General features: G+C 40.0%; 198 protein-coding genes and 5 tRNA genes (2 of these 203 cut by a window edge). 119 read left to right on the plus strand and 84 right to left on the minus strand.

Annotation, left to right across the window (positions count from 1 at the left end; all coding sequences use genetic code 11):
* Positions 1-221: the 3' portion of a hypothetical protein gene (locus BUF13_RS14975; protein ID WP_073572637.1), read on the plus strand. 85 nt of this gene lie to the left of the window's left edge; only the last 221 of its 306 coding nucleotides appear in the window; its start codon lies beyond the left edge, outside the window; the stop codon is at positions 219-221.
* On the opposite strand, the gene BUF13_RS14980 is transcribed toward BUF13_RS14975, so the two are convergent.
* Genes BUF13_RS14980 through BUF13_RS14995 form a run of 4 tightly spaced genes read right to left on the minus strand, consistent with a single transcriptional unit; the run spans position 218 to position 5205 of the window.
* On the minus strand, positions 218-988 hold the full coding sequence (locus BUF13_RS14980; protein WP_073572638.1) for a 3-ketoacyl-ACP reductase: 771 nt from the start codon (positions 986-988) through the stop codon (positions 218-220). The two genes, BUF13_RS14975 and BUF13_RS14980, sit on opposite strands and share 4 nt — an antisense overlap.
* Positions 985-2427 (minus strand): oxidoreductase, encoded by a 1443-nt coding sequence (locus BUF13_RS14985; RefSeq protein ID WP_073572639.1) that lies wholly within the window; start codon positions 2425-2427, stop codon positions 985-987. Before BUF13_RS14985 ends, BUF13_RS14980 begins: the two co-directional genes overlap by 4 nt.
* Entirely contained in the window at positions 2424-3803 is a 1380-nt protein-coding gene (locus BUF13_RS14990) for a glycoside hydrolase family 88 protein (RefSeq protein ID WP_073572640.1), read from the minus strand. Before BUF13_RS14990 ends, BUF13_RS14985 begins: the two co-directional genes overlap by 4 nt.
* A 4-nt stretch (positions 3804-3807) precedes the next feature.
* Positions 3808-5205, minus strand: a complete 1398-nt coding sequence (locus BUF13_RS14995) for a sodium:solute symporter family protein (RefSeq protein WP_073572641.1) — start codon at positions 5203-5205, stop codon at positions 3808-3810.
* Positions 5206-5692: 487 nt separating this feature from the next.
* Between BUF13_RS14995 and carB the strand changes: the two genes are divergently transcribed.
* Genes carB through BUF13_RS15015 form a run of 3 tightly spaced genes read left to right on the plus strand, consistent with a single transcriptional unit; the run spans position 5693 to position 9438 of the window.
* Entirely contained in the window at positions 5693-8512 is a 2820-nt protein-coding gene (carB, locus tag BUF13_RS15005) for a carbamoyl-phosphate synthase large subunit (RefSeq protein ID WP_073572643.1), read from the plus strand.
* A gap of 22 nt (positions 8513-8534) precedes the next feature.
* Positions 8535-8801, plus strand: a complete 267-nt coding sequence (locus BUF13_RS15010) for a DUF4834 family protein (protein WP_073572644.1) — start codon at positions 8535-8537, stop codon at positions 8799-8801.
* A 28-nt stretch (positions 8802-8829) separates the two neighbouring features.
* A complete protein-coding gene (locus tag BUF13_RS15015; protein ID WP_073572645.1) occupies positions 8830-9438 on the plus strand; it encodes an alpha-ketoglutarate-dependent dioxygenase AlkB family protein in 609 nt (202 codons plus the stop codon).
* A 13-nt stretch (positions 9439-9451) separates the two neighbouring features.
* On the opposite strand, the gene tnpA is transcribed toward BUF13_RS15015, so the two are convergent.
* The 3 genes from tnpA to BUF13_RS15030 form a co-directional block, all read right to left on the minus strand.
* A complete protein-coding gene (tnpA, locus tag BUF13_RS15020; protein WP_073572646.1) occupies positions 9452-9913 on the minus strand; it encodes an IS200/IS605 family transposase in 462 nt (153 codons plus the stop codon).
* A 254-nt stretch (positions 9914-10167) separates the two neighbouring features.
* On the minus strand, positions 10168-11370 hold the full coding sequence (locus BUF13_RS15025; protein ID WP_073572647.1) for a class I SAM-dependent methyltransferase: 1203 nt from the start codon (positions 11368-11370) through the stop codon (positions 10168-10170).
* Positions 11370-12359 carry an aspartate-semialdehyde dehydrogenase gene (locus tag BUF13_RS15030; protein ID WP_073572648.1) on the minus strand — a complete coding sequence of 330 codons (990 nt, stop codon included), beginning with the start codon at positions 12357-12359 and terminating at the stop codon, positions 11370-11372. The genes BUF13_RS15025 and BUF13_RS15030 overlap by 1 nt, the downstream gene beginning before the upstream one ends.
* 162 nt (positions 12360-12521) lie before the next feature.
* Here BUF13_RS15030 and BUF13_RS15035 point away from each other — a divergent pair, with 162 nt between their 5' ends.
* Positions 12522-15023: a lamin tail domain-containing protein gene (locus BUF13_RS15035; protein ID WP_073572649.1), complete on the plus strand. Its 2502-nt coding sequence runs from the start codon at positions 12522-12524 to the stop codon at positions 15021-15023.
* A gap of 69 nt (positions 15024-15092) precedes the next feature.
* Complete coding sequence (locus tag BUF13_RS15040) at positions 15093-15263, plus strand: Clr5 domain-containing protein (protein WP_083586475.1); 171 nt, start codon at positions 15093-15095, stop codon at positions 15261-15263.
* A 24-nt stretch (positions 15264-15287) separates the two neighbouring features.
* Here BUF13_RS15040 and BUF13_RS15045 read toward each other — a convergent pair whose 3' ends face one another.
* Positions 15288-16355, minus strand: a complete 1068-nt coding sequence (locus BUF13_RS15045; RefSeq protein ID WP_073572650.1) for an isoaspartyl peptidase/L-asparaginase family protein — start codon at positions 16353-16355, stop codon at positions 15288-15290.
* A gap of 178 nt (positions 16356-16533) precedes the next feature.
* Here BUF13_RS15045 and BUF13_RS15050 point away from each other — a divergent pair, with 178 nt between their 5' ends.
* Both BUF13_RS15050 and scpB read left to right on the plus strand, forming a co-directional pair.
* A complete protein-coding gene (locus BUF13_RS15050; protein ID WP_073572651.1) occupies positions 16534-16917 on the plus strand; it encodes a TraR/DksA family transcriptional regulator in 384 nt (127 codons plus the stop codon).
* 3 nt (positions 16918-16920) lie between these two features.
* Complete coding sequence (gene scpB / locus BUF13_RS15055) at positions 16921-17481, plus strand: SMC-Scp complex subunit ScpB (RefSeq protein ID WP_073572652.1); 561 nt, start codon at positions 16921-16923, stop codon at positions 17479-17481.
* Between the two features lie 86 nt (positions 17482-17567).
* Here scpB and BUF13_RS15060 read toward each other — a convergent pair whose 3' ends face one another.
* The 4 genes from BUF13_RS15060 to era form a co-directional block, all read right to left on the minus strand.
* A complete protein-coding gene (locus BUF13_RS15060; protein WP_073572653.1) occupies positions 17568-18191 on the minus strand; it encodes a SprT-like domain-containing protein in 624 nt (207 codons plus the stop codon).
* A 65-nt stretch (positions 18192-18256) separates the two neighbouring features.
* Positions 18257-18466, minus strand: coding sequence for a hypothetical protein (locus BUF13_RS15065; RefSeq protein ID WP_073572654.1), 210 nt, complete (start codon positions 18464-18466; stop codon positions 18257-18259).
* 76 nt (positions 18467-18542) lie between these two features.
* Positions 18543-19856 carry a ribosome biogenesis GTPase Der gene (gene der, locus BUF13_RS15070; RefSeq protein WP_073572655.1) on the minus strand — a complete coding sequence of 438 codons (1314 nt, stop codon included), beginning with the start codon at positions 19854-19856 and terminating at the stop codon, positions 18543-18545.
* A 1-nt stretch (position 19857) separates the two neighbouring features.
* Positions 19858-20751, minus strand: coding sequence for a GTPase Era (era, locus tag BUF13_RS15075; protein WP_073572656.1), 894 nt, complete (start codon positions 20749-20751; stop codon positions 19858-19860).
* A gap of 187 nt (positions 20752-20938) precedes the next feature.
* Between era and BUF13_RS15080 the strand changes: the two genes are divergently transcribed.
* A tRNA-Met gene (locus BUF13_RS15080) sits at positions 20939-21011 on the plus strand.
* A 149-nt stretch (positions 21012-21160) separates the two neighbouring features.
* Here the strand turns inward: BUF13_RS15080 and BUF13_RS15085 are convergent.
* The 5 genes from BUF13_RS15085 to BUF13_RS15105 all read right to left on the minus strand — a co-directional run bounded on the left by BUF13_RS15085 (position 21161) and on the right by BUF13_RS15105 (position 27014).
* Positions 21161-21871 (minus strand): hypothetical protein, encoded by a 711-nt coding sequence (locus BUF13_RS15085; protein ID WP_073572657.1) that lies wholly within the window; start codon positions 21869-21871, stop codon positions 21161-21163.
* A gap of 407 nt (positions 21872-22278) precedes the next feature.
* Complete coding sequence (locus BUF13_RS15090) at positions 22279-23343, minus strand: beta/gamma crystallin-related protein (protein WP_166669841.1); 1065 nt, start codon at positions 23341-23343, stop codon at positions 22279-22281.
* A gap of 234 nt (positions 23344-23577) precedes the next feature.
* Positions 23578-23913: a hypothetical protein gene (locus BUF13_RS15095; RefSeq protein ID WP_073572659.1), complete on the minus strand. Its 336-nt coding sequence runs from the start codon at positions 23911-23913 to the stop codon at positions 23578-23580.
* Positions 23914-24043: 130 nt separating this feature from the next.
* Positions 24044-25711, minus strand: coding sequence for an alpha/beta fold hydrolase (locus BUF13_RS15100; RefSeq protein WP_073572660.1), 1668 nt, complete (start codon positions 25709-25711; stop codon positions 24044-24046).
* A gap of 118 nt (positions 25712-25829) precedes the next feature.
* Complete coding sequence (locus tag BUF13_RS15105) at positions 25830-27014, minus strand: DUF418 domain-containing protein (protein ID WP_073572661.1); 1185 nt, start codon at positions 27012-27014, stop codon at positions 25830-25832.
* A 196-nt stretch (positions 27015-27210) separates the two neighbouring features.
* On the opposite strand from BUF13_RS15105, the gene BUF13_RS15110 reads away from it, so the two are divergent.
* Positions 27211-27873, plus strand: a complete 663-nt coding sequence (locus BUF13_RS15110) for a hypothetical protein (protein WP_073572662.1) — start codon at positions 27211-27213, stop codon at positions 27871-27873.
* Between the two features lie 73 nt (positions 27874-27946).
* Here BUF13_RS15110 and BUF13_RS15115 read toward each other — a convergent pair whose 3' ends face one another.
* The 8 genes from BUF13_RS15115 to fdhD form a co-directional block, all read right to left on the minus strand.
* Positions 27947-31126: an efflux RND transporter permease subunit gene (locus tag BUF13_RS15115; protein WP_073572663.1), complete on the minus strand. Its 3180-nt coding sequence runs from the start codon at positions 31124-31126 to the stop codon at positions 27947-27949.
* A gap of 25 nt (positions 31127-31151) precedes the next feature.
* Positions 31152-32267, minus strand: coding sequence for an efflux RND transporter periplasmic adaptor subunit (locus BUF13_RS15120; RefSeq protein ID WP_073572664.1), 1116 nt, complete (start codon positions 32265-32267; stop codon positions 31152-31154).
* Positions 32268-32288: 21 nt separating this feature from the next.
* Positions 32289-33614 carry a TolC family protein gene (locus BUF13_RS15125; RefSeq protein ID WP_073572665.1) on the minus strand — a complete coding sequence of 442 codons (1326 nt, stop codon included), beginning with the start codon at positions 33612-33614 and terminating at the stop codon, positions 32289-32291.
* Positions 33615-33652: 38 nt separating this feature from the next.
* Entirely contained in the window at positions 33653-34231 is a 579-nt protein-coding gene (locus BUF13_RS15130; RefSeq protein WP_073572859.1) for a TetR/AcrR family transcriptional regulator, read from the minus strand.
* A 125-nt stretch (positions 34232-34356) separates the two neighbouring features.
* Complete coding sequence (gene cydB, locus BUF13_RS15135; protein ID WP_073572666.1) at positions 34357-35430, minus strand: cytochrome d ubiquinol oxidase subunit II; 1074 nt, start codon at positions 35428-35430, stop codon at positions 34357-34359.
* 2 nt (positions 35431-35432) lie between these two features.
* A complete protein-coding gene (locus BUF13_RS15140; RefSeq protein ID WP_073572667.1) occupies positions 35433-36764 on the minus strand; it encodes a cytochrome ubiquinol oxidase subunit I in 1332 nt (443 codons plus the stop codon).
* A gap of 39 nt (positions 36765-36803) precedes the next feature.
* Positions 36804-39182 (minus strand): FdhF/YdeP family oxidoreductase, encoded by a 2379-nt coding sequence (locus BUF13_RS15145; protein WP_073572668.1) that lies wholly within the window; start codon positions 39180-39182, stop codon positions 36804-36806.
* Between the two features lie 3 nt (positions 39183-39185).
* Positions 39186-40055 (minus strand): formate dehydrogenase accessory sulfurtransferase FdhD, encoded by an 870-nt coding sequence (gene fdhD / locus BUF13_RS15150; RefSeq protein ID WP_073572669.1) that lies wholly within the window; start codon positions 40053-40055, stop codon positions 39186-39188.
* Between the two features lie 140 nt (positions 40056-40195).
* Between fdhD and BUF13_RS15155 the strand changes: the two genes are divergently transcribed.
* Positions 40196-41935, plus strand: a complete 1740-nt coding sequence (locus tag BUF13_RS15155) for a family 43 glycosylhydrolase (protein ID WP_073572670.1) — start codon at positions 40196-40198, stop codon at positions 41933-41935.
* On the opposite strand, the gene BUF13_RS15160 is transcribed toward BUF13_RS15155, so the two are convergent.
* A complete protein-coding gene (locus BUF13_RS15160) occupies positions 41932-43416 on the minus strand; it encodes a serine hydrolase (protein ID WP_073572860.1) in 1485 nt (494 codons plus the stop codon). The genes BUF13_RS15155 and BUF13_RS15160 overlap by 4 nt on opposite strands.
* Positions 43417-43538: 122 nt before the next feature.
* Here BUF13_RS15160 and BUF13_RS15165 point away from each other — a divergent pair, with 122 nt between their 5' ends.
* Positions 43539-44432, plus strand: a complete 894-nt coding sequence (locus tag BUF13_RS15165) for a winged helix-turn-helix domain-containing protein (RefSeq protein ID WP_073572671.1) — start codon at positions 43539-43541, stop codon at positions 44430-44432.
* Positions 44429-46078 (plus strand): sulfatase family protein, encoded by a 1650-nt coding sequence (locus BUF13_RS15170; RefSeq protein WP_083586478.1) that lies wholly within the window; start codon positions 44429-44431, stop codon positions 46076-46078. The genes BUF13_RS15165 and BUF13_RS15170 overlap by 4 nt, the downstream gene beginning before the upstream one ends.
* 1 nt (position 46079) lies before the next feature.
* Here BUF13_RS15170 and BUF13_RS15175 read toward each other — a convergent pair whose 3' ends face one another.
* Positions 46080-47396: a rhamnogalacturonidase gene (locus BUF13_RS15175; protein ID WP_073572672.1), complete on the minus strand. Its 1317-nt coding sequence runs from the start codon at positions 47394-47396 to the stop codon at positions 46080-46082.
* A 160-nt stretch (positions 47397-47556) separates the two neighbouring features.
* Here BUF13_RS15175 and BUF13_RS15180 point away from each other — a divergent pair, with 160 nt between their 5' ends.
* Complete coding sequence (locus tag BUF13_RS15180; protein ID WP_073572673.1) at positions 47557-48690, plus strand: serine hydrolase domain-containing protein; 1134 nt, start codon at positions 47557-47559, stop codon at positions 48688-48690.
* On the opposite strand, the gene BUF13_RS15185 is transcribed toward BUF13_RS15180, so the two are convergent.
* Both BUF13_RS15185 and BUF13_RS15190 read right to left on the minus strand, forming a co-directional pair.
* Entirely contained in the window at positions 48680-49459 is a 780-nt protein-coding gene (locus BUF13_RS15185; RefSeq protein ID WP_073572674.1) for a CPBP family intramembrane glutamic endopeptidase, read from the minus strand. The genes BUF13_RS15180 and BUF13_RS15185 overlap by 11 nt on opposite strands.
* 6 nt (positions 49460-49465) lie before the next feature.
* On the minus strand, positions 49466-49690 hold the full coding sequence (locus BUF13_RS15190; RefSeq protein WP_073572675.1) for a DUF3820 family protein: 225 nt from the start codon (positions 49688-49690) through the stop codon (positions 49466-49468).
* Between the two features lie 364 nt (positions 49691-50054).
* Here BUF13_RS15190 and BUF13_RS15195 point away from each other — a divergent pair, with 364 nt between their 5' ends.
* From BUF13_RS15195 to BUF13_RS15225, 7 genes are all read left to right on the plus strand, one after another.
* A complete protein-coding gene (locus BUF13_RS15195; RefSeq protein WP_073572676.1) occupies positions 50055-50618 on the plus strand; it encodes an RNA polymerase sigma factor in 564 nt (187 codons plus the stop codon).
* 129 nt (positions 50619-50747) lie between these two features.
* Positions 50748-51833 carry a FecR family protein gene (locus BUF13_RS15200; RefSeq protein ID WP_073572677.1) on the plus strand — a complete coding sequence of 362 codons (1086 nt, stop codon included), beginning with the start codon at positions 50748-50750 and terminating at the stop codon, positions 51831-51833.
* Between the two features lie 149 nt (positions 51834-51982).
* Positions 51983-55264 (plus strand): SusC/RagA family TonB-linked outer membrane protein, encoded by a 3282-nt coding sequence (locus BUF13_RS15205; protein ID WP_243839751.1) that lies wholly within the window; start codon positions 51983-51985, stop codon positions 55262-55264.
* 12 nt (positions 55265-55276) lie between these two features.
* Complete coding sequence (locus tag BUF13_RS15210; protein WP_073572679.1) at positions 55277-56896, plus strand: RagB/SusD family nutrient uptake outer membrane protein; 1620 nt, start codon at positions 55277-55279, stop codon at positions 56894-56896.
* Positions 56897-57091: 195 nt separating this feature from the next.
* A complete protein-coding gene (locus BUF13_RS15215) occupies positions 57092-58867 on the plus strand; it encodes a 3-keto-disaccharide hydrolase (protein ID WP_073572680.1) in 1776 nt (591 codons plus the stop codon).
* Between the two features lie 21 nt (positions 58868-58888).
* Positions 58889-60808, plus strand: coding sequence for a c-type cytochrome (locus tag BUF13_RS15220; protein WP_073572681.1), 1920 nt, complete (start codon positions 58889-58891; stop codon positions 60806-60808).
* 624 nt (positions 60809-61432) lie between these two features.
* A complete protein-coding gene (locus tag BUF13_RS15225; protein ID WP_073572682.1) occupies positions 61433-63790 on the plus strand; it encodes an ABC transporter permease in 2358 nt (785 codons plus the stop codon).
* Between the two features lie 205 nt (positions 63791-63995).
* On the opposite strand, the gene BUF13_RS15230 is transcribed toward BUF13_RS15225, so the two are convergent.
* The 6 genes from BUF13_RS15230 to BUF13_RS15260 all read right to left on the minus strand — a co-directional run bounded on the left by BUF13_RS15230 (position 63996) and on the right by BUF13_RS15260 (position 69340).
* A complete protein-coding gene (locus BUF13_RS15230; protein ID WP_134204500.1) occupies positions 63996-64571 on the minus strand; it encodes a hypothetical protein in 576 nt (191 codons plus the stop codon).
* Between the two features lie 289 nt (positions 64572-64860).
* Positions 64861-65277, minus strand: coding sequence for a helix-turn-helix transcriptional regulator (locus BUF13_RS15235; RefSeq protein ID WP_073572684.1), 417 nt, complete (start codon positions 65275-65277; stop codon positions 64861-64863).
* 346 nt (positions 65278-65623) lie between these two features.
* Positions 65624-66685 carry an SH3 domain-containing protein gene (locus tag BUF13_RS20670; protein ID WP_073572685.1) on the minus strand — a complete coding sequence of 354 codons (1062 nt, stop codon included), beginning with the start codon at positions 66683-66685 and terminating at the stop codon, positions 65624-65626.
* A 170-nt stretch (positions 66686-66855) separates the two neighbouring features.
* On the minus strand, positions 66856-67791 hold the full coding sequence (locus BUF13_RS15245) for an alpha/beta hydrolase family protein (RefSeq protein ID WP_073572686.1): 936 nt from the start codon (positions 67789-67791) through the stop codon (positions 66856-66858).
* A 243-nt stretch (positions 67792-68034) separates the two neighbouring features.
* On the minus strand, positions 68035-68496 hold the full coding sequence (locus BUF13_RS15255) for a hypothetical protein (protein WP_134204498.1): 462 nt from the start codon (positions 68494-68496) through the stop codon (positions 68035-68037).
* Between the two features lie 208 nt (positions 68497-68704).
* A complete protein-coding gene (locus BUF13_RS15260; RefSeq protein ID WP_073572689.1) occupies positions 68705-69340 on the minus strand; it encodes a GDSL-type esterase/lipase family protein in 636 nt (211 codons plus the stop codon).
* A gap of 98 nt (positions 69341-69438) precedes the next feature.
* Between BUF13_RS15260 and BUF13_RS15265 the strand changes: the two genes are divergently transcribed.
* Positions 69439-70278, plus strand: coding sequence for a hypothetical protein (locus tag BUF13_RS15265; protein WP_073572690.1), 840 nt, complete (start codon positions 69439-69441; stop codon positions 70276-70278).
* Positions 70279-70534: 256 nt separating this feature from the next.
* On the opposite strand, the gene BUF13_RS15270 is transcribed toward BUF13_RS15265, so the two are convergent.
* Positions 70535-71893 (minus strand): acyl-CoA dehydrogenase family protein, encoded by a 1359-nt coding sequence (locus tag BUF13_RS15270; protein WP_073572691.1) that lies wholly within the window; start codon positions 71891-71893, stop codon positions 70535-70537.
* Positions 71894-71970: 77 nt separating this feature from the next.
* Here BUF13_RS15270 and BUF13_RS15275 point away from each other — a divergent pair, with 77 nt between their 5' ends.
* On the plus strand, positions 71971-72573 hold the full coding sequence (locus BUF13_RS15275) for a class I SAM-dependent methyltransferase (protein WP_073572692.1): 603 nt from the start codon (positions 71971-71973) through the stop codon (positions 72571-72573).
* 334 nt (positions 72574-72907) lie between these two features.
* On the opposite strand, the gene BUF13_RS15280 is transcribed toward BUF13_RS15275, so the two are convergent.
* From BUF13_RS15280 to BUF13_RS15300, 5 genes are all read right to left on the minus strand, one after another.
* Positions 72908-74257, minus strand: coding sequence for a neutral/alkaline non-lysosomal ceramidase N-terminal domain-containing protein (locus tag BUF13_RS15280; RefSeq protein ID WP_073572693.1), 1350 nt, complete (start codon positions 74255-74257; stop codon positions 72908-72910).
* Positions 74258-74259: 2 nt separating this feature from the next.
* A complete protein-coding gene (locus BUF13_RS15285) occupies positions 74260-75423 on the minus strand; it encodes an AIR synthase related protein (protein ID WP_073572694.1) in 1164 nt (387 codons plus the stop codon).
* 244 nt (positions 75424-75667) lie between these two features.
* Positions 75668-76654, minus strand: a complete 987-nt coding sequence (locus BUF13_RS15290) for a D-alanine--D-alanine ligase (RefSeq protein ID WP_073572695.1) — start codon at positions 76652-76654, stop codon at positions 75668-75670.
* Between the two features lie 82 nt (positions 76655-76736).
* Positions 76737-76976, minus strand: a complete 240-nt coding sequence (locus BUF13_RS15295; protein ID WP_073572696.1) for a hypothetical protein — start codon at positions 76974-76976, stop codon at positions 76737-76739.
* 354 nt (positions 76977-77330) lie between these two features.
* Positions 77331-78677: an MBL fold metallo-hydrolase gene (locus tag BUF13_RS15300; protein WP_073572697.1), complete on the minus strand. Its 1347-nt coding sequence runs from the start codon at positions 78675-78677 to the stop codon at positions 77331-77333.
* A 165-nt stretch (positions 78678-78842) separates the two neighbouring features.
* Here BUF13_RS15300 and BUF13_RS15305 point away from each other — a divergent pair, with 165 nt between their 5' ends.
* The gene (locus tag BUF13_RS15305) at positions 78843-79337 is read left to right on the plus strand and encodes a C40 family peptidase (RefSeq protein WP_073572698.1); all 495 of its coding nucleotides are present in this window, start codon (positions 78843-78845) and stop codon (positions 79335-79337) included.
* 221 nt (positions 79338-79558) lie between these two features.
* Here BUF13_RS15305 and BUF13_RS15310 read toward each other — a convergent pair whose 3' ends face one another.
* Genes BUF13_RS15310 through BUF13_RS15335 form a run of 6 tightly spaced genes read right to left on the minus strand, consistent with a single transcriptional unit; the run spans position 79559 to position 86667 of the window.
* Entirely contained in the window at positions 79559-80620 is a 1062-nt protein-coding gene (locus tag BUF13_RS15310) for an HmuY family protein (RefSeq protein WP_073572699.1), read from the minus strand.
* Positions 80621-80638: 18 nt separating this feature from the next.
* Entirely contained in the window at positions 80639-82882 is a 2244-nt protein-coding gene (locus tag BUF13_RS15315) for a TonB-dependent receptor plug domain-containing protein (RefSeq protein WP_073572700.1), read from the minus strand.
* Positions 82883-82924: 42 nt separating this feature from the next.
* Complete coding sequence (locus BUF13_RS15320; RefSeq protein ID WP_073572701.1) at positions 82925-83974, minus strand: hemin-degrading factor; 1050 nt, start codon at positions 83972-83974, stop codon at positions 82925-82927.
* Positions 83958-84779: a heme ABC transporter ATP-binding protein gene (locus BUF13_RS15325; protein ID WP_073572702.1), complete on the minus strand. Its 822-nt coding sequence runs from the start codon at positions 84777-84779 to the stop codon at positions 83958-83960. Before BUF13_RS15325 ends, BUF13_RS15320 begins: the two co-directional genes overlap by 17 nt.
* Complete coding sequence (locus BUF13_RS15330) at positions 84779-85840, minus strand: FecCD family ABC transporter permease (protein ID WP_073572703.1); 1062 nt, start codon at positions 85838-85840, stop codon at positions 84779-84781. Before BUF13_RS15330 ends, BUF13_RS15325 begins: the two co-directional genes overlap by 1 nt.
* The gene (locus BUF13_RS15335) at positions 85837-86667 is read right to left on the minus strand and encodes a heme/hemin ABC transporter substrate-binding protein (protein ID WP_243839750.1); all 831 of its coding nucleotides are present in this window, start codon (positions 86665-86667) and stop codon (positions 85837-85839) included. The genes BUF13_RS15330 and BUF13_RS15335 overlap by 4 nt, the downstream gene beginning before the upstream one ends.
* Positions 86668-87016: 349 nt before the next feature.
* Between BUF13_RS15335 and atpD the strand changes: the two genes are divergently transcribed.
* Both atpD and atpC read left to right on the plus strand, forming a co-directional pair.
* Positions 87017-88519, plus strand: a complete 1503-nt coding sequence (atpD, locus tag BUF13_RS15340; protein ID WP_073572705.1) for a F0F1 ATP synthase subunit beta — start codon at positions 87017-87019, stop codon at positions 88517-88519.
* Between the two features lie 74 nt (positions 88520-88593).
* Positions 88594-88839, plus strand: coding sequence for an ATP synthase F1 subunit epsilon (gene atpC / locus BUF13_RS15345; protein ID WP_073572706.1), 246 nt, complete (start codon positions 88594-88596; stop codon positions 88837-88839).
* Positions 88840-89363: 524 nt separating this feature from the next.
* Here the strand turns inward: atpC and BUF13_RS15355 are convergent.
* Positions 89364-90695, minus strand: a complete 1332-nt coding sequence (locus BUF13_RS15355) for an alpha-L-fucosidase (protein WP_073572862.1) — start codon at positions 90693-90695, stop codon at positions 89364-89366.
* A 122-nt stretch (positions 90696-90817) separates the two neighbouring features.
* On the opposite strand from BUF13_RS15355, the gene rpsU reads away from it, so the two are divergent.
* Positions 90818-91012, plus strand: coding sequence for a 30S ribosomal protein S21 (gene rpsU / locus BUF13_RS15360; RefSeq protein WP_026955233.1), 195 nt, complete (start codon positions 90818-90820; stop codon positions 91010-91012).
* 838 nt (positions 91013-91850) lie between these two features.
* Here the strand turns inward: rpsU and BUF13_RS15365 are convergent.
* The gene (locus BUF13_RS15365) at positions 91851-92219 is read right to left on the minus strand and encodes a GIY-YIG nuclease family protein (RefSeq protein WP_073572708.1); all 369 of its coding nucleotides are present in this window, start codon (positions 92217-92219) and stop codon (positions 91851-91853) included.
* 257 nt (positions 92220-92476) lie between these two features.
* Here BUF13_RS15365 and BUF13_RS15370 point away from each other — a divergent pair, with 257 nt between their 5' ends.
* The 3 genes from BUF13_RS15370 (at position 92477) to BUF13_RS15380 (ending at position 95277) form a co-directional block, all read left to right on the plus strand.
* Positions 92477-93361, plus strand: a complete 885-nt coding sequence (locus BUF13_RS15370) for a tyrosine-type recombinase/integrase (protein ID WP_073572709.1) — start codon at positions 92477-92479, stop codon at positions 93359-93361.
* Between the two features lie 34 nt (positions 93362-93395).
* Entirely contained in the window at positions 93396-93701 is a 306-nt protein-coding gene (gene hpf, locus BUF13_RS15375; protein WP_073572863.1) for a ribosome hibernation-promoting factor, HPF/YfiA family, read from the plus strand.
* A 67-nt stretch (positions 93702-93768) separates the two neighbouring features.
* Positions 93769-95277, plus strand: a complete 1509-nt coding sequence (locus tag BUF13_RS15380; protein ID WP_073572710.1) for an ArnT family glycosyltransferase — start codon at positions 93769-93771, stop codon at positions 95275-95277.
* Here the strand turns inward: BUF13_RS15380 and BUF13_RS15385 are convergent.
* Complete coding sequence (locus BUF13_RS15385; RefSeq protein ID WP_166669840.1) at positions 95274-96878, minus strand: ArnT family glycosyltransferase; 1605 nt, start codon at positions 96876-96878, stop codon at positions 95274-95276. The genes BUF13_RS15380 and BUF13_RS15385 overlap by 4 nt on opposite strands.
* Positions 96879-97044: 166 nt before the next feature.
* Between BUF13_RS15385 and BUF13_RS15390 the strand changes: the two genes are divergently transcribed.
* Positions 97045-98040: a glycosyltransferase family 2 protein gene (locus tag BUF13_RS15390; protein ID WP_073572712.1), complete on the plus strand. Its 996-nt coding sequence runs from the start codon at positions 97045-97047 to the stop codon at positions 98038-98040.
* Positions 98041-98053: 13 nt separating this feature from the next.
* A complete protein-coding gene (locus BUF13_RS15395) occupies positions 98054-98947 on the plus strand; it encodes a lysylphosphatidylglycerol synthase transmembrane domain-containing protein (protein WP_243839749.1) in 894 nt (297 codons plus the stop codon).
* Positions 98948-98949: 2 nt separating this feature from the next.
* Here the strand turns inward: BUF13_RS15395 and BUF13_RS15400 are convergent, their stop codons facing one another.
* Positions 98950-99396, minus strand: coding sequence for a hypothetical protein (locus tag BUF13_RS15400; protein WP_073572713.1), 447 nt, complete (start codon positions 99394-99396; stop codon positions 98950-98952).
* Positions 99386-99904, minus strand: coding sequence for a hypothetical protein (locus BUF13_RS15405; RefSeq protein WP_134204496.1), 519 nt, complete (start codon positions 99902-99904; stop codon positions 99386-99388). The genes BUF13_RS15400 and BUF13_RS15405 overlap by 11 nt, the downstream gene beginning before the upstream one ends.
* Positions 99905-100035: 131 nt before the next feature.
* On the opposite strand from BUF13_RS15405, the gene pyrF reads away from it, so the two are divergent.
* From pyrF to BUF13_RS15440, 7 genes are all read left to right on the plus strand, one after another.
* Positions 100036-100851, plus strand: coding sequence for an orotidine-5'-phosphate decarboxylase (pyrF, locus tag BUF13_RS15410; RefSeq protein WP_073572715.1), 816 nt, complete (start codon positions 100036-100038; stop codon positions 100849-100851).
* A 414-nt stretch (positions 100852-101265) separates the two neighbouring features.
* Complete coding sequence (locus tag BUF13_RS15415; RefSeq protein WP_083586479.1) at positions 101266-104658, plus strand: SusC/RagA family TonB-linked outer membrane protein; 3393 nt, start codon at positions 101266-101268, stop codon at positions 104656-104658.
* Between the two features lie 28 nt (positions 104659-104686).
* Entirely contained in the window at positions 104687-106270 is a 1584-nt protein-coding gene (locus tag BUF13_RS15420) for a SusD/RagB family nutrient-binding outer membrane lipoprotein (RefSeq protein ID WP_083586483.1), read from the plus strand.
* 126 nt (positions 106271-106396) lie between these two features.
* Positions 106397-107692 (plus strand): DUF2851 family protein, encoded by a 1296-nt coding sequence (locus BUF13_RS15425; RefSeq protein ID WP_073572717.1) that lies wholly within the window; start codon positions 106397-106399, stop codon positions 107690-107692.
* A 55-nt stretch (positions 107693-107747) separates the two neighbouring features.
* The gene (locus tag BUF13_RS15430; RefSeq protein WP_073572718.1) at positions 107748-108383 is read left to right on the plus strand and encodes an acetyltransferase; all 636 of its coding nucleotides are present in this window, start codon (positions 107748-107750) and stop codon (positions 108381-108383) included.
* A 123-nt stretch (positions 108384-108506) separates the two neighbouring features.
* Positions 108507-109499 (plus strand): oxygen-dependent tRNA uridine(34) hydroxylase TrhO, encoded by a 993-nt coding sequence (gene trhO, locus BUF13_RS15435; RefSeq protein WP_073572719.1) that lies wholly within the window; start codon positions 108507-108509, stop codon positions 109497-109499.
* The gene (locus BUF13_RS15440) at positions 109477-110346 is read left to right on the plus strand and encodes a nucleoside phosphorylase (RefSeq protein ID WP_073572720.1); all 870 of its coding nucleotides are present in this window, start codon (positions 109477-109479) and stop codon (positions 110344-110346) included. Before trhO ends, BUF13_RS15440 begins: the two co-directional genes overlap by 23 nt.
* Positions 110347-110352: 6 nt before the next feature.
* Here BUF13_RS15440 and BUF13_RS15445 read toward each other — a convergent pair whose 3' ends face one another.
* The 3 genes from BUF13_RS15445 to BUF13_RS15455 form a co-directional block, all read right to left on the minus strand.
* Positions 110353-110628 carry a hypothetical protein gene (locus tag BUF13_RS15445; protein WP_073572721.1) on the minus strand — a complete coding sequence of 92 codons (276 nt, stop codon included), beginning with the start codon at positions 110626-110628 and terminating at the stop codon, positions 110353-110355.
* An 88-nt stretch (positions 110629-110716) separates the two neighbouring features.
* Positions 110717-111352 (minus strand): response regulator, encoded by a 636-nt coding sequence (locus tag BUF13_RS15450; protein ID WP_073572722.1) that lies wholly within the window; start codon positions 111350-111352, stop codon positions 110717-110719.
* Positions 111342-113300 carry a tetratricopeptide repeat-containing sensor histidine kinase gene (locus BUF13_RS15455; protein WP_073572723.1) on the minus strand — a complete coding sequence of 653 codons (1959 nt, stop codon included), beginning with the start codon at positions 113298-113300 and terminating at the stop codon, positions 111342-111344. The genes BUF13_RS15450 and BUF13_RS15455 overlap by 11 nt, the downstream gene beginning before the upstream one ends.
* 278 nt (positions 113301-113578) lie before the next feature.
* Between BUF13_RS15455 and BUF13_RS15460 the strand changes: the two genes are divergently transcribed.
* Positions 113579-116014 carry a TonB-dependent receptor gene (locus BUF13_RS15460; protein ID WP_073572724.1) on the plus strand — a complete coding sequence of 812 codons (2436 nt, stop codon included), beginning with the start codon at positions 113579-113581 and terminating at the stop codon, positions 116012-116014.
* A gap of 42 nt (positions 116015-116056) precedes the next feature.
* Positions 116057-116773: a DNA alkylation repair protein gene (locus BUF13_RS15465; RefSeq protein ID WP_073572725.1), complete on the plus strand. Its 717-nt coding sequence runs from the start codon at positions 116057-116059 to the stop codon at positions 116771-116773.
* A gap of 149 nt (positions 116774-116922) precedes the next feature.
* Here the strand turns inward: BUF13_RS15465 and BUF13_RS15470 are convergent, their stop codons facing one another.
* On the minus strand, positions 116923-118836 hold the full coding sequence (locus BUF13_RS15470) for an ATP-binding cassette domain-containing protein (RefSeq protein ID WP_073572726.1): 1914 nt from the start codon (positions 118834-118836) through the stop codon (positions 116923-116925).
* 113 nt (positions 118837-118949) lie between these two features.
* Here BUF13_RS15470 and BUF13_RS15475 point away from each other — a divergent pair, with 113 nt between their 5' ends.
* Positions 118950-119432 (plus strand): peptide deformylase, encoded by a 483-nt coding sequence (locus tag BUF13_RS15475; RefSeq protein WP_073572727.1) that lies wholly within the window; start codon positions 118950-118952, stop codon positions 119430-119432.
* A 25-nt stretch (positions 119433-119457) separates the two neighbouring features.
* Here the strand turns inward: BUF13_RS15475 and BUF13_RS15480 are convergent, their stop codons facing one another.
* On the minus strand, positions 119458-120348 hold the full coding sequence (locus BUF13_RS15480) for a sugar phosphate isomerase/epimerase family protein (protein ID WP_073572728.1): 891 nt from the start codon (positions 120346-120348) through the stop codon (positions 119458-119460).
* Between the two features lie 315 nt (positions 120349-120663).
* Between BUF13_RS15480 and xerD the strand changes: the two genes are divergently transcribed.
* Positions 120664-121572 (plus strand): site-specific tyrosine recombinase XerD, encoded by a 909-nt coding sequence (xerD, locus tag BUF13_RS15485; RefSeq protein WP_073572729.1) that lies wholly within the window; start codon positions 120664-120666, stop codon positions 121570-121572.
* A 691-nt stretch (positions 121573-122263) separates the two neighbouring features.
* Here xerD and BUF13_RS15490 read toward each other — a convergent pair.
* Entirely contained in the window at positions 122264-123406 is a 1143-nt protein-coding gene (locus tag BUF13_RS15490) for an acyl-CoA dehydrogenase family protein (RefSeq protein WP_073572730.1), read from the minus strand.
* 183 nt (positions 123407-123589) lie between these two features.
* Here BUF13_RS15490 and BUF13_RS15495 point away from each other — a divergent pair, with 183 nt between their 5' ends.
* On the plus strand, positions 123590-123874 hold the full coding sequence (locus BUF13_RS15495; RefSeq protein ID WP_134204494.1) for a hypothetical protein: 285 nt from the start codon (positions 123590-123592) through the stop codon (positions 123872-123874).
* Here the strand turns inward: BUF13_RS15495 and BUF13_RS15500 are convergent.
* The 4 genes from BUF13_RS15500 to bshA all read right to left on the minus strand — a co-directional run bounded on the left by BUF13_RS15500 (position 123871) and on the right by bshA (position 128771).
* Positions 123871-125985: an outer membrane protein assembly factor BamB family protein gene (locus BUF13_RS15500; RefSeq protein WP_073572732.1), complete on the minus strand. Its 2115-nt coding sequence runs from the start codon at positions 125983-125985 to the stop codon at positions 123871-123873. The two genes, BUF13_RS15495 and BUF13_RS15500, sit on opposite strands and share 4 nt — an antisense overlap.
* A gap of 54 nt (positions 125986-126039) precedes the next feature.
* Positions 126040-126870 carry an NAD(P)-binding domain-containing protein gene (locus tag BUF13_RS15505; RefSeq protein WP_073572733.1) on the minus strand — a complete coding sequence of 277 codons (831 nt, stop codon included), beginning with the start codon at positions 126868-126870 and terminating at the stop codon, positions 126040-126042.
* Positions 126871-126910: 40 nt separating this feature from the next.
* Positions 126911-127534 (minus strand): sterol desaturase family protein, encoded by a 624-nt coding sequence (locus BUF13_RS15510; RefSeq protein ID WP_073572734.1) that lies wholly within the window; start codon positions 127532-127534, stop codon positions 126911-126913.
* A gap of 100 nt (positions 127535-127634) precedes the next feature.
* On the minus strand, positions 127635-128771 hold the full coding sequence (bshA, locus tag BUF13_RS15515; protein WP_073572735.1) for an N-acetyl-alpha-D-glucosaminyl L-malate synthase BshA: 1137 nt from the start codon (positions 128769-128771) through the stop codon (positions 127635-127637).
* Positions 128772-129014: 243 nt separating this feature from the next.
* Here bshA and BUF13_RS15520 point away from each other — a divergent pair, with 243 nt between their 5' ends.
* Positions 129015-130325, plus strand: a complete 1311-nt coding sequence (locus tag BUF13_RS15520; protein ID WP_073572736.1) for an APC family permease — start codon at positions 129015-129017, stop codon at positions 130323-130325.
* A 3-nt stretch (positions 130326-130328) separates the two neighbouring features.
* Here the strand turns inward: BUF13_RS15520 and BUF13_RS15525 are convergent, their stop codons facing one another.
* Positions 130329-133283, minus strand: coding sequence for a serine hydrolase domain-containing protein (locus BUF13_RS15525; protein WP_073572737.1), 2955 nt, complete (start codon positions 133281-133283; stop codon positions 130329-130331).
* Between the two features lie 263 nt (positions 133284-133546).
* Between BUF13_RS15525 and BUF13_RS15530 the strand changes: the two genes are divergently transcribed.
* From BUF13_RS15530 to BUF13_RS15545, 4 genes are read left to right on the plus strand one after another with little or no spacing between them, the layout of a single operon-like run.
* Positions 133547-133951: a hypothetical protein gene (locus tag BUF13_RS15530; protein WP_073572738.1), complete on the plus strand. Its 405-nt coding sequence runs from the start codon at positions 133547-133549 to the stop codon at positions 133949-133951.
* Positions 133948-135810 carry a DNA mismatch repair endonuclease MutL gene (gene mutL / locus BUF13_RS15535; protein WP_073572739.1) on the plus strand — a complete coding sequence of 621 codons (1863 nt, stop codon included), beginning with the start codon at positions 133948-133950 and terminating at the stop codon, positions 135808-135810. Before BUF13_RS15530 ends, mutL begins: the two co-directional genes overlap by 4 nt.
* 1 nt (position 135811) lies before the next feature.
* Positions 135812-136603, plus strand: a complete 792-nt coding sequence (locus BUF13_RS15540) for a rhomboid family intramembrane serine protease (protein ID WP_073572740.1) — start codon at positions 135812-135814, stop codon at positions 136601-136603.
* A 1-nt stretch (position 136604) separates the two neighbouring features.
* A complete protein-coding gene (locus BUF13_RS15545) occupies positions 136605-137540 on the plus strand; it encodes a rhomboid family protein (RefSeq protein WP_073572741.1) in 936 nt (311 codons plus the stop codon).
* Here the strand turns inward: BUF13_RS15545 and BUF13_RS15550 are convergent, their stop codons facing one another.
* The 3 genes from BUF13_RS15550 to rlmN form a co-directional block, all read right to left on the minus strand.
* Positions 137541-138017: an outer membrane beta-barrel protein gene (locus BUF13_RS15550; protein ID WP_073572742.1), complete on the minus strand. Its 477-nt coding sequence runs from the start codon at positions 138015-138017 to the stop codon at positions 137541-137543.
* Positions 138018-138073: 56 nt separating this feature from the next.
* Positions 138074-140749: a TonB-dependent receptor plug domain-containing protein gene (locus BUF13_RS15555; protein WP_073572743.1), complete on the minus strand. Its 2676-nt coding sequence runs from the start codon at positions 140747-140749 to the stop codon at positions 138074-138076.
* 68 nt (positions 140750-140817) lie between these two features.
* Positions 140818-141882 (minus strand): dual-specificity RNA methyltransferase RlmN, encoded by a 1065-nt coding sequence (rlmN, locus tag BUF13_RS15560; protein ID WP_073572744.1) that lies wholly within the window; start codon positions 141880-141882, stop codon positions 140818-140820.
* Between the two features lie 152 nt (positions 141883-142034).
* On the opposite strand from rlmN, the gene aroQ reads away from it, so the two are divergent.
* The 4 genes from aroQ (at position 142035) to rnhA (ending at position 145145) form a co-directional block, all read left to right on the plus strand.
* A complete protein-coding gene (aroQ, locus tag BUF13_RS15565) occupies positions 142035-142448 on the plus strand; it encodes a type II 3-dehydroquinate dehydratase (RefSeq protein WP_073572745.1) in 414 nt (137 codons plus the stop codon).
* Positions 142449-142458: 10 nt separating this feature from the next.
* Positions 142459-143514, plus strand: coding sequence for an aminotransferase class V-fold PLP-dependent enzyme (locus tag BUF13_RS15570; protein WP_073572746.1), 1056 nt, complete (start codon positions 142459-142461; stop codon positions 143512-143514).
* Positions 143515-144076: 562 nt separating this feature from the next.
* Positions 144077-144658: a MarC family protein gene (locus BUF13_RS15575; protein ID WP_073572747.1), complete on the plus strand. Its 582-nt coding sequence runs from the start codon at positions 144077-144079 to the stop codon at positions 144656-144658.
* Between the two features lie 31 nt (positions 144659-144689).
* A complete protein-coding gene (gene rnhA, locus BUF13_RS15580; RefSeq protein WP_073572748.1) occupies positions 144690-145145 on the plus strand; it encodes a ribonuclease HI in 456 nt (151 codons plus the stop codon).
* On the opposite strand, the gene BUF13_RS15585 is transcribed toward rnhA, so the two are convergent.
* The 8 genes from BUF13_RS15585 to BUF13_RS15620 all read right to left on the minus strand — a co-directional run bounded on the left by BUF13_RS15585 (position 145142) and on the right by BUF13_RS15620 (position 162728).
* Entirely contained in the window at positions 145142-146263 is a 1122-nt protein-coding gene (locus BUF13_RS15585; protein ID WP_073572749.1) for a sugar phosphate isomerase/epimerase family protein, read from the minus strand. The two genes, rnhA and BUF13_RS15585, sit on opposite strands and share 4 nt — an antisense overlap.
* Positions 146264-146311: 48 nt before the next feature.
* On the minus strand, positions 146312-147655 hold the full coding sequence (locus BUF13_RS15590) for a vanadium-dependent haloperoxidase (RefSeq protein ID WP_073572750.1): 1344 nt from the start codon (positions 147653-147655) through the stop codon (positions 146312-146314).
* A gap of 126 nt (positions 147656-147781) precedes the next feature.
* Positions 147782-151060 (minus strand): VCBS repeat-containing protein, encoded by a 3279-nt coding sequence (locus tag BUF13_RS15595; RefSeq protein ID WP_083586484.1) that lies wholly within the window; start codon positions 151058-151060, stop codon positions 147782-147784.
* The gene (locus BUF13_RS15600) at positions 151047-154355 is read right to left on the minus strand and encodes a VCBS repeat-containing protein (RefSeq protein ID WP_073572752.1); all 3309 of its coding nucleotides are present in this window, start codon (positions 154353-154355) and stop codon (positions 151047-151049) included. Before BUF13_RS15600 ends, BUF13_RS15595 begins: the two co-directional genes overlap by 14 nt.
* Positions 154352-154915, minus strand: coding sequence for a hypothetical protein (locus BUF13_RS15605; protein ID WP_073572753.1), 564 nt, complete (start codon positions 154913-154915; stop codon positions 154352-154354). The genes BUF13_RS15600 and BUF13_RS15605 overlap by 4 nt, the downstream gene beginning before the upstream one ends.
* A complete protein-coding gene (locus BUF13_RS15610; protein WP_073572754.1) occupies positions 154902-158180 on the minus strand; it encodes a VCBS repeat-containing protein in 3279 nt (1092 codons plus the stop codon). The genes BUF13_RS15605 and BUF13_RS15610 overlap by 14 nt, the downstream gene beginning before the upstream one ends.
* A gap of 63 nt (positions 158181-158243) precedes the next feature.
* Positions 158244-159737, minus strand: a complete 1494-nt coding sequence (locus BUF13_RS15615) for a RagB/SusD family nutrient uptake outer membrane protein (RefSeq protein WP_073572755.1) — start codon at positions 159735-159737, stop codon at positions 158244-158246.
* A gap of 12 nt (positions 159738-159749) precedes the next feature.
* Complete coding sequence (locus BUF13_RS15620; RefSeq protein WP_073572866.1) at positions 159750-162728, minus strand: carboxypeptidase-like regulatory domain-containing protein; 2979 nt, start codon at positions 162726-162728, stop codon at positions 159750-159752.
* A 479-nt stretch (positions 162729-163207) separates the two neighbouring features.
* Between BUF13_RS15620 and BUF13_RS15625 the strand changes: the two genes are divergently transcribed.
* Both BUF13_RS15625 and BUF13_RS15630 read left to right on the plus strand, forming a co-directional pair.
* Positions 163208-165850, plus strand: a complete 2643-nt coding sequence (locus BUF13_RS15625) for a DUF5686 and carboxypeptidase regulatory-like domain-containing protein (protein WP_073572756.1) — start codon at positions 163208-163210, stop codon at positions 165848-165850.
* Positions 165851-165928: 78 nt separating this feature from the next.
* Positions 165929-167347, plus strand: coding sequence for a cellulase family glycosylhydrolase (locus BUF13_RS15630; RefSeq protein ID WP_073572757.1), 1419 nt, complete (start codon positions 165929-165931; stop codon positions 167345-167347).
* A gap of 69 nt (positions 167348-167416) precedes the next feature.
* On the opposite strand, the gene frr is transcribed toward BUF13_RS15630, so the two are convergent.
* The 3 genes from frr to BUF13_RS15645 all read right to left on the minus strand — a co-directional run bounded on the left by frr (position 167417) and on the right by BUF13_RS15645 (position 169325).
* On the minus strand, positions 167417-167977 hold the full coding sequence (frr, locus tag BUF13_RS15635; RefSeq protein WP_073572758.1) for a ribosome recycling factor: 561 nt from the start codon (positions 167975-167977) through the stop codon (positions 167417-167419).
* Between the two features lie 7 nt (positions 167978-167984).
* On the minus strand, positions 167985-168695 hold the full coding sequence (gene pyrH, locus BUF13_RS15640; protein ID WP_073572759.1) for a UMP kinase: 711 nt from the start codon (positions 168693-168695) through the stop codon (positions 167985-167987).
* 135 nt (positions 168696-168830) lie between these two features.
* A complete protein-coding gene (locus BUF13_RS15645) occupies positions 168831-169325 on the minus strand; it encodes an acyl-CoA carboxylase biotin carboxyl carrier protein subunit (RefSeq protein ID WP_073572867.1) in 495 nt (164 codons plus the stop codon).
* A gap of 74 nt (positions 169326-169399) precedes the next feature.
* Between BUF13_RS15645 and BUF13_RS15650 the strand changes: the two genes are divergently transcribed.
* The 54 genes from BUF13_RS15650 (at position 169400) to cysM (ending at position 208850) form a co-directional block, all read left to right on the plus strand.
* The gene (locus BUF13_RS15650) at positions 169400-172027 is read left to right on the plus strand and encodes a M1 family aminopeptidase (protein WP_073572760.1); all 2628 of its coding nucleotides are present in this window, start codon (positions 169400-169402) and stop codon (positions 172025-172027) included.
* Between the two features lie 148 nt (positions 172028-172175).
* Positions 172176-172258, plus strand: a tRNA-Tyr gene (locus BUF13_RS15655).
* 109 nt (positions 172259-172367) lie between these two features.
* Positions 172368-172440, plus strand: a tRNA-Gly gene (locus BUF13_RS15660).
* Between the two features lie 35 nt (positions 172441-172475).
* Positions 172476-172547, plus strand: a tRNA-Thr gene (locus BUF13_RS15665).
* A 61-nt stretch (positions 172548-172608) separates the two neighbouring features.
* Positions 172609-173796 (plus strand): elongation factor Tu, encoded by a 1188-nt coding sequence (gene tuf / locus BUF13_RS15670; protein WP_073572761.1) that lies wholly within the window; start codon positions 172609-172611, stop codon positions 173794-173796.
* A gap of 112 nt (positions 173797-173908) precedes the next feature.
* A tRNA-Trp gene (locus BUF13_RS15675) sits at positions 173909-173979 on the plus strand.
* Between the two features lie 18 nt (positions 173980-173997).
* Positions 173998-174186 (plus strand): preprotein translocase subunit SecE, encoded by a 189-nt coding sequence (gene secE, locus BUF13_RS15680; RefSeq protein ID WP_026966270.1) that lies wholly within the window; start codon positions 173998-174000, stop codon positions 174184-174186.
* An 18-nt stretch (positions 174187-174204) separates the two neighbouring features.
* Entirely contained in the window at positions 174205-174762 is a 558-nt protein-coding gene (gene nusG, locus BUF13_RS15685; RefSeq protein WP_073572762.1) for a transcription termination/antitermination protein NusG, read from the plus strand.
* 3 nt (positions 174763-174765) lie between these two features.
* Positions 174766-175209: a 50S ribosomal protein L11 gene (gene rplK, locus BUF13_RS15690; RefSeq protein WP_073572763.1), complete on the plus strand. Its 444-nt coding sequence runs from the start codon at positions 174766-174768 to the stop codon at positions 175207-175209.
* A gap of 10 nt (positions 175210-175219) precedes the next feature.
* Positions 175220-175918, plus strand: coding sequence for a 50S ribosomal protein L1 (gene rplA / locus BUF13_RS15695; protein ID WP_073572764.1), 699 nt, complete (start codon positions 175220-175222; stop codon positions 175916-175918).
* A 2-nt stretch (positions 175919-175920) separates the two neighbouring features.
* The gene (gene rplJ, locus BUF13_RS15700) at positions 175921-176460 is read left to right on the plus strand and encodes a 50S ribosomal protein L10 (RefSeq protein WP_073572765.1); all 540 of its coding nucleotides are present in this window, start codon (positions 175921-175923) and stop codon (positions 176458-176460) included.
* A gap of 47 nt (positions 176461-176507) precedes the next feature.
* On the plus strand, positions 176508-176891 hold the full coding sequence (gene rplL, locus BUF13_RS15705; RefSeq protein ID WP_073572766.1) for a 50S ribosomal protein L7/L12: 384 nt from the start codon (positions 176508-176510) through the stop codon (positions 176889-176891).
* Positions 176892-177047: 156 nt separating this feature from the next.
* A complete protein-coding gene (gene rpoB, locus BUF13_RS15710; protein ID WP_073572767.1) occupies positions 177048-180923 on the plus strand; it encodes a DNA-directed RNA polymerase subunit beta in 3876 nt (1291 codons plus the stop codon).
* A gap of 52 nt (positions 180924-180975) precedes the next feature.
* Complete coding sequence (rpoC, locus tag BUF13_RS15715) at positions 180976-185283, plus strand: DNA-directed RNA polymerase subunit beta' (RefSeq protein ID WP_073572768.1); 4308 nt, start codon at positions 180976-180978, stop codon at positions 185281-185283.
* A 64-nt stretch (positions 185284-185347) separates the two neighbouring features.
* The gene (locus BUF13_RS15720; RefSeq protein ID WP_073572769.1) at positions 185348-185671 is read left to right on the plus strand and encodes a DUF3467 domain-containing protein; all 324 of its coding nucleotides are present in this window, start codon (positions 185348-185350) and stop codon (positions 185669-185671) included.
* Between the two features lie 98 nt (positions 185672-185769).
* Positions 185770-186156 (plus strand): 30S ribosomal protein S12, encoded by a 387-nt coding sequence (gene rpsL, locus BUF13_RS15725; protein ID WP_026956443.1) that lies wholly within the window; start codon positions 185770-185772, stop codon positions 186154-186156.
* A gap of 21 nt (positions 186157-186177) precedes the next feature.
* Complete coding sequence (gene rpsG, locus BUF13_RS15730; RefSeq protein WP_073572770.1) at positions 186178-186645, plus strand: 30S ribosomal protein S7; 468 nt, start codon at positions 186178-186180, stop codon at positions 186643-186645.
* A 5-nt stretch (positions 186646-186650) separates the two neighbouring features.
* Positions 186651-188774, plus strand: a complete 2124-nt coding sequence (gene fusA, locus BUF13_RS15735) for an elongation factor G (RefSeq protein WP_073572771.1) — start codon at positions 186651-186653, stop codon at positions 188772-188774.
* Between the two features lie 12 nt (positions 188775-188786).
* Positions 188787-189092, plus strand: a complete 306-nt coding sequence (gene rpsJ, locus BUF13_RS15740) for a 30S ribosomal protein S10 (protein ID WP_024284766.1) — start codon at positions 188787-188789, stop codon at positions 189090-189092.
* 248 nt (positions 189093-189340) lie between these two features.
* On the plus strand, positions 189341-189973 hold the full coding sequence (gene rplC, locus BUF13_RS15745; RefSeq protein WP_073572868.1) for a 50S ribosomal protein L3: 633 nt from the start codon (positions 189341-189343) through the stop codon (positions 189971-189973).
* A 3-nt stretch (positions 189974-189976) separates the two neighbouring features.
* Positions 189977-190606 (plus strand): 50S ribosomal protein L4, encoded by a 630-nt coding sequence (gene rplD / locus BUF13_RS15750; protein ID WP_073572772.1) that lies wholly within the window; start codon positions 189977-189979, stop codon positions 190604-190606.
* A gap of 4 nt (positions 190607-190610) precedes the next feature.
* Positions 190611-190898: a 50S ribosomal protein L23 gene (gene rplW / locus BUF13_RS15755; RefSeq protein WP_073572773.1), complete on the plus strand. Its 288-nt coding sequence runs from the start codon at positions 190611-190613 to the stop codon at positions 190896-190898.
* A 13-nt stretch (positions 190899-190911) separates the two neighbouring features.
* The gene (rplB, locus tag BUF13_RS15760) at positions 190912-191736 is read left to right on the plus strand and encodes a 50S ribosomal protein L2 (RefSeq protein ID WP_073572774.1); all 825 of its coding nucleotides are present in this window, start codon (positions 190912-190914) and stop codon (positions 191734-191736) included.
* A gap of 2 nt (positions 191737-191738) precedes the next feature.
* A complete protein-coding gene (gene rpsS / locus BUF13_RS15765; RefSeq protein ID WP_026956450.1) occupies positions 191739-192017 on the plus strand; it encodes a 30S ribosomal protein S19 in 279 nt (92 codons plus the stop codon).
* Between the two features lie 2 nt (positions 192018-192019).
* Positions 192020-192412, plus strand: coding sequence for a 50S ribosomal protein L22 (gene rplV, locus BUF13_RS15770; protein ID WP_073572775.1), 393 nt, complete (start codon positions 192020-192022; stop codon positions 192410-192412).
* A gap of 9 nt (positions 192413-192421) precedes the next feature.
* Positions 192422-193153: a 30S ribosomal protein S3 gene (gene rpsC / locus BUF13_RS15775; protein WP_073572776.1), complete on the plus strand. Its 732-nt coding sequence runs from the start codon at positions 192422-192424 to the stop codon at positions 193151-193153.
* A gap of 23 nt (positions 193154-193176) precedes the next feature.
* Positions 193177-193596 (plus strand): 50S ribosomal protein L16, encoded by a 420-nt coding sequence (gene rplP, locus BUF13_RS15780; RefSeq protein ID WP_073572777.1) that lies wholly within the window; start codon positions 193177-193179, stop codon positions 193594-193596.
* Between the two features lie 9 nt (positions 193597-193605).
* Positions 193606-193788 (plus strand): 50S ribosomal protein L29, encoded by a 183-nt coding sequence (rpmC, locus tag BUF13_RS15785; protein WP_073572778.1) that lies wholly within the window; start codon positions 193606-193608, stop codon positions 193786-193788.
* Positions 193789-193806: 18 nt separating this feature from the next.
* Positions 193807-194070, plus strand: a complete 264-nt coding sequence (gene rpsQ, locus BUF13_RS15790; protein WP_073572779.1) for a 30S ribosomal protein S17 — start codon at positions 193807-193809, stop codon at positions 194068-194070.
* 2 nt (positions 194071-194072) lie between these two features.
* A complete protein-coding gene (gene rplN / locus BUF13_RS15795) occupies positions 194073-194441 on the plus strand; it encodes a 50S ribosomal protein L14 (RefSeq protein ID WP_026956456.1) in 369 nt (122 codons plus the stop codon).
* Positions 194442-194443: 2 nt separating this feature from the next.
* Positions 194444-194788, plus strand: coding sequence for a 50S ribosomal protein L24 (gene rplX, locus BUF13_RS15800; protein ID WP_073572780.1), 345 nt, complete (start codon positions 194444-194446; stop codon positions 194786-194788).
* Positions 194781-195341 (plus strand): 50S ribosomal protein L5, encoded by a 561-nt coding sequence (gene rplE, locus BUF13_RS15805; RefSeq protein WP_073572781.1) that lies wholly within the window; start codon positions 194781-194783, stop codon positions 195339-195341. The genes rplX and rplE overlap by 8 nt, the downstream gene beginning before the upstream one ends.
* A gap of 2 nt (positions 195342-195343) precedes the next feature.
* Positions 195344-195613, plus strand: coding sequence for a 30S ribosomal protein S14 (gene rpsN / locus BUF13_RS15810; RefSeq protein WP_073572782.1), 270 nt, complete (start codon positions 195344-195346; stop codon positions 195611-195613).
* 82 nt (positions 195614-195695) lie between these two features.
* Entirely contained in the window at positions 195696-196091 is a 396-nt protein-coding gene (rpsH, locus tag BUF13_RS15815; RefSeq protein WP_073572783.1) for a 30S ribosomal protein S8, read from the plus strand.
* Positions 196092-196100: 9 nt separating this feature from the next.
* On the plus strand, positions 196101-196658 hold the full coding sequence (gene rplF, locus BUF13_RS15820) for a 50S ribosomal protein L6 (RefSeq protein WP_073572784.1): 558 nt from the start codon (positions 196101-196103) through the stop codon (positions 196656-196658).
* Between the two features lie 6 nt (positions 196659-196664).
* On the plus strand, positions 196665-197015 hold the full coding sequence (rplR, locus tag BUF13_RS15825) for a 50S ribosomal protein L18 (RefSeq protein ID WP_073572785.1): 351 nt from the start codon (positions 196665-196667) through the stop codon (positions 197013-197015).
* A gap of 5 nt (positions 197016-197020) precedes the next feature.
* Positions 197021-197539: a 30S ribosomal protein S5 gene (gene rpsE / locus BUF13_RS15830; protein WP_026956463.1), complete on the plus strand. Its 519-nt coding sequence runs from the start codon at positions 197021-197023 to the stop codon at positions 197537-197539.
* Positions 197540-197544: 5 nt separating this feature from the next.
* Positions 197545-197724 carry a 50S ribosomal protein L30 gene (rpmD, locus tag BUF13_RS15835; protein WP_073572786.1) on the plus strand — a complete coding sequence of 60 codons (180 nt, stop codon included), beginning with the start codon at positions 197545-197547 and terminating at the stop codon, positions 197722-197724.
* A gap of 2 nt (positions 197725-197726) precedes the next feature.
* Positions 197727-198173, plus strand: coding sequence for a 50S ribosomal protein L15 (gene rplO / locus BUF13_RS15840; protein ID WP_073572787.1), 447 nt, complete (start codon positions 197727-197729; stop codon positions 198171-198173).
* Between the two features lie 4 nt (positions 198174-198177).
* On the plus strand, positions 198178-199497 hold the full coding sequence (secY, locus tag BUF13_RS15845) for a preprotein translocase subunit SecY (protein ID WP_073572788.1): 1320 nt from the start codon (positions 198178-198180) through the stop codon (positions 199495-199497).
* A gap of 1 nt (position 199498) precedes the next feature.
* On the plus strand, positions 199499-200272 hold the full coding sequence (map, locus tag BUF13_RS15850; protein ID WP_073572789.1) for a type I methionyl aminopeptidase: 774 nt from the start codon (positions 199499-199501) through the stop codon (positions 200270-200272).
* A gap of 1 nt (position 200273) precedes the next feature.
* Positions 200274-200492 carry a translation initiation factor IF-1 gene (gene infA / locus BUF13_RS15855; RefSeq protein ID WP_026953285.1) on the plus strand — a complete coding sequence of 73 codons (219 nt, stop codon included), beginning with the start codon at positions 200274-200276 and terminating at the stop codon, positions 200490-200492.
* A 6-nt stretch (positions 200493-200498) separates the two neighbouring features.
* Positions 200499-200615, plus strand: coding sequence for a type B 50S ribosomal protein L36 (gene ykgO / locus BUF13_RS15860; protein ID WP_009053196.1), 117 nt, complete (start codon positions 200499-200501; stop codon positions 200613-200615).
* A gap of 4 nt (positions 200616-200619) precedes the next feature.
* Positions 200620-200997: a 30S ribosomal protein S13 gene (gene rpsM / locus BUF13_RS15865; protein ID WP_073572790.1), complete on the plus strand. Its 378-nt coding sequence runs from the start codon at positions 200620-200622 to the stop codon at positions 200995-200997.
* A gap of 15 nt (positions 200998-201012) precedes the next feature.
* The gene (gene rpsK, locus BUF13_RS15870) at positions 201013-201411 is read left to right on the plus strand and encodes a 30S ribosomal protein S11 (protein ID WP_026956469.1); all 399 of its coding nucleotides are present in this window, start codon (positions 201013-201015) and stop codon (positions 201409-201411) included.
* 18 nt (positions 201412-201429) lie between these two features.
* Entirely contained in the window at positions 201430-202035 is a 606-nt protein-coding gene (gene rpsD, locus BUF13_RS15875; RefSeq protein ID WP_073572791.1) for a 30S ribosomal protein S4, read from the plus strand.
* Positions 202036-202074: 39 nt separating this feature from the next.
* Positions 202075-203064 carry a DNA-directed RNA polymerase subunit alpha gene (locus BUF13_RS15880; protein WP_073572792.1) on the plus strand — a complete coding sequence of 330 codons (990 nt, stop codon included), beginning with the start codon at positions 202075-202077 and terminating at the stop codon, positions 203062-203064.
* A gap of 5 nt (positions 203065-203069) precedes the next feature.
* Entirely contained in the window at positions 203070-203594 is a 525-nt protein-coding gene (rplQ, locus tag BUF13_RS15885; protein ID WP_073572793.1) for a 50S ribosomal protein L17, read from the plus strand.
* Positions 203595-203713: 119 nt separating this feature from the next.
* The gene (carA, locus tag BUF13_RS15890) at positions 203714-204811 is read left to right on the plus strand and encodes a glutamine-hydrolyzing carbamoyl-phosphate synthase small subunit (protein WP_073572794.1); all 1098 of its coding nucleotides are present in this window, start codon (positions 203714-203716) and stop codon (positions 204809-204811) included.
* Positions 204812-204831: 20 nt separating this feature from the next.
* Entirely contained in the window at positions 204832-206112 is a 1281-nt protein-coding gene (gene eno, locus BUF13_RS15895) for a phosphopyruvate hydratase (protein ID WP_073572795.1), read from the plus strand.
* 94 nt (positions 206113-206206) lie between these two features.
* Complete coding sequence (locus BUF13_RS15900; protein WP_073572796.1) at positions 206207-206494, plus strand: FtsB family cell division protein; 288 nt, start codon at positions 206207-206209, stop codon at positions 206492-206494.
* Entirely contained in the window at positions 206475-207026 is a 552-nt protein-coding gene (locus tag BUF13_RS15905) for a hypothetical protein (RefSeq protein WP_073572797.1), read from the plus strand. The genes BUF13_RS15900 and BUF13_RS15905 overlap by 20 nt, the downstream gene beginning before the upstream one ends.
* Before the next feature lie 23 nt (positions 207027-207049).
* Complete coding sequence (locus BUF13_RS15910) at positions 207050-207895, plus strand: serine O-acetyltransferase (protein WP_073572798.1); 846 nt, start codon at positions 207050-207052, stop codon at positions 207893-207895.
* A gap of 76 nt (positions 207896-207971) precedes the next feature.
* Entirely contained in the window at positions 207972-208850 is an 879-nt protein-coding gene (gene cysM / locus BUF13_RS15915; protein WP_073572799.1) for a cysteine synthase CysM, read from the plus strand.
* 56 nt (positions 208851-208906) lie between these two features.
* Here cysM and BUF13_RS15920 read toward each other — a convergent pair whose 3' ends face one another.
* Both BUF13_RS15920 and BUF13_RS15930 read right to left on the minus strand, forming a co-directional pair.
* Positions 208907-209338, minus strand: coding sequence for a hypothetical protein (locus BUF13_RS15920; RefSeq protein ID WP_073572800.1), 432 nt, complete (start codon positions 209336-209338; stop codon positions 208907-208909).
* A 674-nt stretch (positions 209339-210012) separates the two neighbouring features.
* Complete coding sequence (locus BUF13_RS15930) at positions 210013-210924, minus strand: sugar phosphate isomerase/epimerase family protein (RefSeq protein WP_073572802.1); 912 nt, start codon at positions 210922-210924, stop codon at positions 210013-210015.
* A gap of 110 nt (positions 210925-211034) precedes the next feature.
* Here BUF13_RS15930 and BUF13_RS15935 point away from each other — a divergent pair, with 110 nt between their 5' ends.
* The 7 genes from BUF13_RS15935 to BUF13_RS15965 all read left to right on the plus strand — a co-directional run bounded on the left by BUF13_RS15935 (position 211035) and on the right by BUF13_RS15965 (position 220346).
* Entirely contained in the window at positions 211035-211760 is a 726-nt protein-coding gene (locus BUF13_RS15935; RefSeq protein WP_073572803.1) for a hypothetical protein, read from the plus strand.
* Positions 211753-212910, plus strand: coding sequence for a DUF4249 domain-containing protein (locus BUF13_RS15940; RefSeq protein WP_166669839.1), 1158 nt, complete (start codon positions 211753-211755; stop codon positions 212908-212910). The genes BUF13_RS15935 and BUF13_RS15940 overlap by 8 nt, the downstream gene beginning before the upstream one ends.
* A gap of 95 nt (positions 212911-213005) precedes the next feature.
* Positions 213006-213713: a hypothetical protein gene (locus BUF13_RS15945; RefSeq protein ID WP_073572805.1), complete on the plus strand. Its 708-nt coding sequence runs from the start codon at positions 213006-213008 to the stop codon at positions 213711-213713.
* Positions 213714-213717: 4 nt separating this feature from the next.
* Positions 213718-216450 (plus strand): TonB-dependent receptor, encoded by a 2733-nt coding sequence (locus BUF13_RS15950; RefSeq protein WP_073572869.1) that lies wholly within the window; start codon positions 213718-213720, stop codon positions 216448-216450.
* Complete coding sequence (locus tag BUF13_RS15955) at positions 216450-217610, plus strand: DUF4249 domain-containing protein (protein ID WP_073572806.1); 1161 nt, start codon at positions 216450-216452, stop codon at positions 217608-217610. Before BUF13_RS15950 ends, BUF13_RS15955 begins: the two co-directional genes overlap by 1 nt.
* Positions 217607-218755, plus strand: coding sequence for a DUF4249 domain-containing protein (locus tag BUF13_RS15960; RefSeq protein WP_073572807.1), 1149 nt, complete (start codon positions 217607-217609; stop codon positions 218753-218755). The genes BUF13_RS15955 and BUF13_RS15960 overlap by 4 nt, the downstream gene beginning before the upstream one ends.
* Before the next feature lie 40 nt (positions 218756-218795).
* Positions 218796-220346, plus strand: a complete 1551-nt coding sequence (locus tag BUF13_RS15965; RefSeq protein ID WP_134204492.1) for a hypothetical protein — start codon at positions 218796-218798, stop codon at positions 220344-220346.
* Here BUF13_RS15965 and BUF13_RS15970 read toward each other — a convergent pair.
* The 5 genes from BUF13_RS15970 to tilS form a co-directional block, all read right to left on the minus strand.
* Positions 220343-222007, minus strand: a complete 1665-nt coding sequence (locus BUF13_RS15970; protein WP_073572809.1) for a mechanosensitive ion channel family protein — start codon at positions 222005-222007, stop codon at positions 220343-220345. The two genes, BUF13_RS15965 and BUF13_RS15970, sit on opposite strands and share 4 nt — an antisense overlap.
* 64 nt (positions 222008-222071) lie before the next feature.
* On the minus strand, positions 222072-224777 hold the full coding sequence (locus BUF13_RS15975; RefSeq protein WP_073572810.1) for a hypothetical protein: 2706 nt from the start codon (positions 224775-224777) through the stop codon (positions 222072-222074).
* Positions 224778-224870: 93 nt separating this feature from the next.
* Positions 224871-225806 carry a malate dehydrogenase gene (gene mdh, locus BUF13_RS15980; protein WP_073572811.1) on the minus strand — a complete coding sequence of 312 codons (936 nt, stop codon included), beginning with the start codon at positions 225804-225806 and terminating at the stop codon, positions 224871-224873.
* 143 nt (positions 225807-225949) lie between these two features.
* Positions 225950-226465, minus strand: coding sequence for a Crp/Fnr family transcriptional regulator (locus tag BUF13_RS15985; RefSeq protein ID WP_073572812.1), 516 nt, complete (start codon positions 226463-226465; stop codon positions 225950-225952).
* Positions 226465-227787: a tRNA lysidine(34) synthetase TilS gene (tilS, locus tag BUF13_RS15990; protein WP_073572813.1), complete on the minus strand. Its 1323-nt coding sequence runs from the start codon at positions 227785-227787 to the stop codon at positions 226465-226467. The genes BUF13_RS15985 and tilS overlap by 1 nt, the downstream gene beginning before the upstream one ends.
* A gap of 48 nt (positions 227788-227835) precedes the next feature.
* Between tilS and BUF13_RS15995 the strand changes: the two genes are divergently transcribed.
* The 3 genes from BUF13_RS15995 to BUF13_RS16005 all read left to right on the plus strand — a co-directional run.
* Positions 227836-229515: an OstA-like protein gene (locus BUF13_RS15995; RefSeq protein WP_073572814.1), complete on the plus strand. Its 1680-nt coding sequence runs from the start codon at positions 227836-227838 to the stop codon at positions 229513-229515.
* 126 nt (positions 229516-229641) lie between these two features.
* The gene (locus BUF13_RS16000) at positions 229642-230358 is read left to right on the plus strand and encodes a T9SS type A sorting domain-containing protein (RefSeq protein WP_073572815.1); all 717 of its coding nucleotides are present in this window, start codon (positions 229642-229644) and stop codon (positions 230356-230358) included.
* Positions 230359-230426: 68 nt separating this feature from the next.
* Positions 230427-230686, plus strand: partial view of an outer membrane protein assembly factor BamD gene (locus BUF13_RS16005; RefSeq protein WP_073572816.1) — the beginning only. Its footprint extends 661 nt past the window's final position; the window shows 260 of its 921 coding nt (coding positions 1-260); it begins with the start codon at positions 230427-230429; the stop codon falls past the right edge of the window.

A 230686-nucleotide genomic window follows, 5' to 3' on the forward strand; every position in this document is an offset into this window, starting at 1 on the left:
CAGCATTAGGAAGTTTTGCCTACATAGGAGTGGGCATTGCCATTGGATTACCGATCGGAGTTGCTATGGAAGAGGAGGCGAAAAAGAAAGGTCAAATCAGAGATGTTACTCCTGATGAAGAGCAACAACGCAAAAAATATCTTTTGGGTGCCGTTGTCTTAATTGGAGTTCTTGTGTTGGCTACTCTTGCTTTTCTTTTTTGGAATATGAGTCGAGATTAAAGTCTCCCAACCGTCATTCCTCCATCCAGAGTGATGATTTGACCTGTGCCATAAGTCAAAGTTCCTTCAGCCAAAGCTGCTACAGTTTTTCCAATATCTTCCGGTTTTCCCATTCTTGGCTCCAAGGTCAAGCCATTGGCGATTTGGGCTTCATATTTTTCTTTGACTCCAGCAGTCATGTCAGTTTCGATGATTCCAGGTCTCACTTCAAATACAGGGATGTCGTATTCAGCTAATCTCACAGCAAAAGTCTGATTCATCATTGAGAGTCCCGATTTTGACATGCAATAAGCTACTCGATTGGTGGAGGCTAAAACAGCAGAGATGGAGGTAATAGTTATGATTGTGAAGAAATCCTCAGGGTTTTTCTCTTTAGATTTGATCATTGACTTTGCGACTGCCTGACTGAGGAAAAATGTTCCTTTCATATTAGTGTCTATCACGTAATCAAAGTCTTCTTCTACGACATCCAGAATATCTGCTCTGACTTTTGGCGCTACTCCTGCATTATTGACCAAAACATTGATTTTGCCGAATTTTTCAAGAATCCCTTCTAAGATTCGAGACCTATCTTCCTTACTTCCAATATTCCCCTGAAAGTATTCTGCCTGGATTCCATATTTTTCTAATTCCTCCAAGACAGGTAAAACTGAATCTTTGTCCCGCATGCCATTCAAAGCCAAATCAAAGCCTTTTTGCGCCAAAGGTTTAGCGATTCCTAAGCCGATTCCCCGGGTCCCTCCAGTGATGAATGCTACTTTGCTCATGACTCTTTGATTTTCTTTAAATCCTCGTGAATTGGCATCTTTTTATAGAATGGATCCAGAGGGAAACACCCTGAAATCATTCCATTTCTAGGGGCTGTAGTACAATCTGAAAAGGTTCGGCATATCTTCGCTCTTTTCATCACATTTCCGCTAAGGACATCAGCTGGCAGGTCCGGATAACTCAAGACCATTCTTCCCAAACCGATCGAATCTGCCAAACCTTGGTCCAGAACAGCCTGTCCGACATTGGGAAGCCATTCCTGCAAATAGGAATAGGCAGATCCGACCACATAAAACTCTGGGAATGCTTTTTTCAATTCGCCTGCCACATGGATTTGGCGGGCTACACCTTGCAAAGGATCTTCCGGGGGTAAATATCCATCGGAAGGAGGGAAAATCGCAGGTCTTTGAATATGGGGATTGTAATAGGGGCTACCTGCTGTGGTACAGAGTAACTCTATATCTAGCACTCTCAAAAGTTCTAAAAACTGAAAGGTTTCAGATAAGTTCTCTTTGATGCCGCTTTCATCTCCTCCAAAAGCATATTTGTAAGGAGAGTCCTTTGCTGGGACTCCTTTGGAATCTTCGCCAGGTTTGAATGGAACCCAATCAAAAGTGCTAAGTCTTACACCAATCTCTAATCCAGGAGCAGCCTCTCTAATTCCAGAAACAATCTCTTTTAAAAATCGGCTTCTGTTTTCAAAACTGCCACCATATTTACCTTCTCGATCATAGGAACTTAGGAATTCATGTCCTAAATACCCATGGCAATGCTTGATGTCCACAAACTGAAAGCCGGCCTTTTGTGCCAAAACTGCCGCATCAATATATTTTTGGATAATGTCTTCAATTTCGGCGTCCGTCAAAAGAGGATAATCTTCTGCTAATCCGAATTTGCCATTCAATACCGGGTGAGAATAAAGGATTTTAGGTTCCATCTTCTTTTTATCAAATGGCTTGCAAAACCTTCCTGAATGTGTGAGCTGAAGTCCTGTAAGTAGACCTTCAGTGGATCCGAAAGCAACTTTATGCTCCAATTGAATCATTTGGAAAAGATCTACGAATTCCTGAAAAGTATCCTTATTGATCATTAACTGATTCGGATTGGCTCTTCCTTCTCGGCAAACAGCCACTGCTTCACAGCCCCAAAGCAATTTGGCGCCACTAATTGCAAAATTCTTCCACCTTCTTTTCGTGAATTCTGTTGGTCTTCCGTCCGTTGTGCCGTCCCAGCCTTCCATAGGTAAAATGCAGAAAGCATTTCCAATGGTTGAACCAGATCGGAGTTGATGTGAAGTAGAATATGGTGAATCATTTGCCTCTTTTAATTCCGCATCAAAAGGCATTTCGATTCCTTCTTTTTCCAGATGAGCCTCGAATTGTTCAGCTGATTTCAACTGAGCGACTCTGGGATATTCCGGTTTATACTTTCCGCTCATGATTTGACGCAGTTATAAAAGCTGTAATATTTTTCACCCTTTGCAATCCTTTGGATCAATAGTGCAAGCTCTCGCGCATGATAATCTCCCCACATGCTTGATTCTCCATGAGCTACTAATTTTGGATCGGGTTTGTAATCCCAGCCATTTGGTTCATGGTAAATAGAATGTAGGATCAAGCCTTCATGGTTTGGATTTTCGGAAATGTAAGGTTTTTGGAAAAGTGCCTTCGCAACTAGCAATCCTGCTTGAATATATTTGTCACCATTTGCTTCTCCTTTTATTTTTAGCCAATTCCCAATTCTGATAAGTCCTTGAGCGGCAATACAAGCGGCAGATGAATCAATAGGTTCATAGGAATTATATGGCTCTGATTGTCTTTGGAGATAGTCTCCCATTTTATACAGATTTGGAGCTCCTGTATCCCAATAAGGAATCCCATCGGTTGGTGTATTTTCCAGATAGAAGTTCGCAGTGGCGATTGCTGCCTCTTTCATTTCCTTTTCAAAAACCGATTTAGTAATGATCGGCTCGTAATCCTTTTCCTCCAATTCGTCCAGAATTTCCAAAGTTTCACCCAGTCCACAAATAGCCCAAGCTAGGCCTCGAGTCCAGGTACTAAAGCCAGTATATCCCTGCTGCGAATTTGGACAGCGGTAATTTCCATCATTGGTATTGAAAATGATTTCATGGGCCGTTCGGCCAGCAATATCATAACTGTCTCGACCATTTCCCATATAAATGGAATAGCGCATGGTACTGCGAATATGCTGTACCGCTCGCTGGATCAAGGAGATTTTCTTGTCGTTTTCACCCTGCAGCACATGTCCCAAACCATGGGAAACCACCAAAGCCCTGCAAGAGCGTATCGTGTCTACAAAAAGAGAATGTGGCCCATTGAATGAATAGATGTATCCGCCTTCTTGGGTTTTGGACCAGCGTGTCGCTTGAACTGCTCCACTGATTTTAAGGGCAAGCTTATAAAAGTCTTTTTCCCAGTCAGAAGCACTGATTTTGTTTTCATTGATTAGCCTCAGCAAATTTCCATAAGTACTCACATTGTTGAAACCATGATCATGAACTCCGATATGTGTAAGATGAGGAGCCATTTTTTCAACAGTATTTTTTCTGCCTATCTCCAGAAATTGCTCATCCCCCGTAGCATCAAACTGCAGAATGGCAGAACCATATTGAAAGCCTTGGGTCCACTCAGTCCAGCCTCTGGTTACATATTTTCCTTTTTCAGTGAATACAGGAGCACCGTTTTTAGGATCAAAATTCTTTTCTATCGCGAGAACTTTTTCACCGGAGAGTTTCCAGAACTCCTCAAGGGAATCAGATAAGTCTGATGGTGAAATAGCATTGGTAAGTATCATAGGTTTATTGTGATTTCTTTGAATGGGTTATAAAAATAGTTGCCGTGGCTATGATCATGATTCCGTAAAGAACAAAGTCAAGTGGATAGCCCCCGATTTGATTGGGTACCCAGCTTAATAAAGATAAGATAAAGTAGGCCAAAGCGAATGAAGATAGAATCATTAATGATTTAGGAGGGTTTTTGAAAACTACGGCTCCCAAGACCACTGGGGCCACCATGGATGTGCCTGCGAAGCTAACCCTGGCCAATAAGACCAATTGATCACTCATATAGGTGGAGAAAACCAAAACGATGATTGAAAACAAGAAAATGGAAACCTTGGTGATCCTCATCGTTCTTTTATCATCTCCTTTGAGAAGTGATCTTAATTCTGTTCCCAAAGCAAATATTTGCGCATTGGTGGTAGAAAGACAGGCAGCAAATAACCCCACAACAGCCAAAGCAGCTACAGGAACAGCTTGGTCATACATCAGGGCTCCGGAGAGAAAGTCTGAAGTGCTTGCATCGGGATATTTGATGGCGCCATACAATCCGATAAATGCAGTCGGCAGAATCACCAAAATGGCAAAAAGTCCTACGGCATAAGCCATTCTATGGACGGATTTAAGACTTTTCATCACAACCAACCGAGTGGTGAACTGAGGCTGAGTAACTGGAATCATAACAATAGCTATGGAAGAAGCTATTAGAAATGGTGTGGTGAATAAGCCTTTAGGCCCAGGTAGAATGGTTAGATCAGGATTGGTTTCCATGATTTTCTGAGTGGCAGTTTCTAATCCTCCTGCTAGACTCAAACAAGTAGCTCCAATAATCCAGATAACCACTAACAAGATCACTCCTTGTATGGCGTCACTATACATAATGGCTTTCAAGCCTCCTATTTCAGAATAGATAAGCATGATGCCAACAAGCATGGAAGCCCAAGCCCAAAATGGAAGCAAACCAGGAAATGCAGCTTCTAAGAAAATGGAGATCCCTCGAATTTGAATGGCTACATATGGAATAAGGAAAAGAAAGCTGCTGACAAAAAGCAAAATGCCGGCATACTTATTTTGATAGCATTTCTGCACGAAGCCAGCCACACCTTGATAGCCGACTTCATTGGCTCTACTTCTTAATTTGTATCCGAACCATACGATGAAAAACACCATCAAAGCATCTGAAAGTCCCAAGAATATCCAGGCACCCACACCATGAGTTCTGAAGAAATCCGGCATTCCCATAAATGTAAAGGCGCTAAATAAGGCCGCAGAGAAAGTCAAGAAACCTAAAATCGACCCGATATTGGATCCTGCCAACATGAAATCGTCCGAAGTTCTGTTTTTCTGAAAGGATTTATAAGAAGCGTAAGCAAGGGAGAGTAAAAACAATCCGAAAAAAGCAATAAGCCAGCCTGTCATGATTTCTTAGTCTCTTGGTATGGAAAAACCTTTGAAGCAATGAAGGTGGCGGCTACAATCAGACATGTAACTAAAAAGCCAATCCAGAAAATGTATGGGATTCCAAACAATTGCGGGTTGAGTTTGTCTTCTTTAAACAGAAAAATGAATGAAATGAGGGTAAGGACAAGAACACTTATCCATAATAAATTCCAGGTTTTGGGTTTCATGGGTTTTTCAATAGAATTTTCTAAATCAAATAAAAAAGAGTGATGTTTATTTTACTGGGTCATCAAAATAGCAATTATCTTTATTAGTATCACTTTGAAGAGGCTGAGTGGTTGGGAAGTTTACGGAATCCATTTCAGAGAAATAAGATTTGTATTTTGAGCTTATTTTGGATGAAAACCCGATTTAAATCGAATTTTCCAATGCCCCTTCCGAATAATTTTCTAATTTTGGCCCAATTTGGACTTAAGTAAAATTATCTCTACAATCTCCCTCTCTAATGCCTAAAGACAGTAGCATCAAGCACGTACTAATCATTGGTTCAGGTCCCATCGTAATCGGTCAAGCTTGCGAGTTTGACTATTCAGGATCTCAGGCTTCCAGGTCACTTCGCGAAGAAGGTATCACCGTAACCCTGATCAACTCCAACCCAGCAACGATCATGACCGATCCAGTGACTGCAGATAATGTGTATTTGCTCCCGCTGGACAAGAAATCCATCAAAAAAATTCTAACTGAGCATCCGGATATCGATGCGGTTCTTCCTACCATGGGAGGACAGACTGCCTTGAACTTGGCGATCGATTGTGAAAAAGCCGGGATTTGGAATCACTTCGGTGTGAAAATGATCGGCGTTGATATCGATGCGATCGACACAGCTGAGGATCGCGAAAAATTCAAGGTTTTGATGGAAAAGATCGGAGTAGGTGTATGTAAAGGATCTACAGCTACATCCTTCCTTCAAGGAAAAGAAATTGCACAGGAAATCGGGTTCCCATTGATCATCAGAGCTTCCTATACATTAGGTGGTGCTGGTGGAGCTTTTGTGGAAAAACCAGAGGATTTCGAAAAATACTTGAGCGCAGGTTTGCAAGCTTCACCGGTTCATGAAGTTTTGATCGAGCAAAGTATCCTTGGATGGAAAGAATATGAGCTTGAGGTAATGCGCGATAACATCGGGAACATGATCGTAATCTGTTCTATCGAGAACTTCGATCCGATGGGTGTTCACACAGGTGACTCCATCACAGTAGCTCCAGCGATGACTCTTCCTGATACAGTTTATCAAAGAATGAGAAACTATGCGATTACAATGATGAACAGCATCGGCAATTTTGCAGGTGGATGTAACGTACAGTTTGCTGTAAGCCCTGACAATCAGGAGATCATCGGTATCGAAATCAATCCACGTGTTTCCAGATCTTCAGCCTTGGCTTCCAAAGCTACAGGTTATCCAATTGCAAAAGTTGCCGCTAAATTGGCAATCGGATATAACTTGGACGAATTGTCCAACTCAATTACAGGAACTACTTCTGCTTACTTCGAGCCTTCAATTGACTACGTTATCGTGAAAATCCCTCGTTGGAACTTTGACAAATTCAAAGGTTCTGACAGACGATTGGGACTTTCTATGAAAGCAGTAGGAGAAGTGATGGGTATCGGAAGAAACTTCCAAGAAGCTCTTCAAAAAGCTTGTCAGTCTCTAGAAATCAAAAGAAATGGTTTAGGTGCTGACGGCAAAGAATTGAGAGATCAAGCCCAGATTCTTTATTCTTTGGCTAATCCAAGCTGGAACAGATTGTTCCACGTTTATGATGCCTTCAAATTGGGAGTTTCTTTCAGAACTATCCACGATTTGACCAAAATCGACAAGTGGTTCTTAAAGCAAATCGAGGATTTGATCCATTTCGAAGCTGAAATCGAAAAATATTCGATCGAAAATATTCCATTCGATGTGATGGATACAGCTAAGAAAAAAGGCTACGCTGACAGACAGATTGCACATTTGTTAGGATGTCTTGAGAGTGAAGTCTTCAACAAAAGATATGACGAGATGGGTATCAAACGTGTGTACAAGTTGGTAGATACTTGTGCAGCTGAATTTGAAGCTCAAACTCCATATTATTACTCTTCTTTCGGAGAAGAAAATGAGTCAACCAAAACGGACAAGAAGAAAATTGTAGTACTAGGTTCAGGACCTAACCGAGTAGGTCAGGGGATTGAATTTGACTACTCATGCGTTCATGGTGTCTTGGCTGCCAAAGAGTGCGGTTATGAGACCATCATGATCAACTGTAACCCAGAGACAGTTTCTACTGACTTTGACGTTGCAGACAAGTTGTACTTCGAGCCTGTTTTCTGGGAGCATATCTATGAAATCATCCTTCATGAGAAGCCAGAAGGTGTGATCGTTCAGCTTGGAGGTCAGACTGCTTTGAAATTGGCTGAAAAGCTAGAGAAATACGGAATCAAGATTATTGGTACCAGCTTTGAAGCTTTGGACTTGGCGGAAGATAGAGGTTTGTTCTCAACTCTTTTGAAAGAAAATAATGTGCCTTACCCTGAGTTTGGTACAATTCACAATACTGACGAAGCTCTTGAGCTTTGCAAAACTATCGGATTCCCACTTCTAGTTCGTCCAAGCTACGTATTGGGTGGTCAAGGGATGAAGATTGTGATCAATGAGAAAGAATTGGAAGAACATGTGGTGAATGTACTGCACGATATTCCAAATAATGAGATTCTTTTGGATCACTTCTTAGAAGGTGCGATTGAAGCAGAAGCTGATGCAATCTGTGACGGTGAAAATGTTTACATCATCGGTATCATGCAGCATATCGAGCCTGCAGGTATCCACTCTGGAGACTCTTATGCGGTACTTCCCCCATACAACTTGGGTGATTTGGTGATCCGTCAGATTGAGACTTATACTGAAAAAATTGCCTTGGCATTGAAAACTGTAGGTTTGATTAACATTCAGTTTGCTATCAAAAATGATAAAGTTTATGTGATCGAAGCGAACCCAAGAGCATCGAGAACCGTACCATTTATCTGCAAAGCCTACCAAGAACCGTATGTAAACTATGCGACGAAGGTGATGCTAGGAGAGAAAAAAGTAACCGATTTTGAATTCAATCCGGTGAAAAAGGGTTATGCAATTAAAGAGCCTGTATTCTCCTTCCACAAATTCCCGAATGTGAATAAAGAACTCGGGCCAGAAATGAAGTCTACTGGGGAAGCGATTTACTTTATCGATGACCTAATGGATGATTATTTCTTGAAAATCTACTCAGAGCGAAACTTGTATTTGAGTAGATAATCTCTAATCAAAAAATATATTAATGGGTGGTTTATTAAAATTTGTCGTTATTCTTTTAGGAATTGGATGGTTGCTAGGTCAGTTGCTTAGATACTTTCTGAGATCGAAGTTGGCAAGATTTGCTCAACAGGTTGCAGAGGTAGAGAAAGAGCAAAGAAGGGCACAGCAAGCTCAATCCAGGCCTAAGGAAGATGTCAATGTGGACTTTGTTCCAGATGCCCATAACGCCAAAAAGAAAAAAGATATCCAAGGCGGTGAATATATAGACTATGAAGAAGTGAAGGATTAATCCTTCACTTTTTTTATTTAGGATGATTATGGAGCTTTTTCCAAAAGAAATAGATAAAAATAAGAATTGGCTTCCTTATGATGGGGTCGTCAATTATCATGGCAAACTGATGTCTTGGGAAGAGGCTAATTTCTGCCTTAAGAACCTTTTGGATACGATAGATTGGAAGAATGATGAGGCGGTAATTTTTGGAAAGAAAATCATCACCAAGAGAAAAGTGGCCTGGTATGGTGACAAGCCTTTTGAATATACTTATTCCAATACGACAAAAAGAGCGCTTCCTTGGACTCTGGAATTGCTCAAATTAAAGTCGTTAATCGAGGAGGAAAGTGGCGAGACTTTTAATTCTTGTTTGCTCAATCTTTATCATACCGGAGAAGAAGGAATGGCTTGGCATAGCGATGGAGAAACTGACCTCAAAAAAGATGGTGCCATTGCTTCTGTCAGCTTTGGAGCAGAAAGAAAGTTTGCCTTCAAGCATAAAGAAAGTAAGGAGAAAGTCGAGTTAATCTTGGAACATGGGAGCTTGCTGGTGATGAAAGGGGAAACTCAAACCTATTGGTTACATAGGTTGCCACCAACCAAGAAAATTTCCTCACCGAGGGTGAATCTGACGTTTCGGACGATTGTGGGGTAGAATGATTGTCAATTTATTGTGGTTTCTTAAAAATGTATTTTGGATCGTATTCCACGCCTAGATCATTTAGGATTTTAGTGTATTCTTCAGTAAAAGGAGTCTTCAAATGATGATTTTTTTGGTTCTCTATATACTGGATTACTTTGGGTAATTGAGATTTAGAGTAAGAAAATGCTGAAAACCCTTCTTGCCATTCAAAATGAAAACTACTCAACCGGTTTTCATTAATCCATTTGCTAGAGGAAGATTTTACATTTTTTATCAAATCACTTAGGGATTGAATTGGTCTCATGCCGAACAAAATGTGAATATGATCAGGCATTCCATTTATTGCTAATACTCGATGTCCATGGTTGTGGAAAATGGCTATCAAGTATTCATAAAGTCTTTTTTCCCATTGTGGAGAAATAGCTGCTTTTCGGAATTTGGTTGCAAAAATCACATGGAGATGAATTTGAGTATAGGTGTTAGCCATCAGATAAATTTTCGAATATTATTAATATAGTTAATGTTCTGCGAAATTGCTTATTGATTGGGCCAATTGTCGTGCCTACGGCACTTTATACCCTTCGCCTTTTGAATTACTAACAAGCTTTTGTGCCTATGGCACATTTAACAAACAGCTAGTAGGTGTTCTAAAATTCAAACTGATTAAAATGTCCTGTAAGGACAATAGCCGGGTAGGAAATGAAGTTAGAATAAGGCAATAAAGTCCCGTAGGGACGAAACTTATTGTAGCCTTTTACACCAAAAAACCTTGTATCCGCTTAGACTTTTGGTTCCGATCAAATAATCCTCTCCACCGTCTTTCAAACCAAATTTCTTTTTAAAATTCTCTGGCTTAGTGGCATAGTTTCTAAATAAAACATTGACTTTTCCTTTGGGAAATCTAGATTTGATCTCGGCTTTTTTCAAAGGAACTTCCTCAATAATCTCAAAAATTCTTCCCGGCACTTCGCTAGGTAATTCTGAAGAAGAATAAAGATGACTATGTGTGTCTAACTTTTTCAAGTCAAACCGCTCTCCAAAAAGTTTAAAAGCCCCAGCTTTTAAAATCCCACTGATCGGCTCTATCAAATATTTTTCAGCCTCTCCAATTTGTGAGATAGCTTTGGTTTCATCTTCAATCTCAAATGAAAACTCGGGTAGTCCATTACCTAAATCTTGAACTTGGATTTGTTTAGAACTTGAATCTGAGTTTCTTCTCCAATGAAGCAGTAACTCCTTAACCTCATTTTTAACAGATAAAACTGTGATTTTTTGAATGTCTGGAAGTTCTTCCCAAGCTTGAGAAATATCCAACATAGGGGAATATTTCAGAAGAATTTGATCAGCTTTTGATTTCAAAAATTCCCAAGATGAAACCAAATCTGGTTCGCAATCCTGAATTTTATATAGCTTTTGATTGCCTTTTCCACGACGTGCAGGATCTGCATAGATCATGTCAAAATGAAGGTCAGAACCCCTTAAGAATTCCAATCCATCTCCATTGAAAAAATCAAATTTCCCGCTCAAACCCTCAAAGGGTTCTAACAGCTCAAGGTTATACTTTGTGATTTGGAAAAGCTCAGCCTGCTGCTCGCAATAAACGACCTTTTCAAAGGCATTGCTGAGGTAAAAAGAATCCACACCAAAGCCACCTGTAAGATCGATCATCAATTTGCCGGAAAGGCCTTTTGATTTAAATCTGGCGGTCTCTTCCGATGAACTCTGTTCCAAAGAAATACTTGCTGGGAAATGGATTTCGGGATTTGAAGTCCATTCGGGTAGTTTTTTGGAAGCTTTTTGTCTGGCAGAAACCTGTTGGACTGCTTCCTTTAAATCGAATGAAACTTTTCCTCCGAACTTTAAAAGCAAAAGTGCAGGATCTTCACAAAGATGATCCTGCACAAATTGTCTGAATTCAGCGCTATGAAACTCGCTGAAGTCCATTAAACCAACTCGTTGGCTACTAGATATTCTGCGATTTGAACTGCGTTGGTTGCTGCTCCTTTTCTCAAGTTATCAGCTACGATCCACATGTTCAAGGTATTTTCTTGAGACTCATCTCTTCTTAAACGACCCACGAATACTTCGTCTTTTTTATGCGCATTGATTGGCATTGGGTAAACGAAATTTGCCGGATCATCCTGAACGACTACTCCTGGAGTCTCTGAAAGTAATTTTTTCACTGTATCCAAATCAAAGTCTTCTTTGAATTCCACGTTTACTGCCTCTGAGTGACCTCCCATAGTTGGGATTCTCACGGTTGTTGCGGTTACTTGGATGGTATCATCAGAGAAGATTTTCTTGGTTTCATTGATCATTTTCATCTCCTCTTTAGTGTATCCATTTGGCTGGAATACATCGATGTGAGGAAGGACGTTCATGTCAATTTTGTGAGGGTAAACCATCTCAGGTGTTTCTCCGGCACGCTCAGCCATCATTTGGTCTACAGCTGCCTTACCAGTTCCAGTTACAGACTGATAAGTAGAGACTACCACTCTTTTGATCCCATACTTGTTTCTCAAGGGCTCCAAGGCCAATACCATCTGAATGGTAGAACAGTTAGGGTTTGCGATGATTTTATCTTCTTTGGAAAGTTCCTTTGCATTGATTTCCGGAACAACCAATTTCTTGCTTGGGTCCATTCTCCATGCAGAAGAATTATCCACGACTGTGGTTCCAGCCTCAGCGAATTTTGGTGCCCACTCCAAAGATGTACTTCCGCCAGCAGAGAAGATGGCGATTTCCGGTTTAGCAGCAACCGCGTCAGCCAGGCCAATAACGGTATGTTTTTTACCCTTATACTCGATCTGTTTTCCTACAGAGCGCTCAGAAGCGACCAATAGAAGTTCATCATACTGAAAGTTGTGCTCATCAAGCACCTCGAGAATTTCGGAGCCCACCAAACCAGTGGCTCCAACCACTGCTAATTTCATCTTGGTTTATAGGTTATATGTATTTGGAGTGCAAAAGTAAGGTACTGTTATTCATTTTCAGGCAATTCCGAGAAAAATTCTAATGAATTGACTCGATTTTAGCTGAATTATCAAAGAAATAGAATATATTATATTTTTAGTTAAAGTAATTGTAAGTTTTTGATGAGGTTAGTTTTACTTTTTGTTCTTGCTTTTTTGCCTGTGATCAGGTCTAGTTTGGCGCTTCAAAATCCCTTTCAGGAGAGTTTTGAAAATGACTTTTCAATTGAAAGTATCCCAAATTCATTTCTTCCAAATTGGTATGGAAATGAAGTCAGGTCTACTTCCTCCCGGATTTTTCAATCTAGTTCTTTAGGAATAGGGGAAAGCAAATGTCTGGCTATCCAACCCATATCTACATTTGATGGGGAGGTAATTGTGCGATTGATTCCTTCTGATTATTTGGATCCAAAAGTTCAGTTTTGGGCTAAGTCTATAAAGAATGGTTTGGGCACTCGGGCTGCTCAGGTTTTTATTTCCTGGGCTGAAAATCTAGAAGGGAACTTTGAAAATCGCGTTCAAGTAGGGAATGAGAATGAGTTTTTTAATGAGGATCAAGAGTTCAAGAAATTCACATTTGAAGTACCAGAAAATCTTCAAGGGAAGACTGAAGTTTATCTCAAATTTGAAATCGAGTATGGGGAGGGAAGTGGCTCCTGCTCTCGGTTCTTGATGGATGATTTTTTCTTTGGTGATGTGGTGGAGGACATCACTCCTCCAAGGGTGTCAATGGTGAGGGGTTATGATTCTAATCAGATCGAAATTGCATTTTCAGAGCCCATAGATCCTGTTTTCTCCCAAATTCAATTGAATTACAAACTGGATCAAAATGAACCTTTGGAGGCCAAACTGGAAGAGGATTCTTTGGTCTATTTAACTTTTGAGGAGGAATTGCAAATAGGAGAGAGCTATGAACTCGAGGTCAGACAGATACCAGATATGGAAGGAAATTTCTTAATGGATACCACGCTTACTTTTGAGTTTTCTGATCCAACCAATATTCAATGGAAGGAGCTTGTGATCAATGAAATCATGCCTGCTCCAAAAGCTGAAAATGATCTTCCCAATGTCGAGTATATCGAACTTTTCCATGCTGGAGAATATCCTCTTCGATTGGGAGGAATGACTTTGGCGAACTCAAGAAATGAGGCTGTTCTGCCTGAATATTGGCTAGCTCCAGGAGACTTTTTGATTTTAACATCTGAAAATTCAGGGAATGAAATGGAAGTGTACGGTAATGTTCTTGGACCCGATTCTTGGCCGACACTTTTAAACTCCGGAGATCAAATCAGCATTAAGAATGATCAAGGGGAATTGGTTGATCAAATAGATTATTCCACGGCTACTTGGGGAGGGAGTGAGTGGAGTGGAGGAGGCTACAGTTTGGAGTTGGAGAATCCATTTTTGCAATGCGATCAAAGTGATTCTCTTTTGCCTTCCATTGATCCTTCGCGAGGAACTCCTGGGAAAATCAACTCAGTTTTTGATGAAACTCCTGATTTGGAAGCACCACAGTTGATTCAATATGAATTTGGTGAAACAGGGAATTTAATCCTGACTTTTTCTGAAAGTCTCCAAGAGGTGGGTTTGAATGATTCATTCCAGTTTTCTCCATTTTTGGGGATAGATTCTGTTTGGTTGATTAGAAATCAAATCAGTTTCAGTTTTCAGGAAGGTTTTCCAGAAAATGAATTGGTCAAGCTTTCCATTTCTGATCTTCTGGATTGTTCGGGGAATTCTATTGCTACAACTGAAGTTGAAATCATTCGGCCATCTGAAGCTAAAATCGGAGAGGTGATGATTAACGAGGTACTTTTTAACCCCAAATCTGGAAGTCCAAAGTTTGTGGAATTGGTGAATGCTACGGATAAATACTTGGGGATTAAAAACTGGAATCTGGCGAATTGGGATGATTTAGGAGAGGTGAATCAGGTTCGGGGTCTTTCGGAAAGTAGTTTGATTCTGCCACCAAAAGGATACCTAGCAATCACCACAGATGCCAGCCGAGAAAAGATGGATTATCCTAAATCTATTGATGGGGATTTTCATGAAATAGCTTCACTTCCGAGCTATCCAATTAGCGGGGGAACCGTAGTTTTGATGCAGGGAGCTAGTATTGCTGAGACTTTTACTTATTCTGAAGACTTGCATCACCCTCTGCTTCAAGATACCAAAGGAGTTTCATTAGAAAGAGTGTCTCTTGATTCTTCGGCAGATTGGATTCCAAACTGGCATTCTGCTTCCGAAAGTGAGGGCTTTGCTACTCCGGGTAGGAAGAATTCTCAGGTTATTCAAAATGAATTGGTAGGGAATATTATTCAAATTTCTCCTGAAGCCTTTGATCCGGAGGGCAGTAATGGGCAGACTTTCACTACAATTTCTTACGAACTTGACCAAGCGGGATGGATTGGGTCATTTCGAATCTATGACTTGGCTGGTAGGATGGTTAGTTCTCTTTCAGAAAATGATTTATTGGCTACTAGGGGCTTATATACTTGGACTGGAACAGACCAAAATGGCAAATTGGTGAGGTCAGGGTATTATGTGCTTCTGGTTGAGTTGTTTAATTTGGAAGGAGAGAAAATTTCGATTAAAAAAACAATTGTTGTAGCTCAACGCTTATAAAATATTTTACATAGGAAAATAAAATAAATAGGAAATTCTGTAAATTTGATTTGTAAATCATTTACACCCATGGACTCAGGAGTTATCAATTCAGCCATCAAAAAGCTTTGCCTCACAGAAGGGAAAAGTTTGAAAGAAGTGATTCAATACCTCAAATTGAAATATAAAATAGATGCCGATGAGGCAGTGCTTCAAAAGAGGTTAGAGAAAATTGTCACCAATGAAAAAGCCGTTGCATAACGGCTTTTTCTGATTTTATAGGAATTATTTTTCGTCTTTGTAGATGAATACCTGGGCATCTTCACCTGCCTTTCGGAAACCTCGATACATTCCTTCAGAATTGAAAGGCATGGCGATCGTTCCATTTTTGTCAATCGATATTATTCCGCCAGAACCCTTGATTTTCACCAGTTGTCCCATGACGACATCATCTGCTGCTTCAGGTAAGCTTTTGCCAGCATAGCGCATTTGTGATGCGATTTCATGTCCTACAACTGTTCGGATAAAAAACTCACCATGGCCAGTTGCGGAAACAGCGCAAGTTTCATTGTCAGCATAGGTTCCAGCTCCGATGATGGGAACGTCGCCAACTCGCCCATAGCGCTTGTTGGTCATACCGCCAGTAGAAGTGGCAGCGGCGATATTTCCGTCTTTATCCAATGCTACTGCACCGACGGTCCCGAATTTTCTATCCTTGAAAAATGGGTCCTGAAGCTCCAATTCCATAAGCGCACTGTGATCTAATTGGGTCTTTTCGGTTTCCCTTACTTTTTCCAATTGTTCAAATCGGAAGTCTGTGTAGAAGTAGGAAGGGGCTACAAGCTCAAGTTCTTGTTCTGATGCGAACTGTTCGGCTCCTTTTCCAGTCATAAATACATGGACAGATTTTTCCATCACTGCTCTGGCTGCTGTGATTGGGTTTTTGACATTGGTTAACCCCGCAACTGCTCCAGCATTTCGATCGACACCACTCATAATTGCAGCATCCATTTCATTTTTGCCTTCATTGGTGAAAACTGCACCTTTGCCCGCATTAAAAAGCGGGGAATCTTCCATCACCATCACAGCTGCCACTACAGCGTCTAAGGATGAGCCTCCTTTTTCTAAAACAGAATAACCAGCATCTAAGGCTTCTTTCAACTTTGCTCTATACTCAGCCTCTTTTTCAGGGCTCATATTTTCTCTTTTAATAGTTCCTGCGCCTCCATGGATGGCTAAAGCAAACTCCGTTTTTGGGCTTGCCTCATGAACTTCTTCTTTTTTCTCTACGCTAACACTACATGAAAATAAGGTCCAAGCTAATGTTAGAAATAGTAAACTTTTGGTTTTCATATTATTCGGTAAAATTCGTCAGACTAAATACTTTATTTTTCTTGAGAGTAAGAAAATAGATTTCTGTTTTTTTGATGATCGGGGTCTGGGAATCTTTGTAAATCCAAGTGGTAATTTTATTTTAGGGAACTTTTAAAAGAAATAATCGTCCCAGTACTATCAACTAAGTAATACTACTATGAGCCAGGAAGGAAAAACAGCTTATTCCCAAGAGGAATTAAAGGAATTTGAAGCGATCATCTTGCAAAAACTTGCGGTGGCAAAAGAGGAGTTGAGCTCATTGAAAGAAACGCTAAGCAAGAAGAATGATAGCGGTACAGACAATACGGCTTCTACTTCCAAATTGCTAGAAGATGGAGCAGATACTTTGGAAAGAGAAAGTATGAGTCAATTGGCAGCCCGTCAGCAGAAGTTTATAATCAATTTGGAAAACGCACTGATCCGTATCAAAAACGGTACTTATGGGGTTTGTGTGGATACCGGTAAATTGATCTCTAAAGAGCGTCTGAAAGCTGTTCCTCATACCATGCATTCCATCGAAGCAAAGTTGGCTAAAAAATAAGTTTTGGATTTCTTACATCGGCACATAGAGGCATTAATCTTTTGTAACCCTGAGCCATTAGCGAAGGGAGATATTCAAAAGTGCCTTGCGGAAATGTTTGAGGCGGATGTGCCAATGGAGCATATTGATCAGGCGATCTCTGAGCTTCAGGAAAAATATGCGCAAGAGGAATCATCTTTTGCCTTGGAGCATTTGGGAGGAGGCTATCAATTTTTAACAAAGCCAGCTTACCAGCCAAGTATTGCGATTTTATTAAAGCATCAAAGCCAAAAAAGACTCTCAACTGCGCAGATGGAGACTCTTTCCATTATTGCTTATAAGCAGCCAGTGACCAAAGGGGAGTTGGAACAAATTCGTGGTGTAAATTGTGATTATTCCGTTCAAAAGCTATTAGAAAAAGAGCTTGTAGAAATTAAAGGCAAATCAGAATCCATCGGTAGACCACTTTTGTACGGAACCTCAGGAAAGTTTATGGAGTATTTTGGAATCAATTCCATTCAAGACCTACCGCAGCCCAAAGATTTTACACAGCCTGATAACCAGATAGGGGAGGAAAGAGAGTAATAGTAGGTAATCATCCATTGCAGTAAACAAAAGTTAAATTATAGTGCTGAAAAATCAAGACTTAATCTGCCGAAAAAGAAATTACCTTAACCTATCGCTTTTACTTTGGCCAGTTGGGCTATAAGATATTTTCTCCCCGAATTTACTTCTTCACAGAGGACTCGAGTTCTTCGAGTCTCTCCCTTTTTAAATATTCTTCCCGAAAGTTCAAATTGAATCCCTGGTTTCAAATCTGATAAGAAACAAGTGTTGTCTTCCAATTCGACAGGGTCGTATTTGCTTAGCTCCTTCATCAAAAACAAGTCTCTTGCTGAACTGGCTTTTGGTGCTTTCATATGTCTTTGAAGTGGGATTAATAGGTCTCTAGGGAAAACCCAAGGAGTCAGCATCGGCTGCATCAGTTGCTGAAAAGTGCTTTTCCATTCTGCTCCATGAGGGGGGATGTTGTACCCAAATTTCAAAAACGTATGAAGGTGAGCAACCTCATGAATGAATGTGATCAAAAATTGAAAGCGGTTCAAATCGCTATTGATAGTGATGGTCTGGATAGACTGATCTCTTCTATATCTAAAGTCGCCAAGTTTAGTCTTTCGGCTTCTGGAGATTTTAAAATGAAAAGGAGTTTTGGTCCATAGCTCAAGGCAATAATCCAAGCTGTGTTCCGGGACTTGTGGTTGTAATATTTTGCGGAGTTTATCCGAGTTGTCCATAGTGAAAAGTACAAAAAAAGAGTCCCGAAATGATCGGGACTCTTAAATTTTTTGGAAGTAAAGAATTACTTAACTTCTTCGACTACCTCTTCAACAACTACCTCTACAGAGTCAGTAGTATCTTTGATAATTTCTTCAGTAGCTTCAATAGTTTCAGTAGCAGTTTCTTCAACGATTTCAACTACCTCAACAGTCTCTTCTTTAACTTCTTTGTTTCCGCATGCAGCAGTGAATGCTAGACCTGCGATTGCGAAAATTGCAAATACCTTTTTCATTTTTTGTGGTTTTCTTAATTCGACGCAAAGGTATTTCTAATTTTTCCAATTTTGCAATAGCAGTTCAAATATTTTTTTACTTACTCTTATAAATAATTTTTACCGGAACTCCCTCAAAATCAAAGTTTTCACGCAGTCTGTTTTCCAGGAATCGTGTGTATGGACTTTTGATGTATTGGGGTAGATTACAGAAGAATGCAAAGACCGGATTTTTGGTCGGCAACTGAGTTGCGTACTTGATTTTGATGTACTTTCCTTTCCATGCTGGCGGAGGGTATCTCTCGATTTCTGCGAGCATGACATCATTCAATTTAGAGGTTGCAATTCTTCTCGTTTTGTTTTCATAGACCTTCACTGCCAACTCGATCGCTTGGAAGATTCTTTGCTTCTCGGTCACAGATGTAAAGATGATTGGAATCCACTTATGTTCACCCAATCTTTCCATCATGTCATCCTTGATCTTGTTCATGGTCTTGTGATCTTTTTCGATCAAATCCCACTTATTGACCATAATCATGACACCCTTGTTGTTTTTGATAGCCAATGCAATCAAATTGATGTCCTGAGATTCCAAGCCCCTTGATGCGTCTACCATTACAATGATCACATCAGATTCTTCCAATGTTCTCAAGGAGCGCATCACAGAATAAAACTCAATGTCTTCTTTGACTTTGGCTTTCTTTCTGATTCCAGCTGTATCGGTAATGATAAAGTCTTGGCCATACAACTTATATCTAGTATGGATAGAATCTCTGGTAGTACCTGCTTCGTTGGTTACTATCGATCTTTCCTTACCTAAAAGTGCATTTAGGTAAGAGGACTTACCTACGTTGGGTCTTCCCAAGATGGATATTTTAGGAATTCCAGCGTCTGGATCTTCATCCCCCTCATCTTCGAAGTGAGTAATCATCTCATCCAATAATTCACCGGTACCACTTCCACTCACGGCAGCGATCGGGAATATCTCAAAGTTACTTATTCCCAAAGCGTAAAATTCATTCGCCATGAGAGACTTTTCTAAATTGTCTGCCTTATTGGCGACGATATAAATCGGTTTATCAGTGCTTCTCAGTTCGTTTGCAAATTCCTGGTCTAGATCTGTCAAACCATCATTGCAATCCACTACAAACAGGATCACGTCAGCTTCTTCCACAGCCAGTTTTACTTGCTTGCGGATTTCTGCTTCATAGATGTCATCTGATCCAATCACATATCCTCCCGTATCGATCACTGAGAAAAACTTTCCAGACCACTGAGCATGTCCATAGTGACGATCACGCGTCACGCCGCTCATGTTGTCCTCAATCGCTTTTCGCTCTTCCACCAAACGGTTGAAAAGTGTCGATTTCCCTACGTTAGGTCTCCCTACAATTGCTACAATGTTTGCCATATCAAGTTGGGTCGTACCCAAATTTTTTCAGTTTCTGTTTGTTTTTTCTCCAGTCAGGTTCCACTTTGACGAAGGTCTCCAAATGCACCTGTTTGCCAAAAAAGGCCTCCAGTTCTTCGCGGGCTTCGATTCCCACTTTTTTGAGCATTTTTCCTTTTTCGCCAATGATTATTCCTTTCTGGCTGTTTCTTTCCACGAAGATGGTTGCTCTCATTCTGATGATGCGGTTATTTTCATGAAACTCTTCTATCCCTACTTCTGTGCTGTAAGGGATTTCTTTTTTGTAATTCTTAAAGATCTTCTCCCGAATGATCTCGGAGGCAAAGAACCGCTCTGGACGGTCAGTTAGTTCCTCTTTGTCGTAAAAAGCGGGATGCTCTGGCAATCTTTCCAGAATTTCCTGCAGAATACGCTCCGTATTGAATTTTTCCTGAGCAGAGATTGGAATGATAGCATCTGATTTCAATCGATCAGTCCAGTATTTAGTAACTTCTTCCAGCTGCCCTTCTTTGGCCAAATCAATTTTGTTGATTACCAATATGACTGGGATACCAGAATTGTTGATACGCTCAATGATTGACTCAATATCGGCTTCCGTTTCATATAGATCAGTCACAAAAAGAATGATATCCGCATCTTCCAATGAAAGATTGACGAAGGTCATCATGCTCTTGTGAAGCTCGTATTGAGGCTTCAGCATTCCAGGAGTGTCAGAAAAAACGATTTGGTAGTCGTCAGAATTGATCAATCCCAAAATTCTGTGTCGGGTGGTCTGAGCTTTGGATGAAATTATCGAAAGTCTCTCACCTATAAGGATATTCATCAGTGTAGACTTCCCCACATTGGGCTTTCCTATGATATTTACGAATCCTGCTTGGTGAGATTTTTGAGTCATTTTATAAAATTTTTACAAAGGTACTTGATTTTTGAGAGTTTGTCCTTACCTTTGTATCACAATTCGCCGGAAGGGCAGTTCGAAACAGAAAAATAAAGGAATTTTCCTTAAAAATATATCGCGGGATGGAGCATCCACGATAGCTATCGGGAGGTAGCTCGTTGGACTCATCTTAGCAAAGGCATATCGCGGGATGGAGCAGTTGGTAGCTCGTCGGGCTCATAACCCGAAGGTCACAGGTTCGAGTCCTGTTCCCGCTACTACGAGGACACTAGAAATAGTGTCCTTTTTTATTTTATTCAAATTTTGGTAAAAGGTGATTTTCGAAAGACCTAAATCTCTCCAAATCCTTACTTAAAAAATATCAAAACACCTTCCGAAGCAAGCCCGCTTCAGAAGGTGTTCTTATTTATCCCAAACTAGAATCGATATAGGCAATTTTATTTTCTGCCAGTCGTCCCAAAGCCCAAACTCCAGATGGTGCAGATAGTATTCCCGGAAGGGTTCCTGCAACAAAGTCTTTGTAGACATCTTCTTGGTTCAGTCCCATTTTCTGAGCTACAAACATGGAGTTTACTTTTCGTGCCATATCACAAACACAGAAAACAGCTCCCTGGTCCTGCAAACCTTTGATGCCAGCCAATCCAGGAAGCGGAAATACTCCATCTTCAGGGATATAATAGGGGTTTTTCAAAGCCGGTTGTTTTGTGATGGGATCATTGTAGCCGAAAAATTCACCTAGCTTGTACTTTGCAATTGTTTCATCATTCAAGGCAAAGATCATCCCGTGGTGGCGAAGAACATTGAATATGCCCAGTTGTTCCCCTGGAGTTCCAGTTTCAGCATTGGTCATGTAATAAACATTGGACCAAATAAATCCCCATGGAATGGCTTGTGAAATGTCATAAGAGACTGGATGCTTTTTCTTGCCAACTTTTTTGATTTCCTCATCCAATTCAGCGCCTCCAGCTCCCATATTTTTTAAAGCAAAGTCAGGTGAGGAATTAGAGTTGATTTCAGCTTGAAGACTGTTTGGAAGTAAACTGATGCCAGTAGCAACGGCACTGGTGGCGAATAGCCCAATAAAATTTCTTCGCGATTTTAAGTTGTTCTCTTTCATAATAAAAGGTTGTTTAAAATTTGAAATGATTAAAAAAGTATCGCTGATGAAAGGACTCCGGTACTCTGTATTGCCTCTAATTAACTAATTAGGAAAGGATTTTTATTCTATTTAAAGCCCCAATTCTCGACACTCTTTGTACTCTATGTGATATTGAAGTTTTGATCACAGTTATATCAGAATGAAATAGCAATCTTGATAGGTCAAAATTGCAAAGGGGCGATTGAGGATACTACACCCTATAGAGTGATTTTTGAAAATCACACAATTGTGTGATACAAATTGGATAGAGTTTTTTCTTTGAATATGTGGCCGGTATAATGGAGGTGAAAACTTGGTTTATTTCCCTTCATTGGAAATTAAAAAGCCAACCCTAGGGTCGGCTTTTAATAGTGTTGTTCTTTGTATTAAGATTGTTCTGGCTCCAAAACTTCCATTGGCGTCAATGTAATTTTAGCCTCTCCAACTTGGAAGTCGTCCACAACAATAGAGACTTCCTGTGTGAATAGATTTTCGGTCCCCTTTAATTTAAAAGTATAGATTGCATCCAATCGGACTTTCTTAGGCGTCATAAACAATGTCGCTTCACCTATAGTAAAAGGAGGTATTCTGACTGCAACTGATTTGGTAAAAGTACTGGTTTCACTTGCCGTTTCTTCTTCTCCAATAGTGAAAGTGTTTTCCAATGTTCTACTAACACTGTTTTCTATTTCTGCCGAAACAGGACCTCGCTCTACACTAAGAGTAGCACTGGTCGTAACGGTGATTCCTATCAAAGTCGATTGGCTAAAGCTTCTCGTAGTTGATTTAGTAATCTCTCGTTCCAGAGTTAGAGTCCCTACTTGCTCGATATCTGAATCGTTCACAGTTGAATCAGAAAGCCCAATTGGATTGCCATCAGGAAGTACTACTTCGTTGACATATTCGATATTCACCAACTCTAGATCTGGACGAATAATCTGTACACTGGAAGCATTGTCCTGAAACCCGAAATGCACCAAATTAGAATATTCTCCGGGGCCAAATTCCCGACTTTTACCACCTAGGTTTTTATCTTCAAAAAGGATTACCCTAGCACCTTCCGGTACGATCATAGAAGTGATACTATCATTTTTCAGAAAAGGGAAGTCATAACTGGCAACCTCTCCCAATCCTGCTAGATTTTGCTGGAACCCGCGGAAATTGTCATGTTCAAAAAAGCTCACGATCGGATAAAGGTTTGGGTCATGCTCAAAAATTTCCATGGAACTGATTTTATCATTCCAATCCTGGACATAATTATACTCTCCAGCAAATAAGACCAACTTTGGTCCACGAAAACCGGTATGAAGATAGAAATAGGCAAAATAGCCTGGTTCCACAATGATGGAACTGATTCTGTCATTTCCGATTGGAATAGTGATGTAGCTGCCTTTGTCATAGGTAGCTTTTGTACCCTTAAAATGTGCGTGTTCAAAAACTGAAATAGCCATAGTGATTGAATTTTGGTTAGAAAAAAGATGAAAATGAAAATTTGATCTTTGAGGTTTCAAAGAATGTCTGAGCATTTCTCAAGTGGAAAAGCCAAATAAAACTCCAAGTAAAAAGCCCCGGGATTTGGAGTTTTATCATTGCGACTTTACAAAGGTATGTGCTGTAAAGTCTTAATTATTAGAACGTTTGCGACAAATGGTGTAACAATTCCGACATTAATTGTAAAGTAACTTTTAGGCTGTAATCCAGGCCAGTAAAGCAAACAATGCCATAGTAAATAGTCCGAGCTGAAAGCCCCCAAGAATCCAATGCTTCTTTTTTAAGGTGAAATCATCCTTGATTTCCAGAGATAGAATAAGGTTAAAAATGATTGAAGTGAGGATGGTAAATGCAAAAAGAGTAATAGCAGTCAGAAGCCAGAATGAAACAGTACTAGAAGCACTGGACTTGATATCTCTCAAAACTACCACGCAGCCGGTTCCGGCTGAAAAATTAATTCCTATCATCCATCTACTCCAATTGATCAATTCCCTTGGGGTCTCGATGTTAGATTTTCGGCTTGTTTCCATGATTTTAAATATTAAAAATGTAGGAACAAGTTAGCTTGAATGCATTCTTAAGGCTTGTCAATATTCCGACAGATGTTGGAACAAAAGCGACAAACTCCAAAAATGGGCTGTATTGAATTCCGTTATCGTCTCAAAATTGAGAGATCAAAGTCGATGGACTGATTCCAAACTCCCTTTTGAAGCACTTGGAAAAGTAGGAGAGGTTTGAGAATCCCGTTTGAAAGGCAATTTCTGAAACTCCATATTTCTGAGTGTGTAAAAGTTCTTTTGCCCGATGTAATCTAACGGAGGAAATCAATTGATTGGGCGATTTGTTGCTGATTGCTTTCAGCTTTCTTTGAAGTTGCCTCTCACTGACCGCCATCTCCCGAGAAAGTGTTTCTAGACTGAAAAGCTCGTTGTCTAAATTGGCATCAATACATTGAATCACATCCTCTAGAAAGGATTCATTCCAGGACTTAGGTGTGGAATTCTCGTTTTCCGAACTGGTTTTGGAGGTAATATGGTCATTGACTTTGTACAATGATTGAGATTGATAGCCTTCAGGTCTCAATGAATAAAGTGTAGAAAGAATATTTAGTCCTGCACCTGAAAGTAGGTTTTTAACAGTTTCAGAAATCAAGATTTGATTGGGTAATGCCTGATCGAGCATCTCATGTATCCAAATTTTGGTTTTCTGATCCTGCCAAATAGAACCTCGAATTGAAGCTTCCATCATATGGATGCTAGTCGCAAGGGTTTTTCCATTTTGTTTCATTAGTTCCATCAATGCCAAACCGCAATGAACGGCTTTACTTGGACCTTCAAATGTTGCAATCAATACATTCTCTTTCTGGTGAATCGCAACCCCTTTAAATTTCCCGATGATTGCTTCGCAAGATTTTGGCAAAACCATAATTCCATCCTTCTTGTCCAACACTTTAGCTACTAAGAAACATGTTAGTTTTTCGTCAGAGGAGTCATTTTGCTCAGCTTTAAGGATAAAGGATTTCATAATATCCAGGATTTCCTGACTATTCCCTGCCCAAAAAAGGTGATCACTGCCTTCTAGTTCCACAAAAGTGGAATTCTTGATCCGCTTTGAAATAAACCTTCCCTCTTCAATTTTGACATCGATATCATGTTTTCTCTGGATCATCAAAGTCGGAACTCTGATCGTATCCAGAATATTCACTATATCTACCAGCGTATTCATTTTTGTCAATACCATAGCAGCGCTTGGACTTGCTCCTGATCTAAAATACTGGGCTAGCCAATCCATAAACTCGGGATCATTGGCTCGAGAGGGAGCAAGGGATTCTAGATTCATTTCACCGCTTCCCCAGCTATTCTCGATCATATCATAGATTTTCTGTCTTTCCTCATCTGTAGGGGCCCAAGGGTAATCTTTGGAATATCGTCTTTTGGCAAATATTCCGAAAGTGATCAATGAGATGGTCCTATGAGGGAAGGTAGCGGCAAAAAGGGCTGAAACAGACCCTCCTTCAGAGTGGCCAAAAAGTACAGATTTTTCAGAGCCTACTGCATCCATTACAGCCCGAATATCATCCATTCTGTCTTCCAATGTGGAGAGTTCAGTGATCCTATCGGAAAGACCCGTTCCTCTTTTGTCGAAAAGAATAACCCGGCAATTTTTTGCCAATTCTTTTAAAAATTCAGCTAATGATGGGCATGCCCACATCAAGTCTATATTGGATACCCAGCCAGGGATGTAAACCAAGTCTATCGGACCCGAGCCAAATACTTGATAGGCAATATTGATACTGCCACTTTTAGCATAAAGCGTTTTTGGTTTCATAAAGAACAATTAAAAAGATTAGAAAAAATACTTAAGGGGTACCTTCTAAATTACTTAAAAATGGGCGAAAATCTTAGCGCAAAAATCAATAATAAACTAAAATAATTCATTCTCTGATCTAATTATTTCGGTACGTAAATCTTCTCCAAATCCATTCTAATGGGCCAGATTTGAAATAGTTAAACCAAATTTTGCTGAAGATTACTTGAAAGATGAACACCCCAAATGCAGTAGCTAGGGATTGAAAAGGGCTCATCGTTTCATAAAGTCCAAATCCAACAGAGGAGAAAAGAATCAAGCCCACCAGACTTTGAAAAATATAATTTGTTAAAGCCATCCTACCGACGTATTGGAGAGGGCTGAGGATTTTTTGCCAATGGGTATGATACCAAACCCAACCGATCAACCAGAGATAAAACATTCCAAATTGGATGTCAGATAATACCATCAACTTGATGAAAATGGTTCTGCCCACCTCAGTTCGATAGATATCCCAACCTGTGAATACGAAAAGAAATAGTAGTCTGTAAATGCAAGTAAAAAGGGTGATCCAAAGCATCGGTTTCCTAATCTGAAAAATATAAGAATCCAGCTTTTCGTAGATCTTGTTTTTGCCTAAATATAGCCCCAGTAAAAACATCGCCATTGCCATAGGAGCAAAGAATCCAAAGAGCAAAGGGATATTGTACATGTACTCCAGCCAGCGGAATTTGATGGAGTCGACATAGCTTCCAAAGCGGATGATTTCATTCACTTTTTGAGGAGTATAGTCAGCAAGGAATACTCCCGGATCAAAGTTGAAAAACTCTAATATTCCACCCAAAACCTGATCATAAAAGGGGAAGAGGAGGAAAACTAAAGCCAAGGTAAGAATGAGCTTATTGGACCTCTTGATCAAGATGGTAATCAATACTCCAAGAATGGCATAAATGTTCAGCACATCTCCAGAAAAGAGGAAGGTGATATGTAGCAATCCAATCAAAAACAGAAACCCCATTCTCCTCCCAAAAAAAGAGAAATTCAATAGGCCTTTTTCTGAAAGTCTGATGGCCTGCATGGAAATTCCCAAACCAAATAGGAGGGAGAAAATCGGAAAGAATTTAGTGTAAAAGAATAGCTGGAGAATCAGCTCAACAATCTGGTCCAAAGGAGAGGTCCATTGAGCAACAAACTCTTCTTGTGAAAAATAGGAAGAATTCATCGCTCCGATATTGACTACAAAAATCCCGAGAATGGCAAAGCCCCGAAATATATCCAGTAATACAATTCTTTGACTTTGGGAGGTGGGCTTTTGTGAATTCAAATCGGTGGAACGCTGGTTCGAAAATGTGATGGTCTAGTTAGGGCAATTTTGCATTTTGTCCAAATAATTATGGTTACAATGATTTCTTTATCTTGTTACGAGAATTATTTAATGATTCCATTGTTGTTAGATTCCTAACTTAGGAATTTAGGTGTGTTTTTTTGATGACATCGCTTTAGTTTGAAAAACAATTGAAATGGATAAGACCAAAGAAAGACTTTTAAGTAAAGTAGATTTTTTACTTGAAAGAGGACAAAATATCACCAGAAATTATCAAGGAAATGGGCATGAAAGATATGCGCCAAGTCTTTTATTTTCTGAATTTAAATCAAGTAGCCTTTCTTTCATTGCAACCATATTTGGTGTTGAAAGTGTTTATTATCATCAATTTGAAATAGAAGTAAGGAGCTCCTATTATTATAATGTTGATTCTGCTATTGGAATTTTAACAGCAATTAAAAATGAAATAGAAACTGGGTGGTTGATTTCTTTTAAAAAACTTGTTGAGGCTGACGTATTTAGTGATTTTATGGAGATGGCGGAGCACCTTTTGAAGGGGAATTACAAAGACCCTTCAGCAGTACTGATTGGCTCTGTTTTGGAAGAGCATTTAAGAACTTTGTGCAAAGAAAATTCAATTCTAATTTCTGAAGATAAAAATGGAGATCTTGTACCAAAAAAGGCAAGTAGGTTAAATGATGAGTTAGCCAAAAATGGAATTTATAATAAGCTAGTTCAGAAAAGCGTAACTGCTTGGCTAGATTTAAGAAATAATGCTGCACATGGTCATTTTGGACAATATGATATTGATCAGGTCAAAATTATGTATCAGGGAGTTTTACAATTTTTAAATAAGTAGTGTTTAAAACTTCTTTTTAATAAAAAAACCGACCCTAAGGCCGGTTTTTAAGATTTATCACAAGTCTATTTATTTAATGTCCATGTCCACCGTCTCCTTCTTGAGGAACGTAGTTGGCTTCTAGTTCTGCCAGTCCTTTTTTACCGTAAGCGATTTTAGTGATGATCACATATAGCACCGGCACAAAGAAAATAGCCAGGAAGGTCGCTGCTAGCATACCGCCAATTACAGTCCAGCCGATTGTTTGTCTTGCAACAGCACCTGCTCCATTGGATAGTGCCAATGGCAATACACCAAGGATAAAGGCCAGTGAGGTCATAATGATTGGTCTCAATCGAAGCTTCACTGCATCAATGGTTGCTGCCAAAAGTGGCATCCCTCGATCCACCCTTTCTTTGGCAAATTCCACGATCAAAATAGCGTTTTTCGCAGCCAAACCAATCAATGTCACCAAACCAATTTGGGCATAAATGTTATTGTCCAACTTCGGTAGGAAGTGCAAGGCTACAATCGCTCCAAATGCACCTAATGGAAGAGCCAAGAGTACTGAGAATGGTACAGACCAACTTTCGTACAAGGATGCCAATAGGAGCGAAACCAAGATAATTGCCAAGGAGAAAATCAGAATCGTAGCATTACCAGAAGAAAGTTCCTCACGGCTCAAGCCAGAGAAATCATATCCATAACCAGCAGGAAGTACCTGTGCCGCCACTTCTTGAAGTGCTGCCAAGGCCTGACCGGAAGAGTAGCCCGGAGCGGCATTACCATTGATTTCTGCAGAACGGAACAAGTTGTAGTGAGATATCACTGCTGCATTGTCAACTACCTCATAACTGATCAAAGCACTCAATGGTACTGCTTCTCCAGCGGAACTCATCACATAATATTGCTCCATTTCCTCAATGCTTGCACGGTAAGCAGTATCTGCCTGAGCTACCACACGGAAATTACGTCCGTATTTCGTAAAGTCATTGACATAGGCACTACCCATGTAATTGGACATGGTGGTGAAAACCTCAGTCAAAGGAACTCCCAACTTTTTGGCTTTTTCACGATCTACCACGACATGATATCCTGGAGTTTTGGCATTGAAGAAAGAGTAAGCCATGGCGATTTCTGGCCTTTGATTGGCAGCCATTAGGAATTGTCCCATGACAGCCTCCAAGTCCTGCACCGAGCCGGTACCTCTTTGCTCCAGCATAAAACTGAATCCACCTGTTGAACCCAAACCTGGGATGGCAGGAGGTGGCACCACCACGATTCTGGCTTCTGGTATCGCAGCAAAGCGTTGGTTCAATTGAGCCATGATTCCATAGAGCTGTTGGGAAGGTTCTTGTCTCTCATCCCAAGGATCCATCTGGATAAAGAAGGTAGCAGAGTTGGATTTGAAAGAGAAGTTGATCACGTTCAATCCACCGATCCCGGTTGCATTTTTGATACCCTCTGTAGAAGTTAAAATATCGCTCATTTCACTCATGACTTCACGGGTTCGGCTACTGGAAGAACCTTCCGGCAATTCCAAGGAGATATACAATCGGCCTTCATCTTCCGTGGGAAGAAAACCTGTTGGTTTGGTTTGGAATAGACCAAATGTTCCTGCGAAAATGCAGATCAATAAGATGATCATCAATGGAGCTCTTTTGATAGCTCCTTTTACACCTTTGGAATAGTTCTGAGTTGTTCTTTCAAACCATAAGTTGAATTTGTAGAAGAATCGGTTCAGGCCTTTTCCATGCTCGTTTACCTCAGATGGTTTTAGCAAAAGAGAACACAAAGCTGGAGTCAAACTCAAAGCGACGAAGGCAGAGATCAATACAGAGATTGCAATGGTAATCGCAAATTGCTGGTACATTCTACCCACAATACCAGGGATAAATCCTACCGGGATAAATACCGCACTCAAGATCAAAGCAATCGCAATTACTGGAGCTGTGATGTCTTTCATCGCCAGTTTGGTAGCTTCTTTGGCAGAGATCTTTCTGGTGTCGATGTAGTGCTGAACAGCTTCCACCACTACAATCGCATCATCCACCACAATACCAATCGCCAATACGAAGCCGAATAGGGTTAGGGTATTGACTGTAAAGCCCAAAAGAGGGAAGAAGATAAAGGTACCAATGATGGAAACCGGAATCGCCAATACTGGAACCAAAGTGGCTCTCCAGCTTTGCAGGAATAGGAATACCACCAAAATCACCAAGATCAAGGCTTCAATAAAGGTGTGAACCACCTCATTGATGGACACTTTTACTACGGAGATTGCTTCGAAAGAAACATCATATTTCATATCCGGTGGAAAAGAGGCCTGAAGCTCATCCAAAGCGGCATAAACCCCATCTGCAGTTTCCAAAGCATTACTTCCTGGAGCTTGATAGACAAGCAAAATAGCGTTTTGCTGACCATTCAAAGTAGAGAATCGGCTATAGTCAAATTGACCCAATTCGATTCTGGCTACATCTCTCAAATACACAATTGATCCATCAGCTGGATTTGCTCGTAAGACGATATCCCCAAACTCCTCTTCGGTATCCAATCGACCATTTACGGTGATTGCATATTCGAAAGTTTGCGTATCATACTGAGGATTACCCCCGACCGTACCGGCTGCTACCTGAAGATTTTGTTCTTGAATAGCTGCAGAAACCTCCCTAGCTGAGATATTGTATTGGGCAAGTTTGTCTGGCTTTAACCAAACGCGCATACTGAAATCCTGACCAATTGCGGTAATATCACCGACACCTTTTACCCTCAAAAGGGCATCTTTGATATAGATGTTGGTATAATTTGCAAGGAAACTTGGATCGTGAGTATTGTTAGGTGAAGTGATACTGACTACCATCATCACACTTGGGTTTCTCTTACGAACAGTTACCCCCAGTCTTCTTACTGCTTCGGGAATCTGAGGTTCTGCGATACTCACCCTGTTTTGAACGTCCAAAGTGGCAATGTTCACATCCGTGCCTACATCAAAGGTCACGTTCATTTGCATCTGTCCGGTACTAGTATTGTTGGATGAAATATAGGACATCCCAGGAGTACCGTTGATCTGAGTCTCAATCGGGGTAGCAACTGTCTGCTCCACCGTCTCTGCATCGGCTCCAGTATAGTTTGCAGAAACTGAAACTACAGGAGGAGTGATGTCTGGATATTGTGTGATCGGTAGGTTAATCAAGGCCAAAGTCCCCACCAGTACAAGTACTACTGAGATGACGATGGCTGTAACCGGTCTTTTTATAAATACTTCTGATATCATATTTGTTGAGTCTGCTAGTAAAAAATTACTGTTGTGGAGCTCCTCCGGTGGTGATTTTTGCTCCTTCTCTCAATTTCTGAATTCCTTCTACCACGATGGTTTCTCCACCTTGAAGACCTGATCTGACTACTACTTGATTTCCAAATACGGTCCCCAATTCCACTACTTTTTGAGTGACAGTTTCTTCTGCACCGACGATATAGACAAAATATTCACCCATTTGCTCGGAAACTGATTTGTACGGAATTACAACTTGTTCTCCGATGTCCTGATTTAAGACCATCAAATTCACGGTCATTCCTGCGATCAATTCTGCATCTGGATTTGGAAAGTTTACCCTCAGGTTAATTGTTCCGGATTGTCTACCCACTGCTCTATCGATGGTGGTAAATGTTCCGTTGATCGGGTAGATGCTTCCGTCACTAAACTTGATTCTGAAAAGAGAATCTGGATTGTTCTCAGCTCTCAAAAGCTTATTGAATCTTGGAATCTCTTTTTCGTTGATCACAAAGTTCACAGCCATTGGATCATTGGAAGAAAGAGTGTTCAAAAGCGGTTGGCCAGGTGAAACTTGAGCACCTAGTCTTACTTGAGAAATCCCAACAGTTCCATCAAAAGGAGCTGTCAAAACAGAGTAGGAATAATCTGTAGAAGCTGATTCCATTTGAGCTTTTGCAGAAGTTAACTGTGCTTGTGCATTCAATACTTCAGTATGAGCTGCATCCAAGGTTTGCTTTGCAATAGCATCTTCTTCGTCCAATCTTTTGTATCGCTCATAATCTTTTTCGATTCTAGCTAAATTCGCTTCTGCACTTTGAACAAGCGCTTTGGTCTGTTGCAAAGAAGCAGCGTATTTGCTTCGGTCGATTTCATAAAGCTTTTGACCTCTTTTTACTTGCTGTCCATCCTTCACATAAATGTTGGTGATGTAGCCACTTATTTGAGGTCGAATTTCTACCTCATTCAATGGGACTACTGTTGAAGGATATTCATCTGTTCCGGTTACTGATTTTTTCACTGCTTTGGTTACAGTTACCAAAGCCGGTGGGGGAGCTTGCTGGGCTGCTTGCTGGTTTTGCCCACAGGAAGTGGCTACAAAAAGTAGTGCAGCATAGAATATAATGGTAATAGATGATCTCATGAGATATTGAAAGTTTTCAGATTAATAGTTGATGGTGCCCAATGCTTGATCCAAATCCAGTTTGGAAAGCAAGACTTGATAAAATGCGTTGATATGGTTGATTTGAGCCGTTTGAAGGTCTGTCTCTGCGACAACTAAGTCTACATATGCTTTGACTCCTTCATCGTATTGCATTTTGATAATGTCATAGACATTTTCCGCCATTTCCATGTTTTCACGGATGATTTCCCATTCGTACAAACTGGAATTGTAAGAGGCCAAAGCCGCGTCGTACTGGGTATTGATTTGATTGGTCAAGTTTTCCAAATCAATTTTACCGCGCTCTACTTGTAGTTCGGCAGCTTTCACTCTGTGGACTCTTTTTCCACCCTGGAAAATCGGGATAGATAGATTCAATCCAACAGCTGATGTAGGATAAGACTGATTGTATAGATCAGAAAAATTTTGGTTGAAATACATCCAATTGTATCTGTAATATGCAGAAAGCTGAGGAAGGTAATTCCACTTTTCATAGGCCGTCTGGATTTCATTCAAAGACTGCTGAGTCTGCATCAAACGGTATTCAACTCTATTTTCCAACATCAATGGATCGGCAGCATCTTGCGCGATGTCTTCGACAGCTCCTTTGACATCAAATGTGATCTCAAAATCCAGGCTATCTGGATGACCGATCAATTGCTTGAGATAAGAATATTTGGCATCAAATGAATTCATCACTCTATTTCTGGAACTCTTGGAGTTTGTCAGTGTGATAAACGCTCTTTGATAATCAGTTTTATCTACTAGGCCAGTTTCGTATCTAGTTCTGGCATCCTTGTATTGCTTTTCTAGCCTTTGGAGATTTTCATCGATGATTTTTAGTTCTTCCTCAGAAAGAAGGATATCATAAAATGCCTTGGTTACATCAACGACCGTGTTGATTTTAGCATTTTCGATTACCTCTTCCAGTTGATTTCTGTAGTACTTGGAGGTACGAGAAGCAAACAGTTGATCTCTGTTGAATAAAGATTGATCTACCTGCAAAAGTACATTGGAATTGTAAGGCTGTCCAAAAGTGATAAGCTGATCGCCAATCGCACTAGTCTGTAGTTTGATATTGTAAGCTCCGGCAGCACTAGCGGTAATCTGAGGATACCAGCCAGCAATATTGGCTTTGATTTCCCGGTCTCCGATTTGCTCATCAATCTGAGCTTGTCGGATAGACGGACTTTGCACTAAGGCATAGTCCAGTACTTCTTGAAGTCCTACTGTTCCCTCTAACTTTGGAACATCCTCCTGCGCCAGAACTTTTACCGTCAATAGGAATAGCCCAAGGCCCAAAAGCAGAGACTGCTTTGAATAGGTCATAATTTAAAATAGAATTAATTGGTTTTATAAATGCGTAATTAATTTGCTTTGATAGCATCCCAAATCATAAAAGGATAGGAAGAAAAGTCGACATTCTTTTTTTCAAGTTTCTGTCCAAAATTTCTTTTCACTTTTGCCAGTGAATGGGCTGATTCATTCACCAAAATCTTCAAGATTATCGGGTTTATGTCTTTGATAGCCCCTTGTCGGATGCCATCTAGGTAAAAGTTCTCTGTCCACTCAAACCAGAGTGGATTCTCACGATGAACCTCTTCGGTATTATATGGAGATTTTAGAAATTGATCTAAAAACCCTTGAATTTCAGGATTTTGGAAATAAAATTCAGAAATATTTTCCCAAAATTTGAAAAACCTTTCCTGAAATGGGAGTTCCGGCTTGTCCTTTGATGCAACAGCTTCGTATTGCTTTTGGATCACCTCTTTGAAAATCCCATAGATCATATCCTCTTTGTTTTCAAAATAGGTGTAGATCGTTCCTGCCGCTACTCCGGCTTTTTTGGCAACTTGGCTGATCGGGCATCCATGGAATCCATGTTCGTTGATCAACTCCATTCCACTTTTGATGATCGAGATTCTTTTTTCTTGTAAAGTTTCCATAGGCTCTGAATGAACGTTCAATCATTTTGATGATTGATTAGTTCCCCGGGATTTGAAAAAAATCAAAAAAAACTTTGAAAGCCTATGCGCTAATTATAAAAGGATCGCTATTAAGTGTTTAATAATCAATGGTCTCCGTAATGAATATGATCCATTTTTCCTTTAAAAACTTTATGCTGTACGATGAAATACAGCGAAACCAAAGCAAATGCAATCACAAACCAATAGACTCCTACAGACAGTCCATATTCATGAGCCGAGGCATTGTATAAGGTCAATGAGGGATTCACATCATTGGTACTCGGGAGCATTTTTGGAAAAATTGAAACTGCCGAAGCGACAAATCCACCAACCAAAAACAAAGTCGAAAAGAGAAATCCCATTCCGTCTTTATAAGATTTGACTTTAAAGAGTCCGAAAATTCCTACGAATGAAATCACTGGGAAAATCCATAACCAAGGATGATTATTGAAGTTTTCGTAAGGATTTTCCTGGATATTGTGCCATATCAAAAGGGAGACAATGACGAATGCAAATAGGGCGAAATTCATTGTAAAAACTACTTTTTTCAATTTCTGATTAAGAGAGGTGCTGGTTTTGAAGATTACCCAATTGGCACCATGAATAGTTAAAGCAATCACTGCTATGACTCCCAAGAAAACGGTAAACCAGTCTATCACTCCGAGATGGTTTGCTTGAGGGCTGAAAGTTGAGTTCCAGAGCGGTAAGAAGAAATAATGAGCTTCTTGAGTAGAAACTCCGTTATCAACCATGCCCAGATTCACTCCGCGAACGATATTTCCCAAGGCGATTCCAAAAAATAAAGCTAATAGTAAACTGGCCACTCCAAATGAAGTGTTCCAGATGCTTTTCCAAAGGTGATTATTGACAAAGCCGTGGAGCTCCAGACCGATGGCCCTGAATATCAAAAGCCAAAGAATCATGATCAAGGGTAGGTAAAATCCACTGAATGAAGAAGCATACAAAGTGGGGAATGCGAAGAACAAAACTCCACCAGAAGCAATCAACCAGACCTCGTTGGCGTCCCAAAAAGGACCAATAGACTTGGTGATCATTTTTTTATCCTCTTCTGATTTTGCAAAAAACAAATGAACGATGCCAGCGCCAAAATCATAGCCCTCCAAGACCAAATAGACCGTCAGCATAAACAAAAGTGCGATGTACCAAAATAATTCCATGATCAGTCGATTTGAGGATTAGGCCCATGTTTAATGATTCTTCCGGCTAAAAGAAGGAATAGCATTCCCAGCAAAAAGTACAGTCCAATGAATCCCAACAAGGTAAAAAGGGTATTGCCGGAGGAGACGGTAGGAGAAGCGCCTTCTACAGTTCTCAATAAATTGTAAACCAACCAAGGCTGCCGGCCCAGTTCGGCTGTATACCAACCGGAAATATTCGCGATATAAGGGAAAGGAAGCGCAAAGACCAAACTCCATAAAATCCATTCAGTACTGAATAGCTTTTTTCGAATCAGAAAGAATAAGGAAAGTCCCATCAGACCTATGAAGATGGTTCCCAAACCTACCATAATGTGATAAGCGTAATACAAACCTGCAATGTTGGTTGGGTAAAGCTTTTCATCAAATTCATTCAGACCATAAATCGTCGCATTCCAGCGTTGATGAGTGAGGAAGCTCAAAACACCTGGCACTGCGATTTTATTATCCAGTTTCTTTTCCAAGATATTGGGTTGGCCGATTAGGACGATTTCTGCTCCACCTTCTTCCGTTTCAAAAACACCTTCCATAGCAGCGAAAGTCACAGGTTGATATTTGACGACGTTTTTGGCCAGCATATCTCCTGAAGGGAATGCAACAAATAGAGAAGCTGCCAATCCAAAGTAGACTCCGGTTTTCACAAATAGCTTCCCGAATTCAGCTTCTTTTTTATTCAAAATATAGAATGCTCCAACCGCTGCCATCACAAAAGAGCTGGTGACTAATGAAGCTGCTTGATTGTGAAGAAATGAAGGAATAAGCCAAGGGTTAGAAAAGAGGGCAGCGAAATTGTTCAATACAAATTTCCCGTTTTCAAGGATTTCATAACCAACTGGATGCTGCATCCAGGAGTGGGTAGCTATGATCAGATAGCCACTGGCCCAAGAACCTAAAAACACCAAAAATCCAGTCAGAAAGTGGAGTTTTTGACCCAAAAGCTTTTCGCCAAACAGGAATAGACCTAGGAACGAAGATTCCAAAAAGAAGGAAAACATGCCTTCCATGGCAAGCGTCTGGCCGATCACTCCACCGGTTAATTCAGAAAATTTGGCCCAGTTGGTTCCAAACTGAAACTCCATGGGAATTCCTGTCACCACTCCCATCACAAAATTGAGTGAGAAAATCTTCATCCAGAATTTTGCCGCGTGGTTGAAAGATTCCTCATGCGTCCTTAGATATCGCCATTTGAAATAGACAATCAACAGCGAAAGACCCATGGTCAGTTGAGGAAAGAGGTAATGGAAGGTAATGGTGAATGCAAATTGCATCCGGTCATAAAAAATCATATCCTCCATGTGCGACGGGGGTTTGGTGAGTTCCTAGATTAACATGCTTTAGCTTCCAAATGATTCCATTTTTTTGTAAACATTTGGGTCATGTTTTCTGATTTTTATTTTCACGTATTTAGAGGCCGGCATATTACTTTCTTTGACCACATTATTGACCGAAACCAGGACGTTTGTTTCAGGGAAATATGTCACTGTATTCTTTTCCGGAACAGGATATTCCACTACGATAAATAAGGGTGCAATTCTTTCAATTCCATCATCATGGTTGTAAAGGTCCACTTTGTCTCCGGCCTTCAGACCTGCTTTGACGATGTCATTTTTATTCATCATGATCACCCTTCGCTCATTGTAAATCCCTCGATAGCGATCATTCAAGCCATAAATCACTGTATTGAATTGATCGTGGGTTCTAGTGGTAGCCATTAGATATTCATCTTCTTCCAATTTGTTTTCAGGCAATTCGCTGATTACAAAAGATGCCCTGTCAGTGTATTTTTTGGACTTGAAATTCCCATCTCTTGCGGCATTGGGTAGATAAAAACCTCCTTTTTGTTTGACTCTGACATTATAATTTTCAAATCCAGGGATGCATTTCTCAATATCCTCTCTCACTGCATCATAGTTTCCTAGATAACGATCCCAATCGACTACAGATTTGTCTCCCAAAGTTGCTTTAGCCATGTGGCAAACGATATGGGTTTCATTGATCAGATCCTTGGAAATTGGTTCCAGCATTCCTCGGGACCACTCTACCACACCCATTGAATTTTCAGTACTGACATGCTGCCATTCTCCATTGACCATGTCTTTTTCGCTTCGAGAAATAGTGGGAAGGATTAAGGCTTCTTTTCCATGAATCAGATGTCCACGATTCAATTTGATGGAAACTGAAACGCTCAAGTTCAGATTTCTTATTCCTTTGGCAGTGTAGGTGGTGTCGGGTGTCGCGGAAAGGAAATTTCCTCCCATTCCAAAAAATACTTTGAGTTTCCCCTCATGCATTGCTTTGATCGTATTGATCACATCGTACCCATTTTCTCTAGGAGGGTTAAAGCCAAAAACCTCCTGAAGTTTGTCCAATTGCTCCTGAGTGGGGTGATTGTTGATTAGCATGGTTCGGTTTCCTTGCACATTGCTATGTCCACGAACAGGGCTTGGACCTCCTCCAGGTTTTCCAACGCTGCCTTTGAGCAAAAGTAGGTTGATGATTTCCCGGCAGATATCCACTCCATTATGCTGTTGAGTGACACCCATCCCCCAGCAGACGATGATTCGGTTTTTGAACTTCAGCATTTCTGCCGCCTTTCTCAGTTCCTCTGAAGAAACTCCAGCCTTAAAGGCCAAATCCTCTAGATCCAATCCTTTCAGATGTTGAATCATTTCTTCATATCCACCGGTCTTATTTTGGATGAATTCGTGATCAAATACTTTTCCCGGATTTTCTTTTTCAAACCCTAAAAGGATCTTTTCAATAGCCTTGAGTAAAGCCAAATCCCCATTGATTTTGACAGGAAGGTATAAGTCAGCGAGCTCTGCAGTGATGCCTAAAATACCGGATACTTTTTGAGGATCTCGAAATCCCATTAGTCCAGCTTCAGGAAGTGGATTGATGGCAATGATCTTTGCCCCATTTTTCTTTCCTCTGGCTAAAGCACTAAGCATTCGAGGAGAATTGGTGCCGGGATTTTGACCGATGATCATGATGATATCAGTATCGTAAAACTCATGGAGTTTCACAGTTCCTTTTCCGACTCCCAAACTGGTATTTAATGCAAATCCAGAAGTTTCATGGCACATATTGGAGCAATCTGGGAAGTTGTTGGTTCCAAATTCCCTGACGAAAAGCTGGTAGGCAAACGAAGCTTCATTGCTGGTACGACCCGATGTGTAAAATGCGGCTTCATTGGGGGAATCCAACTGATTCAGATGTTCAGCGATTTTTGCAAATGCTCCATCCCAACTGATAGGTTGATAGTGAGTTCCTCCTTTTGGGAGATACATGGGCTCCGAAAGTCTCCCCAAATGACCAATTTCATAATCTGTCAATTTTGCTAAATCATTGACTGAGTTGTCTCTGAAAAAATCTGCCGTGATTCGTTTGCTAGTTGCTTCTTCGGCTAATGCTTTGGCACCATTTTCACAATATTCAGCAACCCGAGATCGATCGTCGTCAGGATCTGGCCAGCCACAACTTGGGCAATCAAACCCATCGAATTGGTTCATTTTAAAAAGTGCCTTTCCTCCCCGAATCAGTGTTTTTTCAGTGATCAGGTTTTGGATGGATGTGGCAACAGCGGGAACTCCTACTGCCCATTTTTTCACTTTGCCTTGTTTGAGGTTTAAAAGTTTGAATGGTGGTTCAGCTGGGGGAGTTTTTTGCACCGATTCCTCTGGGTTGATCTTAGGTTTATTCTTGTCACTCATAATCTATTTTTCTTGAGTCGAAATTTGAACTCGTTCACTTCCACAATAAATATTCATTCGGTTTTCCCTTAAAAATCCGATAAGTGTAATCCCAAATTCCTCTGCCAATTCTACCGCCAAGGAAGATGGAGCACCAATAGCCGCAACAAATTTGAAACCTGCCATAGCTGCCTTTTGAATCAACTCAAAACTTGCCCTTCCGCTGAGCAGTAAAATGTGATTGTTTAATGGGAGAGTGTTGTCTTTTAGCGCTTTTCCAATGAGTTTGTCTAAAGCATTATGTCTACCAACATCCTCCTGAAAAGAAAGTAAATCGCCTTCCAGATCAAATAAACCAGAAGCATGGATTCCTCCTGTTTGGGAGAAGCCTTCTTGTACTGCTTTCAAAGTAGAAGGTAGATTGTAAAGAATGTCTACCGGAACAGAAAAACTTGGTGGTAGATTTTTGCAAAAGGAATTCACTGTCTTAATGGAATCAATAGAGCTTTTACCACATACCCCACAGCTAGAGGTGGTATAAAAATTCCTGTCAGAATTCCCTAGATTCGGAATGACACCATCATGCAGTTCGACAGTTATTTTGTTTTGTTTCTCAGAAGAGCAATCAGAGTCTTGGAAAACACTTTTTATCTCCTGAAAAGAGGAAATTATACCTTCTGTAAATAAAAAGCCAAGAGCTAAATCCGGATCATCACCGGGAGTTCTCATGGTGATCGAAACGTTCTTTTGGGTTCTTTTTCCTAGGTCAAAATACAACAATCGAATTTCCAGTGGCTCCTCAATTGATAAGGTGTCTTTAGATAGACTGAGGGTGTATTTTTTGATCTTTTCGATCAGAATTTGCTTTGTAGAAGGGGATTGTAAATCGTTCATTTCATCTGATTTTACTTCTGGATAAGTTAGCCATTAATAAATAAATCAACTAAAATCCTCTGGAATGATTTGATGAAAAGTGATGATTAGTAGGATTGCTGGACATTCCATAAATTGTTAGATCCCAAAATACCTATCCTATGAAGTTTTTCTTCAGTTTACTTCTTTTCCTATTCTTAGGAACCTTATCATCTGCCTATGCACAACAGCAAACCTATTGCAATCCCATCAACCTAGATTATGGCTATACTCCAATCCCTAACTTTTCTGAATGGGGAAGACATCGGGCGACAGCTGACCCTGTCATAGTCAACTATAAAGGAACTTATATTCTCTTTTCGACTAATCAATGGGGTTATTGGACCTCTACAGATATGTCCAATTGGGAATTCCATTCGCGGCTTTTTCTTCGTCCTTGGAACAAAGTCTACGATGAACTTTGTGCTCCTGCTGTGGGAATTGTAGGAGATACTGTCTTGGTCATGGGGTCCACCTATGAAAAGGATTTTACGATTTGGATGAGTACAGATCCAGTGGGGAATGTTTGGGAGCCACTGGTTGAAAAATTTGAAATCGGAGGTTGGGACCCTGATTTTTTCACAGATGATGATGGAAGATTGTATATGTACAATGGAAGTTCCAATCGCTATCCTCTTTACGGAATTGAATTGGATCGGAAAACCTTAAATCCTATTGGCACTCGAAAGGAAATGTATCTTTTGGAGCCTGATAAATATGGCTGGCAGCGCTTTGGAGAGCATATGGATAACACCTTTTTGGATCCTTTTATGGAGGGAGCTCATATGACGAAACACAATGGAAAATACTACTTGCAATACGGAGCGCCAGGAACAGAATTTAGTGGCTATTCAGATGGTGTCATTGTTGGAACTAGGCCATTGGGGCCATTTACTCCTCAATCCGATCCATTGAGTATGAAGTTGGGAGGATTTGCGAGAGGAGCTGGACATGGAGCTACTTTTCAGGACAATCAAGGAAAATATTGGCACATCAGCACGATCATGGTTTCAGTCAAAAACAATTTTGAACGAAGGCTTGGGATTTGGCCGACAGGATTTGATTCAGATGATGTGATGTGGAGCAATACTGCTTTTGGAGATTACCCACATTTTTTGCCGGATGCGGAAAAGGCAGGGGAATTTACTGGTTGGATGTTGTTGAATTATGAAAAACCTATCTCTGTCTCCTCAACCTACGGTGGTTTCGCTCCAAACAAAGCCAATGATGAGGATATCAAAACCTATTGGAGTGCCAAAACTGGTGAAAAAAGAGAGTGGATTCAGTCAGATTTAGGTCAGGTCAGCACGGTCAATGCCATTCAGATCAATTATGCTGATCAGGATGTGGATCAGGATCGATTGGGAAAGAGAACGGACCAATTCCATCAGTATATTTTGTATCACTCACTTGACGGTAAAGAATGGGAGGTTTTGGTAGATAAAAGCCAAAATCAAACAGATATCCCTCACGAATATGTGGAGCTGGGAAGACCTGTGAAAACCCGATTCCTAAAGCTTGAAAATATCCATATGCCAACTGGTAAATTTGCAATCAGCGGTTTTAGGGTTTTTGGAAATGGTGGAGGAGCAATTCCTGAAAAAGTGAATCAGTTTATGGTTTTCCGAACTGAAAAAGACAAGCGAAGTGCCTATTTGAAATGGTCTCCGATGGATGATGCCTATGCCTATAATATTTATTATGGAACCGCACCAGATAAACTGTATACCTCCATTATGGTAATGGGAAATAATGAATTTTGGCTCAAAACCTTGGATAGAACCAAGACTTATTATTTCACTATCGAGGCGATCAATGAAAACGGAGTGGGTATAAGGTATGAGGTACTAAAAGTGGATTAATTGTAGGTTTTGGACTCTAGTAGTTTTAGGAATCTCTTTGCATTTCCATTGGTTGGATTAAGCTCTAAGGATTTTTGGTAGTTCATAATTGATAAATCTATTTCTCCCAATTCCATTAATATTTCACCATAACTATCATATACTCTAAATGAATCTGGAAATGCTTCTACATTCAGTCTGAAAATTTCTTTTGCAGCATCCAGATTTCCTCGTTCCAAGAAATCATAACCCATAAGGTTCATTTCGTTTTCACTGAGATAAAACCCGGCTTGGTCTTTTATTGCCTTATAGTTTTCTACTCCTTTTTCTATTCCATTTTTTTCGATTTCTTGACCTACTGAAATAGCCACGGATTGAACAGGCTTGTCAAAGCTTGAACCATGCAAAATCCCCAAAATCCCCTTTGTCATATGGTGCAGGGGAGCCCCTCCGGTATTATTTAATATAATAATGGAGGTCTTTTCCGATGGAATTCTTGTGATCAAAGCTGTGTATCCATTTATCACACCATCATGGCTGATCGATTTCAAAGTGGAAGAAGTATTTCCAATTTGAATTTCACCGATATCCCAACCATTTGCATAGTGCGAGTTGCCCAGTTGGACTTTTGGAGAGAAAAGGGAATCTAGGAAAGATTTGGGTAGTAGCTTTTCAGAATAAAGAGCTTGATCCCAAATAAAAAGGTCTTCAACAGTCGAGTGAATCCCTCCTGAAGAATAGGCTTCCGAATAATCAATATAATTTGCTTTCAAATACGATAAACCTAATGGAGAATATCCCGAAGCCTTGTTTTTAACCAAGCGTTGGGTTGGTTCGTAGCCGGAATTTTTCATTCCTAAGGGGCTAAAAATCTTTTCATTCAGGATTTTTCCATAGGGTTTGCCTTCTATTTTCTCCAGGAGAAAACCCAAAAGAGCATAGCCCGAATTGCTGTAATTAAATTGACTGCCTGGAGTAAAAAGAAGTGTGGAATCTGAAAATGTCTGGATCAAACCTTCAGGTCTTATAAATTTCAACATATCTGTTCTATAGGATGGAAAAGAAGTATGATTGGGGATTCCAGAAGTATGGTTTAACAAATGTTGAATAGTAATCAAATCACCTTGTGGCTTTGGATAGTCATTCAAATAGTTGCCAATAGGGGTGCGGAGGTCAAGTTTTCCCTCGGCCACTAATTGCATGATAAGCATGGAAGTAAATTGCTTTGAGACCGATGCGATTTGAAACTTTGTGTCTGGTCGATTAGGTATGTCCCATTCAAAACTGGCTTTACCAAAGCCTTTTTTGTAAATAACTCTTCCTTCAAAAGCTACCAAAATTGCCCCGTTGAATTGATGATAGTCATGATAGGTTTTTACATGCTGATTGATTTGGTTTTTTTTTGTTTCTGACTGAGGTTGGGCCGGGGAACAGCTTTGAAGGTGAAGTCCAATTATGAATAGTACTGTGTAAATGGGCTTTAAAAATAAGTTCCAATTCATGATCAAGTTGCTTTTTTTGAATTGCTTGCAACCACCTTTTTTTTCTAAATACAAGTGTCAAAAAAGTGTAAAACCTCTGTCAAGCTTTGTGAAAACATCCAAAATTCCATTTCTTACACCCGATGTATCAAAGAATCGGAGCTTTACTTTTAATAGTTTGTGTTGTTGGCTTTCTAAGCTTGGGGGCCACCTGGAGAGAAAATGACTCTTCCGAAGAAAGGAAGGTGGCTTTGCGGATGCTTGGACATCAGCTTTTGCTAAACCAAGGTGATTCAAGTTCTATCGTGCTTCCTGTGAAAGAAGTTCAAGAAGGGGAATTTGAAATTTCCTTTGAGAAAAAACTTACGATCAAGCCCTATTCTGTTGTCCAGATAGCCTCACAATTGGAGAAGTCTAACTTTCTTCCTTCAGAATATTTAATTGAAATTGTCGAATGTCAAAATCATGAAATTGCTTATAGTTTTCAGATCAAGCCATCCGAAGAGGAAAGTTTGATACCATGCTGTGGAAGAGATTTGCCAAAGGCTTGTTATCAAGTGAAAGTGTATTTCCCTGAGAATTTGAATACGAATTTGGCTTCAATATTCCTTTTGGGAATTCCTGCTTTGGCCTTCGTATTTTTTGTTTTTAAAAAACCATCAGAAAAGCGGGTCTCTAAAGATTCCAAAATTGATTCTGGTTGCTTATCGATCGGTCAATTCATGTTTTACCCGGACCAATTGAAGTTGATTCATCAGGAGGAAGAAATCATACTATCCATTAAAGAGTGTGAAATTCTAGAGGTCCTTATTAGTCGGCCCAATCACATTGTTTCTAGAGAAGAATTGTCAAAAAAAGTTTGGGAGGATAATGGAGTTTTTGTGGGAAGGAGTTTAGATACTTTTATTTCAAAACTTCGAAAGAAGCTTAAAAATGATCCAAAAATTTCTATATCCAATATGAGGGGTGTAGGATACAAATTGGAAATCAAATACGATTTGGCTTCAATCCTAAAACCCCGTAAGTTTCATTTATGAATCGGATCAATTTTCTAAGCTTTAGCGTATTAGCGCTATTTTTTATTTCCTGTCAAAATCAACATCAAGAAAAGGAGGTTGCAGATAGACCCAATATTCTTTTTGCGATAATGGACGATGTCACCTATCTGCACATGGGGGCTTATGGCTGCGATTGGGTCAACACTCCGAATTTTGACAGAATTGCCAAAGAGGGGATTCTTTTTATGAATGCCTATACGCCCAATGCGAAATGTGCTCCTTCACGAGCTAATATTCTGACTGGTCGAAACTCTTGGCAGTTGGAAGAAGCAGGGAATCACTGGCCTCAGTTTCCTGTTAAGTTCAAGTCATTTGCTGAAACTTTGGATGAAAATGGATATCACGTAGGCTATACCGGAAAAGGTTGGGCTCCGGGAAAAGCAGCCAATGAAGATGGTTCTCCAAGAGATTTACTCGTCAATAAATATGGAGAATTCACCTTGGATCCACCGACGACAGGAATAGCAAATACTGATTACGCAGAGAATTTCAAGGTTTTCTTGAGTGATAATTCAACTGATGATCCCTTTTTCTTCTGGTTTGGTAGCTGGGAACCACATCGTGGCTATGAGTATGGATCTGGGATTCGAGTAGGTGAAAAGAGTCTGGGGCAAATCGCGAATGATCAGGTTTTTGAGTTTTGGCCGAAGGTAGATTCTGTGAAAACAGATCTATTGGATTATGCCTATGAAATTGAATATTTTGATTTGCAACTGGGTAAAATGCTGGATCATTTGGATTCAATCGGCGAGCTTGAAAATACATTGATTGTTGTGACAGCAGATAATGGAATGCCGTTCCCAAGAGTCAAAGGTCAAGAGTATGAGTATTCGAATCATTTGCCATTAGCAATGCGCTGGCCAAAAGGAATTTCGGGTGAAAATAGAAAAGTGGAAGATTATGTGAGTTTCATTGATTTTGCACCAACCTTCCTGGAATTGGCTGGCGTGAATCAGCCCAATACAGGCATGGAGGCAATTACAGGTTTGAGCTTAACAGACATCCTGTATTCTGAGAAAAGTGGAGAAATAAATTCTTCACGAAACCAAGTTCTGATCGGAAAAGAAAGACATGATGTCGGCAGACCAGATGATCAGGGATATCCAATTCGTGGTTTGGTGAAAAATGGAATGCTTTATTTGCATAATTTCAAACCAGAAAGATGGCCTGCCGGTGATCCGGAAACTGGTTATCTGAATACAGATGGAGGAGCTACCAAAACTGTGGTTTTAAACTCCATCTACAAACCTGAAACTTTCCAATTTTGGGAATGGAATTTCGGAAAAAGACCTCAAGAGGAACTGTATAATATTGCTGAAGACCCTAACTGCCTTGTAAATTTAGCTGAGGATTCCTCCTTTCAAGAATTGAAAGAGGAAATGAAACTGGAACTTCTTGAAAAGCTAAAAGCCCAAGGAGATCCAAGAGCTTTGGGCAATGGGGATATTTTTGATCGGTATTCCTATGTGGACCCGAAAAGCGTTGATTTTTACAATCGCTATATGAAAGGGGAGGAAGTTAGTTTCAGCTGGGTAAATGCTTCAGATTTTCAAGACGTCTCAAAAATCCCAACTTACCAGAAAATGCTGGAGGAAAAGAAGAATCAGGAGATAGAAAAGAAGTAGCTTATTCTAAACTCTTCCCATTTACAACCACGTTTTTGACTTCAAAGCCTTTTACCAAATCCTTGTTGAAATTGGCTTTCTCGGTCTTTACAGTAATGTTTTCAAAGTCAAAGTTTGATAAACGATCATGTTCCGTAATTGCCACATCGAAGAAAATATCACATTCTAGATCGATGTTTTTCATGGTGATATGATCTGAGTAGGATAGGGGGACATCCTTTCTTCCCTGCAAGTCAAAAAACTGAGTCCAAGGCTTTACATAGATGAAACTATGTGCTTGTCCTCGGATATTTTCAACAGTAATGTATTCGTAATTCTGAGGCGTGTCAGGTCTCATTTTCAACCATAGCAAGCGATGTGCATCTTGAATTTGAATGTTTCTCATGATGACATTTTTATTGTGAATCGCTTCGCTGCCACAAGTTAGAGCCGAATGACAAAACCCAAATTCACTGTCTTCAATTAGAATGTGCGTGTTTTCTCCATTGTTTCGATCCTCGTCTGCCCAAGGGCCTTTGCCTCCTTTGAGTGCAATTGCATCATCATTTACAGAAAGGTAGCAGCCCTTTATTAGGACGTTTTTCACCACGTCCAAATCAATTGCGTCCGTGCTTGGTGCTTTGACTGGAGAACTTGGAGAAGTGATGGTTAGATCCAAGATTTTTACATTCTCACACTGGTAATAGTGACTGCTCCAAAATCCGGCATTGATCAGGCTCACATCCTGTAGTTGCACGTTGTTGCTTCGCCAAATAAAAACTAATCGAGGTCTTGAAACTTCCAGGTTGGTGCAATTTGGGTCCTCTTTTCTCCTTTGCCAGAAGGCTTCCCAGAATTTCAAACCATTTCCATCAATAGTTCCTTTACCGCTGATTGTAAATCCATCTACTTCGTATGCATTGACCAAAGCCGCAAAATAATCCAAGTTTTGGCCTTCCATTCGAGAAGGGATTTTTGGATAATTCGCAATGTCATTAGAACCTTTGAGTACAGCACCATCCATTAGGTGGAGGTGGGTATTTGGTTTGAAAAATAAAGCTCCACTCAGAAATGTTCCTTCAGGGATGATAATTACTCCACCACCATTTGCAGAGGCTTTGTCTATGACCTTTTGAATTTCAAAAGTCTGTAGGAGTTCAGGGTCTTTTTTTACACCATGCTCTGTGATGACATAAGGTCTCCCCAAATCAGAAAGAGAGATTTTAGAGTCATCCTTAAACCAATCCGAGATCACAGATCCATCTGGCCAAAGATCTTGCTGTGCAAAAGAGGGACTTAGGATTAAGGAGAATAGAAGGAGCCAAATTGTCTTTTTCATGAGAGAAAATGTAATCAATGAGCAAGCAATATAAGGTTTTCATTCGCTTAGACTGTCTGGAGCTAGCCCGATTTTGGATATTGAAAAGGTTTCCGACCAGTCATGGAAAACTAAAAGGAATGGATAAGGTGGATTGATGATTTCAATTAAATTTAATCATATGAAAAAAACTATATCTGTCCTCTTTGCGCTATTCTTTTGTCTTTTAGCTCCTCTTTTTGCCCAAAATCAACAAGCTGAAAAAATCATGTTGTTGATGGAAGAAATCCCTGTGATGGGACTTTCTGTAGCGGTTGTGAAAGATGGAGAATTGGTTTATCAGGAAGCGTTTGGCTGGAAAGAAGAGAATAAAGTGCCTCTGTCATCGACTGATATTTTTAGAATTGCCTCTATTTCTAAGTCCTTTTCTGCAACATCAATTATGCAGTTGGTAGAACAGAAAAAACTGTCTTTGGAAGATGATGTGAGTGATTTAATAGGTTTCAAAGTTCGTAATCCGAAGTTTCCTGAAAAGGTGATCACTTTGAAAATGCTGCTTTCCCATACTTCAAGCATGAATGATTCGGAAGGATATTTTACACTAGACGCCATCAATCCAGCAAAGAATCCGAATTGGAAGAAGGCTTACAATGACTATGCTCCCGGTGAAGGATATCAGTATTGTAATCTGGCTTATAATATGACTGGGACGATTATCGAAAAGTATTCAGGAGAGCGATTTGATCACTATATCAAGAACCATATTTTAGATCCTTTGGGACTTTATGGAGGATTCAATGTCAATGATTTGGACGCTTCGAAATTCGCCAATATTTATTCCTTTGATACCAAAACCGGGGAATTCACGCTTTCTCCAGCGGCCTATGCACCAAGAAAAGAAGAGATTGCGAATTATGTGGAGAACTATAGCACTCCGATTTTTTCTCCGACTGGAGGAATGAAAATTTCCGCTCCTGACCTTGCCAGATATATGATCATGCATATGAATTATGGCAAAGGGGAGAAGGCCAAAATTATCAAAAAGAAGAGCTCCAAAATCATGCAAACTCCTCTTTCCAGCAATGAGAATTATGGATTGGCTTTATGGAAAACTGACAAGTTGATTGAAGGAAAAATGTTGACAGGTCACACCGGATCAGCCTATGGGCTTTACAGTGCCATGTTTTTTGATCCCCAAGAAAAATTTGGAATTGTAGTAATGACTAATGGCTGTGATCCAACCTATGAAAATGGTTACAATAAGGTGATCAAGGAAACAGTGAATATCCTCTATGAAGAACTGATCAAAAACTAATTCCGAAAAAGGAAGAAACGGAAGGTAGAATATCGATTGCCCAATGGGTCAAAATAAGAACAGGAAGGTTTCGAAACCTTGACCAATGCCAGCCAAAAAAAGCTCCAACAATAAAAACGGGTAGACCAGTTCCCACAAGAACTGAAATCAAGTCACCAGCCTGACCATCTACTCCATCTGCCAAGAAGAACCTGCTTGGAATATGCCAAGCAGTAAAAAGAATGCCTGAAACAAGAATTGCCATAGGGGTATTCCAGAGCTTTTCCAGTCTTGTCTGGAGCATAGCTCTGAAGAAAAGCTCCTCGGGGATTCCTGCAATGAAAAGTGGCAGCATAACTCCGATGAACAATCGGATCGGCGCATCTTGATAGTCTGGGATTTGGCTGGCAATAGGGACCAGATGTTTTGTATTAAGGAAAAATCCCACTGCGATTAATAAGGTGCCTTTGATCACCATTGAAATACTTGGCTTTAAACCAAATAGAAGGTCATGGAGGGAGTATTTCCAAACTTTGAAAAAGATCCAAATTGGAATAATCAGAAGGAAAGTGAATTTGAATACTCCAGCATACCAAAAATCCTGAATGAAGTCATGAGCACCTAGAATTGGTAAAGGAAATTGGGTGATTATGTAGGCAATAAAAATTGCAAGGAATACGTAGAAGAGAGCATAGAGTAAAAGTAAAAAGCTCTCCTTTTGAAGGTTTTTGAAATGGATTTCGGAGGATGAGACTCGTTGCCAAGTAAGAAAGTTGATGAGTTTTTTCAATTGAGCTTAGCGGTTGGAATAATTTCTCTTCAATTGGGTGAGGATTTCTTCCAAACCATTGAGACGGATTTCATAGAGAGTATGGAGCCACATTCCCAGCTTTCCCTCTGGAAATCCCTGCCCATGCATCCATACCAAATAGTGCTCAGGTATGTCACAAAGTAGTTTTCCTTTGTATTTGCCGAAGGGCATTCTCTTAGTCACGAGGTCTATCAAAATTTGATTGTCCATATGACAAAAGTAAAATTTTCAAGACGCTTAAATCTGAAGATTGTAATTTTTTAAACCTTCGATTTGAAAAGGAAATGAAGACTTAGGGTTTAAGCGAGTTTTGCTTGTTCTAAGGCTCTCAAAATCTACCGTTTATAAATAAATTTGTAGTTTTTGAAATATTAGTCGGTTGCTTAAAAAGTTAATAACCTCTATTTGACAGGTTTGTATAGTGTTATAAAATGCGTTTTTTTAGATGTAAGTGCTTAATTGTCTTTGTTTTATACATTTTTATCTAGTTTCCGTCCCAAAAAAAGGTCTTTGATTTTTAATTCTTTCTCCTTTGATTCAAGGCCGATTACAATTAACAGACCCGCTATTACCGATGAATGCCCAGCTCCAAATTTCCGAGGAGGAATTGACCTATTGGACACTTTTGAAAGAAGGTGAGCAATCAGGTCTTCGTTTTTTCTACGAGAAGTATGTGGATGACTTGTTCTCTTTTGGGATGGGAATCGCCAAATGTGAACATCAGGTAAAGGATGCGATTCAAGAAGTTTTTTTAGACTTATGGAAGTATAGAAATAAGATCAATTCTTCTGTTCTAGTTAAAGCATACTTATACAAATGCCTTGCAAACAAACTTTTTAAACTGGCGAAAGTAGACAAGAAAAATAAGTCAGTTCATAGTGATTACATGGAAGATTGGGAGCTATTGGTCGAAAGCTCTGAGTCGAAGCTCATCAATATTCAAATCGAATCACATTTGAAAGAAAAATTGGTGAAGGCTATCGAAAGCCTTCCTGACCGCCAAAAGGCCGTGATCAATTGTCTGTTCTTTGAGGATTTTTCTTATGAAGAAACTTCTCAAATTATGAATATTAATCTGAGATCCACTTACACACTTGCTTGGAAAGCTGTTGGAAGCTTAAAAAAGTATCTGAGTTAACAGTATAAAATTTCGCAAACCATCCTTTTTGTTTTTAAAAGTATTGATTCTTGATTTTTCTGAAAAAAAGTTAAAAACTGAAGGATAACTTTTAAAGATGTCTGTCTTATAGCATTGAAGACAGATTTTATGAGCAAAGCAAATTACACAGTCGAAGACTTTGTACTTGATCCAGAATTTCGAAAATGGATTTTTAAAAACAACCCCGAGGCAAAAGCCTATTGGGAGAGTTATTTGCAAAAGCATCCCGAGAAAGTTCAAGAGATTGAATTAGCCAGAAAGATTCTGATTCATCTTCCTCACGAGAAGAAGAAGATCTCTGAAGAAGCAAAGGATAGTCTCTGGGAAAGCATTTCACAGGGGATTGATCAAGAATCTAGAGAACAGACTGATACGAAGGTGGTCAATTTGGATTCATGGTCTGCGATTAAGCAATATGAGCAAGAGCAATCCAAAAAATCACGAATAGCCTGGAAGAGAAAAGTTGCAGCAGTATTGATTTTGGTTGCTTCTGTAGGGTACTTTTTGACAAAGTCAGTTAGAACTGCTCAGGAAGATACAGTGGAAATGGTGGCGGAAATAGAAGTTCACCAAGCGCCACCCGGAGTAAAATCCACCATCACTTTGGAGGATGGATCTAAAGTGTTTTTGAATTCAGGTAGTAAAATAAGCTACACGAAAGGATTTACAGATTCTCTACGCCTGCTTCAACTAGAAGGGGAAGGGTATTTTGAAGTTGCTCATGATAAGAGTAGGCCATTTGTGGTTCAGACTGGATCTATATCCACCACTGCATTGGGGACATCCTTTAATATCTCTTCATTTCCAGGAGATAGTGTTTCGATCTCTTTGGTGACAGGGGTTGTACTGGTGAAAAATGGAGACGTGGAGGAGACGCTAATGCCAGGAGAGGGGATCATCGCTTCCACTCAAGACTCTGGCTGGAAAAAAGAAAGATTTGATGTGGAGCAAGTGCTCTCGTGGATGAATAAAACATTGATTTTCAAAAATACCCCATTCGATAGAGCCAGCTTAAAACTGGAAAATTGGTTTGGAGTCGACATAGTTTTTGAAAATCTAGTTCCAAATGATTTGATGGTCTCCGGAAAATTCAAAGATGAAAGTCTAGAGAATATTTTGAAGGGACTTAGCTATAGCTCCAGATTTGAATATGAGCTAAAAGGAAAACAAGTATACATTCATTTTAAACCTTAACCCATGAGCCTATGAAAAAACCAGCAAAAAAGTAAAAGGCCGAAAAGGAAATAATCCCTCTCGGCCAGCGGAAGTTTTGATGAGTCTTGGCGGATAATCAAAACTCCTAGTTCAACCATTTCACAATAGTTTAAACATGAAGTAAAGTTATGAAAAAAAGCATACTGTTACGCTTATTGGCTATGTCCAAAACCATTTTATACAGTTTTCTGATTCAGTGCTTTTCGATGAGCTTACTATTTGCCAATACCGGCAATGCTCAAATTAAAGCCATAGACGAAGTTCCGGTGAGAATCGAACTTCAAAATGCAAAGGTCCAAGACGCTTTTTCAAGAATTGAAAGAGTGACTGGGTATAATTTTGTTTATACCTCCAGAGAATTAAAAGATTTACCAGCTGTCACAATCTCAAATTCTGGAAGCTTATATGATTTGTTGGTTGATTTTTCCCAACAAACAGGCTTGAATTTTAAACAAATCAATAAAAACATCCACGTCAGAGTCGATTCTGACTCTAAGAAAGACGATCAAGTAATGATCGAAATGGTTCCACAGGAAACCGTTTCCGGTGTGATCGTAGACGAAACAAACCTTCCTCTTCCTGGGGTTTCTATCATTGAAAAAGGAACTACCAACGGAACGGTTTCAGATATTGATGGGAAGTTTACTTTGGTAGTCAGTTCTCCTGATGCTGTTTTGGTATTTAGTTTCATCGGAATGGAGACTACCGAACTTCCTGTCGGTGATAGAAGAACTTTCAACATCACCATGAGTGAAGACACCAAGTCTCTAGATGAGGTAGTTGTGGTAGGTTACGGTACTCAAAAGAAAAGAGAAATCACTTCTTCCGTTGCCAAAGTAGATGAAGAAAGTTTCGTTCAAGGTAATGTGAAGAGCCCACTTGATTTGATTCAAGGTAAAGTGGCAGGTCTAAGCATTACCAGAACAGAAGGTAACAATCCAAACTCCGGAGTAGCTATCCAAATGAGAGGTGTTACCTCCCTAGTTGGTAATTTGGCTCCATTGATCGTAATCGACGGTATTCCGGGCGGTAACTTGGATCTGTTGCAGCAGGATGATATTGCTTCCTTCGATGTATTGAAAGATGGATCTGCAGCAGCAATCTATGGTACCCGAGGTAACAATGGTGTGATTTTGATTACTACCAAAAAAGGAAAAGCTGGTGAGCCAACCTTTAACTACAATACTTATTTTTCTAAAGAAGCTGTAGCTAGAAAGCCAAACTTTTTGTCCCCTGATCAATACAGAGGATTGATAGCTGATGGTTTGATTGGTGAGGTAAATGACTTGGGAGCATCTACAGATTTGTATGATGAATTGATCAACAAGCAAAACTTGAGTCAATATCATAACTTCTCTGCTTCTGGTGGTTCATTGAACTCAAACTACAGAGCATCTTTCTATATCAATGATATGGAAGGTATCGCAAAAGAAAACTCCAGAAGCCAATATGGTGCCCGTATCAACTTGAATCAAACTGGAGTAAATGGAAGATTGCAAATGGCTGCTAACCTTGCTGCGAACTTCAATAAAGCAAATCTACTTGGTGGAGGCGGCGGAGACTTCGAGCAAGCTATTCAAAGAAACCCTACTGCTCCGATCAGAAACCCTGACGGAACCTTTGTAGAAACTCAGGCCTATAACAACTATAATCCGCTTTCTAGATACGAATACAGAACCAACGAGAGAAATCAGCAGACTTTCTCTGGTGATATGAGATTGACTTTTGAGATCATCGAAGGTTTGAATATCAGTGCTTTTGGAGCACATACTCAAAACACCTACAACGACAGACAATTTAGATCTTTGAAGGATTTTGCTCAAAGACCAAATGCAGAATTCCAAGGAACTGGATATGCTAGGAAATACAATGGCTTGTCTTGGTCAGATGTATTTGAGTCTACCTTGAACTATAAGAGAATTGTTGGTGATCATTCATTTGATGTATTGGGTGGTTACAGTTATCAATACAATACTTTTGAAGAGTTCTGGGTAAATAACTCAGGTTTTACCACTGATGCATTTGAAGATTGGAACTTAGGTGCAGGTACAGCGATCAACAATACCCAGCTTCCAAGACCAGGAATGGGTTCTTTCAAAGAAGACAATACTTTGATTGCACTTTTTGGTAGAGTGAGCTATAGCTACAAAGAGAAATTATTCGGTCAGGTGATTTTCAGACGTGAAGGTTCTTCCAAGTTCGGGGACAATCATAAGTGGGGTAACTTCCCAGCTGCATCAGTAGGATGGGATCTTTCCAAAGAGTCTTTCCTTCAAAACTCAAGTGCAATTGAAAACTTGAAGTTGAGATTGGGATACGGTGTGACCGGTAACCAAGGTATTCCAAACTATCAGTCTTTGGTGACTCTAAGTACTGGTGGTGTTTATCCTCAAAATGGTGTTTACTATCAGACTTATGGTCCTGCTAGAAACCCTAACCCTAACTTGAAGTGGGAGAAAAAACAAGAGTGGAACTTCGGTATTGACTTTGCCCTTTTCAATAACAAGCTATCTGGTTCATTGGATTTCTATGACAGAGAGACTGTTGACTTGTTGAACAACTATACCGCACAGCAGCCTCCATTCGTGAGAAATTCAATTTTCACCAACGTGGGTAGTATTCGTAACCGAGGTATTGAATTGTATTTGAATGCCATGTTGGTTAACAAAAACGACTTCTCTTACTCAATTGATTTCACTGGAAACATTGTGGGTAACAAGATTTCTCAACTTTCCAATGAGTTCTATTCAGCTGATTATCTGGAATTTGGATTCTTGCCTTCTCCAGGAAACTTGGGTGCGGCTATCCGAGTGGATGAAGGTGGAAAAGTGGGTAACTTCTTCGGTAAAAAATTCGCAGGATTCAATGAAGATGGTAAGTGGTTGTTCTACAAAGCAGATGGTTCTGCTGTAACTGCTGATCAAATCGCAACTGAAGATCTATCAATCATCGGAAACGGTGTACCTAAGTATATGGCAAGTTTGAATAACTCTTTCCGTTATAAAAACTTCGATTTGACGATCTTCTTTAGAGGTAAGTTTGCCTATGATATCTTGAATACTCAAGATCTATATTTTGGAAACAAAGCTTGGTTGCCAAACAACCTTTTGGAAAGTGCAATCACCAAAAACAGCGAGCTAAACGATAATCCTCAGTTCTCTAACTACTACCTGGAAAACGGAAGTTTTGTGAAGCTTGACAACATTACGTTTGGCTACAACTTCAACCTAAAAGGTAAAGCAGTTAAGAATCTAAGATTGTATGCTACAGGTAGAAACCTGGCTACTATCACCAGTTATACAGGGCTAGATCCTGAACTTCAAGACACTGGATTTACGACTGGTATCGACAATCGTGGGTTCTACCCTCGTACCAATTCGTACACTCTTGGTTTGAAAGTTACATTCTAAAGACTCTGAATAATGAAAAATATTAAAAGAATATATAGCATAGCCATCGCACTTCTTGTTTTGGGATTTGCAGGCTGCATGGACCTTTCTGAGACTTTCTACAGTGAGTTGTCCAAAGATAATTTTTACAACAATAAGCTAGAAGTGATGCAAGGGGTCTTGAGACCTTTTACACACATGCAGGCTTGGTTGGCACCTACAGGTCAGAGTGGTTATTACTACCATGGTGAATCTGCCGCTGACCAAATTGCTTGGCCACAAAAAGGACGTCACGGTTATGATGGTGGTGATCACATCAGATTGCACTACCATACTTGGACTGCCAATGAACCAAGAATGAGATCAGCTTGGGGATTGATGTGGGGTGGAGTTGGATATGTAAACTCAATCCTTGAAGATGTGGAAGGTCTTGATATTGAGAGAGCTGGCATGACTGAAGATGAAAGACAAGCAATTATTGCTGAAGTCAAAGTTATGAGAGCTTATCACTACATGAGAATCATGGACATGTGGGGTAATGTTCCAATTATCACTACTGTAGGTGAGCCTTTGAATCCACCGACTTCTTCAAGAGCTGAGGTTTTTGAATTTGTGAAATCCGAATTGGAAGCAAATGTGGAGCTTTTGGAACCACTTTCTCAAGAGTTGGTAGGTAGAGTATCCAAAGCTGCAGGATATGCAATGCTTTCTGAATTGTACCTAAATGCTGAAAAATGGAGTGGCACTGCCATGTGGGATCAATCTATTGCTTACGCTGATAAAGTAATCAACGGTGAGGGCGGTTCTTTGACAGGAGCTATTGGATTGGATCCAGATATCAATGGTCCTTTCAGAAATGACAACCAAAATTCTCCAGAGAATATCTTCCAGTTTGCTTTCAGTAGACAAGGTGGATTCTCTTTTGGATGGGGCGGTTTCTTCATGGGCTACTCCAATATGTCCGAAGCTTTGGACGTGACCTACAGTGGATGGAATGCATTTGTTGTAATCCCGTCGGCATTTGATGCATATCAGGAAAATGACATGAGAAAGTCTGAATGGTTCCTATTTGGTCCTCAGTATAAATATGGTACAACTGATCCAGTGATCGGTACCGAAGAATGGGATGGTCAGCCATTGGTATATGTGAATACAATCAGAAGAAACTCTGAAGGTGCAACCGGTGAAGGATCCATGACTGAAGGTGAAGAAAACTCTGGTGCTAGATTTAACAAGTATAAGTCTGGAACTAAAGATGATTTGAACTATCAGGAAAATGATTACATCATCTACCGATTGACTGAATTGTATTTCAACAAAGCTGAGGCTCTAATGAGAAAGAATGGTGGTCAGGCTACTCCTGAAGCTGTTGCTTTGATCAATGAGTCTAAGAAAAGAGCTTTCTCTGAAGAAGATTGGGCCACTGAAGCATATACTACCAGTACTTTGACTTTGGATGAGCTTTTGGCAGAAAGAGGTAGAGAGTTCATTTTCGAAGGAAAAAGAAGAACTGATTTGATCAGATTTGGAGCATTTACTTCAGATTCATGGTGGGACCATGAGCCAAGTGGAGATTCCAACTTGGAGCTTTTCCCAATTCCTGAAATTCAGACAAATTCCAACCCTAACTTGGTTCAAAACCCAGGTTATTAATTAACAAAAGGTCGGTAGGGATTTTGACCTACCGACCTAATTTTCCTGCTTTCCGACAATAATTTGACCCTTCCAAACCATTCTTAACCTATTATAGGGTGAGAATGATTGGTAATCTCTTGACTTTTGGATTATTTAGCATCCCCTTATGCGGGAAGGATTTATCCAAATTCTATAGTAAATCAATTTAAACCTATGTTTTCCAAAACTAAAATTCTATGGGCTTGCCTGGCGATAGGTCTTCCTATCTGTACAGTTTCAGCCCAGACTACTCAGCTGCGCCTTGCTGATTTCTCCAACAACAAAGGCTCTTGGTCTGAGGTAGGAGATGCTTGGGCAAATCCCTTGGGAGCTCAACAAATCCAAAGTTCTGGACAGGGAACTATCCTTGTCAATCAACCAGCTAAAAAGAAACCAGGAATGGACTTGGTTTCCAATGAAAAATTTGGTGACGCTGAAGTCACTCTAGTTTACATGATGGCACCGGGATCCAACTCCGGTTTATACCTTCAAGGTCAATATGAAATCCAGCTTTTGGATAGCTGGACCACCACCGATCCTAAAGCAGGAGACAATGGTGGGATCTATGAGCGTTGGGATGAAAGCAAGCCCGATGGTCAAAAAGGATATCAAGGTTATGCTCCAAGACAAAATGCTACCAAAGCACCTGGGACTTGGCAAGAATTAAAAGTGCTTTTCAAAGCTCCTAAGTTTTCTGCTTCTGGAGAGAAAATTGCAAATGCACGAATCGAATCAGTAGTACTTAATGGAGTATTGATTCATGAAGATGTTGAACTTTTCGGACCTACCAGAGGAGCACTTCCAGGTGGTGAAGTGGCCGAAGGTCCTATCAGAATTCAAGGAGATCACGGTCCAGTTGCTATCCAGTCATTGACTGTGAAGCCGATGGATACGCCAGCTCCTACTTTTTCAGCTATTAACTATGAAGTGTACCCGGGTTCTTTCGAGGAGATGCCAAGCGCAAGTAGCCTGACTGCTGCCAATAAGGGTACTATTTCAGATTTCGACGAGTTTTCTACAGGATTGACTCAGGAATCTTTGGCAAAATTGGAGACCAAAGTTTCCATCAAAAAAGCAGGTAATTACACCTTCTTGATGTCAGTTCCTAACGGATTGGGTTCATTGCAAATCGGGACCGGTGGTGCTGCTACTTTGCAAAGAGGAATCAAAGTAGAGAAGCAATTGGAAGCTGGTGAATATCCAGTGACTATTTGGGTTTCTAAGCCCAGAGATTGGACAACCGAAGGATTCTCTTTGAGCGTTGAAGGTGATACTATGTGGTCAACTGAATATAGCAATCCAGCTGGAAGCTTCGAGGGTTGGCCTACAGATCCAATCTTGGTAGATACAGAGCAAGATCCGGTTTTGAGATCATTTATCGAAGTACCTGACGCGAAGAAAATCTCTCATGGTATTTCTGTTTCTTCTCCTTTTGGGACAAGCTATTCCTATGATTTAAATTCCAATGAATTGATCAGAGTTTGGAGAGGTGGTTTCTTGGACGCTACTCCTATGTGGAACAGCCGTGGTAATGGTGTTTCCAGACCTTTGGGAGCTGTGACAGAATTGAGCAAAGGAGAAGAATTGTTCTACAATGCATCTTATGCTCCACTTGCTGATGATTTGAAATCCAAAGGATATGAAATCTTAGGTCCTGGAGCTTTGGAATTCAAAGCTGTAAATGAATCAGGTACCGAATTCAAAGATAGAATTCAAGTAATCGATAGCGGTAAAGGCATCGAAAGAAGTATCAGTTATTCAGCATTTCCTGCAGGTACATTGGTGAAAGTTGCACCAGGCCAGGAATTGGTAGAAATGGGAGATGGACTCTATTGGGTGAAGGATAGCGGTTTGTTCCTTTCTGTAGGTGAAAAGGTAAAGCCAGTAGCTCAGAATGGTGCTATCTACCTTCCTGCTAGCTCTACAGTGACTTATCGTTTACTATTTTAATCCCGATCTGACAGAATTGCTATGAATAATACAATCAATAAATTGAAATCCTGGACTTTAACAGCATGTGCTCTGACTATCGGTGCCGTAGCTGTGGCTCAGGAATCACCAAAAGAAGAGGATTTCTTCAAAATCCTAAAAGTTCCTGCTCCGGAAGGAACCTTGCTAGAAGTTGGTGGCTTGACCATGATGCCCAATGGCAATCTAGGTGTGGCTACTCGTAGAGGGGACGTATTTATCGTTGAAAACCCGACTTCCAGCTCTCCTTATTGGTCTAAATATGCTTTTGGACTTCATGAGATTTTAGGTTTGGCCTATCATGAAGGTTCTCTATATATGGTTCAGCGTGGTGAATTGACCAAGTTGACAGACAAAAATTCTGATGGAAAGGCAGATCAGTACGAGACTATCGCTAGCTGGCCTCTTTCAGCTCACTACCACGAGTATAGCTTCGGCCCTAAAATCGCTCCTGACGGAAACTTCATCGTCACTACCAATGTGGCTTTTGGTAACCAAGAGTGGTGGAGAGGTGAAGCACGAGTTCCTTACAGAGGGATGACTTTGAAAATCCATCCTGATGGTACTATCGAGCCTTATGCTGCGGGGATGAGATCTCCAGCTGGTCCAGGAGTCTTGAATGGTGAAGTATTCTATACCGAAAACCAAGGAGATTACATGGCTTCTGGTGGTTTGTGGCATTTGGAAAAAGGAGATTTCTCTGGTCACCCAGCAAGTTTGGCTTGGTCTCATTTACCTGAGATTCCTATCAAAATGGGTACTGAGGAGTTCAATGCAGTAGTTGATCCAATGAAAATCCCGAATGGTCGTGGTGGATTTGCGAAGCCTGAAAACCAAGTGGATGGTGAGTACATTACTTTGGCTCAAGCAAAAGAAAAGCTTCCTGAGATCAAATTGCCGGCAGTATGGTTGCCTCACGGTGTTCATGGGATTTCCAACTCTGAGCCTATTGTCATTCCTGACAACTACTGGGGACCTTTTGGAGGTCAAATCCTAGTAGGTGATCAAGGACAAAGTAAAATCATGCGAATCATGCTTGAAAAAGTAAATGGCGTGTACCAAGGTGCTTCCATTGACTTTAGAAGCGGATTCCAGTCTGGTGTGCTTCGTTTGATTTTTGCAGGTGATCAGTCTCTTTTCGTAGGAGAAACCAACCGTGGTTGGGGATCTGCAGGTGATGCCAATGAAGGTTTGCAAAGATTGGTTTGGAACCGTGCGATTCCTTTCGAAATGAGATCTGTGAAGGCAAAGCCTGATGGATTCGAGATCGAATTCACCAAGCCTGTAGACAAAAAGTCTGCAGAAGACTTGACTTCTTACATGATCTCAAGCTATACCTATAAGTATTTCCCTGTGTACGGTAGCCCTCCTGTCGAAAACAAGGAGCATGAAATCCTAGGTGTGGAAGTTTCTGAAGATGGTAGAAAAGTTCGTATCGCTATCGCAAATCCTGTTCAATTCCACGTGCATAGAATCAGCCTTCCTGGTATCAGAGAAGCTGGAAACTATCATGAATTGGTACACACAGATGCTTACTATACCTTGAACGAGATCCCTTCCGGAGCGAAGATGACTATCAAGCCTAAAGTGGTAGAAAAGCCTGTTGCGGCTAAAGTTGAGGACGATCCGAAGCCAATTCCTGCTGCGCGTGTTTCAAAACCAGCAGTTCCTTCTGAGGCTGAAATCAAAACTCTTTTGGCTAAAAATACCTGTACAGCTTGTCACACAACTGATAAAAAAGTGGTTGGTCCAGCTTTCAAGGATGTAGCAAAGAGAAATTATAGCGCTGAAAAAATTGTAGAATTGATTTATAATCCACAGCCGCAAAACTGGCCTGATTATGCAACTCCGATGGCTCCAATGCCTCAGGTTCCTAAGGATCAGGCTTTGAAAATTGCGAACTGGATCAACTCATTAAAGTAAGTAAACTGAATTGGGTTATTTTATAGATGAATCTAGCTGGTTTATCAATTTGGAAACCGACAGCTTTCTGGGCTGCCGGTTTTTTCTTTTTATTTAATTCTTTCACCTGATTTTTTTACCACAGAGCCACGGAGAACCCTGAGCTTCCGCAGAGAAATTGTTCTTTGATCCGCGATATTCATCGGGATTGATTATTTATCATTTCATCCTTCTCCCCAAACACCTTCGCCCTGATCGGTGCCTGCCTACGGAAGGTAGATCCTCACGGATCTTTTAAAGCTAGGGAAAGAGAAAAAGAGTTTGGAGAGTAGAGATCCGGATAATTTTAGGAGAAATAGAACATTCTCCAAATTCCAATTCCACTTTTCGTATTTCTCATTTCTGAACTTCCGTCTTCTGTCTACTGTCTTCTAGCCCTTTAACAAAAGGAAATCTGGATACTGGTGCAAATGTGGATGTTCTTATTCTTTTTTTAGGGCAAGATGTATTTCGTCCTATTTTGGAATCAATTTGTTCGATATGGGACGTCTCTCTTCTATTTTTGGCTGTTTATTGGCCAAAAAGCGCTGTTTCTCTGGCATGATTTTGTTCTTTTAAGATCTCGATTTATCATTCAACTCACCCATGCTTCGAAGCTTTTTGAAAATTTGCCTAAGGAATCTAGCACGCCATAAAATCTATACTCTGATCAATTTATTAGGATTGGGTACGGGTATCGCTGCTAGCATTTTTATCCTTTTGTGGATTGCCGATGAAATCAGCTATGATGATTTTCATGCGAATGGAGACAGGATTTATTCCGTGATGGTCAATAATCATCAGCCAGAACGTGAAATAGAAACTTATCCAGTTGCACCTGCTTTGCTAAAAGATGTTTTGCTGGAGAAAATCCCGGAGGTAGAGAAGGCTTCTCGCTATAGTTTCGAGACAGATCTATTGTTAAAGCATGAAGGGCATCCTTTTCAGGAAAAAGGAATCTATGCCGACCCTGCCTTTTTTAGCATCATGAGCTTTCCAATTGTAGAAGGAAATTCGATTGAAAATGTATTGCCAGGAAAGAACTCGATTGCTATTTCTCAAGCTTTGGCTGAACGAATTTTTCAGAATGAGAATCCGATAGGAAAGACCATTTCCCTTCCAAATGGGCTGGATTTGGCGGTATCTGAAGTCTTTGAAAATGCTCCAGAAAACTCTTCACTTCAATTTGATTTTGTGCTTCCTTTTGAACTGATGCTGGATGAAAATCCCTGGATGCAAAATTGGCAAAGTGGAGGAAGCAGGACAGTGGTTTTGCTTCGAGATGGAGCTGAAGTTCCTTCGGAAAAGATCAGTTCCTTGATTTCTGAAAACTGTCGAGACTGCACAAATAGACCTTTTCTATTCCCATTCCAAAAGCAACATTTGCATGCAGGATTTGAAAATGGAGTCTCTGTAGGAGGTAGGATCCAGCAAGTTTACCTTTTCTCCTTTGTCGCATTTCTGATCTTGGCGATGGCCTGCGTCAATTTCATGAATCTTTCCACAGCCAGATCTGCCAGTAGAAGCAAGGAAGTAGGGGTTCGGAAATCTGTCGGAGCAAGTAAATGGAACCTGATGGTCCAGTTCATTGGAGAATCGGTGATTCTTACTTGGTTCGCTTTGATTTTTGCACTGATGCTTGTTCAGTTGCTTTTGCCTGTATTCAATGAAATCACTGACAAATCCCTGGTGCTGAATTTGGCAAATCCTATCTTATGGGGAGGAGTGATCCTATTGACCTTGGTGACAGGATTGATGGCTGGTTCTTATCCAGCTTGGGTACTTGCTCAGTTTAATCCATCCAAAGTGCTCAAAGGCGACAGCAAATCCGGATTGACGGGAGCTGGATTGAGAAAAGCCTTGGTGGTAGCTCAGTTCGCAGCTTCGGTGATATTGATTTTGGGGAGTATTGTAGTGTATCAACAGATCCAATTTATTTCCAATCGAAACTTGGGTTTTGACCGGGAAAATATCATCGTAATAGATCAAAATGAAGGGCTTGTTAAAGCTTACTCAGGGATCAAAAATGAATTGCAGCAACTCAGTGGAGTGGAGGAAGTTGCTTTTGGAGGAAACAATGTCTTTACCATTCCGATTATGTCAACCGACCCTAAATGGCCGGGGAAAACAGATCAAAATCAAGTCAACTTTAAGGTTTTCCGCTGTGATGCCGGTTTCTTACCCACTTTGGATATTCCATTGATTGCAGGAAGGAATTTTGTCGGAGAAAGAGATTCCTCAAATTACCTGATCAACAGAAAGGCGGCGGAAGATATGGGGCTGAGTGTGGAGGAAGCGGTAGGAACCAAAATCGATATGTGGCATGGTCCGGGAGTGATCGTCGGTGTTACAGAGGATTTTCACAATGACAATCTGAAGTTTGGAATCCAGCCTATGATTATGATGTACTCTGAGAATCTGGGGAATCATTACTTGGTTCGGCTTTCAGCTCAGCAACCTTTGGATCAGGTCCTCGCTCAAGTGGAGGATGTTTTTAAAGAATACAATCCAGGATATCCTTTTGAATTCTCATTTCTCAATGAGGTTTTTGATAGGGAGTATAGAATGGAGCAAGTGATAGGCAAGCTATCCATGGGCTTTACGATTTTGGCTATTCTGATTTCTTGCCTGGGACTATTCGGACTGTCCCTATTTACAGCAGAGCAAAGAGCCAAAGAGATTGGTGTTCGTAAAGTGCTGGGAGCTTCTGTAAGCAATTTGGTCTTGATGCTTTACAGGGATTTTGGAGTGTTGGTTGGGATCAGCTTATTGATCGGAGTTCCGATCGCTTGGTTCTTGATTTCCAACTTTCTCTCGGGATATACCTTCCATACCACCGTTCATTGGTGGCTTTATGTTGGTGTAGGAGTGTTTATGATGCTATTGACCTTGCTGTCAGTGGGCTTTCAATCCCTCAAAGTCGCCTTTTCCAATCCTGTTGACTCGCTTCATTTGGATGGGTAAAAATTTAGGCTAACTGGCTATCCTGCTTCTCTTGGCTATCCTGCTTTTCCAGAAACAGGATGATTTGAGAACGTTTGGTACATATTGTTGGGGCAGATTTCGGAGAGCATTCCTGTCCAATGAAACAAAAGCTGGCTACGAAGCAGAAACTTTGCTGGCAGCCGTTCACCCGCCATAAGCTATATGCTTTGTTATGGGCTGCCTTTTATTCTTCTTCAATTTCCTTTTCTTTCCAAATTCCGAGTTCCTTTTCTTTGGCAAAAAGTTCAGCTGTTTTAATTTGTTCAATGAATCTGTCATAGTCTGCTTTATCGACAAATACTTGAACATTCATTTTTTCGTCAGAATCTTCATAAAGTTCTTTTTCCCATTTTTCCATTTCGTCCCAAGTCTTTGGTTTTATCATGGTTCCGCCTGGGAAACACCCTTTTCTAATCAAATAATTATTCAAAGTGTCTTGTTGGTCAATTATCCAACAATATTTCATTTTAGATTCAGGGGCTTTTATCTCAACCGGTCCAAATGCTGATACAGGAATTACAACCGCTTTAGGGTGTTCATTTATCCAACTTGTGATCAGGCTATCTGAATCGTCCGAGCGTGGTGTTCTGAAGAATCCAGTTCCCAATAGGCAATATGTACTTTTAGGCTCGGAAGTTGTCGTTCCGAAAATAGATTCAAATTTAAAATCGGATAATTTTAATTCTTCAACTTGTTGCTCTTGTCCATTACAAGAAGTGAATGTCAGAACAATTGAAAATATTGTAATTAGTTGTCTCATTGTCGTTTTCTTAGGTTGCCCATAACTCATTAATTTATACACCTTTGGTGCATAAATCCACCCAAAATCAGAGGGATAGATACACCTTTTATAGTCTTTATCTCCTCCTTCTGGAAAAGCAGGAAAACTCCAAATCAAATTAATAAAAAAGCTCGTGACACGAGCTTGGGCAAAATAAACTCAATAATGATATGGGGAAAAATAATTTTTAGCTTTCCGTATATGAGCGGTAGCTATGGAAATAGGAAAGCGTAGTTTCAAACTACGCTTAGTGGGGGACTCGGATATTCTACTTTCCGATCAACTTTTCCAATCGCTGCATCATTTCGTCCTTTTCCTTAAGCATGCGCTCGTATAAGGCAATTTTCTCCTCGTGAAGTTTGATGATTTTATCAATGGGGTGGAAAGTACAGTTATCATTTTTCTGATAACCTACTGATCCATTATCGAAAGTATTCGAAATAATATTCACAGCTTGTTCCTCGTCGAAATTCTGGAAAGCTTCTACTGGAAGTTTCAATACCTCAGCGATTTGGCTTAAAAGGCTGGCTTCTATTTCTTCTTTCTGTTCCAAAAGAGAGATTTTCTTTTGGCTCCAGTCTTCACCCAGTTCGTAGGCTAATGCCTCCTGTTTGATACCCAGCATTTCACGAAAGCGTTTGATATTTCTACCTTGGTGGATTTGTTTGGATGGAGAATCGCTCATGGGGAAGAAGGTTAGATAAAAAGATCTTTAAGGAATTTGGCTTTGGATTATTGTTCTAATCAAATTTAAACCTTTCCTACATTCTAGAAAGAATGCCAGACTGAATTTCTTAGGTAATTTAGTCGAGCGCAGGGATATTTTATCCATTTTGGAAAAATTCGGGAAGGTAATTCCAAGAAGGTGTAGCTTTTTCTAGGTAAAATTTTGCTGTATCCAGAAGGGATCATGAATTGCAAATTCAAAAAATAGGAAAGCGTAGTTTCAAACTACGCTTAGTGGGGGAACGGTTTGGCTATGCGCAGTGGCCCGAAGGGAATTGCGTGTAGGTGTTGTTGCCAGCAATATTTCATTTTTTCTTTTCAAAGTACTTTTTGACTACAAAACCTGATTTGGGTTCTCCTGTTTCAGAGTCTATGTAAGAAATTAGTATGTACTTATGCCTTATTTCGATCACAGTAACTCTTTGTCCTTTTTTAACGAGACCAATTATTTTACTGTTCTTTTTGTCAGCGTATCTTAAATTGACGTTTGATCTAGCAATTCTAATTTGTTTCAGTTTTTGAAGTTCAGTCTCAATTTTTTTTGAGAGTTCTTTATTCATTTGCTCGATTTCGGTCCTTGTCTGTTCTATCACATCTTGATTGCTCAAGTCCGACTGCTGTTTATGGAAACTATACAATGTCAGAAGGAAGCTGATAATTGTAATTAACTCGAAGATGAATTGGGTTGCTTTCTCTGTTTTAGTTTTACCAAGTAATCCGTAAAGCTCAAGGACAACTGCTTGTTTCAATTTGTCAAGATCTTGAACTGTAACTGGTTTATTTCGGGTCAATAAATCATCTGATGCATTTGCAATTGTTTCATTTGCTTCTTCCGCGACCTTGATGTCATCCCATACACGACTTATTGTTACATCTCTTAAATATGCCTTTGAAATTCCTCTTAGAGCAACATCAATACCATTGAATTTGTCAAGGTGCGTTTGGCTTAATGATTTAGCTATCTCCGCTAGATTACTTGAAAGCAATAATTGACTTGAAGCAAATCCAGATAGATTGTCTGACAGTTTTTGATTAGTCTTTGCTATATCTGCAAGGGTAAATGTAAGCCCCAAAAGTGTATTCTGATTTTTGGGGTATTGCATTGCTTTCATTTGTGCTGCGATACTATTACCGAATACTGCTGTGGTTGTATTGAAAGATTTCATTTGATGAGATATTGACTTAGCAATATCAGTGAGTCCACTTAGCCCAGTTAAGTTATTCTGTATTTTGCTTTGTTCGGATATTGCCTTAGCTAACCCTTGCAAAGAGTTCAATCCAAAAGAGTTTTGTATTTGCTCATTTTGCTTTTGCATTGCTTTTATTAATTCCTGTATTGAGTTCATTTTATATTGCTGGAAACTCATTTATTTATACATCTTTTGTTCATATATCAATCCAAAATCAGTTGGATAGATATAATTTTGTAATGTTTATCTCCTGCTTCAAGAGAAGCAGGAAAACTCCAAATCAAATTAATAAAAAAGCCCTTTACATCCCCAGCTTGGGTAAATAACAGGAATTTCTGCTGGTAATTTTAAGGATAGTTCGTTATCCACTCCACTGCGTTTTCAGACATTTTTTCATAGTCATGGCCTACATTTTCCACAGTATCAATTCCCCAATTAAATGCCCAATTATTTTTATTCTTCAATTCCTCGTTCGCATTAAAAAAAGTTGTTCCCCGCTCTAGCCGATGCGCTCCTTGTTCCATGGCCAAATCCGTTGTTCTAAAAGTTCCTAAACTTGGGTCATTGTCTAATTCTCCCAAGAGGATAATCAATCTTTTTTGATAGGCTTTTTGCAGATCCGTTTCTGTATTTTTTATTCCATAGGGAAATTCAAGATTCCCGTCTGGTAAGGTGTAGAATCCAGAATTCGCAGCGATAGCTGTTCCTATTCTCGATTCCGGCATCAACATGACCATTCGATGAACGAACTGTCCACCAGCTGAATGGCCAAAAATGTCGTACTGCTCGTTTGTTAGGTTATTGACCGATTTAATGTGGTCAAATATGTTTTCAACAACTGAGAATGCCCATTCACTTTTCGGGTTTTTAGTCCCAAAAAAGGTAAATAAATTCCCTTCTTGATAGTCGTTCGTGGTATATTTTGAAAACTTATTTTCGAATTCAGGAGCGATGATTAGTAGCTTGTTTTTATCGGCTAATTCAACCCAGGCGTTTAGATAATCATCCGCATTTCGCCCACCACCGTGCATCACGAAAACTATTTTGTCTTTGTCCTTCCAGTTTTCTGGTTTATAGGTCCAGACTTTAATCGATTTTCTCTCACTGTTTTTATAAGCATAAATTACAAAAGAGTCTATACCTACACTGATTGTACTGTTTTCTGTGATTTCAGGTCCCTTTGGAAGAACATAGAGGTATGTGTAAGCTGCTATTGAAAGAAGTAAAAGAATTGAAAAAGTATATAGAATTACCTTTTTTAATACTTTAAAAAATTTGCTCATTGATTCGCTTTTGGATTACCCAAATTTATACAACTTGATAGGCTGAGGTATTTTTATTTTTCTAATTGGGACTTATTTTGGAGTAGATTTTTTTTATTAAAACGGTTTGGAACTACCTGAAGGTGGCGATTTCGGAGCACTACAATGTCAACCAAGCACAAATGTTGATCGAAGATCAATGCTTGACTTAACCACTGAACCGCCACTTTTGGGTAGGTGCTGTTATAGGGCGTTTTTCTTTGGTTATTCATTTTCTTCTGTCGTGTCTTTTTTTCTTTGAATTGATTTTATTCGTCCGTTCTTGAATTCAACCCTTATGTCTATATTTTTTGTCAGAAAAAAGAACTTTTTATAAGTTTTACCACATACCAATACTAAGTCATAATTAAAATTGTCAAAAGGAATTTCAATTACTTCCAGAGTTAGTTTCGTTTGTCTGATTAAGTTTTCTAAGTTCACTTCTGAATTTTTCAATGAACTTAAAATATACTTTTCAATGTCAGGTAGGTAACTTTTAAAGTTCTCCTTGAATTCATTGTATTTGTCAACTTGTTCTTGTTTTATTTGCTTGTCTTTTGATATAAAATACAAGTCACAAAAATTCCCATAACCTTCAAAAATTGGAGAGTCGTGATACGTCTCTGAGTTCCCTGTCCAAGCAGTTATGCGTGAAAAGTCCTTTTTAATTTTTTCAATGGTCAACATATTCTGTTTCTTGTTTATGTGGACGTCTATTATAAATGCCCGATAACTCATTTATACATCTTTTGTGCATATCCTCCGCTCCAGGAGAAGCAGGAAAACTCCAAATCAAATTAATAAAAAAAGCTCGTGAGAACACGAGCTTGGGAAGTGAGATTGCTTCGTCGTTCCTCCCTACCTTCAGTAGGCAAGCTCGCAATGACGAGTATCCTTACAGCCTAATTGCTCTAGCCAAAGTACTTGCCATAATGCCTAGTCCTTCTGTATTGGGATGAACTCCATCAGGAAGCAAGTCTGCTCTATCCATCAGTGGCGTATACAAATCAACCAATCTTGATCCGCTGGACTGAGCGATGTCTATGATCATCATTCTTTGTTCATTATTCATCACATCAGCTGTGATTCCGAAGTTATCCTTTGTCACAGGAACAGGCATGACCACATAGACTTTTCCGTCAGCCGGCATATACTCTTTGAATTCGGCGATCATGTCCAGATAGTCTTTTCTGAAATCAGCTTTGTGAGCCCAGTTTTGAGGTTTGGAATCATTGGTTCCCAGCATAATCACCAGGATATCTGGTCTGAAATCTTTGGCATCTTGGAACAAAGTCTCATTCCAATAAGGGTAATCTCCTTTTCTCAATAAAGTTCGGCCTCCCATACCAAAGTTGACTACCTCATAAGTGTCTCCCAGAATGGCCTGAAGCTGTAGGGGATAGCTATCGGGATTGTCTCTTCCGGGACCTTGCGTGATGGAATTCCCCACGCAGGCGATTTTGATAGGAGTTTGTGAAAAAGCAGGAATAGAGAGTAAAAGAAGAACTAAAACAGAATAAAAGGATTTCATAGGTTTATTGAATTGTTTTTTTGTTAGATAGCCAAAATAGGAAATTTTGTTCAGGAAAATACCCTTGATTCTAAGAGTAAGGACCCTATTTTTACCAAATGCAATTGCTGAAGAAATTCTTCCTGTGGTTCAATTGGCTTTCTCTGGATGTGGTCTTGGGATCCATGGCTGGAATGCTGTTTTTTTCCAGATTACTCCATGTCTCTTTGGATTGGAAGATGGATTTATTGTTGGGCTTGACGGTGTGGGTGATCTATACCGCAGATCACCTTTTGGATTCCAGAAAAAAGGCCGAAATAGATCTCAGCCCCAGACATCAGTTTCATGCCAGAAACTTCAAGACTTTGGGAGTAATCGTATTGATTGCAATCGGTGTGGGGCTTTTTGGAGCGATTCAAGTTCTGGGTTTTTCAGATGAATTGTATTGGAGTGTAGGTCTATCAGTTTTGATTGCTGGAAGTATGGGGATGATCCGTTTGGGGGGAAAGGCAGTCAATGGACTGAAAGAATTGAGTACAGCGATATTCTATGTGTTGGGTATTTCGTGGATACCATTGCTGAGATCAGATACCTTGGATAAGGATTGGCACTTTTGGTTGCTCTTTGGGCTGTTTTCAGCTTTGGCATTTTTGAATTTGTTGATGCTTTCTTGGCTGGATAGAAATCAAGATAAATTGGCAGGATTCCCTTCAGCAGCACTTTTGATTCAGCCAGAGAAAATGATCATAAAAATCCGGCAGTTGGCGATTCTGATAATCTTGGGATGTTTAGCTGCGTTTATTTTGATGCCTTCCTTTTACAGAGTTTTTGCCTGCATTTTATTGGTGATGTGTCTGCTCCATTATTTGATTTTTTTCAACAAAAACCTGCAACCGGAACAGATCAGAAGAAGAATGGAAGCAGTTTTCCTGCTCCCATGGATATTGGTGTTGGTTTGACTTTATTAGAGAATACCTCGCCCTGATCCGTGTCCTCACTGCCTAGATCCGTGTCTTCACGGATCATTTTCATAAAAAGCGAGTGGAGACACTCACTTGGGCAAAAAAAATTTTATTTAATCCCCCTTGCCCCCTTGAGAAGGGGGACTTGTTTGGAGAAAAAATCAAATCTGAATTGAATTTGATTCGGAGCCCAAAGGTAAGCAGTTCCAATTCCCCCTTTTTTAAAGGGGGCAAGGGGGATTGATCTTATCTATTAAACAAACGCACTATGTCCGGTAATAGCCCTGCCGACGATCAGAGAATTGATTTCTTTAGTGCCCTCGTAGCTATAGACAGCTTCTGCATCCGCTACAAATCGAGCGATGTCATGTCTCAACAAGATGCCATTTCCTCCAAATAATTCTCTGGAATGATCGACGATGGATCTCATTCTTAGCGTACAGAATACTTTTGCCAATGATGCATGTTCATCCAAAAGCTCTCCCTCATCCTGCATTTGAGAAAGTCGGAATACCATCGTTTGCATGGCTGTCAAGTCGCCCAACATAGTCACGAGCAAGTCCTGAACCAGCTGGAAGGAAGCAATCGGTCTTCCAAATTGCTTTCGTTCATTCGTATAAGCCAAAGCCAATTCATAAGCTCCCCGGGCACATCCCACAGCCTGCCAAGCTACTCCGGCTCTTGTCATTCGAAGAACCTTGGCTGTGTCTTTGAATGAGTTTGCATTTTGAAGACGATCAGATTCCGGTACTTCGCAGTTAGTAAGCGTGATCAAGGCATTTTGTACAGTTCTCAAAGCCATTTTGTCTTCCAACTTTTCTGCCACGAATCCCGGATTGTCTTTTTTGACGATAAATCCTTTGACCTGATTATCATCCAAATCTCTGGCCCAGATAATGGTTATATCCGAGAAAGTTGCATTGCCTATCCACTTCTTTTGTCCATTGATGATCCAGGTGTCTCCTTCTCTTTTACAGGTTGTCGTTAAGCCTCCGGCAGCTCCAGATCCGACTTCAGGTTCAGTCAATCCAAAGGCTCCGATTTTTTCCAGTTTTTGCAAGGCAGGAATCCACTCCTTTTTCTGCTCTTCAGAGCCGCAGAGATAAATCGAGCCCATAGCCAATCCACTTTGAACTCCAAAAAAGGTAGAAATGGAAGTGTCAACTCTGGCCATTTCCATCGCAATAAATCCTTCCAAGAGCGCAGAGTGTCCCGGACATCCGTAGCCTTGATAAGTCAGTCCGGCTATGTCCAATTCAGCCATTTTTGGAATGATATGCATGGGGAATTCTCCACGATTCCAGTACTCATTCGCGATAGGTTTGATTTCTTTTTCCATAAACTCACGAACCCGAAGTTGGATTTCACGCTCGTGGTGGGGAAGACTTTTTCCCAGTTCATAAAAGTCTCCATTGATTGGTGGGATTTCTTTCGGTTTACCGGCTCCTTTGAGCATTCCCATCATTTTGGAAAGGTCGGATTCACTCATTTTACTCACCAGACCCACCATCTTTGGAAGGTCTACTTTTTGGGAAAGTTTGGAAATCTGCTCTAGGTCTACAGATTGCAGCAATTGACGTAATCCGGCAATGTTTTTAAAAAGATTTTTCATGCGATTATTTATCGGGTTTATTTTAGCATTTGGTGATCGTTTATGTTTCAAACGTTCAGAATACTATTTTCGGTTTTATGAAAGACAATTATCGATGGCTTGCACCGGTTTATACCCCACTTTCCAGAATGGTTTTTGGAAACCAACTGCATGAAGCCAAAACTTGTTTTCTTTCTAATATACCAAACAAAAAAGTCTTAATTCTTGGAGGGGGAGACGGCTGGGATTATCGTGGTTTTCAAGAGAACTTGACAGGAAAATTTGTGGAACTCTCCCCAAGTATGCTTTCCAAAGCAGAGAAAAACCTGAAGGATTCAAAGCTTGATTTTGTCCCGGCGACTGTCGGGATGGGTCCTTTCGATTTCAAAGAACAATACGATGTGATTTTGCTTCCATTTGTTTTGGATACTTTCACTGATCAGGATTTGGAATTATTCTTTTCCAAAGTGAAAGACAGCCTAAATTATGGTGGAGAGGTGATTTTAGCTGATTTTTTTCCTTCCCAAAACTGGAGGCAGGAAGTGATGATCAAAACCATTATTTCCGGCTTTCGAATGGTAGCAGGGCATGTCAGGCAGGATCTTCCGGATTATGAATACTTCTTCAAAAGCATCGGGATGCAAAAAGTGGAGGAGAAAATCTGGAAAAAAGGATGGATTAAAGCGCAGATTTGGAGGTGATTTTTTTAATGCCCCTTTCCCAAAATATAAAATAGTCGATCCATAAATTCGCCGGACCAAATCACTGTTCTCCTTATGATAAAACCTTCTTTGTCTATTTGTGTAGTCTTAGAGTTCAGGACTATATAAGTAAGTGTAGCCTTTGAGATAAGTTTGGTTTTATACAGTATTTCTTCACTCTTTATATAAAGTTAAACCAAGGTTTTTTCAATTGAAATTTGAATATACCTTGAATTAACCCTGTATAAACCCTGTATAAACCTCGGTTAATGCCAAATGTTAGCAGGGAATATAATTGGCTTAGAAACGAGTTAGAATAGAAGCTGAATTGTTTTTATTCTGAAGATTTCTCAATGATCTCTGTGATCAAATCATCAAAATATCTTCCATTTCCAGGTCCATACCAGTTCATTTCTCGAACTTCGTGAAAGTGCTCATCATACAATTCATCGGGCGTGATATAGCCGATATAGCCTCCATTGAACGTGGTGATGATCAGGTTTAAGCCTTTTTCTTTGGCGAGTTGATCCCATTTCTCATAGAAAATGCCAGAAATCTCACCGCTGGAATCGATCCAAAGCGTGTTTCCTATTCTTGTGAAATCGATGTGGGCGTTGGTTTCTCCCATTAAATAATTGAACAACCAAGGTCTCAGTCTGAGGTCATCTGAAATTCTCAAATGAGGGTCTCTGAGTTTTAAATCCAATCTTGAACTGGCCAATAGTGGGTTTCTGATCGTGCCAAACTTGGTCATTTTGATCCGGTTTAGGGAATCAAGATCGAGGGCATATTCTTGAATTGCTTCGGGCGTTTTGCCAGGAGAAACCGGTCGGTGTGAACCCACAGTTCCAGCTGCATAAATTGAAAGATCATATTCAGACTCTTCCATTTTTCTCATCAGGTAAAAAGGATAATCCCCAGAGAGCCCCATAAACTTGGAGCTTAAGCAAGTCGCATGAGCAGAGTAAGTCAAAATCGAAGCTTTCTTCCCAGAGTTTTGAGTGAAGATTAACTCCCGAGTAAAAGGATCAATCGGACCTCCTTTGACAAATCTATTGGCTACCAATTCTGGTACGTTTGCTTGACGGAAAGTAATGCTTGCCGTATCCAGACTCGTTTGAGCTTGCTGGATGGCTTGAAGACTTTTGTCGGCAATCATTTCCACAAGGTCTTCATCAAAGCCACCAAATGCCACTTCTCCCAAAGGACCTGGCATATATCCTCCCATTCCAGAATGGGTATGGGTTGCCGTGAAAATCAATCGAAGAAGATTCGGATATTCACTTCGGATTTTCTCCTCTACTTTTTGAGCTAAAAATGGATGTACAATCAGCAACTCAAAGTTGATCCAAGCGATTTCACTTTCTCCATTGCTTAAAACAATGCTTTTGACAAAGCTGCTATCCTGAACGAATTCATAAGGGCCTCGGGGAGCATAGCCAACCAGTTCTGCTGGTTCTTGAGGAGTCATATTTGCTTTCCCCCAGCCAGCTAGCCAAAATTCCCCATGGGTGGAAGTGAATGGAAGAGACTCCAGATCCTGAAATGTTTCTTTGTAAAATTCCTGCTCTTGAATAGGACTTCTGTCTACAGTAGTAATGGAAAAGATTCCGATTACTACCAAAAACAGAAAGATCCCGAGAAGGATCTTTCCAAATGTTATAAAAGCAGGTTTAAGACTCATGCTTAATATTCAAATTTTCCGTAAGAACTCTGAATGGTTACTTTTTTACCTTCATGTGGCTCTACTCGACCGATGATTTGGGCTTCTACTCCGTAAGACTCAGCAATGTCGATGATCTCGTCAGCATATCTTTCATCGAGATATACTTCCATTCTGTGGCCCATGTTGAAGACTTTGTACATCTCTTTCCAGTCTGTACCACTTTCTTCCTGAATGATTTTGAACAAAGGAGGAGTCTCGAAAAGATTGTCTTTAATGACATGCACATTGTCTACAAAGTGTAGGACTTTGGTCTGAGCTCCACCACTACAATGAACCAAACCATGGATATGAGGTCTTAAATAATTTAAGATATCCACCATGATTGGGGCATAGGTACGAGTAGGAGAAAGGACCAATTTACCCATGTCTACAGGAGCTCCCGGAGCCGGGTCAGTCAATTTATATCTTCCTGTATAAACCAAGTTGTCAGGGACAGCTGGGTCAAAAGATTCAGGATAGTTTGTTTTAAGGATTTTGTTGAAGACATCATGTCTTGCAGAGGTAAGGCCATTACTTCCCATTCCTCCATTGTATACGCTTTCGTAGTTTGCCTGACCATAAGAAGACAAGCCAACAATCACATCTCCCCCTTGGATTTTGTCATTGGAAATGACTTCATCACGACGCATTCGACAAGTCACGGTGCTGTCTACGATGATGGTTCTCACCAAATCCCCAACATCAGCAGTCTCGCCACCGGTCAAAACAGCGTTTACGCCATTGTCTCTCAGCATCTGAAGAACTTCCTCAGTTCCTTCGATAATCGCTGAAATCACTTCACCTGGAACCAGGTTCTTGTTTCTTCCGATAGTGGATGAAACCAAGATATTGTTGATAGCTCCCACACAAAGCAAGTCATCCGTATTCATGATGATTGCATCCTGTGCAATGCCTTTCCAAACGCTCAAATCGCCTGTTTCCTTCCAGTAAAGGTAGGCCAAGGATGACTTGGTACCTGCCCCATCAGCATGCATGATATTGCAAAAATCAGGATCGCCACCTAGGGTGTCTTCTACGATTTTACAAAATGCTTGAGGGAATAATCCTTTGTCCAGCTTGGAGATTGCATTGTGGACATCTTCTTTGGAGGCGGAAACACCGCGCTGCATATAGCGCTCGTTCATGGAATATTTGGTTTGTTATCCAGCCGCAAAGTTAATTAATCCAATTCATTGGAGAAGGATTCAAGAGGAAAATTGATTGTTTTCAAGGCCGTAGACGGAAAAGGGATTCAGTAAACTGTGGTCAGTATGCAATGATCAAGATGGATCCTTGTACAAAGTACCATGTACCAAGTACAAAGTACGTCATACCTTAACCTAAGTTTTAGCTTTCAGCTTTGAGCTTTTTACTTTTAGACTTCAGCCTTTATTCAAACATTTCCTCAATCAATTGGGTGTAGAAGTCACGAACTTCCATTCCAATTGCTCTTACTTGTTGGGAGATTAAGCTGGTTTCTGTTTGACCAGGAACGGTATTGATTTCGATAAAGTAAAGCTTGCCAGTTTCGTTTTCTAAGAAGTAATCGATTCTAACAGCCCCTTTACAGTTTAGCTTTTCATAGACTTTGGTCACCACTCTGCCTACTCGATCGATTTCCTCCTGATTCATACGTCCCGGTGTGATTTCTTCTGTTACACCAGCGACATATTTGGCTTCATAGTCAAAAAACTCCTTGCTGCTCACGATTTCAGTAGCTGGAAGGACAGTGATTTCACCTTTTCCACGGAAAACACCGATTGAAAACTCGCGTCCAGAAACAAATTCCTCTACCAAAACCTGCTTGTCTTCAGCAAAGGCTTTGTCCAGGGCTTCTGGTAATTCTTCCCAGGTTTTCACTTTGGACATGCCGATGGAACTGCCGCCGTTATTTGGCTTGATAAAAAGAGGGAGCTTCAATTCACTTTCAATCTTTTGGCGATTCTTTTCTGAGTTTTCAAAAAGCTGAAGGGATTGAGCCACATTGAGCTCTGGAATGTCCTGAACAATGGCTTTGGTGTAGCCTTTATTCATGGTGATCGCAGAGGTCAACTGGTCACAGGTTGTGTAAGGAATATTAAGCATGTCAAAATAACCTGCCAATTTCCCGTCCTCACCCGGAGAGCCATGAAGAATATTGAAAACTCCATCAAAGGTAATTTTTTCATCTCCGATAGAAATAGAGAAGTCATTGAGGTCAACAGGGACTTTTTCACCAGATGCGGAGACAAAATGCCAATCTCCTGGATAAACCAGGATTTTGTAAACATCATAAAGGTCCTTATTGATTGTTTTTTCAACAACAGCTGCGCTTTTCAAAGAGATGACATGCTCACCTGTGAAGCCGCCCGTTACTAAGGCTATTTTCTTCTTCATATCCGATAAAAATTAACTCTGCGAAGTAGTTGAATTTCTGCTAATGTTCAAAGTGAATATTTCTAAACCCTCCAAGGGTTTTTCAAGCCAATTTGATCTGATCCAGATAGAATTTCATCCGGCTATGATCTCTGGGTAAAAAGTCAATTTTTTCGATTTTGTCCTCCTTATGGTTATAAAAGACCTCGACATATTCATTTTCCAAAAGGTAGAGATTGATTTTATGTCTGTAATACCGAATAGCCACAACAAAAGTACCCTCAATGTAGAGGGTTTTGATTTTTTGATGCAAGGGTAGCTGACGGAATTCTTCTCTACTCATAGATTTCTATTGATACTGCAATTTAACCAAAAAAGGCTTTAGAATATGTTAAACCCGCAATATGCATTAGACTTCCTGTTCCGAGCCCAAAATACTTCGAAATCAATCGCCTCGCTGCATTTAACTCATTCACCAGAGCGGTGCTATGCCTCATTCGTTAAATGCTTGATTTTCTCCCATTTTGAACTCTCACTACGGTTCCTAATGCCTAATACGGGTTAAACGCATTCTCACTGGAATAATTTCCTGAAACCTGAAAATCTAGAAGTCAACCCTCTAACCTTGTCTGGCTGAGGCAAAAAAATACCCCCGATTTTTTCGGGGGTAAGGGTGATTAGCAAATAACTCGCCTTTTTAATGAGCTACTACTTGAAAATCTTTGATAGCCTCACTGAAGTCCAATACTTCAGCATCCTTTTTCAAACCTGCTACGATACTGGTTCCAGCAGCTGATCTATAGCCACCTGCACAGTGAATCAAAACCGGTTTTCCGGAAGGAATTTCTTCCGCTCTTTCTCTCAATTCTTGAAGTGGAATATTGATAGAGTTGTCAAAAATCGGAGAGTTTGCATGCTCATCTCGACTTCTGATGTCAACAATCGTATATGCGTCTGGGTTTGCACTGAAGGCCTCGACGTCGAAGGAAGTTCCTTTTTCAGTCATTCCAGCTGGACTGACGACAGCACCTTTGATCAATTGCTCGTATCCAATTTTGGAAGCTTTGTTGATTAGGTTTTCCAATTCTGCAGCTGATTCAGCTACTAGAAAATAGTTTTCCTCAGGGCCTACGATTGATCCCAGCCAAGTTTCAAACTTTCCGCCATTCATGATATTGATTGCGCCAGGGATATGACCTGCAGCAAATTTGTCTTGAGTGCGGGTGTCGATGACTACTGCTCCTTCAGGAAGAATAGATCCTTCAGGCCAAATGCTCACATTTGAGATGGATCGTTGGAAAGCAGGAGCTCCTTTTTTGTTCATGGCTACATCATATCCAAAGTATTTTGGAATATAAGGCTGTCCTTGAAGTAAAGAGTCTACAAAGGTACTTTCATCCAAATCTGCGAAAGCCCAGTTGGTAGCTCTTTGCTCACCAATCGTAGACTGCCTTGCATCGCTTAGATTTTTACCACAAAGAGAGCCAGCTCCATGTGCGGGAAATACCAATACATCGTCTGCCAAAGGCTTCAGTTTGTCCTGAACCGTATGGTACATCATCTTAGCAAGATCTGCTCTTTGAGCTTTGAGGTTACCTGCTTTTTCTCTCAAGTCCGGTCTTCCTACATCTCCGATAAATAAGGTGTCACCAGAGAAAAGAGCATGGTCTTTTCCATTTTCATCCTTCAACAATATGCTGATGGAATCTGGAGAGTGACCTGGAGTGTGAAGAGAATGAAAACTTACATTTCCCATTGTGAAAGAATCTCCCTCATCAAATCCTTCATGTGGATATTCGGCACCAACTAGTTTGGAAACATAGATTGTTGCACCTTCATTTTGATGGAATTCCAAATGAGAGCTGACAAAATCTGCATGTGGGTGAGTTTCGATCACCGCTACGATTTTACCATTTACCTCATCTGCGAAGTCATAATATTGCTGTGGATTTCTTCCTGGGTCTACTAAGGCAATTTTACCTTCACTTTCGATCGCATAGCTTGCGTGAGCTAGGCCTTCGTCATAAAACTGTCTGATATTCATAAGATTATTATTTTTCGATTTTGTATTACAAAGGTAAAACATGACCGAAGTCATATTTGGTGAGCTTTATCACTTTAGGCTCAAAGCCCTTTAAAAATGCGACTAGCCGATCATTTCGAGGCAAATGTCTTGCTTTTAATGCCTTAAGACAGTAACATTGATTACATGAATAGGAGCTCTTCTTTATCCCGTTTTTCCTTAGTCCTTCTAGGAATGTGCTTTTTGACTCTGGGATTTTTTACTTCTTGTAAATCGAATAAAGTAACCAAAGATGATCCGGTTTTTACGGTCATCTCCACGGCAAAATCATATCGTGGAACTCCCTATAAATATGGAGGCACTACACGAGCCGGGATGGATTGTTCCGCTCTAGTTTACCATTCCTATTATTCAGTAGGAGTGACTATGCCTAGAATCTCTGCCGATCAGGCCAACATGGGTAAAAAGGTTTCTCCTCGGGATTTGCAGCAGGGGGATGTTTTGTTTTTTGCTACCAGCAAAAAGAAAAATAGGGTTACTCATGCCGGAATAGTTACCGAAGTGCACAAAGGGGACGTTCGATTTATCCATGCCTCGACCTCATTGGGAGTGACTGAAGACTTTTTGAGCAACCGCTATTGGAACAAGGCTTTCTTATTTGGTCGGAGGATACTGGAATAAAAAAGAGCACCAACTCTGATGCTCCTTTTTACTCATAGTTAAAACCCGAAATATGCATTAGCAATTCTATTTCATCCATTAATTGCTTCAAAATCAGTCATTGCATTGCTGTTTTCAACTTCCCCATAGCTGTGCTATGCCTCAGTTTCCAAACAGTCTGATTTTCTTGCAATTCATGCCTTCATAACGAAACCTAATACATAATCCGGGTATTACAGAAATTACTGTCCCGCTTCCACTAACTCATATTCAAATGAAGGATATCCTCTTTCTCCTGCCTTGGTCAGAGAAAGGAATCTCAATTTGTAAATATTGTCTTCGGTATCTTGGATAATGTAATATCGATCAGTCAAAACAGCTGGTGAGGAACTAGGTCCGCCTCCTGCTCTCCAGTGAGAACCGATGGTTAGTCTATCTGAGGTGTTCAAGCTAAAGCTTAAAACGTCCTCAGAAGAGAAGTCTGCATAGGCGATATCCGCCTCCAAAACTTCAGCTGCTCCAACTCCATTTTGAGTATTGTGGTATACTAGATCCTGAAAGAAATAGGCTAAAGTTCCATTTGCAGCTTGAGGATAGGGTGTGGAGGAAGTGCCTGCAGTCCAGGAGATATCCCATTCTGACTTTTTAGGTTCGACTGATACGATTCCTTGCTCAAAATTGAAATAGACAAAATTGTAGTCGGAATCTTTTGAGATTTCTACCGAAGAAAAAGTAGTGGCATCTGCATCTGCATATTCAAGTGTGTAGCCTTGGCCATTGCGGATGATTCTGATTTTCTTCCAAGCTTTAGCTTCGACTCCACTAGCTCCTCGGGAAAGCAAGTAAACTTCATTTTCAGCTTCGGTGGATGAAATGGCTTCAATTACTGGATTACTCAATGGAGTAGATGGATCATCTACATGAAGAATTCCATCTAAATTGGTGAAAGAAAGGATAAGTTCTCCTGTGGCTTCCGCGGCTGCAATTTCGGTTTCGCCGACAGCATTGATGTCGGTTTGTCCAGTGGCTGATGCCATGGCTCCAGTGGTTCCATTGATCAAAACTTTGAATTCGGTCCCTGAATAGAATGCCAAATCCCAAGATTCTCTTGAAACGGCAGTTTGCTCAGTCGCTCTCAAATTGATAAAAACTGAATTGGGATATGTTTCTCCTCCACCATTGACTTCGATTGTTCCTGTTTCATTTGGCGGAACTACAATTGGGCTGTCGTCTTCAGAACAGGAGAATAATCCTCCTAAAGATAGTGTCAAGAGGCCTAATTGGAAGAATTGGTACTTTTTCATTGTGATTTTTGGTTTTAATTATTTGTTGAGTTGGTAGTTTAATCCCAGAAAATAGGAGCGTCCATAGCCAATAGGCCGACTGCTTCCTCCTCCATGGGCATCTCCACCTGTTGAGGTGGAATTGATTTGAGTTACGTTTAGTATGTTTTTGACTCCTAGGTTGACTTGGAGCTGCTTCCAGATGGTTTTCCCAAAAGTGATATCCATCCAATGGTACCCATCTTGTTTGACTTCCTGTGCAGTGATTGTTTCTCCATCTGTGACTGTTTGATAGCTTGGAAGTGCTCCAGTGTACTTATAAAACAGATTGATGGAAGTGCCCCAAGGCTCAATTAGGTAGCTGGAATTGGAGCTGATTTCAGGTGTCCAGACCATACTTGGACTTGTTTCTATTTCTTCCGAAATCTGATTGTACCTCCCGATGTATGAAAAGCCCAGACTTGATTCTAGATTGCCTAGGAAGAAGCTCTGATTCAAAGTCAATCCAGTTGTTTTGTAATTTTCCACATTGAAAAGAGTGGTGATCTGAATGTTTTCTGGATCTTGTCCGTATGCTATTCTGTCTTTGACATCATTGTAGAAAAAGCCCAAAACGGAACTGGTTTTTAAGTTTCCATTGCTTTTTGGACTCCAATTGAGTGAGCCATTGAAACTGTCAGAAGTTTCTGCTTTCAAGTCGGGGTTCCCTTGGATAGAATGACTTGCATCAAAGAAATCAAAGTACAATTCTCGGATAGAAGGTGCTCGGAAACCTTTTGCATAGGCCAGTCTTAAGTCAAGTCGCTCCGCCAATCTGAATTTGGTATTCAAGGATGGGATTACGGCAGGAGCATCGTAAAGAGAATTGGATGCTTTTCGTAGTCCCGGGCGAATCTGAATAGACTCAGTGGGTGACCATTCTCCAGTAAGGAAAACAGCGAAATCTTCCATTCCTTGATTAGAGCTGATTCTGTCACCTGATCCTTTTTCGATATTCAGGTCAATGCCCGGTTGGATTTTAAGCTTTGGAGAAAGAGTCCAATTTGCCATGGTTCTCCAGCTGAAACCATCATAATCAATGGAAGAGTTAGCAGAAGCGACAGAAGATTGATAAACTTCACCAGTTCGGACATTGGAAATCCAGGTTTCACTGTCTCGATTGTAATTTGTGAGACCGCCTTGCCAATTGATCGCGAGAGTTGGTGAAAGATCCCACTTTCCGAGCAATCGATGCATCCATCTATTAGTGACAAAGTGTAGATCCAAAATCTCCAATGGAGCTTCCACGCCATAGGAGTAAACTGTTTCATTTAAGAAGTCCAGTTGGTAATCCAAGGAAAGTTTTTCTCCTTCCCAACCGGCTTTTCCATTGATGAAATCTTGATTTCTGGGGAGCCATTGAAATTGCCTACCCGTTAAATCTCCTTTCCAGCCTCCAAATCTTGTTTGTGATAAACCCAGTCCGAAATTCCAATTTCCGATCTTTTTAGAGGCATTTATCCCTCTGGAATGATTCCCGGCGTCTAAAAGAGGGGAGTAGGAGTTCCCAACAGTCTCTTCCTGAATTTTGAGGTTGACCTTCCAGTTTTCTTCTCCTGCTTTTTTGGTAATGATATTAATGACACCCGCTAAAGCATCGGCACCATAGACTACAGACATTGGACCCTCGACTATTTCCACTCTTTCGATTTGATTGACATCGATTTGATTCAGGTTTATCTCATTGGAAGTGCCTTGTCGACCCACCATAGGTACTCCATCAATTAGGATTTTTACATTTTGGCCAGACATACCCAGTAGTTCCATGTTGCTAGACCCTAAAGCATTGTCCTGAGAAAATCGGATCCCAACTTGGGTGTTCAATACATCCTGTAAAATGATAGGGGCACGTTTCGCGATTATCCCTTGATCAATCGTGCGGATTTGGTAGACAGAATTTCTAGCCGACTGAGGTTCAAAACTTCCTGTCACTACCACTTCTTCCATTTCTCGTACATCCGCTTCCAATTTCACTTTGTAGGTAGTGTCCTGGCCGGTTGGGATTAGCCATTGGCTTTTAAATCCCAACGCGGATATTCTAGTCTTTTCTTTTTCACCTTTCGGAAAGATGATTTTTCCAAGCTCATTTCCAGCTTGACCCTTTCCATTTTCGAAAAGCGCATAGGCAAAAGGAATAGGATTTCCATCTTCTGACTCTACCCAGATCACTTCCTGTGCTAAAGCCGGCAAAGTGAAGAGTATTAGAATTGGTGTAATAATTTTATTAAGATTAATTCTAAACATAAGTTTAAAATTTAAGCGGAGCATTTAAACCCCGCTGTAAGATTAATTGAGGCTATCTAAAAGATCTTTCCATTCTGTTTTTTGAGGAATTCCAGGCTTTCTAAGACCAAAGAATTGAACTACGAGCTCGCCTTTTTTATCGAAAAGCTCCAAAGCAGAAACCAGTCCTTCTGTTGTGTTTTTATGGACGACAAAAGCTCTCTTTACTACACTTTCATCCAAATGCATATTGAAGTCTGGGTCCAGGACATTCAGCCACTGGTCAAGCTGACGGATGGTTTTTACCTTTCCCTGATGGATTTGGATATTGCCAGAGTTACCAGCGAAAATCATTATTGGAAGCTGGGTTTCGGAGGCTACTTGAAGGACTTTTCTAGCGGCTAGTCGATCTATTTCATAAGCCCATTTATCATCGATCCATTCAACTGCATTCAATCGATTCAATTTGTATTTGCGGAGCATCCCAAAGAAATCATGGGTGTCTTTCATGTTTTCCCAGTCGGAACTGAATGATTCAAAATCTAATTCCTGACGAGAAACAGTTTCAACAGGATCCAAAGGACTAGGTTCAATTTTGCTATGTTGATCTTCTGCTGTATGTGCTTGAACCAATGCTTCTGCGGCATCAAAATCTGATTCATCTTGGAGATAGACTTTCAAAACAGCTTCACCAGCCTGATCAAAATATTGCAATGAGATCATCGTCCCTCTCGGAGTTTCATTGGTCACACAGAAGGCATATTTCCAGCTTTTGAAAAACAGTCTCTGCTCGATTGGGCCAATCACAGTGGCGATTTTCATCGGGCCAGCTTGGTGGATTTCTATTTTTTGGAAAGTCCCTTTATGTTCTAAAACACAGCATTCATTTCTGGTCAGGGCCATGACTTTTCCAAGGGTTGGGAATTTCTGTACCTGTTCTACAAAGTCAGAAGTCAACAAAATGACATTTTCACCGATCCCAGTTGCCAACAGTTCTGCTTCGCTAACACCTAAAGTTTGGGCAGCATTTCTGATTCTAAGTTTAGGTTGTTGAGTTTTGAGATTTTCCCAGGCCTCTTTTAGTTGAGTAGGGGATTCAAAAAGAGTTTCCATATTGAATTGGTTTTAGATTTTTTGATGGATTTGAGTAGAAATGGTCTGTGCTAATAATTTTCCGACCAGTAATCGGGTGGACCATAATAGTGACTGGATGTTCGAAAACTTTAGAAAGGATTCCTTCTTGGAGGACCTCAGAAGTTTCTCCACAGCCGGCGATTATTCCATTTTTCAGCAAAATGATCCTATCTGCGTATTGAGCCGCCAGATTTAGGTCGTGTAGAATGAGTAAAACACCGATGTTTCGATTTTTGAGTTCTTGGACTATTTGAAGTACTGAGTGCTGTTGTGCAATGTCCAAAGCAGAGGTCGGCTCATCCAGAAGAAGGTATCGAGGAAAAGGCTTGTTTTCCCAGATCTGAACCAGGACTCTAGCAAGCTGAACCCTTTGTTTTTCACCTCCGGAAAGCTGGTTAAAAACCCTCTCCTTTAGATGTGAAGTTTGGGTTAGCTCCATGACTTCTTTGATCAATTGCTGAGGTTTATTTGTTTTGCATGCCACCAAGCCAAGCTCTACGACTTCTTGAGAAGTAAAGGGGAAATTGACTTGACTGTGTTGAGGCATTACTGCTCTGATTTCGGCAAGCTGTTTGGATTTTAAGTTGTGAATAGGACAACCATTGTATCCGACTGAGCCATGCTTACAAGAGACTTCGCCACTCAGGATTTTAAATAAGGTAGATTTTCCAGCACCGTTGGGACCTAGAATTGCGAGAACTTCCCCTGCTTTTAGAGATAGACTGGCTTGGTCCACTATAGGTCTTTGCTTGATACAAAAATGGATGTTTGATGCTGCTAACATTAATTTTTGCTGGAGTTGAAGTTTGAGATCAAATAGATAAAGAATGGTGCTCCCAATAATGCCGTGATCACTCCTATAGGTAGTTCTGCTGGTATTGCGATAGTTCTGGCCAATAGGTCGGCAACATTCAGTAGGGTAGCTCCCAATAGGAATGATGCAGGAAGCAACAATTTATGGTCAGCTCCAAAGCTGATTCGGATGAGATGAGGAACTACCAAACCCACAAAGCCAATCATTCCGGTGAGTGAAACTGCTACACCTACGATTAAGGCAGTGATTAAAAGCAATTTTACTTTGAGGGCAGGAACATTGATACCCATATGAAAAGCTTCCTGTTCACCCAGGGAAATGGCATTGAGATTTTTGCTTTGGGAAAATAGGAGAAGGGAGGGGATCGCAATCAGGATTGTGGCAGTTGGCATTTTTTCCCAAGTTGCGCCCCCTAAATCCCCTAAACTCCAAAATGTGAAACTTCGAATAGCTGCATCATCGGAGTAAAACAGGGTCAGACCGATTAGGGCACCCGCTAATGCATTGATAGCAACACCCGCTAAAATGAGGTTGTTTGTATTTGTTTTGTTTGAGCTTTGTCCTAAGAGATAAACAGCGACCACATGGATTAGTCCTCCCAAAAAGGCAAATAGAGGCATCCCCAGATTTTGGATCCAGGATAATGCTAATGTTGTAGGTGCAAAGACAAGGAAAATAACCGCAAATAAGGCACTTCCACTACTGACACCAATCAATCCAGGTTCTACAAGCGGATTTCTAAATAATCCCTGTAGTGCTGCTCCAGAAATCCCAAGTCCTCCTCCAACGAGTGTGGCCAATAGAATTCTTGGCAATCTAATCTGTAATAGAACATTTGCTTGCTGGGAGCTAAAATCGCTGAGTTGAATCCCTATTTCTGAAAGAAGAACGGAGATGCTTTGAGAAAGAGAGATGGCAAATGCTCCTTGTGACAAGGAAAATATTCCTATAATAAGGAGGAATATTCCCAGTCCGCTCAAGACAGTGACTTTGAGATTCGTTTTCGATATGGATTGTGCCAAAGAAATCATTTTTCCTTTCGCACCGCTTTTGCCAATTCCAATGCAGCTTTGCCTACTCTCGGGCCAAATCCTGAAAGGTAGTGTCCATCCATACTGATAATCTGATCAGATTGAAATGCCTTGGTTTCTTTGATTCCCTGAATGCCAGCAATTCCGCTTTTGCCACCCAAACTTTGGATCCCGGAATCGAAAAACACTAAATAATCGGGATTGATGCTGACCAATGATTCCGGAGAAAGAGGAACGAACTCTTCAAAACCTGTTGCTATGGAATTGATTCCTGCCAGTTGAAACATGGATTGAGCAAAGGTTTTCTCACCAGCAATGAAAAGGGTTTCAGGGCCTCTTGCCATTACAAATGCTGCTGATGGTCTTGACTTGACTTCAGACAGATAAAGCTCCAAGGATTTCAAATCATTGTCGATTTGGACATTGATTTGATTGGCTTCCGTTTCTAAATTGAAAATCTCACCAATTTGAGTTACCAATTGCTTCGTTTCCTCCGGAGAGCTTGGCTTGTGAAGGATTTTTATTTCCAGTCCTGATGATTTGAGTTGTTGAACTACTTCCGCATTGAGATACCCTTCTTCTAAAAGAACCAATTCAGGTCCAAGACTTAATATTCCTTCTGCCTTAATTTGATTCCTGTAGCCTATCGAAGGGAGGTCTTGCATTGATGCTGGGAAAGTGGAGGTTTTGTCTGTCGCTATGATCCAACTTCCAATATTTAAGGAATGCATGACTTCGGTAATGGTTCCTCCGGCCGTAATTACTTTTAGCTGTGTATCGACTGGAGCCTCCACTGAAGTCTCCTTTTTGGGGCTTGTGCATGCCATTGTCAAGGCGATTAGCATACATATGTACAAAGGCGAAAATTTCATTTATTTAGATTGAATTTAAATAATAACACAAATGTATTTTTAATTAGATTCAATCCAAATAAGAATTATGTTAAATTTTCTTTTGGTATTTATTGGTGATTAATGGAGGCAGGAGGTCTTTAAGGCTTCTTGGGTATATAATCAGGGAGAGTAGAGGCGCTTTTCAAAAACTGACTGATTGACTGTAGTTTGAAAATCAAGAAGTATGGATATATTTTCCAAATATCCTTTGGTATTAGGCTTTATTGATTAATTTTGCGCTCGAATTCAAAAAGCATATCCTTTTTACATTTCATTCAATCAAATGGCAAACATTGGAAAGATAACGCAGGTAATTGGTCCCGTAGTGGACGTTTCCTTCGAAGGCGGTAAGCTGCCAAACATCCTTGACGCGCTTGAAGTAACCAAAGAAAACGGCCAAGTAGTCGTGATGGAGGTACAGCAGCACCTAGGAGAAGACCGAGTAAGAACAATCGCAATGGACTCTTCCGAAGGGATGGTTCGTGGTATGGAAGTAAGAGACATGGGGCAACCTATCTCTGTTCCTACTGGTGAAGCTATCAAAGGTCGTCTTTTCAATGTAGTAGGTGAAGCGATTGATGGTTTGCCGCAGGTTCCTGCAGGTAAGCGTCTTCCTATCCACAGACAAGCGCCTAAGTTTGAAGATCTTTCTACATCTACTGAGGTACTTTACACAGGTATAAAAGTAATTGACTTGATCGAGCCTTATGCAAAAGGTGGTAAAATTGGTTTGTTCGGTGGTGCCGGTGTAGGTAAAACCGTATTGATCCAGGAGTTGATCAACAACATCGCGAAAGCATATTCTGGTTTGTCAGTATTTGCTGGTGTTGGTGAAAGAACTCGTGAAGGAAATGACTTGTTGAGAGAAATGATCGAGTCTGGCATCGTAACTTACGGTGAAGACTTTGTACATACACTTGAAGAGCAAGGAGGTTGGGATCTTTCCAAAGTAGATTTGAAGAAGTTGGAAGATTCTAAAGCAACCTTCGTATTTGGTCAGATGAACGAACCTCCTGGGGCTCGTGCTCGAGTTGCCTTGACAGGTTTGACTTTGGCAGAATATTACCGTGACGGTGAAGGTGATGGCGCTGGAAAGGATATCCTTTTCTTTATCGATAACATCTTCCGATTCACTCAGGCAGGTTCTGAAGTATCCGCTTTGCTAGGTCGTATGCCATCAGCGGTAGGTTACCAGCCTACTTTGGCTACTGAAATGGGTGCGATGCAGGAAAGAATTACCTCTACAAAGAATGGTTCCATTACTTCCGTTCAGGCGGTATATGTACCTGCGGATGATTTGACTGACCCGGCTCCAGCGACGACTTTCGCTCACTTGGATGCTACTACAGTACTTTCCCGTAAAATTGCAGAACTAGGTATCTATCCAGCGGTAGATCCTTTGGATTCTACTTCTAGAATTCTTTCTCCAGACATCTTGGGTGAAGAGCATTACAACTGTGCTCAAAGAGTAAAAGAAACTCTTCAGAGATACAAAGAATTGCAGGATATCATTGCCATCTTGGGTATGGAGGAGCTTTCTGAAGAAGATAAACAAGTAGTTCACAGAGCTCGTCGTGTACAGAGATTCTTGTCCCAGCCTTTCCACGTAGCTGAGCAGTTTACAGGTTTGAAAGGTGTTTTGGTAGACATCAAGGATACTATCAAAGGTTTCAACATGATCATGGACGGTGAATTGGATCATCTTCCAGAAGCAGCTTTCAACTTGGTAGGTAGCATCGAAGATGCAATCGCTAAGGGAGAGAAATTGTTGGCTGAAACGAAATAAGAGAAATAGTTACTAGTGATTGGGTTATTGGTTTTTTAAACTGAATAACCCAATTGCTTAATAACCTAAATAATATGCAATTAGAAATCGTAACACCCGATAAGAAGGTTTTCGAAGGAGAAGTATCCGAAGCAAGCTTCCCAGGTGCTTCTGGTGCATTTCAAGTATTGAATAGTCACGCACCTATCGTTTCCGCTTTGGCAAAAGGAACTGTTTCTTTCACTACTAAAGAAGGAAAGCAGTCTCTAATTGTCGATGGAGGTGTTGTTGAAGTAAAAAATAATGTCATTGTAGTCCTAGCTGAAAAAGTAATCGGTTAAGCTTCAATGTTTAGATAAATAGAAAAAGTCCAGGCGAAAGCTTGGACTTTTTTGCGTTTTGGTGTTTCAGGAATAGATCCATAAAAAATCCCCGCTTCAAATGGAGTGGGGATTTTTTTAATCTGTTTGAAAATTATTTTCAATTCTATATGGATAGGTAGCGAAGTGTAGTTCACGTTTCGTAAATCAACAATCACATTTCAGCCTTTACTGACCACTGATCTCTGAGACTTTGTGCTACCAACCTTCCTTTCTCCTATATTTTCCAGAAGTCGGATTTGGTTATGCCACTTTTCTGTAGGCTTTCAAGTTTATAGATTTGTTTAAACATCCCCCTAGCCCCCTTTGAAGGGGGATTAGTTAGCGTTTCCATTTGAGAGAAAAGAATTCTTGAATGGTATTATATTGTTGATGTCACTGAATACTGAATACTGATTACTCCAATTTTCAGCTTTCAAACTTTAGCCTTCAGCTTTTTCCGATCACTGATCCCTGTGACTGCTTACTTCCAGCCTCCCAACTTCTCAATTGCTTTCAATCACCTGACCATGTTCTCTGTATAGCTCTACTGGGCCATCTAATAACACAGCGATTACAGTGATGTCTTTGTCATAAACATTGTTAGGAATATCGATGTATTTCATGCCGGGAACGGCGCTCCAATACATTTTACCTACTTCTCTGGATTGAAGTTTGGTGCCATTCCCTACTACCCAAACGCGCTGAATTTTGTTTTTAAGGCCTTTGATAGCCAAAGATTCATTGACTTTGTAGTCTAAGTAGATATAAAGAATGGTTTTGTCAGGAGAAAGAGTTGTTGGAGCATAAACGTGCCCATCAGGAATGCCTGCTTGAGTATTATAGATAGCGGCTTCATGTTTGGTGGTCCATCTTCCGAATTCCTTCAAGATATTCTCTGCTTCTTCTGGAATGCTTCCATCTGGCTTTGGTCCGAAATCCATTAAAAGATTTCCTCCCATATGAAGGCAGTCCACGAAGATTCTTAAAAGCTCACTAGGGGACTTGTAGGCGTGATCATTTCCTTGATAACCCCAACTGTTGTTCATTGTCATGCAAAGCTCCCAGTACTTGCTCTGAGGGCGTGCAACAGGAACTCCTTGTTCTGGAGTGGCATAATCACCAAAACCGGGTCCAAGTCTCGAATTGATAATCAAATTAGGGTTGTAGCTCAATAGTTTCTTTTTGAGTTCAGCGCTTCTCCATTCTTCTGGTTTGTGCTCCCAATCTCCGTCAAACCAATACAAATCCGGATTGAATTGAGAAGAAAGCTCTTCTAGTTGCTCGAAATTGAAATCTGTAAACTTGCGGAATCTCGCGGGATCGTTTTTGTATCTGTAGATTTCTCTGGTTTGCCTGTCATAATCGGGGTGGGACCAATCCAATACTGAGAAATAAATTCCTTTTTTGATTCCCTCTTTATCGAGTGCATCCATCAATGGTGCTACTAAATCTTTTCCAGCTGGTGTTTTCTTCACAACAGATAAATCGGAGGCTTGAGTATCCCACAGTGCGACTCCATCGTGGTGTTTGGCTGTAAGGACTGCATATTGAGCGCCAGATTGCTTGATGAGTTTTGCCCACTTTTCAGGATTATAGTTTGCAGCTGTGAATCCTGAAGTTTGCTTCATATAATCCTCGTAGGAAATGTAGTCGTTGAAAAAAGACCATGATTCATCGATTCCATTGACTGAATAAATGCCCCAATGGATAAAAATTCCCAGTTTGGCATCTTGAAACCATTTCATTTTGGAATCAGCTTCTTGAGCTGTGGATTGACTAATCCAGGATAGATTCAGTAAAAAAGTAAGTAAAGTAAACAGGGTAGCTTTTTTCATTGGGTTTAATTTTTTCTCGAAAATAGGGCTCATGGACTAAGGAATCCAAATTTAAATGAGTCTACTTTCTTTTTATTAATTTATTTCCATACATTTGTGGCCGCGAAAGGAGGTGTAAAAACATGATCATAGTAAACGTAAAAGAAAACGAATCAATCGAAAAGGCGCTTAAGCGTTTCAAAAAGAAGTTTGACAAGACTGGTGCAGTCAGAGAACTTAGAGCGAGACAAGCCTTCACGAAACCTTCTATTAAGAAAAGAGATCAAGTAATCAAAGCTGCTTACAAGCAAAGAATGCAAGAGGAAGCAAACAAATAATTGCTTTGATGAATTGAGTTATAGAAGCTGGTATTCCATTGAATGCCAGCTTTTTTTGTTTTTAAAATTCTATCGAAAAGGAAAGTGTAGTTTAGGCTATTGGTTTTGTCGCCCTGAGCGGAGTCGAAGGGTATTTAAACATGTTTTTTATAAATCACTTCATATTTTTCATAAATCAATTTTTGTAGACCTGTACTCATCTTTTGTCTGGCTGAGTATTTAAAATTCATTGAACATTCAATTAGAATATTATAGGTTATTTATTTTTGGCACTTTTGAAAGACCAAAAGTACCCAAAAGTCTTTTGCCTGAAGTGGCTTGAAAATGCCTTCGGACATTTTCTGCCGGACTGGCTCAAACGCTAAAAATCGCCGGATTTCCGAACTTGTTCGGAACTAGCCGATTTTCTAAACGCTTATTGACCTCAATCCGTCACCAGCCACTTCAAAGCAAATGGTCCAGTTGAAATCACAAAAAAATTCAAGGCTATTGGAATAACGGGCGGTTTAAAATTAAGTCGAGAATATAATTTTTAGTCTGGACCCGCCTTCCAGTTTTGGGTGTTAAGAAATCAATTGTGAGGGTTGTAATTAGGAGGCTTGTCTGACGAATATTTTGCCGCTTCAAACTTCAAGTTTTCCCATGATTCAATGCAAAATTGAGGAGTTTGCCGACGTGTGGGGAGGAAATTGATTTTAACCCAAAAATGGACAGCGGTGGGTTTTTTGGTCCTTTTTCACCTAAAGGAAAAAGGACGAAGAAATTAAATAAAAGATTATTGAGGATTCCATATTGAAAGGGTTGATTGGGGAATTTTAAACCGAGTCAACCTTTTTATTTAACAAATTACTTTATGGTCATTGGTGGCACTGGAGCGACGAAAGTCACCTATATCGAAGCCTTTATTTTTATCAGGTGTCTTATTGTTGCACTTTGAATAGGATTTCAGCATTTCCCAATTTCCTTCAATCATTGCTTGTTTTTTCTTTTTGCTCCATCCTTTGACTTGCTTTTCAAAAGATATGGCTTCCTTGATATTTTGGAATTTTTGAGAGAAAACAAGTTTAATAGGTCTTCTTTTGAAGGTGTAGGAGTTAGGATCAAACCCTTCTTGGTGTTCTGAGAGTCTCCTTTCTAGGTTATTGGTAACTCCAGTATAGAATGATTTATCCCTGCATTCTAAAATATATACTATGTATTCGCTCATTATTGTTGAACAGGTCTAAAACTTTAATATATAAAAATACCTAATCATTTAAGCAACTTGTAAATAGTCCTGTCCGGGCTGAAATAGGGGTGGGTTTTTAAACTTAAGAGGTCCTCGACTCCGCTCGGACTGACAAAGAAGAAGGAACAATCCTTGAGCTCGGACTCAAGGAGTTGCGATGTGACATTAATTTTCCCTGCTTTTATACATAGGATTCTCTTCTTCTTTTCATATCTTAAATCAAGAAATTGTGCTGTATGATTGATTCTTTTGTCACCTATTTAGAATTCGAAAAGCGAAGTAGCCCCCACACGGTAGAAGCTTACCAGCGCGATTTAGTCCAGTTAGAAGAATTTATTGAGCTTTCTTTCGAGCAAAAGGATTTGACCCTTGTGTCTCATAGAGAGTTGAGAGCCTGGGTGATAGACCTTGTTGAACAAGGTTTGAGTACTACATCTGTAAATAGAAAAATAGCCACTCTTCGATCCTATTATAAGTTTTTGCTCAGAAATGGGAAGATCGAACAGGATCCGACCTATAAGTTAAAATCCCTTAAAAATCCGAAAAAACTCCCCGAATTCGTACAAGAAAAGAGCATTGCTTCCGTATTAGAAGAAAGCGTTTATGAAGATAATTTTCAGGGAAAGCGAGACCGGATAGTAATGGAGTTTTTGTATTTGACCGGAGTGAGACTTTCCGAATTGATTGGATTGAAATGGTCGGATATAGATTTGATTCAAGATCAGGTAAAGGTCTTGGGGAAGCGGAAAAAAGAACGAATAATTCCCATTACAAAAGGACTCAAACAGAATATTATTTCATATCAGAAAGTATTTGAGGAAACATTTCCGAAAGCAGGACAAAGTCACTATTTTATTGTGAGTAATTCAGGAAAAAAGAGCTATCCTATGATGGTTTATCGTATTGTCAGACAGTATCTGGATCTTTTTGCGCAGACGAGCAAGCGCAGTCCTCACGTGTTGAGACATACTTTTGCGACCCACTTATTAAATAAGGGAGCTGACTTGAATGCTGTCAAAGACCTTCTTGGTCATGCTAACCTTGCTGCTACGCAAGTGTACACCCACAATTCCATGGAAAAACTGAAGGCTGTGTTTGAACAGGCACATCCTAAAGCGTAATAAATAGATTGTTCAACCCTAAATGCAAATCATTATGAAACTGCAGATGCACTCCATCCACTTTGACGCCGATCAAAAATTGATCGATTTTATTCAGAAGAAAGCTGATAAGTTGGATACCTTTTATGACCGAATATTAGATGGCGAGGTCTATATGAGATTGGACAAAAACGAAAGGAATGAAAATAAAATTGTCGAAATTAAATTGAATGTTCCAGGCAAGCAGTTTTTCGCAAAACACCAAACCGACTCCTTCGAAGGGGCTGCCGACGAGGCGATTGAAGGTCTTCGAAGACAAATCAAAAAATACAAAGAGAAAGTTGTGCTGGCAAAGCAATAACAATAAATCCAAAACAAATTCGAACCCCCGGAAACCCGGGGGTTTATTTTTTGGTTAATTTCCCTTGATGAGAATTTTCAAAAACTACGTCACCCTTTTTTGGATCGCCCAAGCAGCTTTCCTTTTGGTCAAAATCGTTTTTGCGTTCAGACCAGAAATCAACCTCTTTACTGAAGAAGCTCAATATTGGCTTTGGTCCCAAAACCTCGCTTGGCATTACTATTCCAAGCCCCCGATGGTGGCTGTTACCAACTTTTTGAGCACTTCCTTATTTGGAATCAATGAGTTTGCAATTCGAATTGTGCCTGCCATCCTGGGAATAGGATCGGCCTGGCTGATTTTTCAACTGACAGACTTATTATTTCAATCTAAAAAGATTGCATTCTGGGCAAGTATGATTCTGATTTCAATGCCCTTCTTCTTACTCTTCTCAACCTTCCATATGACCGATTCAGAATTGACATTCTTCTGGATTTTGACTTGGTATTTGTTGGCGAAAGCATTGAAAGAAAAACAAATGAAATGGTGGGTTTTTGCGGGTGTTTCAGCTGCTTTTGGGTTGGCATCCAAGCCAGTGATTCTTTTGATTATTCCGATTTTAGGCTTTTATCTTTTCTTGAGAAAGGATCTCAAAACCTATTCAAAAGAATTTGTGGTGTTTGGGTTGGTGTTTATGCTTGGTTTCTTGCCAAGCTTGATCTGGAATATGCAAAATGGATTTCAGACCTTTAAGCATATTGCCACTTTGGGTGGAGTTGAAGGTGAAAAGGAGGCTAGGACGATCCTAGATGCACTGAAAAGTTTTTCAGAGTTTATTGGGAGTCAGATGGCGATGATTTCAATATTTATGATTCCCGTGGTTTGGGTAGGAGTCAAGAGATTCAAAAAGCAGCCTGTTCCTGATGCACTTTTCCTACTGCTGCCAGCATTAGTTCCTTTTGTAGCCTTCGGAGCTTTAAGTTTCTTGACAGAAATTCAGGCCAATTGGATTGCTTTTAGCTATCCGACTCTGGCTGTTTGCTTTGCCTATTTGCTTTCTGAAAATTCCTTGAATTGGAAAAAATATCAATCTTGGGCTGTTGGATTGGGGTTGGGACTTCCACTGATTTTGTTTTTGCCGGAGGCTTTTGGTTGGAAAAAAGTCACAGGAGTAGAAAAAGTGGAGCTTGCCGCTTTTAGAAGAATGGCTGGTTATGATCAAATTGCCCAAAGAGTGATGTTCCTCCAAGATAGCTTGAAAGCAAAGGGTCCGTTTTATTATTCTGAAAGTTATCACGTTTCCTCAGAGCTGGCTTTTTACCTTCCTGATCATCCCCAAACTTATCAAGCAGCGATGGGGGCAAGAAGAAACCAATTTGACCTTTGGGAGAGCTTGGACACGAAAGTTGGAAAAGAAGCGACTGGTGTATTTGTCAGCTTGCATGAAGAATCTTCAGAAAAGGTAACTCAATTTGAAGAGTTGATTTATGAGGAGGAGTTTCCAATTTATTTTAGGGAGGTTTATCTCAGGTCAGCCAAGATTCAGTTTTGGAAAAACCTCGAAAAGTATACTCCAATCCATACTGGAGCGTATTAAGGCTTTTTCTGAATAAGATAGAACTTTTTGCCAGTCTTATTTAAGATGCTGTCGAATTCCGGTTTTCCAAAAGCGTTAATTAGATCAGGGATTGCCTTGGAGCTCCAATTGACTGATTGATCCAAAATTTGGAATTTCTCTTGGTTTAAAGAATCATAAAAGCTGTCCTCAATAATCAGAGTTTTGAATTCAGGAACCTGTTCTTGCCATCCTATTTTTTCCAAATTGGTTAATCGGGTTTCTGGGTAAAGTGACATCCGGATTTTGGAACTGGTATGGTTATTTCCTTTGAAGCCGATAGTTCCAAAATTTTGATCTGCACTCTCAATGAATTCGCTTAACTGTTGTCCTTGGTGTGGGAATGAGATCAGGGATGTGAAAAGAGTGTATCCAGGGAAGATCAACAGAAATGAAAAAGCGATGGCTTTGGGTAACTTTTCGCCTTTCCAAATCAATCTTCCTACATAGATCAAGACTATAAGAATCAGGAATAGAATGGCCCAAACTGCGTGGCCTTTGCTTGCTAGGAATATTCCGCCTCCAAACAAAATAACATTCAGAATTAAAAAGACGAGGGCCGCTATTTTTAATCCCAATTTTCGACTTTCAAATTCTCCTTTAACTAGAATCCATCCCAGATAAACTGCCAAAACCGGAGCTACAGGCAATAAATATCTTTCATACATCACGCTTGTCATGGCGCACATTCCAAGTATTGCCAAAGCCCAAAGCAAGGCAAAACCTGCAAATTGAGGGTTTTCCTTCCAAACTTTAGAAATGGAGTATTTTACCTGAGGAATAGCAAATAAAACCCAAGGGATAAACATGGCTATCAACAATCCCACTGCAATCAATCCATGTTTGAAAACTAAAAAGCTTTTGGAAGCCACTCTGACGCCTACCTGATCTCCTAAGAAACTATCCAGGTAAGTTGGTCCATGGATTTTCCACATAGCCAAAAACCAGAATAGCGCGATAAACAAACTCACCAGCAATGCTGGAATATGGATCAGACTTTTGAGAGAAGTCCTTTTCCAAGGATTGAATAGAAGATATGAAATGCCAATGCCTCCTAATGCTGCTGCAGGAAGCCCTTTTACTTCAAAAGCTAAAGCAAGCCCACTATAAAGTGCCCATGGGGCCCATTTTGGGATCGGTCCATCATTTTTTAGATATGCTCCAAAGCCCAAAGCGCTCAAAGTCATGGTCAAAACCAACAAAACATCAGGGATGGATCTGCCTGCGGAAAGTATCAAGACAGGGTTCGCTGCCATGATCAAAGCAGAAACTGCAGCGATTTTCTCTTTTTTGAAAAGGGTTTTCGAAAGCTTGAATGTCAAGCCTACGGTTGCCGCTCCCGCCAAAAGGAAAAAAATCCTTGATGCAAAGGCATTGACTCCAAAAAGTTTGAATCCAGCCAATACTGCCCAATAAGTAAGGATTGGTTTTTTGAATCGGAGTTCCCCGCTTCCCAAATAGGTAGTCAAATAATCTCCGTTTCTCATCATCTCAACTGCAGCATCCCGATAATACATTTCATCGGGATAATTCATATTGAAACTCAGGGCAAATGGTCCCACCAACAAACAGAAAATTCCCATGAGGATCCATGGATTGATTCGTAATTCTGGGGATTGGGAAAAAATCATGCACAAAGATAAGGTGATTTGGGAACTGCTAGCCAAATTTTATGTTGTATGAGCTTAACAAATCGGGGCTTTTTGCCCCAAGAATTTATTTGGCGTATTTTTGACCAAATTTTATCTCATGAGCAAGCCCCTTATTTCTGTAGTCATCACCATCTACAACGAAGAAGATAACATTAAACCCTTATTGGAAGCGACTTATGGCGCTTTGGAAAAGCTAGACTATGAAGTCATTTTGATCGAGGATGGATCGACTGATAGGACTGTTGAAGAGGTGAGGAAATATGCCAATGACCGAACCAAGCTAATCATTTTCAATAAAAACTATGGTCAAACAACTGCTTTGGCCGCTGGTATCGATATGGCATCTGGAGTCTATATCGCTACCATGGATGGAGATTTACAAAATGATCCAACTGATATCCCTACCATGCTTCAGAAAGCAATGGATGAAGATTGGGATGTAGTAGCTGGGCGTAGAGCAAATCGTAAGGATGGTTTTGTGTTGAGAAAGATTCCTTCCAAAATCGCCAATTGGGTGATCAGAAATACAACCAAAGTTTATTTGAATGATTACGGTTGTACCCTTCGAGTGTATAAAGCGGAGATTGCTCAAAACATGGGGCTTTATGGGGAGCTACACCGTTTCATTCCGGTTTTGGCCAAGCAGCAAGGAGCAAAAATGACTGAGGTGGATGTGAAACATCATCCTCGAATTCATGGGGAATCAAAATACGGTCTGAGCAGAACCTTCAAGGTGATGGCGGATTTGATCCTGATGCTCTTTTTTCAAAAGTATTTCCAGCGTCCGATTCACCTTTTTGGAGGAATCGGTTTGATTTCATTTTTTATCGGTGGTTTGATCAGTTTTTACATGCTGATCTTGAAAATCATGGGAGAGGATATTTGGGGCAGACCACTTATGATCCTTGGATTTATTATGATTTTGGGAGGAATACAATTGATCACAACAGGAATTATTGCTGAGATCATTGTTCGAACATATTTCGAATCTCAGGATAAGAAAACCTATACTATCAAGTCTGTATTTGAAGGTACTGGAAGAACTCTAAAAGGTTTGGAAGTTCAGGCTACAGAAAGTATCAATAGAATATAATTAGCGATTTCTAGTGGCTGATCAAAAGAGCGGTATTTCAAAGAAAATAAAAACTGCAGCCAAGTTGGTGTTAACCGGCTTGGCTTTGTATTTGGTTTTTAGAAAAGTAGATACCGATTCGCTTTGGGATTTGGCCAAGTCCCTCCATTTTTTCTGGTTAGTTCCGGCAATCGTTTTATTCGTTTTGAGCAAAGTGGCAACAGCTTTTCGGTTGAATCTATACTTCAAAAACATAGGTTTGCACATCTCCGAAAAGAGAAACTGGCGTCTTTACCTGATCGGGATGTTTTACAACCTATTTCTTCCTGGAGGAATCGGTGGGGATGGATATAAAGTTTATCTACTCAACAAGCACTACAAAACTTCTGTTAAAAAGCTGCTTCAGGCGGTTTTGTTAGATAGATTGGGTGGGTTGGTAGCGATTGTATTTTTGTTATTTGCCTTCTTTTTATTGGTTCAAGTGGATGTCCCTTGGTTAGAAAGCATTTGGTGGAATACCTTGATGGTTTTGGGCTTGATTTTGACGATTCCGGCCTTTTGGTTGATGCAAAAATTATTGTTCAAGGATTTTCTTCCTTCCTTTCTTTCAGCCAATGCCTCGTCTTTTGGAGGACAAATTTCTCAGCTTATTTGTGCTTGGTTTATTTTAAGAGCACTTGGGATTCAGGAGCAAATTATGGCCTACCAGTTGGTTTTCTTACTTTCTTCCATTGTGGCAGTTTTGCCTTTGACCATTGGAGGTGTTGGAGCAAGGGAATTGGTATTTATCTATGCTCATACCTATGCGGGAATTGAGGAGACAGCCGCTGTAGCATTTAGTATGATCTTCTTTTTGATTACAGCCGGGACATCGCTGGTAGGTGCTTTTGTAAAAGTGGATCTGAGGGAAGGAGTAAATGAGGGTTGAAATTATTTTCTGAAAACCGCATCATAAGGAAAGTAAAATTGTCCATTTGGTTTTAGGATTTCCCAGATAATCTGATCCTTTTCGGGTTCATATATAATTTTTAGGTCTGAAAACTCACCACTATAAGTGCTTTTGATTTTTCCGATATAGGTGTTTTCTGAAGTTTTTTTCATGAAAATTGAAGAGCCTTCCAATTCACAATCAATCCTGCCTCCATTGTAATAAACGCCGCAATGGTCACCTATCAAATCATAGACGCCATAATACTCACTGGTCTTAGTAGGGGATTCTAGGGTTACATTAACTAGACGGTCTTCTAATTCCGCTCCATAAGTATAATAGCCTTCGATTGATTGTGAGAAGGCGATAGCACAGTTATTTAATATTAAAGTGCTTAGAATTGCTGCTTTGCCAATTTTAGATAATCTATTCAAAATATTATTGTACATGGAACCTGATTAGTGTGACAATAAATCCATTTGTATCAATTGATAAATGACAACAGTCAACAAGAGTTTCACCTGTTCTTATATATCCTCCATAATGGTTTCTTTTTTTATCAAATCCATCAAAAAGACTGGCAATAGAGGATATAGGATCACCTATCTTTATTGAATTTTCGCCAATATTTAATTGGATGGAAGTGGTGTTTAAATCGAAAGAGTGGAGCTTTCCGTCTAAAAAGTAGATTTCATTTCCATCATACTGATAAAGCATGGCATACTTTTCATCTATTTCAAAATAGTATTTTTCAGCCTTAGTTGGCTTTCCGAGCGCTTGGAATAATCCATCTGATGAATTTCCGAATTTCAGTTTTTTAGTTGATCCGGGAATGGAAAGACTAATGCTTGAAATCTCTATAGCGGGAATGTCTTGTGTCGGAGTTTCTTGCCCATAAGTGAAATTAGAAACGCTTAAGAAAAAAAGAAAAACAAGAATGATTGGTAGTTTATTCATTTTGAAAGGATGTTGATAGCGGAAAAAAATCTTTTGAATACTCACTGCACTTCGATCTAAAATAGAGCCAAACTAAATGGATGTTTTCTCGTCGGTCGAGATTGCCTACCTTTGCGCAAAATAATAATTCGATGAACAGAGCAGAGCTATTTTCCCAAATTCAGAAAAAATCATCCTTTTTATGCGTTGGCTTAGATCCTGATTTGGCTAAAATCCCTTCTCACTTGAAAAATGAGGCAGACCCTATCTACTCTTTTTGCAAACAAATCATCGAAGAAACGGCAGATTTTGCAGTAGCCTACAAGCCGAATATTGCATTTTTTGAGGCTTTGGGACCAAAAGGCTGGGAGACTTTGCAAAAGGTCTTGGAATGTATGCCAAAGGATGTTTTTTCTATTGCTGATGCAAAGAGAGGAGATATCGGGAATACTTCTAAGCTATATGCAAAAGCATTTTTTGAATCCATGGATTTTGATTCCATTACGGTTGCTCCTTATATGGGAAAAGACTCTGTGACTCCATTTCTAGAGTTTGACAACAAATGGGTCATCCTTTTGGCATTGACCTCTAATATCGGTTCGCAGGACTTCCAATTGATTGAAGATGCAAACGGCAAACCACTTTTTAAATCAGTTTTGGAGAAAAGCCAAGAGTGGGGGACTCCGGATAACCTAATGTATGTTGTGGGAGCCACGCGAGGTGAGTTGATTGGAGAAGTAAGAAAGTCTGCTCCAGACCATTTTTTCCTAGTTCCAGGTGTGGGAGCTCAAGGAGGAAGTCTGTCTGAAGTTGCCAAGTATGGAATGAATTCTACTTGTGGTCTTTTGGTCAATTCCAGTCGAGGGATCATCTATGCTTCTACTGAAAAGGATTTCGCCAAAGTGGCAAGACAAGAAGCTAAAAAACTCCAGATTGAGATGAAAGATTTGATGGATCAATATCTTTAATTCGTCTAGTTAATTTTTTTTATGAAAAGCATCTCAAGTATTGATTTGAGGAGATGATTTGATAATACTAAGCCCTTAATTTTTTCAAATTTAAAGGGCTGATTTCCTTTTAATTGCCCTCATTTTTTTGAAATCTCTGAACTGCGAGATTTTTTTTCGAAATCGATTACGAAAATCAACTTAGGGCATGCGCCTTAAATCAAATTGATATTCAGTCACTTACATGATCTTTTTTTATTTAATGGTTAATACTTATTAAAAATTTTTACTTTTCTGGTATTTGATTAATTAAAAAAATGCTATTGATTAGGGCTATTGTTCTAGAAAATTTAACTCAATCTAGTTCATTTTTAAAAACCTAATTCTTTAAAAATTAAATGACCCAAAGGCCAAAAAAGTAAAAACCTATCAGCAATGAAGAAAAATTTACACAACCCATGGAAGCCTAAGCTTCTCAATGGAAGTAAGACAAGCCTTTTATTACTTCCGGGTCTCTTTATAGGGACCATATTCCAGGCTGAGGCATCGCTTGTGCCTTCCACTCTAACACCTGCAAACGTTGAAGTGGCTGATGATAAGCAAGCAGATGCAGTTGTCAAAGGGACGGTTAAAGATTCTAATGATCTACCATTACCCGGCGCAACAGTTACTATTCAGGGTACCACTAAAGGTACTGTTACCGATGTCGATGGTAATTATACTATCGAGGTGCCTGAAGGTGCAACCCTTATGTTCTCTTATATTGGATTTGAACCGCAATCGATTGAGGTTGGATCTAAGAGCGTTATTGATGTGACTTTGGCTGAAAAAGCTTCAGATTTGGATGAGTTCGTTGTGACTTCATTCGGGATGGCTAAAGAGCAAAAGAAATTGGGTTATGCTACGACTACAATCAAAGCAGATGAGTTAATTAAAGTAGGTACGCCAAACGTTGCTACTGCTCTTTATGGTAAAGCTCCTGGGGTAAGAATCCAAACAGGTGCTGGTGGTGCGACTTCTGCTGTTAACATTACCGTTCGTGGATTGAACTCTATCACCGGAAATACCCAACCGTTGATCATTATGGATGGTGTTCCGATCAGAAATGAAAACGTTTCTAATAATAATTATTGGAATGATCAGCGTCTAAGAGGTAATGGTCTTTTGGATATCAACCCAGAGGATATCGAAAATATTTCCATTCTGAAAGGAGCTTCCGCGGCTGCTCTTTATGGATCTGAAGCAGTAAACGGTGTGGTATTGATTACTACCAAAAAAGGAAAAGCAGGTAAGAAAGGGTTTTCTGTAGATTTCAATGCAAATATTGCAAGAGACGAAATTGCTTACCTTCCTCGATATCAAAATGTAAGAGGTCCAGGTGGTCCTAGCCATGTTTTTGATTTGGGTCAACAAGATGATGGATTCATTACTTATGAAGATGGGTCTAGAGGATTGCCAAATACTTCAATCAACTTCGGTCCAGAATTCGATGGACAACCTACTAAATCTTGGGATGGTGAGATCAGACCTTATGTAGCTCAGGAAGATAATTATGCAGCATTGTTCAACAGTCCTGTAAGTTCATCTATCAACGTAGCTGTTGCCAACAATTCTGAGTTTTCTGATTTCAGATTCTCTTTGACTCGTCAGGACAATGAGGCTTTGAGTTTGAACTCTAAAAACAGCAAGAACATCGCAAACTTGAATGCTACTTTCCGCATCAATAAGAAGTGGAAAACAGATGTGATGGTAAACTATGTGAACCAAAACACGAAGAACCGTCCGTACTCAATCGACCGTATGATCAACAACTTCAGCGGTATGATGTCAAGATTTGATAATGGAGCTTGGTATTTGGACAAATATCAAACAAGCAGAGGATACAAGTTTGTAACAGGAAATGGCCAGAGCTTAACTCCTGAAGAAAACATTACCAATAATGGTTTTATGAGTGCAATTGGGGACTATGTTTGGAGAGTTAACAAGCATAACCTGAATGAAATTTCCAATCGTGTAATTGGTGTATTGACAAATACTTATCAGATCACTGATGATTTGTCTTTCAGAGCTAGAATTTCAACCGACTTCACCAACAGATACTCTGAAGATAAAAGATCGACTGAAAGACCATTGGCATTCGGAAACTCCGGAATGTTCAGCATGAACAATGAGACATTCAATATTTTGTATGGAGATGTGTTCTTGACCTATACCAAGAATTTCTCTGATGATATCTCATTCAGTGCCATGGCAGGTTATACTGGCACCAAAGAAACAAGAAGAGGTTTGTTTACACGTACCAATGGTGGTTTGAGCAGTGAAAATCTATTCGATTTGATCGCTTCTAATCAGCAGGTAGTTAGTAATGCAACTAGATCCAACAGAGTAATTGATGCTTTGGTAGGTACAGCAAATTTTGATTATAAAGGATTCTGGTTTGTGGAAGGTACAATTCGTAGAGACCGTACTTCTACAATGAATCCAAATAATAATGCGTTCGTTTACCCTTCTTTCAACACTAGTATTGCGCTTTCTGAAGCAGTTGAACTTCCTCAGTTTATTACTTTCTCCAAATTGAGAGGTTCTTGGGGTATCGTGGGTAACTACCCTTCACTATACCTAGCTAATATTGCTTATACACAAAATACCCTAGGTGGAGTATTGTACACCGTAATGCCTTCTGCATTTGGAAATGACGGAATCAGACCTGAGCAAAAGCATGAGTTTGAAATTGGTTTAGATACTCGATTCTTCAACAATAGATTAGGATTGGATATTTCCTATTACAATGCTCAGATTCGTGACCAGATTCTTCCTTTGACCTTGCCTTCTACCAGTGGAGCTAGCACTGTATTGACTAATATCGGTACGTTGAGAAACAAAGGAATTGAAATGTCCTTGAATGCTACCATCATGCAGAGAGGTAACTTCATGTGGGATATGACCTTGAATTTGGCCAGAAATAGAAACACCGTTGAGAAATTGGCTAACAATGCAACGGAACTATTGCATGCTGATTATGATGGAAATGCAGCTCAGTTGAGATCTGTTGTAGGTCGTCCGATGGGAGATCTTTATGCTCACCCAATTGAGACTGATGCTAATGGAAATAACATCGTGCAACCGAATGGTTTGTATAAAATCGATGCAAACAACTGGAAGAGAGTAGGGAACTACAATCCTGATGCTGTAGGTGGTTTGATGAACAATCTATCTTACAAAAACTTCACATTCTCTGCGATGATGGATTTCCAGATTGGTGGATCTGTGATGCCAACAGGTATCAACTGGATGACTAGCCGTGGTTTGACTGAAGAAAGTACCAAATATAGAAATGAAGAGACTGGAGGATTGGCATACTATGTAAATGCTGATGGCAAAGGTGTTCAAGTAGATCATTCTATTACTGCAGGTCCAAATGGTGAGACAGTTTACCATGATGGTATGTTGATGGATGGGGTGACTGCAGATGGTCAGCCTAACACCAACGTGATTTCTCAAGCACTTTACTACCAAAGAACTTACAATTGGGGTGGACCTCAATATGGTGAATCTAGATATGAGCTGTATATCCAGGATAATACTTATTTGAAGATGCGTGAGCTTTCTTTCGGATATACTCTGCCTAAGAGCTTTGCAGATAGAATAGGTGCTAGCAACGTGAATGTTTCGGTATTCGGTAGAAACTTGTTCTTCCTATACAGAAATATTAAGGATCTAGATCCAGAGGTATTGACTGCGGGATCCAACTGGACTCAGACGATTACTAGTGCGGGTACCAACCCAGCTACCAGAACCATTGGTTTTATGCTTAGAGCTAAATTCTAATTTAGAACTCAACAAATCCAAAATGAAAATGAAATTCAAAAGTTTATATATAGGTGCAATTCTAGCGGCTTCTTTGGTAAGCTGTACTGAATCAGACTTTGCGGATAACTATACGGATCCTTCAAAAGTTGCAGAAACTACCGTAGGAAAGCAGTTCACTGGTATGATTTATACCAATAGAAATTATGTGCTTCCTTCATACAGTGATTATTTTGTAATCCATAGAATTACCAATAACCGTTACAACCAAGCCATCGGTTGGGTGAATGGAGAAAATCAATACGTACCGGGATCCTCAGCTATCAGCGATAGATGGAATGCCTTTTATCAGACTCTAGCACAGTATAGAGAAATCGAAAAGATCTATGCTGAACTTCCAGAGGTTGCTCAAGCTGATCAAAGAATCTATATGATTGCTGCGAAAACCTTCCTGTATGATCAGACTCAAAGAGTGATCGATCTTCATGGAGATATCCCTTTTTCTGAAGCGGGTATGTTAAGTACAAATGGTGGGGATTATAATATGTCCTATGCTGCTTATGATAATGCAGAAGGTCTATATACCATGATGTTAGACGAATTGGCTGACTTGGCCGATGAGATGAACACGATCACTGTGAGTACAGGGATTATGCCAGAATTCACTAATCAGGATTTGATCAACAATGGTAATCTGGATCAATGGAAGATGTATATCAATTCATTGAGACTAAGAATGCTTACCAGAGTAAGCGGATCAAGTGAGTTTGCAGCGAGAGCTAATACAGAAATCGGTGAAATACTTTCTAATCCAGGTTCTTACCCGGTAGTAACTTCAAATGAAGATTTTATTGCTTGGGATGGATATGTAATTGGTACTGCAATGCAGGCAAACTCTTTTCAGTCAGGATTGGAAGACTGGTCTGGTAACTTGGCTGGTAAAGCAATTTTGGATCACATGCTAAATAACAATGATCCAAGACTGACTTATGTGTTTGAGCCAGGTACAGAAGCGGGCGAAGGTGAATATTTAGGTCTTGACCCAATGTTGAATGCCTCTGCTCAAAATGAATTGGTAAATTCCAACACATTGACTATTTACAACAGATCTACTATTTCAAGAAACCAGAATTTCCCAGGTCTTTTGATTACCGCACCTGAAGTTCATTTCATGATAGCTGAGTATTATCTGAAAAATGGTCAAGATGCTATGGCGAAAGCTTCCTATGAAGCAGCTATTGAGGCTTCAGTGGATTTTTATCAATACTTGAGATCCTTGTCAGAAAATGGTGATTCTCCAGCTCCAGTTGTTCCAAGTGTAGGTGACATTGAAGTTTACCTATCAGGAGATGCAGTTTCTTGGGATTCAGCAGATTCTCAAGAAGCAAAAATGAAGTTGCTTGCCGAGCAAAAATGGTTGCATTTTAATGTGATTCAGCCAAATGAAAACTGGGCAGAAATGAGAAGATTGGAATTGGTAGACTTAGATTTCTGGGTAGATCAATCTAATCAGCAAAGCTTGCCTCCATACAGATGGGTTTATCCTGGATCTGAGGCAACTTACAATTCGACAAACTATGCGGAAGTACAAGCTGAAGATAATTTGACTCAGAAATTATTCTGGGCTAAATAATATTAAGTTTAGATAGATGGTGAAAGCCGTATCTCTTAAATGGGATACGGCTTTTTTTGTGGGGTGTGACTTTTTGAAAATGATCAATTAAATTATTAGATTAGTTAATAATCAATTAGTTTTTTGATGACTTTTAAAGAAGATTTTTTACAACTCGTATGGAAGTACCAATATTTTGAAAAAGCAGATCTTCAAACCACAGATGGACAAAACGTCAAGATCATCAAAGTTGGATTCCATAATTTGACAGAAGGACCGGATTTTAGAGATGCTATGATTGAGTTGGATGGGGTGACTTTTCATGGGCACGTGGAGGTACATAAATTTGCATCAGAATGGAAACAACATGCACATTCGAGTGATCCAGCATATAATTCTGTTATTCTTCATGTGGTCTGGAAAAACGATAAAAAAGTTCTCCGAAATGATGAAACCGAAATGCCAACAATCGAATTGGACGGAAGGATATTTCTTGAAATCTGGAGGAGATATGATCAGCTTTTAGATTTCAATGAAGATTTGCCCTGTGCGCATGCATTAGGTCAGGTTCCTGAAATCATCCGTTTCTCTGCTTTGGAAAAGGCCTTGGTAGGAAGACTACATGAAAAGTCTCAATTGGTTTTGAATATTCTTGAGCAAACCAATAATGATTGGGAAGAGACAGCTTATCGTTGGCTTTTTGTTTCATTTGGCTTTAAACTGAATGCTGAGGCAATGAAGGAATTGGCATCTTTGGTGCCTTACAAGATTCTTTTGAAATACCGAAATCAACTTCCTGCTCTGGAGGCGATCTTGTTTGGAGTGGCAGGGCTGATTCCTGAGCAAAGTGATGAACCTTATGTCCATTATCTAAAGTCAGAGTATCAGTTTTATCAAAAGAAGCATCAATGGAGTCAAAAAATGATTCGGAGCCATTGGAATTTCATGGGCGCCAGACCGAGTAATTTTCCAACCATCAGGATTGCTCAACTAACTTCCATTCTATCTAAAGCCCCAAATCTATTAGAAAGTGTCATTGAAGAAAGTAGAGATTTTTCGGCTTTTAAAAAGCTACTACAGGTCCAGCCCTCAGAATATTGGGAATACCATTACTCTTTTGGGAGTGAATCAAAAAGAAAAGTAAGCAAAGGAATATCTGAGCAGGTTTTGAATTTGTTGATTATCAATTTTGTCATCCCTATTTGGTTTGCTTACGGGCGGTATTTTCAAAATTCAGAATGGCAAGAAAGGTGCTTTGATCTTCTTCAAGAGGTGTCGGCTGAAAGTAATTTTATAGTCCGTAAGTTTTTCGAATCTGGGTGGAAGCCTCATAATTCATTCGACACACAAGGTATGATAGGCCTTTTCCGAAACTATTGTACTCCCAAAAAATGTCTAACCTGCAAAGTGGCTCAAAGCCTGATTCGCAGCGAAAACAAATGATGTTTGGGTATGCGCATATATTCCCGTAATTTTGCACTCCGAATCAAAAAACATTATGGAAAAACCGGTAATTATTCTGGGAGCCAAAGGAATAGCTCATCCTGCTTTGGAAATTTTTAATAGCAATCAAGTCATCGTTTATGGGTTTCTTGATGAGGATGAAAATCTTCACGGATCTGAAATCAATACCGTTCCGGTACTTGGTCATACGGAAGATGATGGATTCCTAAAGCTAATAGGAAAGAAAACTGAGGCGTTTGTTGCTGTAGATGATAACAAATACCGCAAATTTTTGGTCGAGCTTTTGAATGACAGAAGAAAGGTGCAACCGATTAATGCGATCCACCACACAGCTTACATTTCAACAGATGCCCAGATCGGTCATGGCAATTTCATCAATGCCAAAGTGACTTTGGGAGCAGGAGTTGAAATGGGGCAGCATTGTATCCTTCATACTTGTGCTATCGTAGACCACAAAGCCAAGATTGGTGATTTTGTACAAATCGGTGCAGGATCCATTATCAATTCAGAAGTAGTGATTGAAGAAGGGGCATTTATTGGTTCTGGAGTGACTGTAGTGTCTGGAGTGACTATCGGAAAGAATTCTAGAATTGGTGCTGGATCTGTTGTTATTAGCTCCGTGGGTGCGAATGAAACCGTATTTGGTAATCCCGCAGCAAAAGTAAAGTAAGATTTTCCTGAGAAAGATCAGGAAAGCAATCGCTTGAAATAAGAGTTTTGTCTGGTAAATTTGCCAGCCGTTTATATTTAAATCTTTAAAACCAAAACACCCTGCCGAAACAGGGCTTCAGTTATGGAAAACAACAAAGAATATCAAGTACTTCTGTACTACTGCTACGCAAAAATTGAAAATGCTGAAGAGTATCGAGAGCAACATCATCTTTTCTGTGTAGAAAATAATATCAGAGGCCGAATCATCATTTCTGATGAAGGGTTGAATGGGACTGTCTCTGGTTTGAAAGAGGATTGCGAAAAATACATGGCCTATGTTCATTCCGATCCTCGCTTTGCAAAAACTGAATTCAAGATCGATTCGCATGAGACTCATGCTTTTGCAAAGATTCATGTAAGATATAAGCCTGAGATCGTTCACTCTTCCTTGAGACATCTAGATCCTAATGTAAAGACAGGAAAACACCTAGAGCCTGAAGACTTCAGGAAATTGAAAGATGAAGAAGATGTGGTGATCTTGGATGTTCGTTCCAACTATGAGCATGAGTTGGGTCATTTCAAAAATGCCTTGACTTTGGATATCGACAATTTTAGAGACTTTCCTGAGAAAGTGAAAGAGCTGGAGCATTTGAAAAATAAGAAGGTACTGACTTATTGTACTGGAGGGATCAAATGTGAAAAGGCTTCTGCATTCTTATTGGAGCAAGGATTTGAGGATGTCTATCAATTGCATGGAGGGATTATCAAATACGGAATGGAAGCTGGGGGAGAGGATTTCGAAGGGAAATGTTACGTATTTGATAACCGAATCGCTGTAGACGTGAATAAGGTAAACCCAACAGTGGTTTCAAAATGCCACGTTTGTGGAACTCATTCCGATAGAATGGTCAATTGTGCCAATCCAAGCTGTAATATTCACGTTGCTGTTTGTGAGGAGTGCGGTTGGGAACTGGAAGGGGCATGTTCTACTGAGTGTAAGGAGCATCCTGAGAAGCGTCCTTATGACGGAACAGGCTATTACCAAAAGCAATCCAACGGATATAATCCATATAAAGGATTACAGCGTACACCAAAAAAAGAAAAACAACTCCATGGCGAAGCGGCAAATTCTTGATTCTGAATTGATCCTTAATGCTGATGGAAGCATCTATCATTTACATTTGAAGCCAGAACACCTGGCTTCACTTGTTTTTACAGTAGGTGATCCTGATCGTGTTCCTTTGGTTTCTCAGTACTTCGATCAGATAGACTTTCAGATTCGCAAAAGAGAATTTGTTACTCATACTGGCAGGAAAAATGGTCAGAGAGTTACCGTAATGAGTACTGGAATGGGAACCGATAATATCGAGATTTTCATGACAGAACTAGATGCACTGGTCAATGTGGATCTAGTAACTCGTCAAGAGAAAGAAGAAAAAACCAGGCTTCAGATTATCAGATTAGGTACTTCTGGTAGCATGCAGGAAAGTATTCCTGTTGGTTCGCTATTAGCATCTGAGATAGCAATCGGCATGGATTCCCTAATGGCCTATTACCCGGAATTGTCTGGATCTCAAGAAATCGGAAGGACTGTAAAAGAAGAATTGGGGTTGGAATTTTCTCCATATCAAGCAAATGCATCTCGATTGTTGATTTCCAAGTTAGCAGGAGAATTTGTCAAAGGAGTGACATTGACCTGTCCGGGCTTTTATGCGCCTCAAGGTCGAGAAATACGTCTAAAACCGAGATTTGACCAAATGATCGAAAGGCTTGCTAGCTTGAGAGTTTCGGGAAGAGAGTTGACAAATTTTGAAATGGAAACAGCAGGCTATTACGCAATGGGCGAATTACTTGGGCATGACATGCTGAGCCTAAATGCTATTGTGGCTAATCGGCCTTTGGGAACATTTGATGAAAAAGCTGAAAAAACCGTGGACCATTTGATCCGCGCAGCTCTAGAAGTTTTTGTTGCAAAAAATTAATCACCCTTACGCTAAATATCTTTTTTCGAAGAAACTAGAATCCATTTTTAGATCGTCCCATTCGTTATAATCAATTTGTTGAAGCATCTTCCCTAAAAAATCGGCACACTCTTGTTTGCAGAGATAAACACCAAATGTGTTTTCCGTCCTATTGACTAAAAATGCTCTGCTGCTGTCAAAAAGTCTAACCAAATCCTTCCAAGACCCTAAAAGAAGAAGTTCATCTTTATTTTGGGCTGTCTGGATTATTTTAAAATTGCCAAGGGAGCTTGAGATCTTCATAAAAAATAGATTAATGTATAGTTCAAATCTATGTTTTATGTCAGCCAAGATCAATACGTATTAATACGTATTTTTCAATAAACACCTCTTATTCTATGAAGCTTCTATTCTTTTGAGCCCAGATTAACAGAGCGTTATGCTTTTTTTCAAGATTTAGCTTAGAAATCATATTGGATCTATGCTTATCGACAGTCCTTTCTGAAATAAAGAGTTTATTCGCGATGTCTTTGGATGAAAGACCTGTAGCAATAAGCCTTAGAATTTTCTTTTCGGAAGGAGTGAGCTGAGTTTCTTCTCCATTTAAGGAGCTATTTTCAATTTCATCAAATATTTTTTCACTAAAAAATGTCCCGCCATCTAATACAATCTCAATTGCTTTGGAAAGGTCGTTCAATGCGAAATCTTTGAGTATATAACCCGATAGGTTTAAGTCCTTTGCCTGATGATAAAAGTATAATTCCTTGTGAAGTGTGAGAAGGATAAACTTGGTGTCAATCCCTTCTTCTTTACAGGCCTTTGCTACTTCAAGTCCTGTAAGGCCTGGCATTTCCAGATCGAGAATGGCCAGTGGAGGTCTAGATCTTTTGATTTTCATCAATGTGTCGAGGCCGTTGGATTCAGCAGCTATAATATTTAGCCCCAGTCCTTTCAAGAAATCTTCCAGCCCTTTCAATAAGATAGGGTGGTCATCTGCTATGATTACTTCTTTTTGTTTAGCTGACATTTACAAAAAATCTTAATGTGGTACCTTTTCCTTTTTCACTGGTAATATTCATTACACCAGATATTGAAGCGGTTCTTTCTTTTAAAGTTTTCAACCCCAAGCTTTGGAAGTCGTTATATTTTTCGGAAAAATCGAAGCCTTTTCCATTGTCCTCAATCAGTAACTGAAGCTTTCTTTGGTCGATTTTTAAAATAACTCTTAAGGCCTCAGCTTCTGCGTGTTTTAGAATATTGTTGATAGCTTCTTGCGTAATTCTATAAAGCTGTAATTCTGTGTTTTTTGAGATTTTGTTTTTAATGTCTTCAATATCTGTACTAACAAACAAATCAGTTTCCCGGTCAATCTGGTCAAGCATCTGTTCTAATGCCATGGAAAGCCCCAATTTCTCCAGCTGCATAGGGTGCAAAGACCTAGCAATTGATCTCAACTCATTAATGGCGGTATCAAGCATTTCACCTGCATTCTCCTGTTGATTAAGAATGACTTTGTTTTTGATCAATAGGAGACTTTGGCCCAATCCATCGTGAAGATCCTTTGAAATTCTTTTCCGCTCTTCTTCCTGAGTTTTGAGTAATTCTCTGGAAAAGTTCTCTTGAAGTTCTTTTTCTTTTTTACTGGACTTAAGCTTGATCATCAGAAACCCTAGCCCGCCCATTGCTATTAAGCCTACCATTGAAAAGGCAAAAAGGGTAGTTCTTTTTTCAGAAACTTGTTTCAAGTTTTCCACTTCCATACTCTTTTCTAAGACCGCCTTTTCTTTTTTCTCGGTTTCATACAGGGTTTGAAAATAAGAGAAGCTATTCCTCTGATTGGATTCGAAAATGGAATCTTTGAAATGGTTTCTTGCTTTCAGAAATTGTAATGCCGATGCGGTGTTTCCCAGTTTCTCATTGGCATCTTCCAAAAGCTGAAAAGCTTCCAGTTTGTGATCCATATCCCCGCTTGATTCCGCTTGAGCCAAAGCTCTATTTCCTAATTGTAAAGCAGTGGAAGGGTTGCCCTTTGTCAATTCTATTCTGGCCTTCGCTATGAGATAGGAATTGTGATTCTCATTCACCTCAGAGGATTTTTGCATTTCCTGGACAGCTCTATTGAAATATAATTCGGCACTATCCAGTTGAAGACGCTCCCCAAAAAATTTAGAGATATTAAATAATAGAATAGGAGGTATGTAAGGTCTGACTTCACCAGTTTGACGCAATGAGTCTGCTTTCAACAAATTTTTAATCTGAAGAGAGCTCAGTCCTTGTTTTTTCAAGTCATTGGCCCGGTTGTAAAGTTGGGTAACTTGATTTTCAACATCTCCTTTTGAAGCGGCATCTGACATGAGTTCTTGCCTGACTGAATCTGCTTCTGCATAAAGTCCATATTTACTAAAGAGGATAGCCGCCCCCGCTCTTACATAATTTGCATATTCGGTATCTCCTAAAGCCTCATAAATATCTTGAGCTTGATGGTAATCCTGCATTGCTCGTAGGAAATTTCCTTGATAGTCTTCTGCCTGAGCTCGGAAAAAGTAAGTATCAGCTATATAGATAGAGTCTTGGTTGGTAAACCTTTCAAGTGCGTCTGAATAAGATAGAATTGCAGAATCAAAATTGTAAAGATTGAAATAGGCTCCTGCAAGTTTCAGATGAAGGTTGCCTTTTAGCTCGCTTTCTTTGAGTTCACTTTCATGCGAGAGGGCCTTTAGCAAAATGTCTTTTTTGAGAGTGTCTGCTTGAGCCTCAGGATTAAAAGTGTGAAATAACTCTATGGATTTCTCAGCCTGAGCCTTGAATTGAGCGGATTTTTCATACAGCTTAATCAATTGTAGAGTCAATTCAAAGCGTGTCGAATCAGGTAATTCAGGGTTCTCTAGTTTACCCTCTAACTCTTCGATTTGGGAAATAGAATCCTGTGCAGCCAAATTCGCTGGGAAAAAAAAGACGATAAAAATTGTCAGCATTAAAAAATGAAATGCGCCGACAGACAGGTGTTGAGTCCGCATACTCAAATATAACTATTAGCGTCTTACAAATCTCCTTATCGATTATAATCCTCACTTTCCAGTCCCGCTAAAACTGAGTTATTGCAGCTTATCATTACTCTAGTCCATAAGTAGGATTAATAGGGTTGTTCGAAACATGTTGGGTCGGATATTAGTTAATATTATAGAACGTATTGATTATTAATTAATTATGAATTCTTTTTTTATTGATTCTTTAAACCCAAAAACCTTTCTAAATGCCTAAACTGTACTCTTTATTATGTTTCCTTTTATTAGTGGTCAATGTAAAAATTACAGCCCAGCAGATTAATTTAAAAGGAAAAGTGCTTGACCTAGAAGAGAATAGGCCATTGGAATTTGCCAATATTGCCTTGCTTAGTCTTCAAGATTCCTCAGTTGTAACTGGAGGTATGACTGATTTGGATGGTGCTTTTGACTTCGATGCTGCAAGTGGAAGCTATATCTTCCGAGTTGGTTTTATTGGATATGAGGAGTATTTCGAAAAAATTGACCTTGGAGATAGAAACCATGTCAATTTCGGAGTAATCAAGCTTCAGGCGGATTCACAAAATTTGGATGAAGTAGTAGTAGAAGGAGTGACTTCCATGTTTGAATCTGATATAGACAAGCGGACCTATAATGTCGAAAACAGCATCGTTTCTCAAGGTCAGACTGCTGCCCAACTTTTAGCAACTCTTCCTTCTATTCAAGTAGACGATGAAGGAGGAATAACCATGAGAGGAAGTGGAAATATTCTTATCTATATCAATGGACGTCCTTCCAATCTCTCAGGTGATGATACAGAAAGTATCCTATCTCAATTTCCTGCAAATAGTATTCAATCAGTAGAATTAATTACGAACCCTTCTTCGCGATATGATGCAACAGGAGTTGGTGGGATCATTAATATCGTTTTGAAAAAGAACGAAAAGTTGGGTTTTAATGGCCAAGTGGATGCTTCTATAGGTACTCGTGAAAAGTATCAAGCGGGAGTAAATCTAAACTATGGTACCGGGAAGGCCAATTATTATATGTCCTACAATTATCAAAATAGAAGACAAATTGAGAAAGGGGAAGGGACAAGAACGACCGATATTGAAGGCTTTTCTCCGACATTGAGTCAAGTTCAAGATGGCTATGAGTTGGAAAAAACTCACCTTCTCAGGGCTGGAGTTGATTATTCTGTGTCTCCAAAAGGAATGCTTGGACTGTATTTCCAAGGCAACTTTGATGATGAGGTCGAATATGCAGATATCAATCAAAGGAATTTGAGTCAAACAGGAACGCTTGATTCTAGTTTTGTGAGACAAAATGAAGAGTTCAGTAAAAGTAAAAATTACGAAGGTGGAATCAATTATACCTTGAACCTAGATACCTTGGGCCAAAGGTTATATACCTCACTTTCCTACGCATTTGATGATCGAAGCCAAGAGGAATTCTATGAGCAGATGTTCTTGACTTCGGAAGGAGCCAGTGATCCAACTAAGCGATTGACCCAGACAAATGACAGACCTAGAGAAAGTAATTTGGTGGTCTTTCAGATGGATTATGAAAAGCCTTTTGAGTCAGGGGCAAAGATTGAATCAGGGTTGAAAGGAACATTTGGAAACTGGATGTGGGGGCAAACTTTTGCTCAGGGAGACCAATTCTCTGAGTTTGAACCAGTGGAAGTAGACTCATTGACTGACTCCTTTGATTATATGGAAAATGTCTATGCCGGATATTTTACATACAGAAATAAGAAAGGAAATTTTGGCTATCAATTGGGAATGAGAGCAGAATATACAGAGACGTTGGGGGAAACTGTCAGGAATCAGGAAAGCTACCCCAATGATTATTTCAACCTATTCCCTAGCATGTTTTTGAGCTATACACTGGGGACTGAAAACGAATTGACCGCCAACTATACCCGGAGGATCTCCAGACCAAGAATGTGGGATTTAGCTCCTATTTACAGAGTGAGAGATCAATACAATTTGAGTATTGGTAATCCTGCTCTTCAACCAGAATACACTGACAGTTATGAGTTTGGTTATATGAAAGGTTGGGAAAGATATTTACTCAATGCTACCGTATATCATCGCTATAGTACCAATGTGGAAACTAGGATAACCAGAATCACAGATGATAATGTGGCCATCCAAAGCAGAGAAAATGCAGATACCCGCTCAGCGACAGGTTTTGAACTGGTGAATCAGGTCCAGGTTACCAATAATTTTGATGCGACGCTTACCGGTAATTTCTTTTATTCTAAAGTGAATGGAGAAAATATTGAAGGAGGTTTTAGCAATGAAAATTTCAGTTGGACCCTGAGCTTTTTGGGAAATTGGTTGATCCCTAAATGGTTTAACGTACAGTTTCAGGGAAACTATAGAGGCCCTATTGTTTTGCCACAAGGACAAATCGAGCCACAATGGACTTTGAATGTGGGGATGAGAAAGGATGTGCTCAAAGGAAATGGGACCATCAGTTTGAATGTTTCCGATGTGTTCAATACAAGAAACTTCAGGATTACGACAGAAGATCCCCGATTTACGCAATTCAGAAAATTCCAAAGAGAAACCAGAATTGGGACTTTATCTTTTACTTACCGATTTGGAGGATTTAAAGAAAAGCAAGGCGAAAGAGGTTCCCGAAGAGAAGGAGGAGATGATATGGGAGATGACTTTTAATAGAAAGGCTGGTCAATTGATCAGCCTTTTTTACTTTTAGGAATGAGTGAGTTGACCGATCAAATTATAGAAGCTTTGAAGGATAAAGCAATTCCTGAGAAAGCTGCCTTTTTTCCGAGATTTTTCAAATCAGGACCAGGTGAGTATGGGGAAGGAGATCAGTTTTTGGGAGTAAAGGTCCCTGATCAGCGAAAAGTAGCCAAAGAGTTTTTCAAAGAAATCAGTCTGCATGAATTGGAGGATTTGCTGAGAAATCCATTTCACGAGGTAAGGTTGACAGCTGTGATTGCATTGGTCTATCGCTACCAAAAGACCAAAACTGAAGAAGGAAGAAAGGAGCTGGTTGACTTTTACCTTAGCAACCTGAATTATGTCAATAATTGGGATTTGGTAGATACTTCTTGTCATCCGATTCTCGGAGCCTATTATCTGGAAAAAGACAAATCCCTTTTCTATGACCTGGCAAAAAGAGATCATCTCTGGAGTCAAAGAGTTGCCATGGTCAGTTCTTATTATTGGATTAAAAGGGGAGAATTTAAAGATGCTCTAGCTTTGGCTGAAATGCTGAAAAACCATTCCCACGACCTCATGCATAAAGCTGTGGGATGGATGCTTAGAGAAATCGGAAATCAGGATTTTGATGTGGAGTTTGAATTCTTGAAAATGCATTATCAAATCATGCCCCGCACGGCCCTTCGCTATGCCATCGAAAAATTCCCTGAAGACTTGAGGCAGGGTTTTTTGAAGGGGAATATATGAAATACAATGGAAATAAATTTCATGAAATATGACTCCCTCTGGGAGTCGAAATAGCCTCGCTCGTCTCTTGAAACTAATTTATTTTCAAAGTGTTTCACCGACCAGAGGGAGGTTTGTTTCTATTGTATTTCTTCCATATTTCAAAGCTTTTAGCCTTCAATCCCCTCCAATTCACTTAACTCCAGCCAAATCATTTCCAACTCCTCTAGCTCAGAATCTATTTCACCAATCCGGTTGGAAAGCTTCATCAACTCTTCATGATCATCCATTCCAGCTGAGATTTTATGTGTAATGGAGTCTTTTTCAACCTCTAGTTTCGCGATTGCTTCATTGGTCTTTTTAAACTCCTGCTTTTGCTTATAGTTGGCTTTGGCTTTTGGAGAGGAATCAGTGGGGATACTTTTCGTTTCCTCCACTTCAATCTTTGGTTCTGAAGTCTTGATACTTGGTTCTAGGCTCTTGCTACTATTTTCTTTTTCCCATTCTCTGAAATCCGTATAATTTCCTGGGAAGTCCTTGATTTTCCCTTCTCCTTCAAAAACAAATAAATGCTCCACCAATCTGTCCATGAAGTATCTATCGTGGGAAACGATAATCAAACAGCCTGGGAAAGTATCTAGGAATTCCTCCAGGATATTCAAAGTCATCAAGTCCAAATCATTGGTCGGTTCATCCAGAATCAAGAAGTTCGGGTTCTTGATCAAAACCATTAACAACTGAAGTCTCCTGCGCTCCCCACCGCTCATTTTTCCGATAGGGGTGAATTGTTGCTTCGGTGGGAAACCAAACTGGGTTAAAAACTGGCTGATGGTTATAGTCTGTCCTTTGTCCAAGACCACGACTTCCGCCACCTCTTTGACCACATCGATCAGTCTTTTTTCTTCGTCAAATCGATCCTCTTCCTGTCTATAATAGCCGAATAAAGTGGTTTGTCCCTTGGTGACAGCTCCCTGGTCTGGATTGATCAGTCCGGTAATCGTCTGAAGAAAAGTTGTTTTGCCGGCACCATTAGGCCCTACAATTCCGATTCTATCTTTCTTTTTGAAGATATAGGAGAAGTCTTCGATCAACTTTTTCTCTCCATATGCCTTGGAGATTTTGTCGATCTCCAGGATTTTATTCCCCAGCCTTTGTGAAGAAACAGTGAGCTCAATATCCCTTTCTTCTCTTTTGGTAAATGCTTTCTCTTTGGTTTCCTCAAAAGCATCTACACGGTATTTAGCTTTGGTTCCTCGGGCTTTGGGTTGTCTTCGTATCCAATCGAGCTCCTTTTTGTAAAGGCTTTTTGCCTTCTCAATTTCCACATCCTCAATTTGCATTCTTTCGGCTTTTTTATTGAGGAAGTAACCGTAATTCCCTTGGTATCTGTGGATTTTCCCTTGATCAAGTTCCAAGATTTCGTTGGTGACTTTCTCCAAGAAATAACGGTCGTGAGTCACCATGAAAATGGCCAAATTGGCTTTGGAAAGGTAATCCTCTAGCCATTCGATAGTTTCTAGATCCAGGTGGTTGGTGGGCTCATCCAGCAATAGCAAATCAGGTTTTTCCAAAATAGCCTTTGCCAATGCCACTCTTTTTCTTTGTCCCCCTGAAAGGTTTCCAACAGGTAAATCGGTGTCATGAAGGCCTAATTTCCCCAAAACCTCTTTGACTTGATATTCAAAATCCCAAGCCTGAAGCGCATCCATTTGCTCGAAGAGTCGGGACATTTCATTGGAGTTGTCAATTCCTCTTTCAGATTCAAGAAGAGCCTTGTGATAAGCCTCGATGACTATCAAAACCTCTGAATTACTTTGGTCGAAAATGGTCTGGTAAATGCTCAGGTTTGAATCGAAAACCGGGTTTTGATGCACATAGGCGATTTTGACAGCTTGATTCAAAGCAACCTGCCCGGAATCTGGAATCTCCAATCCCATGATGATTTTCATCAAGGTGGATTTTCCAGCTCCATTGATTCCAACTAATGCGATTTTTTGACCTTGGGAAATTCCAAAGGAGATATTTGAAAAAAGCTTTCGTTCCCCAAAAGCCTTGCTGAGATTTTCAACCGATAGGTAATTCATGGGGCAAAAGTAAGGGAAATAGATCTATTCCGACCCATTGAAAATGAAAGCTTAGGAGAGGAATGGAATAAATTTCAGCTGACAAACTCATTTGTTTCGATTATTATTAGAAAATGAAAAGCATCAATGACATTCTTAAGCTTGGTGATCCAAGGCTGTATGAAGTTTGCGAACCCGTGGAGAGGTCGGAATTGCCGCAGGTTCTAGACTGGGTAAACCAGCTTCATGAGGCGATGGAAGATATCCGAAAAGTCTATGGTTTTGGTAGAGGCATTGCGGCTCCACAGTTAGGGATAATGAAGCGCTTGTTTTATCTCAACTTAGACAAACCTTATATCATCATTAATCCAGAGTTGCAGGATTTGAGTGATGAAAAATTTGAGTTGTGGGATGATTGTATGAGCTTTCCCAATCTACTGGTGAAGGTGGAAAGGCATCAATCTCTTATACTTTCCTATTTGGATGAAAACTGGGAAAAGCAAGAATGGAAGGTGGAGGGAGCGATTTCAGAATTGATCCAACATGAATATGATCATCTGGATGGAGTGCTCTGTACGATGCGGGCGATCGATAATAAATCCTATAAATGGAGGTGATTTTTCAAACACCTCCATTATTTTTTTAAGCGTTTTTAAGCATTTTTTCGAAGACTTCTCTCTGCTCGATCATCGCTTTGACTTTATCATCTGGATCGGTTCTACATTCCAATAAAATCCAACCGTCATAGTTCACTCCAGAAAACAAACTCATCAACTCTTGATATGGGTAATCACCCAAGTTCATTTCACGAACGTGGCATGTATCGCCAAGACGATCTTTCACCAAATTGAAGTTGTACTCTAATCCTTGACCGTCTAAATCCTCAGGATTACAGTTCCAGCAGACTCCAGTGCCTTTATTGTCCACATAATCCATCATGACTTTGATGTTGGGAAGGTTTTGGGTTTCTCTTCCATGTACCTCAAGCCTGATGACTTGCCCCATGTCCAAGGCGTATTGGCCCAATTCATTGAGCGCTTTTCCTATTTGCTCCAATGTTTTTTCATGAGGAACTCCTTCGGGGAAGGCATTCGGCTTGACTTTTACTCCGGATCCACCTACATCTTTACTGAGTTGCAACCATTGCTTTGTCTTCTCAATATTATCTTTCAGGACTGCCGGATCTGGACTATGATATTCAAAATTGGTTCCCATGCCAACGATTTCCACTTTGCTGTCGTCAAATTGCTTTTTGACGTCAGCTCTTTGGGTTGGCGTCAAATTCAGGCCTACGCCATGAGCATGATCCACTCTGAGTTCCACTCCATAGATTTTAGCAGCCGTGCAATTTTTTATCAATATGGGAACGTCCCAATCTTTTCCCCATAGGTAGGTCACTAAGCCCAGCTTCATATTTTTAGTGGACATAGGAAAATTGGAAGCTAATAAACTGCCCGGTAGGGCTAAGGCTCCGGTCATTAGGGAAACGTCTTTCAGAAAAGTTCTCCGAGAAGAAAAATTAGGTTTTTGCATTTGTTTAGGGTTGATTTTTCCTACGAGCTTGATGTATTCCTTGAAAAATAGGGAAGAGATTAATCCACGTAGATAGGTTTATTGAAATTGATTTAAGATAAACTCATGAAACAAAATTTTGAATCAAGTAGATTTTAAAGTACTAAAAACTGAGGTGATCGCCAAGTGTAAATCTTTGGTTGGTTAATTTTAAGTAAAATAAAATCAACGGGTTACCATATTAAATACAAGTTAAATCTGTATTCTGACTACTGAGAGTGTAGATATTTTGCCTATTTATGGCTTTATTTTTGACTAAAATTTGAAAAGATATTCATGCAAAAATCCTGGGAGACTTTTATCCGGCAATTCCGTCATTACCTAAAGCTCGAACGATCTCTTAGTGAAAATTCGATCGAGGCATATTGCAGCGATACTGAAAAGTTGGGTCGATTTATGGAAGAGGAATATCAAGGCATTTCTCCTTTGGAGGCCACTACCGATCAGTTGAGAGAATTTATCAGAAGGCTTGGTGAATTGGAAATTTCAGATTTTACACTTGCCAGAATTATCTCAGGAGTAAAGGCTTTTTACAAGTTTTTGATGTATGAAGAGCTGATTCAAAAGGATCCTGCTCAACTGCTGGAAGCTCCAAGATTAGGCAGAAAACTTCCAGATACGTTGAGTTACCATGAAATCAACCAAATTTTGGAAGGGATTTCATTAGGTGAGGCCCAGGGGCATCGCAATAGAGCCATGTTGGAGCTATTGTACAGCAGTGGGTTACGGGTTTCTGAGTTAGTTGGATTGAAGCAAAGTCAAGTGTTTGAGGATGTGGGATTTTTGAGAATCATCGGGAAAGGCAATAAAGAGCGCCTCGTGCCTGTTGGAAAGGATGCCTTGAAATACATGAAGATCTATAAAGAGGAAGTCAGAAATCATCTTCAAATAGCCTCTGGGAATGAAGAATATGTCTTTCTAAACAGACGGGGAAAAAAGCTCAGCCGAGTGATGGTTTTCAAGATTATCAAGGAAGCAGTGGAGAAAGCCGGAATAGAAAAAAATGTGAGCCCCCATACTTTTCGACATTCATTTGCAACGCATTTGATAGAAGGGGGAGCGGATTTGAGAGCTGTTCAGGAAATGCTGGGGCATGAAAGTATTACGACTACAGAAATCTATACTCATTTGGATCGGGATTATTTGAGGCAGGTATTGACTGACTTTCATCCGGGAAGTAAATAAAAAATGGCAGTTTCAGAAATGGACTTTGTCACATTGAGCCTTTAATATTCTTTGACCATACAAAATGGATATGAACGTTTATCTATTTTTGGCACTTTTGAAAGACCAAAAGTCCCCCAAAGTCTTTTGCCTGAATTGGCTTGAAAATGCCTTCGGGCATTTCCTGTCGAATTGGTTCAACCGCTAAAAATCGCCGGATTTCCGAACAAGTTCGGAACTAGCCGATTTTCTTAACGCTTGTTGACCGCAATTCGTCACCAGCCACTTCAAAGCAAATCGTACATTTAGAATCTCGTATAAAATTTAAGATTCCTGAATTTTTATACGAGGACATCAAATTTAGTCTGGACCCGCCTTCCAGTTTTGGGTGTTAAGAAATCAATTGTGAGAAGTGGCAACTAGGAGGCTTGTCTGACGAAAATTTTGCTCCCATAAACTTCAAGTTTAGACAAGAATCTATGCAAGATTGAGGAGTTTGCCGACGTGTGGGGAGGAAATTGATTTTAACCCAAAAATGGATAGCGGTGGGTTTTTTGGTCCTTTTTCACCTAAAGGAAAAAGGACAGAAAATTAAAGTTTGGGGTTAGACTTTAAAGAGGAAAAAAATTTAAAATCATGGGTAATGGCCCAATCCCGATGCAAATTGGGATCGAGATCGAGCTTTTTTGTGGGCTAGGCCTAACCTTATTTACTACTTCAAAACCTCCCTTGCAATCACAATCTTCTGAATCTCAGAAGTGCCTTCTCCAATCGTGCAGAGCTTGGAGTCACGATAGAATTTCTCTACTGGATAGTCTTTGGTAAATCCATAGCCTCCAAATATCTGGACAGCCTCATTGGAAACGGAAACAGCTACTTCGGAGGCGTAATATTTGGCCTGAGCCCCAGCTAAGGTTACTTTTTCTCCACGGTTTTTGAGGTCTGCTGCTTTGAATATCAATAATTTCGAGGCTTCTATTTGGGTTGCCATGTCGGCCAACTTGAAAGAAATTCCTTGAAATCTACTGATAGGCTGGTTGAATTGATGCCTTTCTTTGGAGTATTGAACCGAGGCCTCAAAAGCTCCCTCAGCGATACCTAAGGAAAGAGCAGCAATGGAAATTCTCCCTCCATCCAAAACCTTCATAGATTGGATAAAACCTTCACCGACTTTTCCCAATATTTGGCTTTCATGGACTTTGCAGTCTTCAAAGATCATCTCAGCAGTTTCTGATGCCCTCATTCCCAATTTGTCCTCTTTTCGGCCTCCTTTAAATCCTGGAGTTCCTTTTTCGACTATAAAAGCTGTCATCCCATGAGAATCGCCTACCTCGCCTGTTCGGGCTATGACTACCGCTACATCCCCGGAATATCCATGTGTGATGAAGTTTTTAGCTCCATTGATGATAAAGTATTCACCCTCCTTTTGAGCCACCGTTTTCATATTGGCAGAATCCGAACCTGTATTTGGCTCAGTCAGTCCCCATGCTCCCAACCATTCACAGGTCGCGAGTTTGGGAAGATATTTTTGCTTTTGTTCTTCGGTTCCAAAGGTTAGAATATGCCCTGTGCAAAGTGAATTATGAGCAGCTAAGGAGAGGCCAATCGCTGGATCTAATTTGGAAACTTCAGCGATTGCGGTGACATATTCCATATAGCCAAATCCTGATCCTCCATATTCAGTCGGTACTAAAACTCCCATCAAACCCAATTCTCCCAACTTTTTGAATAGATCTTTTGGGAAAATCTGCTTGTCATCCCATTCTTTTCGGAAAGGGGTGATTTCTTTGGCTCCGAAGTCCCGGATCATATCAGCGATCATTCGCTGGTTTTCGTTCAATTCAAAATTTAGCATGGTAGAATTTGGGTTTATCTCTAACTATGAAACTCTAAGATTCGGAATAAGTTTCACTTGAGCAAATGGTAGATTTCTAATTCACTCATTAAATAGGTCCTTTGCCGTATTTTCTAACTAAATCTTTTGAAATAGATTTGAAAGATGCCTATAAAGGCATTATCAGTTATAATGCTTCAAATTTTGTTTAGTGAAATAGGACTTTTTGTTTTAGCCACTTTGGTGATTTTAGGTTTAGTGTTTTTGCATTTGGTCTTATTTAGGGAGTTTGTCATTCAAGAGAAGATACAGAAGCAAAGGTTAAGGGATCTAGAAAAGCTTGAGATTAAAGAAGTAAGGAGGTCTCAAATTATTTTTTCAGGGAATGAGGTTTTGGAAAAAGTCAAAAATGAATCTCAAGACCAGCTAAATATTATCAAACTTCAGGTGGAAGCCATGGATGTTTTGGCAAAGAAAAAAGAGGATTAATTCTCTGGCAAAGCAAAAGCTACATATGAATCTCCACTTTTGGTTCCCTTTCCTCCGCCACAGGCGATAACCAAAAATTGTTTTCCTTCTATTTGATAAACAGCAGGGGTAGCATGGCCAGAAGCAGGTAAGGGAGCTTCCCAAAGTTTTTCTCCGGTTATTTTGTCGAAAGCCCTAATCTTTTCATCCTTGGTTGCAGCGATAAATAGTACTCCTCCGGCTGTCACAACGGGCCCACCATAATTTTCTGTTCCTGTTTGAGGGAAGCCCTGAGCGATCAAAGAATCTATCTCACCTAGTGGGATTTGCCATTTTTTCAGTCCTGTTTGCATGTCGATCGCTGTCAGTAAACCCCAAGGTGGATTGGATCCATAAAGTCCTTCTTTCGTCAGAAGCTTTTTATAGCCATTCATATAGTATCGGGGATTGAGTGGAGCATTTTCTCCCTCAATTTCCTGTTTGTCTCCTTCCGTGGATTTACCTAATAAATAATCAACCAAGACTTTTCTGTTTTCTGTTGAAATATGATCGAAAGCAGGCATAGCTCCTCTTCCTTTTGTAATCAATCTTTCTAATGAGTCAGAGCTGTATTTCTCGCCGATTTCCATCAAAGAAGGAATCGTTGGCAGATTTCCTTTTCTCTCTAAGCCATGACAGTTCCCACAATAATTGGAATAAACTGCCTGTCCTACATTTTCAAAACTTGAATTGGGCTTCATTTCTATCAACCAAGGGATTTGGTTGGCATTGACATAGAATAGTTGTGTTTCAGGATCGAAAGCCGCTCCTCCCCATTCACCCCCACCATCCATTCCAGGGAAAAGGACGATTGGTTTTTCTAAATTAGGAGGAAGCCATGTGTCACCATAAAGTGCATTGGAAAGCTGATTTTTTATGTCCTTTTCCCATTCTGGTTTAAGGTTGAGAATGTCTTTTTCCTCAAAATTCATATTCATAAATGGCTCCGGAAGACTTGGAATCGGTTGGGTAGGAGAGCTGAATTCTCCCGGTAAGGTACTTTGAGTAACAGGCTTTTCTTCGATCGGCCAAACTGGTTCTCCAGTTTCCCTGTCAAAAACATAGGTCATTCCTTGCTTGGAAATCTGAGCCACAGCATTGATCCATTTTCCATCTTTTTGAATTCTGATCAAATTCGGATTTGCCGGAAAATCCCTGTCCCAGACATCATGATGAACTGCCTGAAAATGCCATTTCCTTTCTCCGGTAGCTGCATCCAGGGCAATCAAGGAATTCGCGAAAAGATTGTCTCCCTTTCTATAGCCTCCCCAAAAATCGTAGGTAGCTGAACCGGTAGGGACAAAGACGGTTCCGCTTTCCTGATCGACAGTCATCCCTGCCCAATTGTTGGCTCCACCTATTTTGGAAATGTATTGAGGGTCCCAAGTATCGTATCCAAACTCGCCTTCATGAGGGATGGTATGAAATATCCACTCCACTTGACCAGTCACAATATTATAGGCTCTGATATGTCCGGGAGCTGCATCCAACCCTTCAGAAAGCCTCATTCCAATAATCAGGAAGTCTTTATAAACAACTCCTGGAGCGTTTGCTACAATCAGGAAGTCTTCTCTTTCAGTATCTAGGCCTTTTCTTAAATCAACTTTTCCCTGATCGCCAAAGCTTAAAATTGGTTTGCCAGTATTCGCCTCAACAGCCATCAGCCAGTTTCCCGCTCCAAAAAGTATTCTTTGCTCAACTCCATTGTCCCAATAGCTCACTCCTCTGTTGGTTCCTGCCCATGAGTTTTCTCCACCTAGGACTTCAAAAGGATCAAACCTCCAAACCTCTTCACCAGTTGCAGCATCCAAAGCAAAAACATCCAGTCCTGGCGTGGTGCCATAAAGAATCCCATTTTTTACAATAGGTTGACATTGGATTTGAGAGCGCTCCGTAGCATCACCGGTCTGATAGGTCCAAGCTATTTCAAGACTTGAAACATTGGATTTGTTGATCTGGTCAAGTGAAGAATAGCGAGAGCCATCAGCCGGGCCACCATAATGGGACCAGTCTGCATAGTCAATGGATTGATCTTCTTTTTGGCAGGAGAAAAATAGGCTGACAAAAAGGGCTAGAAGTAGTTTTTGAGTCATTTCGGGAAAGAGATGCTAGAATATCGGAAATTCTCATCTCTTTCAAAATTCAATTTATAGGGAGTAGGGGAAATCCAATGGGTTTGAGAAGATGAATTCAAAACCCAATTCGATTATCTTATTTCCCGAAATAACTCGATTTTCCCCTTCTTTTGATGAAGCAAAGCTTTTGGGAGGATCTATACCTAAATCTGTGGCATTCTTTTCGTAAACATCTTTTCTCAAGGGGTGAATTGGTGCGATTCCGTTTATAGTCTGGTTCCAGAGATCTTTTTCAATAATGAATTGTAGCAATCTTGTCGAGTCCTGTCGATGGATATAATTGACAGGGGTATGGCCAGTGACATTTTCTTTGTCCGAGAAATATTTCCCAGGAACTCTTTCATCGCCCAAAAGGCCACCAAATCTGACAATAGTTAAGTCGCCATCAAATTTCTCTTTCCAGAAATTCTCAGCCTTCCATAGCCAACTATTTCCAGTGGTTTCATTCGTAATCAAATCCCCTTCTGTATACTCTGCTTCTTTGAAATCATTTGGATATACCCCAGAGCTACTTACGAATATGATTTTTTCAACTTTCGAATTTTCCACCAATCCCAATAGGAATTTCATCTGCTCCATGAAATGCTCTCCTCCTTGAGATTTGGTTCTAGGAGGGACGTTAATAACCAAGATTTGGGATTGAAAAAGCTTTTGAAAATCCAGACCTGATGGGTAAGGAATCAATGAAAACTGGATCGCAGGAACTCCTTTTTCATTAAGCTCTTTGGTCTTTTGGGAAGTTGTGGTGCTACCAATAACTGAATATCCAGAATCAATTAATTCTTTTGCCAGAGGGAGGCCGATCCAGCCCAATCCGATTATGCTGATTGATTTTTTGCTCATATATGAAAAAACCTCCCGAGGCTCGAGAGGTTCAATTTTTTTAGTCTTTTTTAGGCATTGTCCCTAAGATCATATCCCAAAGTGGAGTACTTACCCCAAAAGCTTTATCCGGATCCTTGTAATGGTGGATTGCATGGTTTACCCAAAGAATCTTCAAGAAGTTCTTAGGAGGATTGAATGCGTGAACAATGTAATGAACACCTAAATAGGAAGCATATCCAATAAGAAAACCTGGAAGAAAATAGAGTGCAAAATCTCCCATAATCAATTTGAAAACCAAATAGAAGATAGCTGCATATGCAGCACTCACAAACGGAGGCATTGCCAAGCGATCTTTATCCTTAGGATAATCATGGTGAACACCATGAACAGTATACTGAAGCTTGTCTTTGATAGGAGTGTTTGGCTCCATATGGAAGAAGTATTTATGCATCAAATACTCTACTAAAGTAAATGCGATATACCCAATAAACAGGACCAACAATCCCATTCCCAAATTTATAGATGTGCCCAAAGCATAATAGAACGAAATCGCAGATAGAACAAGGAACATCGTGATAGGAATCGAGATGTGTGTTCTAGAGATTTTTTCTAGTATTGGATTTTGGAACATCTGTGCAGATCCGAAATTGTCAGGTCTGTCCAGTCTACCAATCTTTTTCATTGCATTACTGATTAATTCTCCAATAGTTGGCTACAATTTGGTGCAAAAATAACCCAGAAGTTAATTAATACACATTGATTTTCGTCATAAATCTGATATTTCAGACTTTTGCCAAGCAATTTTCAATGGTTTTTTGGTAATACTTGACATATAATGGGAGGATTTCTGATATGTCAAATTCTTTTGCCCTTGCTAAAGCATTCTCTTTGAAAGTTGGCAAATTCTTATCATCCAAGATTATCAGAGCCTTTTCTTTCATGTCCATGACATCTCCTACCTTACAAACGAATCCTGTTTTTCCATTGATATTCAGTTCTGGAATTCCTCCTGCATCAGAAGTCAAAATAGGGACTTCACAAGCCATTGCTTCCAAAGCAGCCAAACCAAATGATTCTTTCTCAGAAGGCATTACAAACAAATCCGCTACAGAAAGTACTTCCTCAACAGCATCCAGTTTTCCTAAGAATCGGATATCATCACAGGTTCCCAGGTCTCTGCAAAGTCTTTCCATTTTATCCCGCTCTGGACCATCACCCACTAGAAGAAGCTTCGCCGGAATTTCTTTTCTGACTTCGTAAAATACTCTGATTACATCTTCCACTCTTTTTACTTTTCTAAAGTTGGAAGTGTGAACCATTAATTTTTCACCATTTGGACAAATTGCAAGCTTGAAATGCTCTTTTTTCTGCTTTTTAAAGCGGTCAAGATCGATGAAGTTTGGTATTACCTCGATGTCTCTTTTTATATCAAAATGGCTGTATGTCTCTTTTCTCAAATCCTCAGAAACAGCTGTCACGCCATCTGATTGATTGATGGAGAAAGTTACCACCGGTTCATAACTTGGATCTTTGCCTACCAAAGTGATATCAGTACCATGCAAAGTAGTTACTACAGGTATTTGTATTCCTTGCTCTTTCAAGATTTGCTTAGCCATGTAAGCAGCAGAGGCATGGGGGATGGCATAATGGACGTGAAGTAGATCTAAGTTTTCATATTTGACTACTGAGACCATTTTACTTGCCAGGGCCAACTCATAAGGAGCATGCTCAAACAAGGGATAGCTTTTGATGTCTACCTCGTGATAGTAAAGGTTTTCACTGAAAAAATCGAGTCTTGTAGGTTGACGATATGTGATGAAATGAATTTCATGACCAATTTTAGCCAATCCTTTTCCAAGTTCCGTGGCTACTACACCACTACCACCAAATGTGGGGTAACATACAATTCCAATCTTCATAGTTTTGTGCGGGCTGTTTCGGGCAGTCTGTCTCTAAACACACAAGGCCCTAACTTTTGTTCAAAATATAAATAAATAATACAAAAGAGCTGGGTTTTGATCTATTGAACGATGTGTAATATTATTGGTTATCAGCTTTTTAAAATGAATTGCAGAATAAATAATCTTTTGAAAATTGAATGTTTGGAAGAATCCTTAACTTTTACATCTCAAGTTATTTTAGTTTTGATTTAAGATTTTATTATGAGTAACCAGCAAGGAGAAAAAAAGATAAAACTTCTCGAAGCTATGTCCATAGGAATTGGCGGCATGGTTGGCGGAGGTATTTTTGCGGTGTTGGGTCTCGCTGTTACTTTGGCTGAGGGAGGAACTCCTGTCGCATTTTTGGTAGCAGGAATTATTGCTTTGCTCACTTCTTACAGTTATACCAAATTGTCTTTGGCTTACCCTGATAAAGGTGGTACGGTCCGGTTTATCAATGAAGGATTCGGGAAAAACATCTTCAGTGGAGGCGCCAACAATCTGCTTTGGATCTGCTATGTGGTCATGCTTTCCCTTTATGCTTCAGCTTTTGGAAGTTATGCACCCAACTTGATTTCGATTACAGGAGATAAAGGAATTGACTTTCATATCGCAGCGAGCTTTGTGATTGTATTTGCCACCTTGATCAATTACTACAGCATCAAAGTAGTTGGCCAAATCGAATCCATAGCCGTGGTTATTAAATTGATCATTTTAGTGAGTTTTGTAGGGATAGGCTTGTATGGATTAAGTGGAAATGTAAACCTAGACCAATTAAATTATTCCAATTGGAAAACTCCCTTTCAGGTATTTAGTGGAGGGATGGTGATTTTTGTAGCCTATGAAGGTTTTGAGTTGATTGCCAACGCCGCACCAAGTATCGAAAATCCACAAAAGAATATCCCAAGAGCCTATTATTACTCAGTTTTATTCGTGATTGTCCTTTATATCTTGATTTCGATCGTAACTGTGGGTTCGCTAGCATTCAAAGAAATTGCCAAAGCCCAGGATTATGTGTTGGCGGAAGCAGCCAAACCCATGTTGGGCCAAGTGGGCTTTACAGTGATCACAGTGGCTGCATTAATTTCTACCTTTTCAGCGATTAATGCTTCCCTTTACGGAGGTAGCAGAGTCAGTTATGAGATTTCTGAAGATGATGAGTTGCCACATGAACTGACTTCTCAACTTTGGAATCAGCCAGTTGGATTAATGATTACTGCAGTTTTGACTTTGGTGATTTGCAATACCATTGACTTGGAAAGTATTTCCACTTCAGGAAGTATTGGTTTCCTAATTGTTTTTGCCCTAGTCAATTACGTTGCTTTTAAAAGATCTAAGGAGGTAAATGGAAACAAGTGGATTCCTATGGCAGGGATTTTCATGACATCTATAGCTACCATTGCCTTGATAGCTGAACAATTTCAAACCAATAAATTTGGGCTAGCAATTGCGCTTTCCATCGTATTGGTTTCTTTTCTGATAGAGTATTTTTACAAAAAATCAGAAGCGTACCGCCTAAATCGTATGAAATAGAAGTTATTTCTTGGCCATTGCCTTGTAGATGATATCGTGAATATCTGTTCGGATTCCTTCCCGCAATAGTTTGGTGTTCTGAGCCTCAGGGTAAACTCTGTTGGAAAGGAATACATAGATCAGGTCATTTTCAGGATCTGCCCAAACGCAAGTTCCAGTAAATCCAGTGTGACCAAAAGTAGATTTCGGGGCCAAAACTCCAGCGGATCCACCTTTGTCTTTGTCAGGATCTGGCTTATCCCAACCCCATCCTCTCCGACTTTGATTGGACTGTCTTTTGGTGAAATCTGAAATGATATTGGGTTTAAGCAAAGTGACATCCCCATAATACCCGCCATTTAGCAACATTTGCATCATGACCGCCAGATCATTGGCTTTACCGAATAAACCAGCATGTCCTGCAACGCCACCATACATGGCGGCACCTGGGTCATGGACGTATCCCTTGACCTGTCTTTTTCTAAAGGCGACATCGTTTTCAGTTGGTGCAATATTGTCCAATGGCATTTTCTCAAATGGCTTGAAAGTCATGGTGGTTAACCCCAGTGGACTGTAGAAGTTTTGTTCCAAAAATTCATCCAAAGGCTGGTTGACTAACTTTTCCACTACAGCCTGCATAAAATACATGGTCAAATCTGAATAAACATATGAGTTTCGGCCGCCTCTTTTAGGTAAAAGGTCGGATTTCACAGTCCAATTCCAAATACTATCTCTCAGGCCATCTCTGGCAAACATATCATTGGAAACCGGTCTGGTAAATCCAGGAGTAGCAGAGGGTTTATAATAATCTCCTCTCCATTGACCGGACTCAACCGTGTGTACATAGTGAGGTATAAAAGCCTTCAATCCAGCTTCATGTGCCATCACATCTTTGAGAAGAAGATTGGCTTTGTTGGTTCCTTTCAGCTCGGGAAGGTAATCTCCCAAGGTTTTGTTCATATCCAATTCGCCACGACTCGCCAAAAACATAACTGCTTGCGTTGTAGCCAATACTTTGGTAATGGAAGCTAGATCATAGACAGTTTCTGAGTTGACTTTTGGGCTAGATTTATATTCTAATTGTCCATAGGAACGCTCGAAAACGACTTTTCCATCTTTTACCACCAATACATTGGCTCCAGGGGTTGCCTGAATTCGGATTGCTTTGGCCACGACATCGTCTATTTCATCCAAGGTTTTGGAATCAAGACCGGCGCTTTCAGGAGTCCCGTAGGAAAGGCGATGTAAGCCTTCTAGGTACCCACCTACGCCATATCTGAATTGTGGACTCACCGAAACTGGCAAAATTCCCATTCCCGGTCTTCCTCCAAATAAAATCTGTGGAGTCAAGTTTTGGGTCATGTTATTGTTTTCAAAAGCAAAGACCACATGTCCCAATCCTTCGAGGAATTTTGATGCATAGGCATTTCCAAAAAGTACAGTTACCACATTTTGTCTTTCTTCCAGCTTTCTTAGCAATGCCACATCACCCGGTGCGATCCCGAATGCTCTTTTTGGACTATTGGTAATTCCCATCAAGCCGACCACCACTACGTCGTAATCTTCCAATTTTTTAATGAGATTGTAGTGTGAAGATTCGCTAGATGCTTTATCTATTTGGAAATGGTCAAAACCGGCATACTTATCCAAACTTTTCTCAAAGTCTTCGCCATCTCCTCCAATCGTCAAGCTTGCGAATTTTTTAAGGTCAAGTCCTTTGAAAGGAATTAGGCCTCCTTTATTGGAAGCTACGGTGATTGCTTCGGAATATAAATTTTCACGGATTTCTTCAGTGTGTGGAGTGTTCAGCCTGTCGATCAGACCATGAGTTTTGATTGGACGGTAATTGTTCAGGCCAACTTTGTATTTCGCCCGAAGTATTTTTTTGACTCTTCTGTTTACTTCTTCTTCCGTGATTTTTCCTTCAGCAATAGCCTGTTTAATCAAAGTTTTTGCTTTTGGAACATCTTGAGAGTAAAGCAAAACATCATTTCCTGCCAATAAAGCTTTGACATCTACTACGCCGGGGGCGTTATTTTGAGCAACACCTCTCATATTGAGTGCATCAGTGAAAATCAGACCTTGGAAATTCATCCTTTTCTGTAAAAGGTCTGTAACAACCTTCTTGCTCAAGCTTGTAGGTGTTTGACCTGTATTATCCAGGCTAGGGATATTTAAATGAGCAACCATGACCGACATCAGATCTTCCTTGATTAACTCCTGATATGGATATAGGTCCACATCCCATATTTTTTGCTCAGTGTGATTGATCACTGGCAATGCATAATGACTATCTGATTCCGTATCACCGTGGCCAGGGAAGTGTTTCGCATTGGCAATGACACCATGATCTTGAAGCCCTTTCATATATGCCACAGCCCTTTTGGCTACCGCATTTTTGTTTTCTCCAAAAGCTCTGTAACCAATTACAGGATTGTCGGGGTTGGAATTAACATCCACCACTGGAGCAAAATTGATATGCATTCCCAGTTCTCTGAACTGTCTAGCCATCTCTGTTCCCATGTCATAAATAAGGTCAGGGTTTTGAATGGCTCCCAATGTCATCGCTTTTGGAAAATCTGCAATCGAATCAAGGCGCATACTAATACCCCATTCAGCATCCATAGCAATGAAAAGAGGGGTCTTTGAAAGAGCTTGGTAGTAATTTGTTAGTCTAGCTTGTCTATCTGGTCCGCCTTGAAAAAAGATAAGGCCACCAAGATTTTCACTTTTAACCAAATTGCTGATTTCATCAATATGCCTTTGGTCTTTATTGGAGTATGCTGCGACCATAAAAAGTTGTCCTAATCGCTGGTCCAAAGTCAAATCTTCAAATACAGAATCCACCCAAGTCAATTGGGCCATTTCATTGGAAGCAATTAGTGGGTCTTCTACCAATATCGCATTATCCATTCTACCTGAGGTGAAGAAAAAAGCGATGCAACAAAGGAGGAAAACACCGGTAAGCTTTTTACTCATACTTGAGTTAATTTTTAATCCTTAACTTTTGAAATAAATTTGTGGAGTAGGCCAAGCGTCTCAATCAATCTATCAACGTCAATAATCTCCTATTCGCCTGTCTGTTAGAATTATCCTGTAGATTTAACAAATTGAAGATAGGAAAGAAAGGGCAACATTAAGCCTGTTTTGGGGTTAAAATTGATATAAATTTGATTTTCGGCCGATTGCTTATCCCTAAAATTGCCTTTTGATAAGGCCGATCCCAAGAAATAAAAAAGAATATGAAATTTCCCTCCTTATTTCGTACTGCAAACCCAAGTCGTTTTGACGTCAAACCTAGATATTATGATCCTGTCAAGGAGGAATTGAAGGAGAGAACTGCTAGGATTCAAAAGGAATTGGAAGCGGAAGGGAAATTGGGTGATATATCTGAGGAAGATAGATTGAGACATTATTCCTCAGGAATCAGGGGTTCTTTTGCACAGCATCAAGGCATCAAAGAAAGAGAGGGAAGTATCATGACTTCTACTGCCATGATCCGGACTTTGATCTTTTTGTTTTTGGTGACAGGTTTAGCTGGATACATCTATTTGGGACCGGTTATTTTTGAATACCTTCTTTATTTGATCCTTTTGGTCGTTTCTATTTATTATTTCTTCAAGCTCAAACCTAAATCTCGTAAATGAGTGATTTGATTCAACTTTTACCTGATGCTATCGCAAACCAAATAGCAGCTGGTGAAGTCGTACAAAGACCTGCTTCGGCATTGAAGGAGCTTTTGGAAAATTCCATCGATGCAGGGGCTACCAAAATCCAAGTGGTAGTCAAAGAAGCTGGCAAGCAATTGATCCAAGTGATCGATAACGGGAAAGGTATGTCTGCGACGGATGCTAGAATGAGCTTTGAGCGTCATGCGACTTCCAAAATTAGAAATAGCCAGGATTTGTTTTCAATTCGAACTTTTGGTTTCCGAGGTGAAGCATTGGCATCCATTGCTGCAGTAGCTCAAGTGGAGTTGAAAACTAGGCAAGCGGCGGATGAATTGGGGACAATGATTCAGATCGATGGGTCTGAAGTAAAGACTCAAGAGCCGGTAGCAACTACACCAGGGACTTCTATTTCCATGAAAAACTTGTTTTTCAACGTTCCTGCGCGTCGAAATTTCCTGAAATCCAATCCTGTCGAAATGCGACATATCGTGGAGGAGTTCCAGCGGGTAGCATTGGCATATTCAGAAATTGGATTTTCTCTTATGCAAAATGACATGGAGGTGTATAATCTCCTTCCTGGAAAGTTGAGCCAACGGATAGTGGGGCTTTTTGGAAAAAACCATCAAAGTCAATTGGTTCCATGTGAGGAATTGACCCCGCATGTCAATGTGAAAGGCTATATCGGGAAACCTGAATCGGCCAAAAAGACAAGAGGGGAGCAGTTTTTCTTTGTCAATAATCGCTATATCAAGAGTTCTTATCTGAATCATGCAGTGAGTAATGCTTATGAAAACTTATTGCAGGCAGATCAGCATCCATTTTATGTGTTGTTTTTGGAGATAGATCCTTCTCATATAGATATCAATGTCCATCCAACAAAGACTGAGATCAAATTTGATGATGAGAGAACGGTCTATGCCGTGATTCGAGCAGCTGTCAAGCAAGCCTTGGGAGCTCATCATGTGGTTCCGGCATTGGATTTTAGTTTTGACGTGAATTTTACAGATAACTGGACTAAAGACGAGACCAAAAAAACGGATGTAGATCGGGAGTATAGCTATAAGACATTCAATACACCTGAGTTTAAAAAGTCCAGCTCTAGTGGTTGGGAGAAGCTTTTTGAAGGAAATCAAACATTTATTCAACCAGAAAAAACAGTTTCCAGAGAAGTGGACGAAAAGGAAGAGGAATCGGAAATTTTGACTTTTTCCAGTAAGGCAAATCCTGAAGAAGAAACAAGAACTTTTCCAAAACCTAGTGATTCTGAGAGTACAGGTACCACTTTTCAGGTAGAACTAAATTATATTGTAGCTCAGATGTCTACGGGTTTGTTGATCATTGATCAACAAGCGGCACATGAGCGGATATTGTATGAGCGATATCTTCGGCAGTTGAAATTGGCCCAGGGTCCTTCGCAGCAATGTTTATTCCCTCCTGTGATCCAAATGAGTCCAGGTGATTACGAGTTGGTAATGGGAGTGATGAACGAATTGCAGAGTTTAGGTTTTATGCTGACTGAGTTTGGAAATAATTCCATCTTGGTTCAAGGAGTACCCGCAGACATCCAGGTAAAAAATGAGAAAGAGCTCTTTGAAGGTCTGATCGAACAGTTCAAAAATTTCAAAAGTGAACTTTCTCTAGACAATCGAGAAAATCTAGCTAGATCCCTTGCTAGGAAATCATCGTTGAAAAGGGGACAAAAGTTAAATGCACAAGAAATGGAGACTTTGGTGGGGCAGCTTTTTGCTTGCCAAAATCCAAATTTTGGGCTAGGAGGGAACAAAACCTTTGTAAAATTGGATTTATCCAGCATCCATTCATTCTTCGGAAAATAGTATGTTTAGAAATATCACACCAGTAGTACAGAATTTACTCTTGATCAACGTAGTCTTGTTTATCGTGAGTGCATTCATTTTTCCATCTTTAAAAGATTGGTTCGCGCTTTATTACATTAATAGCCAATATTTCAAGCCATTTCAGTTTTTGACCTACATGTTTATGCATGCTGATTTTTGGCATCTATTCAGCAACATGTTTGGTCTGTTGATTTTCGGTCCCTTGTTAGAGCAGTTTTTGGGTCCAAAGAAATTATTAACACTTTGGATGTTGTGTGGAGTTGGCTCTGGAGTTTTGTATTCAGGTTATACGGCTTACAGAATGAATCAGCTTGAGGCAAAAGTGGAATCTTTCCAAGCCAATCCTGACCCTGAAGTTTTTAATAAAATCGTTACACAAAATAGAGGGTATTTCGAAAGTGCTGTTTATGATTTTATTGATGACTACAGCAGAAATCCAAATGATCCGGTAAAGATTGATCGTGCAAGTCAAACATTGGATGCGATCATGACTATTCAGAGTAATATTCCAATGGTAGGAGCATCTGGAGCTTTGTTCGGGGTTTTGATTGCTTTTGCAATGCTCTTCCCTAATACCCAGCTTTTCCTCCTTTTTCCACCAATGCCAGTAAAAGCCAAATATTTGGTCCTATTTTATGGACTCTATACGATTTATAACGTTTTGGTCAATAACCCTCTTGATAATGTCGCCCACTTTGCCCACTTGAGTGGATTGGTTATTGGAGGAATATTGGTTTATAATTGGAAGAAAGACAGAAACAGTTTTTATTGATATGTACGGTAATTTTTGGGATAATCTTAAGATCGCATTTAACCGAAGCGATAATAGTTTATATAAGCTGATTGCTATAAACATACTCGTGTGGTTGGTATTTCTTATTGCCCGGGTATTTATGACGATTGGTGGATTTGGGGATGTTTATTCTCAGTTGATCCACTTCTTTATGATGCCTGCCGCATTGCCAAAATTGGCGGTTCAGCCCTGGAGTATATTTACTTACATGTTTCTTCATGAGGGCTTTCTCCATATCCTCTTCAATATGCTGTTCCTGTATTGGTTTGGTCTATTGATTCATCAATATTTGGGAAGTAGAAAGCTAACCAACCTTTATATTTTAGGAGGTTTGGCAGGAGCGCTTTTCTATATGCTGATCTATAATTTGGCTCCTTATTTCAGTTCCTCCGTGAATTCATCTATGATGCTAGGAGCTAGCGCCGGTGTATTTGCTATCGTGGTTGGAGCAGCTACATTGACTCCCAATACGACTTTCTTTTTGATGTTTTTGGGGCCGGTGAAGATCAAGTATATCGCAATCTTTTATGTGCTTTTGTCCTTTGCGAATTCTGCTGGCGCAAATGCCGGAGGAGAATTAGCTCATTTGGGAGGAGCTTTGCTGGGATATTTATACATCACCCAGCTACGCAAAGGAGTAGATTGGGGTATTCCGGTACAAAAAGTGGGGATATTTTTTGAAAACCTCTTTAAGAAAAACCCATCTAAAGTCAAGGTGAGCTATCGCAAAGCAAAAACCAAAACAGGTGGAGGTTTCAGCTCTTTTACCAAACCAGCTGAGTCCAAAAAAGGCAGTGCTTGTGAGGACACTAGCCAAGAAGAAATTGACAGGATCTTGGACAAAATTGCCGACAGAGGCTATGAGGCCTTAACCAAAGATGAAAAGCGAAAGCTTTTTGAATTCAGCAAGAAGTAATCAGAGAGGAAACGCAAATCCAAATCGGAACCCAGCTTCTCTTGGATGTTGGCTTTGAACTCGAAACTCGGTATTTAAGCCAACCCAGTCTGTAAGCCTGATGTAAGTTCCTACACCGATATTGGCACCTTTATAGGACCTCCTGAGTCCAGGGTCTCCTGGTTGGGTGTTTTCCCAAGTTTGGCTATAGCCTGCCAAAAAGAATAGCTGGGAAGGCCCTTCGGAAATATAATAGCGCAGGTCCATGCTAAAATTGCTTTGGTTTCCAACATTGGGTTGAATGGAGGTAAAGCTTGGTTGCAAAGCAAAATTGTCAACAAAAAAGTATTCAATTCCACCTCCGTAGCCGAAGTTTTTCCATTTCAGACCATAGGAACCGAAAACATGAAACCTAGAGTTTCCTTGTTCCAAGGATTGGGCGGAAAGATCAAAAGAGAATAATGCTGCGAAAAAAATGATCGCCAAAACCTTTTTCATAATTCATTTTTTAATTGAAAAGAAAAATTAGAAGGCTTTGACGAACAAAACAAGTCTTAATTCAAAATCTGACTAAATCTAGCCAATCTCCCTTCGGAATCTATGCCCTCAATCACAATCCGATGTTTCTTTGAAATGTCAGTATTGTAATACTCTATGGAGGCTTTTCCACTTTCATCTATTTCTAAAATCGGCTTCCAAAAGATGGTGGCTCTTTTATCAGAATTTGAGTTTTCAGCAGTTTTCTCGGCATAATTTGGCTGGTAGAATTCCTTTGCAATAGAATATCCTCCATAGTTTGTTACTAACGTTCCTCCTACACTTGAGGTCACACCCGCACCAGTTTTGGTATAGACTGCGATAACACCATTCGCTCCTTCGGCCCCAAAAATTGCCGCTTTTGCTGGGTCTTTGAAAACATCCACACTGGCCACATCATGAGGGTTTACTTGCATCAAGGTATTGGCATCCACAGGAATATTGTCCAAAAGGTATAGTGGAGAAGTTCCCGCATTGATTGATCCCACTCCTCTGATTTGGACATTTACATCTGTTCCTGCTACATAAACTTTCACTCCTGCCACACGGCCCTGAATCAGCTGGAAGACATTGGTATAGCCCACAGAACCCGGGATTTTTTCAGGGTCAATTGTTACATCTCCTGATCCATAGATTTTACGGATTTCATCAGTCTCTTTTTCGATAGTCTGATCCTCTACAACTACCTCTTCCAAGTCCATGATATCTGTTTCATCACTGAGACGGTTCATTAGATTTCTTTCTTGATAAGTGGCGATGAGATCTTTCGGCCACTTAATTTCAATTGGGTAATTACCCGGTATGGAAGTGAAGACAGCCTCTGGTTGGACAATCTCTACATCCACGAAGTTTTTGAGACGTGTATCCTCCGCAGTGATTGTGACAATGGCGCTATCGACATATTGCAAATCTCGGATGATAAAGCGGCCATTTGGGCCATATTCAGAATTCACTATCTCAATTCCATCCCCAACCAAAGCAGTTACTTTTCCACCTCCCATTCCCTTTTTGGTATCTTCTTGGTCTGAGATTTGACCTTCTATATTGATCCCTCGCTCGATAAAGTTTTCAACTTTTGGAAGATCATTATTTAGAATCTGACTCCAATTGAATCTTCTCCAGCCATGGGTCAACATTACTAGATCCAATGATTCCATAGTCTCGGGTTCTTGATCCTTGAAATAGTAACCTGGATTATAAACATGTCCTTGGAGATCGGATGTCAGTAGGAGATTAGAAAGGATGGTGCCGTATCTGTTGCTTTCATCTTCCACCTGATCAGCATCTAGGATTGCAATAGAAAAACTTCCTGGAGCTGGACTTCCTGCTAATGCTGATTTTAAATCTAAAGAAACCTTTTCTCTTGGACTAAACGATGCGCTTGTGGATGCAGTCAAAGTCAATTCCTGAGTCTCTTTTCTAATGAAAACAAGCCTTTCTAAAAGAGGCTTTCCATCCTGAGTCATGACTGTAATCTGATTGATCCCGGAAATGAGATTTTCTTTGGGAATTCTTACTCCCCAAACTCCATTGGTCAAAGAGCCTTGAATCATATAATTGATGATTCCACGCGTTTGACTTGCCAAAATCAATGAATTCGGCTCATAGTTGCCCTGTACGAATGCCGTCAAATAACTGGCCACTGGATTATTGACCACTTGTAGGACAAGTCCGTCTACTTGAGCTCCTGGGAGAGAGATTTCTCTCTTCTGGCCAGTCATAGAATCTTCAATCTGCGATTTGTAATAAGATTCAGTGGGAGTGATTTCAAATTTTCCCAAACCCGCAAAATTGCTTTCAAAAGTGATTTCAGTCCCTTCTATTTTTCCATTGATCTCTAAAGGAACCCCATCCGGAGCAACAACACGGAATGCCATGTTTGACTTCTTGTTCAAAGCCCAATTTCCTCCCTCAGGTAAAAACTGGATATCAGCCAAATTCAAACTATAAGGAAGTCTGATTTTTTGGGATGTTTCATAGTTCTCATTTTCCTTATAGGTCAGTTCTAAGTGTTGGGAAGCAAAAGCTTTTTCAGGAATAGAAAATGAGAAATTAGCTTGACCTTGAGTATTTAAACTTAGGTCTTGTGAATGGAGTTCTTCACCATCTCCCCAAGCTATAAAACTGAGTGTTTTGTTTGCTAATGGATTTCCATTTTGGTCAATGGCAGTGATTTCAAGTGTGTAAGTTGCCTTTCCAGAATTACTTTCGATTTTTTGTATTTGAACTTTTGGAAGAAAGCTACCACCAGCTCCATCTACCACAGAAAATCCACCTGTGAAGAAATATTCTAGTCCAAAATTCCTCATCCAAGCAGTATATGCTTTGATTTGGTAATTCCCGGCTTTCCCAAAAGTTGGAATATCATAGTTGCCCTTGCCACGTCCATTTTCTAGGTAGATGATTTTTTGCTCGAGTAATACCCCATCCCCATCAAAAATATCTACATACAAAGTTTGGCTCAGTGGAGATGGAATCTGACTACTCCCCGCCACTAAGAAGGCACTAAACCAAACACTCTCACCCAATGTGTATGTTTGTTTGTCAAGATCCAAATAAGCCTTCTCTGGAGGTGTTTCTTTTTGGTAAGCCTCGAAATACTGTTGGATTTTATTTGGTAAATCTTGGGCCGAAGTTGAAAAAGCGCGCAAGAAAAATGCGAAAATCAATCCCGGAAAAAATCGACTATTCATAAAAAGAGAGTTGGTTTACCTCGAAAGAAAACCAATTACTTATGAAGTCGCAAGTGAAAATATCTTAATTACTTAGTGAGCTCACCGACTTCATTCTTATTTGCCAATTGACCGCATGCAGCATCTATATCCTGGCCTCTGGATTTTCTTACTTTGGCGATGATACCTTGAGATTCCAAGACTCTCACATACATATCCACTGCTTCTTGGCTTGCTTGACGAAACTCACCTTCGTCAATTGGATTGTATTGGATGATATTGACCTTAGAAGGGATCAATTTGCAGAATTTAGCCAATGCCAGCGCATGTCTTTCATCGTCATTGACTCCATCCCAAATCACATATTCATAAGTGACTTTTCGTTTCGTCTTTTGGTACCAGTATTTCAATGACTCACCCAATTCTTCCAGAGGGCTCTTGTCGTTGATTGGCATTAGTCTAGATCTGGTTTCGTTGATTGCAGAATGAAGAGAAATGGCAAGGTTGAATTTGACTTCATCATCGGCCATTTTCTTGATCATTTTCGGGATACCGACGGTTGAAAGTGTAATTCTACGGGCAGCCATTCCCAATCCATCTGGAGAAGTGATTTTATCAATAGCCTCAATCACATTGTTGTAATTCAACAAAGGTTCTCCCATTCCCATAAAGACAATGTTGGTCAAAGGTCTCTGGAAATAGGTGTCAGCCTCTTCTTTGATTGCCACAACCTGATCATAAATCTCATCAGGATTCAGATTTCGCATTCTTTTCAGTCGTGCTGTTGCACAAAAATTACAATCCAAGCTACATCCTACCTGGGAAGAAACACAGGCAGTGATTCTCTTGGAAGTCGGGATCAAAACTGACTCCACGATCTTTTCATCATAGAGCTTTACAGCATTTTTGATAGTTCCGTCAGTGGAATGCTGCATCAAATCCACGTGGATATGATTGATGGAAAAATGAGTTTTGAGCATTTCTCTTGTAGAAAGTGAGATGTTGCTCATGTCATCAAAATTCTTCAGAGATTTGTTCCAAAGCCATTCATAAACCTGCTTGGCACGGAATTTCTTTTCTCCCTGTGAAAGGAAAAACTCTTCCAACTCACTCAAACTGAGTTTTCTGATATCTCTTTTTTGAATTTCTTCCATGCTGCAAAGCTACAAAGTCCCGAGCAAAAACTCTCGTTTCAGGAGGGTTTGAAAAATAAATACGACGCTAGGGCTCCAATAAAACTGAAAATCTGCTTTGACTTTTTAACTTTGAACTTGAATTCTTTATTTCTCTCAAACCAAAGAAAATTTTGAAAATTCAGATTATAAATGGGCCCAATCTCAACCTTCTTGGAAAAAGAGAGCCGGATGTGTACGGGAATACTTCGTTTGAAGAATATTTGGAGAGCTTGAAAAAGCAATTTCCAGAGGTCGAAATCTACTATTACCAAAGTAATGTAGAAGGAGAGCTGATCAATAAAATCCATGAGGTAGGATTTACATTTGATGCCATTTTGCTCAATGCGGGAGGCTATACGCATACTTCTGTAGCTATTTCGGATGCGATCGCTGGAGTAACTACCCCTGCTTTGGAAGTTCATATTTCCAATATTTACAAAAGGGAAGAGTTTCGCCACAAGAGCATCATCTCCAAGTCCTGTATTGGGATGATTTCAGGTTTGGGCTTGAAAGGATATGAATTGGGTATTCGCTATTTTCTTTAATTAAAAGACTATGATCACATTTGCAGCCGGACCATCTAAGGTCTATGATGCGTTGCCTACCTACTTGCAGGATGCTTGCAATGAAGGAATATTGAGTGCTAATCACCGCAGTGCGAAGTTTATGAATCTCTATCAGGAAACTGAGCAATTGATGCGTGAGAAACTGCACATGCCTGAAGATTACAAATTGCTTTTCACTTCATCCGCTACCGAAAATTGGGAAATTATCACCCAGTCCATCGTGGAGAAAGCGAGTTTTCATATTTATTCCGGTTCCTTCGGGAAAAAGTGGGTCACCTTTGCATCCCATATCAACCCAGCTACGGGCGCTTTGAAGATCGAAGCCAATCAGACCATTGATGTTCCCAATTTGGAAATCGGAGAAGAGTTTGATGTTATTGGAATTACCCAAAATGAGACTTCCAACGCTTCTCAGGTTCGAATGGAATATCTGGAAGAGATCCGTGAAAAATTCCCTGAGAAATTAATCGCTGTGGATACCACATCAAGTATGGCTGGGATCGATTTGAAATTTGAATTGGCGGATATTTGGTATGCTTCTGTTCAGAAGTGCTTTGGATTGCCAGCTGGCTTGGGGATTTTGATTCTTTCTCCAAAAGCTATCGAACAAACCCAAAGAAAAGGGGAAAGAGGTAGATATAATAGCCTGAACTTTATCCTCGAGAATGCAGAAGGATATCAAACACATTACACTCCAAATGTGCTAGGAATTTATTTGATGAACCGAGTGCTTCAAGATATTCCAGAGATTCAATTTATCGATGAGAGACTTAGAGAAAGAATGCTCAAACTGGAGACCTGTATAGCTCATTCCAAGGCTTTCAAAATGCTAGTGGATAATGAGCAGGCAAGAAGTACCACCGTCATGGGTGTGAGTGGCTCGGAGGAAATGATTTCAGCTGTGAAAAAAGAAGCTGAAAAGCATGGAATGCAGCTGGGAAGTGGATATGGTCCATTGAAACCAACTTCTTTCCGAATCGCAAATTTCCCGGCAATTACTGATGCGGAAATGGATAAGTTGATTGGTTTTCTTTCTGAATATTAATTGAGGAACAAGCTAAATGAAAGCCCTTTAGTCCGAAGTCTAAAGGGCTTTTTTTGTGAATAATATTTGTTGACCTCAATCCGGCACCAGCCATTTCAAAGCAGATTCCTAACCATTCAAATAATCTTCTACAATTCCAGATCTATTGAATTTTGCAAATAACTCAATTCTTGTGGTGCGGTGGGTCGTCGCAGCCGCGGGGTGTGGGTAGGATTTGTGGGAGGAAGCTTAGCTGCGACTAGGCCTTTTCGTACTTTTGGGCCATGCCAAAAGTACATTCAATAGATTGAATTTAGGGAATTGAATTAACTATTGGAGATTAAAAACTTTGGAGTCTCACGGAAAGGGATTAATTCTTTTTCACCTACAGGAAAAAGGACGGAGAAATAAAATCAGAGATATGTTTTAATTAGATCGTAAGGCATCTTTTTCTTTGCTTATTAGGACAAAATTCAATTTTGTAAAAGCTTGATTTTCTTTGTGAATAAAATTTTTTCATTTTTCACAATTTCCTAAAGTTTAAGTGCTAGAAAGCAAATATTATTTGGCGTAGCTTTGCGTCATGATCGACTTCAAGCAAATCCTTTCAGTGTCTTTGATCCTATTTTCGGTGATCGATATTTTGGGATCTATACCGATTATTATCAACCTTCGAAAGAAGGCCGGACACATCCAATCCGAGAAAGCTACCTTGGCTGCGGGATTGTTGATGATTTTGTTTTTGCTTGGGGGAAAATCGATTCTCGGACTTTTCGGAATCGGAGTGGAGGACTTTGCTATCGCTGGCGCCTTGATCATTTTCGCCCTAGGGGCTGAAATGATTTTGGGAATCGAGATCTTTAAACCAGATCCAGATGCTTCAGCTGGTGCTTCCATTGTTCCCATTGCCTTTCCTTTGATTGCTGGAGCAGGAACATTGACTACAATTTTGACCTTGAAAGCTGAATTCGCTCAAGTGAATATCGCGATCGGGATCGTCTTGAATTTGATTTTTGTCTATGCGGTTTTGAAAAGCACCACTTGGTTGGAAAGAAAGCTTGGAAAGACTGGTCTGGATGTTTTGAGAAGGATTTTCGGGATTATTTTGCTTTCTATCGCAGTCAAAATTTTCAAATCGAATGCTTTCCCGATTGAGATTGTTTAAGCGTCCGAATTAAAATTCCTTTCTTTGTGCCATGATTACCATTTATACCGATGGAGCCGCCAAAGGCAATCCCGGACCGGGAGGATATGGAGCTGTTTTAAAGTTTGGGAAACACCGAAAGGAGCTTTCTGAAGGCTACCGTCTCACCACCAATAATCGCATGGAATTACTTGCCGTGATCAGAGCACTTCAGGCTTTGAATACAGATGAGTTTCCAGTGACTGTTTATTCTGATAGTAAATATGTCGTGGATGCGATTGAGAAAGGCTGGCTTTGGGGTTGGCAAAAAAAGAGATTCAAGGATAAGAAAAACCCAGATCTTTGGCTTCGGTATATTCCGCTTCATTTAAAATACAAGCCCAAGTTTGTTTGGGTGAAAGGGCATGCGGGAAACCCAGAAAATGAACGCTGCGACCAGTTAGCAGTCGCAGCGGCAGAAGGTTTTGATCTTCAAGTGGATCAGGGGTACGAAAATCCTCAGAATTAAAGGTCTCCAATTGTCACAGTTGGAATAGCTTTTCTATCCATCTTTTTCAAAGGCTGATATTCATTTTGTGGGTAAGTCCAGCCTTCATCTCCCAATTCGTAAAGCAAAGGAGCGAGATTTTGAACCGCAGCTTTACAGCCTTGGACAATAGCGCCCATCTTTCCGGTTTGCTTGGAAAGTACAGCCTCATTTTCAATTTCAAACGGACCTGAGAATCCCTTTTCTTTCAAAATATTGACAAAAGCTCTCCAATCCATACTGTCCCCTAGTCCAAAACCTGGCAAGGTTGCTTCATAATGATGGCGATCCCAAGGATTAGTGCTAGATGGAATTCCTGCTTTCGAAGCCCAGTTTGCAGGGATTTCATGCATTGGGTACATGTTTCCCCAAAAAGGATCTGGATTATTTCGGGTTGACTTCACATGAATTCTTTTCAGGCGACTCATATCCGTGTTTTTGATTACCTCTACTGGATCTGTATGCTGCCAGACATCATGGGATGGGTCATAGATTTCTCCGTGATTTTTTCCCGGAACAAGCTGATACATCAATTTTCTAGCAGCCAATACACCGGAAAGATTATTGAATGTGCCGAAATGACCTGAGCTTCTCCAGCCTTCCATTGGACAGTTCTCATACAGGACTGTAACTCCTAAGTCAGCAGCATAATTGATGATTGGAGTGAAGATTCGTTGATATTCCAAGAGGTTCTTTTCAAATCCACCCTCTTGATTTCCCAATTCATGATTGTAGCCGACAAAGGTTCCTACTTTGATATCGTTTTCATCTCCTCCGAGATAGTATGCCATTTGAATCAGACGGAGTAAGTGATTCTGGTTTTTGATTCTTTGCTCTGGGTCTCCTCCGATTAGATTGTCAAAAGCTCCAATCGAAAGTCTCAATTCCGCTTCATTAAATTGATCAATCAATGCTTTTGCCTGATCTGGTCCAAAGTTCTCATAATCGAGATGGGTAGCCACGAAATCATCTCTTGTTCCATCTTTTCTGAAAACGCAGAGATCCAATCCCTGCACATTGATTTCTTTTGCTTTTTCTATAGTTTGATCCAAATTCAGCTGGTCAAAAGCTGAGGTCATGATCCAAATTGGATTCGACATGTAAATAGTATTTTGGTGAAAAAAAACAGCCCTTTCGGGCTGCTTAAATTACTTGTTTTCTGCTAAATTTTTTGTTTCGGGGCTGATTCTTGACCAGATCAGCTCACCAACTTGCCTTCCTTGCCAGACACCTTCGTCAATCGCAGGCATATAATGGATTCCTCCATAAAATCTTGAAATAGCCGCTTCTGAAGAAGCTTGCATGAAAGAGTCATATTCCCTGATAGGCAATCCATAATGGACTTCAGAGCTATCCACAAAGTGGAAATTGTCGCCATATATTTGGGTCAAAGTGAATGCGGCCGCAGTGGAAGCCACACTGTGTCCACTGGTGTGCTCTGGGAAAGGAGGGGTCTGCAAAACAGGAACCCATTCCTCATCTATATTTTGATTGATGTAGGTCTCAGGGCGAACCAATTTACTTCTATACTTTTCATCCCAACAAGCCACAAATGCATCGTGAAGGGAGATTCCTGTCATTGCGAATGCTTCAGCTGTTTTTTTCCAATCAGCATTTGCCGCTTTGGAGGCAATTGCCGCAATACTCATCCAGTGCCCACCAGGAGTGATTTTTTTCTCCGCAAACATCACATGCCCTTTTACATTCATTTTGTAAGGATTGCAATCCCAGAACATCGCGATATCCAATTCCTCTTTGTCTGCATTAATCACAGCTTCATAAACAGCTTTGGCTTCTTTGTAGAAATCCGAATTGGGATCAGTGGAGTAAGGAGGTGGAGGTGATACCTTGAACTGAGCAGCTGAATCGATCACAAAGGTTCTAATCTTGTTCCAATGCGGCTCGATTCCTTCCATATACGCTGGGGGAGTTGGCTCCCAAGTACCTGGCTGTCCTGTCACAGTGTATTTTGGAAATGAGCGGCTTTGATGATAGTTATCTTTAGAGGAATAAGCTTTTACAGCATCAGCTACTTGCTCACCAAAAGCAACAGAAGCTTCAAATACATCGTCAGGAATTCCTTTTTCTCTCAATTCTTCAAAGACCTTATCTCTTTGTGCAGTCACCATATCTTCTGAAAAGATCAGTGCTGTACCCATTTTGTAATAGGCGGCCAAAGAAGCCAAAGGAGGATAGACATTCTCTGGAACAGTGAATTTCACAGGGTCGGAACCATTCAATTGCCCCAAAAGGGATGCATAGGCTGGGTCTGTTGCTGCTGCCACTTCATAAGCTGCTAGGGAAGAATAGGAATAAATCCGTGCTGCTACTGGTGGAGAGAAAATATCATGTATGATGACCTCTGTGATTCGATTTTGTGCTTCACTGAGATAATGTCCGTCGGTTATCGCTTGACTGTAATCCACTGGCTTTTGACATGCAAAAGCGAGAAGAAGTGTTCCTGCAAATAGCAGTTGTTTTAATCTAAGCATTGGGTAAGTGTCTTGTTTGGAACCTTAAATTTACTGAATAGTGTCGGGAGACTCAAGGGGTATTTCAATCCTATGTCAGGATTAGCCAAAAGTATGTTAAAATACCTCTCTGACAAATGATTATTGTCAATTTTCAGGTTGATTCAATTGAAAGGTTGAGTCATTGTTGGTGGCCCCTAATAGATAGTGAGAGTTTCCATTCTTGATTTCAACTATACTCCTTATTTCAATTTGGTGAGGGGTTTTTAGCCCGGTAGGTATTTCTGTCCATGAACCATTTGCCCATTTTAACCTAGTCAATGAGTTGGCCATAGATTTACCAAGGTCTACTCTAAAGCCTGAGAAATTTCCACCTAGCCAAAGCTCTTTTGAATTTTCATCCCAATAAATTGCTTCGATAGGACTTAACTGGGCTTTCCAAGGAAATGCTGAGAATTGAAAACTACCGTCAGGTTGTTGGAAATAAACCCCGGATCGAAACTCATAAGCCTTTTCTGCCTTGACTTGGCTTAGGATGTCATTTCCAAAAAGAGATTCTGGACCGGAAATTTTAGAATAGTCAATGTAGGAGTTATGCTGTTTTTTGACTCCGGGGATTTGCTTGATGATGTCATCTCTGGTGGCAAAAGGAACCAACTGATCTCCCATGTAGTGGAAAATCAAAGGATCCGCTTGACCATTGGAATCAAAATCATAGTGGTAAAGGACTACAGGTTTTTCTTCGGATGCTTTCAATTTTGAGTTCAAGCCTAAGTTCCCCGTGATAATATCCAATAAACCATCTCCATTGATGTCAGCAATAGCCATCGAGTTGATCCATCCTGATGAAAATTCCAGACCTTTTGGAGAAATTTCCTTCAAAGAATCCTCTTCAAGACTGAAAATTTGGATGTTCTTCCAATGAGAAACGACAATCATTTCGTCTTTTCCATCCCCGTCCAAATCAGCCCATTTCGCATCTTTGACCATTCCCAAGTATTGGTTTTTACCTAACCATTTTTCAGATTCATCCTTGAATTGGCCTTTTCCATTGTTTATCAAAATATGACTATTAGGACTGGCTCCATAATCACCTGACACTGCCGAACTTCCCAGAAAAATATCAGGGAATCCGTCTTGATTGATGTCTTGAACTGCTACGGCTGAAGTGTTTTGACCAATCGGTGGGAGTGAATTAGGAGAAAATTTAAAATGCCCCTGACCATCTCCGAAAAGGACTCTATCGAAAAGGAAGAGGTTTCCGGTTTCGTTTTCATTACCACCGCTACCTACATAGAGATCGAGATTGCCATCTCCATTCCAGTCTTCAAAAACGGCTACAACATCTTCCGCTTTGGCCAATTGTTGAAATATTGGGTTGGAAATTTCTTCAAAAGTGCCATCTAGACTTTGAAGAAAAAAAGCTCCAGCTTGATCTTTTGCTCCTCCTAAATAGACATCTGTCAACCCATCTCCATTGATATCATCTGCAGCCACTGCTGGACCTTCCATGCCGAAAGACCTTGGAATTAAATATTCCTTTTTGGTCTCATCTAGGTCTAAATTTTCCTGATGTTTCCAAGCAATTGGTGACTTGGCTTTTGCTAAAATTGGCTTTGGGAGTAAATCCAAAGAACTTCCAGCTCCCTTAATCAAGGTATAAGTTTGGTTGATTTCTAAGTATTTGAAATCTTCCAATTTGCCATCAGGCCATCTGACCTGAGCGTTGACTTTTGCTTCAGTTTTCCCCAATCCAAAAACCAATTCCGTAGAGGTTCCAGACTGAAATCCTCGGGAAGTACTGAGCAATTGCCTGAAGGTCTTTTTTCCATCAAAAATCTTGACTTCGGCTCCTAAGCCAAATGGATTTTGGCCAGCACTTTTCAATTGTATTTTGATGAAAGAATTACCGGATTTTTCAGAATGATTTTGATAAAGAAAAGCCGGTTGATTGAGATTGTTGATGATCAAATCCAAATCCCCATCATTATCCAAATCCGCATAGGCGCTTCCGTTGGAATAGGAAATCTGATTCAATCCCCAGGCTTTTCCATTTTCCTTGAATCGGAGGGAGTCTATATTTTGAAAAACATAATTAGGCAATTGGACTGATGGAAGCATCTCGATCTGACGCTCACGAAGTTCCTCAAAACTCATGCTTCCATGCGCATCTTGAGAATACTGGATGAAGTCCAAATCATTTGGCCTTTTCACAATTCCATTCGTAACATGGATATCTTTTTTGCCATCATTGTCCATGTCAAAAATAAGGGGGGACCAGCTCCAGTCGGAAGCGAAAATCCCTGAATACAGTCCAATTTCGCTGAATTCTCCTTTCCCTAAATTGAGTTGCAGGTGATTTCTAACATATTGATCATTATAGCCAAATTGCTTTTTGATCGTGTAGACTTCGGCCTTGTCTTCACCGACAGATTTCATCCAGATTTCAGGATCTTCTGGAAGCATATCCGTTGTGAAAATCTCAGGAAATCCATCTCCATTGAGATCGGCGGCATCATTTCCCATGGAATAGCGGGAAGTGTTTGAAATCAGATTTTCTAAAGATTCGGTAAAAGTCCCATCTTGATTGTTAAGGTAGAGATAGTCATTTTCTGTAAAGTCATTTGAGACGTAAATATCCAGCCAGCCATCTTCATTGAAATCCTCTATGCTAACTCCCAAGCCAAATCCCAAAATGCTGGAATAGATCCCAGCTTCTTCTGTCACATCGATAAAACCTCTTTCTCCTTGAGCGGCTTGATTTTGGAGAAGCTTGTCTCCTCCCGAATCTGGAATCGATCGATTCCCAGACTTTGTGAAAACCTCTGGGGATTTCACACCATGATTCAAGAGATAAAGGTCCAAATCTCCATCTCTATCGTAATCAAAGAATGCAGCATGGGTTCCAAAGCCCTCAAATGCAACTCCATATTGCTCAGCCAGATCGATAAAAGTCAGATCTCCCTGATTGATGTAAAGCCTGTTTTTTCCTTTGAAATCTTTATAACCTCCAAGCTGACTCACATAAATATCGAGCAGCCCATCACCATTGACATCTGCCATGGTGACACCGTTAGACCAGCTCCCATCATTTGGTATTCCAGCTGTTTCTGTGATGTCTTTGAACTGAAAATTTCCCTGATTTAGATAGAGTTTATCTGCAACCTGATTTCCTGAGAAGTATAGATCTACCAAACCATCATTATTGATGTCTCCTGCTGCGACACCACCTCCATTGTAGAAATAGAGATATTCCAGAATATTAATTTCAGCGCTCGAAACCAAAGTGTTTTCAAATTGAATCCCTGATTTTTCAGGTGAAATCAATTCAAAAAGTGTTGGCTCAGATTGTTTTTGGTTGCATCCAAAAAGAGAAACAAAAGCAATTAATGAAAGGGAGAAAAGGAACGGTTTATTTCTTTTCATACTTCCAGATTTCTGCTTGATCATTGTTTTTGACAATCAGGATTTCTGAATCACCGATTGGAGAGATAGCTCTGATTTCCCCGTCTAGTTTCAAGTGGTTTTTGGAATTCGGAGAGAAAGTGAAAGTACCATCTCCATTACCAAATAATACCTCTCCGTAACTTGCATCAGATTTGCCAATTTCGGGTTTGATTCCCGTTAGATTTCCTCCGAGAATCAAATCGATCTTCCCGTCTTCATTGAAATCACCCGCAGTCATGGCAAAAATCCAGGATCTCTGAGCCATTCTTGGGAATGAAATCCATTCAAATTTCCCATTTCCTTGGTTCATCAAAACTCCCGATTCCAAATGATTTACCTCATTGACCACTGACTTGGAAATAATGGCCGGATCAAAAATCTGGTCTAGCGATTGGTTGTTATAGTTCGAGTAGCGAATGTATTTCTTTCTGATTCCTGGAATCTGCTTTTCCAGTTCATGTTTTAAGGTGAAAGGAATCTGAACATCATTTTCAGTGGTAGTGAAAATTTGCTCTATAGACCCATTTTGGTCAAAATCATTCAAATACATTCTGACTGAAGAACCATTTTTGGCTTTAAATCGGGAGTTTAATCCCTGATTTCCCAAAATCAAATCAGGAAGGCCATTGCCATCCAAGTCGGAAGCAATTACATTTCTATACCAGCCTTTATACTGGTTCATCTCTGGCATTTCGATTTTTTCCAATTTGCCTCCGATATTCCTAAAGAAAGTAGGAGCCATCCAATCACCGACCAAGACCAAATCATCTTTTCCATCACCATCCCAATCAAAGACCTCCAAAGCGGTTACCATTCCGATTTCTTTCAATCCAGGAGCTAACTCTCTTGTTTGGTTGGAGAAATTACCTTTTCCATCATTGATCCAAAGTTGAGATGATGCTGGAAGTCCATAGGCAAATGGAACCAATCTCTCACCAATGACCAAATCCAAAGAACCATCACCGTTCAGGTCAATTGTCTTTGCAGAAGAACTACTCCCTCTGACTGATTGCAGTCCTGATTGGGTAGCTTTTGAAAAATTTCCTTTGCCGTCATTGAAATACAATCTGTCTGCTAGATCCAGAGTATTTAATGGAGATTCATTTCCTCCTGAAGTGACAAGCAAATCAAGGTTTCCATCTCCATTAGCATCAAAAAACAAAGCGTCAGAATCCTCAGAAAGTGCATCTGCATCCAAAGCTGGTTGATTCGATTTTTGGAATTTTCCTGAAGGAGTTCCAAAGAAAAGCTGAGATGCAATTCCTTTTGAACCACCGAAAAACAAATCTTCTATTCCATCTCCATTGACATCTCCTTTGGCAAAGGCAGGACCTTCGGTTGAGAACATGTGATATAGTAATCGATCTCGATCAAAGTCCACAAAGGCATTTTCCTGATGCTTGAAGTCCAGTTTTTGGCTCTTTTCTTTTTCAAAAACTACTGAAGCTGCGGTAAGAGTTTTTACCTCAGTTTTCCCTAATTCAGCTTCTTCCCACTTTAACTCCAAAAGTTGATCTGCTGGAACATTCTCCAAATGGGTCATTGCTCGATCCGGCCAGATCACATTGATTTCGTCTATGGTATTGATATTACCTAAACCCAAGGTCAATTTTGGATCTACGGAAGATTGGAAGCCTCTGTTTGGCATTTGCTCCAGGTAAAAAATCTCATCTCCAACATAAACAGTGATCTGAGTTCCTATGGCTTCAGTGTTTTTGTCTTTTCCAGTCAGATGAAATTGGATGCTGTGGTTTTCAGGGAAAAATGTCTTGCTGTCATTTTTATAAATCTGAGCAGTCCGGTTGATGTTATTGATGACCAAATCCAAAGTCCCATCATTGTCCAAATCTCCGTATGCCGCTCCATTGGAGTGAATAGCCCCTCCCAATCCCCATTTGTCGGTCATGTTTTCAAAACTCAGGTCTCCCAAGTTCTTATAGGCATAATTCGGAACAGGATTGACTGGGATAGGATCAATCAGAGCCTTGTAATCCACGCCTTCCTGTGATATGATTTTGATTTTGGTCTCCTCATCATCGATGAAGTTCAGGTAATCCAAATCTGTGATGTCCTGATAGATTCCATTGGCAACAAATAGATCGCGCTTTCCATCATTGTCCATATCAAAAATTAAGGCTCCCCAACTCCAGTCGGTTGCTTCCACGTTCGCCAATCTCCCCATTTCACTGAAAGTGCCATCTCCATTGTTGATGTGGAGCATATTTCGGGAAAATTGGTAATGATACCCGTGAGTTTTGTTGAACTGAAACTTGTCCCAATTCTCAAAAGTCGTCACCTGCTTTAGTCGAGTTTGTGGCTCGGGAAGCATGTCTGTGACGAAAATATCCAAAAGGCCATCTCCATTGATATCCGCGATATCAGCTCCCATGGAGGCCGCAGAAATGGATCGCATGGATGATTCTAGAGATTCAGTGAAAGTCCCGTCCTGATTGTTGATGTAGAGATAATCCTTCTCAAAGAAGTCATTGGAAATGAAAATGTCTGGCCAAGTGTCTTGATTGACATCTCCGATGGTGATTCCCAGCCCAAAGCCTATGATAGAACCATAAATCCCGGCTTCCTCACTGACATCGGTGAATTTATCCCCATCATTTCTGTAAAGCTTGTCTCCTCCAACAGGATCTCTTTTCGGACGCTCATTTTGCATTTTGTTGAAGCTGCCGATTGCTTGATAGCTATTATTCAGCAAGTAGACATCCAAATCTCCATCCTTGTCATAATCAAAGAATACGGCATGGGTAGAATAGCCTTGGTCAGCTAGTCCATAAGCTTCGGCTTTCTCCTCGAAAGTCCCATCACCTTGATTGATGAAAAGTTCATTTTGCTTATTGTCACCAGAAATATCTCCTGAATTACAAACGTAAATATCCAAAAGCCCATCTCCATTGATATCGGCCATTGCCACACCTGTACTCCAAGCGCTATTTCCACCAACCCCAGCTTTTTCTGTGGCATCTTCGAATTGAAAATCTCCTTTGTTTAAGTAGAGTTTGTTTTGGGTGAGATTGGCAGTGAAATAAATATCTAAAAGTCCGTCATTATTGACATCTCCCAAAGCTACTCCGCCTCCATTGTAATAATTCCGATAAGTGAAAATGTTGAAGTTTTCATCAAAAGAAAGGTCATTACTAAAAGTGACTCCAGAACTCTCAGGTTTTATTTCTTTGAATAGGGTAGGGATATATGGTTTCTCCTCTTTTTTACAAGAGAATAGAATCAAAACCCCTGATAATATGACTAGTGCTTTTTTCATGAGGGATTTTCTTCTACTTGTTTTTGAACTCTAAGATCCACGATCTCTGCTCGAACCATTGAAATGCTTTTTTTGAAAACTCGAATCCTTCGGTTTCCATCAACTTTTACAAAGGCGATCAAGCTTTTGTCTTCATTACTTACTTCAAAAAAACCTGGACCATACCAATTTTCAAATAAAGCAACGACATCTTCACGAAGCTTTTCGACAGATAGCTTTTCATTCATTGGAGACCAACCTTGATAAGTGAATTCAATGGGCATAAAGTAAAGCCCATCATTTTCAAATTTGGGATAAAATCTCATATAAGCAGGATTTCCAGACGGCATTTCCGGCTTGTATTCCACGGAAAGCTCAGTAGGGCCATTATTTAAAATGCCTTGGCTATTGAGATCCCAACAAGTGCCAAAAAACTCCTTTTTAGGCATTCCCAATTCAAGTCCCAAAAACAATTCATTGGAGACTTTTCCAGAAGCCAATTCTTCCTTTTCCACTTTTTCATAGTGGCTTTGGCAGCTTGCAAAAAGCAATACAATGAATAGTATACTAGTTAATCTCATAAATTTTGGGTTGATTGTTATTTCTCAAGAAGATCAAATTATTCGTTGATCCGGAGTTTAAAATTTGAATATCTCTTATTTCCCCTAGAACAAATAGCCCGCTTTTTTCAGGAAGTAATCCTTTCCAAGAATCAGGGTTTTGGTTGAGTTCCATGATCCAGCCATAGCTTCCCAAGTTTGTTCCAAATTCTGGCTTGATTCTAGTTTGATTCCCACCAAAGGCCAAATATGGCTTTCCAGAATTGTTTTCAAAAGAACGAATAGAATAGATCGGTGATTGTTGAATTTCAATGGGAAGAATATGAGCCTCAAATTTCCCATTTCCTAGATTTTTCCAAAACATAGAAGCCAAAATATCTACTTCTAAAATAAGGGATTTGGAAAGCAATTCATTTGAAAATAGGTCTTCCAAACTTTTGTTTTGGTAGTCAGCGTATTTGACCAATTGCTTTCGCAATGCAGGGATTTGACGAAGCAAACTGTTTTTCATCACCCAAGGATTGGATTTACTTCCATCGTATTGGGTTAAGATCGGATCATGGCTTCCATTCTGGTCAAAGTCATTGATATACATTCTAGGTTTGGTCTTAGCATTGACTTCCAATCGAGTATTCAAACCCATATTTCCAGCGACGATGTCTATAAGGCCATCACCATCAAAGTCTTCCACCAAAATGGAATTCCACAGACCTTTAGTTTCAGAAAAGCCAAATTCTTGCGTTTTGTTGATAAGCTTTTTTTCAGAAATGGTAAAAACCTGAATGGGATCCCACTCTCCAGTAGTGATTAATTCTGGTTTTGCATCACCATCCAAATCCCCCAGAGTTCCTGCAGTAAACCTTCCTGAAATTTCATTTGGGTCTTGTGGAATAATAGAGAATTTACCTTCTCCATTGTTTTCCCATAAGGTGATAGTGGCGGAAGCTCCATAAGAAAATGGATGTGCCCTTTCACCAATAATCAAATCCTGATCACCATCTGAATCAATATCCAGATTCAATAAAAATCCGGTAGGCATGGAGGCAAAAACTTGAGCAGATTTGGTAAATGTCCCATTTCCATCATTGAGATACAATCTATCTCGATAGAGAGGGCTATTTTCTCCAAACTCAATACTACCGCTACCCACCAAAAGATCCAGAGCTCCATCTCCATTTGCATCAAAAAACAATCCGCTTACATCTTCTGGAATCGTATCCAATGCAAATAGATCTTTCTGAACAGATTTGAAATCTCTTGAAATTTCCTGAACCCAAAGAGTACTTGATTTGCCTTTTGCTCCAGGAATGAAAATATCCTCTAGACCATCTCCATTGATATCGGCTTTTGCTACCTTAGGACCTTCATTACTTATAGACCAAAAGCGAAGTCGATCTCTGTCAAAATCGACAAATTCACTTTCCTTGTGGGAAAAAGAAACTGGACTTTTTAACTCTTTTAGAATTGGACTTTCTTTTCCACTTTGATCTGAAGAAATGAAATGGTCTTTCTGAGGTTTTAAAATTTGATTAGCCTGTATTCCTTCGAAAAGGCTGACTTTTCCATCAGGCCAAGTGATCTTTACTTGATCGATAATTTCTGATTTTCCTATTCCAAAATGAATCCTAGGATCCACAGAGGACATGTAACCTTTGACTGGTTGGTATTCTTGGGAAAGACTATTTCCTTGGATTTTTAGCTCTACTTTGGATCCAAATTCATTCCCCAAGTCTAGTATCAGATAGTTGCCGGCTTGATTTTCTCTGCTTTGGTTTTTATAAATAAATGCGGGTCCATTTAGATTATTAACCACCAAATCCAAATCTCCATCATTGTCCAAGTCGGCATAGGCAGCTCCTGTGCTAAATGTCAATTGATCTAGACCGGCTGATGCTGCTTGATTCTCAAAGGTCCAGTATCCTAGGTTTTTGAACCAATAATTCTGAAGTGGAGTGGAAGGGAACTCGTCAATCATTTTACTGATCAAAATTGAGTCTGCTTTGAATTTCTGGACTTGCTCCTGGTTGTTAACATAGAAATCTACAAAATCGAAATCTGTCAAATCTTTAACGATACCATTCGCAACGAATACGTCCTTTTTTCCATCTAAATCCGCATCAAAAATCAATGCTCCCCAGCTCCAATCCGTTGCTTCCATACCTGTCAATCTGGAAACCTCTGTAAACACCGGAGAGTTGGTACCGGGCTCTTTTCCCAAATTTCTCTGGAGTGTATTTCGGGTGAACTGTCGATGGTATCCTGCCTTTTGGTTGGCCTGAAATTTATCCCATTCCTCAAATGGAGTTTTGGTTTTGACCCGAGCCAAATCTTCAGGAAGCATTTCAGTCACGAAAATATCCGGTCTTCCATCATTGTCCAGGTCTGCAATATCAGCCCCCATGGATCCCATGCTGATTTCTGGGATGGATTCAGTCAATACTTCTTTAAAAGTGCCGTCCTGATTATTCAAATAGAGATAATCCCTTTCAAAAAAATCATTGGAAACATACAAATCTGGCCAATTGTCATCATTAAGGTCAGCTACGGTCACTCCCAATCCATAACCGATGGCACTTCCATAGATTCCTGCCTCCTCGCTGATGTCGGTGAAGGTATTTCCATCATTTCTAAAAAGTTTGTTGCCTCCTTCAGGATCTCTGATTTCCCTCTGACCTGCTCTGAGGTCGAAGACTCCGACAGATCTACCTGAATTACTGAGAAGATAAAGGTCTAGGTCACCGTCTTTATCAAAATCGAAAAATACTGCATGTTGTGAAAGACCTGTTTCTGCCAAATTATACTCTTTGGAACGTTCCGTAAAAGTCAGATCTCCATTGTTGATATATAGCTCATTATGTCTTTTTTCTCCACCTGGAGGGCCTGATTTGCATACATAAATATCCAAAAGACCATCTTGGTTAATGTCAGCCATGCTTACTCCGGTTGACCAGACATTAGAAGTTTCAAGGCCAGCTTCAGCTGTAATGTCTATGAATGTGAAATTTCCCTGATTGAGGTAAAGCTTATTTGAGGTTTGATTTCCAGACAAGAAAATATCGATCAAACCATCTTGGTTGATATCACCCAAGGCAACTCCTGCTCCATTGTAGAAGTTTCTGAAAGTATAGGGATTGACAGCTTCTGTGTAGGAAAGTTGATTTTCGAAACCTATTCCCGTTTGCTCAGAAGTTAATAGTTGAAAAAGGGTAGGGGAGCTTTCTTCCTGATTTATACAGGAAATGAAAATCAATAATAAGAATGGCAGTATGGATTGCCTAAAGCTCATGTTTTTATATAAAAAAGGAAGTGCACAAAAGTACACTTCCTTTCATTTTAACTAACAACAAGATTAATAACCCGGATTCTGATTTAGATTAGGGTTGGTGTTGATTTGTTGTAGAGGGATTGGAAATAATGCTCTAAATGGTTCAGATTCGCCTTTTTCCCACCAAGGTTGGTTGAACTTACCAAATCGAATTTGATCGGTTCTTCTAGATGCTTCTGCGAAGAACTCAAATCCTCTTTCGTTGTAAATATCATCCAAAGTCAAGGCATCCAAAGGGTCGAGTCCGGCTCTTTCTCTTACCATATTGAATGGAGCAAGAGCTTCGCTTGTTTTACCTTGTCTAAATGCCGCCTCAGCTTTGATCAAATAGATGTCAGAAAGACGAATCAAAGGATAATCGTTACTTAAGTTGGAGCCTGCGCCAATTGCATATTCAAATTTTGCAACTCTTACACCTGCTTGACGAATAGCATTTGGTGCCAATTCATTGATTTCAGGAGTCAAAGTCAATGGTTCTCCGTCTGGATCATTTGCTTCTGCAGATGGATCCATCAATCTCGATCCATCAGATGCATATTGAGGACCTTCCAAGAAACTACCTTTTCTTGTATCGTCATCATCAAACGCATTGTAGAATTCTTCCAAAGAAGCATAACCATTCCAAGGCTGCTCTTGCAAATCATAAGTAAACTGATTTTGATAGTGCAAGGTCATCATTGGTAATTGGAAACCTTGAGCGTTATTCTCATCATATGGAAGAGTCAAGATATTCTCAGTTGATCCTCCATTATTGGTTGAGAAATTAGCGAAGAAGTTGGTAGACAATGAATAAAAACCACTATTGATCACCACATCTGCTGCAGCTTCTGCATCAGCCCATCTAGGAGTACCAGTATAGATTTCAGCATTCAAATACAGCTTTGCCAATAGTGCATGAGCTGTCCAATAGTTCATGTAATATTTCTCGGCAGTTTGAGGTAGCAAATCCAAACTTTCTTTAATAGAACTCTCAATGAAGTCAAATACTTCTTGTCTTGAGTTATTAGGAATAGCAGGATCAATCGTAGTTTCATCTAGAATTGGAACATTTCCAAACGAGTCAAGCAACCACATATATACCATCGCTCTCAATACTCTAAGCTCTGCATTCATTTCTTCCAAAGCAGGGAAGCCAACCATCAGGTTGTTGATTTCACCAATTGCAGTGTAGCAATAGGTCCAGGAGTTATTGAAAGCATCTTCGGATGTACCCCAAGTATGTCTATGCATTCTTAACCAAAGTCCACCATCTTCCCAGTCAGCACCTTTTTGTGGAACTGCCATTTCATCTGATGAAACTTCGTTGATTGACCAAATACTGTTGTGAGCTCCCCAAGATCCCACAATTCTTGAATATGCCGATGCCTTAAGCACGGCAATTAGAGTAGGGTCATCGCTAGCAGCGTCAACTTGCTCTTGTGTGACTCCATCCAATACTTCTTGATCCAATTCCCAGCAGGAGCTTAGCATCAATAAAGCAGGAGCCAGAAGCAAAATATTTTTTATATTCTTTTTCATAAAGCCGTATGTTTATTTAAAGGTGATTGAAGCACCCAAAGTGAAAGTCCTAACTTGGAAGTAAGTATTTCTTCTTTCCAAACCTGGAGAAAGAGCAGTAGTAAATGCATTTCCATTCTCCATGTCAGTTACCCTTGCTTCAGGATCAATACCTGTATATCCAGTGATTTGGAATAGGTTCTGTCCTGCCAAATACAATCTAAAGCTGCTTACATTTTTAGACTTCACATCAAAATTGTATCCCAATTCCATGTTGTCCAACTTGATAAATGAAGCATTTTCAATGTAGGAACTGTTATAGGTAGGAGTTGAAGTGATGTATTCAGTTTTGTCTGTAATCACAGAGTTCCAGCTGTTAGAACTTGCATCTTGATTTTCATAGAACCCTCTGTAAGAGTTATACAAATCATGCCCCCAAACTCCTCTCAAGAAGAAGTTGAATGTCCATTTGTCCCAAGCAAAGCTGTTTGCAAACCCAAACTCACCTTTAGGTAGTCCATTTCCTACTTTTTGCCACTCATCTGGATTGTCTGTTGATAGGATATACTCTCCACTTTCAGATACACCTTCCAAAATTGGTGCGTAGAAATCACCCAGTGTTTGACCTACACGGTTGTAGATGATTGGGTTATTGTTTTGTCCAGGAGATCCCGGAGTTGCGAATCGCAATTCGTCAAATCCTAAGTCACCAGCTGACAAGCTGACAATTTCAGTTTTTTGATACAGGGTGAAGTTAACGTTCGGGTTCCAAGAAACGCTTCCCAATTTTACGTCAGTGACTCCTGCCGCAAATTCAAAACCTGCAGCTCTTAAATCTGCCAAGTTGACCCAAGTGTTAGCAACTGTATTGAAACGGCCCGGATCAAATGGGTTAGGAGCACCTGCAGTTACTGGTACGTTGAATAGCAAGTCAGAAATGTTTCTGGTGTAGTAATCTACACTACCAGTGATTTTGTTATTCAACAATCCAAAGTCCACCCCTACGTTGAATTCTTTCTTGGTTTCCCACTTCAAATCTCTGTTCGGATTTGAGTTCTGGATAATTCCCACGTAAAGGTCATTGGTTGTTAGAGGATTTCCATCTAGGTCAATTCTGTTACCGTTTCCATAGTATCCCAAAGCCAAGGTTGGAGAAGGAGGTAGGTTACCAGTTACACCATAAGAAACTCTAGGCTTGAATTGGTTGAAAACCCCCATGTCGAAAATTTGGGTGAAATCAGATCCCAAAGAAAATGCTGGGAATACACCGGTTTGATTGTTGGCTCCAAAACCAGAGTAAGTTTCAGCTCTTACGGATGCTGAGAAGAACAAAATGTTGTCATAATTGAAGTTTGCTCTACCAAATGCAGAATTCAATTGATCTTCATTTGCGTAAGATGACATATCAGTGAAGTTACCTACTCTGATAGAACCTGCTCCTAAGTTATCCCACCCAATATCGAATAGGTATTGCTTAGATCTAGCATTGAACCCTTGATTAGTTTGATATTGGAAACCAATACCTCCCAATAGAGCCATATTCAATTTTCTAGAAAGATCAGTCTCGTATCTCAAAGTTGATTCAAAGATTCTTCTAGCATTGTCATGTGTAGTTCTTTGAGCAGATCCACCAGCACCATATCCACTTGAGAAATCTTGCTTAGACCAGAAAGAACCCTGAAGGACATTTTTTCTGTCTTGAGAGTATTGAGCAGATAATGTTAAGGAAGGAAGAATGTCATATTCTAATCTAAATGCTGCAAGTGCATTTTTCTCTTCACTTACAAATTTCTGCTGATTGATCAGAGCAACAGGGTTGAAGAAATCAGTCAATGATCGTTGGAAATAACCACCGTATTTTGCAGCATCTTCAGTGCTTTCATAGATAGGAGCAGTTGGGTTGTAAATGGTTGCATATCTAAATGCACCCTGGTTTACATTGTCCTGATCTAAATTGGTGAAAGATAGATTTACACTTAATCTCAACTTATTGTCGAAGGCACCATGAGAGAAATTCAAACGAGTATTTAATCTTTCGTTTCCAAGTCCCTTGATTAGACCCTGATTGTTTCTGTAGTTTACAGAAGCCATATATTTGGTAAATCCTACGCCTCCGGAAATACTTGCGTTAGCATTATAAGAATATCCCTGTTGAAGCAATTCATCTCTCCAATCTGTTTCAGAACCGAAATCAGTACCTCCTCTTGAAACAAATTCTTCTGGAGAAAGAACGTCGATCATATTAGTAGCATTACTTAATGAAGCAAAGGTGTTGAAGCTGACATTGGTTGAACCATCCTTACTTCCAGACTTTGTAGTGATCAAAATCACACCAGAAGAACCTCTCGCTCCATAGATCGCTGCAGCAGATCCGTCTTTTAATACATCAATTGAAGCAATATCATTTGGATCAACCGCATCTAAAGAAGCGCCAATAACACCATCCAGTACCACAAGTGGAGAAGAGTTCGCTCCGAAAGTGGACAACCCTCTTAATCTTACATTGAAACCTCCATTAGGATCACCACCTGCCTTTGTAATAGAAAGACCTGCAACTTTACCTTGAAGCAATTGGGAAGGATTGGAAACGTTTCCTTTGTTGAAATCCTCAGGCTTTACACCGACTACGGCCGAGGTAATTTCTTTTTTGTCCTGAGAACCATAACCGATTACCACCGCTTCCTCAAGGCTTTGGATATCTTCCTCAAGGTTGATGGTAAAAGTGCTTTGGTTTCCGATTTCGACTTCGGCAGTTAGATATCCTACAAAGGATACTACCAAAACCTGATCGCCGGACTGAATATCCAGAGTGAATTTCCCGTCAAGGTCAGTGGCAACACCTCGGGTGGTACCTTTGACTAAGACAGTAGCTCCAGGAACTGGATCCCCGAGTGAGGCATCCAGTACAGTACCAGAAATGGTCCTGTTTTGAGCATTGGCTACTAGTATTGTCCCCATAAATAGGGCCGTGACCAGCATCAACGACTTTAGCTTTTGTAAATAATTTCTCATAGGGTTTAATTGTTTGTACAAAAATGAAATCAGCACATAAGGCATGATTTCAAAAACTAAGGTGTTGCAATAAATTTTATTTTGCAATTATTAACATTTACGGCAATCATGACTAAGAAACCCCTTAATTAATGGAGAGATGCATATTTTAAAAATTCATTAAATAACGCTGGGTATAGTTGTGGAATCACCAATTGAAAACGTGTGTAATTTGAAGAATCCTTAAAAAAGTAATTTTCACTAAAATTTTGAAAAAAATTGAATCACAAAATACTTCATGAAAAGTCTTTAAAAACATGTTTAAAAATTTTAAAAAAGTTTAAAAATATTATAAATAATTTTTGAGCTGTTTGTGCCGAAGAAATGCCTTTTTATTATCTATTTTAACTAGAATGGCTTCCTAAAATATCTAAAAAGTATGTTTAAAATTAAGGATTAGCTAGACTAGGTTATATATTTAGCTATTAGTATACAGATATATGAATTTCAGATTATTATATATTTCTTTTATACTCATTTTTTGGGTCGGATCTTTTAAATCATTCTCTCAAGGTATTCGTGGAAAAATCACCGATTCAGAAGGTGAGCCTTTGGCCTTTGCCTCTGTTTATATCCGGAATATGGGGGATGGAGCACCATCCAATGAAGAAGGTTTGTATGAAATCAAACTGAAAAAAGGGATTTACGATGTAATGTTTCAATACCTGGGTTATAAATCAGTTATAGAAACCATCATTGTGCAAGAGGATTGGGTTGAATTTAATATCCAGTTGGAGCCACAAGTGTATACCTTAAGCCAGGTAGAAGTGAAGGCTGGTGCAGAAGATCCTGCTTTGACGATTATGAGAAAGGCCATCGCCAAGGCAAAGTATCATCGACTTCAATTGCAGCAATATTCAATGACTGTTTACCTGAAAGGAACGGGGCAGTTGACTGATGCTCCATTTTTCATGAAAAAGACTTTGGAAAAAGATGGATTGAACCTCAATGAGGCCTACACCTCGGAATCTGTTTCCAGAATTACTTTTACCCAACCAGATAAGGTGGAGGAAAAGGTGATTTCGATTCGAACGAATGGGGATAATCAAGCTACATCACCTGCTCCATATATTCAGACTAGTTTTTATCAAGAGAAAATCAACGATATCATCACGCCACTTTCGAGGGCGGCATTTACCTATTATAGGTTCAAGTATGAGGGGAGCTTTTTTGATCAGGATGTCCTAGTCAATAAGATTAAAGTGACTCCTAGATCTAGAGGAGAGCGGGTTTTTGAAGGCTACATTTATATCATAGAAGATCTTTGGGCGATTCATAGTTTGAATTTGCAAACCTCACTTTTTGGTTTTCAGATCCAGGCGACTCAGCAATATGCACCAGTGGCAGAAAATGTATGGATGCCTTTTACCCATACATACAATTTTGGAGGGAAATTCTTTGGGTTCGAAGGTGAGTTTAAATACCTGGCCTCAACCAACGATTATGACATTACTTTAAATCCTGATTTGGTCCAGCCCCCAACTTTGATAGATGAGACGATTGAGGAAGTTCCTGTAGAAGTTGTTGAAGAGGCGAAGTCTGATCTTTCAGCCTTTGAAAAATTAGCCTCGGAAGAGCCGAAAACACGCAAGGAATATCGAAAACTCATGAATGAGTATGAAAAGGAAATGCTCAAAGAGAAAGATGAACCAGATGTAGTGACTGAGCGATACTACAGCGTGGACTCAATGGCCAAAAAGCGAGATTTGAGCTATTGGGATAGTATTCGGCCGGTTCCACTGACGATCAAAGAAGTAGAAGGTTACCGTAGAGACGATAGTGTGGCAACTGTTGAAGCGGCAAAATTGAGTGATGTTGATTCTGTTGCCAAAAAAGCCAGAAGAAAATACAAACCTCTTGATTTCCTAAATGGAGCAACATACAGTTTTGGAAAAGGAGTGTCCCTTGGATTTAGACAAAATTGGACTAAGATTTCTTTTAATACTGTTGAGGGAGCCAAAGTGGGAATGGGACTGTTTTATAGAAAGTACTCAGAAACGAAATTAGCTGACAGTGTAAGTCGACATAGGAAAAGTTTCAATATTGAGCCTGACTTGAGATATGGATTTTCCAGTAAGCGGTTTTATGGATCTGTGGATGTCAGATGGTCCAATACCTTGCCGACCTCAGGGACTACTTGGGGGCTTCAGGGGGGAAGATACATTTATCAATTCAATGGAGGAGAGCCCATCAATGAGCAAGTGAATGCCTTGTATTCTTTATTGTTTCGCCAAAACTATATGAAGCTTTTTGAGCAGGATTTTGCTAGGATCTATTGGGCGCATCGAGTCAATTATGGCTTTACTTACCGAGCTCACCTGACATTTGCAGATAGAAGGCAACTATTTAACACGAATAACTATAGTTTTTACAATAAATCGGAACGGGAGTATACAGCGAATCAGCCAGAGAATGTAGAAACCAATGACATGGATTTTCAAAACCATCAAATTGCCAGACTTTATCTTGGTTTTGATTGGAGACCGGGAGTAAAATATGGAATCAGGAACGGAAGGAAATACCCGATTACTGATAGATCGCCTTTAATTAAGTTTGGTTATACCAAAGCAATTCCAACATTTAGAAATCAAGCAAATGCTTCAGATTTTGATCATGTTGAATTGGGAATTGAGCATGATTTTACATTTGGAGTTAGTGGGAAGTTTGACTTCAATGTGACAGCGGGATCCTTCTTAAATAACAGTCAGGTATATTTTCCTGATTACCAGCATTTTGGAGGGAATAGAACTATTTTCTCTAATTTCGGGCCTGCCTCCAATTTTCGATTCATGGACTATTACAAGTATAGCACGAATTCATCCTATGTGTCTGGTATTTTCCATTACCAATTCAGAAAATTCCTTCTGACTCAATTGCCTATGCTTCGTTTTTCTGGAGTAAGGGAAAATATTTTCCTGAATTATCTGAAAACTGAAAATTCACCTCACTATGTAGAAGTAGGATATTCTTTGGATAACTTATTTAGAATCTTTAGGGTAGAATTTGGAGCCGGTTTCGAAAATGGCAACTATCTAAGAGGAGGCGCCAGATTTGGTGTGGCAACTTTTATCCAAGTGAATTGATCAAAAGACAACATTTGTAGACATAATTGTTATCATTTCCTACCCATAGGAAAGAATTGGCTAGGGTAATTTTGGGATATGAACTTCCCAAAATACCTTCAATTATACCTATTGGTGGGCTTACTGTTTCTCTTTTCATGTGCTTCCGAAAATGAGCCTATATCTCCAACTCTTTCTATTTCTCCAGAAGAAAGTCTAGTAGATGAAAAAGGGGAAGTTTTTTTTATATCGTTAACCAGCAATACCTCTTGGCAGGCAAATTCCAATTCAAATTGGATTTCTATCAATCCATCCACTGGGTTTGGAAATGCTGAAATTGAAATAAGCATAGCGCCCAACGTTAATTCAGATTCAAGAGAAGGGCTCGTTCGATTCTCGGTAGATGGACTAGTCAAAAACCTCAGAATTAATCAGAAGGAGGCAGTGGCAGTGGTTCCGGATTACTATATACCTGCAGAACCCACTGGGATGAGGGACATTTCAAGTATTGAGTTAGTTAAAGAAATGGGGACTGGATGGAATGTTGGAAACACACTGGAAGCTATAGGTGGAGAAACCGCTTGGGGAAATCCCGAAATAACAAAGAACCTGATAGATAAAGTAAAGGATGCAGGTTTTAATGCAGTTAGGATTCCTGTTGCTTGGTCAAAGTTTGTAGATGAGGAAACCTATGAAATTGATCCTGTTTGGATGCAAAGGGTCAATGAAGTAGTGGGTTACGTGATAGACAACCAAATGTATGCAATTATCAATATGCATTGGGATGGAGGTTGGATGGTGCCTACCTACGATCATCAAGCGGAAGTTGAAGATAGGATGAAAAAAATGTGGCTTCAGATTGCTCTCAATTTCAGAGATTACGATGATCACTTGCTATTTGCTGGAACAAATGAAGTAATGGTAGAAGGGGATTATGGGCCACCGACAACTGAATATGCAGCGGTTCAGAATTCATTTAATCAAGTTTTTGTGGATATAGTAAGGTCTACAGGGGGTAGGAATACATTTAGGAACCTTGTCGTTCAGACTTTTAATACCAATATTGATTATGGCGTCAATACCTTCATCTTGCCTGAAGATTCTTCGACAGACCGATTAGTGGTAGAAGTGCATTATTATGACCCCTATCAGTTTACTTTAGAAAATTCGGAGGAAGTAACACAATGGGGGAAAAATGCCACTGACCCTAATTTGACAGCAGGATGGGGGGATGAAGGTTTTGCTGATGCTCAATTCCAAAAAATGAAAATCAATTTTATTGACAAAGGAATTCCCGTGATTGTTGGAGAGTATGGAGCTGTCTCAAAAAAAGCCTCTGGTCATCATTCTTATCGGAAATATTACCTGGAATATGTTTCCAATAGTATGAGATCGAAGGGCTTAATTCCCTTTTATTGGGATATGGGCTTTGATGGGGATTATGGATTTGCTCTTTTTGATAGGAATACTGGAAATCAGCTTTACCCAGATCTGATCAAAGTGATTGTTGGAGATTAATTAAAAGGTAGGCGAAAAAAAAGCTAGCCTTTCGTGGAGGCTAGCATGGATTGATTTATAGGAATGAAATCAAACTTTCATGATTTCAGCTTCTTTTTTCTCAAGAAGTCCGTCAATTTTGACGATGTATTGGTCCGTATATTTTTGAACTTTTTCCTCTGCTCTTTTTACATCATCTTCTGATGCGCCTTCTTTTTGAAGTTTTTTCAAAGAATCATTGGTGTCCTTACGTACGTTTCTAACAGATATTTTTCCGTTTTCACATTCGTTTTTAGCCTGTTTTACCAAAGAAACACGTCTTTCTTCAGTCAAGGTGGGAATCGTCAAAATGATGATTTCTCCATTGTTTTGAGGAGCAAGACCTAGGTCAGAATTGATGATTGCCTTTTCGATTTCTCCGATCAAGGTTCTTTCGAAAGGCTTGATTGCCAAAGTTCTTGCGTCAGGAGTGGTTACGGATGAAACTTGGTTGATTGGGGTAGGAGCTCCATAATAAGGAACCATGATTCCGTCTACCAAATTTGGCATCGCCTTACCAGCCCTGATTTTCAAAAGTTCTGCAGAGGTGTGATCCACTGCTTTTTGCATCAGCTCCTGAGCTTCTTCTAAGTATAATTCGATCTCTTCCATTTTTCTTTTATAATGTTGTGATCAATGTACCGACTTCTTCTCCTTGAACTAATTTGCTCAAGTTGCCGGCTTTATTCATATCAAATACAATAATCGGTAGATTGTTTTCTTGGCAAAGCGTAAATGCCGTCATGTCCATCACATTTAGGTTTTTCTCATATACCTCAGAGAAGGAGATGGTTTGGTATTTCGTAGCGGTTTTGTCTTTTTCAGGATCCGCAGTGTATACACCATCAACTCGAGTTCCTTTCAATACCACGTCAGCTTCTACTTCAATAGCTCTCAAACTAGCTGTAGAATCTGTTGTGAAGTATGGGTTGCCAATACCTGCTCCGAAAATTACGATTCTTCCTTTTTCCAAATGTCTGATAGCTCTTCTTCTAATGAAAGGCTCGCAAACGCTTTCAATTTTGATCCCAGACATCAATCTGGTAAACATGCCAGTTGATTCTAAAGCACTTTGAAGAGCCATGGCATTGATCAAGGTGGCGAGCATTCCCATGTAGTCACCTTGTACTCGATCAATTCCTGATTTTTCTGCCTGAACTCCTCTAAAAATATTTCCCCCTCCGATGACGATGGCTATTTCTACGCCCATCTCTTTCACTTTCTTGATCTCTTGGGCATATTGCTGGAGTCTATTTGGATCGATTCCGTAGCTTTTTTCACCCATCAAGGCCTCTCCACTCAGTTTGAGGAGAATTCGTTTGTATTTCATTTCTCTAAAGTTTTTTAAAGGAGGCCGATTCTTTTTCGGACCAAAATAACCGGACAAATATAATTTCTTCCTTTCAGAATGCTAGTCTATTTTGTTTTGAATCTTGAATTTGTTCTGAAAACGTTCATTTCGCCTTTAGAAGGATATAAGGACCTGATTTTTTTCAACACTTTGATTAAGAGAGACCTTAATGTCTTTTACCACTCCGTCTCCAGGAGATTTGATGGAATTTTCCATTTTCATGGCTTCTAAGATTAAAACCACATCTCCTTTTTTTACTTCATCTCCAGACTTCACTTTTAAGTCCAAAATCAGTCCAGGCATAGGAGCTTTGATATCTTGGATTCCGGAACTATCCAAATTGTCCATGCCTAATTCCTCCAAAAGCAAATCGAATCGGTCTTTAAGCTGTAGCTCAACAACCTTATGATTGAGTTTGATTTGTAAAGTCTTTGTCTCAGAATCCAAGGATATGAGTTCTGCCTCCATGGATTGATTGTTTTTGATAAAATGTATCCTCCGATCAGAAACCCATTTCATATCCCAATCAAATTCCTGATCGTTAACTTTGAGCTGTTTATCGGTTTTTTCAACCGAATAAGCCTTTTCATTGATGATTACTGAAAACATTCCTACTAATTTAAGCCATTGATTCTTCAGAGGAAGGGCCAGGGTTCTGGGTTTCCTCTCCAAATATCAAATAAATGATAACGAAGCCAAAGAATATTTCGCAAAACACCCTTCTATTTTTTGTGATTTCAGGACTTTCGATTTTAAGTTCTTGTAAATCCTCAGAAACAATTTCTAACTCGGAGAGTACGATTGAACCGGAAGTCGCTGAAGTCTTGGAAGTGAATCAAGATTCATTGGATCAGATTTCACTGATGAGAGAAAAAGAGCAAGAACTCATTACTTATCGGGCAAGTGCTACAAGGATATTTGATATTGTTCATACCGAATTGGATTTGAGCTTCGATTATGAGAGAAGTGCTGTCTTGGGTGAAGCAAAATTGACTATAACTCCCTACGCCAAGTCTCAAAAAGTCCTCACGCTAGACGCTAAAGATTTTGAATTGGGTAAAATCTATGGAGAAATAGATGGAGAAGAGCAGTCATTTGGCTATCGCTACGATGAAAAGCAGGTTGAGATCTATTTACCAAAAGAGATTGAGAAAGGAGATACGATCCAAATTTGGATGAAATACACTGCTTTTACGGATAAAAACTCCGGAGGTGGAGGCTCTGCAATCACAGATACGAAGGGTTTATATTTCATTGATCCATTGGATACGATTGCTAATAAGCCAAGAATGATATGGACCCAAGGGGAGACTGAGTTCAGTTCCAAGTGGTTTCCCATAATCGATAAGCCAAATGAAAAGTTTACCCAAACTATTCATTTGACTGTTGGGGATAGTCTGGTGACGGTTAGTAATGGCATTTTGACCAAATCAGAAGAGTTGGGAAATGGCTTAAGAAAGGACACCTGGGAGATGAAATTGCCACATTCTCCATATTTAGCAGCTGTTGCAATTGGAGATTTTGGAAAAGTCGTAGATGTTCATGGGGATATTCCATTGGGATATTATGTGGAGAAAGGGTATGAGAAAGGAGCTGCCAAGGTTTTTGCTAATACTCCAGAAATGATGGAATATTTTGAAAAACTGACAGGAGTCAATTTCCCGTGGCCAAAATACGATCAGATTGTTGTTCCTGATTTTGTATCTGGAGCGATGGAGAATACCACTGCTTCTATTTTTATGGAGGAGCTCAAATTGACTGAAAGAGAAGCGATTGATTCTGAATGGGATTATATCATAGCCCATGAATTGTTTCACCAATGGTTTGGGGATTATGTGACTGCTGAATCTTGGTCCAATTTGACTCTGAACGAGGCTTTTGCCAATTACAGTGAGTATCTCTGGAACGAGTACAAATACGGCTTGGATCAGGCAAAGTTGAAATTGATAGCCGAGCGGGAAACCTATTTTCAGGAAGCGTTGGGTAAGCAAGAGAACCTGATCCGCTTCCATTATCCGGATGCCGAGGAGCTTTTTGATGCGCATAGCTATTCCAAGGGTGGCTTGATTTTGCATATGCTTCGCAAATATTTGGGAGATGATTTGTTTTTCGCTGGGCTCAACTATTATCTCAACCAGCATGCTTTTTCATCTGTGGAGGTACATGATCTTAGGTTGGCATTTGAAAAAGTTTCCGGTGAAGACTTGAATTGGTTTTTCAATCAATGGTTTTTAGCCAAAGGACATCCGCAGATCAAGTTTGAAGTAGATTACTCAGTACCTGACAATCTTTTGATCAGTGCTTGGCAAGAGCAAGATTTAAAAAATACCCCTCTTTACAAATTGCCTTTTGAAGTTAGCTGGTATGTAGATGGGGAAAGAAAAACTAAAAGTTTTATGCTAGAGCAGGGTTTTCAGCAATTTGCCTTACAAAATGAAGATCCTGTCGATCAAATCTATATAGATGAGGGTACCGATGTCCTGATGGTAAAGTCAATGGATTTGGATTCAGACTATTTGAAAAGGCAATTTGAAGAATCTCAATTGGGAGCGGCAAGGTATGAGGCATTGGATAGTCTTCGTAATAGAGATGCGTTAGAGGTGCTTTTAGAATTAATACCACAGGCACTAGATGATGAGTTTTGGTCTATCAAGGAATTGGCACTTCAATCAATTCAAAGCAACCCGGAATGGATGGCATCGAATCCAGCATTAGAAGAGAAGGTATTTCAATTAGCAGAATCTGGTGAGAAAAATTCAGTTCGAGCTGGAGCCATTGATGCACTGGGAACTTTAGAAGACCCTACCAAATACCAAGAAGCTTTTTTGAAATATGTTAACGATTCATCCTATCTGATAGTAAGTTCAGCTCTTATGGTATTGGTTTCTTCAGACTCAGAGGATATTTCGCTTGACTTCATTGAAAAGTTTTCAGAGGAGAATAATTTCAGAGTAGTGATACCTATAGCAGAATACTATTTGAATAAAGACATTCCAGGAAAAGGAGAGTGGTTTCAGACAAAGGCAGAATCCTTAAGTGGAGAAGGTTTGTATTATTTTTTAGGTTATTACGCAGAATATTTTGTGATGCATCCCGAGGAGGATTCCCAAAAAGCCATGAAGTATTTGTTGAATTTGATGGAAAACAGCAGCCAAATGTATGTTCGCCTTGGTGCTTTTCAGGGTTTGTTGGGATTCGGAGATGACGATGACGTAGTGGCTAAAATTCGTGAAATAGCATCGAAAGAAAGGGATGAGAACATCAAAAGGTACTTTGACTATTTCCTAGAAGCCTTCGATGTGAAAAATTAATTAATTGATTTTGAATATTTTGGATCGAATCCTCAAAAAAACTTTAGAAAAAAGATTTGCAGGCTTTGATACTTTCCGAAAAGCATCTAATTTTGCCATCCGTTAAGACAGACAGAGAGGGAAACCAATCGAAATCTTAGCGCTAGTTGGGGGAATACCAAAGCGGCCAACTGGGACGGACTGTAAATCCGTTGACTTATGTCTTCACAGGTTCGAATCCTGTTTCCCCCACTCATTGCCTGAATGTAAAATTTTTTTCTAGTTTTGCAGGGCGAAAAGGATAATCTGGTTTAGCCGGATTAGGTACTTGAGGCTAGCTTCGGTACTTGGCATAATATAAGCGGGAGTAGCTCAGTTGGTAGAGCGGCAGCCTTCCAAGCTGCAGGTCGCGGGTTCGAGCCTCGTCTCCCGCTCTATGCTTTTCTCTAGGGGGAAGCATCGAGCAAAAGCCGACGTAGCTCAGGGGTAGAGTACTTCCTTGGTAAGGAAGGGGTCACGGGTTCAAATCCCGTCGTTGGCTCATATCGGCTTTAAAAATTTATCTAAACATATCTTTAAACTTAAACTGAGGATTTTCACGCATGGCAAAAGCAACATTCGACCGTTCCAAGCCGCACGTTAATATCGGTACGATTGGACACGTAGACCATGGTAAAACCACTTTGACTGCTGCAATCACTACTGTATTGGCTTCAAAGGGTCTATCTGAATTAAGAGACTTCTCTTCCATTGACAACGCTCCGGAAGAAAAAGAAAGAGGTATTACTATCAATACTTCTCACGTAGAATATCAAACTGACAAAAGACACTACGCTCACGTTGACTGTCCTGGTCACGCTGACTACGTTAAGAACATGGTAACTGGTGCTGCTCAGATGGACGGTGCTATTCTTGTAGTAGCTGCTACTGACGGACCAATGCCACAAACTAGAGAGCATATCCTTTTGGCTCGCCAGGTAGGTGTACCTGCACTAGTAGTTTTCATGAACAAAGTGGATATGGTTGACGATCCTGAGCTTCTTGAGCTTGTGGAAATGGAAATCAGAGAATTGCTTTCTTTCTATGAATTCGACGGTGATAATATCCCTGTAATCGCTGGTTCCGCACTTGGTGCTTTGAACGGTGAAGAAAAGTGGGTTGAAACTGTAATGGAATTGATGAATGCTGTAGATTCTTACATTCCTCTTCCAGAGCGTTTGATCGACAAAGATTTCTTGATGCCTGTTGAAGACGTATTCTCTATTACTGGTCGTGGTACTGTAGCTACTGGTCGTATCGAGAGAGGTGTTATCAACTCTGGTGATCCTGTAGATATCATCGGTATGGGTGCTGAAGGCTTGAAGTCTACAGTAACTGGTGTTGAGATGTTCCGTAAGATCCTAGACAGAGGTGAAGCTGGTGACAACGTAGGTCTTTTGTTGAGAGGTATTGAAAAAGCTCAAATCAAGAGAGGTATGATCATCTGTAAGCCTGGATCTGTTACTCCTCACGCTCATTTCAAAGCTGAAGTTTATGTACTTTCTAAAGAAGAAGGTGGACGTCACACTCCATTCTTCAACAAGTACAGACCTCAGTTCTACTTGAGAACAACTGACGTAACTGGTGAGATCAAACTTCCAGAAAACGTAGAAATGGTTATGCCTGGTGATAACGTGACTATCGAAGTTAACTTGTTGAATGCTGTTGCATTGGAAAAAGGTCTTCGTTTCGCTATCCGTGAAGGTGGTAGAACTGTAGGTGCCGGTCAGGTAACTGAAATTCTAGACTAATCATCTGAATAAATAATACATAATGCGATCCTGGATATTTTTTGGGATCGCATTTGTTTCTTTAGACAGTTTTATCTAATTTTGCGTTCCCTTAACCGGGGCGTTCATTTACACGGGCATAGTTCAATGGCAGAATAGCGGTCTCCAAAACCGTTGATGGGAGTTCGAATCTCTCTGCCCGTGCAAGTAAGTTATAATACTATGAATCTTAAAAACTTTGTCCTCGAGTCATATGATGAGATGAAAAACAAGGTCACTTGGCCGAAGTTTTCTTTTCTTCAAAATTCTGCGGTATTGGTGCTAGTAGCCTCTTTGATCTTCGCTCTATTTATTGGGGTGGTGGATCTTGGATTCGAAAACATCATGACATGGTTTTATGATTTGTTTTAATTGAATTGACATTACAGAATGGCTGAACATAAATGGTACGTACTCAGAGTAGTAGCTGGGCAGGAAAAAAAGACTAAAACCTACTTGGATAATGAGATTTCAAGACAGGGGATTGATGAATTTATTCCTGAAGTACTGATACCTTCCGAGAAGGTATATGAGATGCGTAATGGCAAGAAGCGTGTTCGAGAAAGAAACTTCTTTCCTGGATACGTTTTGGTCAATGCGGATCTTTCTAATGGAGAAGCCAATCACGTAATTACGAGTATTCCGGGAGTAATCGGATTTCTTGGATCAAACCAGGGGGGAGCTTCCAAAACCCCTGAACCGTTACGCCAGTCAGAAGTCAACCGTATCTTAGGAAAGGTTGAGGAGATTGATGAGTTTGCTGAGAAACTGGATACACCATTTATAGTCGGAGAGTCCATTAAAGTAATGGATGGGCCCTTCAGTGGATTTACCGGGACAATTGAGGAGATATTTGAAGACAAGAAGAAACTTAACGTTATGGTTAAAATCTTCGGTCGAAATACTCCTGTTGAGTTAAACTTTATACAAGTAGAAAAACAAGACTAAGCAATGGCTAAGGAAATCACTGGTTATTTAAAACTACAAGTGAAAGGTGGCCAGGCAAATCCGTCACCTCCAGTAGGTCCAGCTCTTGGTTCCAAGGGTTTGAACATTATGGAGTTCTGTAAGCAGTACAATGCACGTACCCAAGATAAAATGGGTCAAACGTTGCCTGTATTGATTACTATCTACTCTGATAAGTCTTTTGACTTTGTAGTAAAAACTCCTCCAGCTGCAAACATGCTGTTGGAAGCTGCAAAATTGAAAGGTGGTTCTGCTGAGCCTAACCGTAAGAAGGTGGGTTCTGTTACCTGGGATCAGGTAAAGGAGATTGCGGAAGTAAAAATGCCTGACCTGAATGCCTTCAAAGTGGAATCTGCTATGAAAATGGTAGCGGGTACTGCTCGAAGCATGGGAATCACAGTATCTGGTAAAGCCCCTTGGGACGAATAAAAATACAACTATGGCTAAGTTAACAAAAAAGCAAAAAGAAGCTCTTTCTAAGTACGACCCAAGCCAAGTGTACTCCCTGGAGGCAGCTTCTTCTATCGTCAAGGATATTACCTTGTCAAAGTTTGATGCTTCTGTGGATGTAGACGTTCGTTTGGGCGTTGATCCGCGTAAAGCAGATCAAATGGTGAGAGGTGTTGTAGCACTTCCTCACGGTACAGGTAAGGACATCAAAGTATTAGTACTTTGTACTCCTGACAAAGAAGCAGAAGCTAAAGAAGCAGGTGCAGATTACGTTGGATTGGACGACTACATCGCAAAAATCGAAGGTGGATGGACTGACATTGATGTCATCATCACTATGCCTAACGTAATGGCGAAAGTAGGTAGATTGGGTAGAGTGTTGGGTCCTAGAGGTCTAATGCCAAACCCTAAAGCAGGTACAGTTACTTTGGAAGTAGGTAAAGCAGTTAAAGAGGTGAAAGCGGGTAAAATTGACTTTAAAGTTGATAAATTCGGTATCATCCATGCGAGTGTAGGTAAGGTTTCTTTCTCTCCAGAAAAAATTGAGGATAATATCAGAGAATTAATCTTGACTATCTCCAAATTGAAGCCAGCTTCTTCTAAAGGAACTTATTTCAAAAGTATTCACGTATCCAGTACAATGTCTCCTGGTATTGCAGTAGACAAGGGTAGCATTCAAGGTATATAATCATGACTAGAGACGAAAAGAAAGAAATAATCGACGGTCTTACCGAGAAATTTAGAGAAAACCCTTTCTTCTATATCACGAACGCGGCAGGATTCTCTGTAGCAGAGGTTAATGCTTTCAGAAGAACTTGTTTTGAGAGAGGTGTTGAGTACAAAGTGTACAAAAACACAATCATCAAAAAGGCTCTTGAAAATCTGGATGCTGACTTCTCTCAGCTAGATGATACTTTGAAAGGTTTCTCTGGAATTATCTTCTCCAAAGAGACTAGTAACCTTCCAGCTAAAGTATTGCTGGATTTCAGAAAAAAAGCAGGTAAAAAAGAGACTAGACCAGTATTTAAAGGTGCTTCTATCGACTCCGATATCTTTATCGGTGAAGCAAACCTAGAGATGCTTTCTAATCTTAAATCTAAGCAAGAGCTTTTGGGAGACCTTATCGGTTTGCTACATTCTCCTGCGATGAACCTTATCTCTGCATTGCAAAGTGGTCAAAGCAACATCTCTGGTGTGCTTAAGGCTCTAGAAAGCAGAGAAGAAAAATAATACTTCAATTCAATCAAAAAATCAGAAAAATTTAAATTTATAATACAATGGCAGATCTTACACAACTTGCAGATCAGTTGGTTAACTTGACTGTAAAAGAGGTTAAAGAATTGACAGATATCCTTAAGGATCAGTACGGAATCGAACCAGCTGCTGCTGCAGTAGCTGTTGCAGGTCCTGCTGCTGGTGGTGCTGACGGTGGAGCAGCAGAAGAAGAAAAAACTTCTTTTGATGTTATCTTGAAGGCTGCTGGTGGACAGAAGCTTGCAGTAGTTAAATTGGTGAAAGAATTGACTGGTCTTGGCTTGAAAGAAGCAAAAGAACTAGTTGATAGTGCTCCTAAAGCTTTGAAAGAAGGTATCGCTAAAGACGAAGCTGAAGCTTTGAAAAAGTCTCTAGAAGAAGCTGGTGCTGAAGTAGAGATCAAATAATTTGGCCAAACCCGAACCATCTGGTTTTGGTTTAGCCCTAAGACCTGACTAATAAAGTCAGGTCTTTTCCTGTTTATGCACAGGTAAAAAATTGCATTATTCCAAGCGAAAATTGTCGCATTTCGTTATTTAATTTCACTATAAACATACACTACCTTGGCTATCAAGAATCAAACCGAAAGGAAAAGTTTCTCCTCCATTAAGGTGGTCAAAGACTATCCGGATTTTCTAGATATTCAGTTGCAGTCTTTCAAAGACTTTTTCCAATTGGATACGCCAGCAGAAAAACGCCGGGCAGATGGGTTATTTAAAGTTTTCTCTGAAAATTTCCCTATCTCTGATTCCAGAGAGAATTTCACTTTGGAATTCATCGACTACGCAGTAGACCCTCCAAAATATAGTGTTGGGGAATGTATTGATCGAGGATTGACCTACTCAGTTCCTTTGAAGGCAAAATTAAGATTACTTTGTCATGATGAGGACAACGAGGATTTTGAAACGATCGAACAAGAGGTCTTCTTAGGCAACCTGCCTTACATGACCGAAAAGGGTTCATTTGTCATCAATGGTGCTGAACGTGTGATTGTATCTCAGTTGCACAGATCACCAGGTGTATTTTTTGCTCAAAGTAAGCACACTAATGGTACTAAGCTGTACTCTGCTCGTATCATTCCTTTCAAAGGTTCTTGGATTGAATTTGCAACGGACATCAACAATGTCATGTATGCTTATATCGATCGTAAGAAGAAATTCCCTGTGACCACTCTATTGAGAGCTATCGGTTACGGTTCTGATAAAGATATCTTAGACCTATTCGGATTATCTGAAGAGGTTTCAGCGACTAAAACTGCTCTAAAGAAAGCTGCTGGTAGAAAATTGGCTGCTAGAGTTCTTAGAACTTGGGTAGAAGATTTCGTAGATGAAGATACAGGTGAGGTAGTTTCCATCGATAGAAACGAAGTATTGCTTGAGCGTGATACCGTTTTGACAGATGAAGACATCGAAATGATCTTGGATTCCGGCTCTAAGTCTATCATCCTTCATAGAGAGGATGTAAACATCGCTGATTACTCCATTATTTATAATACACTTCAGAAAGATAACTCTAACTCTGAAAAAGAAGCTGTTGAAGTTATCTATCGTCAGTTGAGAAACACTGAAGCACCTGATGAAGCGACAGCTCGTGAGGTGATCCATTCTTTGTTCTTCTCTGACAAACGATACGATTTAGGTGAAGTAGGTAGATATAGAATCAACAAAAAGTTGGGTCTTGATATCGAAGCTGAAAAAATCGTATTGACTAAAGATGATATCATCTACATCGTGAAGTACTTGATCGGTTTGATCAACTCAAAAGCTGTAGTTGATGATATTGATCACTTGTCCAACAGACGTGTTAGAACTGTAGGAGAACAGTTGTATAGCCAGTTTGGTGTAGGTTTGGCGAGAATGGCAAGAACGATTCGTGAGCGTATGAACGTACGTGACAACGAGGACTTCAAACCGGTTGACTTGATCAACGCTCGTACACTATCTTCAGTGATCAACTCATTCTTTGGTACCAACCAGCTTTCTCAGTTCATGGATCAAACCAACCCATTGGCAGAGTTGACTCACAAGAGAAGACTTTCAGCTTTGGGTCCAGGTGGTCTTTCCAGAGAAAGAGCAGGATTCGAGGTTCGTGACGTTCACTATACACATTATGGTCGTCTTTGTACTATTGAAACTCCAGAAGGTCCAAACATTGGTTTGATTTCCTCTCTTTGTGTTCACGCAAAGGTGAACTCAATGGGCTTCCTTGAAACACCTTATAGAAAGGTAAATGAAGGTAAAGTGGGAATGAAGACTGAGGACATCGTTTTCTTGACTGCTGAAGAAGAAGATAACCATAACATTGCCCAAGCAAATGCTCCTTTGGATGAAAAAGGTGCATTTGTCAACGAAAAGGTAAAAGCAAGATTTGAAGGAGACTTCCCAGTATTGGAGCCAACTGAAATCAGCTACATGGACGTTGCTCCTAACCAGATCGTTTCTGTTGCAGCATCTTTGATTCCTTTCTTGGAGCATGATGATGCGAACCGTGCATTGATGGGATCCAACATGCAGCGTCAAGCTGTACCATTGTTGAAAGCAGAAGCACCGATTGTAGGTACTGGTTTGGAAGGCAAAGCTGCCATCGACTCCAGATCCTTGATCATCGCTGAAGCAGATGGTGTCATTGACTATGTAGATGCTAAGAAAATCACTGTGAAGTATGACCTTACTGACGATGAATTGTTGGTGAATTTCACGGATGAATATAAATCATATGACCTGATCAAGTTCAGAAGAACCAACCAGGACACGACTATCAATTTGACTCCTTTGGTATTGAAAGGACAGAGAATTGAAAAAGGTCAAGTTCTTGTGGAAGGTTATTCTACCAACAACGGTGAACTTGCTTTGGGTAAAAACCTTCGAGTGGCTTACATGCCTTGGCAAGGATATAACTTCGAGGATGCGATTGTGATTTCTGAGCGAGTAGTTCGTGAAGATATATTTACATCCGTTCACGTTGAAGAATTCCAGCTTGAGGTAAGAGATACCAAGCGTGGGGAAGAAGAATTGACTTCTGAAATCCCTAACGTTTCTGAAGATGCAGTCAAGCATTTGGATGAAAACGGTATCATAGCAGTAGGTGCTGAAGTAAAAGAAGGTGACATCATCATCGGTAAGATCACTCCAAAAGGAGAAACTGATCCTACTCCAGAAGAGAAGCTGTTGAGAGCGATCTTCGGTGACAAAGCTGGTGATGTGAAAGATGCTTCTTTGAAAGCTTCTCCTTCATTGAATGGTGTGGTTATCGAAACCAAACTATTCTCAAGACCTAAAAAGGATAAAGACAACAGAGCGAAAGCTAAAGCAGAAGTTGAAAAACTGAAAGCGAAGTATTCCAAAGATCTATTAGGCATCAGAGCTCGTATGATCAACAAATTGGTGACTTTGCTTGATGGCAAAACTTCTTTGGGTGTGAAGCATAAGTTTGGTGATGAGATCATCAGCAAAGGAATGAAATTCAACCACAAGAATATTGAGAACAACTTGTTCCCTGCTAAGAACCCTTACAGAGATGAGTCAAACTACAATGTTCCTGAAGAAGCTAATTTGATTTCTGATATCATTTTGGATGATTGGACTGACGATGCACACATCAACAATCTGATTGTTCAATTGGTGAAAAATTACACCAACTCTAGAAACGAAATCTCTGGTCTATTCAAGAGAGATCGATTCACTCTAGAAGTTGGGGATGAGCTTCCAGCTGGTATTGTACAGCTTGCCAAAGTTTACATCGCTAAGAAACGAAAGTTGAAAGTGGGTGATAAGATGGCAGGTAGACACGGTAACAAAGGTATTGTGGCAAGAATCGTTCGTGACGAAGACATGCCATTCCTAGAGGACGGTACTCCAATGGATATCGTTTTGAACCCACTAGGTGTACCTTCCCGTATGAACATCGGACAGATTTTCGAAACAGTTCTAGCTTGGGCTGGTAAGAAAATGGATAAGAAATACGCTACTCCAATCTTTGATGGTGCTTCTATGGAAGAAGTTTCTCATGAGTTGGAATTGGCAGGACTTCCGGCTTATGGACGTACGTATCTATATGATGGTCTTTCTGGTGTGAAATTCGACCAACCAGTAACTGTAGGTATCGCTTACATGTTGAAACTAGGTCACTTGGTGGATGACAAGATGCACGCAAGATCCATCGGTCCTTACTCTTTGATTACACAACAACCATTGGGTGGTAAAGCTCAGTTTGGTGGTCAGAGATTTGGAGAGATGGAAGTTTGGGCATTGGAAGCATTTGGTGCATCACATGTACTTCAGGAAATCTTGACAGTAAAATCTGATGACGTAATCGGTAGAGCGAAAGCTTATGAAGCAATCGTGAAAGGTGAAAACCTTCCTAAGCCTAACATTCCTGAATCATTCAATGTATTGGTTCATGAATTGAGAGGTTTGGCTCTTGAAATTACCCTAGATTAATTTGGCTCTTTAGGGCAGGTCACACTGCCCTTCACATATCTTTCAAAAAACTATGGCGTTCAGAAAAAACAAAAAACTCAACAATGACTTTTCGAGAGTTACCATCAGTTTGGCTTCCCCAGAATCTATTCTGGATAGCTCAAATGGTGAGGTAACCCAGCCAGAGACTATCAATTATAGAACATACAAACCTGAAATGGGCGGTTTGTTCTGTGAGAGAATCTTTGGTCCAGTGAAAGACTGGGAGTGTCATTGTGGTAAATACAAGCGCATCAGATATAAAGGCATTATCTGCGACCGTTGTGGCGTAGAGGTGACTGAAAAGAAAGTACGTCGTGAGCGTATGGGGCACATCGAATTGGTGGTTCCTGTAGCCCATATTTGGTACTTTAAATCTCTTCCTAACAAGATTGGTTACTTGTTGGGACTTCCTACCAAAAAGTTGGACCAAATCGTTTATTACGAGCGTTATGCAGTGGTTCAGCCAGGTATCAAAGCTGAAGATGGAATCCAATACCTAGACTTCTTGACAGAAGATGAGTACTTGGATATCATGGATAAGCTTCCAAAAGAAAACCACATGTTGGATGATGATGATCCTAATAAGTTCATCGCCAAAATGGGAGCTGAAGCATTGGAGATGTTGTTGGCAAGATTGGATCTCGATGATCTTTCTTACTCTCTTCGTCACCAAGCTGCTACTGATACATCTCAGCAGAGAAAAGCAGAAGCTTTGAAGCGTTTGAAAGTAGTAGAAGCATTCCGTGATGCAAGAACTAGAATCGAAAACCGCCCTGAGTGGATGGTAGTTCGTATGGTTCCTGTGATTCCACCTGAATTGCGTCCATTGGTTCCTTTGGATGGAGGTCGTTTTGCGACATCTGATTTGAATGACCTTTATAGAAGAGTAATCATTAGAAATAACCGTCTGAAGAGATTGATCGATATCAAAGCTCCAGAGGTGATTTTGAGAAACGAGAAGCGTATGCTACAGGAAGCTGTAGATTCACTTTTTGATAACTCTAGAAAAGTAAATGCGGTAAGATCAGATGGAAACCGTGCTTTGAAATCCCTTTCTGATATGTTGAAAGGTAAGCAAGGTCGTTTCCGTCAAAACTTGCTTGGTAAGCGTGTGGATTACTCCGGTCGTTCTGTAATCGTAGTAGGTCCAGAATTGAAGCTTCACGAGTGTGGTCTTCCTAAAAATATGGCGGCTGAGCTTTTCAAACCATTTATCATCAGAAAACTGATCGAAAGAGGTATTGTAAAGACAGTAAAATCCGCTAAGAAAATTGTGGATCGTAAAGATCCGGTGGTTTGGGATATTTTGGAAAACGTATTGAAAGGACACCCTGTCCTTCTAAACCGTGCCCCAACTCTTCACAGATTGGGTATCCAGGCTTTCCAACCAAAATTGATCGAAGGAAAAGCAATCCAGCTTCACCCATTGGTATGTACTGCATTTAACGCCGATTTTGACGGTGACCAAATGGCGGTTCACGTACCACTAGGACATGAAGCAATTTTGGAAGCTTCGACTTTGATGCTTTCTGCTCACAATATCCTAAACCCTGCGAATGGTGCTCCTATCACAGTACCTTCTCAAGACATGGTTTTGGGTCTTTACTATGTGACCAAAGGCAAGAGATCTACTCCTGAAGAGCCAGTTGCTGGTGAAGGAATGACTTTCTACAGCAGTGAGGAAGTTGTGATCGCCATGAATGAAGGACAGGTTTCTAAGCATGCGAACATCAAATGTAAGGTGAACGTACGTGGCGAAGACGGTGAAATCAAAGAAGAAATCATCGAAACTGTTGCTGGTAGATTGATTTTCAACCAGTTCGTTCCTGAGGAAGTAGGTTATGTAAATGAATTGCTGACTAAGAAGAAATTGCAGCAAATCATTGCTAAAGTAGTGAAGGTATGTGGTATCGCACGTACAGCTCAATTCTTGGATGATATCAAGCATCTCGGATTCCAAATGGCGTACCAAGGTGGTTTGTCAATGGGATTGAATGATGTAATTATCCCAGCTGAGAAAGAACCAATGATCGCCAAAGCGAAAGAAGAGGTAGATCAGGTTTGGAATAACTACTTGATGGGTCTAATCACAGACAACGAAAGATATAATCAGGTAATTGATATCTGGACTCGTACCAACTCTCATTTGACTAACAATCTAATGAAGAAGATGGAAGAGGATAAGCAAGGTTTCAATGCAATCTACATGATGATGCACTCAGGAGCTCGTGGTTCCAGAGAACAGATTCGTCAGTTGGGTGGTATGAGAGGTCTGATGGCTAAGCCTCAGAAAAACTTGCAAGGTTCCGTTGGTGAGATTATCGAAAACCCAATCCTTTCCAACTTTAAGGAAGGTCTGGATGTATTGGAATACTTTATCTCCACTCACGGTGCTCGTAAAGGTCTTGCCGATACAGCATTGAAAACTGCCGATGCGGGTTACTTGACTCGTCGTTTGGTGGACGTTGCTCAAGATATGATCGTGACCGAAGAGGATTGCGGTACCTTGAGAGGTTTGGTTGTTCAGCCTTTGAGAGATAACGACGAGATCGTAGAACCACTTTCTGAAAGAATCTTGGGTAGAGTTTCTGTTCATGATGTATTCGATCCTGTAACTGACGAATTAATCGTTGCTGCTGGCGTTGAAATCGATGATGAAATCGCTAAGCGTGTGGATGATTCTGCAGTTGAAGAAGTTGAAATCAGATCAGTATTGACCTGTGAGACCAGAAGAGGAGTTTGTTCTAAGTGTTACGGACGTAACTTGGCAACTGGTAAAATGGTACAAGCAGGTGAGTCTGTTGGTGTAATTGCAGCACAGTCCATCGGTGAGCCAGGTACTCAGTTGACATTGAGAACCTTCCACGTAGGGGGTACTGCATCCAACATGGCCGTTGAAGCAAGTATCAATGCCAAATTCGAAGGTACTGTTGAATTCGACGAAGAATTGAGATTCATTGAGTCTACCAATAAAGATGGTGAACCAGTTACAGTGGTAATGGGTAGATCTGGAGAGATCAAGATCAACGATAAGTCTGGTAAGACTTTGGTATCCAACCACGTTCCTTACGGTGCATTGTTGAACGTGAAAGATGGTCAGAAGATCGGAAAAGGCGATTCGCTATGTACTTGGGATCCATACAACGCCGTAATCTTGTCAGAGTTTGACGGTGAGGTAGAATTCGATTCAATCGTAGAAGGTATTACTTACAAAGAGGTTGCCGATGATCAGACTGGTTTCCGCGAGAAAGTAATTATCGATACCAAAGATAGAACCAAGAACCCTGCTATCGTAGTGAACTACGGTGAAGATTCTAAAGGATACAACATTCCGGTAGGAGCTCACTTGGCAGTAGAGATTGGTGACAAAGTGAAAGCTGGTCAAATCTTGGTAAAAATCCCGAGATCTGTTGGTAAAACTAGAGATATTACCGGGGGTCTTCCAAGAGTAACGGAATTGTTCGAAGCTCGTAACCCATCTAACCCTGCTGTGGTTTCTGAAATCGACGGTGTGGTAACTTATGGTGGTATCAAGCGTGGTAACAGAGAAATCATCATTGAATCTAAAGATGGTGTGATTAAGAAATACATGGTATCTCTTTCTAAGCACATCTTGGTTCAGGAAAATGACTTCATCCGTGCTGGTGAGCCACTTTCTGATGGTGCAATCACTCCAAATGATATCTTGTCTATCAAAGGACCAACTGCAGTTCAGGAATACTTAGTAAATGAAATCCAGGAAGTATACAGACTTCAAGGTGTAAAAATCAACGATAAGCATATCGAGGTAATCGTATCTCAAATGATGCAGAAAGTTGAAATCTTGGATGCTGGTGATACTGGATTCTTGCAAGGTCAAGTGGTAGATAAGTGGGCATTCCGTGAGGAAAATGACAATATCTTGGATAAGAAAGTTGTCATGGATGCTGGAGATTCCTCTACTTTGAAGCCAGGTATGATCATTTCTGCAAGAAGATTGAGAGATGAGAATTCAAGCTTGAAGCGTAAGGATCTGAAGTTGGTACAAGTAAGAGATGCTGAAACTGCGGTTTCCAAGCCAACTCTTCAGGGTATCACAGCAGCTTCCTTGGGTACTGAATCATTTATCTCTGCGGCTTCCTTCCAGGAAACTACCAAAGTGCTTTCCGAAGCAGCAATCAGAGGTAAGCGTGATGAACTACTTGGATTGAAAGAAAACGTGATTGTAGGGCATCTAATTCCTGCCGGTACTGGTCAGAGAAGCTTGCAAAACATCATCGTTGGTTCTCAGGACGAGTACGAAAAGCTTTCTGAAAATATGGAAAAGACTGCTCGCAAATCTAGCGAAGCGATTCTTTAATAAATTGAGAATTTAAAAATTGAAAGGCCTGTATTCGTACAGGCCTTTTTTAATCCATCTAATAATGAGTGACGAAAAAGGACATAAAAACCCTGATCAACAGATCAATGTAGAACTTTCCGAAGAAGTAGCTGAGGGAGTTTATTCAAATTTGGCGATGATCGCCCATTCTAATTCTGAATTTGTGATTGATTTTATCCGATTGATGCCAGGTGTACCTAAGGCAAAAGTTAAATCCAGAATTATCGTAACTCCAGATCATGCCAAGAGATTACTAGCTGCTTTGAAGGACAATGTTGAAAAATATGAAGCAGCTTTTGGCAAAATAAATCAAAGTGGTGAGGCCCCTCAATTCCCAATATCTTTTGGGACTCCGGGAGAAGCGTAACAAAAATATAACTACTTAATTTTGTTCGTCTTATTACTTTGTTTACCTTTGCAGTCCAAAATTTAACAGTTTACAGGAAAACTAAATTTTATCAGTTAATGCCTACTATTCAACAGTTAGTAAGAAAAGGTAGAACAACGCTGGAAACCAAATCTAAATCAAGAGCTTTGGACGCATGTCCACAGCGAAGAGGGGTTTGTACCAGAGTGTACACTACTACCCCTAAGAAGCCTAACTCAGCTATGAGAAAGGTTGCAAGGGTGAGATTGACAAATGGAAAAGAAGTGAATGCTTACATTCCAGGTGAAGGTCACAATCTACAAGAGCACTCTATCGTATTGATCAGAGGTGGTCGTGTGAAAGATCTACCAGGTGTAAGATATCACATCATCCGAGGTGCATTGGATACTGCCGGAGTAAAAGACCGTAAGCAAGGTCGCTCCAAGTATGGTGCTAAGAGACCTAAGGCGGGAGCCAAAAAGTAATTCAAAAACATTTAAGAAAAAATGAGAAAAGCGAAACCAAAGAAGAGATATATTCTTCCTGATCCCAAGTTCAATGATACCTTGGTGACTAAGTTTGTAAACAGTCTGATGTACGACGGGAAGAAGAGTATTGCTTACACCATTTTCTACGATGCTATCGAAAAAGTAGAATCTAAGGTGGGTGAGAATGGTCTTGAGGTTTGGAAAAAAGCGCTTAACAATATTGCTCCATCCGTTGAGGTGAAGAGTCGTAGAGTTGGTGGTGCTACATTCCAAGTTCCAATGGAAGTCAGACCAGAGAGAAAGATGGCCCTTGGAATCAAGTGGATGATCACCTACGCTCGTAAAAGAGGTGAGAAGACAATGATGGACAGACTTGCTGGCGAAATCATCGCAGCTGCCAAAGGTGAAGGTGCTGCTGTGAAGAAAAAAGATGATACGCACAGAATGGCTGAAGCTAACAAAGCATTCTCTCACTTTAGATTTTAATTAGGATGGCTAAAAGAGACTTAAAATATACCAGAAACATCGGTATCGCAGCTCACATTGATGCTGGTAAAACTACTACCACTGAGCGTATTCTTTTTTATTCTGGTGTATCTCACAAAATCGGTGAGGTTCACGATGGAGCAGCTACCATGGACTGGATGGCCCAGGAGCAAGAAAGAGGTATCACCATTACTTCTGCTGCTACCACTGTGTTCTGGAACTATAGAGACCAAAAATATCAGATCAACATCATCGATACCCCAGGGCACGTTGACTTTACCGTAGAGGTGAACCGTTCCCTTCGTGTATTGGACGGCTTGGTTTTCCTGTTCAGTGCTGTGGACGGTGTAGAGCCTCAGTCTGAGACCAACTGGCGTTTGGCTGATAACTATAAAGTAGCACGTATCGGATTCGTTAACAAAATGGACCGTGCTGGTGCTAACTTCCTTGAAGTTTGTAAGCAAGTGAAGGAAATGCTAGGAAGCTATGCAGTGCCTTTGCAAATCCCTATCGGGGCTGAAGACAAATTCAAAGGAGTTGTTGATTTGATCAACAACAGAGCTATTGTTTGGAACGAAGAAGACATGGGAATGACTTTCAATGAAGTTCCTATTCCTGAAGACATGCTTGAAGAAGTTGAGCAGTGGAGAGAGCATTTGCTTGAAGCTGTCGCTGAGTATGACGAGTCTTTGATGGAGAAATACTTCGAGGATCCAGACTCTATCACTGAAGAAGAAATCTTGGCTGCTTTGAGAGCGGCAACCATCGACATGAAAATTGTCCCTATGGTATGTGGATCTTCTTTCAAAAACAAAGGTGTACAAACCATGCTTGACTTGGTAATGGAATTGCTTCCATCTCCACTTGACAAGGATAATATCATTGCTCATGACTTGAACGATGAGGAGAAAGATGTAGTAATCGCTCCAAACGAAGATGAGCCATTTGCAGGTTTGGCATTTAAAATCGCAACTGACCCATTTGTGGGTAGACTTTGCTTTGTAAGAGCTTACTCCGGAGTTTTGGAATCTGGTTCTTACATCTTCAATAGCCGTTCTGGAAACAAGGAACGTATCTCCAGAGTATTCCAGATGCACGCTAACAAGCAAAACCAAATCGACGCTTTGAGAGCAGGAGATATTGGTGCGGTTGTAGGATTTAAAGATATCAAAACAGGGGATACCCTTTGTGCTGAAAACCGTAAGGTAGTTCTTGAGTCCATGATCTTCCCTGAGCCAGTAATCGGTTACGCTATTGAGCCTAAGACTCAGGCGGACGTTGATAAGCTAGGTATGGCGATCGCTAAATTGGTAGAAGAAGATCCAACTCTTCAAGTAAACACTGATCATGAAACTGGTCAGACTATCTTGAGAGGTATGGGAGAGCTTCACCTAGATATCATCATCGATCGATTGAAGCGTGAATTCAAAGTGGAAATCAACCAAGGTGCTCCTCAGGTTGCTTATAAAGAAGCTTTGTTTGGTTCTATTGAACACAAAGAAGTATATAAGAAGCAGTCTGGTGGTAAAGGTAAATTTGCGGATATCGTATTCGAACTAGGTCCGAAAGAAGCTGATCCTGAAACAGGAGAGGTTAAGCCAGGTTTGGACTTCGTAAATAATATCGTAGGTGGTGTGATTCCTAAAGAATTCATCCCAGCTATCCAGAAAGGTTTTGCAGAATCTATGAAGAATGGACCTTTGGCAGGTTATCCTGTTGAGTCTATGAAAGTAAGATTGTTCCATGGATCTTTCCACGATGTCGATTCAGATGCTCTTTCTTTCGAATTAGCTGCAAGAATTGGTTTCAAAGAAGCTGCTAAGAAGTGTAAGCCACAATTGCTAGAGCCGATCATGTCTGTAGACGTTGTGACTCCTGATGAGTACACTGGTCCTATCACTGGTGACTTGAACAGAAGAAGAGGTTTGATGAAAGGTATGGATACCAAAGGTACTTCATCTGTAATCAAAGCTGCTGTTCCATTGTCTGAGTTGTTCGGTTACATTACCGACTTGAGAACCATCTCTTCCGGTAGAGCAACTGCATCTTTGACATTCTCTCACTATGAGTCAGTACCAAACAACATAGCAGAGGGAGTAATTGCTAACGTAAAAGGTCAGAAAGACTAATCAATATTTGCGATGAATCAGAAAATCAGAATAAAATTAAAATCATACGATCATAGCCTGGTGGACAAGTCATCAGAGAAGATTGTGAAGGCTGTAAAAGCAACTGGTGCAGTTGTAGTGGGACCTATTCCATTGCCAACTAAGAAAGAAAAGTTTACTGTGTTGAAATCTCCACACGTAAACAAGAAAGCTAGAGACCAGTACCAGCTTTGTACTTACAAGCGATTGGTAGATATCTACTCTAACTCTTCTAAAACTGTAGATGCTTTGATGAAAATCGAGCTTCCAAGTGGAGTTGACGTAGAGATCAAGGTTTGACAAAACCTGAAACTTTATATATCAAAAGGCCTGCATTTCCCTGCAGGTCTTTTGTTTTTATATAAATAAATGAAATTTCTCTCTGAAACCTCCAGTATTTGGAGCTGTTTTCAGACGAAAATTTTCCTAAATGTTTGAAAATATAGGAGTTGGGATTTGTTGCAGAATTTTATTTCAGTAACTTTGCAGTCCTTAAAAAGGGCCCAAGCGCATAAACGCTTGTGGATTATCAAATTATCTTAAAAAAGATGTCTGGTATTATAGGTAAAAAAGTAGGAATGACTAGCATTTTCAGTGCCGATGGGCGTAACGTCGCATGCACGCTAATAGAAGCTGGTCCTTGCGTAGTGACGCAAGTAAAAAACGTTGAAACAGACGGGTACAACGCAGTGCAGTTGGCTTATGGTGAGCGAAAGGAGAAAAACACTCCTAAGCCATTGATCGGTCATTTTAAAAAGGCCGGCACCACGCCGAAGCAGAAAGTTGTTGAGTTTCGTGAGTTCAGGGTCGAATTTGACGGCCAGGTTGATCTCGGAGCTACGGTGAAGGCCGGAGAAGTTTTCGTTGAAGGTGACTTCGTCGATGCTATCGGTACTTCTAAAGGTAAAGGCTTCCAAGGTGTAGTGAAGCGTCATGGTTTTGGTGGTGTGGGTGGACAAACTCACGGTCAGCACAACAGACAAAGACACCCAGGTTCCATTGGTGCATGTTCTTGGCCATCCCGAGTATTCAAGGGTATGAGAATGGCTGGAAGAACTGGTGGTGATAGAGTGAAAGTATTGAACCTTAGAGTATTGAAGGTTTATCCTGAGCAAAATCTCCTTCTAGTGTCCGGTTCAGTACCAGGTCCAAAAAATTCTTATGTAATTCTAGAGAAGTAAGCCATGGAATTAGCAGTAATCAATCAAAAAGGAGAAGACACCGGAAGAAAAGTGCAGTTGTCTGATGAGATCTTCGCGATCGAGCCAAATGACAATGCGATCTATCTGGATGTAAAGCAGTACCTAGCAAATCAGAGACAAGGTACTCATAAGTCTAAAGAAAGAAATGAAATTGCTGGATCTACTAAGAAGATCAAAAAGCAAAAAGGTACCGGTGGTGCCAGAGCTGGATCTTTGAAGTCTCCACTTTTCAGAGGCGGAGGTAGAGTTTTCGGTCCAAGACCAAGAAACTACTCCTTCAAATTGAATAAAAAAGTAAAACAACTTGCTAGAAAATCTGCACTTTCTTACAAAGTGAAAGACAACAGCTTGTCTGTATTGGAAAATCTTGCATTTGATTCTCCAAAGACAAAAGCTTATCTGGCATTGCTTAATGGATTGGCGCTATCCGATAAGAAGACGCTTTTGGTTCTCCCTGAAGACAACAAGAACGTTTACCTATCTAGCAGAAACCTTCCTAAAGCGAAAGTTGTCACTGTAAATGATGTAAATACTTACCAGCTTCTTAACGCAGACCATTTGGTTCTTTGCGAAGGATCTGTAAGTAAATTGGAAACCATTTTATCGAAATAAGACAATGGATATTCTAAAGCAGCCTTTGATTACAGAGAAGATTTCTGCCATGAACGAAAAAGGCGTTTATGGATTCATCGTAGAAAAAACTGCGAAGAAACCAGAAATCAAGAATGCTGTAGAAAAAGCATACGGTGTGAAAGTGGTATCAGTACGTACCATGAGATATGCTGCGAAGCATAAGACAAGATACACCAAGACAAGAATCGTATCAGGCTTTACCAATGCTTTCAAGAAAGCAATCGTTGAAGTAGCTGATGGAGAGGTAATTGATTTTTACGGAGAAATTTAATTGAATCAATATCATGGCAATTAAAAAGTTGAAGCCTGTAACTCCAGGGACAAGATTTAGAGTAGCTCCTGCTTTTGACGAAATCACAGCGTCAAAACCAGAAAAATCTCTTCTTGCCCCTATCAAGAAGTCAGGCGGTAGAAATAATGAAGGCAAAATGACCGCTCGCTATATGGGTGGTGGTCATAAGAGAAGACTAAGAATTGTAGACTTCAAAAGAAATAAGTTTGGCGTACCTGCTACCGTAAAGGCAATTGAGTACGATCCAAATAGAACAGCACGTCTAGCCCTACTTTATTACGCTGACGGTGCTAAAGCCTACATTATCGCCCCGGAAGGTTTGCAAGTAGGACAAACAGTGATTTCCGGAGAGCAAGTTGCTCCTGAAGTGGGTAACGCAATGCACATGTCTAACATCCCAATGGGTACAATTGTACACTGTATTGAGATGAAGCCAGGAAAAGGTGCTGCAATGGTAAGAAGTGCTGGTGGATATGCACAGATTGTTGCTCGTGAGGGTAAATATGTGACCATCAAACTTCCATCCGGAGAGATGAGACTCGTTTTGGGTAACTGTATGGCAACTATTGGTACTGTATCCAATGGTGACCATATGAACGTGGTATTGGGTAAAGCTGGTCGTAAGAGATGGCTTGGAGTTAGACCTCGTACAAGAGGTGTGGCTATGAACCCAGTCGATCACCCAATGGGTGGTGGTGAAGGTAGATCTTCCGGTGGACATCCTAGATCTCGTAAGGGTCTATTGTCTAAAGGTAAGAAGACCAGATCTCCTAAAAAGTATTCAAACAAGTTCATCGTTAGCAAAAGATCTAAATAAATATGGCACGTTCATTAAAAAAAGGTCCTTATATCGAGCATCACCTGGTAAAGAAAGTAGACGCTCAGAACGAATCAGGAAAGAAATCTGTCATCAAGACTTGGTCAAGAAGATCTATGATTTCTCCAGATTTCGTAGGACATACCTTCGCTGTGCATAACGGAAACAAGTTTATCCCGGTATTTGTAACAGACAACATGGTAGGTCACAAGCTAGGTGAATTTGCTCCTACCAGAAATTTCAGAGGCCACATTGCCAAAAAAGATAAAGGAAAGAGATAATCATGGAAGCAGTAGCAAGATTAAACAACGTTCCTACCTCTCCACGCAAAATGCGTCTTGTAGCTGACTTGGTCAGAGGCAAGAGAGTGGGATTGGCATTGAGCATATTGAAGTTTACTCCAAATCATGGATCCATTAGATTGGAAAAACTTCTTCTTTCTGCGGTTGCCAACTGGCAAGCTAAAAACCCGGATGCAAAGCTTGAGGAAGCTGATCTATATATCAAAACCGTCATGGTGGATGAAGGTAGATCTCTTAAGAGATTGAGACCTGCTCCTCAAGGTCGTGGTCATAGAATCCGCAAGAGATCCAATCATGTAACTCTAGTAGTTGATGCATTCAACGCTCCAGAAGTTACCGCTGATGTAGTAGAAACAAACGAAAAGGCAAATTAAGAACAGACTATGGGACAAAAGATCAACCCAATAGGATTTAGACTTGGTGTAGTCAAAGGCTGGGATTCCAACTGGTATGGTGGAAAAGACTTTGCTGAAAAACTATACGAAGATCAAAAAATCCGTAAGTACGTCCTTGCCAGAATTCCTAAGGGTGGGATTGCTAAGGTGATCATTGAGCGTACGCTTAAGAGAATCACACTTACCATTCATACCGCTCGTCCAGGTGTAGTTATTGGTAAAGGTGGAGCCGAAGTAGACAAGCTTAAAGAAGAGCTTAAGAAGCTTACCAGCAAAGACATTCAAATCAACATCTTTGAAATCAAAAGACCTGAATTGGATGCCAAATTGGTGGGTGAGTCTATCGCTCAGCAGCTTCAGGCTAGAATTTCCTTCCGTAGAGCAATGAAGCAAGCCATTGCAGCATCCATGAGAGTGGGAGCAGAAGGAATCAAAATTAAACTTTCTGGTCGATTGGGCGGTGCCGAAATGGCACGTTCTGAAATGTACAAAGAAGGAAGAATTCCTCTTCACACATTGAGAGCAGACATTGATTACGCGATCTCCGAAGCTTTGACAGTATACGGAATCATCGGTATCAAAGTGTGGATCTTCAAAGGTGAAGTGTACGGAAAGAGAGACTTGTCTCCAAATCAAGGTGCAGCTAACGAGCCTAAGGGTGGAAGAAATGCTGGTCCTAAGAGAGACGGTGGTCCAAGACGTAGAAAAAGAAATAACTAATTTTCACCGATAAGTGAGAAATCATGTTACAGCCGAAAAGAACTAAATATAGAAAAATGCAAAAGGGCCGTGTCAAAGGCATTGCACAAAGAGGGCATACGCTTTCTTTTGGCAACTTTGGCATCAAGTCCCTTGAAGCAGGATGGATCACCTCTCGTCAGATCGAGGCAGCTCGTATCGCGATGACAAGAGCAATGAAAAGAGAAGGTCAGGTTTGGATCAGAATTTTCCCTGACAAACCTATCACCAAGAAGCCTGCTGAAGTACGTATGGGTAAAGGTAAAGGTGCTCCTGAGTATTGGGTAGCAGTTATCAAGCCAGGAACCATCCTCTTCGAAGCTACAGGTGTACCTATCGAAACTGCAAGAGAAGCTTTGAGATTGGCTCAGCAGAAACTTCCAGTTAGTACCAAATTTGTTGTTCGTAGAGACTACGCAGAATAATTAGGAACTATGAAAAATACAGAGATCCTTTCACTTTCCGCAAGTGAAATCGCTGAGAAAATCAGCGCTGAGAAAACGAACCTGAGCAAGCTACAGTTTGCTCACTCAATTTCTCCTATTGAGAATCCTAACAGAATCCGCGAGACCAAGCGTCTGATCGCAAGATTGAAGACTGCATTGGCTGCGAAATAATAGCTAACAGAAAAGAAAATGGCTACGATCGAAAGAAATCTTCGTAAAGAAAGAATTGGTAAAGTCGTAAGCAACAAAATGGATAAATCCATTACTGTAGCCGTGGAACGTAGAGTTAAGCACGGGATCTATGGTAAGTTCGTTGCCAAGACTACCAAATTTATGGCTCATGACGAGAAAAACGAGTGTAACGAAGGTGACCTCGTTAAAATTAGCGAAACTCGTCCGCTGAGTAAGAACAAGCGTTGGAGATTAGTTGAAATTATAGAAAGGGCTAAGTAATCATGATACAGCAAGAATCCAGACTAAGTGTGGCGGACAACTCCGGTGCCAAAGAGGTATTGGTCATCCGCGTATTGGGAGGAACTAAAAAGCGATATGCTTCTATCGGTGATAAAGTTGTCGTGACTGTAAAGTCAGCCCTTTCTTCCAGCAACATGAAAAAAGGTACCGTCTCTAGAGCGGTTATCGTAAGAACCAAAAAAGAAGTAAGACGTAAAGACGGATCTTACATCAGATTTGAAGACAACGCTGCTGTCTTGTTGAACAACAACGATGAGCCTAGAGGTACTCGTATCTTCGGGCCAGTTGCCAGAGAGTTGAGAGAGAAGCAGTTTATGAAAATCGTTTCTTTGGCCCCTGAAGTATTGTAATCATGGAAAGAAAATTCAACAAGCAACAAAAGTTGCATATCAAAACCGGAGACACCGTGAAGGTGATCGCAGGTGATGACAAAGGAAAAACAGGGACTGTTCTTTCTGTAGATACTGCTAAAAACAGAGCGTTTGTAGAAGGTATTAATATCGTGACTAAACACGTAAAGCCAACTGCAGCGAAGCCTCAAGGTGGTATTGAGAAGAAAGAAGCTCCAGTACATATCAGTAACCTGATGCTTGTAGATCCTAAAACTGGTGAAGCTACCAGAACTGGTCGCAAGGCAGGTGATAATGGTAAATTAGTAAGATACTCTAAGAAAACAGGGGAGGTGATCAATGGCTAATCCTAGAATGAAAGATAAGTATGTGAACGATATCGTTCCTGCTTTGAAAGAGAAATTCCAGTATTCTTCCGTAATGCAAGTACCTAAGTTGGAGAAAATCGTCTTGAACAAAGGTATCGGAGCTGCTGTGGCTGACAAGAAATTGGTGGACCAGGGTGTGGAAGAGCTTTCTTTGATCACTGGCCAAAGAGCTGTAGCTACTAAAGCAAAAACTTCTGTTTCCAACTTTAAGTTGAGAGAAGGAATGCCTATCGGAGCTAAAGTTACTTTGAGAGGATCCAAAATGTATGAATTCCTTGATAGATTGATGACCGTGGCACTTCCACGTGTTCGTGACTTCAAAGGTGTTTCTGACAAAGGATTTGATGGTAGAGGTAACTACTCATTGGGTGTAACTGAACAAATCATTTTCCCAGAGATCTCTATTGAGAAAGTAAACAGAATCTCCGGTATGGATATCACGTTTGTGACTACCGCAAATTCTGACGAAGAAAGCTTCGCATTGTTGAAGGCTTTCGGAATGCCGTTCGTTAATAAAAATAATCAAGAATAATCATGGCAAGAGAGTCCATCAAAGCTCGTGAGAGAAAAAGAGAACGTCTGGTAGCCAAGTATGCCCAAAAAAGAGCTGAGCTGAAAGCAGCTGGCGATTATGAGGCCCTTGACAAATTGCCAAAGAACGCTTCTCCGGTAAGACTTCATAACAGATGTAAACTTACTGGTCGTCCTAAAGGCTACATGAGAAAGTTTGGTATCAACAGGGTAACCTTCCGAGAAATGGCCGCAGCAGGCAAAATTCCGGGAGTGACTAAGTCCAGCTGGTAAAATAACGACAGTAGTTTTTATTTAAAAAATCAATTCGTAACTTTGCACGCCCAAAACGGGTGCAGCTAGACTATATAATATCATGACTGATCCAATAGCCGATTATCTAACAAGATTGAGAAATGCCATCAAGGCTTCTCACAGAATCGTCGAGATACCTGCTTCTAACATCAAGAAGGAGATCACAAAAGTATTGCATGACAAAGGGTATATCCAGAACTATAAGTTCGAGGAGAATGGACCTCAAGGCACTATCAAGATCGCTTTGAAGTACAATCCTACTACTAAGAAGAATGCAATCGTGAGCTTGAAGCGTGTTAGTACGCCAGGTTTAAGAAAATATGCGAAACACAATGAGCTACCTAGAGTTATCAATGGTTTGGGTATCGCTGTAGTTTCGACCTCTAAAGGGGTAATGACTGACAAAGAAGCCCGCACTGAAGGTATCGGGGGCGAAGTACTTTGCTACGTATATTAATTTACTATCATGTCAAGAATAGGTAAAAAACCAATAAATCTACCCAGCGGTGTTACTGTAGACGTTGCTACAAAAGGTGTGGTGACTGTTAAAGGTCCAAAGGGTACACTCAGCCAGGATGTGAATCCTGATATTGAGGTGAAAGTGGAGGGCAACGATATCGTTGTTTCTAGACCTACCGACTCAAAAAGACACAAGTCTATGCATGGACTTTACAGAGCTTTGATCAACAATATGGTGATCGGTGTTTCTGAAGGGTTCAAGAAAGAATTGGAGCTTGTTGGTGTGGGTTATAAGGCGACTAACCAAGGACAGGTACTTGAATTGTCTTTGGGTTACTCTCACAACATTTTCTTTGCACTTCCTGCAGATGTAGCTGTGAAAGCTGAAACTGCTAAAGGAAAGAACCCAATCATTACTTTGGAGTCTATCGACAAAGAATTGATTGGACAAGTAGCTGCCAAAATCAGATCTCTTCGTAAGATCGAACCTTACAAAGGTAAAGGTGTACGCTTCGTTGGTGAACAAATTAGACGTAAGGCTGGTAAAACTGCCGGTAAAAAATAATAGGTTATGGCATTTAATAAGAATTCCAGAAGACTTAGAATCAAGCAGGGTATCCGCAGAAAGATCTCCGGTACCGATTCCAGACCACGTTTATCAGTATTCAAAAGTAATACTGGTATCTATGCACAGTTGGTGGATGATCTTAAGGGTCATACATTGGCTCAGGCATCCTCCAAAGAGTTGGGTGCTAAAGAAAACGCCAACGTATCTGTCTCTAAAGAAGTGGGCAAAAAGCTTGCTGAAAGAGCCGTTGCCAATGGTGTTAGCGAGGTAGTATTTGACAGAAATGGCTACTTGTATCACGGAAATGTGAAAGCTTTGGCAGATGGTGCCAGAGAGGGAGGCCTTAAATTTTAATCAGCATGTCTCAACTAAGAAAAAAGCCTATTAGGGCTACAGATACAGAATTAAAAGAAAAAGTAGTAGCTATCAACCGAGTAGCCAAAGTGGTTAAAGGTGGTAGAAGGTTCTCTTTTTCTGCGATTGTAGTAGTAGGAGATGGTAATGGTGTAGTAGGTTACGGATTGGGTAAAGCCAATGAAGTAACTGATGCTATCACCAAAGGCATCGAAGACGCTAAGAAAAACTTGGTAAAAGTACCAGTTTTGAAAGGAACTATCCCTCACGAGCAAATTGGTAAATTTGGTGGAGGTTTCGTTTTGATCAAGCCTGCTGCTGCCGGTACCGGTGTAATCGCTGGTGGTGCGATGCGTGCAGTGTTAGAATCTGCCGGTGTGACTGACGTATTAGCTAAGTCCAAAGGTTCTTCTAACCCTCACAACGTAGTGAAAGCTACTATCGATGCATTGATGCAACTAAGAGATGCTATCTCTGTTTCTCAGCAGAGAGGTGTGAAAATGTCTAAAGTTTTTAATGGATAATCATCATGGCTAAGATTAAAATCACACAAACCAAATCTGTTATTGACCGTCCAAAAGATCAAAAAGCTACTATCACAGCTTTGGGTCTTGGTAAAATCAACAAAACTGTAGAAGTTGAAAAAACTCCTCAGATTGCTGGTATGGTTAATAAAGTTAGTCACCTTGTAAAAGTGGAGGAAGCTTAATTATGAAACTGCATACATTACAACCAGCTGAAGGATCAACCAAGAACCGTAAGCGTATTGGTCGTGGTCCTGGATCCGGTAGAGGTGGTACTTCTACTAGAGGTCATAAAGGAGCTAAATCAAGATCCGGTTATAAAACTAAATTAGGTTTTGAAGGTGGTCAAATGCCACTTCAAAGAAGAGTTCCTAAATTTGGTTTCAAAAGCTTTAACAGAGTTGAGTTCAAACCGGTAAATTTGGATACCTTGCAAAACCTTGCAGCAACTTACAATCTTGAAACAATCGATTTGGATGCTTTCGTGTCTCACGGAATCGCTTCTAAAAACGACAAAATCAAGATTTTGGGCGGAGGTGAATTGAGTTCCAAAGTAGCAGTAACTGCTCATAACTTCTCTGCCAGCGCTATCGCTGCCATTGAAAAAGCGGGTGGTTCGGTAAACAAGATTTAATTAAATGAAAAAGTTTATTTCGACAGTTAAGAATATTTTCTCAATCGAAGATCTTCGAGTTAGAATCCTGAATACGGTCGGTTTCCTGATCATCTTCAGATTGGGTTCTTACGTAGTTCTTCCAGGAGTTGATCCTTCTAAATTAGGAGGAACTCCAGAAGGAATCTTCGGCTTGATTGATACTTTCTTAGGTGGAGCGTTCAGTAACGCTTCCATCTTCGGTCTAGGTATCATGCCATATATCTCTGCTTCCATTGTGTTGCAACTGTTGACTGTCGGAGTACCCTACTTTCAAAAAATGCAAAAGGAAGGGGAATCTGGTCGTAAAAGAATCAACCAGATTACCCGTGTACTTACTATTTTGATCACTATTGCGCAGGGTATCGGTTATGTGACCGCTACTATCCTTCCAACTGGTGCAGTGATGGTGAGTACTTCCTTATTCATGTTCAGCTCTTTAGTATTACTTTCCGCAGGTACCATGTTTTGTATGTGGTTGGGCGAAAAGATTACTGAAAAAGGTATCGGCAACGGTATCTCTATGTTGATCATGATTGGGATCATCTCCCGTTTTCCAGGAGCTATTATTGCTGAAGTATTAGAAAAAGGTTCTGGTGGATTGTTGCTTTTGTTGATTGAAGCAGCGGTATTGTTCTTTGTAGTTGTTGGTGTAGTTGCATTGACAGAAGCGACAAGAAGAATCCCTGTTCAGTATGCAAAGCAAGTAGTTGGGGGTAAAGTTTATGGAGGACAGCGCCAGTACATTCCTATCAAAGTGAATGCTTCTGGTGTAATGCCAATCATCTTTGCTCAATCATTGATGTTCGTTCCGGCTTTGATCGCTCAGATCTGGGCTAGCGAAAATGACATTGCTAACTACATTGGTACCACCTTCTCCGATTTCACTTCTTGGCAGTATAACTTACTGTTTGCAGCGATGATCATCATCTTCACATTCTTCTACACTGCTATCACAGTGAATCCTGAGCAAATCGCTGAGGATATGAAGAGAAATGGTGGTTTTGTACCAGGTATTAAGCCAGGCGCGCCAACTGCAGACTTTATTGACGGTATCATTTCCAGAATCACTTTGCCGGGATCTGTTCTTTTGGCAGCTGTAGCGATTCTTCCTGCTTTGGCAATTATTGCTGGAGTTGGTGGTGAATTTGCACAGTTCTATGGTGGTACATCTCTACTAATCATGGTGGGTGTAATCATGGATACCCTTCGTCAAATTGAAAGTTATCTTTTGATGAGACATTACGAAGGAATGATGAAGTCTGGTAATATGAAGAATAATCCTTCTAATTACCAAGTAGCTTAAGATGATTCATTACAAGACTTCGGAAGAAGTTCAGAAAATAAAAGAAAGTGCTGATATTTTGGCAAAAGCCCATGGGGAAGTAGCCAAACATATCAAGGTAGGGGTAAAGACCTCTCACCTAGATAAAATTGCTGAAGAGTTTATCAGGGATAATGGCGGAGTTCCTTCTTTCAAAGGATACAATGGCTTCCCTGCTTCTCTCTGTATCTCTGTGAACGAAGTAGTTGTTCATGGATTTCCAAGCAAATATGAATTGAAAGATGGCGATATAATCTCAGTAGATTGTGGAGTCTTTCACCAAGGTTTTCATAGCGATTCCGCTTATACTTACCCCGTTGGTGAAGTTTCCACTCCTGTTTTAGATTTACTTAGAGCCACTAAAGATTCGCTTTACTTAGGAATCGAAAAGGCAATTTTTGGTAACCGTATTGGTGATATTGGAAATGCAATCCAAAAATTTGTTGAAGCCAAAGGCTACACTGTAGTAAGAGAATTGGTTGGACACGGTTTAGGAAAAAACTTGCATGAATCTCCAGAAGTACCCAATTATGGTAAAAAGGGGAGTGGTCCTCTGTTAAAGGCAGGGATGGTAATTGCAATTGAGCCCATGATCAATCTTGGATCTAGAAACATAGTCCAGGAAAGGGATGGATGGACAATCCGAACTTCGGATAGAAAACCTTCAGCCCATTATGAGCATACAGTAGCGATTTTCGAAGATAGAACTGAGGTGTTGACCTCACACAAGTACATAGAAGAGAATTTTAAATTCTAAGATGGCAAAACAAACATCAATAGAACAAGACGGAACCATTACGGAAGCGTTGTCAAACGCCATGTTTAAAGTGGAACTGGAGAATGGACATCAATTGATCGCACATATTTCCGGTAAAATGAGGATGAATTACATTAAGATCCTTCCTGGAGATCGTGTCAAATTAGAGCTGTCTCCCTATGACTTGACAAAAGGCAGAATAGTATATCGATATAAATAGACTGATATGAAAGTTAAAGCATCTATCAAAAAGAGAAGTGCTGACTGTAAGGTGATCAGAAGAAAAGGAAAACTTTACGTCATCAATAAGAAGAATCCTAAGTTTAAACAAAGACAAGGTTAAGATTATGGCTAGAATTGCAGGTGTAGACATACCAGACAATAAGCGTGGCGAAATCGGGCTTACCTATATCTTCGGAATTGGAAAAAGCTCCGCCAAGGCGATCCTGAGCAAAGCCGGTATCTCCTTCGACAAAAAAGCAGGTGAGTGGACTGACGATGAGTCAACCGCTATCCGTAATATTATTGCCGAAGAATTCAGAACCGAAGGTGTCCTGAAGTCAGAGATCCAATTGAACATCAAGCGACTAATGGATATTGGTTGTTATAGAGGTTTGAGACACAGAAAAGGACTTCCAGTTCGTGGTCAGCATACCAAGAACAACGCCAGAACAAGGAAGGGTAAGAGAAAGACTGTTGCTAACAAGAAGAAGGCAACTAAATAAAACCTGAATTAGATTATGGCTCAGAAAAGAAACGATAAAGCTAAAGGTAAAAAAAGAGTAGTAAAGGTAGAAGCTGTAGGTCAGGCACACATTAAAGCCTCCTTCAACAATATCATTATCTCTATTACCAATAATGCGGGACAAGTAATCTCTTGGGCTTCTGCCGGTAAAATGGGTTTCAGAGGTTCTAAGAAAAACACTCCTTACGCTGCACAAATGGCCGCTCAAAACTGCGGACAGGTTGCTTACGACTTAGGTTTGAGAAAAATCGAAGTATTCGTAAAAGGTCCAGGTGCTGGTCGTGAATCTGCGATCAGAACTTTACAAAATGTTGGATTGGACGTGACTACTATTGTTGATGTGACTCCACTTCCTCACAACGGATGTCGTCCTCCTAAGCGTAGAAGAGTTTAATCAAAAAATTGTAACAGAATGGCTAGATATAGAGGTCCAAAAGCAAAGATCGCCCGTAAGTTTGGCGAAGCTATCGAAGGACATAGCAAAGCGCTTCAAAAGAAAAACTATCCTCCAGGACAACACGGTCGTGGAAGAAGAAAGAAGCAATCAGAATATGCGATTCAGCTTGCTGAAAAACAAAAAGCTAAATACATCTACGGAGTATTGGAGAGACAATTTGCCAAAATGTTTGATATCGCTTCCAGAAAGCAAGGTATCACTGGTGAAAACCTTCTTCAATTGCTAGAAGCTAGATTGGACAACACCGTTTATAGAATGGGGATTTCCCCTACTAGAAGAGGTGCGAGACAATTGGTAGCTCACAAGCATATTCTTGTTAACGGTGAAGTAGTGAACATTCCTTCTTACATCTTGAAGCCAGGTGATGTGGTTTCTGTAAGAGAGCGTTCCAAGTCTTTGGAAGCTATTACAAATAGCTTAGCTGGTAGAGGTGCCAACAAATATTCCTGGTTAGAGTGGGATGGTGCTTCTTTGTCCGGCAAATTCGTCAGTGTGCCTACTAGAGATGATATTCCAGAAAATATCAAGGAGCAGCTCATCGTCGAACTATACTCTAAGTAATATTTACTATTTTCAGCTTTTAAACAAAGAACAAGATATATGTCCATACTAGCATTTCAAATGCCCGAAAAAGTGGTGATGGAGAAAGCCGATGACTTCCATGGCTTGTTTACGTTCAAACCACTAGAAAAAGGCTATGGAGTTACTATCGGTAACGCCCTGAGAAGAATTTTGCTTTCATCCTTGGAGGGTTATGCCATCACATCCATCAAAATACCTGGAGTAGTGCATGAGTTTTCTACCATTGATGGAGTAGTGGAGGATGTTACTGACATTATTTTGAACCTTAAGCAAGTGAGATTCAAGAAAGTGCACGAAGCATTTGATGGAAAAATCACTGTTGAGGTGAAAGATCAGTCAGTTTTCACTGCCGGGGACATTGCCAAGTTCACTTCTTCTTTCGAGGTGTTGAATCCAGATCAAGTGATCTGTCACATCGACGAAACCAAAACCTTCGAAATCGAATTGGTTGTGGAAAAAGGAAGAGGTTATCTACCAGCTGAAGAATCCAAACCAAAAGAGCAGGTATTTGGGCAAATCGCCATCGATGCCATCTTCACGCCTATCAAAAACGTGAAGTATAGCGTAGAAAATACCCGTGTGGAGCAAAAAACTGACTTCGAGAAATTGATCCTTGAGGTTTCTACAGATGGATCTATCCACCCTGAGAAAGCCCTTCAAGAATCTGCTAAAATCTTGATCCAGCACTTCATGCTATTCTCTGATCAGACTATGGTACTTGATTCTACAGGTGTCGCTGAGCCAGAGCCTATCGATGAGGAATTCCTTCACATGAGAAAATTGTTGAAAACTTCTCTAAGCGACCTGGATCTTTCCGTACGTGCTTTCAATTGCTTGAAGGCTGCTGACGTGAAGACTTTGGGTGATCTTGCAAAGCTTGAAATTTCTGACATGATGAAATTCAGAAACTTCGGTAAGAAATCCCTAGCTGAGTTGGAGCAGTTGATTCAGGAAAAAGGGCTCACCTTTGGAATGGATATTTCAAAGTATAAACTTGATGAAGAATAAATAAAATGAGACACGGTAAGAAATTTAACCACCTTGGAAGGAAGGCTGCTCATAGGAAATCAATGCTTTCCAACATGGCTACCTCCCTGATTCTTCACAAGCGTATCTCTACCACGCTTGCCAAGGCAAAAGAATTGAAGAAATATGTGGAGCCTTTGATCACTAGAGCAAAGGAAGATACTACTCACAACAGACGTGTAGCTTTCTCTTACTTGAAAAACAAAGAAGCAATCGTTGCTTTGTTTGGTGAAGTGATCGCTAAAGTTGGTACTCGTCCAGGTGGATACACTCGTATCATCAAAACTGGATTCAGATTGGGTGACAACGCAGAAATGTGTATCATCGAATTGGTTGACTTCAACGAATTGATGTTGAAAGAAGCTAAGCCAGCTAAGAAAACTACAAGAAGATCTAGAAGAAGCTCTGGAAATTCAGAAGCGGCTCCTGCTGCACCTGCAGTTGAGGCTAAAGCTGAAGAAACTCAAGCTCCTGAAGCTTCTACAGATTCTCCTGAAACTGAAGAAAAATAATAATTTGAATTTCAGTTTAAATATTGAAAAGGATTGGGCATTGGTTCAATCCTTTTTTTATGCCTAGACATTCCTCCTCCTCCCAATAAATATTTAACTTTGGGGCAATTATATCGAAAATGTTAAAACAAAAAGCAACCTTACTTCTAGCAGACGGAACTGTATTTCACGGTTCATTGATTGGTAACCCCGGCACAAATGGCGGTGAGATTTGTTTCAATACTGGTATGACTGGATATCAGGAGATCTATACAGATCCTTCTTATACTGGTCAGGTAATTGTCACTACGACCTCTCACATCGGTAACTACGGTGTAGACAATGAGGAAGTAGAATCAGAACACCCTACTATCGGTGGTATTGTAGTAAATAGTTTCTCTGAAGTTTATTCCCGACTAGATGGGGATGGTTCCCTTCAGGATTACCTGGTAAAATATCAAATCACTGGTATAGCTGATATTGATACCAGAAAATTGGTAAGACATATCCGATCCCAAGGAGCGATGAATGCTATCATTAGCTCTGAATTCGAAGGGGATTTGGAAGGATTGAAGGCTGAATTGGAAAAACTTCCTGATATGAACGGGCTGGAACTTTCCTCTCAGGTTTGTACTCAGGAGCCTTATTTCTATGGAGAAGAAAGTTCTCCAATCAAAGTTGCTTGCCTTGACTTCGGTATCAAAAAGAACATCCTTAGAAACTTGGCTTCTAGAGGTGTTTATTGTAAGGTATATCCTGCCAAAACAAAGTTGGCTGAAATGGAAGAATGGGCTCCAAATGCTTACTTCCTTTCCAACGGACCGGGTGATCCAGCAGTAATGGATTATGCAGTAGATACTGTAAAAGACATCTTGAACACTGGTAAGCCTGTATTTGGAATTTGCCTAGGACACCAGCTTTTGGCTGAGTCAGTAGGTATCTCTACCTACAAAATGCACCATGGACATAGAGGGATTAATCACCCGATCAAAAACTTGGTAACTGGAAAAAGTGAAATCACTTCCCAAAACCATGGTTTCAATATCGTGAGAGAAGATTCCGAAAACCATCCTGATGTAGAAATCACTCACGTTCACTTGAACGATAATACAGTTGCTGGTATCAAATTGAAAAATAAACCAGCATTTTCAGTGCAATATCACCCAGAGTCATCTCCAGGGCCGCATGATTCACGCTACCTTTTTGACGACTTTATCGCTTTAATAAACCAAAATTAATTTTATAAACCTTTTAGACTATGACGTTGATTCAATCAATTCATGCAAGACAAATCCTCGATTCAAGAGGTAATCCAACTGTAGAGGTGGATGTGTATACCGAAAATGGTGCCTTTGGACGTGCAGCAGTTCCTAGTGGTGCTTCTACAGGTGTAAATGAAGCAGTAGAACTTAGAGACGGAGATAAAAGCAAATATTTGGGTAAAGGTGTCTTGAAAGCCGTTGCCAATGTAAATGATTTGATTGCTCCTGAATTGGTAGGAATGGATGTATTCGAGCAAAATATGATCGACCAGATCATGATTGACTTGGATGGTACTCCAACTAAAGGTAAGCTAGGTGCGAACGCTATTTTGGGTGTTTCTTTGGCAGTTGCTAAAGCAGCAGCTATGGAGTCTGGACAGCCTTTGTACAGATACGTAGGTGGTGTCAATGCTAATACCCTTCCAGTTCCAATGATGAATATCATCAACGGTGGTTCTCACTCTGACGCTCCTATTGCATTCCAGGAGTTCATGATCCGTCCAGTTGGTGCTCCTAACTTCTCTGAAGCTATCCGTATGGGTACTGAGATTTTCCATAGCTTAAAGAAAATCCTTCATGACAAAGGCTTGAGTACTGCAGTAGGTGATGAAGGTGGATTTGCTCCTAACTTCTCTGGAGGTACTGAAGAGGCTCTTGGATGTATCCTAGATGCTATCGAAAAAGCTGGTTACAAAGCAGGTGATGATGTGACTATCGCTTTGGACTGTGCATCTTCTGAATTCTTCGTTGATGGAAACTACGACTACAAGAAATTTGAAGGAGATACTGGTGTGATCAGAAGCAGAGCTGAGCAAGTTGATTACTTGGCTTCTTTGACAGAAAAATATCCGATCGATTCTATCGAAGATGGTTGTGCTGAAGAAGACTGGGAAGGTTGGGCGATGTTGACTGCGAAAATCGGTGACAAAGTTCAATTGGTAGGTGATGACTTGTTCGTAACCAATGTGAAGTTCCTAGAAAGAGGTATCGCTGAGAAATCTGCAAACTCTATCTTGATCAAAGTAAACCAAATTGGAACCTTGACCGAGACTATCAATGCTGTAAATTTGGCTCACAAAGCTGGATTCACTGCTGTAATGTCTCATAGATCTGGTGAAACTGAAGATTCAACTATCGCTGATTTGGCAGTAGCTTTGAACACAGGACAGATCAAAACTGGTTCTGCTTCTCGTTCTGATAGAATGGCTAAGTACAATCAATTGCTAAGAATCGAAGAGCAATTAGGTGACTCAGCAGTATTCAAAGGAAGCTTATAATATTCCAATTGATAAGTAAAATAGAAAGCAGCCTTGATTCAAGGCTGCTTTTTTTTGCACCATTTTTGTACTTTCGAGGAGAACCCAATTTTATATGAAGAAATTACTAAAGCTTGGAGGGAATTTTTACGGATTGGTAACTCTCTTTTTTCTCGCCTGGATGATTTTTATTGACTCAAATAATGTGGTCAACCAATTTAAACTTAGCCAAAAGCTAGGGCAGCTGGAAGATCAGAAAGAGTTTTACAAGGAGCGAAAAGTTAAGATTAAAGCCGAAAGAGAGGAATTGATGAGCAATCCGGAACTTTTGGAAAAGTTTGCCCGTGAAAAATACTTAATGAAAAAAGAAACGGAGGACTTGTATGTTGTTGTCAAAAAGTAAGCTTTTTATACTTCTTTTTGGATTCTTATTTGTGGTAGGAATCCAAGCCCAAGCTCAAAGAGATATTTATTCTGATTCCACTTCTCTTAAAGACCGACTATACTTTGGGGGAAATTTCGGGATGCAGTTTGGAACAGTTACTTTGGTTGACTTTTCACCTTTGGTAGGCGTAATGATCACACCGAGATATTCAGCCGGTGTTGGCCTTACCTATCAGTATTTCAATGATAAAAGATATTACGGAGGTCAAGCTTCTTCTTATGGAGGTAGACTCTTCAATCGATTCAATGTATTGCCCAATGTTTTCCTACATGGGGAATATGAAGCCATCAATTTCGATAATTACAATTTAGTCTCCGATCGCTTCGAAAGGATTTGGTCCAATGCACTTTTCTTAGGAGGAGGATACTTTGCTCCCTTCGGAGGAGGAAGAGGTGGTGCCAATTTCACTTTCTTATACAATGTCCTTTACGATAATAAAAGGTCTCCCTATAGCGAACCTTATGTGATCCGTTTGGGTTTTGTGATGTAATAGGAAATCCAATCCCATTTAATATGGACTCTTTTATAGATAAGGTTTATCATGCTCATAGGCAATGCTCGGATTGCCCTTCTCCAAAGGTAATTCAAGCTTTTTTCGAAGAATTATTAGGGACAATATTCCCAGAATACAGTGTAAATAGACTAAAAGAGCGTGAAGAAATTGCTGAAAGATTCTCTGAACTAGAATTTACTCTTGCCGCAATTTTGGAAAGAAACCCTCAATTACACGAGCGAGAAGGAAAGGTTATTGCCCACGATTTCTTCCAGTCGTTAGAAAAAATATTTGACTGGATCCATTGGGATGTTGATGCGATGTTTGAAGGGGATCCAGCTGCAAAATCCAAGACAGAGATTATTAGATCTTATCCAGGTTTTTTTGCGATAGCTGCCTATCGAATCGCCCATGAGTTACATATTCAAGGAGTTCAATTGATCCCTAGAATGATTACCGAATTTGCACATAGTAGAACTGGGATTGATATACATCCAGGAGCCACTATTGGGAAGCATTTCTGCATAGATCATGGTACAGGAGTGGTAATAGGGGAAACAACTATTATTGGTGAAAATGTAAAAGTTTATCAGGGTGTAACTTTAGGTGCACTTAGTGTGGACAAAGCAGATGCAGATATCAAACGTCATCCCACTATTGAAGATCACGTGATTATTTATGCTGGAGCGACCATCTTGGGAGGAAAAACTGTGATCGGCAAAAACTCCGTAATCGGAGGAAATGTCTGGTTGACAAAGTCAGTGGATCCCGGGTCGAAAGTTTATTATCAGTCGCAGATGTATCATGCTGACTCTGAAGTGACAGATCGCTATGTTTTCAAAAATGATCAAAGCGAAGCATCCTAATTCCCTTTTTTATTAAACTCTAGAAGTCTTTCCAGTTCCAGATATAGGATGAAAAGACTTTTTAAATCCATTATTTATGAAGCTATTTGAATTAATCGGAAATACCCCTTTGGTAGAATTGGAGCATATTCCAACTAATCCCAATGTGAAGATCTATTGCAAAATGGAAGGGCAAAATCCAGGAGGTAGTGTCAAAGATCGAGCTGCCTACAATATGCTTCGCTCGGCAATGGATCGTGGTGAAATCAAAAAGGGTGATAAGCTGGTGGAGGCTACTAGTGGTAATACTGGAATTGCATTAGCGATGGTGGCTAAAGTATTGGGCTTAGATATGACTCTGATTATGCCAGATAACTCTACACGTGAAAGAGTGCTTTCTATGGAGGCATACGGAGCCAAAGTGATTTTGACCCCAGCGGCAAAAACAATTGAATACTCCAGAACTTTGGCTGAGCAAATGAATCAAGAAGAAGGGTATTTCATGCTCAATCAATTCGGAAATCCGGATAATTATTTAGCTCATTATAAATCAACTGGACCTGAAATTTGGAATGATACAAAAGGTGAGATTACTCATTTCGTATCCGCTATGGGAACTACAGGAACAATTATGGGAGTATCTATGTATCTGAAGGAGCAGAATCCCGAAGTTCAAATTGTAGGGACTCAGCCGACGGATGGATCAAGTATCCCAGGAATCAGAAGATGGTCTCCTGAGTTTTTGCCTGCTATTTTTGATTCTTCTCGAGTAGATCAGGTGATTGATGTCAGTCAGGATCAGGCTACTGAAATGACCAGAAGAATGGCCAAGGAAGAAGGGATTCTAGCTGGTATGAGTAGCGGGGGAGCACTTTATGCTGCCATCGAGCTTGCCAAAACCTTGGACAAAGGAGTGATCGTTTGTATTACTTGCGATAGGGGAGATAGATACCTGAGTTCGGATTTGTTTGGATAAAGGTATTGGAAGCTTGAATATTTAATAAGTTTCAATGGGAATACCACAAACCATAATTACCTATACTCAGAGTCTATCTTTCTGACAGAGGTAAACATTTCCTTTTCTGGAAATATCCAAGTCTTTTCAACTGCTTGAAGAATTATTTGGTTAGCATTAGGGAATTGCTCCTTTATTTCCTCAACTGCCATTAAACTATCTGTCAACTCATCTATTTTTTCTTTAGCTAAAATGCTTTTGGGGGATAGGGATTTAAAAAATGATGAGTTGGTTATTTTTAAGAAAAGGGTTTTTTCTCCTTCAATTAACCTTCCATTTGAGATAGATTTTTTTTCTGAATAAGAAAACTCAACTATTTCTGCTCCAATTTCCTCGGCTAGTTCAGCTTCGAAATGGATCATTTCACGCTTTTGAGATGAGCATCCAATAAAAATAAGCAAATAGAAGAGGATGAATTTGTTGGAGGTTTTGATGAAAAAAGATTTCATAGTTTTTTTCTAGTTCCGATTTTCAACTTTATTTATGTGTGGATTTGTCCTTAGAAAATGATTTTGTTGAATTCGTGGTTCGGGAAGTTTTCTAATCTGTTTTTACTTCAATTCTTAATTTACAGCCCAGACCAAGATCTTCGAAAAATTTCACTTGATTTTCGAACAAATAACCATTGGCAATGAAGTTCATTTCATAATCGGTCGTTTTTATTATCAATTGCATTTGGGAGATCGAATATTCGTGAATTTTAAGTCGAAAATATCGGGCATATAATTTTGAAACTCTCAATTTTAATAAAATCCACATTGGAGATAGGAAAAATGGAGCAATCCTCTCTGTTCCTCTTATCAAGAGGATTTCAGTAATTTTATTAAATGAAATTGGTATAAATTTCACTTCGTTGGATTGATTTGATAGTAGGAGAAGCCCTTCAATGTGTTTTTGGAAATTGCATTTTGAGTTGAGTTTTAAAACCTCACTGTTTTGATGGTTGGTAGTCTTAAAGGATTTTAAAAAATAGCCTGTGCTTCCTATTGATTTGGCACTTTTTAGGTTTATTTCTACTGGTTTTCCAATCGAACTTTCTAAAGAATGGCTTTTATGAGTCATTTCTTGAATAGGATGTTTTGAATTTCTTCACTGAAACTTTTCCTTCTCTATACTATTCCCCTCAAAAAAACTGCTTCATCTTGGCTAAACCTGTATCGGCTACAAATTGAGCATCCATTTTATAAAGGCTAGGATTGAAGAGTTCTAGTGAAAGAGTCTTTTCCCCTCCCATTTCAACCAAGGTTTTTGCAATCTCTTTAAGCGGAGCGACTCCATCACCCGGATAAATCCTGTGCTTGTCCTCTTGTTGCTCTCTTGGTAAGGTGTCAGAAAAATCATTCAAGTGAAAAACTTCTATTGCATTTCCACTTACCAATTTTAATCCGTCAAAACCGGATCTGCCCCTAAATAAGTGATAGACATCTGGCAAAAGTCTAGCATCTGGATCATTGGCGATTGCAGCGACAGCCAAAGCCTGTCCCAATTGATAAAAAGGTGGGAATGCTCCCCAAAACTCAAGCTGAGGCATACATCCCGTTTTTCTCCCAAGCTCCAAGAGTTTTGCATATTTTTCACCTGCTTCAAATAGGTCAACCGGGGCTTCCGCCCCAATAGCAGGAGCTGCCACTCTGATACAACCAATCTCAGCCAATTGATTCATCTCATGCTCGATTTGCTCAAAACCCTTTTTGCTTTTTTCTGCATCCTGAGCCATCCATGTAGCAAATCCAATAGCGTTTACTGCTTTGATTCCCGCATCATCCAATTCTTTTTTAAGAGATGAAAGGCTTTTTCCTGAATCCAGATATTGGTTGAGTTCCATGATCCAAAGCTCAATCCCATCGTATCCAGCTTTAGCAGCAACTTGGATCATTTGAGAAAGAGAAAGCTTTTGACCTCGGATCGTACTCGTGTTTAATGAGAATTTGATACTAGACGGTTTTTTCTCTTCTGCCTTTGTCAAAGCAACAGGAGCGCTGGCTAAAATTGAAGAAAGAGCGATGGTTTTGAGAGCTTTTCTGCGATTGGTCATTTTGGGACGTTTTGGTGTAGTGATTTTTCCTTCTAAATGGGAAAGATGCCTTTCTAAACATAATTTGAAAAAACTCCGTATCAAAAATTCAATCCCTCGTATTTTTACTCATGAATAAAAGTTTTTTTTTATTGGCCCTTATCTGGGTATTGGTGGTTCCGGCATTCGGGCAAAGCAATTCTTTAGAAGTCAATAATCTGGAAAGGTATAAAGAGGAGCTTCCTTATTTCCAGGAATTAATTACAGGCGGACAATACACTAATCCACCTCAGAACTATGAAGGATATCCCTATTTGCTAGGTAAAAGCTTTGAATTGGGGACTTTGACGATCAATCAGATTTACTATCCTGAAGTACTTCTCTTATATGATATTAGGTATGATCAATTGATTACACTTCATCCGATTTTTTCTCAAAACCTATTGATTAAGCCAGAGAAAATTAATGGTTTTAGTCTCTCAAATCTAAGTTCATTCCAGCGGTTGATTGGAAATGAATCTTATTTGTATAATCAGAATGGCTTCTATGAAATCATTGAAGAGGGGAAAATGAATCTGATTTCCAAGCATTACAAAACGGTGGTCAGATCGAAGGAATTAGGGGATTATTTTGCTTCCTACGAGGAATTTGAAGATTTCTTTTTTTATGATGGTAGTGAGTTTTTTCCTGTCACTTCAAAAAAGAAGGCTATTCAACTTCTGGACGTTCCCAAAAAATCAGTTAGAGAAAACATTATCAAAAGAGGAATCTATTTCAATAGAGATAAAAGAGAATTTTTGAAATCTCTTGTCCTCCTATCCAATACAACTAGTTCTAATTTGAGCAATGATGAGTAAGAAGGTAATAGGCATTGCCTGTTTTTTGATTATAAGTCTTTTAGGATGTCGAGAGGAATTTGAACCCAAGATCTCTGGTTCAGATTCTCGGATTTTGGTTGTTGAGGGGTATTTGGATACTGATGGTGTTTCGAGCTTACTCAGTCTAAGTTATACCCAAAGCCTTCAATCTGATATTCAGGATTTCCCAAAAGTTTTGGGAGCGACGGTTTATCTTGAAGCTTCTTCAGGGGAAAGGTTTTACTTATCTGAAGCTGGAGGAGGGGACTATAGGTTTGAACAGGATATTTCTGAAGAAGATACTTTTGTCCTAAAAATTTTCTTACCAGAAGGTGAAAGTTATTCCTCCAGGGAATTGAAGCCTCTAAATTCAACAGATATTATAGAAGTCGATTATGAAAAGAATGAGGATGGAGTCGAAATTTTCATCACCACACAAGGAGATGAAAATACCGATGATTTTCTATGGACGTATGAAGAAACATGGGCTTTTAAACCTCCTTTCCCTTCTAATTTTAAATATGATCAGGAACTCAAAGATGTTGTAGAAAGGACTGAGTCTGAGAAATACGATTTATGCTATAGAAGTGAAGCGAATTCAGCCTTGATTCTCCAGTCTTCTTCCAATTTCGAAGATCAATTGGTATTCCGTCAACCTATACTTCAGATTAATCATGGTGATGAAAGATTGTCTGAAAGGTATAGCATTTTAATTACTCAAAAGGCTTTGGCACCAGATGCGACAGAATTTTGGGAAAATCTGAGAGAAAACACAGATGATTTGGGGACTATTTTTAGTCCACTTCCTTCACAGATTCAAGGAAATATGGTTCATGATCAAAACCCTGAAATTCCAGTTATCGGTCAAGTTGGTTTGGGAAAAGTGAGTCAAAAAAGGCTGTTTATTGATATTCTGGAAGTGTATCCTTGGCAACCTGAAGTAGATGATTACTTTGGGTGTTCTTTAGGGGCAGATACTGTATTTGTAATCAACTATGAGGCTGAATTTCGCTTTGGTAATAAGGTGCCGACGTATCCGATTTACACTGTAAATGGGTTAGTACCTATTGGTTATTTATATTCTGAAGAAAGGTGTGTGGATTGTACTTTGAGAGGAAGTAATGTTGCTCCGGAATTTTGGGAAGATTGACGATTATAAAATATCCTTTCAAATAATTCTAAAACCACCTAAAATTATTTTGATTAAAACAAGATCTTAACTTTGAATGAATCGTATTTTGCTTTATGAAAGAAATTAAATTTTTCATTTTATTTCTTGTTTTTGCTTCTTCTGCCAAGGCTCAAGTCGCAAGCGATAGTTTGAAGTATTTAGCTTCTTATAAGCAGGAAATTCCTTATTTCCAGGAATTAATTACAGGAGGACAATATGCTGAAGCTCCCAAAACCATTGAGGGGCATCCATTTTATTTTTCGAGACAATTTGAAAATGGAAGCCTTCAAATCAATGGGATTACATATCCGCAAGTTCCATTGATGTATGATTCTTATAGAGACCAAGTGTTGACTTTTCATCCGATCTATAATCAGAAAATTCTGATCAATCCTGAAAAAGTAGATCAGTTTAGATTAGCCAATGGAGATAGGTTTCAGTTTTTTGAAGGAAACTCAGGCTTTCTTTATCATTTAAACGGACTCTATAAAGTACTCAATGACGGCGATGTTTTGGGTTTGGTGAAAGAGTTTAAGACCACAAAGGACAAAAATGATATTAGTAAGTATACCGATGTTTTTGTAGAAAAAACTGAGTTCTTTATTTGGAAGAAGGGCGAGTTTTTCAAAATAGGTAAAGCCAAACAAATACCGATTGTATTAAACGTAGATAAGAAACAATTAAAAAGGACGATGAAAAAGCAAGGTGTAAGATTTAAATCTGAGCCAGAGAAATATTTGTCCTTAGCCATTTCAGAGGCTAAAAAACTGAATGACAATTGACCCAATGAAACAATTTTACTTTGTATTTCTTTTTCTATTGATGGGGACCGGAGTGTCCTTTTCTCAGGATATTCAAGAGCCCCGAATAAGTGGATTCTTCCCCGGGATTTCTTTCCAAAGATTTATGGAAAGAGTGGAGGAAGAGACTCCTTATCACTTTTATTTTAAATCAGAAGATATAGCCGAACTGACAGTAAACTTACAAGCTGATCAAAGTAAGTTGAGTGATTTGTTAGATGCTATTTTTCTAAAAACCGATTTCCATTACTCTTTCGGAAATGAATTCAGCGTATTTATTTCCAAAGGAGAAAAGCTTCAAACTCAACTTCCAGAAGGATTTTTTAGAAATGTTTCAAGATCAGAATCAGATCTAAATGGAGAGGTGGATGAGGCATTTGTTCGAAATAATCGATTTGTAATTGGAGAATTGGCTCCGGGTCAGACAAAGGCAAAATTGAGTGGGGTAGTAAGAAGTTTGGAAAATGGAGAGCCTATTTCCGGTGCTATCGTTTTTGAGAAAATTGATTTTACACGCTCTGTTTCTGCTCCTGATGGTTCTTATAGCATCGTTTTGCCAATCGGAAAGCACACGATTTATATTCAAAATTTGGGTGGCTATATCGAACAGAGATTGATTGATTTGAGAGGAGATGGGGAGTTAAATATGAGTATTGGAGAAAGCATCTATTCCTTAAGTGAGGTGGTGGTTAATTCAGGGGCAATCAACCACATCAGTAGACCTGAAATGGGAGTGCAAACTTTGTCTGTAAACGAAATGAAAAAGCTTCCTGCAGTATTAGGAGAAGTGGATGTATTGAAAGGGATTTTGGTTTTGCCAGGAGTAAATACTGTTGGAGAGGCAAGTGTGGGCTTCAATGTGCGTGGTGGTGCGGCAGATCAGAACTTGGTTTTGTATGAAAACTCAACTCTTTTCAACCCCTCGCATTTATTTGGATTCTTTTCCGCAATCAACGCAGATGCTGTGGAGAGTGTAGAGTTGCATAAGGCAGGAATTCCAGCAAGCTACGGGGGAAGACTATCATCCGTATTGCAAGTGAAACCAAAATTTGGAAGAACGGATAAGATTGGAGGAAGTGGAGGAATTGGTCTTTTGACAAGTAGACTTAGCTTGGAAGGTCCGTTGGGAGAAAACACCACTTTCTTGGTTGCAGGTAGAAGTACTTATTCAGATTGGGTGTTGGACTGGCTGGAAGATAGGGCTGATTTCAATGCCAGTAGAGCTAATTTTTATGATGTCAATTTGAATCTCCGACATCAATTTGGAGAGAAGGATGTTTTCGAATTTACAGGGTATTTCAGCAAGGATAATTTCCGATTTGATCCAGATACAGTTTACGGATATCAAAACCAGAATTTCGCAGCCAAATGGACACATTATTTCAATGAGCAGGTTGAAGCCAGTTTCTCAGGAGGTAGGGATTCTTATGATTTTGAAATAATAGGAGAAGATAATCCTTTGAACTCTTATCAATTTGGGTTTGGGATAGATCAGACTTTTGCCAAAGTGGATATAAGACAGGATTATGAAGATCGGCATATCTTCAATTATGGGATTCACCTGAATCATATCCAATTGGATCCTGGGAAAATAAGGCCTTATGGTCCCGAATCAATTGTTATTGCAGATGAAGTGGAAAGAGAACAGGCACTCGAAACCTCCTTGTTTTTCTCAGATGAATTTGAAATAAATGATCAATGGATGGTCAGTGGAGGACTTAGGTATAATCTTTATAATTATCTGGGGCCACAGACGACTTTTACTTATCCTGATGGTTCCTCCTTTTCAGAACAAGATGTAAATGGTGAGGTGAGCCATGAATCCGGTAAGTTTATTAAAACGTATCATGGACCAGAATTTAGATTTTCGGCCAGGTATTCATTGAATAACCAATCATCTCTAAAAGCAGGGGTGAATTCCATGCGCCAAAATATTCACCTACTGAGTAATACTTCAGTCATTTCTCCAACAGATACTTGGAAACTGAGTGATGGTTTTATCCGGCCACAAACAGGAATCCAATATGCATTGGGGTACTTCAGAAACATGGCTCTAAATACATTGGAGTTTTCTGCTGAAGTGTATTACAAAACCATGAGAAATCTTCTGGATTATAGAAGTGGGGCTACCATTATTCTCAATGATGATGTGGAGCAAGATGTGTTGAATACGGATGGGAGAGCTTATGGTTTGGAGTTGTTTTTGAAAAAGAGTAGTGGTAGACTGACAGGGTCTGTTTCTTATACCTATGCTAGATCCTTGCTCAGAACCAATGAAGCTGAAACAAAAGAAAAGATCAATGATGGAGATGAATATTCCAGCAACTTTGATCAGCCTCATCACGCAGTTTTGATTTTGAACTATGAGGTGAGTAAGAGGTTCAATGCCACTTTCTCGGGTAATTACAGCACAGGAAGACCGATCACTTTACCAGTAAGCAAGTTTGAATATGGGGGTAGCGAAAGAGTTTATTTCACTGAAAGAAATGCCCAGCGAGTACCAGATTACCTCAGATTAGACCTTTCGATCAATTTGGAAGGAAATCACAAAGTGAAGAAGCTTGCGCATTCCTCTTGGTCATTTGGAGTGTACAATTTGTTAGGAAGAGCCAATCCTTATTCAATATACTTTGTGCCACAAGGAGGAGCTTTGCAAGGCTATAAGCTTTCCATATTTGGTACCCAGATTCCGTTCGTTACCTACAATTTCAGATTCTGATGAGATTCTTCAGGAGTCCACAACATATTGCCCTGCTTTGCATATTGGTGTTTTTGACATCATGTAGGGAAGAGTTTTTTCCAGAAATTGAAACTCAAGCGACAGGCATTTTAGTAGTCGAGGGCTATTTGGATTCTGAAGGGATTAGTAGTGACCTGAAACTTTCCTATACAGCTCCCATCACCTATGACGATGTACCTGCCGTGGTTCGAGGGGCTTCTTTACAATTGATTTCAAATTCAGGCGATCAATATTCTTTTATTGAAAAAGGTGAGGGTGTCTACTCGTTTCAGCAAGATTTGGATGAGTCCCAAACCTACTATTTGAAAATCCAATTAATAAATGGCGAAGAATTCTATAGTGATCCTATTCAACCGATCATCACACCTCCCATTTTAGAAGCGGGATATGCCAGAGATGAGGAAGGTGTTGAGATTTTTGTCAATGCAAAGGGCGATGAAAATGCTGATGATTTTTTATGGACTTTTGAAGAGACATGGATTATTAGACCAAGGATAAGAAGCACCTATATTTTCGATAAAGACCTGAATGCTGTTCGTACCAGAACGGAAGAGGAAAGAAATGATCTTTGCTATCGAACCTTGGAGAGTCCGGATATTTTGTTGGAAACGAGTTCGAGATTTGAGAATCAAGTGGTTTTTCGACAAACTATTTCAGAAATCCCGACAAATGATCAAAGGCTTGCAGAGAAGTATAGCGTACTGATTTCACAAAAGGCATTGGACTCCAAAGCGGTGGAGTTTTGGGAGATCTTGAAGAAGAATTCATTGGATTTAGGCTCTTTTTTCAGTCCTTTACCATCTATCATTTCTGGAAATATTCATTCAATCGATGGGGCTAGCGGAGCAGTGGGATATGTGAGTATAGGTGTAGTTAGACAAGAACGAATCTTTATAGAAAATAATGAGGTTCAACCTTGGTATTTTTCTGACCCGGAATTTGACGATTGTTTTATTTCTGAAGAGGCATTGTACATTGGGACGAGCGCTTTCTATAGCACATTTAATGGGTCTGGAGTAGCTCCAGTTAGGGAACTGATTGAGGGGACTTCAATCGTAGCTTATTATTATGCACCGACTAGATGTGTGGATTGTACTTTGTATGGAGACAAAGAGAAACCTGAATTTTGGATAGAATGAGGACTCTTTTCAAATCGGTAATAACTCTTTTAGTGCTGGTCTATTTGTCAGCTTGTAGGGAGGTCTACGAGCCAGAAGTAAATCAATTGGACCAAAGAGTTCTTGTAGTGGAAGGCTATTTGGATTCTGAGGGATTGAAAAGCGAATTAAGACTTAGTAAGACCTCAGAGTTAGGTGCGGATAGTTCTCCTTCTCCTGAATTAGGTGCTTCAGTTGAATTGATATCAAGTTCTGGTGCTACTTACCCACTAGTGGAGGAAGGGGATGGATTGTATGTTTTTCAAGCGGATATTTCTAAAGAAAATACCTATCATCTCTCTATTCAATTGTCAAATGGAGAACAAGTTTTAAGTGATCCGATTCAACCGATATTGACACCTCCGATTCTTGAAGCTGGCTTTGTTAAAGATGAAGCAGGAATAGAAGTTTTTGTCAATACCCAAGGCGATGAAAACGCAGATGATTTTTTATGGACTTATGAAGAAACTTGGATTTTTCTACCTAGAGTTAGGGTGACTTTTATTTATAAGCCAGGCGAAGGAGTTGTGAATAGAAATGATGATGAAAGGATAGATCTTTGCTACAAAACTGTAAGGAATGCCGGGGTATTGCTGGAAACAAGTTCCAGGTTTGAGGATCAGGTAGTTTTTCGACAAACGATAAAAGAGTTTGAAGAAGGGGATCCAAGAATGCAGAAAAGATATAGCATTCTGGTTTCTCAGAAAGCCATTCCTCAAGACGCTGTCGAATTCTGGGAGACGTTGAAAAGAAATTCTGAGGATATAGGAACTGTATTTAGTCCATTACCTTCCTTAATTGGAGGAAATTTGCATTTCGTTGTAGATGAGAATCGGCCAGTCATTGGCCAGATTAGTATCGGTGTAGTACAACAATCAAGAATATTTATCGACCGAGAGGAGATATTGCCTTGGGAGATTTTTACTCCCGAATTTGATGATTGTTTTATCGGTACAGATACGATTAGAACTTCAATGTATGGGCAAACATTTTCTAGCGGAGCAGTATTGCCAGCTAGGGTAGTTCCTGGCCCCATGGGGCCTTTAGGATACTTTACAACAGATAGGCGATGTGCGGATTGTACGCTCTATGCTGATCGAGAAAAACCGGCTTTCTGGATAGACTGATATGAAAAATAAACCAAAAATAATCTTAATTACCCTTTTTTTGGCACTAGCTAAATTGAGTTTAGCACAAACGGTCCAAGAAGAAATTGAATTTGATATTCCTAAAACTCTATTTTTTACGGATGAAAAAATCTGGATCAGGACTTCAATAAATTCATTAGGAAATATAGCTGAATCCCAAGTTCTTTATGCCGAGCTTATAGATGAAAAGAGCCGTTCTTGGGCTTTGGGAAAGATTCCTTTAGAAAATGGGAAAGCGCTAAACTATTTAGGGTTGGACTCTAAAATCCCTTCGGGTAATTATTTGCTAAGAGTTTATACGAGGATTTCTGCCAATGATCCAACTGGAAATGGTATCAAACAAAGACTTGTTACAGTTCTAAATCCAAGCTTGCCTCCTCGATCAACCTCTGAAGGTGAAGTTGATTTTAAAGTAAGTTCTTCTTCCAATACATTGGTTAAATCTTCCTATTCAGCCAATCAAAATATTGAACTTGATCTGCCATCTGAGGAAATAGAATCGATTCATGTTTCAGTGATGAACCCCTATTTGGAAGGGAGAGAAGGAGAATTGAATTCACAAGATATCTATCAAACCATCAATCCTGAAATATTCGTTCCGGAGCTTTTTGGACACATCGTTCATGGAAAATTGATTGGGGCAGAGATTGATACGACCCAAACCTATTTTCTCTCAGCTCATGGCGAAAAGTCCGCGTTATTTACGGATAGGCCTGATTTGGATGGGAATCTCTTTTTTGATTTGGGAGGTTTTAGACATTGGGATCATTTGCTGATCCAAGTCGAAGAAGGTACGGCCATACCAGATTTGGAAATTGTAAGTCCGGGGCCAAAGACTACATTCAAAACGGGATTCTCTATTCCTGAGCTAGTAATCCATCCAGAAGATGCAAAATGGCTGGAAGAGTTGAAAATGGCGTCCGCTTTAGAGCCATATTACAATCAGGAATATCGCTATGATTCGATTCCTGTCGTAACTGGATTTGTTGCCGATCAAACGTATTTGTTGGATGATTACACTCGATTTGAGACAGTAGAGACTGTTATCAAAGAATACGTTCCCGGAGTCGCTATTAGAAGGCGAGATAAGTTGAAAGAATTCCGATTGTTGAATAACCCCGCCAATTCAATGTTTGATAGTAATCCATTGATGATGGTGGATGCACTTCCGGTTTTCAATTCTGATATGTTGGCAAACTTCAACCCGAAGTTTTTTAAAAAACTAGAAGTATTGAATCGCGAGTTTTATCTAAACGACAGAACTTATGCAGGGGTAATAAACTTCTCGTCCTACGAAAATAATTTCGGGCTTTTTCCAGTGCCAGATCAAGTCTTGTATTTGGATTATCCAGGAGTCAATCCATTTATCAGTTTTGAGGGAGATTTTGCTCAAAAGAGCGTAATCGATACCAGAAGCCCTGACTTTAGATCAGTGTTGTATTGGGAAGAGGACGTTTCAGGCAAGAAAGTAGAGTTTTCTACCTCCAATATGAAGGGTATTTATGAATTGGTTATTCAATTTAAAGACAAGAATAAATCTCCGATCACAGAAACTTTGAAAGTGGATTAATTCCCTTTTTTGCCCAATTGATTCTGCATAAACTCACCTAACTTCTTTTGGTAGTAAGTGGAGTCATTGCTGTAATCAGGAACTAGAGTTTGTTTTTCTGGGAATGATTCCATGTGTAGAGTTTGAGTAGGGAAGGCAAACCTTACTCCCAATGTATTTGCCAATTCAACTATCTGAATAAGGATTTCATGTCTCGCGCGAAGCTCTTCTGGCCAAGTTGGCACCTCGAAAAACACATAAAACATTATGTCCTGACTGTAAGCCGAAAGGTTGTTGAAATAGACATTGAAATAGTCTTTTCGGGTATCCGGATGTGCCAAAACGATTTTGCGTAAGCCTATTACAAATTGATCAATCAATTGTGGTGGAGTGTCATATGTGACAGTCAGGGTGGTATAGAATCTTCTATAGTTTCTTAAGCCGTGATTATCCAGAGTTGCATCTGCGATTTTTCCATTGGGAACATACATGACAGAATTACGGAAAGTCCGGATCCTAGTAGATCTAAAACCGACTTCCTCAACAGTTCCATCGATATCTCCCGAGGTGATCCAATCTCCTACCTGAAAAGGCTTGTCAATAAAAATCATTACTGATCCGAAGAAGTTTTTGATCGTATCCTGAGCTGCCAAAGCAATGGCCACACCACCAATAGAAAGACCTGTAAGGAATGGAATGATATCGAGATTTAACCCATCTCTCAGAATAAACAAAGTCCCGATTACAACTACGAATGCCTTTAATGTTTTTCTCAGCAAAGGAACCAGTTGATCATCTAGGGTCGATTCAGTTTTCGTAGCTAAGCGAGCGAAATAAACTGCAATTACATTGACCAACTTGTAGAAAATCACCGTGATCAGGAATGGCTTTAGGGTATTCAGGATGATCACTATCCAAGCCCAAACCTCTGCAGGAAGCTGTAAGACTGGCATGAAAAGAGCCAAGAATAGAACGATCAAATAGATACTGGTAATCCGAGCCACTGGAAGAAGGTAATTTTCCCCCACTTTTTGATATCCGACCCTTTTGAAAAAGTAGACCAGAACCTTGTCCACCAAAAAGGTGAAAAAGAAATGAGCCAAAAAGACGAGGAATACTAAAAAGAAAATCCCTACAAGCTGCCATAGATGAAGCCCTAAATAGACATCATTTCCAATTTGAGGAAGGAGATTTAATAGTTTCGCGGTGCCGTAGGGATAAGTTTCTTTATGAAGCTCATTTATTTGGCTGACTGTAAAAGCTGAGAACTTCCATTGCTTTCCTTTTTTTTCAAGGAATACTCCAGGGATCTTTTGTTTGTCAAAAAAATATAGGGATTCAGTATTGCCAGAAGTACTGTCTTGATAATTGGGGAGGTTTGGGACAGAGCTGGTTCTAATGATAATTCCTTTCCCCTCAAACACTTGTTTTAATTTTAAACTAAGTTTTGCCCCATCTGCATCTGGCATATCAGTCATGTCCAGAGTTTGGGCTGCCTTTTCTGGGTGAAACTCAGATTCCTCCAGATTATAAAAAAAAGTAAGTGTTGTATGGTATGGAGAACTGAGGTTTACCTTGGTGCCGACAGTTTCAGACTCAGCATTGTCGGCGATCAATTGTGCAAAAGAAGCTCCTGCAGCAAAAAATAAAATAGCGAATACGAATAGAAAACGTCTAAACATAAATCCAGTGGTGATTTTGGGTGCAAGTTACTCAATTAGATGAGGAGGGGCAAAGCTTATCCGATCAGTCGCTTAGCTGGTAGGTAGTCAACCTGTTTCCTGCGATGGTTCTGATTTGATATTTGCTTTGATTTGGGAAATAGCTGATTTCTATTTCACCTATACTTTCCAAAGGGAGTTGGGTCATCAGATTACCTTTCAGATCATACAAATAAGAGAATTCCTGGGTTTTATCAGTGATTACAAAAATCTGTCTGGAAGATCCAAAATCGAAATATTGATAAGAAAGATCACCGTCCGAAGCTCTTATGGATAGAAGTTCTTTCTCATCTCGATCCAATACTTTGACTTGATTGAATTGTCTGGAGATATAGACGAAATCCATATCTTTTTGATCAGGAATAACTAGGAATTCATTGTCTCTGTCCTCTTTGATCAATTGGTTTCTATAGGTGATTTCTCCTCCGAAATTCACATGAAAAACTTCACCACCCGCAGAAATTCCTGATAATTGGAAAGCTCTGGATCCATTGCTTCTATTAAATACCAATCCGCTGGAAAGCTTATCAGAAACTTGAATCGGCGAACCGCTTTGTGCTTCTCCTCTTCTGTTGAATAGGTAAAGCTTGCCACTTTTGGTTACGGCTCCCATGTAGTCTCCACGGCCCGGAACTCTAAAATGAGCTGGTGCCATAATACTCACATCTCCGATCGAAAGGGGGTTCCATCCGTCTAATCTATCTCCGGTTTTGTCTAGCAAGTAAAGATTACCACTGTTTGTACTTATAAAATATCTGTACTCTTTGCTGTTGTTATAGTCTACCAAATTCAAGTGGGTAATCGACTCTCCAGAAAATAAAAAAGGATAATTTGGTAATGGATTCCCTAGGCGATCAATGCCATAGACTCTATCAGGAGTGGCGATAAGAAGTTGAAGTTTTCCATTTTTATAATAATCCACTTGGAAAGCATCCGAAATGATAGGGCCAGAAAGCTGCTCACTATAAACGGTCTCGCCAGCTGAATTCACCAAATAAAGAACATGGTTGGCGTCTTGAATTATTTGGTCTTCGGTATTATCCTGATAATTCGTAATTGCCTTCGGACCATAAATCAATGGTGCAGGAAAAGTTTCCTGACTTTCAGCATTCAGACTAACTGTAGATTCAGGTTTGATTTCGCTTATTTCTCCTGATTTAAAAGGCAAAGAAAGAGTCGCCAAAGCTTCTCCTCCAATTTGATTGACTCGGAAAGAAATGTATGGGAATGCTTTAAATGCTGAGGAATATTTTTGCAAAAACGTGCTCCAGGAAGGATTGGTCTGTTGCGTCCAACTTTTCCAGATTTCTGAGGTAAGATAGATTCTTGAAAAGCCTGAGGAAGGAGTTAAAGCTATTTTTGCTGCAGGAGCTCGATTTTCATTTGCCCAATTATTCTGGTTAAAATAATCGTCAAGTACCATTTTCATTCCTTGTTGGGAATTGGTGAAAATCAGCAATTCCTCAGTTTGGGTAACAAATGTTTGATCGAAGCCAAAGAATTTTCCTTCGAATAAATGGGCTGGAAATTCTTCGTCAGCAATAAAAAGAATCTTGTTTTCTCCATAAAAATCGGAAGTCTCGTTGCCCTGTTCAGCTAGATATTTCTCCAATAATTCAATGGAAGCTTCAGGGTTTGATGTTCTTGCTATCAGCGCAAGATTTTGATTGGATCCTCCGTAAGCTTCTAATTCAATAAGGTAAAGCTCACCGGTGAAATCGTCCAAAAAGCCTTGGTCGATGAGATTTCTTTGGATTTCTGCTACCAAAGTTGATTTCTGTGGAAATGCGCGGTTCTCAAGGATTTGAGTCTCGTAGATGCTTTGAAGGTTGAATTGAGTGATTGCTAAAGTTGAATTTGGGATTGCCTTTTCTATGGCATTTAGATTTGCTGATAAAGAAGGAGTGAAGTTGACTGAGTCTGTTAAATAGAGAGGCCCTTCAAAGCCAATTTCATCCTCTTTCAAGTGCAATTGAAGGCCAACAATTCCACTTAGGTTTTGTAGAGTCTCAGCAGCAAGATTTTCCCGGTTTTGATGAGTTCCTTTCAAAAGACTCCCTAGGCCTCTTCCGCTTAGCCAGAGAACTCCTTCGTGACGGTCTAAGTTATTTTCTGCGGGAATAAGGTCTCCAAAAGTTGGGAGTTCGGGATTTACAAAATTTCGAATAGCTTCCTCAATTAGAAATGAGGATTGAGAAGCAACCATCACAGAACCTAGGAATGTAAAGCTCCAAGTTCGATTGTTGTTGGAATCAAAGAATTCAGAAATGGGTTGACTAGAGTATTGTCTTGTAGTTACTCTGGCGCCAGCTGGTAATTTTTCGGAAAGTTGAGCGAATAAATCTGCACTGCTTCCTTGTGATGCCTCTAAAGTGAAAAGTAAATCAAACGATTCAGCTCCCGTCGAATGATAGGAGATGGTTAAGGTCTTTCCATTAAACAGTTGTGTGATTTTTCCAGAATGGTCTGTTAGACTATCCAGGCTGACTAGCTGCTCGGATATTTTTTGAAAAGATGGGAAGTTTTTGAGAATTCCCCAGGATGGGTGTTCTACCAATTCATTCCAAATGAGAGCTGACTCATCGGATTCAAGGACGAAGACAGCATCTTGTCCTATTAGATCAAAGTTTTTGACCTGAGAAGTAGAAAAGTAATTGGTATATGCCCAGTAGCCGGCGGCACCGAGTACAAAAATAGTTATAAGAACCAGTAGACTTTTCCAGATTTTCACTTCAGGGGGTTTGATCTGTTTAAGTTTTAACAAAAATCAGACCCGGAACATCATCTTAGTAGATCATATCCCGGGTCTTTAATTTAATATGAATTACTTGGAAAGGTTATCCAATACGGTCATTACTTCTTTCACGTGACCTCTAGAAGTTTCAAGCAATGCTTTTTCTTCTTCGTTCAAGTCTAGTTCGATTACTTTCTCGATACCGTTTTTGCCCAAAATAACTGGAACACCTAGGTAGCAATCATCGATTCCGTATTCTCCGTCCAATTTGATACAAACAGGGAATACTCTTCTTTGGTTTTTCAAGATAGCTTCTACCATTTGAGCAGCTGCAGATCCTGGAGCGTACCATGCGGAAGTACCCATCAATTTAACCAATTCACCACCACCGAACTTGGTTCTTTCGATGATCGCATCCAATTTTTCTTTTTCGATCAATTCAGTCACAGGGATACCAGCTACTGTAGTGTATCGAGGAAGAGGAACCATGGTGTCACCATGTCCACCCATCAAGATTGCTTGGATTTCTTTGGCAGAAACGTTCAACTCAGATGCCAAGAATGCTCTGTAACGTGCAGTATCCAAGATTCCAGCCATACCCATTACTTTGGTACGAGGAAGTTTAGAAGACAAATGAGCTTGGTAAGTCATTACATCAAGTGGATTAGAAACCACAATGATGATCGCGTTAGGAGAGTATTTGATTACGTTTTCAGTAACAGACTTCACGATACCAGCGTTGGTTTCGATCAAATCGTCACGAGTCATGCCAGGTTTTCTTGGAAGACCTGAAGTGATAACTACTACGTCAGAATTTGCGGTTTTGCTGTAATCATTGGTGCTTCCAACAGTACGAGGGTCATACTGATTGATTGGAGCCTTTTGCCAGATATCAAGGGCTTTGCCTTCGGCAACACCTTCTTTGATGTCTACTAATACTATTTCTTCAGCGATTTCGCGATAGGCTAGGACGTCAGCACAAGTTGCGCCTACATTTCCAGCCCCTACAACGGTTACTTTGCTCATGATATTATGATTTATTATTTGATATAGCCTATAAAAAGCGGCGCTAAGTTATTAAACAATGGGAGGAATAGAAACCCTCGGGACAATACTTTGTTATTCGGTTGCGAAATACTTTAAAATTTCGATTTGCAGTGAAATTCAGCTTACTCAAACATCTGCTTAAGGCTGAAAAACCCAAAGGATTCTCGATAGGATTTGAATAAGCGCTGATTGTTGTCATTGTAATATTCCGAAAGTGAAGTCATCATCTTCGCTTTGACTTTCGGGCTAGAATCAAAAATCTCCTGAATCGCATAATGAGGAATGACGATCAAGTCTGCTTCCTCCGAAGTAACAATAGCAGTATAGGTTCTTTTGGTGTTTTCCAAAAGTGAGTTTTCACCGAAAGCCTCCCCTTTGTTTACTTCCAGAATGGATTCAAAATTATCCTTGACATCAATCGTAAGATTAACCTGACCTCTCTTGACCAGATAAAGAGCTTGACTTGGGTCTTTACTGAAAAAGACTACCTCGTCTCGATAATATTTCCGTTGATGCATGGCGGGAATAAACCGGGCCATTTCATTATTTCTCAGCCTCTCAAAAAATTTGATCAACCTTAGAAAATCAAAGGTGTTTTGGTCTTCGGCTGTATAGGTCTTGGAAAAAGGATTCAGCATCAGCTTTTTTGTTTGATGTATAGAGTTTTCCTTGTGGAGGCATCTAGTTTTGCCCAATCAGCGATTCTATAACCAATAACCCAAGCAATCTTTCCTTCGGAGATGAGTACTTTGATTTTGGATTTTTCTGCTACAGATACTTTCAAATCTATCAAAAAGTCAGAGATTTTCTTGCTGTTTTTCATCCCGAGCGGGATAAATTTATCACCTAATTCCCAGCTTCTGATTTCAAGTGGGAAATTGATTTTTTCCAAATCCAACATTGCATTGGTTTTGGATTTATCTATTGGAGCTTTTTCATGAAGCTTAAGGAGCTCATATGTTTTTCCTTCCCAGCTGACTTCGATGTCATTTTTTTGAATCGTGATGGTCTCGAATACTCCTGTCTTCGGAGAAAGAATCAGCTCATCTCTGTCGATTGTCAATCGAAAACTTCCCGTTTCAAAAATTTTACCTGGATTATGCGTTTGGCAGGCCTCCAAAATGGATTCAGCTTGATCTGAATTAAAGCCAAAAGGTCTAAGCCAATAGAAGAGTAAGGAAGTAGCCCCTGAAGTGTTTTTGATGGCGGAAATTGGTAGAAACTGAAAATCGCCATCCACTTTTATCTCTTGGGATTTCCAATTTTCGAATAAAGTTGAGAATGCCTTGGAGGAATCTTTTAGCCTATTGAGACTGGAAAGTAGGTTCTTTTTGGCATCTGGGGCGGTGTCAAAAAGCAGTGGTAAAGCATCTAGTCTTAATTTATTCCGCTTGTAATCAGTTTTTTTATTGGATGAATCCTCTCTCCATTGGATATCATTTTCCTTTGCAAACTTTTCAATTTGTTCTCTTGAAAATGGCAACAATGGTCTTATCAAATGTCCTTTTCGGTCAGCCATGCCTATCAAACCATCTAAACCTGTTCCCCTCAATAGGTTGAGAAAAATAGTTTCTATCTGATCATCTTCATGGTGAGCTAGGATGATTCCATTCAACCCTAGTTTTATTCTTAGGTTTTCAAACCAATCATAGCGAATTACCCGAGCTGCCATTTGTGTGGAGATCTTTTGATTTTCTGCCACTTGATGAGCATCAGCATCCAGAGTTTGAAAAGGAATCTCATGATCAATTGCCCAATTTTTTACAAATTCTTCATCATCATTACTTTCTTCGCCTCGAAGGTGGAAGTTGACATGTGCGAGGATAAAAGGGATTTTGAGTTGGTGTAGGAGAGTGGCCAAAACCATGCTGTCGATTCCCCCACTACAGGCAAAAAGGTAGGTGGAATTTGTATCAAGAAGAGACTTTTGGCGTATATGCTCTTGAAAAGCTGAGATCATTGATCAAAAATAGCTTTTTCTACTAATTTTGCCCACTTGAATTATCCGATGAAATTTTCTTTACCTCAGTTTATTCTTATAGGCCTAGGGCTTTTCATATCACTTTCTGTTTTTGGGCAGGGGGGGAGTGTGCTTGAGATCAATGAAGCCGATTCTCTTTTGGGAGCCAATGGTTTTGAGAGATTATTGGGGAATGTCAAAATGAAGCATCAGACCACCCTAATCAATTGTGATTCAGCGCATTTTTATAGAGCGACCAACATGGCAAAGCTTTATGGTAGGGTGTTTATTGAGGATATGGAGGACTCGGTGACCACAAAAAGTGCCTATGCTGAGTATGATGGAAATACCAAATTGGCCAAACTTCGGAACAATGTGATTTTCGATAATGGGGAGACAAAACTCTATACCGATTTCTTGGATTACAATCGAAAAGCCAATATTGCGACCTATTTCAATGAGGGGAAAGTGGTGGATTCCACCAACGTTTTGACCAGTGAGAGAGGGAAGTATGAAGTCAATTTAGAAAAAATAACATTTGAGGATGATGTTGTTTTGGTGAACCCAGACTATACCATGAAAACAAATTTTCTGGTGTATCTGACAATTCCTAAAACTGCAGAGACTCAAGGTTTGACAAACTTGGTTTCAAAGGAAGGAAATACGCTGAATGCTCAGAAGGGAAGTTTCTATGATACTCAGAATAAATTATTTCGATTTTATGATGGAGTAGTTGATACTGAAACTAGCCGAGTGAAAGCGGAGGAGTTACTTTATCGTGAATTAGAAGGGTATTATGAAGGGAAAGAAAATGTGAGGGTTTTCAATAAAGAGCGAGAAGTTGAGATTTTTGGAGATGAAGGAAAGTATTGGGAAGAACGAGGGTATAGTTTGGTACATGGCAATGCATTGGTGAGAAGGTACTTCGAAAAAGACACTTTGTATTTGGCAGCAGATACGCTGATTTCTCAAGATCATGAATCAGATTCCTTGAAATATTTATTGGCTTTTCATTCAATTCAGCTGGTGAAATCTGACCTTACTGGAGTTTCTGATTCGTTGGCATATAATTACAACGATTCCACCATTCAGCTTTTTCAGGATCCAGTTATCTGGAATCAAAAGAGTCAAATCACTGCAGACTCGATGACGTTTTTCATACAAAATGAAGAATTGAAAAGAGTTTATATGCAGGAAAACGTCTTTTCAGTGATGACCGATACCTTGACCAATTTCAATCAGATGAAAGGTAGAAAGCTCAATGGATATTTTACTGAAGGGCAAATCAATAGGTTGGAGATTGAAGGGAATGGGGAGTCTTTGTACTATGCTTTGGAGGGAGATACTTTGACTCAAGGAATCAATAGAACCTTGTCTGCCACCATCAGAATGGACTTTAAAGATGGAGTGATTAAAAAAGTCAAGTATGACGTGAAGCCAGATGGTAAGTTTATTCCATTTCAATTAGTCGAAGAGGAAAGTTCAAGGTTGGAAGGATTTCAATGGAGAATAGAAGAAAAGCCTTCCATGGAGACGATTTTCACATGGAGAAAGGTTGAAGAAATTGATCCTAACGAAAAAAACTTGTTTGATGAGCCAGATGCTGAAATTCGGATGCCAACCGATGAGGAAATCCAGAAGTCACTAGAAAAACGTGGTTTGAGGCCAGAAAAACCTAAGTTGAAGCCTTTGAAAAAGGTAGGGAACCTGCCTAACGAAAAACCGTAAGAAAAATTTTATCGAGGTTAACAACAATTAACCGCATTTTTTCGCTCAGTCATTACCTAAGACATATTTTTGTGCGTATATTAAATGCAGTTAAACAACTGACAAGCGTATCGATTACAACTTTACATGAAGACATTTCTCAAACTTTTTGCGTGGCTGATGCTTGCGTTTCCGATGATTTCGGAAGCGCAACAAGTGCGTGTATTGAGCGAAGGTCTTGATTTTATAGGTGATATCGGTTCCACTCATCGTAAAACTGTCATCCTTCAAAACGAATCTGATCAGCCCAAAACCTATTTCTTGAAAAATCTTTCTGGAAATCTAGGTTCATCCCAACAGATGAAAATTTGTATCGGTGATCAGTGCTACGATGCCAAAAGAGATTTGGCAAAAATCAAATTAAGTCTGAATCCCGGGGAAATCCTTACAGATCTATATTTGGATTTGGATATGGGGATCGCTGAGACCAGAGGTAGTTTTGATTTGGTATTTGTCAATGAAAACAATTTGCGTGAGGCTTTTGTAGTGGAAGCCCAATACAACGTCAGCAATCCAAATAAAAAAGTGAACGATTTTGATTATGAATCCATTTCACTTTCGGATGTCTATCCAAATCCTAGTAACAGGGTGGCACAGTTTGACTACAAGATTAAAAAACAGGGAGCACATGCGAAAATTGTGATTAACAGTTTTATTGGGAATCCAATTGCCGAATATGTTTTGGATCCAGAAAGACCTTCACTTTCGATTAATGTGTCTGATTTTAATCCTGGGATTTATTTCTACACGCTTTTTGTGGACAATAAAAATATTGTAACCAAAAAACTTCAAGTGAAGAAGTAATAGTCACCTCCTTCTATCCGTTTGAATACCAATTAATATCCCGTATATTTGCGGTCTTGAAAATGAACATGCGCGTACAACACTTATTTATTCTCTTATTCATCTTGGTTTTCAGTTCCTGTGGACCTTTCAGCAAATTGGAAAAAAGCACCAATTGGGAAGAACTCTATGAAGGAGCCAATAAGTATTATCAAGAAGGAGAGTATAATAAGGCTATTATTCTATATGACAAGGTTTTGCCTGTGATCAGAGGGAGTGAAAAAGCCGAATTGGCAGATTACAACTATGCTAATTGTCATTTCAAGACTAAAAGGTATATCGAGGCTGC

Source organism: Algoriphagus zhangzhouensis, assembly GCF_900148515.1.
Classification (GTDB): domain Bacteria; phylum Bacteroidota; class Bacteroidia; order Cytophagales; family Cyclobacteriaceae; genus Algoriphagus; species Algoriphagus zhangzhouensis.

Excerpts from the sequence above, each read along its gene's own strand:
- BUF13_RS15630 (WP_073572757.1), top strand. The coding sequence starts at position 165,929 with ATGAACTTCCCAAAATACCTTCAATTATACCTATTGGTGGGCTTACTG.
- BUF13_RS15205 (WP_243839751.1), top strand. The coding sequence starts at position 51,983 with ATGAAAAAAAGCATACTGTTACGCTTATTGGCTATGTCCAAAACCATT.
- BUF13_RS15455 (WP_073572723.1), bottom strand. The coding sequence starts at position 113,300 with ATGCTGACAATTTTTATCGTCTTTTTTTTCCCAGCGAATTTGGCTGCA.
- BUF13_RS15570 (WP_073572746.1), top strand. The coding sequence starts at position 142,459 with ATGATCACATTTGCAGCCGGACCATCTAAGGTCTATGATGCGTTGCCT.
- rpsS (WP_026956450.1), top strand. The coding sequence starts at position 191,739 with ATGGCACGTTCATTAAAAAAAGGTCCTTATATCGAGCATCACCTGGTA.
- BUF13_RS15040 (WP_083586475.1), top strand. The coding sequence starts at position 15,093 with ATGGACTCAGGAGTTATCAATTCAGCCATCAAAAAGCTTTGCCTCACA.
- eno (WP_073572795.1), top strand. The coding sequence starts at position 204,832 with ATGACGTTGATTCAATCAATTCATGCAAGACAAATCCTCGATTCAAGA.
- BUF13_RS14985 (WP_073572639.1), bottom strand. The coding sequence starts at position 2,427 with ATGAGCGGAAAGTATAAACCGGAATATCCCAGAGTCGCTCAGTTGAAA.
- tnpA (WP_073572646.1), bottom strand. The coding sequence starts at position 9,913 with ATGGCTAACACCTATACTCAAATTCATCTCCATGTGATTTTTGCAACC.
- secY (WP_073572788.1), top strand. The coding sequence starts at position 198,178 with ATGAAAAAGTTTATTTCGACAGTTAAGAATATTTTCTCAATCGAAGAT.
- BUF13_RS15510 (WP_073572734.1), bottom strand. The coding sequence starts at position 127,534 with ATGAAAAAGATTGGTAGACTGGACAGACCTGACAATTTCGGATCTGCA.
- BUF13_RS15480 (WP_073572728.1), bottom strand. The coding sequence starts at position 120,348 with ATGCAAAAACCTAATTTTTCTTCTCGGAGAACTTTTCTGAAAGACGTT.
- rplD (WP_073572772.1), top strand. The coding sequence starts at position 189,977 with ATGGAATTAGCAGTAATCAATCAAAAAGGAGAAGACACCGGAAGAAAA.
- BUF13_RS15035 (WP_073572649.1), top strand. The coding sequence starts at position 12,522 with ATGAGGTTAGTTTTACTTTTTGTTCTTGCTTTTTTGCCTGTGATCAGG.
- rpsJ (WP_024284766.1), top strand. The coding sequence starts at position 188,787 with ATGAATCAGAAAATCAGAATAAAATTAAAATCATACGATCATAGCCTG.
- rpsH (WP_073572783.1), top strand. The coding sequence starts at position 195,696 with ATGACTGATCCAATAGCCGATTATCTAACAAGATTGAGAAATGCCATC.
- BUF13_RS15575 (WP_073572747.1), top strand. The coding sequence starts at position 144,077 with ATGATCGACTTCAAGCAAATCCTTTCAGTGTCTTTGATCCTATTTTCG.
- BUF13_RS15470 (WP_073572726.1), bottom strand. The coding sequence starts at position 118,836 with ATGAATTACCTATCGGTTGAAAATCTCAGCAAGGCTTTTGGGGAACGA.
- BUF13_RS15935 (WP_073572803.1), top strand. The coding sequence starts at position 211,035 with ATGAATAAAAGTTTTTTTTTATTGGCCCTTATCTGGGTATTGGTGGTT.
- atpD (WP_073572705.1), top strand. The coding sequence starts at position 87,017 with ATGGCAAACATTGGAAAGATAACGCAGGTAATTGGTCCCGTAGTGGAC.
- BUF13_RS15300 (WP_073572697.1), bottom strand. The coding sequence starts at position 78,677 with ATGAATATCAGACAGTTTTATGACGAAGGCCTAGCTCACGCAAGCTAT.
- BUF13_RS15325 (WP_073572702.1), bottom strand. The coding sequence starts at position 84,779 with ATGTTAGCAGCATCAAACATCCATTTTTGTATCAAGCAAAGACCTATA.
- rplN (WP_026956456.1), top strand. The coding sequence starts at position 194,073 with ATGATACAGCAAGAATCCAGACTAAGTGTGGCGGACAACTCCGGTGCC.
- BUF13_RS15285 (WP_073572694.1), bottom strand. The coding sequence starts at position 75,423 with ATGAACGAGCGCTATATGCAGCGCGGTGTTTCCGCCTCCAAAGAAGAT.
- BUF13_RS15215 (WP_073572680.1), top strand. The coding sequence starts at position 57,092 with ATGTTTTCCAAAACTAAAATTCTATGGGCTTGCCTGGCGATAGGTCTT.
- BUF13_RS15125 (WP_073572665.1), bottom strand. The coding sequence starts at position 33,614 with ATGACCTATTCAAAGCAGTCTCTGCTTTTGGGCCTTGGGCTATTCCTA.
- BUF13_RS15585 (WP_073572749.1), bottom strand. The coding sequence starts at position 146,263 with ATGTCGAATCCAATTTGGATCATGACCTCAGCTTTTGACCAGCTGAAT.
- BUF13_RS15620 (WP_073572866.1), bottom strand. The coding sequence starts at position 162,728 with ATGAGAAATTATTTACAAAAGCTAAAGTCGTTGATGCTGGTCACGGCC.
- BUF13_RS15255 (WP_134204498.1), bottom strand. The coding sequence starts at position 68,496 with ATGTTGACCATTGAAAAAATTAAAAAGGACTTTTCACGCATAACTGCT.
- BUF13_RS15950 (WP_073572869.1), top strand. The coding sequence starts at position 213,718 with ATGAAACAATTTTACTTTGTATTTCTTTTTCTATTGATGGGGACCGGA.
- BUF13_RS15310 (WP_073572699.1), bottom strand. The coding sequence starts at position 80,620 with ATGAAAAAGTACCAATTCTTCCAATTAGGCCTCTTGACACTATCTTTA.
- BUF13_RS15290 (WP_073572695.1), bottom strand. The coding sequence starts at position 76,654 with ATGAAGAAGAAAATAGCCTTAGTAACGGGCGGCTTCACAGGTGAGCAT.
- BUF13_RS15090 (WP_166669841.1), bottom strand. The coding sequence starts at position 23,343 with ATGGCTATTTCAGTTTTTGAACACGCACATTTTAAGGGTACAAAAGCT.
- rplC (WP_073572868.1), top strand. The coding sequence starts at position 189,341 with ATGTCTGGTATTATAGGTAAAAAAGTAGGAATGACTAGCATTTTCAGT.
- trhO (WP_073572719.1), top strand. The coding sequence starts at position 108,507 with ATGGAAAACAACAAAGAATATCAAGTACTTCTGTACTACTGCTACGCA.
- BUF13_RS15165 (WP_073572671.1), top strand. The coding sequence starts at position 43,539 with ATGTATCAAAGAATCGGAGCTTTACTTTTAATAGTTTGTGTTGTTGGC.
- BUF13_RS15335 (WP_243839750.1), bottom strand. The coding sequence starts at position 86,667 with ATGGCATGCACAAGCCCCAAAAAGGAGACTTCAGTGGAGGCTCCAGTC.
- BUF13_RS15305 (WP_073572698.1), top strand. The coding sequence starts at position 78,843 with ATGAATAGGAGCTCTTCTTTATCCCGTTTTTCCTTAGTCCTTCTAGGA.
- BUF13_RS15460 (WP_073572724.1), top strand. The coding sequence starts at position 113,579 with ATGCCTAAACTGTACTCTTTATTATGTTTCCTTTTATTAGTGGTCAAT.
- BUF13_RS15260 (WP_073572689.1), bottom strand. The coding sequence starts at position 69,340 with ATGAAATCCTTTTATTCTGTTTTAGTTCTTCTTTTACTCTCTATTCCT.
- rplW (WP_073572773.1), top strand. The coding sequence starts at position 190,611 with ATGGATATTCTAAAGCAGCCTTTGATTACAGAGAAGATTTCTGCCATG.
- rnhA (WP_073572748.1), top strand. The coding sequence starts at position 144,690 with ATGATTACCATTTATACCGATGGAGCCGCCAAAGGCAATCCCGGACCG.
- ykgO (WP_009053196.1), top strand. The coding sequence starts at position 200,499 with ATGAAAGTTAAAGCATCTATCAAAAAGAGAAGTGCTGACTGTAAGGTG.
- BUF13_RS15370 (WP_073572709.1), top strand. The coding sequence starts at position 92,477 with ATGATTGATTCTTTTGTCACCTATTTAGAATTCGAAAAGCGAAGTAGC.
- der (WP_073572655.1), bottom strand. The coding sequence starts at position 19,856 with ATGGCAAACATTGTAGCAATTGTAGGGAGACCTAACGTAGGGAAATCG.
- BUF13_RS15530 (WP_073572738.1), top strand. The coding sequence starts at position 133,547 with ATGAAATTTCCCTCCTTATTTCGTACTGCAAACCCAAGTCGTTTTGAC.
- secE (WP_026966270.1), top strand. The coding sequence starts at position 173,998 with ATGAATCTTAAAAACTTTGTCCTCGAGTCATATGATGAGATGAAAAAC.
- rpsU (WP_026955233.1), top strand. The coding sequence starts at position 90,818 with ATGATCATAGTAAACGTAAAAGAAAACGAATCAATCGAAAAGGCGCTT.
- BUF13_RS15555 (WP_073572743.1), bottom strand. The coding sequence starts at position 140,749 with ATGAATAGTCGATTTTTTCCGGGATTGATTTTCGCATTTTTCTTGCGC.
- BUF13_RS15280 (WP_073572693.1), bottom strand. The coding sequence starts at position 74,257 with ATGAGTCTTAAACCTGCTTTTATAACATTTGGAAAGATCCTTCTCGGG.
- BUF13_RS15500 (WP_073572732.1), bottom strand. The coding sequence starts at position 125,985 with ATGACTCAAAAACTACTTCTAGCCCTTTTTGTCAGCCTATTTTTCTCC.
- BUF13_RS15010 (WP_073572644.1), top strand. The coding sequence starts at position 8,535 with ATGGGTGGTTTATTAAAATTTGTCGTTATTCTTTTAGGAATTGGATGG.
- BUF13_RS15295 (WP_073572696.1), bottom strand. The coding sequence starts at position 76,976 with ATGAGTAGAGAAGAATTCCGTCAGCTACCCTTGCATCAAAAAATCAAA.
- rpsE (WP_026956463.1), top strand. The coding sequence starts at position 197,021 with ATGTCTCAACTAAGAAAAAAGCCTATTAGGGCTACAGATACAGAATTA.
- BUF13_RS15720 (WP_073572769.1), top strand. The coding sequence starts at position 185,348 with ATGAGTGACGAAAAAGGACATAAAAACCCTGATCAACAGATCAATGTA.
- BUF13_RS14990 (WP_073572640.1), bottom strand. The coding sequence starts at position 3,803 with ATGATACTTACCAATGCTATTTCACCATCAGACTTATCTGATTCCCTT.
- BUF13_RS15190 (WP_073572675.1), bottom strand. The coding sequence starts at position 49,690 with ATGGACAATCAAATTTTGATAGACCTCGTGACTAAGAGAATGCCCTTC.
- BUF13_RS15270 (WP_073572691.1), bottom strand. The coding sequence starts at position 71,893 with ATGAAAAATCTTTTTAAAAACATTGCCGGATTACGTCAATTGCTGCAA.
- BUF13_RS15645 (WP_073572867.1), bottom strand. The coding sequence starts at position 169,325 with ATGTTTTCAGTAATCATCAATGAAAAGGCTTATTCGGTTGAAAAAACC.
- BUF13_RS15490 (WP_073572730.1), bottom strand. The coding sequence starts at position 123,406 with ATGCTAAATTTTGAATTGAACGAAAACCAGCGAATGATCGCTGATATG.
- infA (WP_026953285.1), top strand. The coding sequence starts at position 200,274 with ATGGCAAAACAAACATCAATAGAACAAGACGGAACCATTACGGAAGCG.
- rpsM (WP_073572790.1), top strand. The coding sequence starts at position 200,620 with ATGGCTAGAATTGCAGGTGTAGACATACCAGACAATAAGCGTGGCGAA.
- rplL (WP_073572766.1), top strand. The coding sequence starts at position 176,508 with ATGGCAGATCTTACACAACTTGCAGATCAGTTGGTTAACTTGACTGTA.
- BUF13_RS15385 (WP_166669840.1), bottom strand. The coding sequence starts at position 96,878 with ATGGGAATTTTCTGTTTGTTGGTGGGACCATTTGCCCTGAGTTTCAAT.
- BUF13_RS15330 (WP_073572703.1), bottom strand. The coding sequence starts at position 85,840 with ATGATTTCTTTGGCACAATCCATATCGAAAACGAATCTCAAAGTCACT.
- BUF13_RS15110 (WP_073572662.1), top strand. The coding sequence starts at position 27,211 with ATGGATAAGACCAAAGAAAGACTTTTAAGTAAAGTAGATTTTTTACTT.
- carA (WP_073572794.1), top strand. The coding sequence starts at position 203,714 with ATGTTAAAACAAAAAGCAACCTTACTTCTAGCAGACGGAACTGTATTT.
- BUF13_RS15450 (WP_073572722.1), bottom strand. The coding sequence starts at position 111,352 with ATGTCAGCTAAACAAAAAGAAGTAATCATAGCAGATGACCACCCTATC.
- BUF13_RS15120 (WP_073572664.1), bottom strand. The coding sequence starts at position 32,267 with ATGAGATCATCTATTACCATTATATTCTATGCTGCACTACTTTTTGTA.
- tuf (WP_073572761.1), top strand. The coding sequence starts at position 172,609 with ATGGCAAAAGCAACATTCGACCGTTCCAAGCCGCACGTTAATATCGGT.
- BUF13_RS15625 (WP_073572756.1), top strand. The coding sequence starts at position 163,208 with ATGAATTTCAGATTATTATATATTTCTTTTATACTCATTTTTTGGGTC.
- fdhD (WP_073572669.1), bottom strand. The coding sequence starts at position 40,055 with ATGAACGATTTACAATCCCCTTCTACAAAGCAAATTCTGATCGAAAAG.
- xerD (WP_073572729.1), top strand. The coding sequence starts at position 120,664 with ATGCAAAAATCCTGGGAGACTTTTATCCGGCAATTCCGTCATTACCTA.
- rpsL (WP_026956443.1), top strand. The coding sequence starts at position 185,770 with ATGCCTACTATTCAACAGTTAGTAAGAAAAGGTAGAACAACGCTGGAA.
- nusG (WP_073572762.1), top strand. The coding sequence starts at position 174,205 with ATGGCTGAACATAAATGGTACGTACTCAGAGTAGTAGCTGGGCAGGAA.
- BUF13_RS15545 (WP_073572741.1), top strand. The coding sequence starts at position 136,605 with ATGTACGGTAATTTTTGGGATAATCTTAAGATCGCATTTAACCGAAGC.
- rpoC (WP_073572768.1), top strand. The coding sequence starts at position 180,976 with ATGGCGTTCAGAAAAAACAAAAAACTCAACAATGACTTTTCGAGAGTT.
- mdh (WP_073572811.1), bottom strand. The coding sequence starts at position 225,806 with ATGAGCAAAGTAACCGTTGTAGGGGCTGGAAATGTAGGCGCAACTTGT.
- BUF13_RS15085 (WP_073572657.1), bottom strand. The coding sequence starts at position 21,871 with ATGAAAGAGAACAACTTAAAATCGCGAAGAAATTTTATTGGGCTATTC.
- BUF13_RS15475 (WP_073572727.1), top strand. The coding sequence starts at position 118,950 with ATGAAAAGCATCAATGACATTCTTAAGCTTGGTGATCCAAGGCTGTAT.
- BUF13_RS15995 (WP_073572814.1), top strand. The coding sequence starts at position 227,836 with ATGAAATTTTCTTTACCTCAGTTTATTCTTATAGGCCTAGGGCTTTTC.
- rplQ (WP_073572793.1), top strand. The coding sequence starts at position 203,070 with ATGAGACACGGTAAGAAATTTAACCACCTTGGAAGGAAGGCTGCTCAT.
- BUF13_RS15540 (WP_073572740.1), top strand. The coding sequence starts at position 135,812 with ATGTTTAGAAATATCACACCAGTAGTACAGAATTTACTCTTGATCAAC.
- BUF13_RS15465 (WP_073572725.1), top strand. The coding sequence starts at position 116,057 with ATGAGTGAGTTGACCGATCAAATTATAGAAGCTTTGAAGGATAAAGCA.
- BUF13_RS15970 (WP_073572809.1), bottom strand. The coding sequence starts at position 222,007 with ATGTTTAGACGTTTTCTATTCGTATTCGCTATTTTATTTTTTGCTGCA.
- rplA (WP_073572764.1), top strand. The coding sequence starts at position 175,220 with ATGGCTAAGTTAACAAAAAAGCAAAAAGAAGCTCTTTCTAAGTACGAC.
- cysM (WP_073572799.1), top strand. The coding sequence starts at position 207,972 with ATGAAGCTATTTGAATTAATCGGAAATACCCCTTTGGTAGAATTGGAG.
- rplE (WP_073572781.1), top strand. The coding sequence starts at position 194,781 with ATGGCTAATCCTAGAATGAAAGATAAGTATGTGAACGATATCGTTCCT.
- BUF13_RS15650 (WP_073572760.1), top strand. The coding sequence starts at position 169,400 with ATGATAACGAAGCCAAAGAATATTTCGCAAAACACCCTTCTATTTTTT.
- BUF13_RS15100 (WP_073572660.1), bottom strand. The coding sequence starts at position 25,711 with ATGAAACCAAAAACGCTTTATGCTAAAAGTGGCAGTATCAATATTGCC.
- BUF13_RS15930 (WP_073572802.1), bottom strand. The coding sequence starts at position 210,924 with ATGACCAATCGCAGAAAAGCTCTCAAAACCATCGCTCTTTCTTCAATT.
- BUF13_RS16000 (WP_073572815.1), top strand. The coding sequence starts at position 229,642 with ATGAAGACATTTCTCAAACTTTTTGCGTGGCTGATGCTTGCGTTTCCG.
- BUF13_RS15945 (WP_073572805.1), top strand. The coding sequence starts at position 213,006 with ATGAAAGAAATTAAATTTTTCATTTTATTTCTTGTTTTTGCTTCTTCT.
- BUF13_RS15380 (WP_073572710.1), top strand. The coding sequence starts at position 93,769 with ATGAGAATTTTCAAAAACTACGTCACCCTTTTTTGGATCGCCCAAGCA.
- rpsN (WP_073572782.1), top strand. The coding sequence starts at position 195,344 with ATGGCAAGAGAGTCCATCAAAGCTCGTGAGAGAAAAAGAGAACGTCTG.
- BUF13_RS15880 (WP_073572792.1), top strand. The coding sequence starts at position 202,075 with ATGTCCATACTAGCATTTCAAATGCCCGAAAAAGTGGTGATGGAGAAA.
- BUF13_RS20670 (WP_073572685.1), bottom strand. The coding sequence starts at position 66,685 with ATGAGTTTCCAGCAATATAAAATGAACTCAATACAGGAATTAATAAAA.
- cydB (WP_073572666.1), bottom strand. The coding sequence starts at position 35,430 with ATGGAATTATTTTGGTACATCGCACTTTTGTTTATGCTGACGGTCTAT.
- rpsG (WP_073572770.1), top strand. The coding sequence starts at position 186,178 with ATGAGAAAAGCGAAACCAAAGAAGAGATATATTCTTCCTGATCCCAAG.
- bshA (WP_073572735.1), bottom strand. The coding sequence starts at position 128,771 with ATGAAGATTGGAATTGTATGTTACCCCACATTTGGTGGTAGTGGTGTA.
- BUF13_RS15425 (WP_073572717.1), top strand. The coding sequence starts at position 106,397 with ATGACTTTTAAAGAAGATTTTTTACAACTCGTATGGAAGTACCAATAT.
- BUF13_RS15505 (WP_073572733.1), bottom strand. The coding sequence starts at position 126,870 with ATGAGCAAAAAATCAATCAGCATAATCGGATTGGGCTGGATCGGCCTC.
- pyrF (WP_073572715.1), top strand. The coding sequence starts at position 100,036 with ATGAACAGAGCAGAGCTATTTTCCCAAATTCAGAAAAAATCATCCTTT.
- BUF13_RS15145 (WP_073572668.1), bottom strand. The coding sequence starts at position 39,182 with ATGAGTGACAAGAATAAACCTAAGATCAACCCAGAGGAATCGGTGCAA.
- BUF13_RS14995 (WP_073572641.1), bottom strand. The coding sequence starts at position 5,205 with ATGACAGGCTGGCTTATTGCTTTTTTCGGATTGTTTTTACTCTCCCTT.
- rplX (WP_073572780.1), top strand. The coding sequence starts at position 194,444 with ATGGAAAGAAAATTCAACAAGCAACAAAAGTTGCATATCAAAACCGGA.
- BUF13_RS15985 (WP_073572812.1), bottom strand. The coding sequence starts at position 226,465 with ATGCTGAATCCTTTTTCCAAGACCTATACAGCCGAAGACCAAAACACC.
- BUF13_RS15095 (WP_073572659.1), bottom strand. The coding sequence starts at position 23,913 with ATGGAAACAAGCCGAAAATCTAACATCGAGACCCCAAGGGAATTGATC.
- BUF13_RS15615 (WP_073572755.1), bottom strand. The coding sequence starts at position 159,737 with ATGAAAAAGAATATAAAAAATATTTTGCTTCTGGCTCCTGCTTTATTG.
- BUF13_RS15030 (WP_073572648.1), bottom strand. The coding sequence starts at position 12,359 with ATGAAATTAGCAGTGGTTGGAGCCACTGGTTTGGTGGGCTCCGAAATT.
- BUF13_RS15905 (WP_073572797.1), top strand. The coding sequence starts at position 206,475 with ATGTTGTTGTCAAAAAGTAAGCTTTTTATACTTCTTTTTGGATTCTTA.
- BUF13_RS15140 (WP_073572667.1), bottom strand. The coding sequence starts at position 36,764 with ATGGAGGATATGATTTTTTATGACCGGATGCAATTTGCATTCACCATT.
- BUF13_RS15230 (WP_134204500.1), bottom strand. The coding sequence starts at position 64,571 with ATGAGACAACTAATTACAATATTTTCAATTGTTCTGACATTCACTTCT.
- BUF13_RS15590 (WP_073572750.1), bottom strand. The coding sequence starts at position 147,655 with ATGCTTAGATTAAAACAACTGCTATTTGCAGGAACACTTCTTCTCGCT.
- atpC (WP_073572706.1), top strand. The coding sequence starts at position 88,594 with ATGCAATTAGAAATCGTAACACCCGATAAGAAGGTTTTCGAAGGAGAA.
- era (WP_073572656.1), bottom strand. The coding sequence starts at position 20,751 with ATGACTCAAAAATCTCACCAAGCAGGATTCGTAAATATCATAGGAAAG.
- BUF13_RS15060 (WP_073572653.1), bottom strand. The coding sequence starts at position 18,191 with ATGGACAACTCGGATAAACTCCGCAAAATATTACAACCACAAGTCCCG.
- BUF13_RS15225 (WP_073572682.1), top strand. The coding sequence starts at position 61,433 with ATGCTTCGAAGCTTTTTGAAAATTTGCCTAAGGAATCTAGCACGCCAT.
- BUF13_RS15220 (WP_073572681.1), top strand. The coding sequence starts at position 58,889 with ATGAATAATACAATCAATAAATTGAAATCCTGGACTTTAACAGCATGT.
- BUF13_RS15115 (WP_073572663.1), bottom strand. The coding sequence starts at position 31,126 with ATGATATCAGAAGTATTTATAAAAAGACCGGTTACAGCCATCGTCATC.
- rplO (WP_073572787.1), top strand. The coding sequence starts at position 197,727 with ATGAAACTGCATACATTACAACCAGCTGAAGGATCAACCAAGAACCGT.
- rpmD (WP_073572786.1), top strand. The coding sequence starts at position 197,545 with ATGGCTAAGATTAAAATCACACAAACCAAATCTGTTATTGACCGTCCA.
- BUF13_RS15420 (WP_083586483.1), top strand. The coding sequence starts at position 104,687 with ATGAAATTCAAAAGTTTATATATAGGTGCAATTCTAGCGGCTTCTTTG.
- BUF13_RS15015 (WP_073572645.1), top strand. The coding sequence starts at position 8,830 with ATGGAGCTTTTTCCAAAAGAAATAGATAAAAATAAGAATTGGCTTCCT.
- BUF13_RS15400 (WP_073572713.1), bottom strand. The coding sequence starts at position 99,396 with ATGTACAATAATATTTTGAATAGATTATCTAAAATTGGCAAAGCAGCA.
- BUF13_RS15170 (WP_083586478.1), top strand. The coding sequence starts at position 44,429 with ATGAATCGGATCAATTTTCTAAGCTTTAGCGTATTAGCGCTATTTTTT.
- BUF13_RS15180 (WP_073572673.1), top strand. The coding sequence starts at position 47,557 with ATGAAAAAAACTATATCTGTCCTCTTTGCGCTATTCTTTTGTCTTTTA.
- BUF13_RS15155 (WP_073572670.1), top strand. The coding sequence starts at position 40,196 with ATGAAGTTTTTCTTCAGTTTACTTCTTTTCCTATTCTTAGGAACCTTA.
- BUF13_RS15610 (WP_073572754.1), bottom strand. The coding sequence starts at position 158,180 with ATGAGCTTTAGGCAATCCATACTGCCATTCTTATTATTGATTTTCATT.
- rplV (WP_073572775.1), top strand. The coding sequence starts at position 192,020 with ATGGAAGCAGTAGCAAGATTAAACAACGTTCCTACCTCTCCACGCAAA.
- rplK (WP_073572763.1), top strand. The coding sequence starts at position 174,766 with ATGGCTAAGGAAATCACTGGTTATTTAAAACTACAAGTGAAAGGTGGC.
- map (WP_073572789.1), top strand. The coding sequence starts at position 199,499 with ATGATTCATTACAAGACTTCGGAAGAAGTTCAGAAAATAAAAGAAAGT.
- BUF13_RS15550 (WP_073572742.1), bottom strand. The coding sequence starts at position 138,017 with ATGAAAAAGGTTTTGGCGATCATTTTTTTCGCAGCATTATTCTCTTTT.
- BUF13_RS15405 (WP_134204496.1), bottom strand. The coding sequence starts at position 99,904 with ATGAATAAACTACCAATCATTCTTGTTTTTCTTTTTTTCTTAAGCGTT.
- BUF13_RS15525 (WP_073572737.1), bottom strand. The coding sequence starts at position 133,283 with ATGAGTAAAAAGCTTACCGGTGTTTTCCTCCTTTGTTGCATCGCTTTT.
- BUF13_RS15445 (WP_073572721.1), bottom strand. The coding sequence starts at position 110,628 with ATGAAGATCTCAAGCTCCCTTGGCAATTTTAAAATAATCCAGACAGCC.
- BUF13_RS15265 (WP_073572690.1), top strand. The coding sequence starts at position 69,439 with ATGCAATTGCTGAAGAAATTCTTCCTGTGGTTCAATTGGCTTTCTCTG.
- BUF13_RS15430 (WP_073572718.1), top strand. The coding sequence starts at position 107,748 with ATGGAAAAACCGGTAATTATTCTGGGAGCCAAAGGAATAGCTCATCCT.
- rpsC (WP_073572776.1), top strand. The coding sequence starts at position 192,422 with ATGGGACAAAAGATCAACCCAATAGGATTTAGACTTGGTGTAGTCAAA.
- frr (WP_073572758.1), bottom strand. The coding sequence starts at position 167,977 with ATGGAAGAGATCGAATTATACTTAGAAGAAGCTCAGGAGCTGATGCAA.
- BUF13_RS15245 (WP_073572686.1), bottom strand. The coding sequence starts at position 67,791 with ATGAGCAAATTTTTTAAAGTATTAAAAAAGGTAATTCTATATACTTTT.
- pyrH (WP_073572759.1), bottom strand. The coding sequence starts at position 168,695 with ATGAAATACAAACGAATTCTCCTCAAACTGAGTGGAGAGGCCTTGATG.
- BUF13_RS15605 (WP_073572753.1), bottom strand. The coding sequence starts at position 154,915 with ATGAGATTAACTAGTATACTATTCATTGTATTGCTTTTTGCAAGCTGC.
- BUF13_RS15315 (WP_073572700.1), bottom strand. The coding sequence starts at position 82,882 with ATGTTTAGAATTAATCTTAATAAAATTATTACACCAATTCTAATACTC.
- BUF13_RS15210 (WP_073572679.1), top strand. The coding sequence starts at position 55,277 with ATGAAAAATATTAAAAGAATATATAGCATAGCCATCGCACTTCTTGTT.
- BUF13_RS15600 (WP_073572752.1), bottom strand. The coding sequence starts at position 154,355 with ATGAAAAAAGCACTAGTCATATTATCAGGGGTTTTGATTCTATTCTCT.
- BUF13_RS15940 (WP_166669839.1), top strand. The coding sequence starts at position 211,753 with ATGAGTAAGAAGGTAATAGGCATTGCCTGTTTTTTGATTATAAGTCTT.
- BUF13_RS15235 (WP_073572684.1), bottom strand. The coding sequence starts at position 65,277 with ATGAGCGATTCTCCATCCAAACAAATCCACCAAGGTAGAAATATCAAA.
- rpsQ (WP_073572779.1), top strand. The coding sequence starts at position 193,807 with ATGGCTACGATCGAAAGAAATCTTCGTAAAGAAAGAATTGGTAAAGTC.
- BUF13_RS15365 (WP_073572708.1), bottom strand. The coding sequence starts at position 92,219 with ATGAGCGAATACATAGTATATATTTTAGAATGCAGGGATAAATCATTC.
- BUF13_RS15050 (WP_073572651.1), top strand. The coding sequence starts at position 16,534 with ATGAGCCAGGAAGGAAAAACAGCTTATTCCCAAGAGGAATTAAAGGAA.
- hpf (WP_073572863.1), top strand. The coding sequence starts at position 93,396 with ATGAAACTGCAGATGCACTCCATCCACTTTGACGCCGATCAAAAATTG.
- BUF13_RS15275 (WP_073572692.1), top strand. The coding sequence starts at position 71,971 with ATGAAAGACAATTATCGATGGCTTGCACCGGTTTATACCCCACTTTCC.
- BUF13_RS15955 (WP_073572806.1), top strand. The coding sequence starts at position 216,450 with ATGAGATTCTTCAGGAGTCCACAACATATTGCCCTGCTTTGCATATTG.
- rpsD (WP_073572791.1), top strand. The coding sequence starts at position 201,430 with ATGGCTAGATATAGAGGTCCAAAAGCAAAGATCGCCCGTAAGTTTGGC.
- BUF13_RS15130 (WP_073572859.1), bottom strand. The coding sequence starts at position 34,231 with ATGGAAACTTTACAAGAAAAAAGAATCTCGATCATCAAAAGTGGAATG.
- BUF13_RS15920 (WP_073572800.1), bottom strand. The coding sequence starts at position 209,338 with ATGAAATCTTTTTTCATCAAAACCTCCAACAAATTCATCCTCTTCTAT.
- BUF13_RS15520 (WP_073572736.1), top strand. The coding sequence starts at position 129,015 with ATGAGTAACCAGCAAGGAGAAAAAAAGATAAAACTTCTCGAAGCTATG.
- BUF13_RS15065 (WP_073572654.1), bottom strand. The coding sequence starts at position 18,466 with ATGAAAAAGGTATTTGCAATTTTCGCAATCGCAGGTCTAGCATTCACT.
- tilS (WP_073572813.1), bottom strand. The coding sequence starts at position 227,787 with ATGATCTCAGCTTTTCAAGAGCATATACGCCAAAAGTCTCTTCTTGAT.
- rpsK (WP_026956469.1), top strand. The coding sequence starts at position 201,013 with ATGGCTCAGAAAAGAAACGATAAAGCTAAAGGTAAAAAAAGAGTAGTA.
- BUF13_RS15175 (WP_073572672.1), bottom strand. The coding sequence starts at position 47,396 with ATGAAAAAGACAATTTGGCTCCTTCTATTCTCCTTAATCCTAAGTCCC.
- BUF13_RS15025 (WP_073572647.1), bottom strand. The coding sequence starts at position 11,370 with ATGGACTTCAGCGAGTTTCATAGCGCTGAATTCAGACAATTTGTGCAG.
- rplP (WP_073572777.1), top strand. The coding sequence starts at position 193,177 with ATGTTACAGCCGAAAAGAACTAAATATAGAAAAATGCAAAAGGGCCGT.
- BUF13_RS15045 (WP_073572650.1), bottom strand. The coding sequence starts at position 16,355 with ATGAAAACCAAAAGTTTACTATTTCTAACATTAGCTTGGACCTTATTT.
- rplB (WP_073572774.1), top strand. The coding sequence starts at position 190,912 with ATGGCAATTAAAAAGTTGAAGCCTGTAACTCCAGGGACAAGATTTAGA.
- BUF13_RS15595 (WP_083586484.1), bottom strand. The coding sequence starts at position 151,060 with ATGAAAAGAAATAAACCGTTCCTTTTCTCCCTTTCATTAATTGCTTTT.
- BUF13_RS15200 (WP_073572677.1), top strand. The coding sequence starts at position 50,748 with ATGAGCAAAGCAAATTACACAGTCGAAGACTTTGTACTTGATCCAGAA.
- rpmC (WP_073572778.1), top strand. The coding sequence starts at position 193,606 with ATGAAAAATACAGAGATCCTTTCACTTTCCGCAAGTGAAATCGCTGAG.
- BUF13_RS15910 (WP_073572798.1), top strand. The coding sequence starts at position 207,050 with ATGGACTCTTTTATAGATAAGGTTTATCATGCTCATAGGCAATGCTCG.
- BUF13_RS14980 (WP_073572638.1), bottom strand. The coding sequence starts at position 988 with ATGAGCAAAGTAGCATTCATCACTGGAGGGACCCGGGGAATCGGCTTA.
- rplR (WP_073572785.1), top strand. The coding sequence starts at position 196,665 with ATGGCATTTAATAAGAATTCCAGAAGACTTAGAATCAAGCAGGGTATC.
- BUF13_RS15355 (WP_073572862.1), bottom strand. The coding sequence starts at position 90,695 with ATGAAAAAAGCTACCCTGTTTACTTTACTTACTTTTTTACTGAATCTA.
- rlmN (WP_073572744.1), bottom strand. The coding sequence starts at position 141,882 with ATGGAAGAAATTCAAAAAAGAGATATCAGAAAACTCAGTTTGAGTGAG.
- rplF (WP_073572784.1), top strand. The coding sequence starts at position 196,101 with ATGTCAAGAATAGGTAAAAAACCAATAAATCTACCCAGCGGTGTTACT.
- BUF13_RS15900 (WP_073572796.1), top strand. The coding sequence starts at position 206,207 with ATGAAGAAATTACTAAAGCTTGGAGGGAATTTTTACGGATTGGTAACT.
- BUF13_RS15195 (WP_073572676.1), top strand. The coding sequence starts at position 50,055 with ATGAATGCCCAGCTCCAAATTTCCGAGGAGGAATTGACCTATTGGACA.
- BUF13_RS15320 (WP_073572701.1), bottom strand. The coding sequence starts at position 83,974 with ATGGAAACTCTTTTTGAATCCCCTACTCAACTAAAAGAGGCCTGGGAA.
- BUF13_RS15415 (WP_083586479.1), top strand. The coding sequence starts at position 101,266 with ATGAAGAAAAATTTACACAACCCATGGAAGCCTAAGCTTCTCAATGGA.
- mutL (WP_073572739.1), top strand. The coding sequence starts at position 133,948 with ATGAGTGATTTGATTCAACTTTTACCTGATGCTATCGCAAACCAAATA.
- BUF13_RS15390 (WP_073572712.1), top strand. The coding sequence starts at position 97,045 with ATGAGCAAGCCCCTTATTTCTGTAGTCATCACCATCTACAACGAAGAA.
- rplJ (WP_073572765.1), top strand. The coding sequence starts at position 175,921 with ATGACTAGAGACGAAAAGAAAGAAATAATCGACGGTCTTACCGAGAAA.
- carB (WP_073572643.1), top strand. The coding sequence starts at position 5,693 with ATGCCTAAAGACAGTAGCATCAAGCACGTACTAATCATTGGTTCAGGT.
- BUF13_RS15160 (WP_073572860.1), bottom strand. The coding sequence starts at position 43,416 with ATGAATTGGAACTTATTTTTAAAGCCCATTTACACAGTACTATTCATA.
- BUF13_RS15440 (WP_073572720.1), top strand. The coding sequence starts at position 109,477 with ATGGCGAAGCGGCAAATTCTTGATTCTGAATTGATCCTTAATGCTGAT.
- fusA (WP_073572771.1), top strand. The coding sequence starts at position 186,651 with ATGGCTAAAAGAGACTTAAAATATACCAGAAACATCGGTATCGCAGCT.
- BUF13_RS15960 (WP_073572807.1), top strand. The coding sequence starts at position 217,607 with ATGAGGACTCTTTTCAAATCGGTAATAACTCTTTTAGTGCTGGTCTAT.